The following is a 171,630-nucleotide window of genomic DNA, read 5'->3' as shown; positions in this document are numbered from 1 at the left end:
TCGCATTGAGCTGCTTGCCGCTCACCGCTTCGGTGCTACTGGTGCTGAGCGTTGCGTCAGCCACGCCCGTCAGCTTGCGACTGGCATTGGACTTGTTGCGCACGTCCAGCACCGTACCCGTGTTTTCACCACCCAGGCGTACGTTGCCCGTGGCCGATACCTGGCTGACCAACCCACCGAGCACCTCCACTTTGCCCAGCGCATTATCGGCGGTCGTCCTGGCAGCGTTGGCCGTCGTCTGCGCGCTGGTGGCCGTGGTGCGAACCGACGCCACTTCCACGTTCGTCGCATTGAGCTGCTTGCCGCTCACCGCTTCGGTGCTACTGGTGCTGAGCGTTGCGTCAGCCACGCCCGTCAGCTTGCGACTGGCATTGGACTTGTTGCGCACGTCCAGCACCGTACCCGTGTTTTCGCTACCCAGGCGCACGTTGCCTGTGGCCGATACCTGGCTGACCAACCCACCGAGCACCTCCACTTTGCCCAGCGCATTATCGGCGGTCGTCCTGGCAGCGTTGGCCGTCGTCTGCGCGCTGGTGGCCGTGGTGCGAACCGAAGCTACTTCCACATTCGTCGCGTTGAGCTGCTTGCCGCTCACCGCCTCGGTGCTGCTGGTGCTGAGCGTTGCATCAGCCACGCCCGTCAGCTTGCGGCTGGCATTTGACTTGTTACGCACGTCCAGCACCGTACCGGTGTTTTCGCCACCCAGGCGTATGTTGCCCGTGGCCGATACCTGGCTGACCAATCCACTGAGCACATTCGCTTTGCCCAGCGCATTATCGGCGGTCGTCTTGGCAGCGTTGGCCGTCGTCTGCGCGCTGGTGGCAGTGGTGCGCACCGACGCCACTTCCACGTTGGTCGCGTTGAGCTGTTTGCCGGTCACCGCCTCCGTGCTGCTGGTGTTAAGCGCACCATCGGCCACGTTGACGATCTTTCGCTTGACCGCAGTGCTGCCCACCGAGACCTGGTTCGCCGCCGTGCTCTGGGAGCCACTGCCCAGCGCCACGCTGCCGGTGTGCGCAGCAACCGCACGGTCGCCCAGCGCCACGGCGCTTCCTGCACTCGCCTTTGCCAGATTGCCCAAGGCTACCGCGTAAGTGCCCGAAGCCGATGCTTCACGGCCTACCGCAGTCGCCTGGCCTGCGGTGGCGCTGGCGTTGTGGCCCACCGCAGTAGAGTGAATGGAGGCTGCGTTGGCATCATTGCCCAACGCCACCGCACGGTCGCCAATGGCGCTAGCACGCAAGCCAGCAGCCAGAGCACCGTTACCACTGCGGCTGCGCGCGCCGATGGCGATCGAACCACCTGCAGTGCTCTTGTCGCCATTGACGTCTACGCCAGCCCGTGCGTCAGCGCCCAATGCGACGCTGTTGGCGTTGTAGGCCTTCGCACTGGATCCTACTGCCGTGCTGGCGGTTGCTCCGCTTCCCTCTGCGGCAGCTGATTGGCCAATGGCAACGGCCGCAGCGTTGAGTCTCGCAGTGGCGGCCTCAATCTGTTGGTTGGTGGCAAAGAGCTGCTGACCGGTTACCGCATCGGTGCTGGATGTACTCAGGGTACCGTTACGGATGCCGTTGAGGTAACGGACCGCACCGCTGCGGTTCTTGAAGTTCACCGCTGAGCCCGTGTTCTCCTTGCCAACACGCAACTCGCTTGCCGCCGAAGTCTGCGTGACCATGTTGCCGACCGCGTCGATGCGCATGTTGGTCGCGTACAACTGTTTCCCCGTGACCGCATCGGTGCTTGCGCTCGTCAGTCGAGCGTCGGCGACGTTGACGATGCGACGTCTGTTACCGGAACTTCCGACAGAAACCGAGTTGGACTCGGTCGCTTCGGCGTTGACTCCGATCGCCACGGATCCCACAGCCGTCGCCTTTGCGGCGTGCCCCAGCGCGACACCGTTGTAGTCCGCTTTTGCGTTGCCACCCAGCGCGACCGCACCGGTATAGCCAGCCGACCCCGCAGAGGCGTTGCCACCAATGGCGATGCGTGAGCTGCCGGCTGCGGAGGCCACGGTATCTGCGCCGCTGCCGATTGCAATGGAATTCAACGAGGAAGCTTTGGCGTCATGCCCGAGCGCGACAGCACCGATGCCTTGTGCGTTGGCGAAAGTGCCAAGGGCCACCGAATAGCCCCCAGTATCGGCAGCCGCGCTGTAGCCCACCGCTACGCTATGCGTGCCTCGGGCTTCCGCGCTCTTGCCAACCGCCACGCTGTTGGCCCCGGCAGCTTCAGCTGCGTTGCCCACAGCCACGGTGTTCTGACCAAGAGCCTGGGTCCGGATGCCGACCGCCAGGGACTCAGTGCCGCTTGCGCGGGCCTCAGGCCCGACCGCCATGCTCTCGGCACCCGACGTGACGTTCCAGTCGGCGGCGGTGGTGTAGGCCACGACATCGCGCCGGAGCACGCGAAGTGCCTTCGTGTCGATTGCATTGCTTGCAGCATCGGCAAAAATCGAGTGAAGCGCATGAGGTGAATGGTCGTGCCACCAGACAGTGTCTTGTTCCGTGTGATCCTGCGCGGAAGCCACCAAAGGCATGAGCAAGGCAAAGGCGTAATGCCTATTCACGCGGCGCGCGCCGGCGCTCCCAGCGCAACCATGCGCCAGCTCGCTAACAACCACCCAACGCTGCCGAGTTCGATTCCATAAACGTCTATAGATGCGGTTCATGTGTATTCCTTTAGTTGATGAAGTGGAACAGCGCTTTCCCACCCGGGGAATGGATCAGATTTCGGACGGGGTAATGGTCTGCATGTGTTCGCGGTATCCATCCCGGGTCAGGCGATAGCGCAGCTGCACGGTGTTTCCCGGCGTGACGGTGAAGGGCAACGCGAGCGAGCTGCCCGGATACAGGCTGCGTGACAGGTCGTGAGCGGTGCAGCGGCTGCCCTCACAATCAGCGATGCTGGTGATGCCCAGGCGCAGAGTGCCGTCGTTGTACAGCGCACCGCCCTGCACCCGCGGCTGCACGGTACCTTGGGCCGGCAGCACATTGACCAGCGCGCCCCAGACCAGGTTTACACCGATGCTGGCCTGCGCACCGTCACCGCCCTCGATGCTGGTTTCCTCAGGCCCACGCACGCCCTCGAAATAGAGGCGGTAGGCTGTCTCGGCTTCCACGGGCTGTAGCGGAATCAACCGGATCAACCGGTTGCCGCCACCAGCCAGGGCAAATTTTCCGGGTGTGACGGCGATGGCCGCCTCACCCGGCTCGACCTCCACCTCGTGCTCTTGGTCGCTGGCCGGATCTACGATGCGCCGCAACGAGGCTTGGATGTACTGCGGTTGGGTGGACTGTGAATAGATGCGCATCTGGGTGCTGCGCTTGCCATCCACCGAGGCGCGCATCGGGTGCACGGTGAGATTGGCCTGGGCTGGCAACGCCAGCAGCAGCGTCAACGGGATGAGGCAGGCGGCGAGTCGTTTCATGCGGCTTCCTGGTGGGATCAGGGGGTGGTGGTGGGCACGCGCAGCTCCACCAGCAGCTCGCCGAAGTAGGTGCCGGCCTGCTGGGTGGAAATGGGGACGCGGGGAATATCGAAGGTGATCGGCGTGGGCACGCAGAACACCGGCTGGTTCATGCCCGGCAGCATCACCAGGCGCAACTGGGCACTGTCGATGCCATGCAGCTGCTGCTCCACGCCATTGGGCATTCGCACCGTCGCGCCGCTATGGGCGAGGCTGACGGTGTAGTCCAGGCGCCGCGTGTCGTCTGTGCCACCGTTGGTGTGCCAGAGCGAGTAGCCGCTGGGACCGGGGGGATGTCCGCCACGATCGCGGACCGTCACGCCGAGATACTGCGCCTGCGAACCGAGACCGTCGTACAGGCACATCTCCAGCACCGTGCGTCCACCCACGGTCTGCCCGATGGGGTCGTAGGCAGCGTTGAGCTGTACCAGCGGAGTAACGTTGTGAAATGCGGGGAAGTAGATCGAGACGGCGTTTCGATCCGTGATCGTAAGGTCGAACGTGAAGGTGAGCGTGGCCAGATCATGGAATCGCGGCGTCCGCACCTGTAGCTCCAACGTGGCAGACCAGACACCTGCGACCAACTTGCTGAGTTCTCTCTGGCTCAGGCTCAGTCGCCCACCCGTACCCACTGGCCAGTCGAATGCGCAATTTGCGCTGTAATGCGACCAAGGGGCGAAGATTCCGTCCTGCCAGAAGTCGCCAAGGCAGGACCGTCCAGAAAGCGCTCTCTGTACGCCACCTTGAACGGAAAGTTCGGTTCGCATTCCCGAACGACGCTCAGTGAACGTCAGTCTGATGTCTCGGAGCCCGAGCGATTGTTCAGCTGTGCCCTGCGTGGGACATGCCCCGCGGTCGCTATCAGACTGTGATCGACAGACCATGTGCAACTCACCGTACTCAAGTGCGCGATCAGTTTGGTGGTAGCCCAGCACGGTGCGCGGCGGCATAAGCTCCACATCAACAGGTACGGCCGAGCGATCCCACATCATCACGATGTTCTGCGTGGCACTCACCGGGTGGGTTTCCGGCGGCCGCTGCCCCCACGCCTTCGGCGTCACCAGCAGCGACGCCATCACCAGCATCACCGTCCACACACCACGCCGGTTCATGGCGTACCTCCGGCGGCGGCGGACTGCGGCACGGCGGCGATCAGCGCCTGCTCCTGCAACAGACGGGTGACCCTTGCCTGCTGGCGGATATCGGCGGGCAGCTGGGCCACGTTCAACGGCGCGCACTCCACCTGGCCCACCAGCATCACGACATTGCGGCGCTCGCGAACCTGCAGCGGGCACTGCAGCAGGCGGTCATCCTGCAGCAGGTACAGGGTACGTTCGCGGCGCGGGAAATCGGCGACGAAGCCGCCGTTGGCGCCGGTACCGGGCACCGGCGCATTGAGGATGCGGGCGCCGCGCAGTGGCGCGCCGGCGATGTCGCGGGCGCTGCCGATGAAGGTGTAGGTCACCTCGATCGGTACCGGCATCTGCACCAGCCGGCCGGGAGAGAGGAACAACGGCCGTGCGCCGCCCACCCCGGTCACGCGGATGGCGGCATCGCTGGTCAGCGCGCTGGCATCCTGCACTTCGGCACGGTGGGTCTGGTAGGCCGGCAGCGGCAGCAGGCGGCGCTCGCCCAGCGCCAGGCGCTGCCGGCGCAATCCGCCCACCTGCAGCTCGGCGGCCACGCCGGTCAGTTCCAGGTCGTCGGTGTCATCCACCTGTACGGCCAGGCCGGCCTCGGCGCCCAGGCCGCCGCCCCAGTAGAAGCCACGGCGGCCCAGCGCCAGCCCGGAGCTGTGCGTGGCGCTGTAGGCCATCTCGTTGCCGCCGCGCTGCTGGTAGTGCGCCAGGGTGGCGCCGGTGTGGCCGATGCTGTTCTGCAGCTGGGCACTGAGCGCTGCGCTGTAGCGGTCGTTGTTGTTGCCGCGCACATCCAGCGAGGCCTCACGGTATTGCGTATCCACTTCCTGGCGCACGGTCTGGCCGGCGCTGTAGTTGATGTCCGGCCGCAGGTGCTGCGGCTGCCGGTAGTCGATGCCATAGCGGCGTTGCGAACTACCCCGGTTGCCGCGTTGCAGCCGGGTCAGGCTGACGTTGAGGTAGATGCCGCGGTCGCGACCGACACGCAGGCTGCTGCGCGTATCCTGCTGCCACAGGCCGAGCCGGGTGGACACGCTGAACTCCTGCCAGCGCTGCACGCGGCTGTAGCTGGCCTGCCAGGTGCGGCTGAGCTGCGGCTCGCGCGTGTAGCGCTGCTGCCACGGGGGCAGCAGCGGGTCGAGCCCGGCCATCGGATCGTCGATGTCGCCCGGCAGCAGCGAGCCACGGCTCCAGGTCTGGCGGCGGGTATAGGCCATGTAGGCGCTGCCACCGGCAACCGGCAGCGCAACCGATGCGCTCAGCGAATCGGCGCAGCCCAGGCGGTCGCGCGCATCATCCTCGAACACACAGGCCTTGCCGCGTACCCGCTGCTGATAGAGATTCCACGAGGCGTGGCGGCGATAGGACACCTGATGCTGCTGGCCGGTGCTGCCATCACTGCCCTGCAGGCCGCTGAAGGTGGCACGGATGTCCTGAGTGTCGAAGGCATGGCGCAGGTCCACACGCAGTTCGCCATAGCTGAAGCCGCCGAGGTCGGCGACGCCCGCGGTGACCGCCGTGGCGCGGCCCAGTGGCACGCGCAGGCCGGCCATGGCGGCCATCTCGCCGTCGAAGCGGTCGCTGCGGCGCTCGTTGCGGCGGCCGCCCTGCAGGAACCACTGCACGCTGCTGTCGGTCCAGTCGCCGCCCTTATCGAACGGCGCGTCCTCGCTGCGCACCAGCTGGCCATCTTCGTAGACGCGCAGGGTGACGGTGTAGTTGCCGAACGGGAACCGGCGGGTGTCGAGCTGGTTGATGCCGGCCGGCAGGTAAAAGGTCTGCAGCAGGCGCTCGCCATCGAAGGCGTCCACCCGTGCATCGCGCGCCAGCAGCACGGTCAGTGGCAGCGCCTGCACGGCGGCATCGGCATCCACGTAGGCCTGGGTGGTACCCACGCGCAGGCCGGCGAAGCGATCCATCGGCAGCATGCTGAAACTGAAAGTGCCGCCCTGCGGGCTGGACAGGTTCCGGCGGTCCATGCGCCCGGCCTGCAGATAATGCTGCTGGCCCAGGTCATAGCGGTAATAGGCGTTGTCGAACTGGAAATCATCGTGGCGGCGGCCACCGCGGTACTGCTGGCTGTTGAAGTTCCAGTCCACGGCAATGTGGCCACGCTGCAGCACGCCCAGCGCACCCGCGCCTTGGGCGGTCAGTGCCTGGTAGCCGCGGCCGCCACTGAAATTGAGGGTCTGCTGGTGCAGGAACGCGTTCTCGGCGTTGCTGCTGACCTGATGGAAGCGCTCGGCGGCCGGCTCGGCCGCGATCCACTGGCGGGCGACGAACAGGCGCACGGCGCCCTCGCCTTCGTCATACAGGGCACGCACGGTGTTGGAGTCCTCGGGGGGATCGAGATAGCCACAGCCCGCACTGCCCCCGCCATAGCGGCAGGCGAGATGGCTGTTGCGCGGCAACGGCTGCGACAGCGCGGGCAGCAACGCCGCCTGCGCCTCGGGGGAAAGCTCCAGCGCCTGCAGCACCTGTGCCGGATCCTCCAGCTGCACGTGCTCCAGGGTCACGCGCACGGGCGACAGTCCGGCTGAAAGGCCGAACAGACGTACGTCGAGTTGTTCGATCTGGCCTTCGGCCAGTTCCTCGAAACCGACTGGAACGCCACGTGCCGTGGCCAGCGGGGTGGCCAATGACAAGGCAAGCGCGATCGCCAGCCGGGTGATGGCGGGTGCGTGAGCTTTCATGGGGGTTACTACCTGAAGCGGCCGGCCCGGGTGCCGGGCCGGCGCAGGGTGTTACGGGGTGCCGGTCTTCTGCACCATGGCGATGCTGACAATGCCCTCGTACTCGCCTGCCACGGTGATCGGCGCACGGGTGGCCTGGCCGATCTGCAGATCCATCACCACCGAGGCCCCCGGCAGCGCGCCGTCGTAGATATCCGAGGCGAGGAAGTCCTGTGCGGCAACCGTCAGGCGCTTCTTGTTGAGGCTGACCGCCAGCGGGATGGGCGTGCCGCCGCCGCTCCGCAGCACCAGCGACGGATCCGCGGTCAGGCGGACTGCGATGTCCTTGTCTTCATCGTTGGTGTAAATACGCACACGTTCGGTGTGGGCGTTCAAGCCCTGCCCCGGAATATGGGCAAGGGTGATCAGGTCCGGCAAGGCGCTGCCGTCGGCCTTCATCAGCGCCAGCGTGGTGTCCACATTGGTGTAGACCTTGATGTGGGATTCGGCGGCGTTGGCCGACAGCGAGACGGTGGCCAGCGCTGCAGCGAGCGCGGCCTTCTTGAGGATTGCGTGCATGGGTGTCTCTCTCGGACAGGGGGAATATGTAGAGCTCCCCTCCCAAGGAGTAAGGGAGGAAAGCGCCGCCCGTGAAGGTGGTCACGGGCGACGAGAGAATGGTAGGTAGGCCTACCGCATGTTGACCATTCAAGGATTCCTAAATAACTGAACGTTAAGAAGAATCCTTGAAGTCACTCAATGTTTAGGGGTTATGCAATCTTCCTCATGCCGCGTTTGCAACAACCCTCATTGCGGACATGCACTTTGCAGAGTCGAGCCATGCTCGACGTACGCCTGTACTACCGCCGCCTCAACGCGTGCTGACGATCCGCACATGATCCACGTCGATGTCGGTGGGCTTGAAGCGGTGCGTATCCACCTCGCCGTGCAGCTCCACCACGGTGGTCGCGCTGACGGCCTGGTGGCTGGGCAGATCCTTGTCGTCGATTTCCACACCGATCTCGCCAGTTGCGTCCTTGAAGCGGTAGCGCTCGTGGCCGATCTTGGCCACCAGCGTGCCCTGCAGCACCACAGGCTGGTCGTCACGCTGGTCGCGCGCCTCGGCAACCGTGGTGACTGCACTGGTGGCGCCCGGACCGGTGTACTGGGCGAAAGCCCCAGCGCTGAACAGGCTCAAGGAGGTGGCGATGAGCGCAAGGGTGAGTCGTCGGTTCATGGTGTTCTCCATACAGGGATAAGTGCCTTCAGGTTCTATCGCCTCGAATGTGATGCCCATGCAATAAATCCGAAAAGATCTGAAAACGACATCCCGTGGCAGAAACCATTCATCCCGGACCCGACGCCTCTTTCAGGAACGATTCCATGGCCGCCACCAGGGCCAGCGGCGTCTCGTTCATCGGGTAATGCCCGGCATCGGCCAGGACCTCCATCGTGGCCTGCCGGTAACGGCGCAGATAGGTGCGCTCCATCAATGCACGGTTGAAGGTGGGATCGTGGCCACCCACCAGCACCTTCAACCGATGATTGCCGACGATCTCATTGCTGAAATCGGTATCCGCCCAGGCTTGAAGATAGGCAGCAAATGCTGCAGGTGAAGCATGTGCCGCCGAGTACGCGGCCTTCCAGTCGAGCCATTGCGCAGGCAGCCGTCCGCCGGTACTGCGATCAATGATGGTCCGACGGATGCCGACGTCCCCGGCTGCCGCTTCAAGCAGGCTTCGCGTCGTGACATCGTAGGCAATGCCACCACAGGGCACCGGCGCGATGGCCACCATGCCGCGCACCCGTTCCGGCGCAAGTACCGCCATACGCTCAATGGCCATGCCACCCATCGAATGTCCTGCCACGCTGAAGCGCTCGTGGCCCAGGGCGGTCATCAGATCCAATGCATCGGCTGCAATTTCTCCGATGGTGCAGGCCCCCCGTGCATCACGCATGCCGCCGTAGCCCCGGCAGTCCATGAAGATGTAGCTGAAGTCGTTGCGCGACAGCCATGGCTCGATGGGCTCGAACGCGTGCGCGTCGCCGAACCAGCCATGCAGGACCAGGACAGGGTGCGATCCGTGCCCCACGCGATGAAAAGTATTGGCCATAGGGTTCCAGTGCAGTTGGGGGAATCCCCGATGCTAGGCAGCGCGCCTCAGTGGCGCCGTCGATGACGGGTCAATCGCTATAGAATCCGGGCCATGCGCAATTCGCTGCTTGATCCCTACGAAGACCTGCCACGCGATGTCGTGGTCACCTCGAACGACTACGCAGCGGAATCGACCTTTCCCCGCCATGCCCACCGGCGCGGACAGTTCGCGTTCGCTGCGCGCGGCACCATCAGTGTCGCCACGCCGCAGGGGCGCTGGCTGGTGCCTCCGCAGCGCGCCTGCTGGGTGCCTGCCGGCCTGGCGCATGAGATGACCATGCGGGGGCCGGTGACGATGCTCAACGCCTTCCTGTCTGCCGGGACGGCGACGGCGGTGGCGTTGCCAATGCAGTGCCGCGTGTATGCGGTATCGCCGTTGTTGCGGCAGTTGCTGGAGGCCGCAGTGGATCTGCCTGCGCTGTACGACGAGAACGGGCGTGAGGGCAAGCTGATGCAGTTGCTGGCTGCGGAAATCGCATCGATGCCGATGCTTTCCCTGCATGCACCGCTGCCTGTCGATGCGCGCCTTGCACGTGTCTGCCGTGCCCTGTTCGACACTCCCTCGCTGGCAGCGCGCCTCGATGACGTTGCCGCCGACGCAGGCATGAGCCGGCGCACGTTCACGCGCATGTTCCGCGCAGATACCGGGGTGGGTTTTGCCGAGTGGCGGCAGCAGGTGTGCCTGCTGGCGGCCATCGAGCGTTTGGCACAGGGACAGGCCGTGACCCGTATCGCCATGGACCTGGGGTATGCCAGCCCGAGTGCGTTTTCTGCGGCCTTCCGGCGTGTACTAGGGTGTTCGCCGAGCCGGTACGCGGAGGCGTAGTACCGGGCCCGCGTCTGGCTGCCGTGCGTGCTGTGCACGTGAGTCAAGCGTGGCTCGACGCTACAGATGCTCATGCGCACCTGGATGACATCAGGCCGCCTTGCGGCGGCCTGATGGGTCTCACTCAACAACACGTTCTCAGAAGAAGATCGCGTACAGGATCAGCAGCGGAATCGGTACGCCCAAGAACCAGAGCAGAAGCGTCTTCATGGCAGGTCTCCTTGCATCAGATGCGGGTTACAGGTCGCGGCGACGGCCGCCCCAGGTGGCGCTGAGGCTGGCGAAGAACGCGCCGATCAGCAGAGTGATGAACAGCCACAGCGCGGCATAGGCCGTTGCCTTGCGGGCATCGTCGGCAGCCTGCTTGGCGGTGGTCTTGGCCTTTTCCAGCGCAGCACGCATGCGGGTCTGCACGTCGGTCACGCGGGCCTGCGCTTCGGCGGGACTCATGCCCGTCTCGCGCGCGATCAACTGGGACAGGTACTGGGTATCGGCCGGGTCCAGGCCATCTCCCTGCAGACTGTTGATGATGATGCGGTTCACTTCGGCACGCACTTCGCGACGGTCACCCATCGGGCCATTGCCCGGCATCGGACGCGGCGGCGGCGGGGCCGTGCGCGCGTCACGTGGGCCAACGCTGGCGGCGACCGGGGGCGGCGGCGGTGCGGCAGGGTCCATCGGACCGCTGCCCGGCGCTGCGCCCGGTGCCGGCGGCACTGGAGATGCACCGGCGGCGTCCGGGCCCGGAGTGGTGGCATTACGGAACAGCGAATCCACCCAGTAGTTGAGGTCGCCTTCCTGACCGCCGGCAGCCGCGGTGCCGACACCGGCAGCAGCCACACCTGCGGTAGACACGGCGGCGCCTGCGGTGGCACCAGCCACCTTTGCGCCGGCGCCCAGCACGCCACCGATGGCCGAGGTCAGCAGGCCAGCAGTGAGCAGCGTGGCCACGGCCCACGACACAAAGCCGTGCGCGGTATCGCGGAAGTAGGTTTCATCGCCGTGGATCTGCGTCCACTTGGTGCGCAGGCGGCCTGCCAGATAGCCGCCCAGACCGGAGGCGGCCAGCGCGGTGAAGGTGAGCCACGCGACGCTGGTCCAGCCGAAGGTTTCCTTGGAGACGCCTTCGAACGACCACGGCGAGACCGAGGAGAGACCCAGGCCGACCCCCAGGATGAGCAGGATGAGGGAGAGTGCAGCGGCGGCAACGGCGCCGGCCAGGATCGCGCCCCAGGAGACGGCGCTTTCGCTGGTGGGTGGCACGATGGGAGTGGTGACGACAGTGGCGACGTCGTGACCAAGCGGGCCGCGCTCGGGCGGGTCGAATCGGGTACTCATGGGGTCGAACGCTCCATATCAGGTGCTGCGGGTGCAGCTGGCGTCCTGAGGCTGCGCGAGCGCTTGTGAAGCTGGTGAGACCCTTGAATCACGCGGTCTTGGCGCGGCGAACAGCGTGCCAACCAAAACAGAGGGCCGCAGTAGATCCACGCCATGCGTGAATGTTTTTTTGGCGGATGCCGAAGCATGCCAACCAAGGTTGGCATCTACCAAAAGCGAAGCAAAAAAACGCCCCGCGGATGCGGGGCGTCTTCAGCACAAACTATGCGGGGCGATCAGCCCTGGTAGTCGCGCACGTCGTGACCGGTGTAGACCTGGCGCGGACGGCCGATCTTCATTTCCGGGTCGACCTGCTGTTCCAGCCAATGCGAGACCCAGCCGGAAGTACGGCCCAGGGCGAACATGACGGTGAACATCTCGGTCGGGATCTGCAGCGCCTTGTAGATGATGCCGCTGTAGAAATCGACGTTCGGGTACAGCTTGCGGGCGACGAAGTACTCGTCCTGCAGCGCGGCCTGTTCCAGCTTCACGGCCACGTCCAGCAGCGGGTCCTGCACGCCCAGCTGCTTGAGCACCTTGCCGGTCATCTCACCGATGACCTTCGCGCGCGGGTCGAAGTTCTTGTACACGCGGTGGCCGAAGCCCATCAGGCGGAAGCCGGAGGTCTTGTCCTTGGCCTTGAGCACGGCCGATTCGACGTTGTCGGCCGAACCGATTTCTTCCAGCATCTTCAGCACGGCTTCGTTGGCACCGCCGTGAGCCGGACCCCACAGCGCGGTGACGCCAGCGGCGACCGACGCGTACGGGTTGGCACCGGTCGAACCGACCAGACGCACGGTCGAGGTCGAGGCGTTCTGCTCGTGGTCGGCGTGCAGGATGAACAGCAGGTCCAGTGCCTTGACCACATCCGGGTTCAGATCGTACTGGCCGTCAGCCGACTCGAAAGTCTGCTTCAGGAAGCGGCTGACGTAGTCCAGCGAGGTGTCCGGCTTGTTGGCCGGCAAGCCCTTGCCGTGGCGGTAGATCAGCGCCGACAGGGTCGGCACCTTGGCGATCAGGCGCACAGCAGCTTGGCGGCGCTGTTCGGCGTCGGACAGGTCCAGCGAGGCGTGGTAGATGCCCGACAGCTGCGCGATGGCGGCGGTCAGGATGGCCATCGGATGAGCATCCTTGGCGAAGCTGCCGATCAGGGTGTTGATCGACGCATCGACGTTGGCTTCGGCCGCCAGCTCGTCGGTGAAGGCCTTCAGCTGCTCGGCGCTCGGGCGCTCGCCGTTGATCAGCAGGTAGGCCACTTCGACGTAGCTCGACTTCTCCGACAGCTGCTCGATCGGGTAGCCGCGATACAGCAGCACGCCCTTGTCGCCGTCGATGTAGGTGATGGCGGACTTGCAGCTGGCCGTCGCGGTGAAACCGGAATCGTAGGTGAAATACCCCGTTTCCTTGGTCAGCTTCGCGATGTCGACGCAGTCGTTGCCGAGGGTGGGTTTGATGACGGGCAGAACGACCGACTTATCGCCGGCGTTGAGCGTGACCTGATCAAGATCGGACACTGTGTGCGCTCCTTCATGGGAAGGCGCCTGCCCAAGCGCATTGGTCAGGCACGTGAATGACGTCCTCGGCCTGTGCCGGGGATCAGGTCATTATCGCACAGCAGCATTTGCCGGGCGCTAGACAGAAGTCGTAGACGACAGGCAGCCGGCACCCTGCCAGCGAGCGGCCGGGATCGGCAAACGCGTTGTCACAAGGACGCAGTGTTCCGTCCATCCAAACGCCCGTTGGGTAGGCGCTGGACAAAAACAAACGGCCGCGCAGAGCGCGGCCGTCGGTTCGAACCGGGTACGACGTATCAGCGCGCGTAGCGCTTCTGGAACTTGTCGATACGACCCGAGGTGTCGATGACCTTGTGCTTGCCCGTGTAGAACGGATGCGAAGCCGAGGAAATTTCAACCTTCACCAGCGGGTAGTCGTTGCCGTCTTCCCACTTGATGGTTTCCTTCGTGCTCATGGTCGAGCGGGTCAGGATCTTGAAATCGGAGGTGACGTCATGGAAGACGACGTCGCGGTAGTTCGGATGGATATCGGCCTTCATGGGCTCACACCGTAAATGGGCTGGTGGTCAAGAGCGGCATTATAAGCACTGGTTGCCGCCCGGGGCAACCAGTGCGGGGGTCGAACTTCAGTCCGCGCCCAGGGCCTGTCTTACCAGGGCCTCGAAACGCCCCTGGTCGTAGGCCATCAGCAGATCACAGTTGTCCGGCTGGCCGGTCTGCCGGTTCCAGTCGACAATGGTCGCGCCGCGGCTGAACGTGCCGTTCAGCTCTACATTCAGCGGTCGCGACTCGACCTGCAGCTGCCCTTCCGGGTTCAGCGCCCAGGCCATGGCCAGCGCATCGGCGGTGTACCAGCGGCCGCCCTTGCTGTCTTCGGACAGGCCCCGGGTCTTGCGCGAAATCAGCTCATAGAAGCGTGCGCGATCGGAATCGGCGCGCAGCCACTGCTCTGCGTCGGCCAACGGCAGGCCATGGGCAACGGTAGCTTCCCAATCCGACACCAGCAGGTGGGGGAACGAGGTGAACACAACGTGCGCCGCTTCCGGATCGAAGGCGATGTTGAATTCTGCGGCCGGGGTGATATTGCCGTGGCAGGTGACTGCACCGCCCATCACCACGATGCGCTTGATGCGCTGGGGCAGCGTCGGGTCGAGCTTCAGGGCCAGCGCCAGGTTGGTCAGCGGGCCGAGCATCACCAGCATCAGTTCGCCGGCATGTTCGTGCGACAAACGCAGGATCGCCAATGCGGCATGTTCGGCGTCGGCCTGGCGGCTGGGCGGCGGCAGATCGACGTCGCCGTAGCCGTCGCGGCCATGCACGTGGGCGGCGTCAACGGACGGATGCAGCAGCGGATCGGGGCTGCCGGCGAACACCGGCACGTCGGCGCGGCCGACGATGTCGCAGAGCTTGAGGGCGTTGCGGACGGTGTACTGCAGGCCTACGTTGCCGGCGGCGATGGTCAGGGCGACCACGTCATGCCGTTCATCGGCGAAGGCCATCAGCAGGGCCAGTGCGTCGTCGACACCGGGGTCGGTATCGATCAACAGCGGGATCTTCTTGGTCATCGTTGCCGTCTTCAGATCGGCAACGAAGTGTGGACCGGGAAGATGACCGTTGCAAGTATCGGCCGGGCTGCGCCCGGCACCCGCAGAATCAACGTCAACGTCAACGTCAAAAGCTCGGTTCCGGGGAATGGCGGGGTGGGTCCGGTGGCGGGGGACGCCGTGAATCCATCCATGGAGGCTTGGCCGCGGCATCCATGCCGCGGACACCCCCGCCACCGGACCCACCCCGCCTTCGACAGATTTCTGCGATCTGCCGGAACGGCGTCCTGCTCTGGTAGGTGTCGACCTTGGTCGACACGGTAGATCCACGCCATGCGTGGATGAGGGTCGCGGATGCGGGGTCAGAGCACTTTGCGCGGCAAAGGGATCCGACCCCAACCGATCAGGCCGAGGCGTACCGCACGGCGGTGCCGATCCAGCGCTGCACCACGCGATCTGCCAGCGCCGGTTGCTGCGCCAGCAACCGTTCGGCTAGTTCATGCACACCTGGCAGCAGGCCCGCATCGCGCGCAAGATCGGCGATGCGGAAACCGGCCAGGCCGGTCTGGCGGGTGCCCAGCAGTTCGCCGGGACCGCGCAGTTCCAGATCCTTCTCGGCGATGACGAAACCGTCGTTGGTTTCGCGCATGGTCTGCAGGCGCTCGCGCGCCATCTGCGAAAGCGGTGCCTGGTACAGCAGCACGCAACGCGACACCGCCGAACCACGGCCTACACGGCCACGCAGCTGATGCAGCTGGGCCAGGCCCAGGCGCTCGGCATTCTCGATCACCATCAGCGAGGCATTGGGCACGTCCACGCCGACTTCGATCACAGTGGTCGCTACCAGCAGATCGATGTCACCGGCCTTGAACGCGACCATCGTCGCCAGCTTCTCGGCCGCTTTCAGCCGGCCATGCACCAGCCCCACGCGCACGCCGGGCAGCAGCGCCTGCAGCGATTCGTAGGTGGCCTGCGCGGGCGTGGCATCCAGTTCTTCACTTTCTTCGATGAGCGTGCATACCCAATAGACCTGCCGCCCTTCCTGGCAGGCCAGGGCGATGCGCTCGATCAGCTCGGGGCGACGATCATTGTTGAGTGCAACGGTCTGCACCGGCGTGCGGCCCGGCGGCAGTTCGTCGATGGCCGATACATCCAGGTCGGCATACTCGGACATCGCCAGCGTGCGCGGAATCGGCGTGGCGGTCATCACCAGCTGGTGCGGCACGTTGTTGCCGCCCTTGCCCTTGTCGCGCAGCGCAAGCCGCTGATGCACGCCGAAGCGGTGCTGCTCATCGACGATGGCCAAGGCCAGATCCTGGAACACCACGGCCTCCTGCATCAGCGCGTGGGTACCGACCACCACCTGTGCCTCGCCATTGGCGACCTGTTCCATGACCTTCGCGCGCGCCTTGCCGGTGACCTTGCCGGCCAGCCAGGCAATGCGTACGCCCAGCGGCTCCAGCCAGCCGCGCAGGTTGTTGAGATGCTGTTCGGCCAGCAGTTCAGTGGGTGCAGCCAATGCCACCTGCTTGCCCTGCTCCACCGCCAGCATCGCCGCCAACGCGGCCACTACTGTCTTGCCCGAGCCGACGTCGCCCTGCACCAGCCGCAGCATCGGGCTGGGGCGCGCGAGGTCTTCGCGGATCTGCTTGAAGACGCGTGCCTGCGCGCCGGTCAACGCGAATGGCAGCTGCTTCAGCAGCGCCTTGGCCAGCTTGCCGGGGCCGGCCAGCGGCGGCGCGTGATGCGCCTGCAGCGCGATGCGCTGACGACGCAGGCTGAGGTGGTGGGCAAGCAGTTCTTCCATCGCCAGCCGCCGCTGCGCAGGATGGGTGCCAGCCGCGAGTGCAGCCAGATCGGCATCCGGCGGCGGCTGATGAACGGTCAGCAGCGCACTGCGCAGTGATGGCAGGCCGAGGCCATCGAGCCAGCCTGTCGGCAGCAGTTCCAGCGTGCTTTCTTCGGGCAGGCGATCAAGCGCCTGGCCGATCAGCTTGCGCATGGTCATCGGGCCGACGCCTTCGACGGTGGGATACACCGGGTCGAGGCGATCGCCGAGTTCGGGATCGTCATTGCGCCCCAGCACCTGGTAACTGGGATGGACGATTTCCAACCCCAGGTGCCCCGGCTTGGGCGTGCCGAAGCAGCGCAGGCGATTGCCGACCGCGAACTGGCCGACCTGCTGCTGGCGGAAATGGAAGAAGCGCAGCACCAGGGTGCCCTGCCCTTCGTCCTCCACCGCTACCTTCAACATCGGCCGGTAGCGCATGCCGCGCTCGACGGCGATCACCCGCACTTCCACCTGCGCCGGAATGCCGTTGCGCAGTTCTTCGATGCGGGTCAGCCGGGTGCGGTCTTCATAGCGCAGCGGCAGGTGCAGCCAGAGATCCTGCAGGGTGGCCAGGCCACGCGCCTGCAGCTTGGCGGCCACGGCCGGACCGACGCCGGCGAGCATCGCAAGCGATGCTTCACCGGACGGTGCCAGTGCCGGGGTGACCGCCGCCTTGCGTGCCACGTGGGGTCAGTCGATGACCATCACTGCGTCGACCTCGAAGTTGGCGCCCTTCGGCAGGCCGGAGACTTCGATGGTGGAACGGGCCGGGAACGGGGCCTGGAAGTAGTCCTGCATGACAGCGTTGACCTTGGCGAATTCAGCCAGGTCGGTCAGGTACAGGCCGAGGCGCACGACCTTGTCCAGCGAACCGCCCGCGGCTTCGGCCACGGCCTTGAGGTTGTCGAAGGCGCGACGGGCCTGTGCTTCGACGTCACCCACGCCGACGATGTCGCCGGTGGCCGGGTCGAGCGGAATCTGGCCGGAGAAATACACGGTGTTGCCGGCGCGCACGGCCTGCGAGTACGGGCCGATGGCGGCCGGGGCCTTTTCGGTGTTGATGATCTGGCGGGACATGGGTCGCTCCGGTGCGTTGGGGGAAAACAGAGCGGTGATTGTACCGGGTGGGGGCAATGTAGGCGGGGTCGGATCCGTTTCCCATCAGGAAACGGCTCTGACCCCGTGCATGTAATCGGATCACGCGATGGGGTCAGAGCCCTCTCCGTTGGAGAGGGATCCGACCCCGGATTCGAAGCAGGGTTACTGGCGGCGAACGGCCTGCACGACCGACAGGCGGCGCAGGCGACGCATCACTTCGGCCAGGTGGTTGCGGTCGCGTACCTGGATGTTGAACGCCAGCACCGCGGCATTGAAATCGCGGTCCAGGTAATCCACGCGCTCGATGTTGGAATGGCTCTGCGCGATTGCCGCAGCCAGCTGTGCGAGCACGCCGGTACCGTTCTCCACTTCCACCACCAGCGAGGTGTCGTAGTCGCCGGATACGGTGGTGTCCCAACCGATCAGCACCCAGCGCTCGGGCGACTTGCGCAGTTCGGCCAGGTTCGGGCAATCCATGCGGTGCACCACGATGCCCTTGCCGGCGGTGTGGTAACCCATGATGTCGTCGCCCGGAATCGGCTGGCAGCAGCCGGCGAATGTGACCACGCCACGCTCGCTGCCGTTGATCAGGATTTTTTCCTGCGAGCTGTGGCGCGAATGTGGCCCGCCGCGCAGTTCAGCGTACGCCATCAGCGCCTGTGCGGCCTGGGTCGGCATCCAGTTGCCCAGCGCGACTTCAGCCAGCAGGGCCTCCAGGCGCGGGAACCGATGTTCGGCAAGGAAGGCATCCAGACGGCCCTTCGGCAGGCGCTCCAGCGAGCTGTCCATCGCCTCCAGCGCGCGATCTAGCATGCGGTGGCCCAGCTGCACGGCATCTTCGTGCTCCAGCTGCTTGAGCTGGTGGCGGATGGCGGTGCGTGCCTTGCTGGTGACCACGAACTCCAGCCACTGCGGCTTGGGCGTGGCCGAGCGCGCGGTGATGATCTCCACCGACTGGCCCGACACCAGCTTGGTACGCAGCGGCACCAGTTTCTTGTCCACGCGCGAGGCCACGGCCATGTTGCCGACATCGGTATGCACGGCATAGGCGAAGTCGAGCGCGGTGGAATTGCGCGGCAGCGCCAGGATCTTGCCCTTCGGCGTAAACAGATAGACCTCGTCCGGGAACAGGTCGACCTTGACGTTGTCGAGGAATTCCAGCGAGGAACCGGCGGCACGCTGCGAATCGATCAGTTCGACGATCCAGGCATGCGCACGGCTCTGCGCGCTGTTGGGCGAGTCACCGCCGAACTTGTAGGTCCAGTGCGCAGCCACGCCGCGCTCGGCGATCAGGTCCATCTCTTCGGTACGGATCTGCACTTCGATCGGCGAGCCGTACGGGCCGAACAGCACGGTATGCAGCGACTGGTAACCGTTGGCCTTGGGGATCGCGATGAAATCGCGGAAGCGCCCATCCAGCGGTTTGAAGGCCGCATGCACCGCACCCAGCGAGTGGTAGCACTGTGGCACACCGCGCACGACCAGGCGGAAGCCGAACACGTCCATCACCTGGTCGAAGGATTTGTTCTCGTCGCGCATCTTGTTGTAGATGCTCCACGGGGTCTTGATGCGGCTGACCAGACGGTGTTCGATGCCCTCCTTGGCCAGGCGCTGCGACAGCTGCACTTCCACCTGCGCCAGCGCCTCGCGGCGCACCACCGGCTGACTGCGGATGTGCTTTTCCAGGATCGCATGGCGCCAGGGATACAGCGCCTTGAACCCCAGGTTCTGCAGTTCGCTCTTGACCAGGCTCATGCCAAGTCGCTGCGCGATCGGGGCGTAGATCTCCAGCGTCTCGCGGGCGATGCGGCCGCGCGCTTCGCGGCTCTGCGCGCCCAGCGTGCGCATGTTGTGCAGGCGGTCAGCCAGCTTGATCATGATCACGCGCAGGTCGCGCGACATCGCCAGCAGCATCTTGCGGAAGCTTTCAGCAGCCGCTTCCTGGCGGTCGCGGAACTTCAGCTTGTCCAGCTTGGTGACGCCGTCCACCAGTTCGGCCACGGCTTCACCGAACTCGGCCGACAGGGCCTCGCGGGTCAGCGGGGTGTCTTCGATGGTGTCGTGCAGGATCGCGGCGATCAGCGCTTCCACGTCCAGACCGAGCTCGGCCAGCACCTGGGCCACGGCCACCGGATGGGTGATATAGGGCTCGCCCGACTTGCGCGTCTGCCCAGCGTGCGCGGAGGCACCGACTTCCCACGCACGGCGCAGCAGCGGCAGCTGCTCGGGCGGCAGGTAGTGGGCGGCGCGTTCGAGCTGGAGGACGTAATCGGGTACGGCGGCAGCGGGGACTGCGGCGACCTTGGCAGTGGGGCCTGGGTTCATGGCCAAAGCCTATGCCAGCGCGACGTTTACGGCAAACCCTGAATGCGAAACAGCCCGCACGGGGCGGGCTGTTCGGCGTATCCAGCGATGACGTTGATCGATGCGATCAATCGTCGTTCTTGGACATGTCTTCGTCGGCGACCACTTCAGCGGCGGCCCACTCCAGCGCTTCACGCTCGGCGCGCTCGCGCTCGGACTTCTCGACTTCGTCGATCAGCGCGTTGTCGATCCTGCGGGCGGCGATCTCGCGCAGCGCCAGCACGGTCGGCTTGTCCTCGGTCTCGCTGTTGTCCAGCGTGGCCTGCACGCCATTGGCGAGCTGACGGGCGCGCTTGGAGGCCATCATCACCAGCTCGAAACGGTTGTTAACGACTTCCAGGCAATCTTCTACGGTAATGCGGGCCATACGGGCTCCCGGCGACCGGTCGGCCGCTCAGTCGAATGAGGGAAAGGGGACGGAGTGTACTGGCAGGGGCTGGACAAAATCAAGCCAACCCCCACCGGACCCTTTATGAATCAATCAGTTGAACTCGCATCCGGGGTCAACAGGGCCTGGATCAGGCCGGCATGGCGGACCTTCTGGGCCTCCCGGCGCAGGCGGCTGGCGGTGAAGATCGCGCACAGCTCATCCACGGCGGTGTCGAACACTTCATTGACGATGACGTAGTCGAACTCATTGAAGTGCAGCATTTCATCGCGGGCGGCACCCAGACGCTGGGCGATGACCGCCTCGCTGTCCTGGCCGCGCTTGCGCATGCGGTCCTGCAGGGCCTGCTTGGACGGCGGCAGGATGAACACCGTCACCGTGCCCGGCACCAGCTGGCGCACCTGCTGCGCGCCCTGCCAATCGATTTCCAGCAGCACGTCCTGGCCGGCGTTCAGCTGCGGCTCCACCGACTGGCGGGCGGTGCCCTTCCAGTCGCCATGCACCCAGGCATGTTCGAAGAAGTCGCCGGCAGCGATCATCTCCTCGAACTTTTCCGCGCTGACGAAGTGGTAGTGCTGGCCGTTGATTTCACCCGGGCGCATGGCCCGCGAGGTGAACGAGATCGACAGGGCGATCTGCGGGTCGCGCGCCAGGGTGGCGTTGACGATGCTGCTCTTGCCGGCGCCGGAGGGCGCGGCAACGATGTACAGCGTGCCGCGTGCGATCGCGGCCGGGGGCGTGGAAATGCTCATTCGATGTTCTGCACCTGCTCGCGGATCTGGTCGATCAGCACCTTCAGTTCGACCGCGGCATTGGACGTGCGGCTGTCCACCGACTTCGAGCCCAGCGTGTTGGCCTCACGGTTGAACTCCTGCAGCAGGAAGTCCAGGCGGCGGCCAACCGGTTCACGCTGCTTGAGCACGCGGCGGATCTCGACGATGTGGCTGGACAGGCGATCCAGCTCCTCGTCCACGTCCAGCTTCTGCAGCCACATCACCAGTTCCTGCTCGGCGCGGCCCGGATCGACCGGATGCGGCAGGTCGGCCAGGCGGGCGGCGAGCTTGGCGCGCTGACCGTCGCGAATGGCTGGAATCAGCGTACGGACCTCGCCGGCGATGCGCTCGATGGCATCCACGCGCTCGGCGATGGCGGTGGCCAGCGTATTGCCTTCACGCTCGCGGGCGGCGATGAAGCCATCCAGTACCTGGTCCAGCAGCGCCAGTGCTTCGACCTGCAGGGCCGCGGCATCGGTGGCCTCGCCCTGGGTGACGCCCGGCAGCTGCAGCAGATCAGTGAAGCTGACCTGCAGGTTGGGGAAATCGGAGGTCAGGCGGTGCGCCAGCTGGCCCAGTTGGCCCAGCAGCACCTCGTTGATCTGCAGGCTGGCAGCCGATTCCGGCGCGCGCAGGCGCATCACCAGATCCAGCTTGCCACGGCTCAGGCGCGCGGAAATGCGCTCGCGCAGCTGCGGTTCCAATGCGCGCAGTTCCTCGGGCAGGCGGGTGCCCACTTCCAGGAACCGGTGGTTGACCGAGCGCAGCTCGCAGCCCAGCGTTCCCCACGTGGTGGAACGCTCGCCGCCGGCATAGGCCGTCATGCTTCGAATCATGGATGTATCCGGTGCTTGCAAAGGGGGAATGGTACCCTAGCGGTCTCTTTTGAGCCCCTTTCCCCGCCCCGTGAAGGCCGCGGGGATGGTGGCGTACTCCCTTTCCCTACGGAACCTGCCCCATGTCCGATTTCCGCCCCAGTGGCCGTCAGCCCGATCAGCTGCGCCCGGTCGTCATCCAGCGCGGTTTCACCCGCCACGCCGAAGGTTCGGTGCTGGTCTGCTTCGGTGAAACCCGCGTGCTGTGCACGGCCAGCATCGAGAACCGGGTGCCGGGCTTCCTGCGTGGCAAGGGCGAAGGCTGGGTGACCGCCGAGTACGGCATGCTGCCGCGCGCTACCCACACCCGCAGCGACCGCGAAGCCGCACGCGGCAAGCAGGGCGGCCGCACGCTGGAGATCCAGCGCCTGATCGGCCGCAGCCTGCGCGCCTGCGTGGACCGCAACGCACTGGGCGAACGCACCATCACCCTGGACTGTGACGTGCTGCAGGCCGACGGTGGCACCCGTACTGCGGCCATCACAGGCGCCTATGTGGCCCTGGTCGATGCAGTGAACGTGCTGATGAAGCGCGGTGACATCAAGCGCAACCCGATCCTCGGCGCGGTGGCGGCGGTGTCGGTCGGTGTCTACCGCGGCACCCCGGTGCTGGACCTGGACTATCCCGAAGACAGCGACTGCGACACCGACATGAACGTGGTGATGAACGACGGCGGCGGTTTCATCGAACTGCAGGGCACCGCCGAAGGCCATGCCTTCCGTCGTGACGAACTGGATGCGCTGCTGGGCCTGGCCGAAAAGGGCGTGACCGAGCTGCTGGCCGCGCAGCAGGCAGCGCTGTCGGCATGAACCGGCGCATTGCCCTGACCACCCTGGTGGTGGCCGACTACGACGAGGCCATTGCCTGGTACACCGGCAAGCTCGGCTTCCAGTTGCTGGAAGACATCGACCAGGGCAACAAGCGCTGGGTGGTGGTCGGCCCGACCAATGGCAGCGCTGCCGCCTTGCTGCTGGCCCGCGCCAGCAACGACGAACAGCGCAGCCGTATCGGCAACCAGACCGGCGGCCGCGTCGGCTTCTTCCTCAACACCGACGACTTCCGCCGCGACCACGTGGCGATGCTGGCCGCCGGTGTCGAATTCCTGGAAGAACCACGCGAAGAACCCTACGCCACGGTCGCGGTATTCCGCGACCTGTACGGCAACACCTGGGACCTGTTGGAGCCCCGCTGATGAAGAAGCTTGTCCTGGCCAGCCACAACGCTGGCAAGCTGGTGGAAATGCAGGAAATCCTCGCCGACCTGCCGCTGCAGATCACTTCGGCCGCCGAACTGGGCCTGGGCGATGTGGAAGAGACTGGCCTGACCTTCGTCGAGAACGCGCTGCTGAAGGCGCGCGCCGCCTGCGAAGCGACCGGCCTGCCTGCGCTGGCCGATGATTCGGGGTTGATCGTCGACGCTCTCGGCGGTGCACCGGGACTGTACAGCGCGCGCTATGCGGGCCATCCGACCAATGCGGCGGCCAACAATGCCAAGCTGCTGGACGCGATGGCCGACATCGCCGATGGCCAGCGCAGCGCCCGCTTCTATGCGGTGATCGTGCTGCTGCGCCATGCCACCGACCCGCAGCCGCTGATCTGCGAAGGCCGCTGGGAAGGACAGATCATCCGCGAACTGCGCGGCAGCAACGGCTTCGGCTACAACCCGGTGTTCCTGGATACCACCCACGGCCTGACCGCTGCGGAAATGGAGCCGGCGTTGAAGAATGCCATCAGCCATCGCGCCATCGCCCTGCAGCAGCTCAAGCAGCAGCTCGCGGCCTGGCTCTGATACATCACCTGATCAACACAGGGAAGCCGGCCAGCGGCCGGCACTACCGATGACTGCCATGCCGCACGCCCACGCCCACGACCACGACCACGACCACTGCAATCACCAGCCCGGTGAGTCCTGCGACCACGACACCCCGCCACGTCTGGTGCCACCGCCGCTGGCGCTGTACGTGCATCTGCCGTGGTGCGTGCGCAAGTGCCCGTACTGCGATTTCAACTCGCACCAGGCCAAGGGCGAACTGCCCTTCGACGCCTACATCGATGCACTGGTGCGCGACCTCGACCAGGACCTGCCGCTGGTCTGGGGCCGGGTGGTCAGCAGCGTGTTCTTCGGCGGCGGCACGCCCAGTCTGTTCCCGCCCGAAGCGATCGACCGCTTCCTGCAGCAGGCCAGCGCGCGTCTGCGCTTCGCGCCCAATGCCGAGATCACTCTGGAAACCAACCCGGGCACCGCCGAACACGGTCGCTTCGACCGCTACCGCACAGCCGGGGTAAACCGCCTCAGCTTCGGCATCCAGAGTTTCGATGATGCGATGCTCAAGCGCCTGGGCCGCATCCACGACAGTGGCGAGGCCGAGCGCGCAGTGAAGATGGCGCAGGACGCGGGCTACGACAACTTCAATATCGACCTGATGTACGCCCTGCCGGAACAGACCCTGGCCGGTGCCGAGGCCGACCTGGAACGCGCGTTCGCGTTGCAGCCGACCCACATTTCGCACTACCAGCTGACCCTGGAACCGAACACCGTGTTCTTCGCACGGCCGCCGCAGGGCATCCCCGATGAAGACAATGCCTGGGACATGCAGGAACACTGCCAGGCGCTGCTGGCGCAGGCCGGTTTCGGCCAGTACGAGGTGAGTGCCTACGCCCGCCCCGGCCGGCAGAGCGCGCACAACCTGAATTACTGGCGTTTCGGTGACTACCTCGGTATCGGCGCTGGCGCACACGGCAAGATCAGTTCCGGCGCCGAGGAGCATGTGCTGCGACGCTGGAAGCACAAGCACCCGCAGACGTTCATGGACACCGCAGGCACGGCCGCATCGTTCGGTGGCGACGAGGTGATCGCCGCCGATCGCCTGCCGTTCGAGTACATGCTCAACCTGCTGCGCCTGCACGAAGGTTTCAGCCTGCGCGATTTCGAATCGCGGACCGGCCTGGCCCGCAGCGTTCTGGACGTACCACTGGGCGAAGCGGTGCAGCGCGGCTGGCTGGTGGTGACGGACGGGCACGTGCAACCGACCGAGCTCGGCCGGCGCTTCACCAACGATGTGGTCAGCCTGTTCCTGGAAGAATGATCCGCCTGCGGCGCAGCCAAGGAAGGCCGCGCTGAATGAATCCATCGCTAAAGTAGCGCCTTCACCGGCCGACACGGTAGATTCCAAGATCGATCCGCGGGAATCCGGACCCCCTCGCCGATGTCAGCTGTCTTCTCTCTTTCCAGTGCCGACACTGCCCGCTTGGCCGCGGTCGACCTGCCGCCGCGTGTGCGCGAGTTGCTGGGCGCGTTGATCGGCCTGTGCCACCAGGCCCTGACGGCACCGTTGATCCTGACCGTGGAAGCGCTGGAGCAGACCCTGCTGCATGACGCCGACCATGCCCGCAACCCGCAACAGCAGGCTGACCTGCTGGGCCAGCGCGGGCAGCTGCATGCGTTCGCCGGTCACTTCAGCGACCGTATGCTCGATGCGCTGGCCGATGCGCTTGCGCGGCTGCGTGAACCGATCACCCCGGTCGTGGCCGCCGTTGCCCCACCGCCGTTGCCCGGCATGCTGGGGTTGACCCTGGTCGCCGAGCATGAGGTCGACCGCGACCTGCTGCTGACCGAAATGGTGCGCCGGGAAACGCTCCGTTCGGCCAACGCCTTGAACCTGCTCGGCCAGCGCCTGGGGGTTGTCGCCGGCGCACCGGCCTTTGAAGCCGATACCCTGCCATTGGCACCGCAGGCCCTGTGCACCATGGTGCGCAAGCTGGCCGAACAGGATGCCCTCAGCGCCGACGTGCAGATGGCGCTGTACCGCAGCTTCGAGCGGCAGGTGCTGGAGCGGCTGGGCGATGTGCTCGACCGTGCCAATGCGCTGCTGGCGCAGCACGGCATCCTGCCCGGCCTGGTCTACACCCCGTACCTGGCCCGTTCTTCGAGCACCCGCCGGATCATCACCCAGTCGGTCGGCAGCGGCCGCAGTGGACGCCCATCACCGCGCGTGCCCACGCCGATGACCGGCTGGGGTGGCTCGGCACCGGCCGGCTCGTGGTCGACGTTGATGCAGGACGCCTTCGCCGATGCGGCTGCGCCGGGCGCGTCGGCTGGGCTGACGGTACCGGCCAGCAACGTGCTGCATGAAATGCTGCAACGGGCGCGACACGCCCCGCAGCCAGCGGCGGACCCGCCAGCCCTGCCCAGTGCGGCGGTTGATGCCGTGCTGGCGCGTCTGCAGGGCCAAGCCAGTGCCGCCAGCGCCATGACTGATCTGCAGGCCGCGGTGGTCGCCCAGCTGCGCAGCGAACATGGCGCGCAGGCCAGCCTAGGCAGTCACGACCGCGACAACCTCGATCTGCTGCGCCTGCTGCTGCAGCAGGTCCAGCAGCAGCAACGGCCGGACCCGGTGCCGGCCGCCCTGCTCGCGCGCCTGCAGGTACCACTGGCACGCGCAGCGATGGCTGACCCGGGGTTCTTCGTGCGCGACGAACACCCGGCACGCGAACTGCTCAACCATGTCGCTGAAGCCGGCGCCAGCTGGCTCGGCGATGACGATGTCGACCCGCAGCTGCTGCAACGGCTGGCGCAGAGCGTGCAGGGCCTGCTGGGCCAGGATGCGCGCACGCCCGAGGCCTTTGCCGCCGCCAACGAAGAGATACAGCAGCACCAGCGTGCCGCCGCGCACCGTGCCGAACTGGCAGAGCGCCGTCACGTGGAAGCGGCACGCGGCAAGGAACGTCTGGAACTTGCGCGCCGCCAGGCCAATGCGCAGATCGACCAGTGCTGCGACACGCAGGAACCGCCACGCTTCGTGCAGACACTGCTGCGCCAGGCTTGGGCGGACGCATTGACCCTGACCCGCCTGCGCCACGGTGATGATTCGCCGCAATGGCAGGAGCGCCTGCAGCAGACCGAACGCATCGCGGCGATCACTGCCGAGGCCGCCAGCGAAAGCAGCGAGACCGACGCTCCGCTGGCCGCCGAAGTTGAATCGGCCCTGCTGCAGGTCGGCTACCACGCAGAGGAAGCCGCAGCCGTCGCGCGCCGGCTGTCCACTCCGGGTGGCGAAGACGAAAGCACCTCACGCACCGAGCTCAGCGCGCGCCTGAAGGCCCATGCGCGCCTGGGCGAACACGCAGGCGCGCAGGCCCTGGCAAGTGACGCCGCGCCGCGCAGCGAGGCCGAGGAGGCCAGCTATCAGCAACTGTGCACGCTCCCCTTCGGCAGCTGGTTCGATATCAGTGATGGCGAAGGCACCCTGCGCCGCCAGCGCTTGTCCTGGTACAGCCTGCTGACCGGCCATGTGCTGTTCGTCAACGCGCGTGGGCAGAAGATTGGCGAGACCACCCTGGATACGCTGGCCCGGCAGATGAGCGCCGGACACGCGCAACTGGTGACCGAAGACAAAGGCCGGCTGGTCGACCGCGCCTGGCAGGCAAGCCTGAGCGCACTGCGCGCGCTGGCCGGACGTCGACCGCAGGAGCCCAACGCATGAGTACGCAACCGCCTGTTGATACCCGCCGCGCGCCGCGCCGGCAGGTCTCCGACCTGGTACCGGTAACCGACCAGATGCGCGACAGCGTGGTCGGCCGTCTTGGCAACGTGTCCGAGACCGGCATGCTGATGCTGGCCAGTGCGGCGCTGCGCGACGATGCGCTGTATCAGCTGCGCTTCCCGCTGCCCTCGGCCGATGGCCGCAGCGAGCTGATCGACGTCGGCGTACACCTGCTGTGGAGCGAACCGGCACATGCACCCGGCCAGAGCTGGGCAGGCTTCCGCTTTCTGACCCTGTCACGCGAGCATCGGCAGCAACTACGCCGGTGGATCGGCGAAGACAGCGACGAGGCACCGGTTTCGACGGGCTGAGTGCCGGTTCCGGCACAGCGGATTGCGTCGGTATCCGGCAGAATCTAAGGCCGTTTTCCGTGTCGAGCCACCGCAATGATCCAGCAAGACCCCGGCGCCCTGTATCCCGACCACCTGGCCGTGCTGTGCCGACGCGCCGAGCAGGCGCTGGCACGCGGCGGCTTCGACCACCTGGTGGTGCCCAGCGGCACCCTGCACTACCAGGTCTTCGACGACCGTGACTACCCGTACGCGGTCAACCCGCAGTTCAAGGCCTGGCTGCCGCTGACCCGGGTGCCCAACAGCTGGATCGTGTTCACCCCGGGCAAACGTCCGGCGGTGATCTTCCACCAGCCGTTCGATTACTGGCACGTGGTGCCGGATGCACCGAGCGGCTGGTGGGTCGAGCACTTCGACATCCACATCATCCGCACGCCCGAAGAGGCGCTGGCACTGCTGCCGTCCGACCCCGCGCGCTGCGCGATCCTCGGCGAGCCGCAGAGTGCGCTGGGCGCCTATGTGCCAAACAATCCCGCGCCGGTGGTGAACTACCTGGAATGGCACCGCGGCAGCAAGACGCCGTATGAAATCGCACTGATGCGCCAGGCGCAGGTGCTGGGCGTGCGCGGCCATCGCGCGGCCGAAGCGGCGTTCCGCAACGGCGCCGACGAGTTCAGCATCCACATGGCGTACTGCCAGGCAGTGGGCCAGGACACCACTGAACTGCCGTACGGCAACATCGTGGCCCTGAATGAACATGCGGCGGTGCTGCACTACACCGAACTGGGCCGCAAGGCCCCGCAGCCGCTGCGCAGCTTCCTGATCGACGCCGGCGCCAGCGCGTATGGTTATGCCAGCGACATCACCCGCACCTACGCCGCCGCCGGCCATGATGAGTTCGCGGCGATGATCGAAGCCGTTGATGCCGCCCAGCAGCAGATGTGCGCAGCGGTGCGTCCGGGCTTTGACTACAAGCAGCTGCATGTTGACGCGCATCTGTCGCTGATGGGCGTGCTGAAGGACTTCGGCGTAATCAAGGTGTCGCCGCAGACCGCGCTGGAAACCGGCGTCAGCGCCGCGTTCTTCCCGCACGGCATCGGTCACCTGATCGGCCTGCAGGTGCATGACGTGGCTGGCTTCGCCGCCAGCGACGAAGGCGGCCGCATCGAGCGCCCGGCGGGTCATCCGTACCTGCGCCTGACCCGCGTACTGGAACCGGGCATGGTGGTGACGATCGAGCCGGGCCTGTACTTCATCGACATGCTGTTGAACGAAGTGAAGGCTGCCGGCCATGGCGATGCGATCAACTGGGACCGTGTGGATTTCTTCCGCCCGTATGGCGGCATCCGCATCGAAGACGAAGTGCTGTGCACTGATGGCGAGGCGGACAATCTGACGCGGCCGGTGTTTGCGGCGGCGAACGGCTGAGCCCCTCGTGGTTGGTCGCGAAATGCATCCAGACTACTGAGGCTAGGCCGGGCGGGTGAGCTGCGCAGGGGACGCCGTAAATACGTCCCTGTAGGCTCGGGCGCGCCATCCATGGCGCTTACGCCCCTGCGCAGCCCACCCGCCCGGCCACGGACAGTTTCCTGCGCGCGGCCAGCCACGGAAGAAAGAAAGAAAAGCAAAAGCGGGTCGCTTGCTACGCTCGCTCTGTGTCGACCAAGGTCGACACCTACCAACAGCCGCGCGCCCCAACAACCGCAGGAAACTGTCGAAGGCGGGGTACTGTGGGTTTGCGGGGTGTGAGCCGCATGGATGCGGCGACCAAGCCTACAAGGACGTACTTGCGGCGGCCCCGCAAACCCACAGTACCCCGCCATCCCGCAGGAAGCCCGCTTCGGCTGTTGCAGTGGCTTTTGCCTCTGCAGGTGCAGGGCTGCAAGCCCTGCAGAAGAACCCCTTACCCCGCCATCAGCGCTTCGATCTCGTCGGCGCTGCGCGCCAGGCCTTCGGTCAACACCCGATGCCCGTCGTCGGTGATCAGCACGTCATCTTCGGTACGGATGCCGATGCCGCGCCAGCGCGGTTCCACCGTCGTGTCGTCCACGCCGATGTACAGCCCCGGCTCGATGGTGAAGGCCATGCCCGGCTCCAGCAGGCGTGAATCGCCGGCCAGGCGGTAATCGCCTACGTCGTGCACATCCAGCCCGATCCAGTGCCCGGTCTTGTGCCGGTAGAAACGCTGGTACAACCCTTCGGCAAGATTCCTTTCCAGCGTGCCCTTCAACAGGCCCAGCTGCAGCAACCCCTCGGTGAGGGTCTGCACCGCCGCCAGATGGCCCATTTCGTAGGCGACGCCCGGTTTGGCCTGGGCGAGCGCCGCCGCCTGCGCCGCGCCCACCAGATCATGCAGCGCGCGCTGCTCGGCGCTGAAACGACCGTTGACCGGGAACGTGCGGGTGATGTCACTGGCATAGCCACGGAACTCGGCACCGGCATCGATCAACACCAGTTCGCCGTCGCGCGAACGTGCGTTGTTGTCGCGGTAATGCAGGATGCAGGCGTTGCGGCCGGCACCGACGATGCTGCAGTACGCAGGCACCGCGTCGTTGGCGCGGAACACCCGCTCCAGCTCGGCCTGCAGCTCGTACTCGTGGATGCCCGCCTTCGCGGCCTGCATGGCGGCACGATGCGCCAGCACGCTGATGTCGGCCGCGCGCTGCATCAACGCCACCTCGGCACCGGACTTGAACAACCGCTGCTCGTGCAACAGATGGCCCAGTTCCAGGAACTCATGCGGTGGCTGTGCTCCATGGCGCACCTGCGAACGTACGCGGTTCACCCAACCGATCAGCTTCAGGTCGAAGTCTGCATCGCGGCCGAAGTGGTAGTACACCCGCGAACGCCCTTCCAGCAGGCCCGGCAGGATGTCGTCCAGATCGGTGATCGGGTACGCATCGTCCATCGCGAACTGCGCGACGGCACCGTCCTGGCCGGCGCGACCGCCATCCCAGGATTCGCGCTCGGGATCGCGCTCGCGGCAGAACAGGATGGCTTCGCCGTGGCGACGACCGGGAATCAACACCAGCACCGCTTCCGGCTCCGGGAAGCCGCTCAGGTACTGGAAATCCGAATCCTGCCGGTACGGATAATGGGTATCGAGGCTGCGCACCTTCTCCGATGCCGCCGGCAGCACCAGGATCGCGTCTTCGCCCGCCATGTCCATCAGCTGCCGGCGGCGACGCTTGTACTCGCCGGCAGCGATGCCGGTGCGCTGCTTGATATCCATCAGTTCAGGCGCTGCCGATGGCGCGCGGCCAGCACCACGTCACCGTGCAGCAACAGCACCGCCACCCGGATGAACTCTTCGATTTCCGACAGGGCTTCGTCGTCATCATCACCGCCGGCTTCGAAGTCCTCGCTGGAGGCGCGGGCCAGGCTGGCCAGGTCGTTCAGTGCCTCCTCGCCCTCTTCGGACAAGGTCGGTCGGTGGCCGCCACTGCCCAGGCCGAAGCCGCCCAGGAAGGAACGGGTCCAGCTGAACATGGCATCTGCCTGTGCGGCCACGTCGCTGCTGTCGGTCAACAGCAGCTCGAAGGCGAAGTCACGGTCTTCCAGCTGCTTGATGGTGGCTTCCAGCAACTGCGCCAGCGCACTGTCGGCAGCCACCTGCGGCAGATTGTCGTCGGCCAGCACGCGCGCCGGCCAGTCATTGCCGGGGGCACCGCCAGCGGCCAGCCAGCCGCACAGCCCGCCATGCAGTTCGGCAGCAGTGGCGCCCAGGCCCAGTTCCTGGCTGGCGCGGGTAACGTCGTCGACGGAGGGAAGTTCGGTCATCGTGCGGCTCGTTCGGAAGGGAAACTGCGGAGCGCGCACGCGCGCGCCCGTGAGCCGGGTAGTGTAGCAATGTGTCCGCCTGCGCTTCGTGGCCGCCGGGGCCTGCTGCGACAGTGCTTGACCGCCCTGACCCGGCTTGCCTATCGTGCGGGCATGGAACCCGCCGATCCCCTTGCCCAGCTGCAAGCCTTCGCCGCCCGTGTGGAGGCGTTGCTGGACCGCAACCAGCGGCTGGCCGAGGAGAACCGCAGCCTGCGCCACCAGCAGGAACAGCTTGTGGCCGAGCGCTCGACGCTGCTGGCCAAGAACGAGCAGGCGCGTTCGCGGGTGGAAGCGATGATCACCCGGCTCAAATCCCTGGAGCAGCACACATGAGTGCCGAACCGGTCAGCGTCCGTATCCTTGATCGTGAATACACGGTCGGCGTCGGTGGCGATGAACGCGACAGCCTGATGGCGGCCGCCCGCCTGCTGGATGCGCGCATGCGCGAGATCCGTGGCAGCAACCGGATGGCCGCCGTCGACCGCATCGCGGTGCTGGCGGCACTCAATCTGGCGCACGAGCTGCAGCTGCTGCGCGACGAGAACGCCCGCCAGGCGGTGGCCCTGCAACAGACCCTGGCCGACCTGAATCGGCGTCTGGACCGGGCAATCGACAGCAGCACGTGAGAAAGGCGCGGAATGCGCCTTCTCTTTTCTGAATTGGCACGCACTGTTGCCGACGAACGGCCTATCCAGATCCTGCGTGCTGGCTATAATGGCCACGCGTTCTCTGCGGTACTCGACGGCATGTGCAAACATTCGCCTTGTCCCTTAAGAACGACACCGGGAGCGCGACAGCGCCGGGAGTGCAGGTCCGCCTTGCAGCGGGAAGCCCGATGGTTCTCCAGCGTTCCCACTTGAGCCCGCGGGTTCAAGGTCGTTTCGCATGCATCGACATTGCGGAGAATGCAATATTCCAGCAAGGGCGGCGTCTTCGGGCGTCGCCTTTGTTCTTTCCGGCACAATGACGGCTGATCCTTGCCGCATGCTGCCATGACCGACCCGCGACAGGCCCTGCGCCACGACCTGCGGCAACGCCGCCGCGACCTTTCCGCTCCCGTCCGCATTGCTGCTGCCGATTCCCTGGCCGATGCACTGCTCGCACTGCCGTTCGCCCCACGCGAAGGGGCCGTAGCCGGCTACTGGGCGCTGGATGGCGAGATTGCCCTGCACCGCTGGCAGTTGCAGTTGCCCGACACGCTGCGCTACTGCCTGCCGGTACTGCACGGCGACGTGCTGCGCTTCGCGCCCTGGCGCCCCGGCCAACCGCTGACCAGCAACCGTTACGGCATCCCCGAACCGGATATCGCCCTCGAAGACACTTTGGAACCGGCGCAGATGGCCCTGGTGGTGACACCGCTGGTGGGCTTCGACGCACAGTGCCGGCGGCTGGGAATGGGGGGCGGCTGGTATGATCGCAGCTTCGCCTTCCGCCATGATCGGCCGGCGCCACCCTGGCTGGTCGGCGCGGCATTCTCGGTGCAGCAGGTCGAGTCCTTGCCGGTAGCGTCCTGGGACGTGCCGGTGGATGCGATCTGCACTGAAGCCGGCACCCTGCTCCCTTCCGCTGCCCCCGTGAACGCATGACCGCCCGCAAGCGCTACTGGCTGATGAAGTCCGAACCGGACGCCTTTTCCATCGACGACCTGGCCAAGGTCAAGGTTGAACCCTGGAATGGCGTGCGCAACTACCAGGCGCGCAATTTCATGCGCGATGGCATGCAGGTCGGCGACGGCATCCTGTTCTACCACTCCAATACCAAGGTGCCGGGCATCGTCGGCCTGGCCACGGTGGCCAGCGCGGCCTACCCGGATGACACCCAGTTCGACCCGAAATCCGACTACCACGACCCCAAGAGCACGCGCGAGAACCCGCGCTGGATGCTGGTGGACGTCGCCTTCGACCGCAAGCTGAAGCAGGTGATCGCGCTGGACGAGATCAAGCTGCACGCCGAGGAACTCGGCGAAGGCTTCCCGCTGGTTGCCAAGGGCAACCGCCTGTCGGTGTTCCCGGTGACCGCCGCGCAGTGGAAGCTGCTGCTGTCGCTGGAAAAGAAATCCTGATTCCCTGCCTGAGAGCTCCCTGCAATGTCTGAAGCCAAGCGCCTGGCCGCCGAGAAGGCCATCGAGTACGTCGAAGACGGCATGATCGTCGGTGTCGGTACCGGCTCCACTGTCGCCTATTTCATTGATGCGCTGGCCCGCATCCAGCATCGCATCAAGGGTGCGGTGTCCAGTTCCGAGCAGAGCACCGCGCGCCTGAAGCAGCACGGCATCGAGGTGATCGAACTGAACCACACCGGCACGCTGTCGCTGTACGTGGATGGCGCCGACGAGTGTGATGGCAACAAGTGCCTGATCAAGGGCGGCGGCGCTGCACTGACCCGCGAGAAAATCATCGCCGAGGCCAGCGAGCGCTTCGTGTGCATCGTCGACCCGAGCAAGCAGGTGCCGGTGCTGGGCAGGTTCCCGCTGCCGGTGGAAGTGATCCCGATGGCACGCAGCCTGGTCGCCCGGCAGATCCGCGACATGACCGGTGGCCAGCCGACCTGGCGCGAAGGCGTGGTGACCGACAACGGCAACCAGATCCTGGACATCCACAACCTGCAGATCACCGATCCGGAAAAGCTGGAGCGCGAGCTCAACCAGCTGCCGGGCGTGGTCTGCGTCGGCCTGTTCGCACGTCGCCGTGCCGATGTGGTGATCGTCGGCGGCGAACCGCCGATCGTGCTCTGACCCTTTCGAAGGACCCTGACGATGTCGTTGCTGCGCTCACTGCTGATGCTCCCGCTGCTGGCCCTGACCGGCTGCGCCACCGATGCCGCCCGCCACTGGGTGGAACTTGACGGTGCGCGCTATGACGTTGAACTGGCCACCAACGATGAAACCCGTGCGCGCGGGTTGATGTTCCGCGATCAGATGGCCGAGGACCACGGCATGCTGTTCGTGCATGACCGCGAGGAAATGCAGGCGTACTGGATGAAGAACACCAAGATCGCACTGGACATCCTGTACTTCGACAGCGAGCGCAGGCTGGTGAGCCAGCAGCGCGACGTGCCGCCGTGCTCGGCCGGCGACATGTGCCCGCCCTACCCCAGCGGCGGTCCGGCGCGCTTCGTGCTGGAGCTCAATGCCGGCCAGGCGGAGAAGCTCAAGCTGAAGGATGGTACCGAGCTGACCTTCGGCCCGGGCATCGAGAAATAAAGGTTCGGCCGGGCTGCGCCCGGCACCCGCGGTAGTGCCGGCCGCTGGCCGGCAACCCTGCAGGGGGTCGGATCCCTTTCGCACGCGAAAGGGCTCTGACCCCTGAATTTTTCACGCCGCACTGCTTGAAACCGCTCACGATTGCCGCCAGTCTGTGGACATGCAGGACCGGATCACACTCCCCGACTGGGATGCACTGGCCGCCTTCGACGACGAGGCGCTGCCGCTGCTGCCGACCGCGCTGCTGATCGCGCGCGATGAATATCCCGATCTGCAGCCGTCGACCTACGATGCGCTGGTGCAGAGCCACGTCGAGCACCTGCGCGCCGAGGTGGACAGCATCGAGCACAGCCCGCTGAAGATGGCGGCAATCAACCGGCATCTGTTCGATGAGCTGGGCTACAGCGGCGACCATCAGGAGTACTACGACCCGCGCAACAGCTACCTCAACCAGGTCTTCGAGCGCCGCCTGGGCAATCCGATCTCGCTGGCGCTGGTGCAGATGGAGGTGGCGCGACGACTGGGCATTCCGTTGGACGGCGTGTCATTTCCCGGTCATTTCCTGGTGCGCCTGCCGGTCGACGATGGCGTGCTGGTGATGGACCCGTTCAATGGTGGCCGCCCGCTGGACGTTGACGAACTGCGCGAACGCGCCAAGTCGCACCTGGGCGGACAGATGCCCGACGACCAGGTGTTGGCGCAGATCCTCGACCCTGCACCGAGCCGCGCGATCCTGATCCGCATGCTGCGCAACCTGCATGGGGTCTATGCCGAGGCCAGCGAGTGGGATCGTGCCGCGCGCAGTGCCGACCGCCTGCTCAAGCTCGCCCCCGAACAGGACGATGCCCTGCGTGATCGCGGCCTGGCCTATCTGCAGCTGGACTACCTGGCCGGCGCCCGCAACGACCTGGGCCTGTATCTGAAGCGCAACCCCGAGGCCAGCGACGCGCAATGGCTGCGCGAGAAGCTGATCGACCTCGGCGGGCCGGCACCGCGGCTGCATTGAGGTCGTCCGGTGTGCGGACCAACGGTCCGCACCCACGGGAAGGTCCGCACCTACAGACAGGTCCGATCAGTCGATCTCGACCATCTCGAAATCGTCCTTGGTCACGCCGCAATCCGGGCATGTCCAGGTCTCGGGAATGTCTTCCCAGCGCGTGCCCGGGGCGATGCCCTCTTCCGGCAGCCCGTCCGCTTCGCGGTACAGGAATCCGCAGACCACGCACATCCAGGTACGCAGGGTGGTGGGGGTGGCTTCGCTCATCGGATAATCAGGGCTGGATTCACGGGCCGCCATTGTCCCATCGCGGTCCACTCACCGGTAGCCATCGATGACTTCTGCTTCCCCGACGCCCCGCGGCGTCTACCTGATCACCCCGGATGAACCCGATACCGCCCTCCTGCTGGCGCGCACCGCGCCGCTGCTGGCCGCCGGTGCCACCTGGCTGCAGTACCGCAACAAGACCGCCAGCGATGCCCTGCGGCGGGAACAGGCCACGGCCCTGCAGGCCCTGTGCGCCGCCCATGGCGTGCCGCTGATCGTCAACGACGACCCGATGCTTGCCCAGGCCATCGGCGCGGCCGGCGTGCACCTGGGCGGCACCGACGGCGACATCTCCGCCGCCCGCAGCCTGCTCGGCCCCGACGCCATCATCGGCGCCTCCTGCTACGACCAGCTGGCCAACGCCGAGCGCGCCGTGGCTGCCGGCGCCAGCTACGTGGCCTTCGGCGCGTTCTTCCCCACCACCACCAAGGTCACCAGCAGCCGCGCGCACACCGACCTGCTGCGGCAAAGCGCCGCACTGGGCGTGCCCCGGGTGGCGATTGGCGGCCTGAGCCCGGACAATGTCGGTCCCATCATCGACGCCGGCGCCGATCTGCTGGCCGTGGTCAGCGGCATCTACGCCGCGCAGGACCCGGTCGCGACCCAGCGCGCCTACCTCGCCCGTTTCGATACGCCGCAGTAATACCCAGGAAACCCCATGAACCACGACCAGTCCCACACCCTGTTCTCCCGCGCCCAGGAATTGCTGCCTGGCGGCGTCAATTCGCCGGTGCGCGCGTTCAAGTCGGTTGGCGGCGAACCGTTCTTCGTCGAGCGCGCCGACGGCGCCTACCTGTACGACGTCGACGGCAACCGCTACATCGACTACGTGGGTTCGTGGGGCCCGATGATCGTCGGCCACAACCACACCGCCGTACGCCAGGCGGTGAAGAAGGCGATCGACAACGGCCTGTCGTTCGGTGCGCCGTGCGCAGCGGAAGTGACCATGGCCGAGACCATCACCCGCCTGGTGCCATCGTGCGAAATGGTGCGCATGGTCAACTCAGGTACCGAGGCCACCCTGTCGGCGATCCGCCTGGCGCGCGGGGCCACCGGCCGCAGCTGCATCGTCAAGTTCGAAGGGTGCTACCACGGCCACGGCGACTCGTTCCTGGTCAAGGCCGGCAGCGGCATGCTGACCCTGGGCGTGCCGACCTCGCCCGGCGTGCCGGCCGGCCTGAGCGAACTGACCCTGACCCTGCCCTACAACGACTTCGAAGCGGCCACCGCTCTGTTCGAGGCACGCGGCAGCGAGATCGCCGGCCTCATCATCGAACCGGTCGTCGGCAACGCCAACTGCATTCCGCCGCGCGAAGGCTATCTGCAGCACCTGCGTGCGCTGTGCACCCAGCACGGCACCCTGCTGATCTTCGACGAAGTGATGACCGGTTTCCGCGTTGCCCTGGGTGGTGCGCAGGCGCACTACGGCATCACTCCGGACCTGACCACCTTCGGCAAGATCATCGGTGGCGGCATGCCGGTGGGCGCCTACGGTGGTCGTCGCGAACTTATGCAGCAGATTGCCCCGGCCGGCCCGATCTACCAGGCCGGTACGCTCAGCGGCAATCCAGTAGCGATGGCCGCCGGCCTGGCCATGCTGGAGCTGATCCAGCAGCCGGGCTTCCACGACGATCTGAGCGCGCGCGCCGCACGCCTGTGCGCAGGCCTGGAAGCTGCCGCCGCCGATGCCGGCGTAGCGGTGACCACCACCCAGGTGGGCGCGATGTTCGGGCTGTTCTTCACCAGCGAAAAGGTGGAGACCTATGCCCAGGCCACGGCCTGCGACATCCCGGCATTCAACCGCTTCTTCCACGCGATGCTGGATCAGGGCGTGTTCCTGGCACCGTCGGCGTACGAGGCCGGCTTCCTGTCCAGCGCACACGATGATGCTGTGATCGAGGCGACGCTGGCAGCGGCGCGCGTGGCGTTCAAGGCGGCCAAGGGCTGAGATCGGGCCTGGTAGGTGCCGACCTTGGTCGGCACGGCCTGTCGCCATCCACGCATGGCGTGGATCTACTGGGCACTGTGCTTCATCCACGCGTGGCGTGGATCTATTGAGCTGCGTCCCTGGAGTAGAGCCACGCCATGCGTGACTGCTGCGCACTCAACCGAAGACGAACTTGCCCTTCATCATCGCGAAGTGGCCGGGGAACGAGCAGAAGAAGGTGTAATCGCCGCCCTTCTGCATGCCCTTCGTGGAAAAACGCACGCGGGTGGTCTCGCCACCACCGATCACCTTGGTGTGGGCCAGAACACGCTTGTCGGCCTTCGGCAGGTAACTGTCGGCCAGGGTCATGCGCATGCCCGCCATCGCCACCGGCTGGTAGTCGGCGCTGCGGGTCAGCACCCAGTTGTGGCCCATCGCGGTGGCGGCCAGCTTGCCGGTGTGGCGCAGGGTCAGGTCAACTTCGCTGCAATCGGCGGCCACCTTGATCTCGCGGCTGCTGAAACTCATCTGGTCGGTGCTGTCGATGCTCACCGCACATACGCGCGCCATCGCCGACGGCGCCAGCATCAACGCGCCCAGTCCCACCGCTACCATCCAAGCCTTCATCATCGCGTCTCCTGCAGGTTCAATGGCCATTCTAGGCAGCGGCCTGCCGGCCCGACTGCGACCGTGTGTCGCAGTCATGGTCCGGGGTTTGCGCGGGGATACGGCAATGGCATGCTCGACCGATGCGGATCGACCTTCTCCTGCTCGATGTTGACGGCGTGCTGGTGCACTACCAGCGCGCACAGCGCGTGCTGCATCTGGCGCAGGCGCTGGACGTGCCGACCGCGCACGTGCAGGCCGCGCTGTACGACAGCGGACTCGAAGCGGCACACGACAGCGGTGCACTGGATGCCGCGCGCTATCTGTCCCGGCTTGGCGAACTGCTCGGCACAACGGTAACGCTGCCAACCTGGATCGCCGCACGCCACGCGGCCAGCCACCCGCAACTGCCGGTATTGCAACGGCTGCAGGCACTGCAGGTGCCAATGGCGGTGCTGACCAACAACGGTGCCTTGATGACGCAGGCACTGCCGACGCTGCTGCCGCAACTGTTTCCTGCATTGCAGGGACGCGTGTTCTGCAGCGCGGACTTCGGCCTGCGCAAACCCGTGCCGGAGGTATTCCTGCGCACGCTCGCAGTCCTCGGCGTGGCACCGGGGCACACGCTGTTCGTCGATGACCTGTTCGCCAACGTGCGCGGTGCGCGCGCGGCGGGCCTGCACGCGGAAACCGTGCAGGACGGACGCGGACTGGGCAAGGTACTGAAGCGCTACGGGGTGCGGTAGCGCCGGGCATGCCCGGCGAGCGCAGCGGCAGCAACGGGGTCAGAGCCCTCTCCGCAGGAGAGGGGTCCGACCCCGGCGTCGGGAATTCAGCGCGCTGCGACGAACGCAGCAATCGCCGCGCGCAGGCGCTTGAGGCCTTCAGCCACTTCCTCGTCGGTGATGTTCAGCGACGGCACGAAGCGCAGCACGTCCGGGCCGGCCTGCAGGGTCAACAGGCCCTGTTCGGCGGCGTGGTCGAGGATCGCCCCGGCCTGGCCAGCGAAGTCCTTGCTCAGCACGGCGCCCAGCATCAGGCCGCGACCGCGCACCTCGCTGAACACCTTGAACTCGTCGTTGATGCGGGCGAAGCCATCGCGCAGCGCCTTCGACTGGCGGCTGACATTGGCCGCGATCTCGGCCGAAGCGAGCTTGCGCAGCGCCACGCGGGCAACCGCCGCGGCCAGCGGATTGCCGCCGAAGGTGGTGCCGTGGGCACCGAACTGCATGGTCTCGGCCACCTTCGGGCCGGCCAGCATCGCGCCGATCGGGAAACCACCACCCAGCGCCTTGGCCAAGGTGACCATGTCCGGCACCACGTCATCCTGCCAGTGCGCGAACAAGGTACCGGTGCGGCCCATGCCGGCCTGGATCTCGTCCAGCACCAGCAGTGCGTTGTGCTGGTCGCACAGTTCGCGCACGCGCTTGAGGAAACCGGACTTGGCCGGCATCACGCCGCCCTCGCCCTGGATCGGCTCCAGCATCACCGCCGCCACGTCGCCGGCGGCCATCGCCGTTTCCAGCTGCACCTCATCGTTGAAATCGATGTAGCGGAAGCCACCGGGCAGCGGCTCATAGCCTTCCTGGTACTTCGGCTGCGCGGTGGCGGTCACCGCACCCATGGTGCGGCCATGGAAGCTGCCGCGGAAGGTGATGATCACCCGCTTGTCGGCCGGACGGCCCTGGCTGGAGGCCCACTTGCGGACCATCTTGATCGCCACTTCGTTGGCTTCGGCGCCGGAGTTGCACAGGAACACCCGCTCGGCGAAGCGGCTGGCCTTCACCAGTTCCTCGGCCAGGTGCAGCGGCGGCGCGCTGTAGAACACGTTGCTGGTGTGCCACAGCTTGCCGGCCTGTTCGACCAGTGCGGCAACCAGATCGGGATCGTTGTGGCCCAGGCCGCACACGGCGATGCCCGCGGCCAGGTCGATGAACTCACGGCCCTGGCTGTCCCACACGCGGGCGCCCTGGCCTCGCTCCAGCACCACCTGGCGGGGCTTGTACACCGGCAGGTAGTAGTGCGACAGGGAGATCAGCGGATCGGTAGCGGCGGTCATGGCAGTCGGCAGGGTTCAGGAATGCCCATTCTCGCGCCGGAACCCGTGCGGCACAATGCACGCATGCGACCGTTTTCCGCCCCTCAGCTGAACCCCGCCACCGAGACCGGCTGGCGCCGCCAGTGGTTCGACATCATCTACCGCCACGACAGCCGGCCCTCGCGCAATTTCGACCTGATCCTGGTGGTGGCCATCATCGCCAGCGTCATCGTGGTGATGATCGACAGCGTGCAGCACCTGCATGCGCGCTGGTCGACCGGCCTGTACATCCTGGAATGGACCTTCACCGTCCTTTTCACCGCCGAGTACCTGCTGCGGCTGGCGGTGGTGCGGCGGCCGCTGCGCTACGCGCTGAGCATCTGGGGCATCATCGATGTGCTGGCGATCCTGCCCACCTACCTGTCGCTGTTCATTCCCGGCGCGCAGAGTCTGCTGGTGGTGCGTGCGCTGCGCATCCTGCGCGTGTTCCGCATCCTCAAGCTGACCCGCTACGTCGAAGAAAGCGGTGTGCTGATGGAGTCGTTGTGGCGCAGCCGGCGCAAGGTGCTGGTGTTCCTGTTCACGGTCATCACCATCACCATCATCGCCGGCGCGCTGATGTACCTGATCGAAGGCCCCAACCATGGCTTCACCAGCATCCCCAGCAGCATGTACTGGGCGGTGGTGACAATGGCCACGGTCGGCTTCGGCGACATCGTGCCGCAGACCGTGCTCGGCCGCTTCGTCACCTCGGTGCTGATCCTGATCGGTTACAGCATCATCGCCGTGCCCACCGGCATCTACACCGCCGAGCTGGCCAGCACCATGCGCGAAGCCGAACTGGCCGCGCGCCGCGATGCACGTGGCTGTCCGCACTGCGGGCTGGAAGGCCACGAGCCGGATGCGCGGCACTGCCGCAAATGTGGCGGACCGCTGCCGGATACGTTCAGCCACTGACATGATGCCGGCCAGCGGCCGGCAGTACCGAAGCCTGCGACAGTAGATCCACACCATGCGTGGATGAAGCCCGACCGGAGCCACCGCGGTGCGGACCAAGGTCCGCACCCACCGAACGGCAGTAGACCGAACGGCACTAGATCCACGCCATGCGTGGATGCTCCTGGCTCAATCCAGGAACAGATCCGGCAGCAACGGACGCGACGCATCCACCGCATATCCGGAAAGATCGGTCACGCCGGCCTCGGCCAGCACTTCATCATCGATCAGGAACCGGCCGTGGAAGCCCGCCGCCTCGCGCACCAGTACTGCGTGTGCAGCATCGGCCATGATCTGCGGCGTACGGCAGCCGCCGACGTCCACGCCGGGAATCATGTTGATCGCATCGGTAGCAATGACCGTGCGCGGCCACAACGCATTGACCGCCACGCCCTGCGGGCCGAACTCGGCAGCCAGGCCGAGGGTGACAAAGCTCATGCCCATCTTCGCCAGCGTGTAGCCGGTGTGCGCGCCCCACCACTTGGGATCGAGGCTCGGCGGCGGCGCGAGGGTCAGGATGTGCGGGTTCGGCGCCTGCAGCAGGTACGGCAGGCAGGCCTGCGCGCACAGGAAGCTGCCGCGCGAATTGACCTGCTGCATCAGGTCGAAGCGCTTCATCGGCGTGTCCAGGGTGCCGCGCAACCAGATGGCGCTGGCGTTGTTGACCAGGATGTCGATGCCACCGAACGTGTCCACGGCGGCAGCAACGGCTGCCTGCACCTGGTCTTCTTCACGGATGTCGCACTTCAGCGCCAAGCCCTGGCCACCCGCTGCGGTCACCGCCTCGGCGGCACTGTGGATGGTGCCTGGCAGCTTCGGATTGGGCACCGACGACTTGGCGGCAATGGCGACGTTGGCGCCATCGCGCGCGGCGCGCAATGCGATCGCCAGGCCGATGCCACGCGAGGCACCGGTGATGAAAAGGGTTTTGCCCTGCAGACTGCCCACGTTCCACACTCCAGCGTATGCAATGAGCCGCTAGTATGCCGCGCCGACGCGGAGTTCACCGCACGTTGACGATACTGACGCCCCGGTCACTGCACGAGGTCCATGCCATGCGCTGTTCCCGCCTGTTGTTGCCTGCCCTGGGCTTGGCCCTGCTTACTGCCTGCCAGGGCCGCTCGCCTGAACCCGGCAGCGCGCCGGCCAAGGATGACGCCGCCAGCGTCGACAAGGCGGCCGGTGATGGCAAGCTGCGCTGGAGCGAGGCCGTTGTCTGGGATGGTGACCTCAACGCCTGCCGCCAGGGCGACAGCGCGGCCACCCGCGACTGCCTGCGCGATGCGATGCGTGCCGGTGGCGCCAGTGCCGATGCGGTCACCGCCGCCGAACAGTTGTCCACTGGTGGCGAACTGGCCTACGTAACCGCCTGGCATGAACATGACGGCCTGGGCGTGGCCACCGTCGAATACCCGTTCCGCGCCAACACCAATGAAGGCACGCGCCTGGTCGATGCTGGAGGCAAGCGCATCGACGTGGATGCGGTGCAGCTGGACGACACGCTGCGCGCCGATCCCGGCGTGCAGGAGGTGCTGAAGGCGAACCCGCAGGCCACCCCGTTCGCGCCGGCGCAGGCCGCGGGTACCGCAGCGCTGGACGGGGGTGGCATCCGCCTGCTGTATCGCACGCCGCTGCGTGACTGCCATGCGTGCCCCGATGTCGGCCAGCTGCAGATCGGCTATGACTTCGACGGCAAGCGCAACTTCATCGGCCAGCAGGTGGTGCCGGTGACGCCGTAGCAGTTCACCGCGCCATGCTGCGAAGTGCATCCACGCATGGCGTGGCTCTACTGATACCCGCGCACCTGCTTGCTCAGCAGGTGCGGCGCGATCCATCGATGCACCGGCGCGACCGGCAGCATGTACAGGCGGCCGAAGACGTTGTGGGTGTGCACGATGGTCGCCACTTCCAACGCGTCGCCGTGCCACTGCAGCGCCAGCTGCACGCGCAGGTGGCGGTCATTGTCTTCCAGCACGATGGCATCTTCGCTCAGCGCCTGCAGGGTGAAGATGCCGAGACGTTGCCCGGGCCGTGGATCGACTGTCTGCTGCACCGCGCGCAGCGAGCCTAGATCCTTCATGCGCAGCAGCCGCATGCCATGGTTGCGCAGGCCCATCAGCCCGTCGAACCAGCCCGGCACCGCTGCTGCCATATCCCGATAGGTCTGCAGCGCCGAACGGCCGTTGCGCGGCGCAGCCATCTGGCAAGCATGGACGAAATCGGCACCCGGCAGTTGCGAACGCAGCACGCTGCTTTCGCTCAGCAGCGCACTCATGGCTTGGGGCCCTGCCCTTCGTTGTCTTCCCAATGCAGGATGCGGCGGGTAACGAAGCGGTAGACCGGCTTGCCGGTGGCGAACCAGAGATCGCGCACCCACGACGTGCGCTTGAGCACGCGCTTCTCCACCGGCGTAAGCGACTCCCGGCAGTACATGCGTTTGTGTTTGAGCAGGTGGCGCAGGTCTTCGCGCGCCAGCAAGCGCATCCAGCGCGAGCGCGGGTCGCCGATCACCGCCAGCTGGAAGTCGATCAGCGCCGGGCGACCGTCCTCGGTCACCAGCCAGTTGGCTTCCTTGGCCAGGTCGTTGTGGGACACACCGCGCCGATGCAGCTGTTGCAGCAGGCGACGCGCGGCGCGGAACCAGGCCACGTCGCCGCGCGGCGGGCGCTGGTACATCGCATCGCCGGCCATGAAGCTGCGGTCGAGGTGACGGCCATTCCAGTCCAGCAGTTGCGGCACGTCGGCCATGCCGTGGATGTGCTTCAGCGCGCGCGCTTCGCGCCGCGCCAACCACCACGCTGGCAACCGCAGCCACAGCGGCGTGGCCCCCAGATCACGGCGCACGAAGGGGCCTTCCGGGCCCTGCACGAGGAGGATCCGGCCAAAGCTGTCGGCCTTCAGTGCATGCGTTGGCGCGTCGTTGGATACAGGCATGGCGACATTCTAGGCGATGGCGATGGTTGCAAACGGTCACCAAGCGGCTGGGAACCAGTCACCTTCACGCCCCTATAATCGGGAAATGGACTCTTCATGGATCGACGCCACCCTCGCGTGGATTGCCGCTCATCCCGTGTTGGCGGGTGCGGTCATCTTTCTGATCGCCTTCTGCGATGCGGTCATCATTCTTGGCGCCATCGTGCCGGCGCTGCCGTTGCTGTTCGCCGTCGGCGTGTTCATCGGCCTGGGCCAGATCTCCGGGCCGTATGCGGTTGCGGCCGCAGCGCTGGGTGCGTTCGCCGGTGATGGCATCAGCTACTGGATAGGCCGGCGCTGGGGCGACCGCCTGCGTGGCGTCTGGCCGTTCAGCCGCTACCCGCAGCTGCTCGACCGGGGCGAGAACCTGTTCCGCCGCAATGCGTTCAAGAGCATCCTGATCGCCCGCTACGTCGGTGCCATCCGGCCATTCGTGCCCGCCATTGCCGGCATGATGAAGATGCCCGCCAGCCGTTATGTGCAGGCCAGCGGCATCGCCAGTATTTCCTGGGCTGTGCTGTTCCTGGCCCCGGGCTGGATCCTTGGCGAAGCCTATGACACCGTCGCCGCAGTTGCCGGCCGGCTAGTTGTGGTGGCGGGCCTGCTGGCGGTGATCCTCAGCCTGGTCTGGGCCATCGTGCTGTACGGCTATCGCTGGTCGGCCGCGCGCATGGACAACTGGCTGGCCCGCCTGCTCGACTGGTCCAACCGGCACCCGACGCTCGGTCGCTACACTGTCGGCGTGCTCGACCCGAAGCGCCGCGAGTCGGTACCGCTGGCGATGCTGGCGCTGATGCTGCTGCTGTTGGGCTGGGGCTGGTTCGCCCTGTTGACCGTGGTGGTCGCCCATGGCGAACCCCTGGCGGTGGATCTGCTGGTGCACCAGGCAATGCTGGCTCTGCGCAATCCGCTGGCCGACTACCCGATGGCCGCGTTGGCGTCGTTGGGCGCATGGCAGGTGCTGCTGCCGGCAACCGCTGCAGCGATGGGCTACCTGGTCTGGCGCCGGCGCTGGATGGCGGCTGCACATTGGCTGGCCGCATTGGCCTTCGGCCTGGCCCTGACCAAACTGCTCGGCGCCACCGTCGATGTGGTGCGCCCGATCGATGCCAGCAGCGGCTTCGGCTTCCCGTCGGTGTCGGTGACCATGGCCACCATCACCTTCGGCTTCTTCGCAGTGCTGATCGCCCGCGAAATGCCCGGTCGCACCCGCGTCTGGCCGTACCTGGTGTCGGGCATCGTGGTCAGCCTGATCGGTTTCTCGCGCTTGTATCTGGGCGCGCACTGGCTGAGCGACGTCATCGGCGGCATGTTGTTCGGCACCTTCTGGCTGCTGGTGCTGGGCATCGCCTACCGCCGCCGCTTCAACCGCTCGTTCTGGGTCAAACCGGTGGCATGGCTGTTCTACGGCGTCTTCGCGGTGGCGGCGATGTGGTACGCACCGCGCAACATCGCCATCAAGCTGGAGCGCTTCGAGCCGACCCTGCCGGCGCCGCTGGCAATGGGCGCGCAGGCCTGGTGGCAACAGGACTGGGCGAAGCTGCCGGCACGCCGCAACGAATTCGACGATGACCAGCGCTGGCCGCTGGATGTGCAGGTGGCTGGCCCGTTGGCGCCGCTGCAGGCGCAGCTGGAAGCGCGCGGCTGGCAGGTGCAGGCGCAGGCCGGCTGGCAGGAAGCGCTGCTGATGCTGGACAAGAACACCGGCGCCGATGAACTGCCGGTGCTGCCGGCGACGCTGGATACACGCGTGGAAGCGCTGCTGATGGTGCGCCAGGGCGCGCAGGCCGATGAGCGCTACGTGCTGCGCCTGTGGCAGGCACCAGCGCAGCTGCAGCCGGGCGACACGCCGTTGTGGCTGGGCAGCGCACAGACCCTGCGCTACGAGCGTCACTTCCAGTGGATCGGCATGTGGCACCCGGTGCGTGGGATCGATCCGGCGTTGAACGCCGTGAAGGAAGCGGTGCAGGCGCTGCCTCAGCAGGAAGCGGTGCACCCGGAGACCGGCCTGCCAGTGCTGCGCTTGAAGACCACCGCGCCCTGATGGATCCGCCGGGCATGGCCCGGCGCTACCGCCCCGCTCTAGTAGTCGCCAACCTTGGTTGGCGCTTCGGGCAAAGGCTGTCAACCAAGGTTGGCATCTACCGGTTCTGCCTTGCCATGCCCTGCGAGCGCTGCGGCCGCTTTTTTATGGCATCCAACCCAACAGCTGCTGCAAGCGCTGGTGCGGATCGTCCAGCTGCAGCAGCTGCAGGCGCTGCTGTTCGCTCAGCGGCAGCAGCTCGGCCAGCCGCCAGCTGACCCAGCTGGCCTGATCCATCAATGCCGGCGTGGCCGGTGCGAACGCCGTGCCCGCCTGCTCGATGATGTGGTCCAGTACCGTCGCCAGCAGCGCATGCTGCGGACGCAGTTCGTCATCGGGATCCTCATCGCACCAACGCACATCGGCAACCACCAGCCCGTTGTCGCGCACGCGCGTGCGCTCGACATGGAAACGGCGGGTACCGCGCAGTCGCAGCTGCAGCACGCCATCGGCACCGACATCAAAATCCTCGATCTTCACCTGCACGCCGAAGGCGGCCGGCGTTGCCGGTGCCCCCACTTCGTTCCCTTCCAGGATCAGGCAGACGCCGAAACCTTCGCCGCTGCGGCCGGTTTCGCGGACCAGATCCAGGTAGCGTGGCTCGAACACGCGCAGGCCGATGGCCGCGCCCGGAAGCAGCGTCGTATGAAGCGGGAACAGCGGCAGCGAACCCTCGCCGCTCATCGTGCCTGCAGTCCTGCAAGGAAGCGACGCGGTGCGCCGTCGAAGCCACCGTTGGACATGAACACCACATGGTCGCCACTGCGCACGTCGGACTGCAGCTGCGCCAACAACGCATCGGTATCGGCCACCGCATGTGCCTGCCCGCTCACCGCCGCGATCACCGACGCCGCATCCCAGGCCAGCTCCGGGCGGTGCAGGAACACCACCTCATCGGCCAGCGCCAATGACGGCGCCAGCGCCTGGGCGTGGGCGCCCAGCCGCATCGAATTGCTGCGCGGTTCCATCGCCACCACGATGCGCGCATCACCGACCCTGGCACGCAGGCCTTCGAGGGTGGTCGCAATCGCGGTCGGGTGATGGGCGAAATCGTCGTAGACGGTGATGCCATCGTGGTTGCCGATCACTTCCATGCGGCGCTTGACGCTGCGGAAGCGCGCCAGCGCCGGGATCACCTCGGCCGGCGCGACGCCCACGGCGTGCGCTGCGGCCAGTGCAGCCAGGCCATTGAGCACGTTGTGCCGGCCCAGCAGCGACCAGTGCACATCGCCCAGCGCCTGCCCGCGATGATGGATGCGGAACGAGCTGCCATCGGCGGCCAGCAGCTCGGCATGCCATTCCAGCGCGGGGTCGAAGCCGAAGCGTTCGACCGGGGTCCAGCAGCCCATCGCCAGCACTTCGGCCAGGTGCGCGTCTTCGCCGTTGACGATCAGGCGGCCGCGCGCCGGCACGGTACGCACCAGGTGGTGGAACTGGCGCTGGATCGCCGCCACGTCGGGAAAGATGTCGGCGTGGTCGTATTCGAGGTTGTTGAGGATCGCCACCAGCGGCCGGTAGTGCACGAACTTGCTGCGCTTGTCGAAGAACGCGGTGTCGTACTCGTCGGCTTCGACGACGAACTCGCGGCCCTGGCCCAAGCGGGCGGACACGCCGAAGTCCTCGGCCACGCCGCCGATCAGGAAGCCCGGAGAGCGGCCGGCATTCTCCAGCAGCCAGGTCAGGATGGTGGTGGTGGTGGTCTTGCCATGGGTGCCGGCCACGGCCAGGGTGTCGCGGCCCGGCAGGACCTGTTCGGACAGCCACTGGGCGCCGGAAATGTAGCGCTGGCCGGCATCGAGGACGGCTTCCACCGCCGGGTTGCCGCGCGACAGCGCGTTGCCGATCACCACCTGCCCGGTGCCCTCCGGCACGCTGTCGGCGCGGTAGCCCTGGTCCAGGGTGATGCCCAGCTGCTCGAGCTGGGTCGACATCGGTGGATAGATGGCCTGGTCGCTGCCGCTGACCGTATGGCCCAGTTCCCGCGCCAGGGCGGCCACGCCACCCATGAAGGTGCCGGCGATTGCAAGGATATGTACGCTGCTCATGACCGTGGATTGTGACCGATCACGGCTGTATAGGGCCATTGCCGGCAACAGGGTAAGAGAACCCCTACAGCCACTGTGAGAAAACTCCAACCGCATGTCAGGGAATTCCCGATAGCGATGTTCTGTGAACCCGGACACAATTCAGGATGCCAGCCGCAGTACCCGAACCGGTCCTACTCCCCAAGAGGCCATCCCCAAGGGAGCTCATGCTGTGGGGGCCCTGAGCAAGCCCTTTGCTGGCACCTATGAAACAAAACAGGCCTGATCCTCGCGGATCAGGCCTGTTTTTTTACGCCTGCCGTGGCTGGTATCGACCAGCCAAGCGGGTCAGCGCTTGATCGCCGCCAGGATGCGGGCTTCGATCTCGTCAAGTTCGCCGACGCCATCGACGCGGGCCAGAGTGCCCCGACCGGCGTAGAAGTCGACGACCGGAGCGGTCTGCTCGGTGTAGACCTGCAGGCGCTTGCGCACCGATTCCGGATTGTCGTCGGCGCGGCCCTGCTCCTGCGCACGGCCCGCGATACGCTCGACCAGCAGTTCGGTGGCCACGTCCAGCTGCACCACGGCGTCCAGCGGCTGGCCGATCTCGGCCAGCATGCCGTCCAGCGCGTTGGCCTGGGCCACATTGCGCGGATAGCCGTCAAGGATGAAGCCCTTGGCGACATCGGCCTGGGCAAGGCGCGACTTCAGCATGCCCAGCAGGATCTCATCGGACACCAGGTTGCCGGCATCCATCACCGACTTGGCCTGCTTGCCCAGCTCGGAGCCGGCGGCGATTTCCGCGCGCAGCATGTCGCCAGTGGAAATGTGGGCGATCTCGAGCTTTTCCTTCAGGCGCGTCGCCTGTGTCCCCTTGCCCGAACCGGGCGGTCCCAACAGAACCAATCGCATTGACCTGACTCCAACGTGTTGAAAATAAAGAAGGTTCGCGTCCCGGACGGTCCGGTATCGCTGCACCGCAATAGCGCCACTTTAGCGCATACGGGTAATGTCCCTGCAATGTCCCCTCCCCCGAACAGGTAAAAGCATGCGCAATGGCACCCTCCTTTACGCCCAGTCCGGCGGCGTCACCGCCGTCATCAACGCCACTGCCGCGGCGGTGATCGAACAGGCCCGCGCCAAGGGAATCAAGGTCCTGGCCGCGCGCAACGGCATCCTCGGCGCCCTGCGCGAGGAGTTGATCGACACCAGCAAGGAGAGTGCTGCGGCCATCCGCGCCCTGGCCCACACCCCCGGCGGCGCGTTCGGCTCGTGCCGGGTCAAGCTGAAATCACTGGAGGCAGACCGTGCCCGTTACGACCGCCTGCTGGACGTCCTGCGCGCCCACGACGTGCGCTGGTTCCTCTACAACGGCGGCAACGACTCCGCAGATACCGCCCTGAAGGTGTCGCAGCTGGCAAAAAGCTCCGGCTACGACCTGACCTGCATCGGCGTGCCCAAGACCATCGACAACGACCTGGCGGTGACCGACACCTGCCCCGGCTTCGGCTCGGCCGCCAAGTACACGGCCGTGTCCGTGCGCGAAGCGGCGTTGGACGTGGCCGCGATGGCCGAGACCTCCACCCGCGTCTTCATCTATGAAGCGATGGGCCGCCACGCCGGCTGGCTGGCCGCGGCCGCCGGCCTGGCCGGCACCGGCGAGGACGACGCTCCGCACATCATCCTGCTGCCCGAGCGCGCCTATGACGAGGCCGCGTTCCTGGCCAAGGTCAAGGCCGTGGTCGCTCGCGTGGGCTACTGCGTGGTGGTGGCGTCGGAAGGCATCGCCACCGCCGATGGCCGCTTCGTCGCCGACGCTGGCGGCGGCAAGGACTCCTTCGGCCACTCGCAGCTGGGTGGCGTGGCCGCGCATCTGGCCGGGCGGGTCAAGGACCAGCTGGGGCTGAAGGTGCACTGGGCCCTGCCCGACTATCTGCAGCGATCGGCGCGCCACCTGGCCAGCAAGACCGACTGGGAACAGGCCCAGGCCGTGGGCAAGGCCGCCGTGCAGCTGGCGCTGAAGGGCCAGAACGGGGTGATGCCGGTGATCGTGCGCAGCAGTGATGCGCCCTATCGTTGGAAGATCGAGGCAGCGCCGCTGTCGAAGATCGCCAACCATGAAAAGAAGATGCCGGCCAGCTTCATCCGTCGCGATGGATTCGGCATCACTGCCAAGGCGCGCGCCTACCTGCAGCCGTTGATCAAGGGTGAAGCACCGTTGCCCTACGGTAGCGATGGCCTGCCGAAGTACGTGACGCTGAAGAACGTAGCGGTGAAGCAGAAGCTGCCGGCATTCGAAGGCTGAAGTCCTCCTGCGCCCTGTGCGGAGCGCAGGGCGCATTGCGGCGACCGCCGAAGCGCTCCACAATCGGGCTCCGGCCCGGGGCAAAGGGGCCGTCGCAAACCAGATTCGACGCTGCCCGGCCGCACGGCCCGGGCCCGTGCTGCCATTTCACAAGGACTGTAACCAATGAAGCACCCGATCCTGATCGCTGCCCTGCTGTGCGGCGCTGCTGCGCCGGCCTTCGCTGCGACCTGCGAAAGCAACTTCCAGAAGAAGGGCAATCCCTTCGTCGGCACCACCTTCACCTCGTCGGTCACCCACCCGGACCTGACCGTGGCCAGCGCCATCGGCCAGATGCGGGTGATCGCCAAGAACGCCAACATGGATGTCCTCAGCGAGGATGCGGAAGGCGGCTCCATGCTGATCGAAGAGCCGGAAACCATGGCCCACAAGCCGATTCCGATGATCATCAGCGCCACCTCCGAAGGTGGCCAGGGCACCGTCGGCATGGTGGTGAAGGTCAACAAGGGTGCCATTGCTTCGGCCGACGGCGTGCGCGATGAAATGTGCAAGCTGCTCAACCAGATCAAGCCGGGCAAGGCCGGCGAACAGGCAGCCAGGACCGCCCCGCAGGCGTCGGTGGTGACCGTCGCGGCTGAGCGCTTCGGCTTCCAGCTGCGCAACCAGAACAAGGACAACCCGGCTGCGGTCGAGCCGCGCTACAAGGGCAAGACCTACGCCATCACCGGCCGCATCACTACCGTGCTGCGCAGCGGGGGGACCTACAACACCAGCTTCGACCTGCCCAGCGATGGCAGCATCGACTTTGAGCGCGTGGCCATTTCCTGTTCGTTCGCCGCCAACCAGGCTGCGTATGCGCTGGCCCTGCGCCCGCGCGAGAAGGTGACCTTGACCGGCGTGGTCGACAGCTATGACCAGATCGGCCGTGTGCTGTGGCTGAAGGACTGCCGCGGCAACTGACCGCTGCCTGCATGAGCAAAGGCCCGGGTGCACAAGCGCCCGGGCCTTTTCATTTCCACGCGGGTTCACGTCTGTAGCACGCGCATCGCAGGATGCTGGATGGCACCGCCTGGAGATCATCATGGCCCTGCATGTGGTTCGTCTCGGCAGTCCGCGCCCGCCCGGCGAGGGACTGCGCATCGGCACCGTGCGCCGTCCGCCGCGTGGTGTGCCGCGCAGCGAGTTCGCGGCTCAGGACTGGTACGACGTGTGGTTCCCGACACTGTCACCCAGCGCCGAGCTGGTGAAGCAGGCGCATGAGGCGAAGACCGCTGCCGATTGGAATGCGTTCTTCCGCCACTACAAGGCCGAGATGAAGGCGCCTGATGCGGCGCATGCGCTGGATCTGCTGGCCGCACTATCGCAGCATAGCGACATCACGGTGGGCTGCTATTGCGAGGACGAGGCGCGCTGCCACCGGTCGGCACTGCGCGAACTGCTGGTGACGCGTGGAGCGAAATTGGCGGCGTGATCAATCGGTTGCCGGCCAGCGGCCGGCACCACCCGGGTCTCCGTTCCAGTAGATGCTCGGCCTCAGTTGCAGGCCTTGCCTTCCATCTGCAGCTGCGCGGCGAACATCGTCACCTGCGGGATCTTGCCGGCGGCGGCCTGCTTCTTGGCTTCTTCCAGATAGATGCGCGACTGCCCCTGCCCATCCAGCGCCTGCGCGTTGTTCACCGGCAGACGCCACACGCGCACCACCGCCTGTTGCGCCGGGCAGGCCGCATTCGGAACACGGATCACATCATTGAGTTTCCAGCCCTTGTCGGCGCTCGGTTGTGCCTTGGCGTAGTCGACAAAGCGGGCGCGCGGCTGGCACTGCTCGCTGGTGCGCACCGCCGAGAAACGATAGGGCTCGGCGGCCTGACCGGTGAACGCGCCTTCCAGGCGGGCACAGGCCTCGGGAATCTGCCGCAGCGTATGCACCGCGCCAACCGCCTGCGGTGCACCAACAGCGCGCTGCAGTTCGGGTGCTTCCGCCGCGAAGGCAGGCAGGGCCGGGGCCAGGACGGCAAGCATCAACAGGGACAGGCGCATGGGAATTCTCCGACAGGACTGCGCGCAGGCTTGCAGAGGTTGGCTTAACGGGGTGCAAAGGCGCATCCATCGAGCAGCCGCTGCGCTCGCCGGACGCGGCCCGGCGCTACCATCCGGGCGCGGGTGCACGCATACTGCGGACACCAGGGAATGCTGAACACCGCCATACGTCGGACGACCACCAAGGTCGGTACGGGTTGGTTCCAGGCTGCAGCCCGTCGTCCCCCTCGTGGTGCAGTTCATCGCCACTGGATGCTTGTCCATCCATTTTGCGGAGGGGTCTAATGCTGGAACGTCATGGGCTGTCATTGGCGCTGGGCTGCGCCATTCTCGCGATCCTGTACGGAATCGTCTCGGCGCGCTGGATCCTGCGCCAACCCACCGGCAATGAACGCATGGTCGCCATCGCCACGGCCATCCAGGAAGGCGCGCGCGCCTACCTCAACCGCCAGTACCTGACCATCGGCATCGCCGGCGTGGTGCTGTTCGTGCTGGTCGGCATCTTCCTGAGCTGGTACACCGCGATCGGCTTCGCGGTCGGTGCGGTGCTGTCCGGCGCAGCGGGCTACATCGGCATGAACGTGTCGGTGCGCGCCAACGTACGCACCGCAGAGGCAGCGCGCCATGGCATCAGTGCGGCGATGGATGTGGCGTTCCGCGGCGGCGCGATCACCGGCATGCTGGTGGTCGGTCTGGGCCTGCTCGGCGTGGCCGGCTACTACGCATTGCTGCTGCGGCTTGGCCTGCCGATGGAGCAGGCACTGCATGCACTGGTCGGCCTGGCCTTCGGTTCATCGCTGATCTCGATCTTCGCGCGTCTGGGCGGCGGCATCTTCACCAAGGGTGCCGATGTCGGCGCCGATCTGGTCGGCAAGGTCGAAGCGGGCATTCCCGAGGACGACCCGCGCAACCCGGCGGTGATCGCCGACAACGTCGGTGACAACGTCGGCGACTGTGCCGGCATGGCTGCCGATCTGTTTGAAACCTATGCGGTCACCGTCATCGCCACCATGCTGCTGGGCAGCCTGATGCTGGCCGAGGCCGGTGCCAATGCGGTGCTGTATCCGCTGGTGCTGGGCGGTGTGTCGATCATCGCTTCGATCATCGGCGCGCTGTTCGTGAAGGTGAAGCCGGGCGGCTCGATCATGGGCGCGCTGTACAAGGGCGTGATCGTCTCCGGCGTGCTGGCCGCGATCGCGTTCTACCCGATCACCACCGGGCTGATGGCCGACAACGTGCATGGTCCCATCGCGCTGTACGGCTGCGCGCTGATCGGACTGGTCCTGACCGGCCTGATCGTGTGGATCACCGAGTACTACACCGGCACCCAGTACAAGCCGGTGCAGCATGTGGCGCAGGCCTCGACCACCGGCCACGGCACCAACATCATTGCCGGCCTCGGCATTTCGATGAAGTCCACCGCGCTGCCGGTGATCGCAGTGTGCGTAGCGATCTGGGGCGCACACGCGCTGGCCGGGTTGTATGGCATCGCCATCGCCGCCACCGCAATGTTGTCGATGGCGGGCATGATCGTCGCACTCGATGCCTACGGGCCGATCACCGACAACGCCGGCGGCATCGCCGAGATGGCCGAACTGCCCTCGGAGATCCGCGACATCACCGATCCGCTCGATGCGGTGGGCAACACCACCAAGGCGGTCACCAAGGGCTATGCCATCGGCTCGGCAGCATTGGCCGCGCTGGTGTTGTTCGCCGACTACACGCACAACCTGCAGGCGGCCAATCCCGGCCAGGAGTTCCGTTTCGACCTCAGCGACCATACGGTGATCATCGGCCTGCTGATTGGCGGCCTGATTCCCTACCTGTTCGGCGCGATGGCGATGGAAGCGGTTGGTCGTGCGGCCGGCGCGGTGGTGGAGGAAGTGCGGCGGCAGTTCCGCGAGATCCCCGGCATCATGCAGGGCACCGCCAAGCCGCAGTACGACAAGGCGGTGGACATGCTGACCCGTTCGGCGATCCGCGAAATGATCGTACCGTCGCTGCTGCCGGTGGCCGTGCCGGTGGTGGTCGGCCTGCTGCTGGGGCCACGCGCGCTTGGCGGGCTGCTGATCGGCACGATCGTCACCGGGCTGTTCGTTGCCATTTCGATGACCACCGGTGGTGGTGCCTGGGACAACGCCAAGAAGTACATCGAGGATGGTCACTTCGGCGGCAAGGGCAGCGAAGCGCACAAGGCAGCGATAACCGGCGACACCGTGGGTGATCCGTACAAGGACACCGCCGGCCCGGCGATCAATCCGCTGATCAAGATCATCAACATCGTGGCGTTGTTGCTGGTGCCGCTGTTGTAGATTGCGCGCCCCGCCCGGGGCGATGGTTCCCGGTAGATCCACGCCATGCGTGGATGAGCAGAAGCCGTAGAGTCGAGCAGACCCGACTCTACGGCCGCGCCCACCGCAACCGGTGGACCGCAAGCAACACCGCTGCGATCACCCAGCAGGCGTAGATCGGTCGGTTCCAGCCGTCGAAGGTGCTGAGCGGACTGCCAATGAAGGCAAGCGAGGCCAGCCATGCACAGACCACGCCAGGCAAGCGCACACCTCGCCAGATGCAGAATGCAGCGAACACCAGCAAGGGCCAGGCAAGAATGACGGCCGGGGTGAACGGTGCCAGTGAAAGGAGCGCCACGAATGCAGCAAGGACCACGCTGCACCAGGCCAGTACCCGCAACGTCCGTATCGCCATTCCAGCCTCCCCTCTTCCAATGTGGGTCGTGCACCAGCATAAGGTCTGGGGGCAGCCGTGAATTCCCGATTGCGTCCAGAGTCCTTTCCTGCCGAAAGGGACCCGGCGCCACCGCCGATCACCGCCCGCGCAGGAAGAACGCCACCGGTACCATCACTTCCACCGGGTCGCCGGCCACATCGGCCGGCGGCACCGGCACCGGGCTGGCGCGCTGCACGGTGTCCAGTGTCTCCTGGTCCAGCAGTGCGAAGCCGCTGCTGCGGTCGATGCGCGGTGCCGACACACGGCCGTCGCGGGCAACCGCAAAGCGCACATAAGCTACGCCCTGCTGGCGCAACCGTTCGGACTGGCGTGGATAGCGCCGATGCTGTTGCAGGTGTCCCAGCAGCAGCCCTTGCCAGGTGGCGCTGGCACTGCTGCGTTCGCCGGCCGTGGTACGCGGTGCAGCGTAACGTGCTGCTGCCTGCGCAGGAACGTCCGGTGGCGCCAGCGTGCGATCAACGTTGGCGTCCGCGGCTTCCTCTGTCGGTTTCGCAGGTGGCTCGAGCGGGGCCGCAAGTTCCCCTTGTGGCAGCGCCGGCACTTTGATCTGTTCGTGCTGCTTCGGCACGATCACGCGCCGCTGCTGCTCCTGCTGCAATGGTCCGGCGGGCAGCGCGCGCGACGGTACCGGCGGCGCCTGCGCGGCGGGAGCCAACTCCAGCATCAAGGCGGCAGGAGGTGCCACTGCTACGACCGGCGGCGTACGCGACGCCCACCACCACAGCGTACCGATCAGCACCGCATGTGCCAGCAGCACGATCGCCAGGCTGGTCGCCCAGCGCTGCAGCCCGCTCATCGAGCGTCCTGCTCCAACCCGACCAGGGCGACCTTCAGGTAACCGGCACTGCGCAGAGCATCCAACGTCGCCATCAGGTCTCCATAGGAGACGCGCTGATCGGCACGCAGATAGAGACGCTGCGACGTATCGCCATGCGTTGCCGAGCGCACCGCAGTGGCGAGGTCATCGCGCACCACCGGCGCCTCGCCCACCCGCAGCGACAGGTCGGCCTGCACGGTCACATACACCGGCGCATTTTCTGCCGGCGTCGCTTGCGCACTGCTGGAGGGGAGCTGCACGGGCACCGACACCGTAGCCAACGGCGCGGCCACCATGAAGATGATCAACAGCACCAGCATCACGTCGATGAAGGGCGTGACATTGATCTCGTGAGCTTCTTCCGGGGTGTCATCGCGTCCGGATGCGGTCCTGATCGCCATGGTGCGCCTCAGTTCACTGCACGCAGCGTGCCTGCCGGCGCACGGTGTGCAGCCCGATCCAGATCACGCGACACCAGCTGCTGCACAGCTGCGGACAGATCGCCCAGCAGCCCGCGCAGGCCCGCCAGTACGCGGCTGAAGTGGTTGTAGACCAGCACTGCGGGAATCGCCGCGACCAGGCCGAGCGCGGTCGCCAGCAGGGCCTCCGCGATACCCGGCGCAACCACCGCCAGATTGGTGGTGTTGCTGTGGGCGATGCCGATGAAGCTGTTCATGATGCCCCACACCGTGCCGAACAGGCCCACGAACGGCGCCACCGCGCCGATGCTGGCGAGCACGCCGATGCCGCGCCGCTGCATGCGCGCGGTTTCCAGTTCGATGCGGTCCAGGCGTGAGGCAACGCGTTCCTTGATGCCATCGCCGCTGTCCAGATCCTGCGACAGGCGCAGTTCGCTCCGCACGGCATCCAGCATCACCCTCGCAATACCCTGCTGCACGCAGGCATCTGCGTGTTCGTTGGGCAGGCTCGCCGCCTGCAGCAACAGCGTGCGCGCCGCTCGCAGCTGCCGCGCCTGCCGGGCCAGCTCCCAGCCTTTGGCCAACAGCACGGTCCAGGTGGCCAGCGACGCGAACGCGAGCGCGATCATCACCGCCTTCACCACTACGTCGGCGGCCAGATACATGCCCCACGGGGTCAGTGCGGGGGCGGCCAAAGGGGCCAGGTCAGCAGGCAGCATCGTCTCGGGTTCCATCAGAATCAGGGGACGCGGTACGGCGGCGAGCCGTGCGCGGATCATGGGCGTCGTCCACTTCCACCAGCGGCGCGGGCTCCATGCGTGGTGCTGGTCGACTGAGCACATAGCCGGCGCTGACCGCGAAGAACAGACCCACGCCCAGCAGCAGACGCCAGGACGGATGTGCGCCCCAGCAGAACATCGCGAATCCCAGCGCCATGCCGGCGCTGGCGAACGCCTTGCCCTTGCGCGACACTGCGCCCTGCTCGCGCCACAACCGCAACGACGGGCCGTAGCGCGGATGTGCCAGCAGGCGCTGCTCGAACTTCGGCGAGCTGCGGGCGAAGCAGCCCACCGCCAGGATCAGGAAAATGGTCGTCGGCATCACCGGCAGCAACGCACCGATCACCCCGAGGCCGACCATCGCCCAGCCCAGCGCGAACCAGAGCCAGCGCATCAGCCCTGCGCCTGCGCGCGGTAGGCGTTCATCAGGCGAATTCCACTTCAACGTGGCCGTGCACGCTGCGGAACGCGGCATCGGCCGCATCGATCACCTGCTGCTCCTGCTCGGCACTCAGCGGCACCGCGTCCAGCGCAGCAGTGAACTCGCGCCAGTGGCGCGCGGCGCCATCGGGATGCGCCGCCAGGTGACGGGCGCCGAAGTCGCGGTCCAGGCCGAGCTTGGCCGCCATTTTGTACAGCACGGTGCCGCCCAGGTTGGAGCCTTCGGCCACGTACAGCCAGCCCAGCGCTGCGGGCAGCGCCAGGTGCAACGGCAGGGCTGGGATGTCGGCGTCCGGCAGCGTCTGTTCCAGGTCCTGCAGGTCACGCGCGACCTGTGTCAGCCGGCGGCGTTCACCGAGATCAGGCAGCAGTGCGTCCAGCGCGGGGTTGCCATACAGCGCATCGATGCTGCGGTGAAAGCGGTACTGCACGCGCAGGAAGCGGGCGAAGTTGCTGCGGTCGGCGAAGATGTCGCCGGCCATGATGCGCTTGTCCAGCGCGCCGTGGCTGTCGCGGGTGGCGGCCTTCAGCCGCAGGCTGCGGCTGTCTTCGGGAGCGATGTATGCGTTCATGGGGGAATGCCGAAAGGTTCGTCCTGCTGTAGACGTCTGCTGCGGGGCTTTCCCCAAGCCCGTGTGCGCCGATAATGGGCCATCCCCTTCTTCCACCCGGAGCCGACGATGATCACCACCGAACCGCGCATGACCAACCTGTTCCTGCAGCTGGGCCTGGACGCCAGCGCCGAGGGCATCGCCCGCTTCATCCGCGAGCACCAGTTGGCCACCGATGTGGAAGTGGCCGAGGCACCCTACTGGAGCGATGCCCAGCGCCAGTTCCTGAGCGAATCGCTGCAGGCCGATGCGGCGTGGACCACCGTGGTCGACGAACTGAACGAAGCGCTGCACGAAGAGGCGGTGAAGGCGGCGACCGGGTTGTAAGCGTTCGCCGGGCACGGCCCGGCGCCACCGGTTGTTCGGTAGATCCACGCCATGCGTGGATGGCCGGACCCGATGGGGTCAGAGCCCTTTCCGAAGGAAAGGGATCCGACCCCGCCCATCAATACTTCCAGGTCACTGCCAGCCGCGCAGTGCGGCCCGGTGCCGGCATCACGCCCAGGGCAAGCGGGTCCAGGTAGTAGCGGTCGGTCAGGTTGTCCACGCCCGCTTCCACCGACAGCTGGTCGTTGAAGCTCCAGCTGGCGAACAGGTCGACCAGGGTGGTCGGCCGGTACAACTGCTGGATCGCCGACAGGCCCACGTTCCAGTCCTTATCCAGTTTGCTGATCGGACCCGCGTTGTGGACCACGCGGGTGCCGAAGGTCAGGCGCTCGTCGAACAGGCGCGAGCCCAGGGTCAGGTTGACCATGTAGCGCGGTGGGTTCTGCGTGTTGGTGTACGAACCCTCGAAGCCACCGTCCACGCAGTCGGGCGTGTTGACCAGCTCGTCATTCTTCCGCTGTGCGCCGTAGGCACGACGCTCTGCGGCGATGTCCGGCGCGCAGGTCTTGGCCTTGAAGTAGTAGTGCGCCGACAGGTCGGCAAACACCTTGCCGCTGTCATAGCTGGACTGGAACTCCATGCCCGAAACCTTGAACTGGTCGACGTTGCGGATCAGGCCGGCCGACAGCGTGCGGTAGTCACGGGTGATCAGGTCATCGATGCGGGTATCGAAGTACGCCAGCTTCAGCGCCAGGCGGTCACCGTTGGTGAACAGGTCATAGCGGATGGTGCTGGCACCGATCTCCCAGCTGCGCGCACGTTCCGGCTTCAGTTCGCCCACCGGCTTGGCGGCGGTGAACAGGCCCAGCGTCGTCTCGAACAGGCTCGGCAGCTTGGTGCCTTCGGCGTACTTCACGTAGACCATGGTGTCTTCGCTGAAGCGATAGGCCACGCTGGCGGTCGGCGAGAACGCGGTGTCGCGGCGGCGGATCGGCTGCGACCAGGTCCAGCTGACCGGCACTTCCAGATCCTGCGCCTTGCCAGCGTCGTAGAAGTTCCAACCACCGATGTCGCCGACCGTGCCCTTCTTGTACGGAGAGGCCAGCAGCGATTCATGGGTGAATTTTCCGCTCGCATCCGGATACCAGTTCAGCAGCGCGATGCGCTTTGCACGCCACGACGGCAGCTTGGGGTTGCCGTTGAGCAGCTCGGTGTAGCGATACTGGCCCTGCACCTCATAGGCGTCAGGCGTGGCCAGGCGGTTGCGGTCATGCACATCCACCCGGTTCCAGCGACCACCGGCCAACAGCTCCCAGTGTTCGTCGGGCTGCCACTTCAACGACGCCACAGCACTGTATTCCTTGCGCTCGGCATTGCGCAGGAAGCGGTTGTTGACCAGGTCGTCATGCATGACCGGGCCCGAGCTGCCCGGCGCAATGTCTTCGTCGCTGTAGGACAGGCCGTAGTCGAGCGTGAACGCGCCGGCGCGGGTGTCGAACGTCGAGGTATTGCTGGCATCCAGACCGAAGCGCTTCTGTCGCAGCGGATTGCGGTAGGCATCCTTGTAGCCGGGGTCGCCGCTGAAGCTGGGGGCGTCGTACCACTCGGTGCGGCGATCGAAGTACCACGGGGTGATGCCGGTCAGGCTGTTGTACATCACGCTGTCAGTGTCGGTGTACGAAGCGTTGACGCGCAGGTCGACCAGGTCGCTGTCCGGGTTGAAGCGGTAGCGCAGGCTGTAGCTGTCCATGTCGACGTGGCCTGGATCCCATTGCGGGATGCGGTCACGTTCGACGCGGATGATCTGCGAGGCCATGATCTCGCCGGCGGTGCCTTCGTAGCGGCGATAGCCGGCTTCCAGCGTCTGCGCGTCATCAATGCGCCAGGTGCCCTTGAGCAGCGCCGACTTCGAGCGCGCAGACGTATTGAACACCTCGGTACGCGGCGGATTCAGTGGCGCCAGCGTGCGCCGGGTCTGCGGAAAGTCGTCGTAGCCATGCTTGCCGGAGAAGTAATTGCCGTTGTCGCGGTACGCGTAGGCGGCGACCAGATCGAAGCGGTCCCAGTGACCTGCCGCAGCCACGTTGAAGAACTGGCTGCCGGTGGCGCTACGATCCGTGCGCGGTGCCGCACTGTAAGCCGGCAGGTTGTTGGCACTGGCATTGGCCAGACCACCACGCACACGTACGCCGAAGTCGCGACCCTCGCGCAGCACGTCGCCGATCTTCAGCGTCTCCATTTCGACCACGCCGCCGATACCACCGGAGGCGTTGGCCTGCAGGCTCGGGCCCTTGGTGATGGTCAGGCTGGAGATCAGGTCCGGGTCGAGATAGGTGCGCTGTGACTGGCCGGCATAGCCCCGGTAGGTGTCCATGCTGGACTGGCCACCGTCGATGATCACCGGTACGCGGCCCTGGCCCTGGATGCCGCGGATGTTGACGTCGAAACCGTTGCCCACGCGCGGGTCTCCCGCAGTGACGCCGGCCACCCCTTTGACGATGTCGCCGTTGGAGGTGCCGCGGAAGCGCTCCAGGTGCGTGCGGTTGAGCGTGGTGGTGGAACCGACACTGCGATAGCTGTCGAGCAGGCGCGCTTCGTCGCTGGAGGCGCCACTGTCAACACGGTCGCCAGCCACGCTCAGCGTGTCGGTGACGATCACACCGCTGCCAGCCTGCACTGGCGTTGCCGCTTCCAGGGTGACGGCATCGGTGCTGACCCTGCGCATTGCCAGGCCCGTGCCCTGCAACAGGTGCTGCAGCGCCTCGCTGGCCGATAGGCTGCCACTGACCGCGCGCGAGGTTACGCCCTGCGCCAGCGATGCGGGATACACCACCTGCACGCCGGACTGGCGCATGTAGCTGCGCAACGCTTCGTCCAGGGGCTGCGCCGGAATGTCGAAGCGCTGAACGGCAGCGTGGTCGCCGCTGGCGCTCTGCGCCAGTACGGAGGGTGCGGCACTGGCAAGACCGGCAGCCAGCAATGCGATGCACAGGCGGGACGGGCGCAGCATCCGGCGCGCGCGGTGGGAGTCGAACATGGGGGAACCTGTCAGGTAATCGGTGCCGCGAACGCGGCGTCATCCGCAACGCAGGCGGACACGGCGACGTACGTGGCGGCGGCGGGTACGTTCGCGGGGTAAGACGGATGGGCGCGCGACAACCCCAAGAGGGATTTGCGGTCGCGGTGGCTGCCGACCGTTGGTCGGCTGGTTGCAGCGGTGGGTGCCGACCGTTGGTCGGCACACTGGGATGATTCGCGCTGATCATCCACGCATGGCGTGGATCTACTGCACGATGGCGACGCCGAACGGAAGGTGGGTGACCTGCAACCCTGCGGTTGCCGCCAGCGCGTCCAGCGCCTGCTCCGGGCGATCGATGCGCAGCGCCGCGCTCACCGCCGGCAGCCGCGACAGATCGCCACGCACGAAGGTGGGGCCGGCGCGATAGCGCCCCACCCATCGCACGGCATCGGCGACGCTGGCCTGGTCCAGCAGCAGTTCGCCCTGCCGCCATGCGCCCACGCTGTCGGCCGGCACATCCTGCAGACGCATCACCCCGCTGTGCTCGCCATAGGCCGCACGCTGGCCCACCTGCAGGTATGTCCAGCCGCCGTCGGCCGGGCTGGCCACGCGCACCCTGCCCTGCCCGACCTGGATTTCCACCCGCTCATCGCCACGCGCGACGGTGAACGCCGTCGAGATGTCCTCGACCACGCCATTGCCCGCACGCACGCTGAAGCGTCGCTGCGCATCCGGACTGACCTCGAACCAGGCACGCCCGCGCAGCAGCTCGATCTGGCGTGCGTCCGCATCGAAGCGCACGGCGATTGCACTGTCCGCATCCAACACCGCACGGCTGCCATCAGGCAGCTGCACGCTCTGCACGACATGCGTGCTGCGGTGATCGGCCTGCAGGCGCAACCATGCTTCCGGCCATGCCACCAGCATCACCAGCGCGGCCGTGGCCGCCATTGCCCAGCGCAGGCGATGCGGCCTGCGCCGCTCGACGGGCGCAGCCTGCGGGCGTGGGCCCACACTGCGCCACAGCGTGCGCTCGTGCTCAAAGGCCCGACGATGTCCCGGCTGTTGCAGCCAGCGCTCGAACTCGTGCATGCGCGCATCGCAGATATCACCGGATGCCAGCCACGCGATCCAGCCCTGGGCCTGTTCGGCCAGGGCATCGTCATTGGCGGCGGGCAGCATGTTCGGCGGGCTCATCGGCTGGCAGACAGGCGCATTCAAGCGCGGGCGGGGAAACTAGACCGCATCCACGGTCCAGTAATCAAGACGTTTCAGCGAAGCGCATCCCCAAGTCCGGGCGATCATCGACCGCTGCGCGCCCAGGCCAGGCGTTGCAGCGCGGTACGCACATGGTTCTCGACCGTGGTCACTGATACGCCGAGACGCCTGGAGATGTCGGCCTGGGTCAGGCCCTGCAGGCGATTGAGCCGGAAGATGGTGCGGGTCGGCTCCGGCAGGTGCCCCGCCGCGTCGAGCACGCGCTGCAGCTCGTCCTGTGCCATCGCCTGTTCCTCGGTCGAAATCACCTCGTCCGGCCCCCACAGGTAGTGATCGGCCAGCAGGCGGTTGCGCCGGGTCGATTCGCGGCCGTGGTCCGTAGCCAGATTGGTCGCCAGCCGAAACAGGTAGGCACGCGGGTTGTCGATGGCCTGGCTGTCGTCGACCCTGCGGGCCTTGAACCACACCGCCTGGATCACATCCTCGGCGCCGTTGTCGCCGCCGAGGATGCGTTGCACCCGGCGCAGCAGCGCAGGCCGCTCGCGGATCAGCAGTTCGGTGAGGGAAGCGGCATTGGAGGACATGCGCGGAACCGGGACGACAGACGGAAGGCGCCGCGGATGCTACTCCGTTAATGCGAATCAGTCACGTTCTCATCAATGGATGCAATCGGTCAGGCCGTCATAGATGCTCTGCGAGGTACCGGGCAGCGGGTCATGCAGCGGGTTGCGGGCGGCGAGTGCGGTGTGGAAGGCCTCCACCGGAGTACCCGGCATCAGCGGCAGGCGGCACAACCAGGTCGGCTGCCGGGCCACCACCGTGCCGTCGTTGCGGGAGACGTCCAGATCGCTGGCGGCAAACGCCCACAGGCATTCGTGGACAGTGCCGCGTACCGCATCCACCGAACAGCGCAGACGCAGGGCATGGATATCGCTGTACTCGCCTTCGCAGAAGGTGTCGCCGCAGATCGCGTCGAAGCCATGCTGCAGGCGGCCCTCAAGGGCAAAGAAGCGGTCCCAGTTGGCTTCCTGGTGCGGGTAGTCGATCAGATCGACGTAGGGGGAGGCCTGGGCCGATGGCGCGGCCAGCAACGCACAGAACAGGCCAAATGGCAGGGCGAACACGTTCATGCGGCAACTCCTCGGGAAGGTGCGTCCAGCCTGCCGGCCTGGCCACGCCGCCCCCATCGGTGAACCCCGGCCGACGGCGTGGGCCCCCGCCGCGCCGTGCCGTCAGCCCCCCACCCTGCACAGCGACCGGCAAAGGCATAAAATGGAGAGCTATCCGTCTACACCCCCACCTGGAGCACACCATGGGTCTGGAACTCGTCTCGCCCGGCAAGAACCCGCCGGAAGAAATCAACGTCATCATCGAGATCCCGAAGGATTCCGAGCCGGTGAAGTACGAAGTGGACAAGGAAACCGGTGCGATCTTCGTCGACCGCATCCTGTCGACCCCGATGCGCTACCCCTGCAACTACGGCTACGTGCCGAGCACCCTGTGCGGCGACGGCGATCCGGCCGACGTGCTGGTGGTGCTGCCGCTGCCGCTGGTCCCGGGTTCGGTGGTGCGTTGCCGTCCGGTCGGCGTGCTGAAGATGAGCGATGAGGCAGGCAGCGACGAGAAGATCCTGGCCGTGCCGGTCACCAAGGTGTTCGGCGGCTACGCCCACGTGGAAGACATCGAACAGGTGTCCAGCCACTGGCTGGAGCGCATCGGTCACTTCTTCGAGCACTACAAGGATCTGGAGAAGGGCAAGTGGGTCAAGCTGGACGGTTGGGGCGGCGCGGCTGAGGCCAAGCAGATCCTGATCGAGGCGCACCAGCGTCACCTCGACAGCAAGGCCTGAGACTGAACAGCATTGCTCCGGCGCACGGCGTCGGAGCGATGCGGGTCACGTTTCATGACGGCGGCACATCACCTTTGCCGCCGTATTAGGTAAATTGCGTCACTTCACACGTCTTCGACATCGACCGTCGAGACAGCCAGGGGAATGTGTCGTGCGTATTCTGCTTGTTGGGGATACAGCCAGCCTGCCGGCTGAGCTGACCGAATTCATTGCCGATCTTGGGGAAGACTGGCAGCCGCTGACCGCCACCGATGGCCATACCGCGATGACTGCGGTCGCCACCCAGGGCGTGGACGCGGTGATCGTCTGCCCGCAGTTGCCCGATCTCAACGCAACCACGTTGCTGGGACAGATCCGCACCTTGCGCCCGGAGACGATCCGCATCGCACTGGTCGATGCACAGCATGGCAACCGGCCGCCGCCGGCACGCCTGATCGGTGTCGCCCATCGCTTCCTGCCGCTGCCGTTGGCACCGGAAGTGCTGCTGGAAGCACTGACCAGCCTGGAAGAGCTGCGCGAAGTGCTGGACAGTCCACGCCTGCGCGATGCCATCGGCCGCATCGAGAAGCTGCCCTCGCCGCCGCATCTGTACCTGAGCCTGACCCAGGCACTGGAGCATGACGACGACGCCGACAGCGCCGATGTTGCCAAGCTGGTCGCCGCCGACCCGGCGATCGCGGCCAAAGTGCTGCAGCTTTCCAATTCGGCGTTCTTCAGCCAGGGCCGCACCATCGCCGACCTGCGCACGGCCGTGACCCGGCTGGGCCTGGCGACGCTGCGCGACCTGGTGCTGGCCAGTGAAGTGTTCTCCGCGCCGACCTTGTCCGGCGCCGAACGCAACTCGCTGCAGCAGCGTGCCTTGATGGCCTCGCGATTGGCGGCACGCCTGCTGCCCGACTCCAGCGCCGAACTCGGTGCCACCGCCGCACTGCTGGCCGACATCGGCCTGCTGCTGCCGGGCGTGCGCAACGAACGCAGCGAAGCCGAGCTGGCGGGCGACGATCGCCCCGGCCATGCCGAAGCGGGTGCCTACCTGCTGGGCCTGTGGGGTCTGCCGATGCCGATCATCGAGGCAGTGGCGTTCCATCTGCAGCCGCAGCGCGCCAACACCCGCAGCTTCTGGGTGACCGGTGCGGTGCACGTGGCACTGGCGCTGGTCAACGGCGATCCGGTGGATGAGGATTATCTGCAGCGCGCGGGTGTGCTGAACAAGCTGCCGCAGTGGCGCGAGCACGCCAACAGCCTGATGGGGCTGGTGCCGAGCGACGCCTGAGGCGTAGCGGCAGGCGAGTAGGAATGGGACGAAAGGCAGGCCAGGGGCCTGCCTTTTTTAGTTGTGCCGGAAGTTCTTCCACGCACGGCGTGGATCTACTGGAAGTATCCGGAGGTTCGTCCGCGTGGTGTGGATCAGCCGTTGGTGAGCGGAGGTTCGTCCGCGCGCGGTGTGGATACCCGTGTTGCCTGATCGCGCAAACAAGAAGGGCGGACCTTGCGGCCCGCCCTCCTTTTTCTGCTGTCACGCTTCGATGGATCAGAAGCGCTGGGTGTACTTCATGTAGTAGTAACGACCGATGTCGAAGCCACCGTAGTACGAGAAGCTCGAGTTCGGCTGGCTGTACATGACCGGGCCTTCGTGGTTGAACACGTTGTTGGCACCGACCGAGACCGTGGCCTGCCACGGCAGGGTGTAACGCACCTGCACATCGTGGAAGGTGTTCGAACCGACCTTGCGGGTCGGCTGACCCAGGGTGTAGGCCGAGTTGAAGTCAGGCAGGTTGCACTCGGTGTCGTAGGAGCACGGCTCCTTCATGCTCGAGTAGTAACGCACCGCCCAGTTGACGCCCAGGTTGCCCAGGCTCCAATCGACATTCAGGTTCGAACGGACGCGGAAGTTCGCACCCCAGTCGCCGGTTGCCCAGCTGGTGTGCTGCTCGACCGGCGTCTCGGCTTCGTTGTCGCGCTTGTACTCGAGGTAATCGACGTAGGTGGTCTTCCAGTCAACCACGATCTTGCCGAAGGAGAACTCCGGCAGGCGGTACTTGATGCCAAGGTCGTAACCTGCGGTTTCCTGGTAACCACCGTTGATCAGGGTACGGGTAACGTCGACCACCTGGTTGACGGTGCGGCCTTCGGTACCGCGGCTGAAGCGGTCACACGCCGACGCCACGCCCAGCACGTAGCACTGGTTGAGGATCGAGGTCACCGACTCGGCGGCGATCACGTTGTTGATGCGGATCTTCCACCAGTCCAGGCTGACGTCCAGGCCCTGCACGAAGTTCGGGCTGTAGACCAGGCCAGCCGTCCAGGTCTTGGAGGTTTCCGGCTGCAGTTCCGGGTTGGAACCCGACTCGAAGGCGCTGTAGGACTGGGTGCCCGGGCCGGTCGACTGTGCGCCACCGGAGGTGATCTGGCGGAAGTTCGCCGGAACGCCACGTGCGCCGCAGGCCGCGGCAACCGACGGGTTGCGCGAAGCCGAACCGAAGCTGCTGTCGCACGGATCGGTGTAGGCGTCGAAGGTCTGCGAGGTGCCGCCGTACATGTTGGCGATGTTCGGCGCGCGGAAGCCCGTCGAATAGGTCGCACGCACCAGCAGGTCGTCGATCGGCTTCCACTTCAGGCCGAACTTGCTGTTGATGGTGTCGCCGAAGGTGTTGTAGTCCGAATAGCGACCGGCCATGTCGAGCGACAGTTCCTTGGCGAACGGCATGTCGGCCAGCACCGGCACGTTCAGTTCGACGTAGAACTCGTCGAGCTTGTAGCTGCCCTTGGTCGGCGCGCCGGCCAGGTCGGTGCTCAGGCCCGACTGCAGCAGTGCATCCGGGTTGTACTCACCACTTTCCTGACGGTGCTCGTAACCAGCGGCGATGGCCAGGTCACCGGCCGGCAGCGTGAACAGCGAACCGGAGATGTTGGCGCTGTAAGCCTTGGTGGTGTTGGTGTAGGTGTCGTGGCTCGGCAGGAACAGGTAGGCCTGCAGTGCCGGGTCAGCCAGCGAACCATTGCCGGTGGAGCCGTACGGTGCGAGCGGGTTCCACGGCGTGCAACCGGCGATCACCTTGCCCGGGGTACCGCAACGGGCAACGTTGCCGTCCATGAAGGACGGGCCGACGGCATTCTGCACGTTCGGGATGAACAGGTTGCCGGTGCCGGTTTTGACGCCCTTGTTCTGGTTGTAGACGTAACCCACGTCCCAATCCCAGAACTTGTCAGCGAACTCGAACGAACCTTCCAGGCCGGCCGAGAAGCGGAAGGTTTCCTGCTCGGATTCGGTCTGGCGCGGGAACTCGGAGGTACGGCGGATGAATTCCGCGTCCTTGCCCAGCGGGTTGTAGATGCTGTCGGCCGACAGCGGGGTGCCGTAGACCTCGGACTGGTACGGGTAGCCGGCGATCTGCGACGTCGCGGTGCGCTTGGTGTACAGCACGTTCGCGGTGGCGCGGATGTTGTCGGTCAGGTCGTAGTTGCCGTTGGCGAACACCGAGCGACGGGTCAGCTTGTTCTGCAGCCACATTTCACGGCTGGCATTGGTGTAATCACCGGTGCCGAACTCGCGGAAGTCGCCGATGCCGTTGCCGGCACCGGTATTGGCGCGGGTGTACCAGATGTCATCGTCGGCATCCTTCGGGGTGCCCATGTCATCGATCAGCACGCCCTGGTTGGACGCCGGCGACCAGCCATTGGCATCGTCCGCGGTCGGGTTCGGATGGAAGCGACCGTTCGGGTAGCGGCTGAAGGAGCGATCCTTGGCCTGGACCTCGTCTTCCTTGCTGTACTCGGCGCCGAAGGTAATCGAACCGCGCTCACCGGTCTGGCCGTAGACGAAGTTGTAGACCTGCTTCTGGCCGTCGCCCTGGCCGTACTGGCCACCGTAGACGCTGGCTTCCAGACCGTCGAAGTTCTTGCGGGTGATGATGTTGACCACGCCGGCGATGGCGTCGGAACCATAGATGGCCGAGGCGCCATCGGTCAGCACTTCGATGCGTTCGACGACCGAGGTCGGGATCGAAGCCAGGTCGGTGTAGCCGCCGGTGCTGGTGCCCATGCGCTTGCCGTCCAGCAGCACCAGGGTGCGCTCCGGGCCGAGGTTGCGCAGGTCGACGTACTGGCCGCCGACTTCTTCGCCGGAGGTCAGGGCATCGGCGCGGCTGATCGCCGGCGAACCGGTTGCCGACAGGTTCTGCACGATGTCGGCAACGCTGGTGAAGCCCTGCTTTTCAATGTCGGCGCGCTGCAGCGCGATCACCGGCTGTGCGGTTTCCATGCTTGCCTGACGGATGCGCGAACCGGTGACCGAAATGCGGTCCAGGTCGGTCGTGCCGCCGGCAGCTGCGTCCTGCGCCGAAGCGAAGGACGGTGCCAAGGCAAGCGCAATGCCGGCCGGCAGCAAGCCGAGCCGCACTGCGGGAATACGAACGTTCATCAATCTCTCCAAGGTACGTGTTAGTAGCGTGTTAAAACGCCGTAGCACGTTACGATTGCGTTGCAGCGCTGTATTTGCGCGACACAACCGGAGACTTTGCGGAGTGTGGCGGAAGCTGTCCGTCGTTCTCGCGGAAGCGCGAAGCAGACTGACCATAGCGGGCGCGGAAGGCGCGTGCGAAGCTGCAGCAGTTGTCGAAACCACTGGCGGCAGCGACCTCACCGACCATCATGTCGGTGTCGCGCAGCAGATCGGCCGCGCGCTCAAGGCGCAACCGTGCCGAAAGCGACTGCGGGCTTTCCTCGTACAGGCTCTGGAAGGTCTTGGAGAGATACCAGCTGGAGAAGTTGGTCAGCTCGGCCAGTTCGCCGATGCGCACCACACGGTGGCTGTTGCCTTCCAGATACAGGCGCGCACGCTGCATGCGACCAAATACCTGGCGCTTGCGGCTGCGCGAGCGGCCGGGGCAACGCTGTACGTTGTCGGCCAAGCTGCGCTGCAGACCGGCCAGATGCAGCAGCAAGGGACGCAGCGCCTGCGCCGGCTGCCCGCTGGCGAGCGCGTCACGCCACAAGCGCAGTGCCACGCGTGCATCGGCACGGTTCATCAGGCCGCGACCGGCGTACAGGCCGCAGTCGGCCATCTCGGTCAGCACGCGCAGCGCTTCGACGTTCAGGTTCATACCCACGCACAAGCCATTCCGCCCGGCCTGGACCAGCGGCCTGGATTCCTTCTCGAACGCGATCCACTCGCCCTGGCGAAGGCGGAACCGCCCTTCCTTGGCTTCCACCCACGAGGTACCGCGCACCTGCATCCAGACGCTGAAGCTGGTGCCGGCGGTCTGCAGGCTGCCGAGGCGGGCAACGCCCATGCAGGTCGGCGCGACATCGTCGATCGCCTTGTCCAGGGAGAGGGTTTGGCCACGATCGGCCAGCGAAAGTTGACGCATGGGGCACCACGGATTTGCCAAGTACAGGTATCCGTTTTGCCAAATCGGGCGGCAGCGCGTCAGGAAAGACTGCCGAGATCGCCACGAATTCGCGGCGAGATCGTCACGAAGAAGTTACGAAGGCCCTTTCTCGTTCAATATCAGCAGCTTGGAGAATGCGGGGAACAGCGCGGGCGGTTGTTCGGGGAGTCGCATCACGCCAATGTCGGCGCCATCGCTGATGGCCAGTGCCAGGTACAGGCTGTTTCCGTCGGCGCTGGCGCTCAGTCCATTGCCTGCGCTCAGGCGCTGGGCGTCCAGGCAGCGCTCCGCTTCTTCACGTCCGGACTGAATACGGACCAGGGTCGTGCCGCAGCTGGCACTGCTGCCGAGGTAGTCGATGCTGCCGTTGCCGGCCACGGTCCAGGTCCGGTAGCGCCAACGGCTCGGCCGGTCCTCGCTGATCTGCTGCACGCTGGCAGGGGTCAACGCCGCGTCCACCGACCACAGCCCACCGGCTGCCAACCGGGTGAACAGCACCCGCCCGGTACTGCGGTCGAAACGCGCCTGCGACACACCCTCCAGGCTGGCAAGGCGCCGCCACGGCTGCGTGCTGCGATCGAACAGGCTCAACCGGGTGTGCTGGTCGGCGTCGCGCTCAACCACCAGCAGCTGCTCCGCGTGTGCGCCGTACAAGGCCTGCAATGGCTGTTCAGCGGGAACCGGGAGGCGATGCAGCTGCTCATCGCGCGGGGCGGTCTCGTAGACAACGGCTTCGCCATGCTCATCGCGACCCACCACCAGCAGATGCCGGCTGTCAGCCGACCAGTCCGGTGCCTGCCGTGCTTCCGGCTTCAGCCCTTCGATGGGCCGCAACGACTCCGGCCGTTGCATGTCGGCCCACCACAGCGCAAAGCTGCCGGAACGATCGGAACTGAACACCAGTTGCCGTCCATCCGGCGCCACCATCGGTTGCCCATCGCGGCCACTGGAGGCGAACAGTCGCTCGCCTGCACCGCCCTGCGCGGGCATCCTGAACACGCCGAACTGCGCGCGCCGATGCACGAATGCCAGCATGTCGCCGCGACGGGAGACGGCTGGCCACTGCGCATCGTCGAGCCCGGCGTCGCGCAGCGTGCGGCGCTCGACATCGAGGTAGTACAGGCGCGCTTCGCTGTCCACGCGGCGACCAAACACGATATGTCGACCGTCGCCCAGCCATGCCCAACCGCGCAGCTCGGCCGATTCGGTCGTCAACTGCTCGGGCGTGCCACCGCTGGCAGGCATCCGCCACAGGTCGCCCAACTGAGGGTTGCGGACAAACACCAGCCATTTGCCATCCGGCGAATAGCGCGGGGCGTAGTCGAAATCATCTTCGTCGACCGCGTAGTCCAGCGCCCGCCATTGGCCGGTGGCCAGATCGAGCACACGGATGCCGCGATGGGCGTAGCGACCGACCATGCTGCCGAAGACCAGGCCACGGCCATCGGGCGTCCAGTCGAAACTGAGCAGCTCGGTGCCGTCGCAGCGCGTGGCCTGGCGCACGGCGCCGCCGGTGGCACTGGCGATCAGCACCTGGCAGCTGTCATCGGCACCAAAGCGGGCGAAGGCAATCTCGCGGCCATCAGGCGACCAGTTCGGGAAGCGGTCGCTGGCACCTGCTGGCGGCGAAAGCAGCTGGCGTGCGGGTGCATTGCCAGAGGTCTGCACCTTGATTGCGTTGCCACCCTTGCCATCATCGTTGGCGCCTTCATAGGCGACCTGCGATCCGTCAGGCGAAAGTGTGGGATAGGTCTCAAAACCGGCCGTGGCGGTAATCAGTCGATACGGTCGCTCAGGGCTTCCGATCACCCGCGTGCCGTTCTCCACGGCCGCATCCACCGGAGAATTCACCGGTGCCGGGCGGCGCAGCAGCAGTACGCTCAGCACCACCAGCGCAAGCAGCATCACCACGCCCAGCGCCAGCAGCAGGCGACGGCGGAGACGGCGCCAGCGGCGGCTGCCGCGTTCAACCACGGGCGCGCCGACAGCGGCCACGGCGTTCGGTGCAGGCGACTGCGGTGCGGACGACTCTTCTGCAACAGCAATCGCATCGGACTCGTGGTCCGGCAACGGCTGCACCGACACCAGCAGGCGGTAGCCGGTCTTGGCAATGGTCTCGATGTACGCCTGGCCATTGTCGTCGTCGACGCTGAACGCCTTGCGCAGCTGGGTAACCGCCTGGGTCAGCACATCGTTGGTCGGCAGCGTGTCCGGCCACACTTCGGCGAACAGCTCGTCACGGGTCACCACCCGCCCCGGCTGCCGCATCAACATGCGCAGCACGCCCAGCGACTTGGGCGTCAAACGGCGTGTACGGCGGGCACCGGCAACTTCGACCTCTCGCGAGGACAACGTAACGATGCACTCGCCGACGCGGACGCGGTCGGATTCAGGCGACTGGATTTCGCTGTTGATCATTCGTTGCTATGGGGTTGAAACAGGCCGCGAACACTGTTCACCATCGATCTCTTCCCATCCTTGGCACAGCAAGAAGCCAGATTCCGCACAAAGCATCGGCGCATACCGCAAAAAAAACGAAGCCTCCGGATATTAGCCTATGCAAGTTACCTCGCCTATCGCGTGGTCGACATCAGGCTCTCTCTCGCCGACGCATTCACATAATAAGCATCATCATTCGCGCCCTTTTGGGCGCGATATTTTTATCTGGCGTTCATTTTCAGAAGCGTTTCAGCATGGTCAGGCCGACCAGCCGCGAAACCACCAGCGCGACATACATGACGCCGGAAAACTGCTCCAGCATGACCAGCGCGCGGGCCTGCGGATGCAGTGGTACGACATCACTCAGCCCGACTCCGGACAATAAGCTGAAGCTCAGATAAAGCAGCTCCATCCACGTGCGCTGCGAGCCTCCAGTGGCGCCCTGGAAACTGCCCGGATACCACTGCTGACATACGGCAAAGGTAAAAGCGAAAGCCCATGCCAACAACGTGAACGTGGCACCGGCGGCAAACAGTTCGTCGCGGGTCACCTTGTGGTCCTGCAGCATGTAGGCGATCAGCGCACCAGCGGTATAGAAATACAGCAGGCTTTCCAGCAGTTGTGCGGTGATGCCCAGTGCCGGCCGGTCGAGCAGGGCCGCAGAAAGCGAAAACACCACCGCCGGGATGGCCAGCACCAACGCCAGCCAGGTCCCCAGCGGGCTGCGCTGCACCACCCACAGGGCCAGGCCGAGCACGGCCATGCCGAACACGCCGACTGCCGCGCGCCCGGCAGCGGTTTCGTCCAACGCCGGGTACAGCAGTACCGACAACAGCTGAGCCCCGAGCAGCCAGGCAGAGGGGTGACGGCGGGCGATGGCCAGCCAGCGGGTGGTTACGGCAATGGGCATGGTTCCTTATCCCCAGGGAACGATGGGGCGAGGATAACGGCATGGCTGTGAGATGGGGGACTGGACGGTGCCGGGCATGACCCGGCACTGCCCCGCTGCGATCAGCCCTGCTGGTACACCTCGGCCCCGGCTGCACGGAACTGCTCGGACTTCTCCTGCATGCCCTTCTCGGCGTACTCGCGCACGTCCTGGGTGATCTTCATGGAGCAGAAGTGCGGGCCGCACATCGAACAGAAATGGGCCAGCTTGTGCGCGTCCTTGGGCAGCGTCTCGTCGTGGAATTCCTTGGCCTTCTCCGGGTCCAGGCCGAGGTGGAACTGGTCTTCCCAGCGGAACTCGAAGCGTGCCTTGCTCAGCGCGTTGTCGCGCACCTGCGCACCCGGATGCCCCTTGGCCAGGTCAGCAGCATGGGCGGCGATGCGATAGGCCATGATGCCGTCGCGCACGTCCTGGCGGTTGGGCAGGCCCAGATGCTCCTTCGGTGTGACGTAGCAGAGCATGGCAGTACCGAACCAGCCGATCATCGCCGCGCCGATCGCACTGGTGATGTGGTCGTAGCCCGGCGCGATGTCGGTGGTCAGCGGGCCAAGCGTGTAGAACGGTGCCTCGCCGCATTCGCGCAGCTGCTTGTCCATGTTCTCCTTGATCAGCTGCATCGGCACATGGCCGGGGCCTTCGATCATGGTCTGCACGTCGTGCTTCCAGGCAATCTTCGTCAACTCACCCAGCGTTTCCAGCTCGCCGAACTGCGCCGCATCGTTGGCATCGGCGATGCAGCCCGGACGCAGGCCATCACCCAGCGAGAAGGTCACGTCGTAGGCCTTCATGATTTCGCAGATGTCTTCGAAATGCGTGTAGAGGAAGTTTTCCTTGTGGTGGGCCAAGCACCACTTGGCCATGATCGAGCCGCCGCGACTGACGATCCCGGTAACCCGCTTGGCGGTGAGTGGCACGTAGCGCAGCAGCACACCGGCATGGATGGTGAAGTAGTCCACGCCCTGCTCTGCCTGTTCGATCAGGGTGTCGCGGAAGATCTCCCAGGTCAGCGCTTCGGCGCGGCCGTCGACCTTCTCCAGCGCCTGGTAGATCGGCACCGTACCGATCGCCACCGGCGAGTTGCGGATGATCCACTCGCGCGTCTCGTGGATGTGCTTGCCGGTGGACAGGTCCATTACCGTGTCACCGCCCCAGCGGATCGCCCACACCAGCTTTTCCACTTCCTCGGCAATACCCGAGGACACCGCGCTGTTGCCTATGTTGGCATTGATCTTGGTGAGGAAGTTGCGGCCGATGATCATCGGCTCGCTTTCCGGGTGATTGATGTTGTTGGGCAGCACCGCACGGCCGCGGGCGATTTCCTCGCGCACGAATTCCGGGGTGATGATGTGCTGGATCGATGCGCCGAAGGATTCACCGGGATGCTGCTGCAGCAGTGCGGCATCACGGATCGCCTCCAGCCGCTGGTTCTCGCGGATGGCGACGAATTCCATTTCCGGGGTGATGATGCCGCGGCGCGCGTAGTGCATCTGGGTGACGTTGGCGCCGGCCTGCGCGCGACGCGGCAGGCTGCGCGCGGGGAAACGCACCGGGTCCAGCTTGGGATCGTGCTCGCGAGCGCGGCCGAACGAGGAGCTGAGGCCATCAAGCTGTTCGGTGTCGTTGCGCTCCTCCACCCAGCTGCGACGCAGTGCCGGCAGGCCGACAGACAGGTCGATGCGCACGTCCGGATCGGTGTACGGGCCGGAGGTGTCGTAGACGGTGACCGGTGCGTTCTCTTCGCCACCGAACACGGTGGGCGTGCGGGTCAGCGCGATCTCGCGCATCGGCACCTGCAGGTCCGGGCGCGAGCCGGCCACGTGGATCTTGCGCGAGCCGGGAATGGGCCGGGTCACGGATTCGGAGAGTTGCTGGGCCTGTTGCTGCAGGGCGGAAGGCTGTGCGTTCATCGGGCATCGTCCAGGAAGGTCAGGGACGAAGCGGCGGCGCACTGCGCCCGCGCACGGAGCGCACCAAGGCGCTGCTTGGGCGGGTTCCGGGCACGGCTGCATTGCAAAGCTTCCCTACGCCGGTATGAGCCGGATCAGGTTCCAAGGGACTATCTCAACCGTGGCCACAAGGCCCCGGTACCCCCGCTTCTTGGTGCGCATTAGAGCATAGAAACCACTCGCTCCCCCCGCCATTCATCCACGCATGGCGTGGATCTACTGCACCCGCGTTAACAGAACCGTGACGTCGCATTCAGTAACGTGCACGCGCACCGCACCGTTGCAAGCGGTGCTTTCCCTGCCGCCATCGCGGCTCCTGTCCGGTGTGCGCACGCTGTCGCCGGCCCACTCCCCGCAAGCTTTTGCTCGCTCCCCTCAATCCCTTGATCGGAGAAGCTCCTTCATGGTGTTTCGCATTTCCATCGCACTGGTGCTTGCCCTGGTGCTGCTGGCCGGCCTCGCGCCCGGCCCCTTCAATACCGTCGTGCAGGCGGCGCTGGGCGATGTCATCCGCAGCGTCGGCTGGCTGTACCTGCTGGTCGTGTTCCTTGCGCTGGTATTCCTGATGTACCTCGCATTTGGCCGCTTCGGCAACCTGCGCATCGGTGGCGAAGACGCCGAGCCCGAGTTCTCGCGCGCCAGCTGGATGTCGATGCTGTTCGCTGCCGGCATGGGCATCGGTCTGGTGTTCTGGGGAGCTGCCGAGCCGATCTCACACTTCACCAAGCCACCGGAAGGCATTGAACCGCAGAGCATGGACGCCGCGCGTGCATCGATGCGCTATGCGTTCTTCCACTGGGGACTGCATCCGTGGGCGATCTACGCGCTGATCGGCCTGGCGATGGCCTGGTTCCAGTTCAACCGCAATGGACGCGGATTGGTCAGCGATATGCTGCAGCCGATCATCGGCCGCCACCACCGCGGTTGGATCGGCCGCGTCGTCAACATCGCGGCGGTGGTGGCCACGGCGATCGGCGTGGCCACCACCCTCGGCTTCGGCACCATCCAGATCGCTGCGGGCGTGGAGCGCGTGTTCGGCCTGGAGGCTACGGTGCCGGTGCAGATGACCATCATCGCCATTGCCTTCGTGCTGTACATGGCCTCCACCGCGAGCGGCGTGGAGCGCGGCGTGAAGTGGCTGTCCAACTTCAACCTGGCGCTGGCCGCACTGCTGGCCGCGACGGTACTGGTGCTGGGGCCGACCGGATTCATCTTCGATACCTTCACCACCACGCTGGGCTCCTACCTCAACCAGCTGGTGACCATGAGCCTGCGCATGTCGCCGTTCTCCGGCAGCACATGGGTGGCCGACTGGACGATTTTCTACTGGGCCTGGTGGATTTCGTGGGCACCGTTCGTGGGCTCGTTCATCGCGCGCATCTCGCGGGGCCGCAGCGTGCGCGAGTTCGTGATCGGCGTGGTGCTGGCACCGACGCTGCTGGGCTTCTTCTGGTTCGCCGTTTTCGGTGGAACAGCATTGTGGGCGCAGATCTTCGGCCACGCCGACCTGGTACAGGCACTGGGCAATGGCTATGAGACGGTGCTGTTTACCCTGTTCGACAGCCTGCCTGCGTCGCTGATGCTGTCGGCGGTAGCGTTGGTGCTGCTGATGATCTTCTTCGTGACCTCCGCCGATTCAGCGGTGCTGGTGCTGGCCAGCATGTCCACCGACGAAGCCGGCGATCCGCCGCTGAAGCGCAAGTTGGCGTGGGGGATCGCGGTAGCGTTGATTGCGGCGGCATTGCTGCTGGCCGGTGGTCTGGATGCGTTGCAGGGAATGATCACGATCGCCGCGTTGCCGTTCGCGCTGCTGATGGTGCTGGTGATGGTGTCGCTGTACCGGGTGCTGGACCAGGAGTACACGCGGGAGCGCCGGCAGACACAGCGCCAGCGACGCATGATCGATGCGTGGATCGCGCGTGAGATGGCGGCGCAGGAAGAGACCCAGGCGGAGGCAGCACGCGCGCAGGATTCGGATTGAGGGTGTTTTGCAGCCTGCGGCTGCAGCGCTTTTTTCAAGCAAGAGCTAAGTTCAAATTCAAAAGCGGCTCTGGGTTTCTGCTGGTTGGGCGGGGCGGTATGGGTGGGCAGGACACGCCGTAAACCCATCCCTGGGGGCTCGATGGCGCCATCCATGGCGCCAACGGTCCTGCCCACCCACACCGCCCCACCCCCGACAGATTTCCGGTGACGGTTGGTTCTCCACGCCATGCGTGGATGAAGGTGTATCGGAAAACAAGAAGGGGTCGGATCCGTTTTCCGATGGAAAACGGATCCGACCCCAACCCTCAGCACTCGGCTGTTGCCTTTGCTCTTGCTCTTCTTCTTTTTATTACTGCGGTGGCGGCCGCAGGGAACTGTCAGGGGCCGGGCGGGTGGGCTGGACGGGGGTGTCAGCCGCATGGATGCGGCTGCCAAGCCTCCAGGGACGGATTCACGGCGTCCCCCGACCAGCCCACCCGCCCGGCCCAATTACATGATCCCGCTTCTACGAACCCCCACCGCAGAGGGGGCTCAGCCCGGTGGCCGGGAAACTCAATACCCCGCCGCCTGCCCATCCTTGCGACTCTCCGACGCGCCGTAATACACGCCGGTCTCCGGATCACGCAGGATCGCCTGGTAGCCGCCATACGGACCATCGGCAAACACCACGCGATGTCCCTTGCGCATCAGCGCACGCACCGTCTCGTACGGGAACCCGGTTTCCAGATTGACCTCGCCACCATCGGTCATCGCCGTCGCCTGCCCGGTCGGTTCGGTCGAACCCTCGTGCTGGATGCGCGGCGCGTCGCCGGCTTCCTGCAGGTTCATGCCGAAATCCACCAGGTTCATCACGATCTGCGCGTGCCCCTGTGGCTGCATCGCGCCGCCCATCACGCCAAAGCTGGCATACGGCTTGCCGCCCTTGGTGATGAAGGCCGGAATGATGGTCTGGAACGGACGCTTGCCCGGTGCGTAGCCATTGGGATGATTCTTCTGCAGCACGAACATCTCGCCGCGATCCTGCAGGATGAAGCCCAGTCCCGGCGGTGCCATGCCGCTGCCCATGCCGCGGTAGTTGGACTGGATCAGCGACACCATAATGCCGTCGGCGTCGGCCACGGTCATGTAGATCGTGTCGCCCTCTTCCAGCTGCTTCGGTGTACCCGGCTGCACTTCCTTCAGCGCCTTGTCCATCGAGATCAGCGCGCGACGCTGCTCGGCGTACTCCTTGGAAATCAACTTCTGCACCGGTGCCGGCTGGAACGCCATGTCGGCGTAGAAACGCGCGCGGTCGGCGAAAGCGAGCTTCTTTGCTTCCACGAACAGGTGCACGTGTTCGGGCGAGCCGAACGGAATCTTCGAGAAGTCGTAGCCTTCCAACACGTTGAGGATCTGCAGGGCGGCGATGCCCTGGCTGTTCGGCGGAAGCTCCCACACGTCATAGCCGCGGTAGTTGCTGCTGACCGGTTCAACCCATTCGCCATGGTGGTCGGCCATGTCCTGGTAGCTCAGGTAGCCGCCATTCTTCTTGAAGTAGTCGCCGATGGTCTGGGCAATGTCGCCCTTGTAGAAGGCATCGCGACCGCCATCGGCGATCTTCTGCAGGGTGTCGGCCAGATTCGGGTTCTTCCACATCTCACCCTTGCGCGGGGCGTGGCCATTGATCGTGAACTGCTCGCTGAAGCCGGGGTACTTGGACAGCTTCGCTACCGAGCGATCCCAGTAATAGGCGATCACTTCGGCCACCGGATGCCCTTCGCGTGCATAGCGGATGGCGGGGGCCAGGTTGTCGGCCATCGGCTTGCGGCCGAACCGGTCGTGCAAAGCGAACCAGCCATCCACCGCGCCCGGAACGGATACCGGCAGCGGGCCGGTGGCCGGGATCTCCTTCAGGCCCCGGCGCTGGAACTCGGCAAGGGTGAGCGACTTCGGCGAGCGGCCGGAGCCGTTGTAGCCGTAGAGCTTCTGCGTCTTCGGGTCCCACACGATGGCGAACAGGTCGCCGCCGACGCCGTTGCCGGTGGGTTCCATCAGGCCCAGCGCTGCGTTGGCCGCGATGGCGGCGTCGACGGCCGAGCCACCGCGCTTCATCACATCCAGCGCGATCTGGGTGGCCAGCGGCTGCGAGGTGGCGGCCATCGCATGCGGGGCGATCACCTCCGAACGGGTGGCGAAGGTGTGGCCGGTGATGCGATCGGCCGCCAGGGACAGCATGGGCACGGCAGCCAGCACGGCAGCCGCCAGCAGGGAACGGGCAAGACGTCGGGACACGGTCGGGTTCCGATGAAAGGGTAGTGACCCGATCTTCGCTGCTACGGCGATCAGCGGCCATGGACATAGGTCATGGGGCGCCTTGTGGAGCCACGGGCGCCATTGCCACGAACGCATCGCAATGCGCGCGGAACCTCCCGCGGCACACGGGGCGCTGCACGACCCGGCGAGCGCAGCTGGTATCACCCGGATTCCGCGCAAAAAACCCGTTGAAAAGAGTGAATTCGAGTTCACCGAAACACTTTCAGCGGCAACCATCCTTACGCCACAGGCGATTGCACTGCATGCAGCAGAAACTGACGGGAATATCGCTGCGAGGGTTGACAGCGCGGAAACGGCTGTGGTTTTCTCGATCACATGTTGCATCACAACACGCCACCGCGAACCCACACCGAAGCCGCCGATACCGGCGCCGCCTCGCTGCGTTCGATTCTTGTGCTCGTACTTATTACCCAACCAACAGGTGCGGGACGAGCCAGCGTGTAAGCAACAAACACACCGGAACTCATCAAAAACCCGCACCCGCCCAGGTGCGGGTTTTTTCATTTCAGGACCTGGTTTCAGACGCAACCACCATGACCAACGCCCATCGCACAACCCGGACCCGCTGCACCACGAACCCTCGTGGTGGCAGTACCTGTGCGACGCGCGGCGCTGCCCTCCCCGCTTTTCCCTGACCGGCCGGTACGTCGATTCGACTGCCGGCCGTCTTTTTTCTTCCCACCCGCAAGGAACCTCCCCCATGAGCACCAACGAACTGCCCCAGACCAAGATCGCCGTCATCGGCTACGGCAGCCAGGGCCGCGCCCACGCGCTGAACCTGCGTGAATCCGGCTTCGATGTGGTGGTAGGCCTGCGCCCGGGCGGCCCCACCGAGGTCAAGGCGCAGGCCGACGGCTTCACCGTGAAGGCACCGGCCGAGGCGGTGAAGGATGCCGATCTGGTCGCAGTACTGACCCCGGACATGGTGCAGAAGAAGCTGTACGAGGACGTGCTGGCGCCGAACATGAAGCAGGGTGCGGTGCTGCTGTTCGCGCATGGCTTGAACGTGCACTTCGACATGATCAAGCCGCGCGACGACCTGGACGTGGTGCTGGTCGCGCCGAAGGGCCCGGGTGCGCTGGTCCGTCGCGAATATGAAATCGGCCGCGGTGTGCCGTGCATCTGGGCGGTCTACCAGGACAAGAGCGGCAAGGCCGCTGAGTACGCGCTTGCCTATGCAGCCGGCCTGGGTGGCGCGCGCGCCAACCTGATCCAGACCACCTTCAAGGAAGAAACCGAAACCGATCTGTTCGGTGAGCAGGCGGTGCTGTGCGGCGGTGCTTCGGCACTGGTGCAGGCTGGCTTCGAGACGCTGGTGGAAGCCGGTTACCAGCCGGAAATCGCCTACTACGAAGTGCTGCACGAACTGAAGCTGATCGTCGACCTGTTCTACGAAGGCGGCATCTCGCGCATGTTGGAGTTCATCTCCGAAACCGCGCAGTACGGCGACTACGTCAGCGGCCCGCGGGTGATCGACGCCGGCACCAAGGAGCGCATGAAAGAAGTCCTGAAGGACATCCAGGACGGCACCTTCACCAAGAACTGGGTGGCCGAGTACGAAGCGGGCCTGCCGAACTACAACAAGTTCAAGCAGGCCGACCTGGAGCATCCGATCGAGAAGGTAGGCAAGGAACTGCGCGCCAAGATGGTCTGGTTGCAAGGTCAAGCCGCGTAACAACGCGGCACCCCCACCCGCTCTGCAAGGTTCCCCCATGAACTCTCCCACACACCGCAGCGCGCCGCCCAACGGCGCGCGCTGGCTGACCCAGGCGCTGGAGGCCGAGGGTGTCCGTACGCTGTTCGGCTACCCGGGCGGCACCATCATGCCGTTCTACGACGCGCTGGTGGATTCGTCGCTGAAGCACATCCTGGTGCGCCATGAGCAGGGCGCGGCACTGGCCGCCAACGGCTTTGCGCGTGCCAGTGGCCAGGTTGGCGTCTGCGTGGCGACGTCCGGGCCGGGCGCGTCGAACCTGGTTACCGGCATCGCCGATGCGATGCTCGATTCGGTGCCGATGGTCTGCATCACCGGCCAGGTGGCCACGCCACTGCTGGGCACCGATGCGTTCCAGGAACTGGATGTGTTCGGTTTGACGATGCCGATCGTCAAGCACAGCTGGCTGGTGCGCAGCGTCGATGATCTGCCGCGCGTGGTGGCCGATGCCTTCCGCATCGCCCGCGAGGGCCGTCCCGGCCCGGTGCTGATCGACCTGCCCAAGGATGTGCAGCTGGCCGATGCCAGCCACCTGCCGGCGCATGTGCCGGCCAACGTGGAGCCGCCGCCGGCCGCTGCCGACGCCGCCATCGCCGAGGCCATCGCCGCATTGGCCGCTGCCGAAAAGCCGGTGGTCTATGCCGGTGGTGGCATTGCCCTGGGCGATGCCGTGCAGGACCTGCGCGCGTTCGTCGAAGCCAGCGCCATTCCCACCGTGATGACCCTGCGTGGGCTGGGCGCGCTGCCTCCCCAGCACCCGCAGTCGCTGGGCATGCTGGGCATGCATGGCACCCGTGCGGCGAACATGGCCGTGCAGGAGAGCGACCTGCTGCTGGTGCTGGGTGCCCGGTTCGATGATCGGGCGACCGGCAAGCTGGCCGAGTTCGCGCCGTTCGCCCGCGTGGTGCACATCGATGCCGATGCGTACGAGATCTCCAAGCTGCGCAGCGCCGATGTCGCCGTGCCCGGCAACGTCGGCCACGCCATCCGCGCCCTGCGTGCGGCCTTCCCCTCCCCCAAGGCCCACCAGGACGCATGGCGCAAGCGCTGCGCACAGCATCGCGATCGCTTCGCCGCCCGGTACGACGCACCGGGCCAGCACATCTACGCCCCGGCGCTGCTGAAGCGCCTGAGCGAACTGGCGCCGGCCGATGCAGTGGTCGCCTGCGACGTCGGCCAGCACCAGATGTGGGTGGCGCAGCACTGCCGCTTCAATCATCCGCGCAACCACCTGACCAGCGGTGCGCTGGGCACGATGGGCTTTGGCCTGCCGGCGGCGATGGGCGCGCAGTTCGCCTGCCCGGAGCGCACGGTGGTGCTGGTGTCCGGCGATGGCAGCTTCATGATGAACGTGCAGGAGCTGGCGACCATTGCCCGCTGCCGCTTGCCGGTGAAGATCATCCTGTTGGACAACAGTTCGCTGGGCATGGTGCGGCAGTGGCAGGAGCTGTTCTTTGCCGAGCGTTACAGCGAGATCGACCTGTCCGACAACCCGGACTTCGTGGCCCTGGCCAAGGTGTTCGGTATCGCGGCCACGCGCATCGATGCGCGTGATGACGTTGAAGGTGGCCTGGCCGCATTGCTGGCCGAGCCCGGCCCGGCCCTGCTGCACGTGGCCATCGATGCACGCGCGAACGTGTGGCCGCTGGTGCCGCCCAATACCGCCAACAGCACCATGCTGGAAAGCAACCCCGCACATGCACGCCAGGAGATCCCCAATGCAATACCGGCTTGACCTGGTGCTGCAACCGGCCGAGGGCGCGCTGCTGCGCGTGATCGGCATGGCCGAACGCCGCGGTTTCGCACCGCGCGCGATCACCGGTGCGCCGGTGGCCGCCGACGATGGCCGTTGGCACCTGCAACTGGTGGTGGACAGCCAGCGCCCGCCGGAAACACTGTGCCGGCAGATGGAAAAGATCTACGACTGCGTTTCAGTGCAGATGACCGCACTGGAAGGAGTATCCGCATGAACGCCCGTACCGTATTCACCACGGTGCCGGTACGGAGGCGTCTTCTTCGCCGCCCGTGCCCGTATGCGCTGGTCAGCAACACGCTGCTGGTGGCCCATGCCGGCCGCTGATGGCAGCAAGGAAAGCGATGTCGGCGACGTAACCGTTGCCGACGTACTGGCTGCGCAGGCCCGCCTGCGCCGCTTCCTGCCGCCCACTCCGCTGCACCATGCCGAGCGCTTCGGCACCTGGCTGAAGCTGGAGAACCTGCAGCGTACCGGTTCGTACAAGGTACGCGGCGCGCTGAACGCCCTGCTGGCCGCCCGCGAACGTGGCGATACCCGGCCGGTGATCTGCGCCTCGGCCGGCAATCACGCGCAGGGCGTGGCCTGGGCCGCCTATCGCCTGGATGTGCCGGCCATCGCCGTGATGCCGCATGGTGCACCGGCCACCAAGATCGCTGGCGTCGCCCATTGGGGCGCGACGGTGCGCCAGCATGGCAACAGTTATGACGAGGCCTATGCGTTCGCCGTCGAACTGGCGCAGCGCCATGGCTACCGCTTCCTCTCTGCCTTCGACGATGCCGATGTCATCGCCGGCCAGGGCACCGTCGGCATCGAGCTGGCCGCACATGCGCCGGACGTGGTGATCGTACCGATCGGCGGCGGCGGCCTGGCCTCCGGTGTCGCCCTGGCGCTGAAGTCGCAGGGCGTGCGCATCGTCGGTGCGCAGGTCGAGGGCGTTGATTCGATGGCCCGCGCGATCCGCGGCGACGTGCGCGAGATCGCCCCGGTGCCGTCGCTGGCCGATGGCGTGCGGGTGAAGATCCCCGGTTTCCTGACCCGCCGCCTGTGTACCTCGCTGCTGGACGATGTGGTGATCGTGCGCGAAGCCGAACTGCGCGAGACCCTGGTACGGCTGGCACTGGAAGAACACATCATCGCCGAAGGCGCAGGCGCACTGGCCCTGGCCGCCGGCCGTCGCGTTGCCGGCCGCCGCAAGTGCGCGGTCGTCTCCGGCGGCAACATCGATGCGGGCGTGCTAGCCGGCCTGCTCACCGATATCCGTCCGCGTCCGCCACGCAAACCGCGCCGACGCCGGGCAGAAACTCCGCGCTCGCCCAGCAAGGCGACCGCCACCGCTTTCCCCACGCCTTCCCCTTCCCCCCTGCAAGCCGTCGCACCCGCTGTCGAGGAGATTTCCCTGTGACCACCATCGAACGAATTACCACCCCGCGCATCCGCATCTTCGATACCACCCTGCGTGACGGCGAGCAGTCCCCCGGCTGCAGCATGAGCCCGCCGCAGAAGCTGGTGATGGCGCGTGCGCTGGACGAACTGGGCGTGGACATCATCGAGACCGGCTTCCCGGCCAGCTCGCAGTCCGACCGCGAGGCGATGGCCCTGATCGGCCGCGAACTGCGCCGCCCGAGCCTGAGCCTGGCGGTGCTGTCGCGCTGCCTGCAGGCAGACATCGAGACCTCGGCGCGCGCACTGGAAGCGGCGGTCAACCCGCGCCTGCATGTGTTCCTGTCGACCAGCCCGCTGCACCGTGAGCACAAGCTGCGGATGACGCGCGAGCAGGTACTGGAATCGGTACGCAGGCATGTATCGCTGGCCCGCTCCTACATCGATGATGTGGAGTTCTCGGCCGAGGATGCCACCCGTACCGAGCTGGATTACCTGATTGAAGTCTCGCGCGTGGCGATCGCTGCCGGCGCCACCACCATCAACCTGCCCGACACGGTCGGCTTTACCACGCCGGAAGAGATCCGCACGATGTTCCAGCAGGTCATCGCGGGCGTCGCCGATGTGCCGAACGCAGGCAACGTGATCTTCAGCGCACACTGCCACAACGACCTGGGCCTGGCCGTGGCCAACTCGCTGGCCGCCATCGAAGGCGGCGCGCGCCAGGTCGAATGCACCATCAACGGCATTGGTGAACGCGCCGGAAACTGCTCGCTGGAAGAGATCGCGATGGTGCTGAAGGTGCGCCAGGCGTTCTACGAGCAGGACACCGCCATCGACACCCCGCGCATCGTCGGCACCTCGCAGCTGCTGCAGCGCTTGGTCGGCATGCCGGTACAGCGCAACAAGGCCATCGTGGGTGCCAACGCCTTCGCCCATGAATCGGGCATCCACCAGCACGGCATGCTGCGCCACCGCGGCACCTACGAAATCATGCGTCCGGAAGACGTCGGCTGGGAAGACTCGCAGATGGTGCTGGGCCGCCACAGTGGCCGTGCTGCTGTCGAAGCGCGCCTGCGCGCCTTGGGCTTCTGGCTGGAGGAAGACGAGCTGAAGCTGGTGTTCGAGCAGTTCAAGGGCCTGTGCGAGCAGCAGCGCGTGGTCACCGATGCCGACCTGCAGACGCTGATGCAGGGCGGCTCCAACGCACAGGGCTACCGCCTGGCCTCGATGACCATCAGCGATGTCGGCAGCCGTGCCAATGCGCTGGTCGAACTGTCCGACCCGGACGGCAACCGCGTGGCCGAGACCGCGCAGGGTGATGGCCCGGTCGACGCACTGTTCGGCGCCCTGTCGGCCGCCACCGGCGTGCAGCTGATGCTGGACAGCTACCACGTGCACAGCGTCGGCATCGGTGCCGATGCGCGTGGCGAAGCCAACCTGAGCGTCCGCCACGAAGGCGTCGAGTACGACGGCACCGGTACCAGCAAGGACATCATCGAAGCATCCGCACTGGCCTGGCTGGACGTCGCCAACCGCCTGCTGCGCCAGCGCCAGGCCAACGCTGGCGTCAGCGCTGAAGCACCTGCCACTGCCACCGCCTGAGGAACCCAAGATGAGCGCCTTCGACACCGCAACCGCCACCAGCAACGCTGGTCAGCAGTGGAATGCCCAGGACTATGCGATCGATGCCGGCTTCGTGCCGACCCTAGGTGGTGCGGTAGCGCGTCTGCTCGACGCGCGCGCTGGCGAGCGCATCCTCGACCTGGGCTGTGGCGATGGCGTGCTCACCACCGAATTGGCCCTCAGCGGCGCGCACATGCAGGGCGTCGATGCTTCGCCGGAAATGGTGATCGCCGCCCGTGCACGGGGTGTCGATGCGCAGGTGATGGACGGCCACGCACTGACCTTCGATGGCGCGTTCGATGCAGTGTTCAGCAACGCGGCGCTGCATTGGATGCCCAACCCGGACCGCGTGCTGGAAGGCGTGCGCCACGCCCTGCGCCCCGGCGGCCGCTTCGTCGCCGAATTCGGCGGTCATGGCAACGTGGCCACGATCATTGCCGCCGTGCAGGCCGCACGCGTCGCCCATGGGCATGGCGTCAGTGCACTCCAGTGGTACTTCCCTACCGCCGATGGCTACGCCGAACGCCTGCGCCAGCATGGCTTCCAGGTGCAGCTGATCGAATGCCTGCCGCGCCCGACCGCGCTGCCGACCGGCGTTGCCGGCTGGCTGCGGGTGTTCGCCGCACCGCTGCTGGACGACCTGCCGGCCGTGGCGCGCGCCACGGTGCGCGATGCCGCCACCGCCCTGCTGGCCGATCTGCCGCGCAACGCCGCCGGCCAGCCGCTGGCCGACTACGTGCGCCTGCGCGTGCTCGCGCGTCGGCGCTGACCTGCCCCTGTTACTTTCTCTTCGATGTCCGCTACTTCGTACTCCTGCCAGGCAAACGCATGACTTCCGCACCCCGCACCCTGTACGACAAACTGTGGGACGCCCACGTGGTGGTTCCAGAAACCGACAGCGCGCCCGCCGTGCTGTATATCGACCTGCACCTGATCCATGAAGTGACCTCGCCGCAGGCCTTCACCGAACTGCGCGAGCGCGGCCTGAAGCCGCGCCGTCCGGATCGGACCAAGGCGACGATGGACCATTCCACGCCGACCCTGCCGGCCGCCGCCGATGGCACCCTGCCCTACGCCAGCGCCGCTTCGGAGGCGCAGGTCGCGATGCTGGCGCGCAACTGTGCCGAGTACGGCATCGAGCTGTTCGACATGGCCTCGGACAACCGTGGCATCGTCCACGTGATCGCACCGGAGCAGGGCTTCACCCAGCCCGGCATGACCATCGTCTGCGGCGACAGCCACACCTCCACCCACGGCGCGTTCGGGTCGCTGGCCTTCGGCATCGGCACCAGCGAAGTCGGCCACGTGCTGGCCACGCAATGCCTGCTGCAGCGCAAAGCCAAGACCCTGGCGATCACCGTCGACGGCACAGTCGCGCCGGGTATCGGCGCCAAGGACGTGGTCCTGCACATCATTGGCGTGATCGGCGTCAACGGTGGCACCGGCCACGTGATCGAGTTCCGTGGCAGCACCATCGAAGCGATGGACATGGAACAGCGCATGACCCTGTGCAACATGTCGATCGAAGCCGGTGCACGCGCCGGCATGGTCGCTCCCGATCAGGTGACGTTCGACTTCGTCGCCAATACGCCACGTGGCCCCAAGGGCGCCGACTTCGCCGCCGCCGTGGCCCGCTGGACGCAACTGCGCAGCGATGAAGGCGCACGCTTCGACAGTGAGGTGCACATCGATGCTGCCGACATCCGCCCGACCCTGACCTGGGGCACCCATCCCGGCACCGCCATCGCGGTGGACGCGCCGATCCCGGCGGCCAACGATGCCGCCGCGCAGAAGGGTCTGGATTACATGCATTTCCAGGCAGGACAGACGCTGGCCGGCACGCCGGTGGACGTGGTCTTCGTCGGCTCCTGCACCAACGGCCGCCTGAGCGACATGCGCGAAGTGGCGCAGGTGCTGCGCGGTCGTCACGTTGCCGAGCGCGTGCGCATGCTGGTGGTGCCCGGCTCTGAGATCGTCAAGCGCCAGGCCGAGGCCGAGGGCATCCACGAGATCGTGCGCGCGGCGGGTGCCGAATGGCGTGAACCGGGGTGTTCGATGTGCATCGCCATGAATGGCGATCTGGTCGCTCCCGGCCAACTGGCGGTCAGCACCAGCAACCGCAATTTCGAAGGCCGTCAGGGCCCCGGTTCGCGCACCCTGCTGGCCTCGCCGATGAGTGCAGCCTGGGCCGCGGTGCAGGGCCATGTGGCCGATGCCCGTGAACTGTTTGCACAGGAGGTGGCCTGATGAGCGGCTTCCGCACCCTGAGTTCGGCCAGCGTGGTGCTGCGCCAGACCAATATCGATACCGACCAGATCATTCCGGCGCGGTTCCTGTCCACCACCGAACGCGCCGGCCTGGGTCGCAATGCATTCAACGACTGGCGCTGGCAGGCCGATGGCTCCCCCGTGGCCGATTTCGCCTTCAACCAGCCGCACAACGCCGGCCGCAGCATCCTGCTGGCCGGGCGCAACTTCGGCTGCGGCTCCTCGCGCGAGCATGCACCATGGGCGCTGACCGACCTGGGCCTGCGCGCCATCGTCAGCAGCGAGATCGCCGACATCTTTCGGGGCAACTCGCTGAAGAACGGCCTGCTGCCGATCGTGCTGGACGAAGCTGACGTGCAGGTGCTGATGCAGCGCCCGGACGACGAGCTGACCATCGACGTGGCCGCGCGCGAGCTGCGCACGCCCGATGGCCGCGTCTACTCCTTCCCGTTGGACGGCTTCTCGCAGACCTGTCTGCTGGAAGGCGTCGATCAACTGGGTTATCTGTTGGGCCGTGTCCCTGAAATCGAACGTTACGAGAGTGAGCATGCACGCTGAGATTGTTGTACTGCCGGGTGATGGCATCGGCCCGGAAGTGGCCGCCGCTGCGGTCGCCGTCCTGAACGCCGTGGCCGAACGCTTCAACCACACCTTCACCTTCAGCGAGCACGACATCGGTGGCATCGCCATCGACCGTCACGGCGAACCGCTGCCAGCTTCGACCCTGGCCGCCTGCCAGGCCGCCAACGCGGTGCTGCTCGGCGCAGTGGGCGGCCCGAAGTGGTCCGACCCGAATGCCAAGGTGCGTCCGGAACAGGGCCTGCTGGCGATCCGCAAGGCGCTGGGCCTGTATGCCAACCTGCGTCCGGTGCGCACCCACGAAGCCGCACTGCACGCCTCGCCGATCAAGGCCGAGCTGCTGCAGGGCGTGGACTTCGTGGTGGTGCGCGAACTGACCGGTGGCATCTACTTCGGCGACAAGACCCGCGATGCCGACAGCGCCAGCGACTTGTGCCGCTACACCGTGGCCGAGATCGAGCGCGTGCTGCGCAGTGCCTTCCGGCTGGCCCAGCAGCGGCGCGGCAAGGTCACCTCGGTGGACAAGGCCAACGTGCTGGAAACTTCACGCCTGTGGCGTGACGTAGCCGCGCGCATCGGCCGCGAGGAGTTCCCGGATGTCGCGCTGGAACATCAGCTGGTCGATTCCATGGCGATGCACCTGCTGGCCAAGCCGCGCGAGTACGACGTGATCGTGACCGAGAACATGTTCGGCGACATCCTCACCGATGAAGCCTCGATGCTGGCCGGTTCGCTTGGCCTGCTGCCATCGGCATCGCTGGGCGAGCCGGGAGCGGTCGGCATCTACGAACCGATCCACGGTTCGGCCCCGGACATCGCCGGCAAGGGCATCGCCAACCCGTACGCGACGATCTTCAGTGCAGCGATGCTGCTGCGCCATTCGCTGGGGTTGGAAGACGAAGCCGCGGCGGTGGAGGCGGCGGTGCACGCGGTGCTGGACGATGGCGTGTTCACTGCGGATCTGGCGGCGAAGGGGCACGCAGTGAGCACGGCGGCGGCCACCGACGCGGTGCTGGCCAAGCTGGGATGAAGCACGCAGGTGCCGGGACATGCCCGGCACCCTTTGCATGCCCATCGCTGGCGCCGAACCCTAACCCACCTGCTGACGGTGGCCCTGCATGAGATCAGCTCAGCGCGAAGTGCTGCGCGCGTAGTCGCTGGCGCAACCGGCAACAACGCGGCCTTCGCCGGTGCGCATCACGATGTGCTGCGGGATCCAACTGCCACCGCTGAAAGCAACCGGCGGCAACAGGCGCTGCCAAGCGTCCTTGCCGATCGCGTGCGAGGTGTCCATGCCCGCCTGGGCAAGCACTGGCGCCACTGCAACGCCACCGAGATCCGCGCCGAAGAAGCCACCGAACGCCAGCGCAATCGTGTGCGTGGAAACGCCGTACGCCTGGATGGGCGCCTGCAGCCCGATCAGCAGCAGGTGCAGATCATCATCACCAACGGTGTAGTTCACCTCGTTGACCGAACGGACATCCTGCGGCCATTCGAACTGCGGCTGTTCGGAAAGCCGCTGCCAGAACGCCTGCAGCCGGCGCATGCTGCCTTCGTCGGCGCGGCAGTGGATCGCATCCTGCAGGTCCTGGACGTCAACAGCCGGCACCTGATGTGCGCCTATCTTGTTGTCTTTCGTGGAAGGCGCGCAGCCCAGTCGATAACCGTCGCCCGCACTGCGCACGATGATCGACGTGGTGGGCTTCGACCACAATTCGAACGGCTCCCGCAGCGTACTCGACTACAGCCGCAAGCCTTGCGCAGCGACGATACGATCGCGCTGTGCCGGGTCGAGCGCAACAGAAAACCCGAACGCATCAGCAAACAGCCGCGGCACTTCGACACCGTGGACCGTCATCGACTGTGGCGGAGTGATGACGGTCACCCGGTGATCGTCATCCTCACCCTCCTGCTCGAATCGCCAGTCGCGCAGGTACGGCGGTCGTTCCGCAGCGTCGGCATAGCGTGCCGCACGCAGTCGGCTGACGACGGCCTGCTGGACGTCCGCACTCGCGCCGCACTCAAGTACGTCCCGCAGGCCGTGCTGGAACAGCAGAGCATCGGCGTCAGCCGGCTGCGCAATGGCAGAGCCGCTGCAGGCGATCAGCAGCAGCGCCGAGGCGCAGGTCGTGCGGAAGAACATGGCAGGCGCTCCGGCCCTGGAACTGGCCGCTATTGTGCCCGTGAACGCCCTGAAGCTGTCCACTTGGGGATCAACAGTAGATCCACGCCATGCGTGGATGAAGCCAGGAGCATCCACGCATGGCGTGGATCTACGGCACGAACTCAAGCCTCGCGTGTCTCTACTTTGTGGTGTAACCACCGTTTACGAGGATGGTCTGCCCGGTCATCCACCAGCCGTCGGTCACCAGGAAGCGGATCCACGGCACGATGTCGGCGATGTCGGTCAGGCCGGTACGGGTGAATGCCGACAGCGCCGCGGCGGTCTTGTGATACGCCTGCGCATCGGCACTCTCGGCCGGATAGAAGAACGGCGTATCCATGGGCCCGGGACCGATCGCAGTCACCGAAATCCCACGCTCGCCAAATTCCTTCGATGCTGCGCGGGTGAAGTGTTCCACTGGCGCCTTGGTGCCGGCGTAGCTGGAATAGAACGGCGTGAACGCGCCCAGCAGCGAAGTGACCAGCGTGCAGACGCGGCCGCCGTCGTTGACATGGCGTCCGGCTTCCTTGAGGAAGAAGAACGCCGTCTTCGCGTTGACCGCGCTCATCTGGTCGTACTCCGCTTCGCTGATCTCCAGCATCGGTTTCTTCAGCACTTTGCCGACGGTGTTGATGGCGATGTCAGGGCGACCGACGGCGGCAACCGCGTCGGCGAACAGCCGCTCCATCGCCGCGGCCGAGGTCAGATCGGCCTGCAACGCCACGGCCTTGGCACCTGCGGCCTGCACGGCTGCAACGGTCGCCTCGGCATCGTCCTGTGTAGCGGCGCTGTTGTAGTGGATGACGATGGCCTTGGCGCCCTGTTCGGCGAAGTCGCGGGCGATCAGCCCGCCGAGATTCTTGGCGCCACCGGCGATCAGCACGGTCTTGCCCTGGATACGGTGGTCGGTCATGGCATCGGTCTCGGGGAGGGGCTGCCGGGCTGGCATCCCTGTGCAGACGACGATATCGTGCAGAAATCGCGGATAAAGCCCGCAACATTGACTTAACTTTCCAGAGTGGGCGAACAATGGACCGGATCGAGCGTTTCCGCATCTTCGCGCGGGTGGTGGAGTGCACCAGCTTCACCCGCGCCGCCGACCAGCTCGGCCTGCCCCGCTCCACCGTCTCGGCGGCCGTGGCAGAACTGGAACAGCGCCTGGGTACGCGCCTGCTGCAGCGCTCCACCCGCAGGGTCTCCACCACCCACGATGGCGACACGTTCTACGCGCGCTGCCTGCGCCTGATTGCCGAAATGGAAGATGCCGAGTCGCTGTTCCGCACGGACGACGCGCAGCCGAGGGGCTTGTTGAAGATCGATGTGCCCAGCCGCATCGGCCGCCGCATCATCGCCCCATCCCTGCCCGACTTCTTCGCACGGCACCCACAGATCGAGCTGGATCTGGGCATGACCGACCGCGCGGTGAACCTGATCGAAGACGGCTGCGATGCGGTACTGAGGGTGGGCCAACTGGGGGACTCCAGCCTGGTGGCCCGCACGCTGGGCCAGCTGGATTTCGTCAACGTTGCGGCGCCGGCATACCTGCACGAGCACGGCGTGCCGCAGCAGCCTGCCGACCTGCAGCAGCATCGTGCGGTGAACTACGCCTCGCCGACCACGGCGCGGGTGGAACCATGGGAATGGCAGGACGGCACACAGCTGCGCACGCTGCCGATGTCCGGCTGGGTGCGGGTGAACAACGCCGAGGCATCGATTGCCTGCTGTGTCGCGGGGCTGGGACTGCTGCAGATTCCGCGCTACGACGTGCAGGCCGAACTGCACTCTGGTGCGCTGGTGGAAGTGATGCCGCAGTACGTTGCGCAGCCGTTGCCGGTGACCCTGTTGCTGCCGCATCGGCAGCATCGCGCGCAACGTGTGCAGGTGTTCCTGGATTGGCTGGAGCCGCTGCTGCGTGAGCGACTGCAGTTGCAGGGGTGATCGGCCGGACGGCTGCCCGGCACCCGCAGAGGCGACTGCAACTGCAACAGCCAGAGCGGCTCTGGGTTGTTGCTTGGTTGGCGGGGAGGAGGCAGATGGCGGGACACGCCGCAAGTACCTCCCTGTAGGCTCGGCCACGGCATCCATGCCGTGGACGGTCCCGCCATCTGCCCCCTCCCCGCCTCCGAGCATTTCCCGATGACGGTCGGTGGATCCACACCATGCGTGGATGAGGTGTATCGGAAAACACGAAGGGGTCGGATCCGTTTTCCAATGGAAAACGGATCTGACCCCAACCATCAGCACGCGGCTATTGCTGTTGCTTTTCGCTCTTCTTTTTTCTCTTCCTGCGGTGGAGGCCGCAGGAAACCGTCAGGGGCCGGGTGGGTGGGCTGGGCGGGGGTGTCAGCCGCATGGATGCGGCTGCCAAGCCTACAAGGACGTACTTGCGGCGTCCCCCGAACAGCCCACCCACCCGGCCCAGACAAGCGATCCCGCTTCTGAACCCCAACCGCAGAGGGGGCTCAGCCCGTTGGCCGGGAAACCCGGGGCATTACGCCCCGGATTCGTCCGGCTTGACCCGGAACCACGCCGCGTACAACGCCGGCAGGAACACCAGCGTCAGCACCGTGCCCACGATCAACCCACCCATGATCGAAATCGCCATCGAGCCGTAGAACGCACTGCGCGACAGCGGAATCATCGCCAGCACCGCCGCCAGCGCGGTCAGCACGATCGGGCGGAAACGCCGCACTGTCGCATCGATGATCGAATGCCAGCGGTCATGCCCGGCATCGATGTCCTGCTGGATCTGGTCGATCAGGATCACCGAATTGCGCATGATCATGCCCGCCAGCGCGATGGTGCCCAGCAGTGCCACGAAGCCGAACGGTGCGCGGAACAGCAGCAGGAACAACGTCGCACCGATGATGCCCAGCGGCGCGGTCACCAGCACCATCGCCGCACGCGAGAAGCTGCGCAGCTGCAGCATCAGCAACGTGGCCACCACGATCAGGAACAGCGGCATGCCGGCCTTGATCGAGTTCTGGCCGCGTGCCGAATCCTCCACCGAGCCGCCGGTTTCCAGCAGGTAGCCGCTGGGCAGCTCGCCGCGGATGCCATCCAGCGTCGGCACGATCTGCTGCACCACGTCCAGCGGCTGCATGCCATCGCTGATGTCGGCACGCACGGTCACCGTCGGCAGGCGGTTGCGGTGCCAGATGATGCCGTCCTCGAAGGCGTATTCCAGCCGCGCGACCTGCGACAGCGTCACCGCGGTACCACTGCTGGTCGGGATCGCCAGGCTGCCGAGCAGATCCAGCTGCGCGCGCTCGTTGTCCGGGCCACGCAGCAGCATCTCGATCTGGCGATTGCCCTCGCGATAGGTGCTCACGCTCATGCCCGACAACGAACTGCTGAGGAACTGGCTGACCTGGGCACTGCTGACACCCAGTGCGCGTGCACGGTCCTGGTCGATCACCAGCCGCACCACCTTGCTCGGCTCGCTCCAGTCCAGGTTCACGTTCATCACGTGCGGATTCTCGCGCACCTTGGCCTCGACCTGGCGTGCAATTGCCTGCACCTGTGCGATGTGTTCGCCGGACACGCGCATCTGCACCGGATAGCCGACCGGCGGCCCATTCTCCAGGCGCGTCACGCGCATCTGCACATCGGGGAACTGCTTTATCACTTCCTTCAGCATCCAGTCGCGGGTCGATTCGCGGGCCTTGGCGTCTTCGGTGAGCACCACGAACTGGGCGAAGTTGGTCGCCGGCAGCTGCTGGTCCAGCGGCAGGTAGAAGCGCGGCGAACCGGTACCGACGTAGGCCACGTAGTTACTGATGCCTTCGCGGCCCTTCAGCAGCTTCTCCAGTTTGTCGGCCTGTGCCTGGGTCGCGGCCAGCGATGCACCTTCGGCCAGCTCGATGTCCACCATCAGTTCCGGGCGGGTCGAATCGGGGAAGAACTGCTGCGGCACGAAGCGGAACAGCATCAGCGAGCCGATGAACAGGGCGATGGTCGCACCGATCACCCACCAGCGATGGCGCAGGCAGGTATCCAGGAACGACCGGAAGCGGGTGTAGAACGGCCGCTGGTACGGATCGTGGTCGTGTGCATGTTCCTTCGGTGCGATCCAGCGCGCCAAGGCCGGATGCCGGTCGGCCCACTGCAGGCGCTTGGCGCGCCAGCGGCCGGCCAGACTGTCCGGCTTGGGCAGCTGCGGATTGAACAGGTCCGGCAGCATCTTGTCGCCCAGGTACGGGATGAACAGCACTGCGGCAATCCACGACACCACCAGCGCGATGGTCACCACCTGGAACAGCGAGCGGGTGTATTCACCGGTGCTCGATGCAGCAGTAGCGATGGGCAGGAAGCCAGCAGCGGTGATCAGGGTGCCGGTCAGCATCGGGAAGGCCGTGGACTCCCAGGCGAAACTGGCCGCGCGCAGGCGGTCGTAGCCCTGCTCCATCTTGGTGGCCATCATCTCCACCGCGATGATCGCATCGTCCACCAGCAGGCCCAGTGCCAGCACCAGCGCACCCAGCGAAATCTTGTGCAGGCCGATGTCGAAGTAGTGCATGACGAAGAAGGTCATCGCCAGCACCAGCGGAATGGTCACGCCCACCACCAGGCCGGTGCGCAGGCCCAGCGAGAAGAAGCTGACCAGCAGCACGATCACCACTGCTTCGGTCAGCACCTGCACGAACTCGCCCACCGACTCTTCCACAGCATGCGGCTGGTCGGACACCTTGCGCAGCTGCATGCCGGCCGGCAGGGTCTTCTGCAGGCGTTCGAACTCGGCATCCAGGGTGGCACCGAGCTTGAGGATGTCACCGCCGTCCTTCATCGCCACCGCCAGGCCGATTGCATCCTGGCCCATGAAGCGCATCTTCGGCGAAGAGGGATCGGCAAAACCGCGCTTGACCTCGGCGATGTCGCCCAGGTGCAGCGTGCGTTCGCCGGCCTGGATCGGGAATCTGCGGATGTCCTCGATCGAATCGAACTGGCCGGTCACGCGCAGCTGCACGCGGTCGGTCGGGGTTTCAAAGAAACTGGTGGCGCTGATCGCGTTCTGGTCAGCCAACGCCTGCTGCACCTGCTGCAGCGATACGCCCAGCGTGGCCAGCTTGGTGTTGGACAGCTCGATCCACACCTTCTCGTCCTGCAGGCCGACCAGGTCGATCTTGCCGACGTCGGGCACGCGCTGCAGCTCCAGCTGGATGCGGTCGGCATAGTCGCGCATCACTGCGTAGTCGAAGCCTTCGCCGGTGAGTGCGTAGATGTTGCCGAAGGTATCGCCGAACTCATCGTTGTAGAACGGCCCGACAATCTCGCGAGGCAGCGTCGCCTTGATATCGCCCACGCGCTTGCGCACCTGGTACCACAGGTCGGGGATCTGCTTGGAGCGCAGGCTGTCGCGCGCCATGAAGATCACCTGCGATTCGCCCGGCCGCGAGTACGAACGGATGAATTCGTACTCGCCGGTGTTCATCAGCGCTTTTTCGATCGGCTCGGTCACCTGCCGCGAGACCTGCTCGGCGGTGGCGCCCGGCCACATCGTGCGCACTACCATCGCCTTGAAGGTGAAGGGGGGATCTTCAGACTGGCCCAGGTGTTTGTACGACCAGGCACCGATGACGGCGAACGCCAGCATCGCGAACAACACCAGCGCACGGTTGCCCAGCGCCCATTCGGAGAGATTGAAGCGGCGCACGGGTCAGTGCCCCTTGCCTGCGGCCGGCGCCGGTTTGGCAGCCGACGGCGCCAACACCGGGCGGTTCTGACGGTCGACCGGCGTCACCACCTGGCCTTCGCGCAGCAGATGGCCGCCGGCAGCGACCACCCAGTCCGACGCGCCCACACCGGACACGACCGGCACGGCCTGCGCGCCATACGCACCGACCTGCACCGCGGTTGCCTTCAACGCACCACTGGACGGATTGACCACCCACACGCTGGCCTTGCCATCACTGCCGCGCAGCACGGCCGCCAGCGGCAGCTGCAACGCGCCGCTGCGCCCGGCGGTGGCGAACACCCGCGCACTCTGGCCCAGTTCCACTTCACTCAGCGCTTCCGGTGCCAGACTGACCCGCGTGGCATAGGTGCGGGCCTGTGCATCGGCGGCCGGCGCGATCTCGCGCAGGGTGCCGGGCAGCAGCTGGCCCGGGCGGTTCCACAGTTCCACCTGTACCGACTGGCCGACCTTGTAGTCGCGGATGTTGCTTTCCGGCAGCGCGATCAGCACCTCACGGCCACCATCGGCGGCCAGGGTGAACACCGTCTGCCCAGCGCTCACGACCTGCCCGGCTTCGGCCTGGCGGCTGGCGATCACGCCATCGGCGGGCGCGCGCAGCTGCGCGTACTCGGCCTGGTTGCGGGCCACGGCAAGATTGGCCCGGGCGGCATTGGCCTGGCCCTGCGCGGCCTTGAACGCTGCCGTCTGCTGGTCCAGTGCCGAGCGGCTCACCAGCTGGTCTTCGGCCAGCTTGGCGTAGCGCTTCTGGTCATCGCGGGCGCGTACCAGGTCTGCTTCCGCGGCCGCCAGCTGCGCCTGCGACGCCGCCGCCTGCGAGGCGTAGTCGGCCGCATCCAGCTCAGCCAGCAGCTGGCCCTTCTTCACCCGCTCGCCTGCGTCGACGTGACGCTTGACCAGGTTGCCGCCAACCCGGAACGACAGTGGGCTTTCCTGGCGGGCACGCACCTCGCCGGGGTAGGCGGCCGCGGCTTGTCCATCCTGCGTGGTGGGATGCACCACCAGCACCGGGATGGCCGCCACCGGCTCGGCGGCCTGCTTGCCGCACGCTGCCAACACCACGACCAGTACGCCTACGCCCAACCAACGCATGTTTTTCATGAGGTACAGGACCTGAAAGGAAATCCGGGGGGAACGCGCCGGCAACATACTGTTGCAACGCGGACATTAGTGAACCAGCCGGTATAGTATAAATATCGAACCGCTTGGTCTAGTATTAGCGGGATGAGTTCTCCCACTTCCCGAAAGCCGTCGGCCAAGCCTGCTGCCAAGGCTGCCGGTCCCGGGCGCCCCAAGGATCTGGGCAAGCGCGCGGCGATACTCGAGGCAGCAAAGACACTGTTCATCGAACAGGGCTACAGCGGCGTGAGCATGGACAGCATCGCGGCCCAGGCCGGTGTCTCGAAGCTGACCGTATACAGCCATTTCGGTGACAAAGAGACCCTGTTCTCCGAAGCTGTGCAGTCCAAGTGCATCGAGATGCTGCCCGACGCGCTGTTCGTGGCCGACGTGGAAGGCCCCCTGCGCGACCAGTTGCTGGGCATCGGCATGGCGTTCTTCGAGATGATCACCTCCGACGCGGCCCTGTCGATCCAACGGGTGATGATGGCCCCGGAGACCGACGAACGCCTGCGCGAACTGTTCTGGCAGGCCGGCCCGCAACGCACCTGCGAGGCGCTGGCCGACTTCATGCGCTTGCGTGCCGAGCGTGGCGAACTGGACATCCCCGACTGCTACATCGCCGGTCAGCAGTTCCTGACCCTGGTGAAGGGCGAAGTGCACATGCATATGATGTGCGGCATGCCACTGTCACCCGTCGAGACCGATGCTGCGATCCACGTGGCCGCCAGTGTGGATTTCTTCCTGCGCGCCTACGCCCCGCGAGAGGCCGGAAACGCTGGATAACCAAAACTGAACGAACCGGAGGTCGCGATGACTTCCGGCACTGCGACCCCGGCCACCCCGCAGCTGATGCTCTGGGCGCGCCGCCGGCCTCCGGCACCGGTAAAATGGCCGGCCCACTGCGCTGGATTTGAACCTCATGACGATTGATTACGCCCACGCCCGCGAACTGATGGTGGAACAGCAGATCCGTCCCTGGGACGTGCTGGACATCAAGGTGCTCGACGTCCTGGCCCGCCTGCCGCGCGAGGCCTTCGTCGCCGACGCGCACCGGGCGCTGGCCTATGCCGATGTCGAACTGCCGATCGGCAACGGCCAGAAGATGATGAAGCCGGTCATCGAGGGTCGTACCCTGCAGGCACTGGATCTGCAGCCGGGTGACGAAGTGCTGGAAATCGGCACCGGCAGCGGCTTCCTGTCGGCCTGCATCGGCGCGCTCGCGCGCGACGTGCTGAGCCTGGAAATCGATCCGGAACTGGCCGCCGCCGCGCGCGCCCGCCTGGATGCCACCGGCCTGGGCACCAACGTGCGCGTGGAAGTGGCCGATGGCCTGGCCTGGCAGACCGAACGCCGCTTCGACGTGATCTGTGTCACTGGCGCCGTTGACGTGGTGCCGTCACAGTTCGCTTCGTGGTTGCGTCCGGGTGGTCGTCTGTATGTCATCCAGGGCCGTTCGCCGGCCATGGAAGCGCTGTTGGTGAAGGCCGATGGCAGCACCGAGTCGCTGTTCGAGACCGATATCGATTACCTGCGTGGTGCCGCCCCGGCCCCCCAGTTCCACCTCTGAGTCCAAGGAAGCCGCAATGATCCGCCGATCCCTCGCTGTTGCGCTGGCCACTGCCCTGCTGCCGTTGTCCGCCCATGCCGCCGACCTGCTGCAGGTCTATGAAATGGCGCGCAATGGCGACCCGCAGCTGTCCGCCGCCGAATCCACCCGGTTGTACGACAAGGAAGGCGCCGTGCAGGCGCGTGCTGCCCTGCTGCCGCAGATCAATGGCCAGGCCACGCTGAACCGCGCGCGTAGCGAGGCCAATGCCGATGCCAACTCCGGTTCGGTCACCAGCAAGCGCCGCAACTACACGGTCGATGGCACCCAGACGCTGTTCAACTGGACGCAGATCAACAACCTGCGTTCGCAGCGCGAGCTGAGCAAGGCGGCTGATTTCACCCTCGACTCGGCCAACGACAACCTGATCGTGCGCACCTCGGCGGCCTACTTCAACGTGCTGGTGGCGATCGAATCGCTGAATGCCGCACAGACCAACGAAGCGGCCGCGAAGAAGCAGTTCGACTTCGCCGACAAGCGCCTGGAAGTGGGCCTGGCGCCGATCACCGACGTGCACGAAGCACGCGCCCAGTACGACCAGGCGCGCGCCAACGCGATCGTTGCGCAGAACACGCTGGCCGACAACTACCAGGCCCTGACCGAACTGACCGGCCAGCCGGTGATGAACCTGAAGGGCCTGCCGGCCGATTTCCGTCCGGAAGTGCCGGCCAACCGCGGCAACCTGGACCAGCTGGTGCAGCAGGCGACCACGCAGAACCCGGCGCTGAAGGCGCAGGAACTGAAGGTCGGTGCCGCCGAAGCCGGCGTGCAGGCGGCCCGTGGTGGCCACTACCCGACCCTGTCGCTGGGCGGCAGCTGGGGCAAGACCGCGACCTGGGGCGACAGCACCGGCGCCGGTTCGCTCTCGCCCGATGCACGCACCAACAGCATCGGCCTGACCCTGAGCGTGCCGATCTTCTCTGGCGGCGCCACCCAGTCCGGCGTGCGCCAGGCCTTGGCCCAGCGTGACATCGCCCAGGATGGTTTCGAGCAGCAGAAGCGCGCGCTGGACCGCAATACCCGCAATGCCTACCAGACCCTGGTACAGGGCATCAGCGAAGTGGAAGCCCGCCGCCTGGCCGTGGTTTCCGCACAGAGCGCCTACGATGCCTCGCAGGTCGGCCTGGAAGTGGGTACCCGCACGGTGCTGGACGTGATCCAGAATCAGCGCATCCTGTTCTCCGCCCAGCTGGATTACGCACAGGCCCGTTACAACTTCCTGCAGAACCGCCTGCTGCTGAGCCAGGCCGTGGGTGGCCTGGATGTCGCCGAACTGCAGGACCTCAACCGCCTGCTGACCCAGGACGCGGGCAACCCGTCCACGACCACGAACTGAGTCGGCGTCACCGGTCTGATCAGAAAGCCACCCGCGAGGGTGGCTTTTTTTATTGGTCGCAGATGACTGGCAGCGCGTGGCGCTAGCGCGAGCGCCCCGCGTGCCGACGTGTCAGGACGCCTGCCGAAACGATCACCAGCACCACCAGCAGCGGCAGGAACAGCCGGGACGTAACAGCCGGCAACAGGCACAGGGCAGTCGCCACAGATGCGAGCAACATCGGGATGAGCCGCCATTCGTTGGTCGCCGCGCGCGCCCGCCACTGGCTGCGGGCAACGCCCAGGCACACGGCGGCAAGGACCAGCAGGCCCGCAGGCCCCGGCAACTGCGGAAGCCAACCGTCCGGCAGCGACAGCGCCAGGGCAGCCGCCAGCACGGTCAGCGCAAGCGTCACCAGCAAACGCGCATGGGGGCCCGCATCACCCGGAGCGGGCCGCCACACCTCCAGCCCCAACCGCGCGGCCAACAGCAGCGACACCACCTGCAGAGCCGCCAGCCCCGCGCTGCCAGCCAACGGCAACAGCGGAAGAAACCATTGCAGCTGCGGTACGCCCTGCAAGGCCACCGACAGCGGCCGCGTGCTGGCCAGCGCCGCAAACTCGACCAGGCCCGATTGCAGCGCAGCCACTACCATCAGCCACAACATCGCCAGCAGCACCGCCGCGCTGGCGGCTTTGGAAACCTGCGGACGAGGGCGCGGCAGCCTTCCGGCAAACCCTGCCAGCAGACCTGCACCGAGCAGGACACCGAGCAATGCCACGCCAGCAGCAAACACGCCGCCCAGCCCGAAGCGGTAGGGCGCGGTCGCTGAAGGCAGCCAGGGAATCCAGTATGCGTAGTGCACGTGGCGTGCCGCCAACAACAACAGCAGCAGGCCCACGCCCAGCTTCACCGTCAGCAGTGCACTGGCCAACAGCAACGCGCACGGCGTCCGCAGCACCGCAGTGGCAACCCCCAGCAGCAACAACAGGATCGACGCCGCCAGCGGCAGTGGCATCCACTGCGCGGGAGCGACATCGACGGCCCCAGCGGCTGCGTACAGATGGTTCGCCATCGATTGCGCCAGGCCTGCGGTGGTCGCCGTCAGTTCCAGCAGCAGGGCGATCACCAGTACATCCGCAAGCGGCTTGCCCCAGGCGGCACGGAGCAGACCGTGCAGACCCGAAGGATTCGGCACGTGCCGCATCGCCATACGCAGGCAATACAACATCGGCAGCGTGCCCAACGCCGCCAGCAACAGGCTGAGGACAATGGCAGGCCCGGCCTGCGCCGCCGTGTGCTGGCCGACCAGGGCGACAACGCTGCCGCCCATCAGCAGGGTCAGCGCCACCACCAGCAGGTGGTCGGTACCCAGCCCTCCGGTCTTCGCACTGCCCTGCAGCGCGCCTCCGTTGTCGCCGATCATTCAAAGCTCCCTTGATGTCGTCCAAGCGTGGTCGACAGCAGGCTGGCAGCCTGATGGGGAGAAGCGGAATCGGAATCGGCACCGTAGGCACCATGATGTGACAGCCTGCACACAGCGGACGGCGGGAGTGGTCCGGCTACGACAGATTCAACGCCATCAAGCAGACTTGATGCAGGCGATCACGACAAAGCCACCTGAAAGGACGCCTGGCGGCAACACGCGGGGGCTCAGGCCAGCGGTGGCGGCAAATGCGGAGCCACCAGCTGCAGGGTCCGCTGCAGCGCGCCGCGACCATTGCTGACCAGCGTGCAACCGGCGCGGGCCATGTCCTCACGCGCCTGCGCGTCGTCGAGCAGGTGCAGCAGCAGATCACCCACCGCCTGCACGTCCTCACCGATCAGCAGTGCGCCGGCCTCACGCATGCGCCGCGAGATCTCGGCGAAGTTGTGCAGGTGCGGGCCGGTCACCGCTGCGGTGCCCATGGCCGCAGGCTCCAGCAGATTGTGGCCACCAATGGCCTGCAGGCTGCCCCCGACGAAAGCGACCTGGGCGCAGCCGTAGAACGGCATCAGTTCGCCCAGCGTGTCGATGACGAAGACGTCGCTACCTGCCGCCGGCCACTGCTGCGCGCGCCGCGTCGCCACGCTCCAACCCTGTTCGCGGGCCAGCGCCTCCACCTTGGGGAAGCGCTCGGGATGCCGCGGCGCCCACAGCAGCAGCAGATCCGGATGCTGCTGGCGCAGACGGCGGTGCAGGTCGATCACCGCCTGCTCTTCGCCGTCATGTGTACTGGCCGCGATCCACACCGGACGCGTGGCCGGTACGTGGGCATGGAACTGTTCGATGAAGGGCTGCACGTCCGGCGTGGCGATGTCGAATTTCAGGTTGCCCAGCGCCTGCACCTGTTCCGGCGCCGCGCCCAGCTGCACGAAGCGCGCGGCGTCATCCTGCGATTGTGCGGCCACGCAGGTGACCGTGCGCAGCGCACGCCGGATCAACGCCGCCAGCACCCGGTAGCCGCGCAGCGATCGGGCCGACAGGCGCGCATTGAGGATGTAGACCGGAATACGGCGGTCGCGGCAGCCGAACAGCATGTTCGGCCACAGCTCGGTTTCCAGGATCAACGCCAGGCTGGGCTGGAAGTGGCCGAGGAAGCGGTTGACGCTGCCCGGCACGTCGTAAGGCAGGTACACGTGGTCGAGCGCATCGCCCCACAGCGCGCGCACCCGTTCCGAACCGGTCGGGGTGATGGTGGTGATGACCCAGCGGATGTCCGGCCGCTGCGCGCGCAGCGCATTGACCAGCGGCGCAGCGGCGTTGACCTCGCCCACCGAGACCGCATGCAGCCAGACCCGCGGCTGGCCGCTCGGCTGCGGATAGGACGCATACCGTTCATCCCAGCGCCGGAAGTATTCACGGACCCGGAAGCCGCGCCAGACCAGGTGGTACACGGTGATCGGCAGCAGGAGGTACAGCACGGCCGAGTACAGGCCACGCAGGATCCATTCGACAGGGTCTTTACGCATGCGGCAAGGATACGGGAGCCCCCCGGGAAAGACACGCGGCCGGCTTGGTAGAATGGCGGCATGTCCGATGCCACCACCGCCGTCCGTCCGTCGCTGCGTGATCCACGCAACTGGCCGATGTTTGCCGCCATGTTCACTGCCTTCGGGATCGCCCGGCTGCCGTGGATGCTGCAGCGCGCGCTCGGCCGCGGGGTCGGCTCGATCGCCTGGCGCCTGGCCGGCAGCCGCCGCCATGCCGCCGAGGTCAACCTCAAGCTGTGCTTCCCCGAGAAGGACGAGGCCTGGCGCAAGCGCCTGGTCCGCGACAGCTTCGATGCACTGGGCGTGGGCATCTTCGAATGCGCGCGCTCCTGGTGGGGCAGCATCGACAGCATCCGCCCGCAGGTGCACATCGAAGGGCTGGAACACCTCAAGCAGATGCAGGCCGAGGGCCGCGGTGTGCTGCTGGTTTCGGGTCACTTCATGACCCTGGAGATGTGCGGCCGCCTGCTGTGCGACCACGTAGACCTGTCCGGCATGTACCGCAAGCACAAGAACCCGGTGTACGAGTGGGCGGTGAAGTTCGGTCGCCTGCGCTATGCCAAGGCGATGTACGCCAACGAGGATATCCGCGCGACGGTGCGCCATCTGAAGAAGGGCGGCTTCCTCTGGTACGCGCCCGACCAGGACATGCGTGGCAAGGACACGGTGTTCGTGCCGTTCTTCGGCCACACCGCATCCACCATCACCGCGACCCACCAGCTGGCGCGGATGACCGGTTGTGCGGTCATCCCCTACTTCCATCGCCGCGAAGGCGGGAAGTACTTCCTGAAGATCGGCGCGCCGCTGGAGAATTTCCCCAGCGAAGATGTCGAGGCCGATACCGCGCGGGTCAACCAGGCCATCGAAGAGATGGTGCGCGAGGCACCAGACCAGTACCTGTGGATCCACCGCCGCTTCAAGCGCCAGCCCGGCGGGCGGAGCGATTTCTACAAGTGATGTGACGGGCGGTCGGGAACCCCCCATCCACGCATGGCGTGGATCTACTGATCGGCGGCTGGCTTCATCCACGCATGGCGTGGATCTACTGATCGGTGACTGGCTTCATCCACGCATGGCGTCGGGCTGCTGATCGGCATTGCCAGTAGATCCACGCCATGCGTGGATGCTCTCCGTTCCGATGCCGGAATCTACAACGGCCAACGACACCACGCATGCGGGTAGTCCCCCAACTCGCCGGCCAGTCCGGCCCGCACCGGGTTGGCCAGGATGTACATCGCCTTCTCATGAAGGGATTCATCGGTGCGCACCGCATGATCGTGGTAGCCGTGCTGCCAGAGCGGCCCTTTCCGTCCCAGTTGCCGGTTCAGCAGCCGACTGCTGCGTGATTTGAGCACGGCCATGCACTGGGCCAGCGTTCCCTTCTGCAGTTCCATCAGCCAGTGCAGGTGGTCGGGCATCACCACCCAGGCGAGGCTGTGGCTGATGCCGCTGCGTTCGACGAAGCGCAGCGCGTCCACCAGCACAGCGACATTGCCTGCGTCGGAGAAGAATGGCTCCCGGCCACGCGTTGTCGTGGTCAGGGAATAGACATTTCCCGTGCGGGAGTAACGACCGTAGCGGAGTCTGGGGCTTGCCATGGGGACAGACTGCGGTTTGCCCGGTCATCCTTGCATTGGCGGACCACCCTGCGGCCAGTCGGGAAAAGCCGCGACACCGGCCAGTGTTCATAGGAAAGCCCATCCACGCATGGCGTGGATCTACTGCTCCCCCGCCAGACACGTCCCCGGAGATCCACGCCATGCGTGGATACGACCAGCCACCCCGCACAATCCAGTAGATCCACGCCATGCGTGGATAGGCCCCGTCCCGCACACGCAAGTAGATCCACGCCATGCGTGGATAGGGCCGCGCCCCGCACACGCCAGCAGATCCACGCCATGCGTGGATGGGACGTTCCCCAACCCCGCACAATCCAGTAGATCCACGCCATGCGTGGATGCGGAGATTACCCGGCGCCCGGCTGATCGTCCGGTTCGCGCGCCAGCAACGTGCCGACGAACAGCGCGGCGAGCAGGACGGTCAAGCCGCCCCAGAACGCGGAATAGAACGCCAGGTGCGTATTGAGCGGGAACACGGTGACCGCCAGTGCCAGCATTGCCGGGCGTGCACGTTCGCGCGCCGGGGCCGGGGCGAAACGCCATGCCCGCCATGCCTGTGCCACCGCCGCCAGCCACAGCAGCAGCCCCAGCACACCTGTCTCGGCCAGGATCTCCAGCACGATCTGATGGGCGTGCAGCGCGGGCATCGTGCCCCACACCGCCGGCCCTTCATCCGCAACGCAGTGGGGATAGGCATCGCGGAAGCCACGAGCGCCGACACCATTGATCGGATGCGCTTCGATCATGCAGGCCGCTGCGCTCCAGATGCGAGTACGACCGGACAGTGCCTGCTCGACCCCGTCATCGCCACCGTCCCAGGCCATTGCCGTGCGCGCCACACGTTCCCGCAGCTGCGGCACGCTGACGGTCAGTACCCCCGCCGAGAGAACACCCACCAGCGCGAGCAGGCCCAGCTGCTTCCATCCCAGTTGGCGCACGCCGCTGTAGACAACCACCAGGCCGAACGTAATCCATGACGCTCGCGAGCCGGCCAGTAGCAGCACCACACCCACCGCAGCAGCGGCCAGCAACCAACCCGCATTGCCGAAACGGCGCGCCACCGGCAACATCAGGAACGGCGAAAGACTGGCCAGCACCTGGCCGAATTTCAGGTTGCACGGCCCAAGCGCCCCGCTGAGACGATCAGCCAGCGCGGCTTCTTCAGCCGGGCACAATGCATGGCCGCTGATGGCCAGCTTGATCTGCTGCAGCGACCAGAACCAGGGGCTGGTACCTGCCAGTGCCTGCACCAGCGCGTCGAGCGTCCACAGGCCGGTGATCACCGCCAACCCACCCAGCGTCAGGCGCCGCCGCTGCGGGGTGGCCACGGCGATCGCCACCAGCCACATGAAGGGCAGATAGCGCAGCCCGGCCGCCGCCTTGGTCCACGATGCCGACGGGTCGACGGCATCGAAGGCCGAGAACGCCTGGGGCAACCAGTAGCCAAGGAAAAGAATCGAGGTCAGCGCCCACGCTGCCGGGCTCAGCAGATGCGGTCGATGCTGCACCCGGCGGATGACCATGCGTGCCGCGGCGTACAACGCTCCCAGGCCCAGCACCGTTTCGGCGATGCCTGGCAGCGGCCACAGCGCAACGTAGGCCAGCACCCACCAGGGCGCCCAGCGTCCGGCGCGCTCATCGCGCAGGTTCGGCGCGGCGTCAGCCAGCGAGGTCGGCATAAAGGCGGAGGGTATCGCGCTGCATGGCCTGCAGGGTAAACGGGATACGGCCCGGCAGCGATGGCGGCTGTGCCAGCAAGGCCAGCGCACGTTCACCCAACAGCTGCGCATTGCCCAGCGGCACTGCGCCACTGGGCTGCAGCTGCTGCAGCAGTTCGCCGACGCCGCCGTGGTCCCAGCCCAGCACGGGTCTGCCGACCGACAACGCTTCGACCACGGTGCGACCAAAGGCTTCCGGCTTGTCCGACAGCTGCAGCACCAGATCGCTGGCGGCGTACGCCTGGGCGATGCGCGCGGTCGGCGTGCTGATGTGCACGGCGCCGGTCACGCCAAGCACGTCTGCCTGCTTGCGCAGCTCTGCCACATAGGCTTCGCGGCCAGGCTCGTCGGTGCCCAGCATCCACAGCTGTGCCGGCACCCCCGCTTTGCGGACATCGGCCAACAAACGCAGTGCGTGGACGTGGCCTTTCAGCCGGGTGCCGCGACCGGGCAGCAGCAACAGCGGTCCATCCACCTGGGCCAGCCAGGGGTAGTCCGCCGCCAGCGCCAGCCGAGGCCGCCGATCGGCGCGTGCCACACGAGGGAACTGGCTGACATCCACCCCGCGCGGGATCACCTGCAGCCTGTCGCGGGCCACCGTCGGGTAATGCGTATGTACGTAGTCGCGCACGCTGTTGGATACACAGATCACGCGTTCGCCGCTGGTCATCACCGCGCTGTAGCGACCGGGCGAATTCAGCCCATGCACGGTAGTGACCCAATGCGGGCGCTGCGTTGGCTGCATCGCACGGATCGCATACAGCCCCAGCCACGCCGGCAGGCGCGAACGGGCATGGACGATGTCGGCGCCCACTTCGGTGAACAGGTGACGCAGGGTCGGCAGATGGCGCAGCGTCAGCAACGACTTGCGGCCGATATCCAGAGTCAGGTGCTCGGCACCACTGTCGAGCAGCGGTTGCACCAGGCGACCACCGGCCGACACCACCAGCGCGCGATGGCCGGCAGCGACCAGGGCCGCCGCGATTTCAAGGGTCGAGCGCTCGACACCGCCGGAGTGCAGCGCCGGCAGCAACTGCACCACGGTCAATCGGCGCATCGAGGGGGCGGCCGCTTAGTCGGCCAGCACGAACACGGCACCGCAGTAAGCACACTGCGCTTGCCCATTGGGTTCGTCTTCGATCGGCAGGTACACCCGCGGATGCGAGTTCCACAGCGCCATTTCCGGAGTCGGGCAGCTCAGCGGCAGATCGCTGCGGTGCACGGTGTAGCGCTTTTCGGCGTTGGCGGGCGCGGTGGCGGTATGGCTCATGGCGGATGTCGATGAACGGATTGCGAGGCCTGCGATTCTAGCATCTGGGCCCGGCAAACACCGTGCGCTGCGTGGCCGCTGCGCGCGGCGGCCAGCTTCACCCCTACGCCCTGGCCCCGCCATGCAACCGCCCTGCCCACTCCCCGGCGGCGGCGCCGAGCCACGGTGGCAGGAAATTCCCCATGCGCACCAGACAATTTCGTGCAGAACCGGTCTTCGTTCGAATTCCCCGCATTTGGATCGAACTAAATGGCACTTGTCAGGGCGCTGCCAGCTGTTGCAGCATCGGGTCCGATCCATTCCTGACCCGATCGCATGGCCCGCCCCCCACCGGACCTGCATCGTCTCCCGACTGCCATGCGGCAGGCGGGGCGATGCTGTCCGTGGTGTTCGCCGATGCGGGTTCTGCCTGCCGCCTGCCCTACCGGGAGACCCTGCATGACCCTGTCCGATCCGCGCCGCGCCCTGCTTCCGCTCGCCCTGGCCCTGGCCTGTGCGACCACTGCGACACCGGTGCTGGCGCAAGGGTTGCAGACCTCCTTCGAGCCGGGCGAGCCGGCACCGGCCCGGTCCAATGGTGCGCTGTCCGTTGAGGTCGGCACTGGTCCTGGCGCGCCGTACGCGGCCAAGCGCAACGTCGGCTACAGCGGCCTGCATGCGTTGCACTACAGCGCCAATGGCGGCCAGGCGCGCCGCGAACTGTTCAAGACCGATCTGCCCATCGACACCGACACCACGCTGTCCTGGCTGGTACTGCCGGAGATCGTTGGCAAGGACACCGTGGCCTCCACCCATGTTTCGCTGGACCTGCTGCTGGACGATGGCAGCCGCGTATCCGCCAGCGGCGCGCGCGACCAGCACGGCGTGGCGCTGGGCGCACAGGCACAGGGCGACTCGAAGACGCTGTATCCGCAGCAGTGGGCGCGCAAGGCGGTACGCCTGGGCGATGTGCCCGCCTTGAAGGGCCGCCGCGTGATCGCCATCGAGCTCGAGGTGGCCAGCGCCGATGGCGCACCCGTATCGGGCTGGATCGACGACGTGCGTCTGGACGTGCAGTCACGGCAGGCACCGCAGCGTGTCTCCGACTGGGTGCTGACCACCCGCGGAACCCAGGCCAACGGCACCTTCTCGCGCGGCAACAACTTCCCGGCCACCGCTGTACCGCACGGCTTCAACTTCTGGACGCCGGTGACCGATGCCGGCGCACTGAACTGGCTGTACCGCTGGAACGAGCAGAACGATGCCAGGAACCGGCCGCAGCTGCAGGCGCTCGCCCTGAGCCACCAGCCCAGCCCGTGGATGGGCGACCGCCAGACCTTCCAGGTGATGCCCTCCGCCACGCGCGGTGTGCCTGAAGCTGATCGCAGCAAGCGTGCACTGCCCTTCGACCGCGCACAGGAAAGCGCGCGCCCGTATCGCTACGACGTGCGCTTCGACAACGGCATCGCCGCATCCATCGCCCCCACCGACCATGCCGCACTGTTCCGCTTCGATTTCCCCGCAGGCGGCGACGCCAACCTGCTGTTCGACAACGTCGATGCGCGCGGCGGGCTCACCCTCGATGCCGCCACGCAGACGTTGTCCGGCTACACCGATACCCGTAGCGGCCTGTCCAACGGCGCCACCCGCATGTATGTGGTGGCCAGCTTCGACAAGCCGTGGCGCAGCAGCGGCCAGATCGGTACCGGCCGCCCGACGGGCTACATCAAGTTCGACGCAGGCAGCGAGCAACGGGTGACGATGCGCATCGCCACCTCGCTGATCTCCGTCGAGCAGGCGCGCCACAACCTGGCGCTGGAGATCGCCGCAGCCGATACGCTGGAAAGCGTGGCCGGGCGTGCACAGGACGCGTGGGATGCGCGCTTGGCCCGATTCGACATCGGCAACGCCAGCGACGACCAGAAGACCACGCTGTACTCCAGCCTGTACCGGCTGTACCTGTACCCCAATTCCGGCCACGAGAATGCGGGCACTGCGGCCGCTCCCGACTGGCGCTATGCCAGCCAGGCCAGCGCCGCCGATGACAACACCGACGGCAGCGCGACGCGCAGCTTCGCGCCCGTGCGCGACGGCAAGGTCTTCGTCAACAACGGCTTCTGGGACACGTTCCGCACCACCTGGCCGGCGTATGCGTTGTTCACCCCGGATGATGCCGGTGAGCTGGTACAGGGTTTCATCGAGCAGTACCGCGCCGGTGGCTGGATCGCGCGCTGGTCCTCGCCCGGCTACGCGGACCTGATGGTCGGCACCAGCTCGGACGTGGCCTTCGCCGATGCGTGGCTGAAGGGTATCGGCGGCTTCGATCCGGAAGAGGCCTACGCGGCCGCGTTGAAGAACGCCACCGTGGTGCCGCCGGACCGCCATGTCGGCCGTAAGGGCATGGATCGCTCAACATTCCGCGGCTATGCCAGCGCCGACGTGCATGAAGGCATGTCGTGGACGATGGAAGGTGCGCTCAATGATTTCGGCATCGCCAACATGGCCGATGCACTGGCCAAGCGCGCGACGAAACCGTCCGTGCGCGAACGCTACTCGACCGAAGCCGACTACTTCCGCTACCGCGCCGCCAGCTACGCGACGATGTTCGATCCGGCCGCCGGCTTCTTCCAGGGCCGCAAGCCCGATGGCAGCTGGCGTCTGGATGCCAAGGATTACGACCCGCGCGTGTGGGGCCACGACTACACAGAATCCAATGGCTGGACGTTCGCCTTCACCGCCGCGCACGACGGCGAAGGCCTGGCCGCGCTGTACGGTGGCCGCGACAAGCTGGCCGCCAAGCTCGACACCTTCTTCGCCACGCCGGAAACCGCCGACGCCGCGTTCGCCGGCTCCTACGGCGGCACCATCCACGAGATGACCGAAGCGCGCGATGTGCGCATGGGCATGTACGCGCACAGCAACCAGCCGGCACACCACATCCCGTGGATGTACCTGTATGCCGGACAGCCGTGGAAGACCCAGCAGCATGTGCGCGAGATCCTGTCACGGCTGTACGTCGGCAGCGAAATCGGCCAGGGCTATCCGGGCGACGAGGACAACGGCGAGACCTCAGCGTGGTACGTGCTGGCCTCGCTGGGCCTGTATCCGCTGCGGATGGGCGCGCCGGAATACGCGATTGGTTCGCCGGCGTTCCAGCATGCGCGCGTCGAGCTGCAGGGGGGCGCGGTGTTGACCGTCAATGCAGCGCAGAATTCGCGAGAGAACGTGTACGTGCAGTCACTGAAGATCAACGGCAAACCGTGGACGAAGACCTGGGTGCCGCACGAGGTGATCGCCAAGGGCGCGACCCTGGACTTCGTCATGGGCCCGCAGCCGTCGCGCTGGGGCAGCGGCGTGGATGATGTGCCGCGCTCGCTGACCGCGCGTGGCCAGCGACCGCAGCTGCTGCACGACCTTCTGGTCAGCGGCGCGCAGGCAACGCTGGCCGACGGCCGCGCTCTGCCCGCACTGGTGGACGACGATGCCACGACGGCAGTGCCGTTGGGCGGTGGCGCGACCATCGCGCTGAGCCACGTGGGCGATGGCGCACCGACGATGTACACGCTGACCAGCGGTGATGGCGCTATCCGTGGCGGCGAGTGGACGCTGGAAGCACGTACCGGCACCGGGCGCTGGGTAACGCTGGACCAGCGCCGCGGAGAAGACTTCACCTCGGCCCGGCAGACCCGTCCATTCCGTATCGCTTCGCCCTCACGCTACGCCGAGTACCGTCTGCGCCTGGCTGCGCCGGGGCGCCTGCAGCTGGCCGAGATCGAACTGTTGGCGCCCTCCCACCTACAATGACGTCCATGCGCCTACGTTTCCTCCCCCTCGCTCTTGCCGCTCTTGTATTCCCAAGCCTCAGCCAAGCACAGCCGCAGACCCAGGCCTTCGATGGCCAGGTCAGCCGTGACGGGGTAACGCTGTACTACCAGGATGCTGCCGGTGCGCTGGCCGCGCCGGTGCGCAAGCGCATCATCGATACGTTCTACTTCGCCTACCTGCGCGAGCGTGCGGACTTCCGCCCGGCCGCGCCGAGCGAAGTGCGCATCGTGATCGATCCGGCGTACAACGGCGTCGCCTTCGTCGGCGACAAGGACAAGGCCAGCACCATCACCATCAATCCGGGCTGGCTGGCCCAGCACCCGGATGACATTGATCTGGTGACCCACGAAGCGATGCACATCGTGCAGGGCTACCCCAGCTATGGCGACAAGCGCGTGCCGGGCTGGCTGGTGGAGGGCATCGCCGACTACGCGCGCGACCGCTACGGCATGAACAACACCGCTGCTGGCTGGGCGTTGCCGGACAAGCTGAGCCAGGGCCAGACGGTTGAAAGTGGCTACCGGGTGACCGGTGCTTTCCTGAAGTGGGCCGAAGCGGCGCACCCGGGACTGGTGCAGGCACTGGACAAGGATCTGCGCGACGGGCGCTATGCACCCGCGCTGTGGCAGAAGCACACCGGCAAGCCCCTGCCGGCGCTGTGGACGGAGTACGCCAAGCCGCGCTCCCCGGCCCCTGCGCCGCCGCCCGCACGACGCGCGAAGCGGCGGTAAGTTCGACGTTGCCGGGGCAATGCCCCGGCCTTCAACGCAACTGCACGAAGCCAGCGTACAGCGCGAACAACTGCTGGAAATACCGCTTGGTCACTCGACTGCGCATGACACTGCTCCGCCCATGGAAAGTTGGTCGGGCCCAGGGTGGGAAGGCCGGTCCGGACCCTTCCCACGGCCAGGCCGCGTGGGCGTATTGGGCCGCAGCGAGGTTGCAGGGGGATTACCGGGCGGCGTAGCGGGTGTGGCAGGCGCCTGCAGGTAGAGCCGGCCGCTGGCCGGCTGTCGCGGTGTACCTGGGCATGATTGCGGTTGCCGGCCAGCGGCCGGCACTACCGTTTCCGCGGGGCGGAAACGAAACGCGCCCCGAAGGGCGCGTTTCTGCAGATCGCGGCGGAACGAAGGCTTACACCTTCTTTTCCGCCTCGATCTGCTTACGGATCTGCGCATCGACCGCGGCAATCGCGGTCATGTTCAGGATCCGGCGCGAGGTCGCGCTGGTGGTCAGGATGTGCACCGGCTTGTTGACGCCCATCAGGATCGGGCCGATCGCCACGCCATCGGTGAACACGCGCACCAGGTTGTAGGCGATGTTGGCCGCTTCCAGGTTCGGCAGCACGAACAGGTTGGCACGGCCCTGCAGGGTCGAGCCCGGCAGCAGCTTCTGGCGCAGGGCTTCATCCCATGCGGTGTCGCCCTGCATTTCGCCGTCCACGTTCAGACGCGGGTTGCGCTTGAGCAGCAGCTCGCGCACCTGGCGCATCTTCAGCGCATCCTTCGAATCGTGGCTGCCGAAGTTGGAGTGCGACAGCAGGGCCACCTTCGGCTCGACACCGAACAGCTTCATGCGGTACGCCGCCTGCAGGGTCGCTTCGCACAGCTGCTCTGCGGTCGGGTCTTCCTGCACGTGGGTGTCGACGAAGAAGAACACGCCCTGCTGGTTGATCACGCCGGTCATGGCCGAGGTCGAGGTGACCTTCGATTCCAGCGGCAGCACGCTGCGCACGTAACCCAGCTTCTTGTGGAAGCGGCCGACGATGCCGGTCAGCATCGCATCGGCTTCGCCACGGGCCACCATCACGGCGGCGATCAGGGTCGGGCGCGAACGCATCAGGTTCTTGGCAGCGGCCACGGTGACGCCACGGCGGCCAGTCAGGCCGTGGTAGTACTGCCAGTATTCGTTGAAGCGCGGGTCGTCATTGATGTTGGTGACTTCAATGTTCTCGCCGATCTTCAGGCGCAGGCCGAGGCGTTCGATGCGCGATTCGATCACTTCCGGGCGGCCGATCAGGATCGGATGCGCCAGGCCGTCATCGACCACGTTCTGCACCGCCTGCAGCACCACTTCCTCTTCGCCTTCGGCATACACCACGCGCTGCTTGTCGCTGCGCGCGCGGTCGTAGACCGGCTTCATCATCAGGCTGGTGCGGTAGACGAACTGCGACAGCTTCTGCCGGTAGGCTTCCATGTCGGCGATCGGACGGGCGGCCACGCCCGAATCCATCGCGGCCTGGGCCACGGCGGCCGACAGCTCCACCAGCAGGCGGCGGTCAAACGGACGCGGGATCAGGTACTCGCGGCCGAAGCTCGGGGTTTCGCCGCCATAGGCCGAGCCCATGTCGGTGGCGGCACGGCGGGCCAGCGCGGCGATCGCGCGCACGCAGGCGATCTTCATTTCCTCGTTGATCGCGGTCGCGCCGACGTCCAGCGCACCGCGGAACAGGTACGGGAAGCACAGCACGTTGTTGACCTGGTTCGGGTAGTCCGAACGGCCGGTACCGATGATCGCGTCCGGACGCGCAGCGCGCACCAGTTCCGGCATGATTTCCGGGGTCGGGTTGGCCAGAGCGAAGATCACCGGATCCGGCGCCATCGTCGTGACCATCTCGGCAGTCAGGATGCCCGGTGCCGACAGGCCCAGGAAGATGTCCGCGCCGTCAACGATCTCGGCCAGGGTGCGCTTGTCGGTGTCGCGCGCATAGCGCTGCTTTTCCGGGTCCAGGTCGGTACGGCCGGTATGGATCACACCCTCGCGGTCGAAGGCCAGGATGTTCTCCGGCTTCAGGCCCAGCTGCACCAGCATGTTCACGCAGGAAATGCCGGCCGCGCCCATGCCCGTGGTCGCCAGCTTCACTTCTTCGATCTTCTTGCCCGTGATCGCCATGGCGTTCAGCACCGCGGCACCGACGATGATCGCCGTGCCGTGCTGGTCGTCATGGAACACCGGAATCTTCATGCGCTCGCGCAGCTTGCGCTCGACGATGAAGCACTCCGGTGCCTTGATGTCTTCCAGGTTGATGCCGCCGAAGGTCGGCTCCAGCGAGGCGATGATGTCGACCAGCTTGTCCGGGTCGTTCTCGTCCACTTCGATGTCGAACACATCGATGCCGGCGAACTTCTGGAACAGCACGCCCTTGCCTTCCATCACCGGCTTGCCGGCCAGTGCGCCGATGTTGCCCAGGCCCAGCACCGCGGTGCCGTTGGAGATCACCGCCACCAGGTTGCCGCGGGCAGTCAGCTCGCTGGCCTGCTGCGGATCGGCCTTGATCGCTTCACAGGCGTACGCCACGCCCGGCGAATACGCCAGCGACAGGTCGCGCTGGGTCAGCATGGGCTTGGTAGCGGAAACCTTGATCTTGCCGGGCGGAGACATCCGGTGGTAATCGAGGGCGGCCTGTTTGAAATCTTCGTTGGACATCGATGTGGGTTACATGAATGGGCAGAAGGGACAGGGGATCATACCCCCGTTGGAGCGGTCGGACCTGTCGCTATGCTGTCGCAGTGATGCTGCGACCGCACAATTCCGTGGCGTATGCGACGTTATCAGAGCACAGCTTCAGCGCTGGCGATGACAGCCGTGGGACGCCTTGAAACGCTGCGGGGCCGTGCCACTGTCGTGACCGGCCCCGCAGTACCACACACCCGGGTCAGCCCTTGGCGGGCAGCGCCTCGGCCATTGCCAGCGGCACGGCATCGACCGGCGGCGGCAGCTCGCTTTCACGACCATCCAGCGCCAGCTTCAGCCGGTCGCGGTCCAGCGCACCTTCCCAGCGCGACACCACCACCGTGGCCACCGCATTGCCGATGAAGTTGGTCAGCGAGCGGCACTCGCTCATGAAGCGGTCCACGCCCAGGATCAGCGCCATGCCGGCCACCGGCACTTCCGGCACCACGGCCAGGGTGGCGGCCAGGGTGATGAAGCCGGCCCCGGTGACGCCGGCCGCGCCCTTGGAGCTGAGCATCGCCACCAGCAGCAGGGCGATCTGGTGGCCCAGGGTCAGCTCGGTATTGGTCGCCTGGGCGATGAACAGCGCCGCAAGGGTCATGTAGATGTTGGTGCCGTCCAGGTTGAACGAGTAGCCAGTGGGGACCACCAGGCCGACCACCGACTTGCTGCAGCCGGCCCGTTCCATCTTTTCCATCAGCGACGGCAGCGCCGACTCCGACGACGAGGTGCCCAGCACCAGCAGCAGCTCGGCCTTCAGGTAACGGGCCAGCTTGAATACCGAGAAGCCACACAGGCGGCAGACCACGCCCAGGATCACCGCAACGAACAGGAAGGCGGTGAGGTAGAACGAGCCGACCAGCCAGGCCAGGTTGACCAGCGAGCCAACGCCGTACTTGCCGATGGTGAAGGCAATGGCGCCGAAGGCACCGATCGGCGCGGCCTTCATCAGGATGTGCACCAGCTTGAACACCGGGGCGACCAGCGCTTCCAGGAAGTTCTGGATCGGCTTGCCCTTCTCGCCCACCGAAGCCAGCGCGATACCGAACAGCACTGCCACGAACAGCACCTGCAGGATGTTGCCGTCAACGAAGGCACTCAGCAGCGTCTTCGGGATGATGTCCATCAGGAAGCCGACCAGGGTCAGGTCGTGCGACTTCTCGACGTAGCTGTGCACCGCGGTCTGGTCCAGCTCGGCCGGGTTGATGTTCATGCCGGCGCCGGGCTGCACGACGTGCGCCACGATCATGCCGACGATCAGCGCCAGCGTGGAGAAGAACAGGAAGTACGCCATCGCCTTGGCGAACACCCGGCCCACCGTGCGCAGATGGGTCATGCCGGCGATGCCGGTGACGATGGTCAGGAAGATCACCGGCGCGATGATCATCTTCACCAGGTTGATGAAGGCATCGCCGAGCGGCTTCATCTTCTCGCCGATCAGCGGCTCGTAGTGGCCGAGAACAGCGCCCAGGACGATCGCCACGATCACCTGGAAGTACAGCTGGCGGTAGAGCGGCAACGGCTTGCTGGGCACCGGCGCAGCGGTCGGGATGTGCATGGCGGACTCCGGAAGGGGCGTTTTCAGGCACGTACGGCCCCGGAAATGCACGGGAACCGTTACCGTGGAAACTGATCGCATGCCCCTCGATTGCAGGCACAGGGGTGCGACCAATGGACGCCTTTGTACGCGCCACGCACCGCCACGCAGATAACCTATTGGTACTAGCCCCCCGGTTCAGGTGGCTGCGCTGCCTACACTGGCGCCGCACCGCTGATCGCGGGGATGCCGGTGGCCCGACCTGAACGGCCGGGCGCGTCATTGCGAAAGTTCCGGCCATTGCGGCCGTTGTTGTCCTGTCCACACGCATCTGAGAGAGCCGCACCATCATGCGCCCGATTCCCACCTTGCTCGCCCTTTCCCTGGCGGCGCTTCCCGCCTTCGCTTCGGCTGCCGATTTCGACAACTGGCCGACCAAGTACACCTTCGGCGACGGCACTGAACTGGCCGCCACCGCCAACATCGCCTACGACTACAACGACTTCTCGTCCGCCAGCGGCATCGACGATGACGACGCGGTGCGCCGCAAGGAATTCGGCGCGACCCTGAAAAAGAAGGGCGTGTACGACGCGATGGTCTACTACGACTTCCAGGCCGATACCTGGCTGGACGTGTTCGTGCGCTTCGAGAGCAAGGCGTTCTTCGGCCGCGATGTCGGCCGCTTCCGCTTCGGCTACATGAAGACCCCGGTCGGCCTGGATGCGAATACCTCCTCGCGCGCCGGCAGCTTCCTGGAAACCGCGCTGCCCGTGCAGGCGTTCTACGCAGGCCGCCGCACCGGTGTGGAATGGGTGCTGGAGCGTCCGCAGTACCTGCTGCAGGCCGGCGCCTATGGCGGCAAAGACCTGCAGGGCGACAACCCCGGCACTACCCAGGCGGTGCGGGCAGTGTGGACGCCGGTGAAGGCACCGGGTGACGTAATCCACCTGGGCTTGGCCTATTCGCAGGAAAATCCGCGCGGTTACCACGATGGCCGCGACGTGCATCATGAAGCCAGCGCCCGCCTGCGGGCCCGCCCGGAAGCCGGCCTGACCGACATCCGCCTGGTCGACTCGGGCGCACTGGTCACTGCCGACCAGATCCGCCGCACCGGCCTGGAAGGCATCTGGATCCGCGGTCCGTTCTCTCTGCAGGCCGAAGCGCTGCAGGCCACCGTCACCCGCAATGATGGCAAGCCCGACTACACCGGCCACGGCCAGTACGCGACGGCAAGCTGGGTGCTGACCGGCGAATCGCGCCCGTACAACGCCGGCGCCGTTGCCAACATCAAGCCGGCGCACGACTACGGTGCGGTGGAACTGGTGGCCCGCTACAGCCGCCTGGACCTGGACGACGGCAGCATCCTCGGCGGCCGCCAGCACGACCTGACCCTGGGCGCGAACTGGTACCTGACCAGCCACTTCAAGTTCCAGGCCAACTACGTGAAGGTCGACGCCAGCCGTCGCGGTGTGCACAGCACCCCGGAGATCTTCGAACTTCGCGCGCAGATGCACTTCTGATCCCTTCCACGTGTCAGATCCCGGCGGGCGTGTACACCACGCCCGCCGGCCCTGCGTAGACTGCCGCCATGTATTGGCTCAGCCGCCACCGCCTGCAGTTGCTGACCGTTCTGGTAATGGTGGCCGGCACCGTGTTGTGCGCGGTCGCCGCAGGCCACTACGCCTGGCGTCGCGCGCTGGGCACGGAAAGCGCGCAGGTGCAGCGCCAGCTGCAGCTGTACGGCCAGGGGCTGCAACAGCGCATCGACCGGTTCGGCACCCTGCCGCAGGTGATGGCGCTGGATCCGGACCTGCAGCACGCACTGCGGGAACCGCCCTCGCCCGCCGAGCGGCAACGCCTGAACCTGAAACTGCAGCGCGCCAACCAGGTTACCCGTACCTCGACGCTGACCTTGGTCGGCCGCGATGGCGTGGCCGTCGCCGCCAGCAACTGGGATCAGAAGACCAGCAACGTCGGCGAGGATTACAGCTACCGCCCCTACTACCAGCAAGCACTGGCCCATGGCCGTGGTCGTTTCTACGGCATCGGCATGACCACCGGCGTGCCCGGCTACTTCATGTCCGAGGCCATCCTGGATGCCGACAGCCAGCGCATCGGCGTGATCGTGATCAAGATCGAGCTGTCCGCGCTTGAACAGGAATGGTTGAACAGCCCGGACGTGGTGCTGACCAGCGACAACCACGACGTGGTGTTCCTGGCCAACCGCGATGCCTGGCGCTACCGCCTGCTGCGCCCGCTCGGCACGGAGGAACGCAACGAGATGCGCGCGGCGCGGCAGTATGCCGATCGCTCGCTGCAACCGCTGCGCGTGCGCACCGAAGATGTACTGGCTGATGGTGGCCGCATGGTCCGCCTGCTCGACCCGCCACTGCCGCAGGCGATGCTGTGGCAGACCCTGGCGCTGCCCGACGAAGACTGGAGCCTGCATCTGCTGCATGACGCAGGCGCGGCCACCAGCGCGGGCCGCGGCGCGGCAGTGGCCGGCGCCGCCGCATGGCTGGCGCTGGGATTCCTGGTGTTGTTCGTGCAGCAGCGACGTCGCCTGTCCAAGCATCGCCAGCGCAGCCGCCGCGAACTGGAAACCCTGCTCAAGCAGCACGCCCAGGAGCTGCGCACCGCCCAGGATGGCCTGCTGGAAGCCGCCACCGACGCCGACGTGGGCTTGAGCCGCAGCCTTGAACATCTGCCACAGGGCGTGGTGGTGATCGACAAGGAACAGCGTCTGGTGGCGTGGAATTCGCGCTATCTGGAGCTGTTCCGCTTCCCGGCGGGGCTGGTGCGGGTCGGCCGTCCGATCGAAGAACTGTTCCGCTTCAACGCACGTCGTGGCCTGCTGGGCCCCGGCCCGATCGACGAGGCCATCGAACGCCGCCTGACCCATCTGCGCAGCGGTCGCCCGCACATGCGCGAGAGCGAGAAGGACGACGGCACGGTGCTGGAAATCCGCGGCAACCCGCTGCCCGATGGTGGCTTCGTCACCAGCTACGCCGACATCACCAGCTACAAGAACGCTGCACGCGAACTGCGCTCGCTGGCCGACGCGCTGGAACACCGCGTGGCCGAACGCACGCAGGATCTGGACGAAGCCCGCCGCGAAGCCGAACAGGCCAACCGCTACAAGACTCGCTTCGTGGCGTCGGCGGTGCACGACCTGCTGCAGCCGCTGAATGCCGCGCGCATGTTCGTGTCGGTGCTGCGCGGCAAGCTTAGCGATCCCGCTCAGCAGCAGACCAGCGACCACATCGACGCCGCCTTGGCTGCACAGGACGCGATCCTCAACAGCCTGCTGGACATCGCCCGGCTGGAGTCAGGCAGCCTGCCCACGCGCGTGCAGGCCTTCCGCCTGGGGCCATTGCTGCAGGCGCTGGCACGCGAATCCGGCATTGGCGCGCAGGCGCGCGGTCTGCGCGTGGACTGGGTGGATACCGATGCGGTAGTGGTCAGCGATGAAGCACTTCTGCGCCGCATCCTGCAGAATTTCCTGTCCAATGCCGTGCGCTACAGCGAACGCGGCCGCGTGCTGCTCGGCTGCCGGCGCCGCGATGGCCTGCTGTGGATCGAAGTACACGACCAGGGTCCGGGCATTCCCGATGCCCTGCAGGGCGAGATATTCGAGGAGTTCCGGCGCCTGCACGATGGCCAGCAGCGTGGCGCTGGACTGGGCCTGGCAATCGTGGATCGCATCGGTCGCCTGCTCGGTCATCCCATCGCGCTGCGCTCGCAGCTTGGCCAGGGCAGCGTGTTCGCGGTGGGTGTTCCGTTTGGCGAGGCCAGCGCCATTCCGGCCACTGCACCCGCGCCCGTCGTTGTGCAGGAGCCGGCTGCAGACAATCCGCTGCGTGGGCGTCGGGTGTGGGTGATCGACGACGATCCGCACGTGTGTGCGGCCAGCCGCGCGCTGCTGGAACGATGGGGCTGCGAGGTGGTGCTGGCCGATGGCCCACAGGCGGCGCTGCAGTTGGCCAGTGCGGGCGCGGTTCCGGAACTTGTGCTGCTGGATGTACGCATGGGCGATCACCACGGCCCAGTGTTGTACGAGACGCTGGCGGAGCTTTGGCAGGCGCGGCCGCCGGTGGTGCTGGTCACCGCCGAGCGCGATGCCGGGCTGCGCGAGATGGCCGCTGAGCGCGGCTGGGGGATGATGGCCAAGCCGGTGAAGCCGCCGGCGCTGCGGGCGTTGATGAGTCAGTTGTTGATCCGCCATCGCGGGTGATTTCCAGCCAACGGCGCAGCCCCTCGTGGGTGTTGATTGATCGCGGAAAGCCGGGTTACTGAGGGCTGGCCGGGTGGGTGGGTACTGCGGGGACGCCGTGAACCCGTCCATGGGGGCTTGGCCGCGGCATCCATGCCGCGGACACCCCGCACTACCCACCCACCCGGCCGCTGACAGGTTCCGGGTGTTCCCCACCCACGGAGAAGAAAAAGAGGATCAAAAGCGGGTCGCAGCGCTGCGCTTGCTCACAAGCCGAGCGTGGCTCGGCTCTACAGGAGGCAATGCGGCCGACCAAGCCGCTTTTGCTTTTGATCTTCTTTTTCTCCGTGGGTGGCAGACCACCGGAATCTGTCAGAGGTCGGTCGGGTTGGGTTCGCGGGGGTGTCCGCCGCATGGATGCGGCGGCCAAGCCTCCAGGGACGGATTCACGGCGTCCCCCGCGAACCCAACCCGACCGGCCCACTCGCAGCTTTTGCTTTCAACGACCCACCCAATCCTCCACCCACGAGGGGCTACGCCGTTGGCTGGAACTACAACCCGATGCCTGCGTCGCCTTCCGGCTCCAGCGCCTTCACCAGCACTGCGGCCTGCGTGCGGCTGTGGCATTCGAGCTTCTTCAGGATCGCGGTGACATGCACCTTCACCGTGTTCTCGGCCAAGCCCAGCGTGTAGGCGATCTGCTTGTTGAGCAGGCCGTCGGCCAGGCACAGCAGCACCCTGAACTGCTGCGGCGTCAGCTGCGCCAGCCGGCTGGCCAGCAGCGCGTCGGCTTCGGAACGCTCGGCCGCCATCGCCGGGAACCACAGGCCACCATCGAGTACCGCCGCCACGGCTTCACCGATGGTCTCGGCAGGTGCGGACTTGGGAATGAAACCGGCCGCGCCGAACTGCTGCGCGCGGCGGATCACCCGCGGATGATCGTTGGAAGACAGGATCACCACCGGAATGTCCGGGTGCGAACCGCGCACGTGCAGCAACGCGGAAAACCCGTGCGCACCTGGCATGGTCAGGTCCAGCAGCACCAGATCCACATCGGGCTGTGCGTCCAGCGCCGCGGCCAGTGCTTCAGCGCTGGCCACCTCGCGCACCTGCGCCAGCGGCAGGCTCTGCCGCAATGACTGCACCACCGCCGAACGCAGCAGCGGATGGTCGTCGGCGATCAGGATGGTGTATTCGCTCATGCAGCCATTGTACGGGCAGCAAACCGCATGCGACGGGCAAGGCCCCGCGCTACCAGGGCATCAGCGCCCTGCCGGCTCCACGCTGCTGCGCCAGGCATCCAGGAACTGGCGGCGCTTGAGCGCATCCAGGTAGACCAGCAGGCCGGGGCCGAGCTGGATCGGACGGCGGCTGCGGCCGGGCGCATCGTCGCCGCGTGCATCGCCGCGCACGATCGGCATCAGCCGTGCCTCGCGCGCGAGCACCTGCTGGCCGCGTGGCGACAGCAGGTAGTCGAGGAAGCGCCGCGCTTCCTGCGGGTGCGCTCCGGTGCGCGGAATCACCGCAGTACGCAGTACCACCAGCGTGTAGTCCTCCGGCTCGACGATGGCCAGCGGTGCGCCCGCATCGATACGGGCCTGCGCATACGAGCCCAGCACGTTGTAGACCAGCGACAACTGGCCACTGGCCACCTGGTCCAGCAGCACGCCGGTACGTTCCTCGCGCACCACCGCGTTGTCCCCCAGCGCACCAAGCAGGGCCCCGGCGATGCTGCCGCGCTGGGCATCCTGGGTCGCCAACAGGTAACCCACGCTGCTGCGTTCGATATCGTAGGTACCGACCTTGCCGCGCAACGGCGCCCCTTCCGCACGCAGCAGGTCCAGCAGTTGTCGACGCGTGTGCGGCACTTTCGCGGCCGGCAGCCTGCGCGTGTTGTAGACCATCACCACCGGCTCGTAGCTGATGCCGAATGCCTCGCCACGCCACTGCGCCCACGCAGGCAGCGCCTGGGTCTGCACCGAGCGGTGCGGCAACGCATGACCGTCGTTGACCAGCTTGGTCTGCAGGTCCATGCCGCTGGAGATCAGCAGATCCGGCGATGCAGGTCCGGCGCGGTCATGCAGGTAACGCGCGTACAGGTCCTGGGTGATGATGTCTTCGTACACCACCTCGCTGCCCGGATGCAGTCGCTGGTAATCAGCGATGACCTCGGCGAAGACCTCGATATCTGTAGTGCCATGGATGCGCAGCTGCGCGGTGGCGGTGCCCTGTGCGGGAAAGCGGCGTACGTCGCCCGGTGCAGCGAGAGCCGGCACGGCCAGCAGCAGGGCAACAGTGGCGGCGAACAGGCGGATCATGTGCTGCTCCGGGGCAGGCGGATGGTGGCGACCAGGCCACCCTGCGGTCGGTTGCTGAGATCGATCTGGCCACCATGGCTGTCGACCACCCGCTTGACGATGGCCAGGCCGAGGCCTGCTCCGCCAGAGGGTGCGCCCTCGCCCCGTGCGAAACGCTCGAACACGCGTTCGGCATCCGCCGCGGCAATGCCCGTGCCGTGGTCGGCGATGGTCAGCACGGCCTGTCCGCCTTCAGCGGTCAGCGCGATCTGCAAGGGACCCTCGCCGCCGTACTTCAGCGCGTTGTCGACCAGGTTCTTGATGGCCTCACGCAGCAACAGCGCGTCACCGTGCACCTGCACCGGCTCGGCCGTCATCGCCAGTTGTACGCGCGGGGCGGGCCCGGCCTGCGGCAGCGCTTCGTGCAGCGCCTGGTGCACGGTCTCGGCCAGGTCCACGGTGGCGAAGCGCTGCAGATGTGATCGATGGATCACGCTAGCATCGCTGAGCAGCTGGTTGAGCAGGCGGCTCATGTGGGTGGCGTTGCGCTCGATCGCCAGCAGGCTGCGCCGCATGTCCTGCGGGTCGTCGTCATCCAGTGCCAGCTGCGCCTGCGCGCGCAGCGCTGCCAGCGGCGTGCGCATCTGGTGCGCGGCCTCGGCCATGAACGCACGCAGGGTTTCATTGCTGCTGGACAAGCGCTCCATGAAGCGGTTCAGCGCTGCCACCATCTGGTCCATCTCGCGTGGCACGCGCGCGTCCAGCGGTTTCAGGTCGGACGGCTCGCGGCGTGACAGTTCGCGCTCGACCCGCACCAGCGGCCGGAACGCGCGATGCACGCCGAAGGCCACCAGTGCCAGCAGCAACCCCGACAACACGCCGATCGCCAGCAGCGCGCGGTTCACCAGCTCCTGCGCCACCGCTTCGCGCGCACGCCGGGTCTGCCCCACCTGCACCTGCACCTCGCCCTGCGCGGAGGCAGCGGCAAAGCTGCGCCCGACCACCACGAAGCGCACGGTCTCGCCACTGTAGGCAGCATCGAACAGCTGCGGTTGCGTGCCCGGCCGACGCGGCGACGCTGGCAGGTCGCCGTAGCCGGTGATCAGGTTGCCGCGACTGTCGGCGACCCGGTAGAACACGCGGTCTTCCGGCGCCATCGCCAGCAGGTCCAGCGCGGCATAGGGCAGGTCCACCTGCCACTGGCCGTCCACCAAGGCCACCGAATCGGCGATCGACAGGGCCGAGGACACCAGCAGATGGTCGTAGGAGCGGTTGGCCGCGCGCTGGCCGTAGTCGCGTGCAGCGAACAGCAGCGCCACCGCGAACACCGCCAGCAGCGCGCCCAGATACAGCAGCAGGGTGCGCCGCAGCGACCCGGGGGCAGTGCTTGCGCTGCGCGCGTCAGCCATCGGCGTCGGCTTGGCTGTCGCTGGCTTCAAGCAGATAGCCGACGCCGCGTACCGTGGTGATGCGCAGCGGCGCGCCTGCCAGCTTCCTGCGCAGACGACCGATATACAGCTCGATGGCGTTCGGCCCCGCTTCGTCATCGAAGCCGAACAGGCCATTGCCGATTTCATCCTTGCCCACGACCTGGCCCATGCGGCCCACCAGGATCTCAAGCAAACGATATTCGCGGTTGGGCAGCTCGATCGGCTCGCCATCCAGGGTCACCCTGTGCGCAGCGTTGTCGAACTGGAAGCCGCCGATCTGCACCACTTCGCTGGCCTGCCCGCGTGCACGTCGCAGCAGCACGCGGCAGCGCGCTTCGAACTCGCGGAAGTCGAATGGCTTGCCCAGATAGTCGTCAGCACCGACATCGAGTGCCTGCACGCGATCTTCGATGCCATCGCGCGCGGTCAGCATCAGCACCGGCGTGCTGTCGCCGCGCTCACGCATGCCGGCCAGCACGCGCAGCCCATCCAGCTTGGGCAGGCCGATATCCAGCACCACCAGATCGAAACTCTGGTAACGCAGCACGCTGGCGGCGGCCAGGCCGTCGGCCTGCCAGTCCACCGCGTGACCACTGCGGCGCATGCGACGGATGATCGCATCGGCCAGGTCCGGGTTGTCTTCGACCAGCAGCAGGCGCATGGGTGGGGGCGTGAGGGGGGAAACGAATGCTACCGCGTGGGGATGCATGACGTCCGCCGCCCTGCTCCGGCGGCCTCCGCCACCCGCCATTTCGCTGCACTGCACAAACCGCTGACAGGACGATGACAGCTTGCGCGACACAGACTGCGGCCGCGCACCGTCCGGTGCCCACGATTGCCGCGCGCCTGGCGTGCACCTGGGAGGGTTTGTGGAATTGAGCATTGCCTGGCGGCGTCCTGCCGCCATGATGGCCCTGGCTGCGCTGGCCGCGCCGGCCTTCGCCGAAGACGAGCGTCCGGTGACCGCCACGGTCGGCGGCCGCCTGCACCTGGACTTCGCCACCTTCGACAACGACAACCGGGGCACGCCGAACAAGGACGACACCGAAATCCGTCGCGCCTGGGTTGACGTTTCCGGCAAGTTCTTCGTGGTCGACTACAAGCTGGAAGCCGATTTCTCCGGCGACCGCGTCGAGGCCAAAGACGTCTACCTGAGCCGCAGCTTCGGCGATGCCGGCCGGCTCACCGTGGGCCAGTTCAAGCAGTATTTCTCGCTGGACGACCGCACCGGTTCCAACTACGGCAGCTTCCTGGAGCGCGGCAACGCCGGCACCACGCTGGCGCCGCTGTATCGGCTGGGCGCGTCCTGGCAGGCCAATCCGGGCGATTTCACCTGGGCAGCCAGCGTGTACAGCCTGGAAAGCATCGATGCCTGGCAGGTCAAGGGCCGCGCCGCCGGTGGCCGCGTCACCTGGGCACCGGCCCCCAGCGAGGGCGACGTGTTGCACCTGGGCCTGTCGCTGGCCCGGGAGGCCTACGACAACCCGGGTGGCAACGGCACCCCGGGCCTGAAGATCCGCCCGCGTCCGGCCGGGCATCTGTCCGACGAAAGCCGCCTGACCCTGGTCGATTTCTCCGCTGGCCGCGATACCGACGTCAACAAGTGGTCGCTGGAATATGCGCAGGTGCGCGGCCCGCTGTCATGGCAGGGCGAATTCAGCGGCGCAACCTTCGATGATGGTGCCCAGCGCGGTGATGTGATGGCCGCCTACGGCATGCTCAGCTGGTTCGTCACCGGCGAGAGCCGTGCCTACGACCGCAAGACCGGCCGCTTCGCCCGGGTCAAGAACATCCGCCACAAGGCCGGTGCCTTCGAAGTGGCCCTGCGCTACGACCAGATGTGGGGCGCACAGCACCTCGATGGCCAACCCGACCTGCGCCGAGGCAGCACCGAAGGCTGGACGCTGGGCGGCAACTGGTACCTGCGTGACAACCTGCGCTTCATGCTCAACGTGATCGAAAGCCGCAACCGCGACCGCTTGGCTGGCACCACGGTGGACCGCACGCGCGCGGTCACCGGACGCCTGCAGTTCGACTTCTAAACGCGTTCTTCCCGGGCGCGCACGCTCCCGGCCCCCTTCCACGTCCCACGTCCTGTTTCCTCTAGGAGTCCGCAGATGATGCTGAGCATCCTCGGCTTTGGCATGGTCATTACGTTCATGTACTTGATCATGAGCAAACGACTGTCGCCACTCGTTGCCCTGATCACCATTCCCATCATCTTCGCCCTGATCGGTGGCTTCGCTGCCGGCATCGACGAAATGATGCTGGAAGGCATCAAGAAGATCGCGCCGACCGGCGTGATGCTGATGTTCGCCATCCTCTACTTCGGCGTGATGATCGATGCGGGCCTGTTCGATCCGCTGGTGCGGATCATCCTGCGCTTCGTCAAGGGTGACCCGATGAAGATCGTGTTCGGTACCGCCGTGCTGGCGATGCTGATCTCGCTCGACGGCGATGGCTCGACCACCTACATGATCACCGTGTCGGCGATGCTGCCGCTGTACCAGCGACTCGGCATGAACGCGCTGAACATGACCTGCGTGACCATCCTCGCCGGTGGTGTAATGAACCTGACGCCGTGGGGCGGCCCGACCGCACGCGCGGCCACCGCACTGCACGTGGACCCGGCCGATGTGTTCGTGCCGCTGATTCCGTCGATGGTGATCGCCTGCGCTGGCGTGCTGCTGCTGGCCTGGTACCTGGGCCTGAAGGAGCGCCGTCGCCTCGGCGTGGTGACCCTGCCCAAGGGTGGCAGCTGGATGGACAACAGCGTGTCCGACGACGGCAACACGCTGCCGACCGTGGAAGATGCCGAAGACACCAAGCGCCCCAGGCTGCTGTGGGTCAACCTGGCACTGACCGTGGCCCTGATGAGCGCACTCATCATCGGGGTGCTGCCGATGCCGGTGCTGTTCATGATCGGCTTCGCCATCGCGCTGGTGATCAACTACCCGAACCTGGCCGAGCAGCGCCGCCGCGTGGTCAGCCATGCCGGCAGCGTGCTGTCGGTGGTGGCGCTGATCTTCGCTGCGGGCATCTTCACCGGCATCCTCAACAACACCGGCATGGTCGAAGCGATGTCGCACAGCTTCCTGGCCATCATCCCCGATAGCTGGGGCCCGTACCTGGCGGTGATCACCGCGGTAGCGTCGATGCCGTTCACCTTCTTCATGTCCAACGACGCGTTCTACTTCGGCGTGCTGCCGATCCTGTCCGAGGCCGCTGGCAACTACGGCATCACGCCGGTGGAAATGGCGCGCGCGTCCCTGGCCGGGCAACCGGTGCACCTGCTCAGCCCGCTGGTGCCCTCCACCTATCTGCTGGTGGGGCTGGCCAAGGTCGAATTCGCCGACCACCAGAAGTTCACCCTGAAGTGGGCGATCGCCATTTCGCTGCTGCTGATGATCGGCGGCCTGCTGTTCGGCCTGTACCCCTTCGCTGCCTGATCCCTTACCAAGGAGTCTTCTGCAATGACGCTTCGAATTGCTTACGTCACCAGCGGGATGGGCAGTGTCGGCACTGCCATCTGCCAGAGCCTGGCCCGTTCCGGCCATACCGTGGTCGCCGGCTGCGCACCCAACTCGCCGCGCAAGGCCAACTGGCTGCGCGAGCAGCACGAACAGGGCTTTGATTTCATCGCCTCCGAAGGCAACGCGACCGATTGGGCGTCGACTACGGCGGCCTTTGGCAAGGTTCGTGCCGAGGTCGGCGAAGTCGACGTGCTGGTCAACAATTCCGGCGGCAGCCGCGACCTGCTGTTCCGGCAGATGACGGTGGAGGACTGGAATGCGGTGATCGCCTCCAACCTCAACTCGCTGTTCAACCTGACCAAGCAGGTGGTCGATGGCATGGCCACGCGTGGCTGGGGCCGCATCATCAACATCGGTTCGGTCAGCGCCCACAAGGGCCAGATCGGCCAGGTGAACTACGCGACGGCCAAGGCGGCGATGCACGGTTTCAGCCGCGCGTTGGCGGCTGAAGTCGCCTCGCGCGGGGTCACCGTGAATACCTTGTCGCCCGGTTACATCGCCAGCCAGGCGATCAGCAGCTTCCCGCCGGACGTGCTGGACCGGCTGGCCGCGTCGGTGCCGGTGCGGCGCCTGGGTCGCCCCGAAGAAGTGGCCGGCCTGTGTGCCTGGCTGGCCTCTGATGAAGCCTCCTACGTGACCGGTGCGGACTATCCGGTCAACGGCGGCCTGTACATGGGGTAGCCCTTCTCCACGCATGGCGTGGATCTACTCCCCTCCCCCGGTAGATTCACGCCCTGCGCGGATTCCCCCGCAATGCCGTTCGTTGGTTTTTCGTAAACAAGGTTTCATGTTCCCTTCGCATAGTGGCCATGCACCGCGCCCCGGGCCGGTGATCACCCCCCATGCAATGGACCATCATGCAGACCCGATATCTGACGATCGCCGTGGCGATCGCGCTTTCCGCCGCCAGCGTCCACGCCGCTGAAGCCACCGACGCCACCGCCGATACCGCGCTGAGCGCGCAGACGCTGGATACCGTCTCGGTCATCGGCCAGGGCGAGACCCGCCAGGTGCAGCGCATCACCACTGTCGACAAGCAGGTGCTGCCGCCGGGTACCAGCGGCCAGAAGATCCTCGACCGCCTGCCCGGCGTGTCGGTGCAGTCCAACGATGCATTCGGTGCGAATGAAGAATCGCAGACCATCAGCCTGCGCGGCTTCGACAAGAGCCGCCTGGGCTACACGCTGGACGGTATTCCGCTGGGCGACAACAGCTACGGCAACTACAACGGCCTGAGCATCGCCCGTGCACTGATCGCCGAGAACCTGGCCGGCGCAGAGCTGTCACAGGGCATCGGCTCGCTGGGCGTGGCCTCGACCAGCAACCTTGGCGGCACCATCCAGTACTTCTCGATGGATCCGTCCACCGAATTCGGTGGACGCGCCAGCATCACCGCGGGTGATGACAACCAGCGCCGCGGCTACCTGCGCGTGGACACCGGCGACATCAACGGCTTCTCGGCGTATGTCTCCGGTGTGCACCAGGACCAGGACATGTGGGCCGCGCCGTACCAGAACCAGACCACCCGCCAGTTCAACGCCAAGGCGGTGTGGAACGTGGGCGACAACCGCTTCGGTGCCTTCGTCGCCACCTCGCGCGCCAGCCAGGCCAACTATGCCTACCTGTCCAAGGACATGCTGGCGCGCGGCCTGGGTTATGACTGGAACATCTATGCACCGGACTGGGACCGCGCCGTTGCCGCCGCCTACTGCGCGCCGGGCACGCTGAACCGCAGCAAATGCCAGTTCAGCGGCGGCGTCAACAGCATCGACGATGCGTACTACCAGAGCCGTGCGCTGCGCGACGACAACCTGTACTCGATCGACGCCGACATCCGCCTGGGTGAGCAGGGTCGCCTGAAGCTGCTGGGCTACCACCATGAGAACCGTGGCCAGGGCCACTGGTGGGCGCCGGGTCAGCCGTCCTACCCCGGCACCGACAAGATGCTGCCGATCTCGATCCGCAGCACCAACTACACCATCAACCGCGACGGCGTGACCGCCGCGCTGTCGTGGACGGTGGGCATCCATGAGCTGGAAGCCGGTGTGTGGTACGAGCAGAACGACCATAACGTCTCGCGCAACTTCTACTACATCAGCGGCCCGTTCCTGGACGACCTGTACCTGCAGAACCCCGACCGCCGCCTGTTCAACCAGGACTTCGACATCCGTACCCGCCAGCTCTATGTGCAGGACCGCATGCGCTTCCTCGACCAGCGCCTGACCGTGGACGTGGGCATCAAGAGCCCCAACACGCGCATGACTGCCAAGGCCCAGCCGGGCGTGGAAACCAGCATCGCCTCGGGCACGCTGACCGCCAAGGAATCGGTGCTGCCGCAGCTGGGCGTGGGCTTCAAGCTCAACGCCAACAACGAAGTATTCGCCTCGTATGCCGAGAACATTGCCGCCTTCGTCGGCGGTGGCAGCGGCGGCCCGCTGCAGGTGTCGCCGGAATCGTTCGCGGCCAGCGCCGGCCTGGAGCCGGAGAAGTCCAAGAGCCTGGAAGCGGGTTTCCGTACCTTCGGCGAGAAATACCAAGCCTCGATCGCGGCTTACAACGTGAAGTTCGACAACCGCCTGCTGTCGCTGAACCCGTGCTCGAGCATCGAAGTTGGTACGCGTCCGGAGTGCGTGACGCGCTTCATCAACGTGGGTTCGGTGAAGAGCCACGGTGCCGAGCTGACCTTCATCCTCAAGCCGGTCGATGGCCTGCAGTGGTACAACGCGTTGTCCTGGAACAAGACCACCTACGAGGATGACTACACCTCGGGCGGTGCGATCGTGCCGGTGGCCGGCAAGATCACCGTGGATACGCCGCAGCGCATGGCGTCCAGCGAGATCAGCTGGAACCGCGATGGCTTCTTCGCCAGCCTGCGCGCCAAGTACACCGGCAAGCGCTACTACACGTACACCAACGACCAGTCGGTGCCGGGCGTGACCACCTTCGATGCGGGCGCCGGTTATGACTTCGGCCCGGGCATGGGCCTGCGCAACGTGCGGGTGTCGTTGAATGCGACCAACCTGACCAACAAGCGCTATGCGGGTCAGCTGAGCTCGTTCGCACCGACCGATCCGAAGGGCACGCGGTATGCGATCCATGCGAGTGCGCCGCGGCAGGTGTTCATGACGGTGGCAGCGGAGTTCTAAGTCGAAAGCGGGCGCTGCGGCGCGTTGATTGTTCCTGCATGGCGTGGGTAGGCAGGCCCATGCAGGACACGCCGTAAACCCGTCCCTGGGGGCTCGATGGCGCCATCCATGGCGCCAACGGTCCTGCATGGGCCTGCCTACCCGCGCTGGACAGTTCCCCGCGCCGGCGCGGAGGCAATGGAAAGCAAGAGCAGAAGCAAAGAGCCGGGCAGTGCCCGGCTCTTTGCTTTTAAAGCTCTTCAAGCGCAATCCCTCTGGTGGATTGCTGGCCGTCTCGCAGGAAATTGTCTGGAGCGGGGGGCTTGCGCTGGCCAGGACCGTCCACGGCATGGATGCCGTGGCCGAGCCTACAGGGACGTACTTGCGGCGTGTCCTGGCCAGCGTAAGCCCCCCGCTCTCCCCAATATCAATCAAGACGCCACAAGCCGCCAACGCATTTCATTCCGGCGCCAGCTGGTCCATCCGGATGCGGTTGGCAAACAGCGAGAACGCCAGCATGCCGGCCAGGCCGTTCGCCCGGCTCATCCAATGCGGCAGCCAACGCGGTGGCTTCAGCACGCCTGATTCGAACAGCGGCGCGAACGTGATCGCATCGGTCAGGCTCATCTTGCCGGCAAACAACCAACGGCAGACCTGCAGGCGATCCTCGGCCAGCATGTGGCGGAAAAAGGTATGCACCGACACCAGCCCGCGCAGGTACACCGTGTCCTTGGTGAAGGCCAGGCCCCCACTCGGTGGCACACCACGGAAGACCCGCTGCGCCGAGGCGAAGCTCTCTTCCGGGTTCTGCCCGGCATCGCAGAAGTAGCGGAACACCTCGATGAAGTCCGCACCTTCGCGCGCCATCGCGATCGCTTCGGTACGCAGGCTGATGCGCTTCAGACGCTCGATGTCGATGCTGCCGGTGATCTGCTCGGCGAATGTCGCCAGCCCTTCCTGGGTGGCCGTCACCCGTGGCGAGGACAGCGCCAGGCTTGGCAGCACCGGCTGCGCGCGACCGTTCAACGCTGTCAACGAGTGCACCAGCGCTTCGTGGTGAAACAGCTGCGCGCGGTCGTAGGCGCTGAAACGCGCGCTGGTCCGCAGGCGGATGCGGGTCGCTCCGGCCGCCGCCTTGGAGACCAGCTCCGGGTCCAGTTGCACCTGGATGATGCGTGATTCAAAGAATGCATCGAGGTCATTCTGCAGCTGCAACTGCAGGGCGATCGCCGAGATCGGCACCTGTTCTTCCGGTGCCAGCAGTTCGTGATCCAGTTCGGCAGCAATCTGGATGAAGTGGCGTGCTGCATCGCGCGTGCTCGGTCCGTTGCCCGGCAATGGTTGCTCGGGTGAACCGAACAACTGCACCGAACAGGCATCCACGGCCGCGGTACCGAGGCCTTCCAGCAGCTGCGCGGCCAGATCCCAACTCTGCGCGGACTGCCGCACGTAATGGCCCAGCGGATGGCTTTCATCACACTCGGCAGCAAGCGCCGCCAGCGCGCGACGCTCGTCGCTGAAGTCCAGCTTCGGGTAGTCGATCACCGGCAGCTTCGGCTGGCCGCGTGCCACGCTGTCCAGGAAGGGTGCTTGCAGGGTTGCCGGCCAACTGGTCAGGCCCAGCAGGCGGATGCCTCCTACGGCCTCGACCAGGCGCGCATCGAGCGCTGCATGGTGGGCCACGTCACGGTCAAGCGTCGCGGTCGGTTCCATGGGCGGACTATAGCGCCGTGCCCTTGCTTTGGTAGAGGCCAACCTTGGTTGGCATCCGCCGACGGCGGGCTTCGGACGCGTTCGTGCCAACCAAGGTTGGCACCTACCAGAAGCGGGCTTCCGTCATCGCGGGTCAGCGCCGACGCGGTTTGCCCGCCGGACGGAACTGCTGGCCCTTGCCCTTCCTGCCGCCACGTTCCTGCGCGGTCTCGGCCTGGCGCACGGCCAACTTCGCGGCAGCGGCGGCCACTTCTTCCTTCAACTTGAAGTAGTTCTGCAGCCGGCTCTCTTCAATCTCGCCGGCATCGATCGCCGCGCGTACCGCACAGCCCGGTTCCTGCTGATGCATGCAGTCGTTGAAGCGACATTGTGCGGCGAGCGCTTCGATATCGGCGAAACCGCCCTCGGCCAACGTCTCTTCGCCGGTCGGCTTCAGTTCGCGCATGCCGGGAGTGTCGATGAGGCACGCGCCCATCGGCAGCGGCATCAGCGCGCGGTGGGTGGTGGTATGGCGGCCGCGCGAATCGTTGGCGCGCACCGAGTTGGTTTTCATCCGCTGCTCTCCCAGCAGCGTGTTGGTCAACGTCGACTTGCCCGCACCGGAAGAACCCACCAGCACCACCGTGCGGCCGGGGCCCAGCCACGGCTCCAGCACTGCAACACTGTCCGCATCCAGGCCGTTGATGGCGTGCAGGGCGATGCCCTGCAGTTCCAGTTCCTCCAGCACCGCCAACGCATCTTCGCTGTATTCGGTCTGGTCGGCCTTGGTCAGCACCACCACCGGTTCGGCACCACCACCGCCCACCAGCAGCAGGTAGCGTTCAATACGGCGCGGATTGAAGTCCGCATCCAGCCCACAGACGATGAAGACGGTATCGATGTTGGCCGCGATCACCTGCTGGTGGTAGTGCTCACCGGCGGCGCCGCGCTTGATGGCGGTACGTCGCGGCAACAGAGCGACGATGCGGATGCCGTCCAGCAGCACCCAGTCGCCAACCGCCGGCCGTTCGTGGCTGGGGAAGCGTGGGCGCTGCCACTCCGGCAAGGATTCGGCCTTGATCGACGCGTCCGGGCCATCGGCCACCACATAGTGGGTGCGGTGCTGTTCGATCACCCGCGCCGGTCGGGCCTGCGGGTGTGCGGCCATCGCGGCCTGCCAGTCGGCATGCTCCGGCGGGCCCGGCCAGGGCCAGCCGATGGTCTGCAGGGCGGTGAAATCGGGGGTCTGGGTCATCGCCGCCATTCTACCTGTGCGATGCCGCCCAGCCCAATGTTGGCGGGCCCTGCAGCCCTTGCCATGCGCTGCAGCAATTCCGCTACCATGGAACCCCCATGCCTTTTGCGGCCCACCGCCCATGTCCACTCCCTCGCCCAAACCCCTGGTCATCCGCGAGCGCCTTTCCGAAGTGCGCTACGAAATCCGCGGAGAACTGGCGCGGCGAGCCCGGGAGCTGGAGGCGCAGGGCCACAAGCTGATCAAGCTCAACATCGGCAATCCCGGCGCTTTCGGCTTCCGTGCACCGGAACACCTGCAGCGCGCCATCGCCGATGACATGGGCCGCACCGATCCCTACACCCATCAGCAGGGCCTGCCGGTCGCCCGCGAGGCCATCGCCGCCGCCTACGCCCGCCGTGGCGCACCGGATGCCCACCCGGACCGCGTGTTCGTCGGCAACGGGGTCAGCGAGCTGATCGACCTGTCGCTGCGGGCGCTGCTCAACCCGGGTGACGAAGTGCTGGTGCCCTCGCCGGACTACCCGCTGTGGTCTGCTTCGACCATCCTCAATGATGGCCGCCCGGTGTATTACCGCTGCGCCGCCGAGAACGGCTTCCAGCCGGACCCGAGCGAGATCGAGACGCTGGTGTCCTCGCGCACCCGCGCCATCGTGCTGATCAATCCGAACAATCCCAGCGGCGCCAGCTACCCGCGCGAGCTGCTGGAACGCGTGGTGGAGATCGCGCGACGCCACAACCTGCTGCTGCTGGTCGATGAGATCTACGACCAGATCCTGTACGACGACGCGGTGTTCCAGCCGGTCGCGCCGCTGGCCGGCGACCATCCCTGCCTGACCTTCAGCGGCCTGAGCAAGGTGCACCGCGCCTGCGGCTGGCGCGTGGGCTGGGCACACCTCAGTGGCGACGACGCACGCTTGGGCGACTTCCGCGCAGCGCTGGACCTGCTGGGCGCACTGCGTCTGTGCGCCAACGTTCCGGGCCAGTACGCCATCGACGCTGCGGTGAACGGCCCGGACACCATTTCCGAGCTGTGCGCACCGGGCGGCCGTCTGTATGAAACCCGCCGTGCGGTGATCGAAGCCTGCGAGGCCAGCGAGCACCTGTCGCTGGTCGCTCCCGCCGGTGCGCTGTACGCGTTCCCGGCCGTGGTCGGCGCCGCCGCCAAGGGCTTCGACGACCACAATTTCGCGCTGGACCTGATGAACAACGACGGCGTGCTGGTGGTGCCGGGCTCGAGCTTCAACGTGCCTTACCGCCACCACTTCCGCGTGACCCTGCTGCCGGAGGCGTCGGTGATGCGCGACGTGTTCGCCCGTATCGACCGCGCCCTCGCCCGCCGGGCTGAAGACGCCACCAAGGTGGTGCCGCTGAAGCCCCGCCGGTCGGTGGCTTGAGCGATGGGCTTGTCGTATCTGGCCCTGGGCGATTCGTACACCATCGGTGAAGCGGTCGCGGTCGACGGCCGCTGGCCGCATCAGCTCGCCGCCGCCCTGCGCGCGCAGGGCATCGATCTGGCCGACCCGCAGACGATCGCCACCACGGGTTGGACCACCGACGAGCTCGATGCCGGCATCGACCATGAGGCGCCGCAAGGGCCGTTCGACTTCGTCAGCCTTCTGATCGGCGTCAACAACCAGTACCGCGAGCGCCCGCTGGACGAGTACCAGGTGCAGTTCCAGGCCCTGCTGCAGCGCGCGATCGGTTTTGCCGGTGGCCGCGCCGACCACGTGCTGGTGCTGTCCTTCCCGGACTGGGGCACCACGCCGTACGGTGCAGGCAGCGGCCGTGACCTGGCCCGCGTCGAACTGGAGACCGACGAGTTCAACGCGGCCGCCGAGGTGATCAGCACCCAGCAGGGCGTGGCCTTCGTCGATATCACCAATATCAGCCGCGACAACGGCGCTGACCCGGCGATGATCGCCGAGGATGGCCTGCACCCGTCCGCACGGATGTATGCACTGTGGAGCGCGCGTGCGCTGCCGGTTGCAGCGCACCTGCTGGGCAGGACGGACTGACACGATGCACGGCACGCCACGGAACGGCACGCCCCTGCCCTGTTCGCCGCTTGATGCCGCACAGGCACGTCTGATCGCCGAGTCCTTCCGGCCGATACAGGCCTGGGGCAGCCGCCGCGATTACTACTACACCCGCGGCAAGCTGGGCAGCGACCCGCTGTATGACGGCGTACTGCAGCACCTGCCGGACGACGGCAAGCCGGTGCTCGACCTCGGCTGCGGGCTGGGCCTGTTCGCGCACGTGCTGCGTCAGCGTGGTCGCCAGCAGGCGTACCTCGGGATTGACGTGGACGACGACAAGATCGCGCGTGCGCAGCGCGCCGGCACCGGCCTGGCCGATGCACGTTTCGACTGTCTGGATGTGCAGGCGCCCTTGCCGACGCATAGCGGGCATGTGCTGCTGCTGGATGTGCTGCAGTACCTGGATGAGGCGCCACAACTGGAACTGCTGCGTGCGGTGAGCGCGCTGGTCGCGCCCGGTGGCCGCCTGCTGCTGCGCACGCCGCTGGCGACCGGCGACCGCCGCGACCGAACCACTCGAGTGGCTGATCGCCTGGCGTGGCTGGTCGGCTGGATGGGCACGCGACCGCGCCATTACCCGGATCCGCAGCGGCTGCAGGCCACGCTGGCCGAGGCTGGGCTGCAGGTGGCTCCGTTGCGTCCCCTGCATGGGCGCACGCCGTTCAACAGCTGGCTGCTGGTTGCCGAGCGTCCGGGAACTGCGGCCAACGGCTGAGCCCCTCGTGGTGGGCGGCCAGGGTGATCGTGAGATGGCCGGGTGGGTGGACTGCACAGGGGGCGCTGCAAGTACGTCCATGTAAGCTCGGTCGCCGCATCCATGCGGCTCACGCCCCTGTGCAGCCCACCCGCCCGGCCACGGACGGTTTACGGGTGCGTCCACCACGGAAGACAAGAAAAAAGCGAAGAGCAAACGCGGGTCGCTTCGCTCTTGCTGCGTCTGGCGCTCGCCGGGTGTGGCCCGGCGCTACCGGTCAGCCGGCCGGCAGTTCGGCCTTCAGGCCGCGCTCGTCCAGCGACTGCAGCACGCGTTCGATGATGGCCAGGTTGTGGCCGTGGGCGGCACCTTCATGCAACAGCACGATCGCGCCCGGGCGCAGGTCCGGCAGCAGACGCGCCAGCACCCCTTCCGGTGTGCAGCCGACGCCGTCGTAGCCGCGGGCGCTCCAGCCCACGCGCACCAGGCCCAGCTTGCGCAGCACCGGTGCCACGAACGGGTTGGTCATGCCCACCACCGAGCGGTACCAGCGCACCGGTCGCCCGCTGACCGTCTGCAGCGCTTGCTGGCAACCCTCGATCTCCGCCGCCATCGTGCCCGGCCCCAGCCGCCAGAAGCGCGCCTGCGGATGGCTGTGGCTGTGGTTGCCGAGGTCGTGTCCGCGACGCAGGATCTCCTCCACCAGGGCCGGATGCGCCAATGCGCGCTCGCCGACCAGGAAAAAGGTCGCCCTCGCCTGGTGTCGGTCCAGCAGATCCAGCACCGAGGGGGTCTGTTCACTGGGGCCGTCGTCGATGGTCAGCCAGACGCTGTTGCCGGTCTCGGGCAACCGGCTCAGCACGGGCGCGTAGAAGCGGCTGTTGGGCAGGAACACCGGCACCATGAACAACGCGTGGCTTGCCACCATCAGCGCCAGGCCCCACTGCCAGCCCGCCAGTACCCATATCAGGATCACAGCCAGCTGCGACAGCACCAGCCAGGGTACCCAGCGCCAGGGCCGGGTCGGGATGCGATGCAATGTTCCTGCGCTGGTCATTCCCCATGATGCCATGGGGGGTAGAATTGATGATTCGAATTTTTCGGACCCATGACTGCCATGTCCCTCGATCCCGCCCTGCGTTCGCGCATCGAAACCATCCTCAACGACGACCGCGTTGTGCTGTTCATGAAGGGCCAGCCCTCGATGCCGCAGTGCGGTTTCTCGGCCAAGGCCGTGGGTGCCCTGCAGGACCTGGGCGTGGAGTTCGCCCACGTCAACGTGCTGGCCGACGCGGAGATCCGCGAAGGCATCAAGGCCTATGGCGACTGGCCGACCATCCCGCAGCTGTACATCGACGGCGAACTGGTCGGCGGCAGCGACATCGTGCTGCAGATGGCCGCCAGCGGTGAGCTGAGCAGCGTGCTGGGCCTGGCCGCACCGGACCGCACCCCGCCGCGCATCACCGTCACCCCGGCCGCAGTGGAAATGCTGAAGGGTGCGCTGGCCGATTCGCCGGGTGCGTCGCTGCAGCTGGGCATCGATGCCCGCTTCCAGCCGAACTTCCAGCTGGCCCCGTACGACGAAGGCGCGATTGCCGCAGAGTCCAACGGCCTGCGCGTGCAGTTCGACCTGGCCAGCGCCCGCCGCGCCGACGGCATCACCATCGACTGGGTCGACGACATCCGTGGCAAGGGCCTGGCGATCGACAACCCGAACGCGCCCAAGCCGGTGCAGGAAATCAGCGTGCGCGATGCCGACGACCTGGTGCGTGCCGGCAACGTGATGCTGGTGGACGTGCGCCCGGCCGAAGAACGTGCCATCGCCGCTGTCGGCGTGCCGTTCAAGAGCTTCGATGGCAACGGCCGCGCCGAGCTGGAAGCCCTGCCGAAGGACACCGCCCTGGCCTTCCTGTGCCACCACGGTGGCCGTAGCGCGCAGGCAGCGGAGCAGTTCCGTGCGCTGGGCTTCAGCAAGGTGTTCAACGTCACCGGCGGCATCGACGCCTGGTCGGACGAAGTGGACAACGGCGTGCCGAAGTACTGATCGGCTGCAGTTGAAACCCACAAAAACGCCGGCGCAAGCCGGCGTTTTCCGTTGAATCCATCCACGCATGGCGTGGATCTACTCCTTCCGGGTTATCCGGCGAACCCGCCTTCGGCCAGGTAGTCCAGTTCTTCCGGCGAAGGCATGCGGCCAAGCACCGCATTGCGATGCGGGAACCGGCCGAAGCGGCGGATGATGTCGCGGTGCAGTTCGGCGTACTGCAGGTATTCCTTGTCACCCAGCACGTCGAACATCGCCACCGAGCGGTCCTGGTCCAGCGGATCTTCGGAGTGCTCGAACGGCAGGTAGATGAAGGCGCGCAGCTTGGGTACCAGCTGCAGGTCCAGCCCTTCTTCGATCGCGCGCATGGCGTAGTGCCGGGCCAGACCATCGGTGGCATAGGAATGGGCCGTGCCGCGGAAGCAGTTGCGTGGGAACTGGTCCAGCAGCAGCATCAGCGCCAGCGCGCCCTCGGCGCTGCTCAGCCAGTGCTCGCGCGCGCGCGATGCGGCGGCATGGTGTTCGTCCGCGAACAGCGTACGGAACCGTGCGTCGAACGCATCATCGCGGGCGAACCACTTTTCAGGGCCCGCGTCTTTCCAGAATTCCACCACTTGCGCGGCAACGTCCATCACCTACTCCCCAAGGCCGGCGCACCGCGCCAGGCCATCATCATCATTCGTCGAAGCGCAGGTGGCGGACCGACTTGCCGTTGCGCCGGATAAGCTTAAGCGCCTCGATGCCGATCTGGATATGGTTTTCCACGAACTGCGAGCTGACCTTGGCGTCCGACGCCTCGGTCTTCACCCCGTCCGGGATCATCGGCTGGTCTGAAACCAGCAGCAGGGCGCCACTGGGGATGTGGTTGGCGAAGCCGGCAGCGAAGATCGTAGCGGTTTCCATGTCGATGGCCATGCAGCGCATCGCCCGCAGCCGCTCCTTGAAGGCCTCGTCGTGCTCCCAGACCCGGCGGTTGGTGGTGTAGACGGTGCCGGTCCAGTAGTCGTGGCCAAGGTCGCGGATCATGGTCGAGACCGCACGCTGCAGGGCGAAAGCCGGCAATGCCGGCACTTCCGGCGGCAGGTAGTCGCCCGAGGTGCCCTCGCCGCGGATGGCCGCGATCGGCAGCACCAGGTCGCCCAGCTCGTTCTTGCGCTTCAGCCCGCCGCACTTGCCCAGGAACAGCACCGCCTTGGGCATCACCGCCGACAGCAGATCCATGATGATCGCGGCATTGGGGCTGCCCATGCCGAAGTTGATCATGGTGATGCCGTCGATGGTGGCACTGGCCATGGGCCGGTCCAGGCCGATCACCGGCGCACCGGTCAGCGCGGAGAACGTATGCAGGTAGCCCCCGAAGTTGGTCAGCAGGATGTGCTGGCCGAACTGGTCCAGGGGCACGCCGGTATAGCGCGGCAGCCAGTTGTCGACGATGTCCTGCTTGCTCTTCATGGGCGGTCCGGTGCGGCGTGGGGAGCACCATTTTCCGGGAGGCGGACGTTGCCGTCGAGATGGCAGATGACGCCCCGTGAAAAAGGACACTTGGCAAGCAGGCCAGTCCCCGGCTAGCGTCGGTGGGTTGAACACGCTGCCAAGGGGATCTGCATGACATCGACGTTGTTGCGCGCCGGGTTGGGTCTGGCGCTGGTATCGCTGAGCACGGCGCCGGCCGTGGGCGCTTCGCGCTTCGTGGCCGATCCCTACCCAAGCACCTACCGGGCGCATCCCGATGCGCCGCTGCTGATCCAGAACGCCACCGTGCTGACCGGCACCGGCCAGCGCCTGGACAACGCCGATGTGTTGCTGCGCGATGGCCGCATCGTCGCCGTCGGCGATGCGCTGCAGGTCGATGCCAGCGTCACCCGCATCAACGCGGACGGCAAATGGGTGACCCCGGGCCTGATCGACGTGCACTCGCACCTGGGCGTCTATCCCAGCCCCGGCGTAGGCGCGCACAGCGACGGCAACGAGATGACCGCGCCGGTCACTGCCAACGTCTGGGCCGAGCATTCGGTATGGCCGCAGGACCCCGGTTTCCAGGCGGCACTGGCCGGCGGGGTGACCAGCATGCAGGTGCTGCCCGGCTCGGCCAACCTGGTCGGTGGCCGCGGCGTAACGTTGAAGAACGTGCCTGCCACCACCTACCAGGCGATGAAGTTCCCCGGCGCGCCGTGGGGCCTGAAGATGGCCTGCGGCGAGAACCCCAAGCGCGTCTACGGTGGCGGCAAGGGCGTGGCACCTGCCACCCGGATGGGCAACGTGGCCGGTTACCGCGCAGCCTTCATCGACGCGGCCGACTACATCGCCAAGAACAAGCCAAAGCCGGCCAAGCGCAAGGGCTGGTTCGGCAGCGACAAGGGCGACAGCGCCGGTGACGCCGGCGGCAAGCGCGACCTCAAGCTGGACACCCTTGCCGGTGCGATCCAGGGCGATATCCGCGTGCACATCCACTGCTACCGCGCCGATGAAATGGCCACCATGCTCGACCTGTCCAAGGAATTCGGCTTCAAGGTGGCCGCCTTCCACCATGGCGTGGAGGCCTACAAACTGGCCGACCGGCTGGCTGCCGAAGGCGTGTGCGGCGCACTGTGGGCCGACTGGTGGGGCTTCAAGATGGAGGCCTTCGACGGTATCGCCGAGAACATCGCGCTGGTCGACCGGCCGAAAAACAGCTGCGCCATCGTCCACTCCGACTCGCCCGAAGGCATCCAACGCCTGAACCAGGAAGCAGCCAAGGTGATGGCCGCCGCGCGCCGCGCGCACATGCCGGAGATCGCACCGGAACGCGCGATCACCTGGATGACCGCCAACGCCGCCAAGGCGCTGGGAATCGAAGCGCAGACCGGCACGCTGGAGGCCGGAAAGATGGCCGACGTGGTGATCTGGAACGGCAACCCCTTCAGCTCGTATGCACTGGCCGAACAGGTGTTCGTCGATGGCCGCCGTGTGTACGACCGCAGCACGCCACCGGCGACGCCGCGGTCTGATTTCCAACTTGGGCAGGAGCTGCGCTGATGGGCATGTTCAAGGCAATGGCGAAATCTGCCGCAACGCTCGGCGCTGCCGTCATGGCGCTGGCCTGCATCGCGCCGCCTGCACAGGCGCAGGACCTGCTGGTGCGCGGTGCGACCGTCGCTACCGCCAGCGCACGCGGCAACGTGGAAGACGCCGACGTGCTGGTGCAGGGCGGCATCATCCGCGCGGTGGGTCGCGGCCTGTCCGCACCGGCCGGCGTGCCGGTGGTCGAGGCCAAGGGCCGCACGCTGACCCCTGCCCTGTTCGGCGGCATCACCGAGATCGGCATCGAGGAAGTGTCCGGCGAATCGAGCACGGTCGACAGCGCGCTGAAGATCGGTGAGCAGCCGCTGCGTCCGGAATTCGACGTGACCCTGGCCTACAACCCCGCGTCGGTGCTGATTCCGGTAGCACGCCTGGACGGTATCGGCTTCACGGCGCTGGGCGCGGCCACCGGCGGTGGCTTCGTTGCTGGCCAGGGCGGCGTGGTGCGTTTCGATGGCAGTGCCGACCCGATCGGCCCGCGCGCCTTGTTCCTGCGCCTGGGTGCTGCGGCGTCTGAACTGACCGGGCAATCGCGCGCGGCGCAATGGATGCTGCTGCAGCAGATGGTCGATGAAGCACGTGGCCAGGTCGCCGCCGACTCGCCGCATGCGCTGCTGACCCCGGCCGGTCGCCGTACGCTGGCCCGCTATCTGTCCGGGCAAGGCCGCGTCGTGGTGGAAGTGGACCGCGCGGCCGACATCCGCCAGCTGCTGCGCTGGGCGGCCCGCGAAAAAGTGAAGATCGCCATCGCCGGCGGTGCCGAGGCCTGGCAGCTGGCACCGGAACTGGCGGCGGCCAAGGTGCCGGTGTTCGTCGACGCGCTGGGCAACCTGCCGGCCACCTTCGACCAGATCGGCGCCACCCTGGAAAACGCCGCGCGGTTGCAGCGCGCCGGCGTACCGGTGGCTTTTGCCCAGCGCGACGACGCCTCGCACAATGCGCGAAAGATGCGCCAGCTGGCGGGCAACGCGGTGGCCAACGGCCTGCCCTGGGCCGACGGCCTGGCCGGGCTGACCCGGGTACCGGCCGAGGTGCTGGGCGTGGCCGACCAGATCGGCAGCATCGAGCCGGGCAAGCGTGCCGACCTGGTGCTGTGGGAGGGTGATCCGCTGGATGTGGCGCACTATGCCGAACAGGTCTGGCTGGGCGGTCGTGCGATGCCGATGCGCTCGCGCCAGACCGAACTGCGCGACCGCTACCTGCAGCGCAACGCACAGCCCTGACCGTTACGAGGAACCATCGATGCCCACCCTGCGCTGGTATTTCGACTTCGTCTCGCCCTACTCCTACCTGCACTGGCAGAAGGTCAAGCGGCTGCCGCAGTTCGAGCACATCCAACCGGTACCGATCGCCTTCGGTGCGGTCCTGCACAATCTGGGCAACCTGGGCCCGGCGGAGATCCCGGCCAAGCGCCGTTTCATGTACCGCCAGCTGTTGTGGACCGCGCAGGCCGAGGGCACGCCACTGCGCTTTCCGCCCGGACATCCGTTCAACCCGCTGGCCGCCCTGCGCCTGTGCCTGGCCGCAGGCGTCAGCACCGAAGCGGTGGATGTGCTGTTTGACTGGATCTGGCGCGATGGCCACGCGGCCGACAGCGCCCCGGCCCTGCGCGAACCCGCTGCCCGGCTGGGTATCAGCGATGTGGAGGCGGCCATCGGTGAGCCGGCAATCAAGGAACAGCTGCGGCGCAACACCGATGCGGCGATCGAGGCTGGCGTATTCGGCGTGCCGACCTTGTCCATCGACGGCGAACTGTTCTGGGGCAACGATACCCACCCGCTGATGGCGGCGGTACTGGACGACCCGGGCCTGCTGGATCGGCCGGACTGGCAGCACGCCGTGGCCCTGCCGATGGCGGTGCAGCGCAGTCGCTGAACAGGCAGTGGCGCATTTCCCTCGCGCGCCCGATCCGGTTTTGAGATAGTTTTCACATTTCCGAACCTACAACCGCCCTGGAGGGGGAGCCGCGGATGCGCATCGGAATCGTCGTCGACTCGGCCTGCGACCTGCCGCAGGACTTCATTGCCGAGCACAACATCGTGCTGTTGCCGATCACCGTGCGGATCGGCGAAGCCGTGCTCGCCGACCACCGCGACGAGCAGGCCACGCTGAGTTTTCTGCACGCGCACGTAGCCGAACACGGCGCCGAAGCGGAGACCATCCCCTTCAGCGTCAACCAGATCCGCGACCTGTTCCTGCAGCGGCTGGTGATCGACTACGACCACGTGTTCTGCATGACCATCACCAAGACCCGCAGCCCGATCCACGACAACGCGCTGCAGGCCAGCTTCGCCATCCTCAACGATTACAAACCGGTGCGGCAGGCGGCAGGCTACAACTCGCCGTTCGCGCTGCGCGTGCTGGACACCCAGAACCTGTTCGCCGCACAGGCTGTGACGGCGGTGGAAGCGGTGCGCCTGCGTGCCAGCGACGCCAGCGTGCAGCAGATCCGCGAGCGCTTGGAAGAACTGGCGGGCAACGTGCACGGCTACATGGTCACCCGCGACCTGTACTACATGCGCGCACGCGCGCGGCACAAGGGCGACCGCAGCGTCGGCCTGCTCAGCGCGGCGCTGGGCAGTGCGCTGGACATCAAGCCGGTGCTGCATGGCTATCGCGGCGAGACCGGGCCGGTGGCGAAGATCAAGGGTTTCGACAATGCCGTGCTGAAGCTGTTCGGCGTGGTCGGCCAGCGCGTACGCGCCGGACTGATGACGCCCACCGTGTGCGTCAGCTACGGCGGCGAACTGGACGAACTGCGCGCCCTGCCCGGCTACGCGCAGATGAAGGAGGTCTGCGCCGGCCATGGCGTGACCGTGTACGAATCGGTGATGAGCCTGACCGGCATGGTCAACGTCGGCAAGGGCGCGGTCACCGTGGGCTTCGCCGATGGGCCGCATCGGTTTGAATGAAGGCCAACCACGCAGTGGAATCTGCACATCGATTCCACCGCGCTTATGCCAGCCTAGCTGCACCTCAAGGAGATCAACATGCCTGCGCAGTACCACATCAGCCTGCCCGAACCGTCCAAAGCCCGCGGCAACGACCCCGACCTGGCTTTCCATTCACAGGGTGCCGCTGGCTTCGCCGAAGAACTGCAGAATGCGCTGCGCAATGGCAGCCTGTTCGAGCGTTGGCGCGACAAGCAACCGGACCCGGATGCGGTGGAACCGCAGTGGGGCGTGACCGATCCGGAGGCCACCGTGACCGGTGAGCAGAAGGATCTGCGCATCAACCTGGTGGCCACCACCCGCATCGACAGTGACGTGTTCAAGCAGCGCCTGCGCCTGCTGGCCGGGCACCATTGGGAACTGCGCGACGTGCGTTGAGGTGCCCGCCGGGCATGGCCCGGCGCTACCTGCCCCGCTCAACTACCTGCCCCGCTCTGGTAGGTGCCAACCTTGGTTGGCATCTACCAGTTCCTCGTGGCTGGCACTACCGAGCACCCGGATCTGCTGCTATCGTGCCGCCGCCAACGGCGACTGCACGGACTGCACATGGACCCCAAGCTGAAAGCCCTCATCGAGCAGACCAACCTGTCGGACCTGCTGCCGTCGGCGCCCGAGGAAATGGATCTGCAGCAGCCGGTAGCGCCGCCGGAACCCGCAAAACCGCAACCCGCCCGTTCCACCAACGATGCACTGCAGGTGCATTTCGGTGGCACCGACATGGTCGGCAAGCTCGCCAATGCGCCCACCAGTGGACGGATAAAGACCTTCGCGATGATCCTGCTGGGCGGGCCGACCATCGTGCTCGGCCTGCTTCTGCTGGGCATGGTCTGGACCGAGCCTGGCAAGTCGGTGTTCGCGCTGGTCTACGGCACGGTCATCGCAGCGGTGTTGATCGGCATCTGGCCTTATCTGCTGTTCCGCAAGCGCGAGAAACCGTCGAACTGACGACCAGGGTAGTGCCGGCCGCTGGCCGGCAACCCATGCATCCTGCAGCTGCCGGCCAGCGGCCGGCACTACCCCATCCCGCGTGCTACCAACCACCGCCCAGCGCGCGATACAGTTCCACGCGTGTAATCGCGGCCGTCGCCTGGCTGTTGGCCAGCGCGGCCTGGTTGTCCAGCGCGATGCGCTGCGTGCTCAACACATCCAGCATGTCGACCACGCCGGCCTGGTACTGCCGGCGCGCTGCGCCCAGCGCCGTCTCGCTCTCATCTACCGCCACATGCAGCTGAGCTGTACGTTGCTGCTCGGCGGCATAGCCGTCGATGGCGTCGTCCACTTCATGCCAGGCCTGCAGCACGGTACGGCGGAACTGCAGCGCCGACTGTTGCTGCTGCAGCCTGCTCAACGCCAGGTTGGCCTTCAGGCGTCCGCCCTGGAAGATCGGCAAGCTGATCGACGGGCCGATACTGAAGCGATGCGCGTTCCAGCCATCCAGGTCATCCAGCTGCTTGGCCTGGAAACCGGCATCGCCATTCAAGGTGATGCGCGGCAGGAAGCTGGCCTTGGCCACGCCGATACCAGCCGTGGCTGCATGCAACGCAGCCTCGGCACGGCGGACATCGGGGCGACGCTCGGCCAGCTCACTGGGCACGCCCACGGCGACGGTCGGCAACGCGGGCCAGTCGCGGCGCGCGCTCGGCAACTGCGCGTCCAACGTCAGCGGTGGCTGCGCCAGCAGGAACGCCAGCGCATTGCGCAATTGTGATTCGCGATGCCGCAACGGTGAGATGCGCGCCTGCAACGATGCCACCTGTGCCGCCGCACTGGACACCTGCAACGTGCTGGCCACGCCTTGGCGTTGGCGCGCTTCGGTCAACCGCTTGATGTCGCGGGCGATGCTGAGGTTGTCCTCGGTGATCGCCAGCAGCTGGCGCGTTGCGCGCAACTGCAGGTAATCGCGCGCGGTCTCCGCCAGCAGCGCAATGCGTACCGCGTGTGCATCTTCCTCGGCCATCTGCACGCGTGCGTCGGCGGCTTCCACCTGACGGCGTACGCGGCCCCACAGATCCAGTTCCCAGCTCAGACCGATGCCTGCCTGCAACACACCATAGTCATCACGACCGCCATTACCGGACGGATCGTTCAGGCCTACCTCGCTGTTGCGTGCGCGTACGCCAGTGGCAGTGGCACTGACGCTGGGCAGGCGGTCGGCAGCGGTGACGCCACGCGCGGCGCGGCTCTGCTGCACGCGGTTGGCAGCCAGCTGCAGGTCGAGATTGGCCTGCAGCACCTGCGTCGCCAATTGCCCCAGCAGGGGGTCGTCGAAACCGGACCACCAGCGGGCATCGTCATCCAGCGCAGCTGACGCCACCGCTTCGCCCTGCCACTGCGTGGGCAATTCGGCCTGCGGGCGCACGAAGTCCGGGCCCAGTGTGCAGGCGCCCAGCGCCGTGCACAGTGCCGCTGCAGCCAGTACACGTGGGAATACGCGGATCATGCGCCCTCCCCGCCCTTGCGGTGCTGCTCGCGCTGGGCACTCTGCACCCGCTGCGGACTCTGCAGATCCACGCTCGCTTCAACCGACATGCCGGCACGCAGCTGGCCCAGCAATGCCTGCTCCGGCTCCAGCACGATCTTCACCGGAATGCGTTGCACCACCTTGGTGAAGTTGCCGGTCGCGTTTTCCGGTGCAATCGCGGCGAACGTCACGCCCGTGGCCGGGGCGATGCTGTCGATATGGCCACGCAGCGGCGTGCCGGGGAACACGTCCACCGTCAGTTCAACCTGCTGCCCCGGCTGCATGCGGGTCATCTGCGTTTCCTGGAAGTTGGCGACCACGAAGGCGCGCTGCAGCGGCACCACCGCGGCCACCGGCGTGCCCGGGGTCAGGTAGGCACCGACGCGCACTGCGCGGCGCCCGACCAGGCCGTCGATGGGTGCGCGCAGCTCGGTGTGCGACAGATCCAGTTCGGCGCGTGCCTGCGCGGCTTCGGCACGCTGCACGGCCGCCTGCGCCGCCTGCACCCCGGCAGTGAGGATGTCGGTGCGCTGGCGTGCGGTCGACAATGCGGCCTGCCCCTGTTGCAGGTGCGCACTGGCCACGGCCTGCTTCGACTGCGCCTGCTGTGCGTTCTGCACGGTACCGGCGCCGTCGCGCGCCAGCTCGCGGTATCGCTGCTGGTCGGCGCTGGCCAGGGTCAGTTCGGAGCGACTGACATCCACACTCGCCCTGGCCTGTTCGATCAGCGAGCCCTGCTGTGCCAGCGCCGCCTGTGCGTTGGCCAGCTGTGCACGCGCATTGGCCAGGTCGGCGCGGGCGGCCAGCAACGCGACCTGGTAGTCACGGTCATCGATGCGGGCCAGCACGTCACCGGCCTTCACCGCTTGGTTGTCTTCCACCTCCACCGCGCTGACGAAGCCGGCGATCTTGGGCGCGACCACTGTGTAGTCGGCGACCACATAGGCGTTGTTGGTGGTCTGGTGGCGGCCATCGCGCAGCAGCAACCAGGCAGCACCGGCCAGGACCAGCACGCCCAGGCTGAGACCGGCGTTGAGATACGTTCGATTGATTGTCATGAGGGGGTTCCTGCGAAGGGGATCAAGCCACGGCACGTGGCGGATGGATGCGGGTGGGCATCCAGGCAATGAGGGGAATGAAGGCCAGCGCGACCAACGCGACCAGCAGGTAGAGATCGGCCGAGGTCAATGCCTGCACCTGCGCATGCAGGCGCGCGCCCAGTTGCGGCCCGTCGGTCAGCCACGGCTGTTCGCCGAGGCGGTCGACCAGCACGGTGGAATGGAAATGTCGGCGTCCCTGCGCGACCGCTTCAAGCACGCCGCTGGCCAGTACCGCGGCAAAGCCCTTGACCGTGTTGAACCACGCCGAGGCGAAGGGGCCGTCCTGTGGCGCAAGGCCACCGGTGGCCAGCATCAGCAGCGGCAGCACCGCCATCGGCTGGGCAAACACCTGCAGCAACTGCACCCACAGGAAGTTGTCGCGGATCCAGCTCACGTCCAGATGTGCGCCCAGCCAGCACGCCAGCGCCAGCAGCGCCAGACCGGTGGCCTGCACCCAGCGGCAATCGATCGCGCGGATGTTCAGCAGGGCGGCTACCAACGGCAGCGCGATTACCTGCGGAACCGCCACCCACAGCAGCATCGGCGCGGTCTGTTGCGGCCGATAGCCCTGCACGCTGGCGAGGAAGCCGGAGGGAATGGAGATCACGGCCAGCAGCACGAACAGCACGCCACCCAGAGTGATCAGCGAATAGCTGAGGTTGCGGTTGGCCAGCAGCTGCAGCTTGAAGAACGGCAACGGATGGAACCACTCGTTGACCATGAAAAGCACCAGCAGACCCGCACCGCCACCCAGCATCAGCGTGATCAACGACGAGTCGAACCAGTTCAAACGCGGGCCCTGCACCAGGCCCAGTACCAGCAGCACCAGCGCCGGCAGGCCGAGCATCAGGCCGATCCCATCGAACTGTGCGAAGCGTTCCAGCCGCAGGGGATCCTGTGGCAGGCCCCAGCCGACCATCGCCATCGCCGCCAGGCAGTACGGCACGATCTGCCAGAACGCCCAGTGCCAGCCCACCTGTTCCACCCAGAACGCGGCCAGCGGGGTGCCCATGCTCGGCCCGAAGGTGGCGGTCAGTGCGTAGGCGGCCAGGCCGTACAGCTTGATGCCCGGCGGCAGGAAGCGCAGCGCCACGCTCATCAGCAGCGGCGGCAACGCGCCACCGCACAGGCCCTGCAACGCGCGCAGCACCAGAAAGGTCTGCAGGTTGGGTGCCAGCGGGCACAGCACGCCCAGCGCCATGAACCCGCCGATCATCGCCATCGCGAAGCGGCGCAGCGAGAAGGTGGCGGCGCACCACGGTGCGAATGCCATCGCGCTGACCGACATCGCGCTGTACAGCGCCACGATCCAGCTGCCGTCATCGACGCTGAAACCCATCGCACCGCGGATGTCGGCCAGTGCGACCTTGGTGACGTTCTCGTTGAAGCCCGACACCAGCACCGCCAGCAGCACACCGCACAGCCCTACCAGGATGCGCCGGTCGAGCCCGGGTGCAGCGACGGGACGGGACGCTGCCGGCGCCGGCAGTACGGCGGCAGGCGTGCTCACTGCCTGCCGCCGATCCGTGCAGTGCACGGCATATGTGGAGTCATTGGATTGCGCTCAGTGAAACTATCGGGAGCGCAGTCTAGAAAGGCCGTTGCCTGTGAAAAATGGCGTGCCCGGCATCGCAGGCGTGCGTCCGACGCACGCCTGCAGGCGATCAGTGGCGGGACGCCTCGACCGAGTCGCACATCACCTTGATCGCCCGCCGCAGCCACTGGTGCGCCGGGTCGTTGTCCATGCGCGGGTGCCAGGCCTGCACCAGTGCCACGGTACGTACCGGCACCGGCAGCGGGAACATGCGCAGCGGCAGGCCCATGTGGGTGATGCGGTCGAGCATCACGCTCGGCATCTGCGGCAGTACCAGGTCTGAATCAGCAGCAGCGAAGATCGCACCGTGGAAGGTGGGGATGACTACCGCTACCCGTCGCTGCAGGCCGAGCACGGCCAGTTCCTCGTCGATCGGGCCGTGCGCCAGCCCGCGGCGGGACACGGCGATGTGGTCGCAGGCCGCGAAGCGCTCGGCACTGATGTCACCGTCGAACAGCGGATGATCCTCGCGTGCGGCGCCCAGCAGCGAGGTGGTGAACAGGTGCTGCACCTTGGTTTCCGGGCTGTGCTTGCCCGCCGTGCTGATGTACAGGTCGATCCGCCCCTGCACCATCGCATCGTCATCGGTATCGCCTTCGGGCACGAAGCGCAGCATGCAACGCGGCGCCTGCTGGCGGAATACCTCACGCAGGCGGCCGCCATAGCTGCCGATGAACACATCGTTGGCGCGCACGCTGAACGTGCGCTCCAGGGTAGCCATGTCGACCTCGCGGCCGGCATTGAACACGCGGTGTGCCTGCTCGATCACATCGCGCACCTGCTCACGCAGTTCCAGCGCGCGGGGTGTGGGGGCAAGGCCACGGCCGGCGCGCACCAGCACCGGATCACCCAGGGCCACGCGCACCCGGCCGAGGGTACGGCTCATCGCCGGCGCACTGAGGTTCATCCGCCGCGCGGCGGCGGCCACGCTGCATTCGTCGATCAGCACATCCAGTGCCAGCAACAGGTTGAGGTCAGGCAGGGGCATGGCAGTCTCCCGTAAATGCGATGACTCTACTGCAATCCAAACCGACCAGAGTTGCGTCCTGCGCACGCATTGACTGCGGCGCACGGCATGGGTGCGCGCGACGACATGAGCGACCATCACCGCCCTGCAAAGGAGCTTTTCATGTTCAACACCCTGCTGGTCGCGCTTGATGGCGGCCCCCAGCACGACCGCGTGCTGGACCTCGCCGCCGCCATGGCCGGCCCCCGCAGCCGCCTGCACCTGCTCTGCGTGCTCGACCCCGAATTCGCACTGGCAGCGGATGCCACCGATGCCGACCGCCGCGAATATCCGGCCGCCGCCAAGCAGCAGGCGCATGCCGAAGCCGTGCTGGCCGATGCCCTGGCCGAGCTGCGCGAGCGCGGCGTGGATGCCATCGCACAGCTGCCGTCCGGCGACCCGGGCGAAGTGATCAGCGCGCAGGCGCGTCGCCTGCAATGCGATCTGATCGTCATCGGCCATCGCCATCTGTCACGTCTGCAGCGTCTGTTCGAGCCCTCGGTCGGGCAATGGACCATCGACCATGCGCCGTGCCCGGTGCTGGTGGAAACGCGCGATCCGTAGGTACTCCCGGCATGGCCTCACGTTCCCCTGTATTTCCCACCCGCGTGAGTTATCGCGCCTTCGGCCGTCAGTTCAGTCGTAGCGAACAGGCCCTGCTGGCCGCGCTGCGGCAACTGGCCGACCCGGCCCTGCAGGCCGAGGGCCTGCTGCAATTGGCGGCCCTGGGCCTGAATGCTGAAGGGCGCGACGCCTTCGGTGAACTGCTGCCGCTGCTGGCCACGCCGCACGCACCGATCGAGCTGCTGCCGGCCGGGTCGCCCTTCATTTCCGCCAGCGAACTGGACCTGCTGGTCTGTCTGCTGCGCATCGCCCAATGGCGTCATGCACGCCCACGCGAAGACGATGTGCTGGCGCCGCTGCGTCGGCAACTGGCGTGTTGTGCGGCGGCGGTACAGGCCACGCCGTTGACGTTGCGGCAGCGGTCGCTGTCACCCGTTGGGCTGCGCCTGCTGGATCCGGCCGGGTGGCAGCGGCAGCGCTGATCGGCCGCGCGACGTCCTGTCGCGGCAGTGGCCCAGGCGTGCTCAACAGTCCAGCGTGCCGTGCGCGCCCCCGTCGTCGTCCAGCACGTGCGCATGCAATGTCACTTGGTTGCGGCCCGCACGCTTGGCCGCGTACAGGCCGGCATCGGCATCGGCCAGCAACTGTTCGGCGCTGGCCAGCGCCGGTGGGTGCAGGTAGCCCACCCCCACGCTGATGCTGACCGGACCCTCCGGCAGCGGCAGTGCTTCCACCGCCTCGCGCAGGCGCTCGGCCAGCGCCAGCACGCCCGACAGCGGGCTGCCGGGCACGATCACCGCGAACTCCTCACCGCCATAGCGCGCCACGCTGTCGGCCGCGCGCCCGGCAGTGGACTGCAGCACCGCAGCCACCGCCTGCAGGCAGCGGTCGCCAGCGGGATGACCGTGCTCGTCGTTGAATGCCTTGAAATGGTCGATGTCCACCAGCAACAGGCCCAGTTCGGTGCCGCTGCGGCGCGCGCGGTTCCATTCGGCCAGCAGCAGCGTATCGAACTCACGGCGATTGGCTACGCCGGTCAGGCCATCCTGCCGCGCCAGCTGATCAAGACCCGCCTGCCGTTCCAGCAGGTCGATCTGCAGCAGGGTGCTGCGCAGGCCGAAGCCCAGCGTCGCCACCACGAAGCCGGTCACCGCCAACGGCCGCGCGTGGTCGACCACCAGGGTGCCGACTACCAGCAGCAGCAAGGGCAGGATGATCGGGCCGCCCGCCTGCACCAATCGCAGCAGGCGCGGATGCAGCACGAAGCCCGGAGCAGGTGCCTGGCGCAGTGCCAGTACCGCCAGCAGCAGGAACGGCAGGTCGATCAACAGATCGTTGTAGGCGCCGAACGACTGTTCGGAGGTGTAGTGATTGATGTAGAACGCCAGCAGCAGATAGCTCAGTGCGTACAGCGCCAGCGCGCGGTAGAAGCTGCGCCGTTCTGGCGCATCGCCGGCGACCCAGCGCACCACCGCGAAGCCGGCGATGCACAGGTTCTGGATGTCGAACATGCGCTGCATGTGGGCCATCGCCTGGTCATCGATGTCGATGCGGTCGGCAAATGACTGGGTATGCACGAAGAACAGGACACCCAGCAGCGCAGCCATCACGCCGTCGATCAGGCTGATCATCCGGCGTTCGCGACGGGCGCGGGCCAGGATGAACACCAGCGGCACGCCGTACAGCACATACAACAGCAGGCTGGCGCGCGGGGTGATGTCGGACCGTCCGGCCCCCAGTGCGTCGGCCATGTTGAAGGCCATGCCACCGGCCCAGAGCAGCAGCGCCATTGCCGTGGCCCGCCAGCCCAGTGCAGCGCGGTCACGCTGGCCACGCCACAGGCAGGCCGCGGCGGCCAGCAGAGGCGCCGCGGTCAGGAACACGAACGATCCCCCACCCGCCGTACCCGGCCAGAACGCCACGACCACGCCATGGCAGATCACGAACATCAGCGCCAGCACAACCAGCATGCATCCCCCATGCGCAAGGCCGTATGGCGGCACGATAGCGCGCCGCCACGCCACAGCGGCGTGATCCGCGTTGGAAAAGACGGATACGCGACAGTGGCAGCCGTCTCGCGAAATGGTTGCCCGGCGACGCTCGCGGGCCAGCCGGGAAGCCGCCCGACAGCCGCGACCTGTAAAATGCGAAAATCCCTCCCCATCCTGGCGAGCGCCTCCGCGCCGGCCACCCCAGATATCCCGTGAAAACCCCCGAAGGACTGCGCGCGCTGATCGACGACGGCGTGATCGATGAAGTGCTACGCCCGCTCAAGAGCGGCAAGGAAGCGGCCGTGTACGTGGTACGCAGCGGCAACGAGGTGCGCTGCGCGAAGGTCTACAAGGACATGGCCCAGCGCAGCTTCCAGCAGCGCGTGCAGTACCAGGAAGGCCGCAAGGTGCGCGGCAGCCGTGAGGCGCGTGCGGTGGGCAAGGCCAGCAAGTACGGCCGCAAGCAGCAGGAAACGGCCTGGAAGAACACCGAGGTGGACTCGCTGTACCTGCTGCGTGATGCCGGCGTGCGCGTGCCCGAGCCATACGGCTACTTCCACGGTGTGCTGGTGATGGAGCTGGTCACCGATGCCGACGGTTTCTCCGCCGCCCGCCTGGGCGAAGTGGAACTGGAGCCCGAACAGGCCCGCCAGTTCCACCAGACCCTGGTCCGCCAGGTGGTGCGCATGCTGTGCTGCGGCCTGATCCATGGCGATCTCTCGCCGTACAACGTGCTGGTCGGTCCCGATGGCCCGGTGGTGATCGATTTCCCCCAGGTGGTCAGTGCAGGCGGCAACAACGCCGCGCGCAGCATGCTGCTGCGGGACGTCAACAACCTCACCGCCTACTTGGGCCGTTTCGCCCCTGAACTGCTGGACAGCTGGTATGGCGAGGAAATGTGGGCGCTGTTCGAGGCTGGCAGCCTGCTGCCGGACAGCGAGCTCACCGGCACCTTTGTGCACGATGAATCTACCGTCGACCTCGACAGCGTGCGCCACGCCATCAACGATGCGCGCGAAGAAGCCCTGATCCGCCAGCAGGGCCGTGAAGCGGCGGAAGAAGACGACGACGTATAAGCGCCACGCCATGCGTGGCGGCTCGACGCTACGGACAAGCCAGAGCAGCCGAGCGTGGGCTCGGCTACAGGGTCAGGCCTTCAGTGCGCGCGCGTGGTGGGCGATGTGCTCGCCGATGAAGCTGGCGATGAAGTAGTAGCTGTGGTCGTAGCCGGGCTGCAGGCGCAGGCTCAGCGGATGGCCGGCGGCCTCACAGGCCTGCTGCAGGCGCTGCGGCTGCAGCTGGATCTGCAGGAACTCATCCCCCTCGCCCTGGTCGACCAGCAGCGGCAAGCGCTCGCCGGAATTGGCCACAAGCGCGCAGGCATCCCACTGCGCCCAGTCGGCCGGGTTGTCACCGAGGTAGGCCGTGAACGCCTTCTGTCCCCACGGCACCTGGCTGGGCGCAACGATCGGCGAGAACGCTGACACGCTGCGGTAACGGCCCGGGTTGCGCAGCGCGATCACCAGTGCGCCGTGACCGCCCATCGAATGGCCGCTGATCGCGCGCGCATCGGTAGCCGGGAGGTTCGCTTCGACCAGTGCCGGCAGTTCCTGCGCGACGTAGTCGTGCATGCGGTAGTGCTTGGCCCACGGCTGCTGGGTGGCGTTGAGATAGAAGCCCGCGCCCTTGCCCAGGTCATAGCCCTCGGCATCGGCCACGTCATCGCCGCGCGGACTGGTATCCGGGGCGACGACGATCACGCCGTGCTCCGCCGCATAGCGCTGCGCACCGGCCTTGGTAATGAAATTCTGCTCGGTGCAGGTCAGTCCGCTCAGCCAATACAGTACCGGCAGCTTCTGGCTGGCGGCCTGCGGCGGCAGGTACACGGCGAACTGCATGTCGCAGCCCAGCGTGGTGGAGTGATGGCGATAGACGTCCTGCCAGCCACCGAAACAGGCGCGGTGTTCGATGCGTTCCATGATGTTCTCCTGCGCGGTGCGTCAGCGCACGCGTGCTTCTGGTAGATGCCGACCTTGGTCGGCTTATCCACGCACGGCGTGGATGCCTTTGTTTATCAGTTCATCCAGCTGCGCCAGCAGGCGCAGCAACGGTTCGACGCCAGGCTGGCCATCAAGATTGCGATACGCCGCCGCTGCCACGTTGCTGCGCGGCGGCCACTGGCCATCAGCGCGGGCCTCATGCAGACGCGGCAGGAATACCAGCCCCAGCCACTGCTCGAATGGCATGCCATCGTCGCTGCCGAAGGCCGAGGTCACCGCACGCGGTGGCCCCACTTCGCCCACTACCCAGCCCAGCGCACGCAGCGCCTGCTCGATCGGGGCCACCAGGGCCGCACGCGGGTCTTCCGCACGCGGCCGGCGCAGGGCTTCCAGCCAGCCCATGACGCGCCTCAGAAATGGACCACCGAACGGATCGACTTGCCTTCGTGCATCAGGTCGAAGGCGTCGTTGATCTTGTCCAGGTCCATGGTGTGGGTGACGAACGGGGCCAGCTCGATATCGCCCTTCATGGCATCTTCAACCATGCCCGGCAGCTGGCTGCGGCCCTTCACGCCGCCGAAGGCGGTGCCCATCCACTTGCGGCCGGTGACCAGCTGGAACGGACGGGTGGAGATCTCCTGGCCCGAACCGGCCACGCCGATCACCACACTCTGGCCCCAGCCACGGTGCGCGCATTCCAGCGCCGCACGCATCACGTTGACGTTGCCGATGCACTCGAAGCTGTGGTCCACGCCCCAGGTGGTCATTTCAACAATGACCTGCTGGATCGGCTTGTCATGATCCTTCGGGTTGATGCAGTCGGTGGCACCGAATTCGCGGGCCAGATCGAACTTGGACGGGTTGGTATCCACTGCGATGATGCGCCCGGCCTTGGCCTGGCGCGCGCCCTGGATCACCGCCAGGCCGATGCCGCCCAGCCCGAACACCGCCACGCTGTCGCCTTCCTGCACCTTGGCGGTGTTGTGCACCGCGCCGATGCCGGTGGTGACGCCGCAACCGAGCAGGCAGACATGCTCCGGGTTCGCGTCCGGGTTGATCTTGGCCAGCGACACCTCGGCAACGACGGTGTATTCGCTGAAGGTCGAGCAGCCCATGTAGTGGTAGATCGGCTCGCCGTTGTAGCTGAAGCGGCTGGTGCCATCAGGCATCACGCCCTTGCCCTGGGTGGCACGCACGGACACGCACAGGTTGGTCTTGCCGCTCTTGCAGAACAGGCATTCGCCACACTCGGCGGTGTACAGCGGAATCACGTGGTCGCCCGGCTTCACGCTGGTCACGCCCTCCCCCACTTCCACCACGATGCCGGCGCCTTCATGGCCCAGCACCACCGGGAACAGACCTTCCGGATCATCGCCGGACAGGGTGAACGCATCGGTGTGGCAGACACCGGTGTGGGTGATCTTGACCAGCACTTCGCCCTGCTTCGGCGGGGCGACGTCGATCTCGACGATCTGCAGCGGCTGGCCGGGACCAAAGGCGACGGCGGCACGGGATTTCATGATGGCATTCTCCAAAAAGGCTTGCGGAAAACAGGATGCGCGGCGCTGTGTCGCGCCGTCGTTCATTTCAGGTACGAGCGGATCAACGCGCTCATGTCGCGCACACGTTCGGCGCGTTGTTCATCGGAGGCAGCGGGCTGGCCGAACTCCTCGCGCAGGTGCGCTTCCATCACTTCGGACATCAGGCCGTTGACCGCACCACGGATGGCGGCGATCTGCTGCAGCACCGGCCCGCAGTCGGCGCCGGCTTCCAGCGCGCGGTCCAGCGCATCGCACTGGCCGCGGATGCGGCGCACGCGGGCGAGAACCTTCTTTTTCTCTTCGGGGGAGTGCGGCATGGCAGGCCGGCCTCGGAACTATACTGGGGGATAGTATACAGAAGCCGATCCGGAGCTCAATCGAAGGCCCCGTCTGCGGCCAACCGGGTCAGCTCTTCCACCACATAGCGCACCTTCGGCCGCAGATGCCGGGTCTGCGGCCACAGCGCGTGGATGTCCACATGGTGTTGCGTGCAGTGGTCCATCACCGACTGCAACGCGCCGGATTCCAAGTGATGACGCACCAATGACATCGGCATCTGGCAGATCCCCAACCCGGCGATGGCGCCCTCGATCACGGCATCGCCATCGTTGAGCTGATGGGTGGCACTGGGAATGAAGCTGCCGTTGGTGCCCTCGCTGCCGATCCGCCACGCCACCGACTGGCCATGACGGAAGCCGACCACGCTGCGATGGGCGCGCAGTTCGTCCAGCGTCTGCGGCACACCAAAGGTCTGCAGGTAGGCCGGCGACGCGCAGGTCACCAGTCGCTGGCTGGCCAGCTTGCGTGCGACCAGGTGTTCGGCGTGGTGCAGGCCACCGAAACGGATCAGCAGGTCGATGCCTTCTTCCACCGGATCAACGAAGTGATCGGTGAAGGTCATCGTCAACTGCAGGTCTGGGTGTTCATTGCACATGCGCAGCAGCACCGGCAGCACCACCAGCCGCCCGAACGAGGACGGCATGTCGATGCGCAGGCGGCCGCTCGGCAGATGCGCAGCCGAGCCCAGGCAGGCTTCGGCTGCCGCGATTTCATCCAGCGCCGCCGCGCACGAGGCGTAGTAGGCCTCGCCATCGGTGGTCAGCGCGATGCGCCGGGTGGTGCGATGGAACAGGCGCACGCCCAGGCGCGCTTCCAGCCGGGCGATGGCCTTGCCGACCGCCGAGCGGGAGATGCCCAGCGCGTCGGCGGCCTCGGTGAAGGTCGCCGAGCGCGCCGTGGTGACGAAGGTCGCCAGGCCATTCAAGGATTCGACGGGAAGCATCGACAGACTCGCTTATTGGGGACAGATAGTCCCGCTTAACGGGAAATCTACCGCCTTTATGCGCCCGTATGTCAACCCCATCATGGTGATATCGCGCCGTCGGCGCCCTCCCCGTACCGAGATGACTGACATGACCGCCGCCCTGTTCCGCCCGTTCGACCTCGCAGGACTGCCCCTGCGCAACCGCATTGCCATGGCGCCGATGACCCGCGCCCGAAACCCGGGCGCCGTCGCCAATGCACTGACCGCGCAGTACTACCGGCAGCGCGCCAGCGCCGGCCTGATCATCAGCGAAGGCACGCCGGTGTCAGCGCAGGGCCAGGGCTATATCGACGTGCCCGGCATCTGGTCAGCTGAACAGGTCGCCGGCTGGAAGCTCGTCACCGACGCCGTACACGCTGCGCAGGGCGCGATCTTCGCCCAGCTGTGGCACGTCGGCCGCATGTCACACAGCTCGCTGCAGCCCGACGGCGGCCAGCCGGTGAGCGCCGGCACGCGGCCGGTGGCGAGCGATCCGAAGAACACCTCGTTCGTGTACCTGGACGACGGCAGCCGTGGCCATGCCGATCCGACGCCGCCGCGCGCACTGCGCACCGACGAAGTGCCGGGCATCGTCAGCGACTTCGTTCGCGGCGCGGAAAATGCCATCGCCGCCGGCTTCGATGGCATCGAACTGCATGCTGCCAACGGCTACCTGTTCGAGCAGTTCCTCAACCCGATCACCAATGATCGGCAGGATCTGTACGGCGGTTCACTGCGCAACCGCGCACGGCTGATCCTGGACACCGTGGATGCGATGGTTTCGCGCATCGGCGCGCATCGTGTCGGCGTGCGCCTGGCGCCGAACAGCCAGACCTTCGACATGCCGGCCTATGCCGAGAACGAAGCCAGCTATCTTTATCTGGCCGAAGAGCTTGGCAAGCGCGGGTTGGCGTATGTGCATCTGAACGACAACTACCTGCGCGGCGAGCCCGTCATCGGCGAGGCGTTCCTGAAGACCTTCAAGCAGAGCTACGGCGGCACCGTGATCCTCGCCGGTGGCCTCACCCGTGAGCGTGCTCTGCGCCTGGTCGAGGACGGCATCATCGACCTGGCCGCGTTTGGCCAGCCGTTCATCGCCAACCCGGATCTGGTCGAGCGTCTGCAGCGCGATGTGCCGCTGGCCGTGCCCGATCGCAGCACCTATTACGGCGGCGGCACCGAGGGCTACCTCGACTACCCGCTGGCACAGCCACGCGTGGATGCGGTGCACGCCGTGCCATCTTGAGCGTCATGGAGCCTTCTCCACCTTGGTCGCGTCCGAGTCGTGGGTCAGTACGCGGGTGGTGATCTCCCCCTTGGCTGAATCTCTGCGACTCAGTTCAAGCCGTCCCTGGTTGCCCTGCGCAACCAGGCTGGCAGCAAAGCTGCCTTCATTGGACAGCGTGGTGATCACGGCCGTGCCATCGGCCGCGACCCTCATACCCGCCCGGTCGCGCACTTTGTAACCCACGCCAACGGGCGCATCCAGCGCCATCACCGCGCTGCCATTGGCCATGGTGCCGATGCCACCGCGCTCATCGCCTTTCGCATCGTAGATCGTCATTCCCGTTGCGCGCGAGTTGCGCGCGACATCATCCACATCCTCGGCAATCTGCACGCGCGTGCGCCCTTCACTGTCGAGCACGGTCAGCTTGTAGGTACGGATCTCCGGCACCACGCCGGCATCGGGCGTGGCTACACTGGTCCCGACCAGAGCCAACGATGCGCCCAGTACGAACATCGAGACTGCCAGCAGATTCCTGCGCCGCAGCATGTGCTCCAGTCGTTCCAAGCGTACGGTCATATCCTGCTCATGCATGTTGCACTCCCTGGTTGGCTCTGTGATGGATCCGTCACCTGCTCTCGGCCTCCACGTGGATCACACGGTTGCTGGCTCCGCCTTCAGCAGACGCCACGCGGCTCAGCTCCAGCTGTCCTTCCGCCCCCTGCGCGACCAGCCTGGCAGCAAAGCCACCGGCGTTGGACAGGACACCGATGAACGCCGAGCCGTCCGCTCCCACCTTCATCCCGGCCCGATCCGACACGCGATAGCCAACGCCGCGCGGCGCATCGAGAGCAACCGTGGCGCTGCCATCGTCGGCAGTCACCATGCCTCCGCGTTCCTGTTCATTGCCATCGAAGATGATCAACCCCGCCACCCGCGCATTGCGCTTGATGTCCAGGTCCGGGGCGTCCTCACCGATCTCCACCCGCTTGCGGCCCTGGTGGTCAAGCACAATCAGGCGATGGGTGCGGATCTCCGCAGCAATGCCAGCCTCCGGCCGCGCAGAACCACGACCGGCCAGCACGATCGACATCATCAGCACGGGTGCTGCCACCAGCAGCCAGTGCCATCGGCCTGCCCGTTGCTCCAGCTTGCGTACTCGCGCTTCCACTTCCAAGTCCCGCATGGAATCCTCCCTTGCAACGAGGCCACCGGTCGGAACGACAAGGCACCCGGCCTGGAACTACAGTTCGATCCTAGACGTCACATTCGCGTCCAACAACATGACGAAAGTCCCCATGAACTCCGTCGCCACGTCCTTCATCGTCAACCTCGACGTCCCCGACATCACCACCGCCGAAGCCTTCTATACCCAGGCCTTCGGCCTGCACGCCGGCCGCCGCTTAGGCTCTGGTGCACTGGAACTGCTCGGCGGACCCACGCCGCTGTACCTGCTGCAGAACGACGCCGGCAGCGCAGCGACCGAAGACGGCGATGTGCGCGATTACGAGCGCCATTGGACGCCCGTGCATCTGGACTGGGTAGTCGCCGATATCGACGCTGCGCTTGCACGCGCGATCACGGCCGGCGCCACCGTGGAAAAGGCCGTGCGCGAACACCGCTGGGGAAGGATCGCCGTGCTGGCCGATCCCTTCGGCCATGGCTTCTGCCTGATCCAGTTCAGCGATGCAGGCTATGACGCCCTGCTGGAATGACGCGCCTGCTCACCAAGGCAGCGGTACCGCCTCGTCATTCGCGCGTTCGCCGTAATACAGCGACGGCAGCAGGCGCGACAGGAAGCTGAACTCGGTATAGCAGTGCTTGAGCAGGCCCAGGCCAATCGCATCGCTGGCTTCGCGCTGCGGATCTTTGCTGTCCAGGCCAAGCACGAAGCGGCTGCGCAGCACGCAACCGAACGGCGTGTCGCGTGTGACATGCAGCATCTGGCCGTCGCAGGGATCACCGTGTGCGTCCAGGCGAACGTGGTCACCAAAACCGATGCGCGCGGCAATCAACGCCGAGACATCGCCTGCATCCTGCGCCGCCTGCAGGCGCTCAGGCGTCAGCAACGTGCGCGGATCGTGGAACTTCAGGCGTGCCGCCACCGGCGGGATGTCGGCCAGCGACTCGACGGCATGGATGCTGGCCCCATGGTAGCTGCGACCACGCTGCCAGGCCGCGTCCCAGCCACGGTGCTCGACGTGGTCCAGCGGGTGCCACCACCGGATGTGCTGGGTCGTCTCGAAGAAGGTGAACCACCAGTCCAGCATGCGGCCCTTGCAGCCGTGCAGATCGGTGCGCACCGCTACCTGCAGTGTGCCGTCCGCGCGGCGCTGGATGCCGGTTTCCAGGTGCATCGGCGCTGGGTCGAGCAGGTCGTGGTGGTCCAGCCAGGCATGAGCGTTGGCAACGGTATCCATGGTGAATCCTTCGGGAGATGAGGACCGGACAATACGGAAACGATAATCGTTTCGCAATTATCAAAATGCGCTAGAATGTGCGCAATGACCGCTATTGCCCCACCCGATCCGATCGTTCCCCCCCGTCGCAGGGGCCGTCCTGCACGTCCAGAGGCCGACGTCCGCCATGCCGTGCTGCAGGCGACGCTGGATCTGCTGTTGGCGCAGGGCTATGAAGCGACCACCATCGAAGCCGTCGCTGCGCATGCTGGCGTGGCCAAAAAGACGGTGTACCGGCATGCCGGCAACCGTGATGAGCTGGTGGGCTTGGCGGTGCGCGAGTGGACCGATGGCTTCGCACCGCAGCTGCAGCGTGATGCCCGCCACGCCGAAGACGTGTTGCCACTGCTGCACGACATCCTGCAAGCGGTGTGCGCGCAGGCATTGTCTGCGCAGGCAGTGCGGGTGTTCCGGCTGTTGACCACCGACTTCCCGGGCAAGGACGCGCTGCTGCGGGCCTACCTCGACAACGGCATCGGTCGCGGCCGCGCACTGCTGGCCGATTGGCTGGCGCGGCAGCAGCAACGCGGCCTGCTGCGCGCCGGTGATCCAGAACGGATGGCGCGTCTGGTGCTGTCCATGGCCGTGGCCGAACCGCTGCGCGAACGCGCCATCGGTGTGGTTGCCGAAGACGCATCGGTGGATGCGCATCTGCGTGACTGCCTGCACCTGATGGAACCTATGCTGCAGGCTGCGTAGCAGGCGCAATCCACGCATGGCGTGGATCTACTGCCAGAAGGTGGGGGCCGACCGTTGGTCGGCACTCATCCATCGCGCCGCAGTAAGGACCCGGCAGTAGAGCCACGCCATGCGTGGCTTCGGATCCATGCCGTGCACTCGCGAAGCTCAATCCCGCACGTACGCCATTCTGCTGTCCATCCCTTCAAAGCCGATCAGTGGCCTCAGCAATTCCTGCACTTCCTCTTCGCTGATGCCACCGCCGGCAATGTCATCCACGCGCGCGAACAGCGTTTCCAGCGCAGCCGCCTGATCCCCACGCAACCAACCTCGATGGGTGGACAACCAGGCCTGCAGGTTGGCGCCAAGATCGCCTTCCGACAGCAGCGAATCGTCCTCCTCCAGTTCAACCACCGCTTCGGCCATCTTGCGGAACAGGAAATCCTGGAAGTTCGCCGCCACCAGATCGGCGCGATCATCGTCGTGCCAGACCAGCAGGACCGGCGGCTCGGCGAAGCCTGGTGCGTTGGTCCAGAAGCAATAGTTGTCGCCGGCGCCGGTGCGTGCGAACGGCAGCAGCTTCAGGTCTTCACGCAACGGGTTGTAGTGATCTTCGGCGGTCAGGTCTTCCCAGGCCGCGCGCAGCTCACTGGCTTCGATCGGTTCGTACTCGTTCGCGTACAGCAGGACCGGCGGCTGTGCTTGCACCTGTGGGAACACATCACGGTGCCAGTGCGGCCCCTGTTCGCCCCAGCTGAAGTGATTCCCTGAGACAAGCAGGTGGAACAACGGCGGGAAGGCTTGGCTGGACGCCTGTTCGAGATCGGCGAGCGTGCTCATGGACGGCCTTGTTGGATGAGGGCGGTTACCTTAGCGCGTGCCGGCCTCATCCACGCATGGCGTGGATCTACTATGTGCAACGGCATCCACGCATGGCGTGGATCTACTGTGCGACGGCATCCACGCATGGCGTGGATAAAAATGGGCATATGGCGATGGTCAGTAGATCCACGCCATGCGTGGATGCGATCCATCACCATTCATTCGCGCAACATATCCACAAACGCACGCAACGCGCCGGGCATCTGCCGCTGCTTCGGGTAGTACAACGCAAACCCGGCAAACGGTTCGCTCCAGTCTTCCAGTACCGCCACGAGTCGCCCATCGTCCAGGTACGGGCGCGCGGTGTCTTCCAGCACATAGGCCAGGCCGATGCCATCGAGCACCGCGCCAACGACGGTACCCTGCTCGCCCAGGGTCAACCGGCCCGGCACGTCGATTTCCAGCGCCTGTCCATCTCGCTCGAACTGCCACTTGTATAGATGCCCACTGGCGAAGCGGAAGCGCACGCACTCATGTGCGGCCAGGTCGCGCGGATGCTGCGGTGCTGGCCGGCGCCGCAGGTACTCGGGCGAACCGACGATCAGCCCGCGCAGCGGCGGCCCCATGGGCACCGCCACCATGTCCTCGGGCACGAACTCGTGCAGGCGAACGCCGGCGTCGTAACCCTCGGCAACGATGTCGACCAGGCCATCGTTCTCGGTCAGCTCCACCCGTACATCCGGATGCGCGTGCAGGAAACGCGCCAGCCGCGGCCCCAACTGGGTTGCCACCGCTGCCCGCGTCGCATTGATCCGCAGCAGGCCTGCCGGAACGGCGCGGAAGTGGTTCATTTCCTCCAGCGCATCATGCACCTGGCCCAGCGCCGGCTGCAGGCGCTCCAGCAGCCGTTGTCCGGCCTCGGTCAGGGCCACGCTGCGGGTGGTCCGGTGGAACAGGCCTACCCCCAGCCGCTCCTCCAGCGCGCGGATCGCATAGCTCACCGCCGAGGTCGACAGCGCCAATTCGGCACCGGCGCGGCGGAAGCTGCGGTGGCGGGCGACCGCGGCGAAGGCGGCCAGGTGGGACAGGTTGTCAGTGGCCATGATTGTGCAGTCTGCCTTGATGAATCATGCCGATATATGCGCTTCTTACCTTGCGGTACGGGGCGTATTGTAAAACGCCTTTCGACAAACCCGCCAAGGATTCCCCATGTCCCTCGCCCGTGGTTACGCCGCCCATACCCATACCGACCCGCTGGTACCCTTCGAGTTCGAGCGCCGCGCGGTCGGCCCGAACGATGTACGCATCGAGATCCTGTACAGCGGCATCTGCCATTCCGACCTGCACCAGGCCCGCGACGACTGGGGTGGCTCGATCTACCCGATGGTGCCGGGCCACGAGATCATCGGCCGCGTTACCGAAGTCGGCAGCGAGGTCACCCGCTTCAAGGTCGGCGACCACGCCGGCGTCGGCTGCATGGTCGACTCCTGCCGCCACTGCGATGCCTGTGAACACGACCTGGAACAGTACTGCGCCGAAGGTGCGACCTGGACCTACAACGGCCGTGAACGCGCCGATGGTGCCCCGACCTACGGTGGCTATTCCGATCATGTGGTGGTCGAGCAGCGCTTCGTGGTCAAGGTCTCCGAAACGCTGGACCTGAAGGCCGCCGCGCCGCTGCTGTGCGCCGGCATCACCACCTGGTCGCCGCTGCGTCACTGGAAGGTCGGCCCGGGCCAGAAGGTCGGCGTGATCGGTCTGGGTGGCCTCGGCCACATGGGCGTGAAGTTCGCCAAGGCGCTCGGCGCGCACGTGGTGATGATCACCACCACCCCGGAAAAGGGCGCCGATGCCAAGCGCCTGGGCGCTGACGAAGTGCTGGTCTCGCGCGATGCCGAGCAGATGAAGGCGCATGCCGGCAGCTTCGACTTCCTGCTCAACACCATCCCGGTCGGCCATGACACCAACCCGTACATGGGCCTGCTCAAGCGTGAGGCGACCATGTGCCTGGTCGGCGTGCTGACCGAACTGGACCCGCCGCTGACCGGTGGCAGCGTGATCTTCGGTCGCAAGCACCTGACCGGCTCGGCGATCGGCGGCATGGCTGAAACCCAGGAAATGATGGACTTCTGTGCCGAGCACGGCATCGTCAGCGACGTCGAGATGATCGACATCAAGAACGTCAACGAAGCCTGGGAACGCATGGCCAAGAACGATGTGCGCTACCGCTTCGTGATCGACATGGCGACGATGAAGAACGCCGCCTGATCCAAGGCGGTTGTGGAAACGAAAAACCCCGGCAATGCCGGGGTTTTTCGTTTGGTAGTGCCGGCCGCTGGCGGGCTACCCCGTACATCTGCCGGCCAGCGGCCGGCACTACCGCAAGGCGGTCAGTACGCGAATTCGCGGAATACCGGATCCACATCGCCGTGCCAGCGGCCATGGAACAGCGCCAGCTTGCGCTCGGCCGGGGTCAGGCCGGACTCGACGATTTCCTGCAGCACGTCAAGGAACTTGCTCTCGTCCTGGCCATCGTCATTGCGCGCCGCACGGCGCTTCAGGCCTTCCACGGAAATCTTCACCGCTTCGCGCGCCAGGTCGCGCACGGTGCCATTGCGGAACGGCAGGTTCATCGCATGCTTGGGCACCCCATCACGCAGCGCATGGCGTTCAACGAGGCTGAAGTCGCGCACCAGATCCCACGCCGCATCCAGTGCGGTGTCGTCGTACAGCAGGCCCACCCAGAATGCCGGCAGCGCACACAGGCGGCTCCACGGGCCACCATCGGCACCGCGCATTTCCAGGTACTTCTTCAGCCGCACTTCCGGGAACGCGGTGGTGGTGTGGTCCGACCAGTCGCGCAGCGTCGGCAGCTGGCCCGGCAGCACCGGCAGCTTGCCCTGCATGAAGTCGCGGAAGTTCTGCCCGCTGGCGTCGTGGTAGATGCCATCGCGGTAGGAGAAATACATCGGCACGTCGAGCAGGTAGTCAACATAGCGCTCGTAACCGAAGCCGTCCTCGAACACGAAGTCGAGCATGCCGGTACGGTCGGCATCGGTGTCGGTCCAGATGTGCGAGCGGTAGCTGAGGTAGCCGTTCGGCTTGCCCTCAGTGAACGGCGAGTCGGCGAACAGGGCGGTGGCGATCGGCTGCAGCGCCAGCGACACGCGGAACTTCTTCACCATGTCCGCTTCGCTGGCGTAATCCAGGTTCACCTGCACGGTGCAGGTGCGGGTCATCATGTCCAGGCCCAGCGAACCGACCTTGGGCATGTACGAACGCATGATCTTGTAGCGGCCCTTGGGCATCCACGGCATTTCATCGCGCGTCCACTTCGGCTGGAAGCCCATGCCGAGGAAGCCCAGCTGCAGCTCGCCGGCCACCTGCGCCACTTCATTGAGGTGGGTGCCGGTTTCCACGCAGGTCTGGTGGATGGTTTCCAGCGCCGCACCGGACAGCTCCAGCTGGCCCGCGGGCTCCAGCGTCACCGAGGCGCCATCACGCAGCAGGGCGATGGTGTTGCCGCTTTCCTGCACCGGCGTCCAGCCGAAACGGACCAGGCCGTTGAGCAGTGCCTCGATGCCGCGCTCGCCATCGAAGGTCGGCGGACGCAGGTCATCCAGGCGGAACCCGAACTTCTCGTGCTCGGTACCGATGCGCCACTGCGAACGGGGCTTCTCGCCCGAGGCGATCTCCGCCACCAGCTGCGAACGGTCGGTAATGGGCGTATCGGCGACGTGGCTGGGGCTCGACAAGGGGGTGGCTCGCTGGACGGTGGCAGGGGATGTGGGGCTGGGAGCCTTGCATCGCAAGGGCGCACTATAGCGTGGCGGCTCGTTACGTCATGCGACGGTGACGGGTTTCAGCATCCTACCGACACCCTCTTGACCCTCGTACACTCAGGGCCATGAGCCGCCATTCACGACATCCTGAACTGCATCGCGCCGATCGCGTCGGCTGGCTGCGCGCCGCCGTGCTGGGCGCCAACGATGGCATCGTCTCGGTCGCCGGCCTGGTGGTCGGTGTGGCCGCCAGCGGCGCCTCGGCCAGCACGATCCTGGCCACCGGCGTGGCCGGCACCGTGGCCGGAGCGATGTCGATGGCCGCCGGCGAGTATGTGTCGGTGCAGACCCAGGCCGATACCGAGAATGCCGATCTGGCGATGGAGAAACGCGAGCTGCACGAAGACCCGCACAGCGAACTGGACGAGCTGACCGCGATCTACCGCCACCGCGGCCTGGAGCCGGCGCTGGCGCGCCAGGTCGCCGTGCAGCTGACCGAGCACGACGCACTGGGCGCCCACGCACGCGACGAACTGGGCATCACCGAAGAGCTGCGTGCACGGCCGCTGCAGGCCGCACTGGCCTCGGCAGGCGCCTTCACCTGCGGCGCTGCCCTGCCGGTGCTGACCGCACTGCTGGCACCGGTACAGAACGTCGCCACCGCCACCACGGTAAGCACGCTGGCCGGCCTGTGCCTGACCGGCGCGATGGCGGCACGCGCCGGTGGCGCGTCACCGACGCGCGGCGCCCTGCGCGTGATGTTCTGGGGTGCGCTGGCGATGGCCGCTGCAGCGGCGGTCGGCCGCCTGCTGGGCGCGCACGTCGTATGACCGGCATGCCCCCCACCGCCATGGCACTGCTGGCGGAGATGGCCAGCCTGGCCGGCTGCGAACGCGCTGAAGGCTACGCCTGCATCACCGCCCGCCGCGAGCATGGCGCCAGTTCGGTGGAGATACCGCAGCCGCAGTTCGCGATCCTGCTGGAAGGCCGCAAGCAGGTGCGTACCGCACACCAGTCGCTGACCTTCGTCCCGGGCGACATCCTGCTGATCACCCAGCGTTGCCGCATCGATGTGGTCAACACACCGGACCCGCAGACCGGCCGCTACCTCAGCGCGATCGTGCCGCTGTGCACGGAAGTGCTGGCGGCGGCGCGCACGCTATGGAGCGAAGCCTTGCCGACGGCCGGACCGGCGTTGGCACGGCAGGCGCTGAGCGATCACGCCACGGCGCTGCGCAGCTGGCGGCAGTCGTTGCAGGATGGCCGCTACAGCGAAGCACGGCTGGCGCTGGCCACGCTGGTGCTGGCGTGGTGCCGGCAGGGCCACGGCAATCTGCTGCTGCCGCACGCACCGACGCTGGGCGAACAGATCCGCGACCGCATCGCCGCCGAACCGGCACGCGACTGGCAGTCGCGCGATGTCGAGCAGCACTTTGCGTTGAGCGGTGCGACCCTGCGGCGGCGGTTGGCGGCCGAGGCCACCAGCCTGCGCCAGCTACTGACCGAAGCACGCCTGGCCCACGGCATGCAGCTGCTGTACACCACCGACCTTCCGTTGAAGACCGTGGCAGCGCGCGCGGGGTATCGTTCCGCAGCGAGCTTCAGCAAGCGCTTCGCCGAGCAGTACGGGCTCGCTCCCACAGATATTTGAGGGTTCTTCAGCAGGGCTGCGCCCTGCACCCGCAGAGGCTCTTCCAGCAACGGCAACAGCAAAGGCCAACGCTGCATTCCGTGGGATGGCGGGGCACTGTGGGTTTGCGGGGACGCCGTGAATCCGTCCATGGAGGCTTGGTCGCCGCATCCATGCGGCTCACACCCCGCAAACCCACAGTGCCCCGCCTTCGACAGTTTCCCGGTGGCCAGTAGATCCACGCCATGCGTGGATGATTTCCTCCCCGTCCATTCGATTCATTTCGATGATTCCGAATTGAATTCGAAGAGCATCCACGCATAGCGTGGATCTACGTGTCGACCAAGGTCGACACCCACCAAGAGCAGGTCATGCCATCCCAACAGATCGCGAAAATCTGTCGAAGGCGGGGTGGGTCCGGTTGCGGGGGTGTCCGCGGCAAGGATGCCGCGGCCAAGCCTACAGGGACGTATTCACGGCGTCCCCCGCAACCGGACCCACCCCGCCTCCCCACAGGAAGCCAGCTTCTGCTGTTGCTTCGGCCGTTGCTGTTGCTTCGGCCGTTGCCTCTGCGGGTGCAGGGCGCAGCCCTGCCGATAACCCCCTGAGCATTCCGCGCAGTGGTTTGAGCGCCGCACGCACGCGCAACGCGGCACGCTGTGCGCACCGGGCCTGCCCATCACTCATCGAGAAGAACCGCCATGACCCTGCGTCATCTGCCGCTGCGCGCCGCCCTGCTGCTGGCCTTGTCCTCCCTGCCGCTGGCCGCGCTGGCCGAGGCCACCTCGCCCGCTCCCACCCAACAGGTGCCGGGTGTGCAGCACCAGCGCATCGGTGCCCTGCAGGTCACCGCCCTGTTCGACGGCGTCGTCGCGCTCGGCCGGCAGGAAGTGGTCGATGTGCCGCCAACGCTGGTCAGCCGCCTGCTCGAAGGCCGTTACGTGCCCGAAGACAAGAAAGGCCTGCAGACCGCGATCAACGCCTTCCTGGTGCGCCAGGGCAAGCACCTGACCCTGGTCGACGCCGGCACCGCGCAGTGCTTCGGCCCCGGCCTGGGCCAGGTGCTGGGCAACCTGCGCGCGGCGGGCGTGGACCCGGCCGAGATCGA

General features: G+C 66.4%; 154 protein-coding genes, 1 other RNA gene and 1 riboswitch (1 of these 156 cut by a window edge). Of the genes, 72 read left to right on the top strand and 83 right to left on the bottom strand.

Annotation, left to right across the window (positions count from 1 at the left end):
* The 7 genes from ACQ5SA_RS19645 to ACQ5SA_RS19615 form a co-directional block, all read right to left on the bottom strand.
* The coding region (locus tag ACQ5SA_RS19645; protein ID WP_499315653.1) for an ESPR-type extended signal peptide-containing protein at positions 1 to 2,668 on the bottom strand (2,668 nt) is incomplete at its 3' end.
* 54 nt (positions 2,669 to 2,722) lie between these two features.
* Positions 2,723 to 3,427, bottom strand: coding sequence for a pilus assembly protein (locus ACQ5SA_RS19640; protein WP_353099067.1), 705 nt, complete (start codon positions 3,425 to 3,427; stop codon positions 2,723 to 2,725).
* Between the two features lie 17 nt (positions 3,428 to 3,444).
* Complete coding sequence (locus ACQ5SA_RS19635; protein ID WP_499315651.1) at positions 3,445 to 4,578, bottom strand: CblD like pilus biogenesis initiator family protein; 1,134 nt, start codon at positions 4,576 to 4,578, stop codon at positions 3,445 to 3,447.
* A complete protein-coding gene (locus tag ACQ5SA_RS19630) occupies positions 4,575 to 7,298 on the bottom strand; it encodes a TcfC E-set like domain-containing protein (protein WP_499315650.1) in 2,724 nt (907 codons plus the stop codon). The genes ACQ5SA_RS19635 and ACQ5SA_RS19630 overlap by 4 nt, the downstream gene beginning before the upstream one ends.
* A gap of 51 nt (positions 7,299 to 7,349) precedes the next feature.
* Positions 7,350 to 7,856: a CS1 type fimbrial major subunit gene (locus ACQ5SA_RS19625; RefSeq protein ID WP_499315649.1), complete on the bottom strand. Its 507-nt coding sequence runs from the start codon at positions 7,854 to 7,856 to the stop codon at positions 7,350 to 7,352.
* Between the two features lie 292 nt (positions 7,857 to 8,148).
* A complete protein-coding gene (locus tag ACQ5SA_RS19620) occupies positions 8,149 to 8,514 on the bottom strand; it encodes a NirD/YgiW/YdeI family stress tolerance protein (protein ID WP_499315647.1) in 366 nt (121 codons plus the stop codon).
* 109 nt (positions 8,515 to 8,623) lie between these two features.
* The gene (locus ACQ5SA_RS19615; RefSeq protein WP_499315646.1) at positions 8,624 to 9,391 is read right to left on the bottom strand and encodes an alpha/beta fold hydrolase; all 768 of its coding nucleotides are present in this window, start codon (positions 9,389 to 9,391) and stop codon (positions 8,624 to 8,626) included.
* 93 nt (positions 9,392 to 9,484) lie between these two features.
* On the opposite strand from ACQ5SA_RS19615, the gene ACQ5SA_RS19610 reads away from it, so the two are divergent.
* Positions 9,485 to 10,258, top strand: coding sequence for an AraC family transcriptional regulator (locus ACQ5SA_RS19610; RefSeq protein WP_230113011.1), 774 nt, complete (start codon positions 9,485 to 9,487; stop codon positions 10,256 to 10,258).
* A 237-nt stretch (positions 10,259 to 10,495) separates the two neighbouring features.
* On the opposite strand, the gene ACQ5SA_RS19605 is transcribed toward ACQ5SA_RS19610, so the two are convergent.
* The 10 genes from ACQ5SA_RS19605 to ACQ5SA_RS19560 all read right to left on the bottom strand — a co-directional run bounded on the left by ACQ5SA_RS19605 (position 10,496) and on the right by ACQ5SA_RS19560 (position 21,983).
* Complete coding sequence (locus ACQ5SA_RS19605; protein WP_499315644.1) at positions 10,496 to 11,596, bottom strand: hypothetical protein; 1,101 nt, start codon at positions 11,594 to 11,596, stop codon at positions 10,496 to 10,498.
* 275 nt (positions 11,597 to 11,871) lie between these two features.
* Positions 11,872 to 13,149 carry a citrate synthase gene (locus tag ACQ5SA_RS19600; RefSeq protein WP_447945510.1) on the bottom strand — a complete coding sequence of 426 codons (1,278 nt, stop codon included), beginning with the start codon at positions 13,147 to 13,149 and terminating at the stop codon, positions 11,872 to 11,874.
* Between the two features lie 296 nt (positions 13,150 to 13,445).
* Positions 13,446 to 13,688: a type B 50S ribosomal protein L31 gene (locus ACQ5SA_RS19595; RefSeq protein WP_006389217.1), complete on the bottom strand. Its 243-nt coding sequence runs from the start codon at positions 13,686 to 13,688 to the stop codon at positions 13,446 to 13,448.
* An 87-nt stretch (positions 13,689 to 13,775) separates the two neighbouring features.
* The gene (locus tag ACQ5SA_RS19590) at positions 13,776 to 14,714 is read right to left on the bottom strand and encodes a nucleoside hydrolase (protein WP_499315642.1); all 939 of its coding nucleotides are present in this window, start codon (positions 14,712 to 14,714) and stop codon (positions 13,776 to 13,778) included.
* A 382-nt stretch (positions 14,715 to 15,096) separates the two neighbouring features.
* Positions 15,097 to 17,208 (bottom strand): ATP-dependent DNA helicase RecG, encoded by a 2,112-nt coding sequence (gene recG / locus ACQ5SA_RS19585; protein ID WP_499315641.1) that lies wholly within the window; start codon positions 17,206 to 17,208, stop codon positions 15,097 to 15,099.
* A 6-nt stretch (positions 17,209 to 17,214) separates the two neighbouring features.
* Positions 17,215 to 17,601, bottom strand: coding sequence for a RidA family protein (locus ACQ5SA_RS19580; RefSeq protein ID WP_025874214.1), 387 nt, complete (start codon positions 17,599 to 17,601; stop codon positions 17,215 to 17,217).
* 183 nt (positions 17,602 to 17,784) lie between these two features.
* The gene (locus ACQ5SA_RS19575) at positions 17,785 to 19,947 is read right to left on the bottom strand and encodes a RelA/SpoT family protein (protein WP_165377991.1); all 2,163 of its coding nucleotides are present in this window, start codon (positions 19,945 to 19,947) and stop codon (positions 17,785 to 17,787) included.
* Between the two features lie 106 nt (positions 19,948 to 20,053).
* Positions 20,054 to 20,353: a DNA-directed RNA polymerase subunit omega gene (gene rpoZ, locus ACQ5SA_RS19570; protein ID WP_230113270.1), complete on the bottom strand. Its 300-nt coding sequence runs from the start codon at positions 20,351 to 20,353 to the stop codon at positions 20,054 to 20,056.
* Positions 20,354 to 20,463: 110 nt separating this feature from the next.
* The gene (gene gmk, locus ACQ5SA_RS19565; RefSeq protein ID WP_346586363.1) at positions 20,464 to 21,126 is read right to left on the bottom strand and encodes a guanylate kinase; all 663 of its coding nucleotides are present in this window, start codon (positions 21,124 to 21,126) and stop codon (positions 20,464 to 20,466) included.
* On the bottom strand, positions 21,123 to 21,983 hold the full coding sequence (locus ACQ5SA_RS19560) for a YicC/YloC family endoribonuclease (RefSeq protein ID WP_499315639.1): 861 nt from the start codon (positions 21,981 to 21,983) through the stop codon (positions 21,123 to 21,125). The genes gmk and ACQ5SA_RS19560 overlap by 4 nt, the downstream gene beginning before the upstream one ends.
* Positions 21,984 to 22,105: 122 nt before the next feature.
* Here ACQ5SA_RS19560 and rph point away from each other — a divergent pair, with 122 nt between their 5' ends.
* The 7 genes from rph (at position 22,106) to pepQ (ending at position 29,282) form a co-directional block, all read left to right on the top strand.
* On the top strand, positions 22,106 to 22,831 hold the full coding sequence (gene rph, locus ACQ5SA_RS19555) for a ribonuclease PH (RefSeq protein ID WP_353099080.1): 726 nt from the start codon (positions 22,106 to 22,108) through the stop codon (positions 22,829 to 22,831).
* Positions 22,828 to 23,214 (top strand): VOC family protein, encoded by a 387-nt coding sequence (locus ACQ5SA_RS19550; protein WP_353099081.1) that lies wholly within the window; start codon positions 22,828 to 22,830, stop codon positions 23,212 to 23,214. The genes rph and ACQ5SA_RS19550 overlap by 4 nt, the downstream gene beginning before the upstream one ends.
* Positions 23,214 to 23,810 (top strand): RdgB/HAM1 family non-canonical purine NTP pyrophosphatase, encoded by a 597-nt coding sequence (rdgB, locus tag ACQ5SA_RS19545; RefSeq protein WP_499315637.1) that lies wholly within the window; start codon positions 23,214 to 23,216, stop codon positions 23,808 to 23,810. The genes ACQ5SA_RS19550 and rdgB overlap by 1 nt, the downstream gene beginning before the upstream one ends.
* Positions 23,811 to 23,868: 58 nt before the next feature.
* Positions 23,869 to 25,107, top strand: a complete 1,239-nt coding sequence (hemW, locus tag ACQ5SA_RS19540) for a radical SAM family heme chaperone HemW (protein WP_499315635.1) — start codon at positions 23,869 to 23,871, stop codon at positions 25,105 to 25,107.
* 120 nt (positions 25,108 to 25,227) lie between these two features.
* A complete protein-coding gene (locus ACQ5SA_RS19535) occupies positions 25,228 to 27,504 on the top strand; it encodes a DUF1631 family protein (RefSeq protein ID WP_499315633.1) in 2,277 nt (758 codons plus the stop codon).
* The gene (locus tag ACQ5SA_RS19530; protein ID WP_499315632.1) at positions 27,501 to 27,875 is read left to right on the top strand and encodes a PilZ domain-containing protein; all 375 of its coding nucleotides are present in this window, start codon (positions 27,501 to 27,503) and stop codon (positions 27,873 to 27,875) included. Before ACQ5SA_RS19535 ends, ACQ5SA_RS19530 begins: the two co-directional genes overlap by 4 nt.
* 75 nt (positions 27,876 to 27,950) lie before the next feature.
* Positions 27,951 to 29,282, top strand: coding sequence for a Xaa-Pro dipeptidase (pepQ, locus tag ACQ5SA_RS19525; protein WP_499315631.1), 1,332 nt, complete (start codon positions 27,951 to 27,953; stop codon positions 29,280 to 29,282).
* Between the two features lie 475 nt (positions 29,283 to 29,757).
* Here the strand turns inward: pepQ and ACQ5SA_RS19520 are convergent, their stop codons facing one another.
* A complete protein-coding gene (locus ACQ5SA_RS19520; protein ID WP_499315657.1) occupies positions 29,758 to 31,080 on the bottom strand; it encodes an aminopeptidase P N-terminal domain-containing protein in 1,323 nt (440 codons plus the stop codon).
* A 5-nt stretch (positions 31,081 to 31,085) separates the two neighbouring features.
* Positions 31,086 to 31,634 carry a YecA/YgfB family protein gene (locus ACQ5SA_RS19515; protein WP_089236676.1) on the bottom strand — a complete coding sequence of 183 codons (549 nt, stop codon included), beginning with the start codon at positions 31,632 to 31,634 and terminating at the stop codon, positions 31,086 to 31,088.
* 153 nt (positions 31,635 to 31,787) lie between these two features.
* On the opposite strand from ACQ5SA_RS19515, the gene ACQ5SA_RS19510 reads away from it, so the two are divergent.
* The 8 genes from ACQ5SA_RS19510 (at position 31,788) to ACQ5SA_RS19475 (ending at position 35,884) form a co-directional block, all read left to right on the top strand.
* Positions 31,788 to 32,009, top strand: a complete 222-nt coding sequence (locus ACQ5SA_RS19510; RefSeq protein ID WP_025874200.1) for a TIGR02449 family protein — start codon at positions 31,788 to 31,790, stop codon at positions 32,007 to 32,009.
* Complete coding sequence (locus ACQ5SA_RS19505; protein WP_025874199.1) at positions 32,006 to 32,302, top strand: cell division protein ZapA; 297 nt, start codon at positions 32,006 to 32,008, stop codon at positions 32,300 to 32,302. The genes ACQ5SA_RS19510 and ACQ5SA_RS19505 overlap by 4 nt, the downstream gene beginning before the upstream one ends.
* 97 nt (positions 32,303 to 32,399) lie before the next feature.
* Positions 32,400 to 32,585, top strand: a non-coding RNA gene (gene ssrS / locus ACQ5SA_RS19500) — 6S RNA.
* An 83-nt stretch (positions 32,586 to 32,668) separates the two neighbouring features.
* Positions 32,669 to 33,262: a 5-formyltetrahydrofolate cyclo-ligase gene (locus ACQ5SA_RS19495; protein ID WP_353099342.1), complete on the top strand. Its 594-nt coding sequence runs from the start codon at positions 32,669 to 32,671 to the stop codon at positions 33,260 to 33,262.
* Entirely contained in the window at positions 33,259 to 33,738 is a 480-nt protein-coding gene (locus ACQ5SA_RS19490; protein WP_025874197.1) for an EVE domain-containing protein, read from the top strand. Before ACQ5SA_RS19495 ends, ACQ5SA_RS19490 begins: the two co-directional genes overlap by 4 nt.
* Positions 33,739 to 33,762: 24 nt before the next feature.
* The gene (rpiA, locus tag ACQ5SA_RS19485; protein WP_089236679.1) at positions 33,763 to 34,410 is read left to right on the top strand and encodes a ribose-5-phosphate isomerase RpiA; all 648 of its coding nucleotides are present in this window, start codon (positions 33,763 to 33,765) and stop codon (positions 34,408 to 34,410) included.
* A 21-nt stretch (positions 34,411 to 34,431) separates the two neighbouring features.
* Complete coding sequence (locus ACQ5SA_RS19480; protein WP_363731815.1) at positions 34,432 to 34,878, top strand: DUF192 domain-containing protein; 447 nt, start codon at positions 34,432 to 34,434, stop codon at positions 34,876 to 34,878.
* A gap of 160 nt (positions 34,879 to 35,038) precedes the next feature.
* Positions 35,039 to 35,884: a SirB1 family protein gene (locus tag ACQ5SA_RS19475; protein WP_230112411.1), complete on the top strand. Its 846-nt coding sequence runs from the start codon at positions 35,039 to 35,041 to the stop codon at positions 35,882 to 35,884.
* A 66-nt stretch (positions 35,885 to 35,950) separates the two neighbouring features.
* Here ACQ5SA_RS19475 and ACQ5SA_RS19470 read toward each other — a convergent pair whose 3' ends face one another.
* On the bottom strand, positions 35,951 to 36,175 hold the full coding sequence (locus tag ACQ5SA_RS19470; protein WP_025874193.1) for a rubredoxin: 225 nt from the start codon (positions 36,173 to 36,175) through the stop codon (positions 35,951 to 35,953).
* Positions 36,176 to 36,209: 34 nt separating this feature from the next.
* Here ACQ5SA_RS19470 and thiE point away from each other — a divergent pair, with 34 nt between their 5' ends.
* Positions 36,210 to 36,845 (top strand): thiamine phosphate synthase, encoded by a 636-nt coding sequence (gene thiE / locus ACQ5SA_RS19465; RefSeq protein ID WP_499315629.1) that lies wholly within the window; start codon positions 36,210 to 36,212, stop codon positions 36,843 to 36,845.
* A gap of 15 nt (positions 36,846 to 36,860) precedes the next feature.
* On the top strand, positions 36,861 to 38,150 hold the full coding sequence (gene hemL, locus ACQ5SA_RS19460) for a glutamate-1-semialdehyde 2,1-aminomutase (protein ID WP_499315627.1): 1,290 nt from the start codon (positions 36,861 to 36,863) through the stop codon (positions 38,148 to 38,150).
* A gap of 156 nt (positions 38,151 to 38,306) precedes the next feature.
* Here hemL and azu read toward each other — a convergent pair whose 3' ends face one another.
* Positions 38,307 to 38,756, bottom strand: coding sequence for an azurin (gene azu / locus ACQ5SA_RS19455; RefSeq protein WP_499315626.1), 450 nt, complete (start codon positions 38,754 to 38,756; stop codon positions 38,307 to 38,309).
* Positions 38,757 to 38,878: 122 nt separating this feature from the next.
* Here azu and ACQ5SA_RS19450 point away from each other — a divergent pair, with 122 nt between their 5' ends.
* Positions 38,879 to 39,481 carry an HAD-IA family hydrolase gene (locus ACQ5SA_RS19450; protein ID WP_499315624.1) on the top strand — a complete coding sequence of 201 codons (603 nt, stop codon included), beginning with the start codon at positions 38,879 to 38,881 and terminating at the stop codon, positions 39,479 to 39,481.
* Positions 39,482 to 39,567: 86 nt separating this feature from the next.
* Here ACQ5SA_RS19450 and ACQ5SA_RS19445 read toward each other — a convergent pair whose 3' ends face one another.
* Positions 39,568 to 40,794 carry an acetylornithine transaminase gene (locus tag ACQ5SA_RS19445; protein ID WP_089236686.1) on the bottom strand — a complete coding sequence of 409 codons (1,227 nt, stop codon included), beginning with the start codon at positions 40,792 to 40,794 and terminating at the stop codon, positions 39,568 to 39,570.
* Positions 40,795 to 40,857: 63 nt separating this feature from the next.
* On the opposite strand from ACQ5SA_RS19445, the gene ACQ5SA_RS19440 reads away from it, so the two are divergent.
* A complete protein-coding gene (locus ACQ5SA_RS19440) occupies positions 40,858 to 41,730 on the top strand; it encodes an ion transporter (RefSeq protein WP_100554199.1) in 873 nt (290 codons plus the stop codon).
* 168 nt (positions 41,731 to 41,898) lie between these two features.
* Here the strand turns inward: ACQ5SA_RS19440 and ACQ5SA_RS19435 are convergent, their stop codons facing one another.
* Entirely contained in the window at positions 41,899 to 42,717 is an 819-nt protein-coding gene (locus ACQ5SA_RS19435; RefSeq protein WP_165378006.1) for an SDR family oxidoreductase, read from the bottom strand.
* Between the two features lie 107 nt (positions 42,718 to 42,824).
* Between ACQ5SA_RS19435 and ACQ5SA_RS19430 the strand changes: the two genes are divergently transcribed.
* Positions 42,825 to 43,508, top strand: a complete 684-nt coding sequence (locus ACQ5SA_RS19430; protein WP_100553468.1) for a hypothetical protein — start codon at positions 42,825 to 42,827, stop codon at positions 43,506 to 43,508.
* Between the two features lie 47 nt (positions 43,509 to 43,555).
* On the opposite strand, the gene ACQ5SA_RS19425 is transcribed toward ACQ5SA_RS19430, so the two are convergent.
* Together ACQ5SA_RS19425 and ACQ5SA_RS19420 are read right to left on the bottom strand one after the other, a co-directional pair.
* Positions 43,556 to 44,044, bottom strand: coding sequence for a DUF2867 domain-containing protein (locus ACQ5SA_RS19425; RefSeq protein WP_499315622.1), 489 nt, complete (start codon positions 44,042 to 44,044; stop codon positions 43,556 to 43,558).
* Entirely contained in the window at positions 44,041 to 44,703 is a 663-nt protein-coding gene (locus tag ACQ5SA_RS19420) for a serine/threonine-protein kinase (RefSeq protein ID WP_353099333.1), read from the bottom strand. The genes ACQ5SA_RS19425 and ACQ5SA_RS19420 overlap by 4 nt, the downstream gene beginning before the upstream one ends.
* 85 nt (positions 44,704 to 44,788) lie before the next feature.
* Here ACQ5SA_RS19420 and ACQ5SA_RS19415 point away from each other — a divergent pair, with 85 nt between their 5' ends.
* Positions 44,789 to 46,786 (top strand): bifunctional DedA family/phosphatase PAP2 family protein, encoded by a 1,998-nt coding sequence (locus ACQ5SA_RS19415; protein WP_499315621.1) that lies wholly within the window; start codon positions 44,789 to 44,791, stop codon positions 46,784 to 46,786.
* 144 nt (positions 46,787 to 46,930) lie between these two features.
* Here ACQ5SA_RS19415 and ACQ5SA_RS19410 read toward each other — a convergent pair whose 3' ends face one another.
* The 3 genes from ACQ5SA_RS19410 to ACQ5SA_RS19400 all read right to left on the bottom strand — a co-directional run bounded on the left by ACQ5SA_RS19410 (position 46,931) and on the right by ACQ5SA_RS19400 (position 49,761).
* Complete coding sequence (locus ACQ5SA_RS19410) at positions 46,931 to 47,509, bottom strand: LON peptidase substrate-binding domain-containing protein (protein WP_363731793.1); 579 nt, start codon at positions 47,507 to 47,509, stop codon at positions 46,931 to 46,933.
* A complete protein-coding gene (gene mpl / locus ACQ5SA_RS19405) occupies positions 47,506 to 48,870 on the bottom strand; it encodes a UDP-N-acetylmuramate:L-alanyl-gamma-D-glutamyl-meso-diaminopimelate ligase (RefSeq protein ID WP_499315620.1) in 1,365 nt (454 codons plus the stop codon). Before mpl ends, ACQ5SA_RS19410 begins: the two co-directional genes overlap by 4 nt.
* 327 nt (positions 48,871 to 49,197) lie before the next feature.
* Positions 49,198 to 49,761, bottom strand: a complete 564-nt coding sequence (locus ACQ5SA_RS19400) for an adenylate kinase (RefSeq protein ID WP_025874177.1) — start codon at positions 49,759 to 49,761, stop codon at positions 49,198 to 49,200.
* 136 nt (positions 49,762 to 49,897) lie between these two features.
* Between ACQ5SA_RS19400 and ACQ5SA_RS19395 the strand changes: the two genes are divergently transcribed.
* The 3 genes from ACQ5SA_RS19395 (at position 49,898) to ACQ5SA_RS19385 (ending at position 52,625) form a co-directional block, all read left to right on the top strand.
* Complete coding sequence (locus ACQ5SA_RS19395) at positions 49,898 to 51,154, top strand: 6-phosphofructokinase (RefSeq protein ID WP_499315619.1); 1,257 nt, start codon at positions 49,898 to 49,900, stop codon at positions 51,152 to 51,154.
* Positions 51,155 to 51,319: 165 nt separating this feature from the next.
* Positions 51,320 to 52,114 carry a hypothetical protein gene (locus ACQ5SA_RS19390; protein ID WP_230112397.1) on the top strand — a complete coding sequence of 265 codons (795 nt, stop codon included), beginning with the start codon at positions 51,320 to 51,322 and terminating at the stop codon, positions 52,112 to 52,114.
* Positions 52,115 to 52,235: 121 nt separating this feature from the next.
* Positions 52,236 to 52,625 carry a DUF488 domain-containing protein gene (locus tag ACQ5SA_RS19385; protein WP_499315617.1) on the top strand — a complete coding sequence of 130 codons (390 nt, stop codon included), beginning with the start codon at positions 52,236 to 52,238 and terminating at the stop codon, positions 52,623 to 52,625.
* Between the two features lie 62 nt (positions 52,626 to 52,687).
* Here the strand turns inward: ACQ5SA_RS19385 and ACQ5SA_RS19380 are convergent, their stop codons facing one another.
* Complete coding sequence (locus ACQ5SA_RS19380; protein ID WP_099821616.1) at positions 52,688 to 53,191, bottom strand: hypothetical protein; 504 nt, start codon at positions 53,189 to 53,191, stop codon at positions 52,688 to 52,690.
* A gap of 284 nt (positions 53,192 to 53,475) precedes the next feature.
* On the opposite strand from ACQ5SA_RS19380, the gene ACQ5SA_RS19375 reads away from it, so the two are divergent.
* The gene (locus ACQ5SA_RS19375) at positions 53,476 to 55,503 is read left to right on the top strand and encodes a sodium-translocating pyrophosphatase (RefSeq protein WP_230112395.1); all 2,028 of its coding nucleotides are present in this window, start codon (positions 53,476 to 53,478) and stop codon (positions 55,501 to 55,503) included.
* Between the two features lie 88 nt (positions 55,504 to 55,591).
* Here ACQ5SA_RS19375 and ACQ5SA_RS19370 read toward each other — a convergent pair whose 3' ends face one another.
* From ACQ5SA_RS19370 to ACQ5SA_RS19345, 6 genes are all read right to left on the bottom strand, one after another.
* Positions 55,592 to 55,897: a hypothetical protein gene (locus ACQ5SA_RS19370; protein WP_499315615.1), complete on the bottom strand. Its 306-nt coding sequence runs from the start codon at positions 55,895 to 55,897 to the stop codon at positions 55,592 to 55,594.
* Positions 55,898 to 56,015: 118 nt separating this feature from the next.
* On the bottom strand, positions 56,016 to 56,735 hold the full coding sequence (locus ACQ5SA_RS19365; protein ID WP_499315614.1) for an energy transducer TonB: 720 nt from the start codon (positions 56,733 to 56,735) through the stop codon (positions 56,016 to 56,018).
* On the bottom strand, positions 56,732 to 57,157 hold the full coding sequence (gene exbD, locus ACQ5SA_RS19360; RefSeq protein ID WP_353099325.1) for a TonB system transport protein ExbD: 426 nt from the start codon (positions 57,155 to 57,157) through the stop codon (positions 56,732 to 56,734). Before exbD ends, ACQ5SA_RS19365 begins: the two co-directional genes overlap by 4 nt.
* A gap of 8 nt (positions 57,158 to 57,165) precedes the next feature.
* Positions 57,166 to 57,894, bottom strand: a complete 729-nt coding sequence (gene exbB / locus ACQ5SA_RS19355) for a tonB-system energizer ExbB (RefSeq protein WP_499315613.1) — start codon at positions 57,892 to 57,894, stop codon at positions 57,166 to 57,168.
* Positions 57,881 to 58,348: a YbaN family protein gene (locus ACQ5SA_RS19350; protein ID WP_230112390.1), complete on the bottom strand. Its 468-nt coding sequence runs from the start codon at positions 58,346 to 58,348 to the stop codon at positions 57,881 to 57,883. The genes exbB and ACQ5SA_RS19350 overlap by 14 nt, the downstream gene beginning before the upstream one ends.
* A 31-nt stretch (positions 58,349 to 58,379) precedes the next feature.
* Positions 58,380 to 58,967 (bottom strand): biliverdin-producing heme oxygenase, encoded by a 588-nt coding sequence (locus tag ACQ5SA_RS19345; protein WP_230112389.1) that lies wholly within the window; start codon positions 58,965 to 58,967, stop codon positions 58,380 to 58,382.
* Between the two features lie 108 nt (positions 58,968 to 59,075).
* On the opposite strand from ACQ5SA_RS19345, the gene ACQ5SA_RS19340 reads away from it, so the two are divergent.
* Positions 59,076 to 59,333 (top strand): DUF2789 domain-containing protein, encoded by a 258-nt coding sequence (locus ACQ5SA_RS19340; protein ID WP_499315612.1) that lies wholly within the window; start codon positions 59,076 to 59,078, stop codon positions 59,331 to 59,333.
* Positions 59,334 to 59,451: 118 nt separating this feature from the next.
* Here ACQ5SA_RS19340 and ACQ5SA_RS19335 read toward each other — a convergent pair whose 3' ends face one another.
* The 4 genes from ACQ5SA_RS19335 to ACQ5SA_RS19320 all read right to left on the bottom strand — a co-directional run bounded on the left by ACQ5SA_RS19335 (position 59,452) and on the right by ACQ5SA_RS19320 (position 64,700).
* Positions 59,452 to 62,370, bottom strand: coding sequence for a TonB-dependent receptor (locus tag ACQ5SA_RS19335; RefSeq protein WP_499315611.1), 2,919 nt, complete (start codon positions 62,368 to 62,370; stop codon positions 59,452 to 59,454).
* A 246-nt stretch (positions 62,371 to 62,616) separates the two neighbouring features.
* Positions 62,617 to 63,549: a FecR family protein gene (locus tag ACQ5SA_RS19330; protein ID WP_353102018.1), complete on the bottom strand. Its 933-nt coding sequence runs from the start codon at positions 63,547 to 63,549 to the stop codon at positions 62,617 to 62,619.
* A 104-nt stretch (positions 63,550 to 63,653) separates the two neighbouring features.
* The gene (locus ACQ5SA_RS19325) at positions 63,654 to 64,154 is read right to left on the bottom strand and encodes an RNA polymerase sigma factor (protein ID WP_353102017.1); all 501 of its coding nucleotides are present in this window, start codon (positions 64,152 to 64,154) and stop codon (positions 63,654 to 63,656) included.
* A gap of 72 nt (positions 64,155 to 64,226) precedes the next feature.
* On the bottom strand, positions 64,227 to 64,700 hold the full coding sequence (locus ACQ5SA_RS19320) for a hypothetical protein (protein WP_353102015.1): 474 nt from the start codon (positions 64,698 to 64,700) through the stop codon (positions 64,227 to 64,229).
* Between the two features lie 182 nt (positions 64,701 to 64,882).
* Between ACQ5SA_RS19320 and ppa the strand changes: the two genes are divergently transcribed.
* Complete coding sequence (gene ppa, locus ACQ5SA_RS19315; RefSeq protein WP_025874161.1) at positions 64,883 to 65,419, top strand: inorganic diphosphatase; 537 nt, start codon at positions 64,883 to 64,885, stop codon at positions 65,417 to 65,419.
* Positions 65,420 to 65,570: 151 nt separating this feature from the next.
* Positions 65,571 to 66,692, top strand: coding sequence for an HDOD domain-containing protein (locus ACQ5SA_RS19310; protein WP_499315609.1), 1,122 nt, complete (start codon positions 65,571 to 65,573; stop codon positions 66,690 to 66,692).
* A 258-nt stretch (positions 66,693 to 66,950) separates the two neighbouring features.
* Here ACQ5SA_RS19310 and ACQ5SA_RS19305 read toward each other — a convergent pair whose 3' ends face one another.
* From ACQ5SA_RS19305 to thiC, 5 genes are all read right to left on the bottom strand, one after another.
* Entirely contained in the window at positions 66,951 to 69,839 is a 2,889-nt protein-coding gene (locus ACQ5SA_RS19305) for a TonB-dependent receptor (protein ID WP_499315607.1), read from the bottom strand.
* Positions 69,840 to 69,888: 49 nt separating this feature from the next.
* The gene (locus tag ACQ5SA_RS19300) at positions 69,889 to 70,788 is read right to left on the bottom strand and encodes a helix-turn-helix transcriptional regulator (RefSeq protein WP_230112382.1); all 900 of its coding nucleotides are present in this window, start codon (positions 70,786 to 70,788) and stop codon (positions 69,889 to 69,891) included.
* Positions 70,789 to 70,902: 114 nt separating this feature from the next.
* Positions 70,903 to 73,227 carry a winged helix-turn-helix domain-containing protein gene (locus tag ACQ5SA_RS19295; RefSeq protein WP_499315606.1) on the bottom strand — a complete coding sequence of 775 codons (2,325 nt, stop codon included), beginning with the start codon at positions 73,225 to 73,227 and terminating at the stop codon, positions 70,903 to 70,905.
* A gap of 259 nt (positions 73,228 to 73,486) precedes the next feature.
* A complete protein-coding gene (locus ACQ5SA_RS19290; RefSeq protein WP_353101356.1) occupies positions 73,487 to 74,158 on the bottom strand; it encodes an ion channel in 672 nt (223 codons plus the stop codon).
* 101 nt (positions 74,159 to 74,259) lie between these two features.
* The gene (thiC, locus tag ACQ5SA_RS19285; RefSeq protein WP_230112380.1) at positions 74,260 to 76,104 is read right to left on the bottom strand and encodes a phosphomethylpyrimidine synthase ThiC; all 1,845 of its coding nucleotides are present in this window, start codon (positions 76,102 to 76,104) and stop codon (positions 74,260 to 74,262) included.
* Positions 76,105 to 76,197: 93 nt separating this feature from the next.
* Positions 76,198 to 76,299, bottom strand: a riboswitch (TPP riboswitch).
* Positions 76,300 to 76,546: 247 nt separating this feature from the next.
* Between thiC and ACQ5SA_RS19280 the strand changes: the two genes are divergently transcribed.
* Positions 76,547 to 78,124, top strand: coding sequence for a BCCT family transporter (locus ACQ5SA_RS19280; RefSeq protein WP_089236724.1), 1,578 nt, complete (start codon positions 76,547 to 76,549; stop codon positions 78,122 to 78,124).
* 554 nt (positions 78,125 to 78,678) lie between these two features.
* Here ACQ5SA_RS19280 and ggt read toward each other — a convergent pair.
* The gene (ggt, locus tag ACQ5SA_RS19275) at positions 78,679 to 80,340 is read right to left on the bottom strand and encodes a gamma-glutamyltransferase (RefSeq protein WP_499315655.1); all 1,662 of its coding nucleotides are present in this window, start codon (positions 80,338 to 80,340) and stop codon (positions 78,679 to 78,681) included.
* Between the two features lie 799 nt (positions 80,341 to 81,139).
* On the opposite strand from ggt, the gene ilvC reads away from it, so the two are divergent.
* The 9 genes from ilvC to leuB all read left to right on the top strand — a co-directional run bounded on the left by ilvC (position 81,140) and on the right by leuB (position 90,791).
* Complete coding sequence (gene ilvC, locus ACQ5SA_RS19270; protein WP_499315604.1) at positions 81,140 to 82,114, top strand: ketol-acid reductoisomerase; 975 nt, start codon at positions 81,140 to 81,142, stop codon at positions 82,112 to 82,114.
* 37 nt (positions 82,115 to 82,151) lie between these two features.
* The gene (gene ilvG, locus ACQ5SA_RS19265) at positions 82,152 to 83,888 is read left to right on the top strand and encodes an acetolactate synthase 2 catalytic subunit (protein WP_353101944.1); all 1,737 of its coding nucleotides are present in this window, start codon (positions 82,152 to 82,154) and stop codon (positions 83,886 to 83,888) included.
* A complete protein-coding gene (locus ACQ5SA_RS19260) occupies positions 83,872 to 84,123 on the top strand; it encodes an ACT domain-containing protein (RefSeq protein WP_089236730.1) in 252 nt (83 codons plus the stop codon). The genes ilvG and ACQ5SA_RS19260 overlap by 17 nt, the downstream gene beginning before the upstream one ends.
* 96 nt (positions 84,124 to 84,219) lie before the next feature.
* Positions 84,220 to 85,311 (top strand): threonine dehydratase, encoded by a 1,092-nt coding sequence (locus ACQ5SA_RS19255; RefSeq protein WP_312111306.1) that lies wholly within the window; start codon positions 84,220 to 84,222, stop codon positions 85,309 to 85,311.
* Positions 85,308 to 86,894, top strand: coding sequence for a 2-isopropylmalate synthase (locus ACQ5SA_RS19250; RefSeq protein ID WP_312111308.1), 1,587 nt, complete (start codon positions 85,308 to 85,310; stop codon positions 86,892 to 86,894). The genes ACQ5SA_RS19255 and ACQ5SA_RS19250 overlap by 4 nt, the downstream gene beginning before the upstream one ends.
* 10 nt (positions 86,895 to 86,904) lie before the next feature.
* Positions 86,905 to 87,684 carry a class I SAM-dependent methyltransferase gene (locus tag ACQ5SA_RS19245; RefSeq protein WP_499315603.1) on the top strand — a complete coding sequence of 260 codons (780 nt, stop codon included), beginning with the start codon at positions 86,905 to 86,907 and terminating at the stop codon, positions 87,682 to 87,684.
* Between the two features lie 59 nt (positions 87,685 to 87,743).
* Positions 87,744 to 89,162 (top strand): 3-isopropylmalate dehydratase large subunit, encoded by a 1,419-nt coding sequence (gene leuC, locus ACQ5SA_RS19240; RefSeq protein WP_499315601.1) that lies wholly within the window; start codon positions 87,744 to 87,746, stop codon positions 89,160 to 89,162.
* Complete coding sequence (gene leuD, locus ACQ5SA_RS19235) at positions 89,162 to 89,740, top strand: 3-isopropylmalate dehydratase small subunit (protein ID WP_363731741.1); 579 nt, start codon at positions 89,162 to 89,164, stop codon at positions 89,738 to 89,740. The genes leuC and leuD overlap by 1 nt, the downstream gene beginning before the upstream one ends.
* Positions 89,730 to 90,791, top strand: coding sequence for a 3-isopropylmalate dehydrogenase (gene leuB / locus ACQ5SA_RS19230; RefSeq protein ID WP_499315600.1), 1,062 nt, complete (start codon positions 89,730 to 89,732; stop codon positions 90,789 to 90,791). Before leuD ends, leuB begins: the two co-directional genes overlap by 11 nt.
* Before the next feature lie 99 nt (positions 90,792 to 90,890).
* On the opposite strand, the gene ACQ5SA_RS19225 is transcribed toward leuB, so the two are convergent.
* The 3 genes from ACQ5SA_RS19225 to ACQ5SA_RS19215 form a co-directional block, all read right to left on the bottom strand.
* On the bottom strand, positions 90,891 to 91,475 hold the full coding sequence (locus ACQ5SA_RS19225) for a hypothetical protein (RefSeq protein ID WP_499315599.1): 585 nt from the start codon (positions 91,473 to 91,475) through the stop codon (positions 90,891 to 90,893).
* 27 nt (positions 91,476 to 91,502) lie between these two features.
* Positions 91,503 to 91,904: a hypothetical protein gene (locus ACQ5SA_RS19220; RefSeq protein WP_499315598.1), complete on the bottom strand. Its 402-nt coding sequence runs from the start codon at positions 91,902 to 91,904 to the stop codon at positions 91,503 to 91,505.
* 160 nt (positions 91,905 to 92,064) lie between these two features.
* Entirely contained in the window at positions 92,065 to 92,838 is a 774-nt protein-coding gene (locus ACQ5SA_RS19215; protein ID WP_499315596.1) for an SDR family oxidoreductase, read from the bottom strand.
* 116 nt (positions 92,839 to 92,954) lie between these two features.
* Here ACQ5SA_RS19215 and ACQ5SA_RS19210 point away from each other — a divergent pair, with 116 nt between their 5' ends.
* The gene (locus ACQ5SA_RS19210) at positions 92,955 to 93,863 is read left to right on the top strand and encodes a LysR family transcriptional regulator (protein ID WP_499315595.1); all 909 of its coding nucleotides are present in this window, start codon (positions 92,955 to 92,957) and stop codon (positions 93,861 to 93,863) included.
* Positions 93,864 to 94,416: 553 nt separating this feature from the next.
* On the opposite strand, the gene ACQ5SA_RS19205 is transcribed toward ACQ5SA_RS19210, so the two are convergent.
* The gene (locus ACQ5SA_RS19205; protein ID WP_499315593.1) at positions 94,417 to 97,578 is read right to left on the bottom strand and encodes an efflux RND transporter permease subunit; all 3,162 of its coding nucleotides are present in this window, start codon (positions 97,576 to 97,578) and stop codon (positions 94,417 to 94,419) included.
* A gap of 3 nt (positions 97,579 to 97,581) precedes the next feature.
* Complete coding sequence (locus ACQ5SA_RS19200; RefSeq protein WP_394198661.1) at positions 97,582 to 98,718, bottom strand: efflux RND transporter periplasmic adaptor subunit; 1,137 nt, start codon at positions 98,716 to 98,718, stop codon at positions 97,582 to 97,584.
* A 123-nt stretch (positions 98,719 to 98,841) separates the two neighbouring features.
* On the opposite strand from ACQ5SA_RS19200, the gene ACQ5SA_RS19195 reads away from it, so the two are divergent.
* From ACQ5SA_RS19195 to ACQ5SA_RS19185, 3 genes are all read left to right on the top strand, one after another.
* Positions 98,842 to 99,522, top strand: coding sequence for a TetR/AcrR family transcriptional regulator (locus tag ACQ5SA_RS19195; RefSeq protein ID WP_230112985.1), 681 nt, complete (start codon positions 98,842 to 98,844; stop codon positions 99,520 to 99,522).
* 136 nt (positions 99,523 to 99,658) lie between these two features.
* On the top strand, positions 99,659 to 100,306 hold the full coding sequence (locus tag ACQ5SA_RS19190; RefSeq protein WP_032975442.1) for a protein-L-isoaspartate O-methyltransferase family protein: 648 nt from the start codon (positions 99,659 to 99,661) through the stop codon (positions 100,304 to 100,306).
* Between the two features lie 16 nt (positions 100,307 to 100,322).
* Positions 100,323 to 101,681, top strand: a complete 1,359-nt coding sequence (locus tag ACQ5SA_RS19185) for a TolC family outer membrane protein (protein ID WP_108266207.1) — start codon at positions 100,323 to 100,325, stop codon at positions 101,679 to 101,681.
* A gap of 82 nt (positions 101,682 to 101,763) precedes the next feature.
* Here ACQ5SA_RS19185 and ACQ5SA_RS19180 read toward each other — a convergent pair whose 3' ends face one another.
* Positions 101,764 to 103,086, bottom strand: a complete 1,323-nt coding sequence (locus tag ACQ5SA_RS19180) for an amino acid transporter (RefSeq protein WP_499315592.1) — start codon at positions 103,084 to 103,086, stop codon at positions 101,764 to 101,766.
* Positions 103,087 to 103,313: 227 nt separating this feature from the next.
* Entirely contained in the window at positions 103,314 to 104,612 is a 1,299-nt protein-coding gene (gene waaA / locus ACQ5SA_RS19175) for a lipid IV(A) 3-deoxy-D-manno-octulosonic acid transferase (protein ID WP_499315590.1), read from the bottom strand.
* A gap of 60 nt (positions 104,613 to 104,672) precedes the next feature.
* Between waaA and ACQ5SA_RS19170 the strand changes: the two genes are divergently transcribed.
* Positions 104,673 to 105,590: an LpxL/LpxP family Kdo(2)-lipid IV(A) lauroyl/palmitoleoyl acyltransferase gene (locus tag ACQ5SA_RS19170; RefSeq protein ID WP_499315589.1), complete on the top strand. Its 918-nt coding sequence runs from the start codon at positions 104,673 to 104,675 to the stop codon at positions 105,588 to 105,590.
* A gap of 191 nt (positions 105,591 to 105,781) precedes the next feature.
* Here ACQ5SA_RS19170 and ACQ5SA_RS19165 read toward each other — a convergent pair whose 3' ends face one another.
* From ACQ5SA_RS19165 to ACQ5SA_RS19150, 4 genes are all read right to left on the bottom strand, one after another.
* On the bottom strand, positions 105,782 to 106,231 hold the full coding sequence (locus ACQ5SA_RS19165) for an REP-associated tyrosine transposase (RefSeq protein WP_499315588.1): 450 nt from the start codon (positions 106,229 to 106,231) through the stop codon (positions 105,782 to 105,784).
* 368 nt (positions 106,232 to 106,599) lie between these two features.
* Positions 106,600 to 107,931: an O-antigen ligase family protein gene (locus ACQ5SA_RS19160; RefSeq protein WP_499315587.1), complete on the bottom strand. Its 1,332-nt coding sequence runs from the start codon at positions 107,929 to 107,931 to the stop codon at positions 106,600 to 106,602.
* A complete protein-coding gene (locus ACQ5SA_RS19155) occupies positions 107,912 to 109,027 on the bottom strand; it encodes a glycosyltransferase (RefSeq protein WP_499315586.1) in 1,116 nt (371 codons plus the stop codon). Before ACQ5SA_RS19155 ends, ACQ5SA_RS19160 begins: the two co-directional genes overlap by 20 nt.
* 15 nt (positions 109,028 to 109,042) lie before the next feature.
* Complete coding sequence (locus ACQ5SA_RS19150) at positions 109,043 to 109,240, bottom strand: zinc-finger domain-containing protein (RefSeq protein WP_025874129.1); 198 nt, start codon at positions 109,238 to 109,240, stop codon at positions 109,043 to 109,045.
* Between the two features lie 438 nt (positions 109,241 to 109,678).
* Here ACQ5SA_RS19150 and ACQ5SA_RS19145 point away from each other — a divergent pair, with 438 nt between their 5' ends.
* Together ACQ5SA_RS19145 and ACQ5SA_RS19140 are read left to right on the top strand one after the other, a co-directional pair.
* The gene (locus ACQ5SA_RS19145) at positions 109,679 to 113,023 is read left to right on the top strand and encodes a GH92 family glycosyl hydrolase (RefSeq protein WP_499315584.1); all 3,345 of its coding nucleotides are present in this window, start codon (positions 109,679 to 109,681) and stop codon (positions 113,021 to 113,023) included.
* Entirely contained in the window at positions 113,020 to 113,775 is a 756-nt protein-coding gene (locus tag ACQ5SA_RS19140) for a basic secretory protein-like protein (RefSeq protein ID WP_499315583.1), read from the top strand. The genes ACQ5SA_RS19145 and ACQ5SA_RS19140 overlap by 4 nt, the downstream gene beginning before the upstream one ends.
* Positions 113,776 to 114,178: 403 nt before the next feature.
* Here ACQ5SA_RS19140 and ACQ5SA_RS19135 read toward each other — a convergent pair whose 3' ends face one another.
* Together ACQ5SA_RS19135 and ACQ5SA_RS19130 are read right to left on the bottom strand one after the other, a co-directional pair.
* Complete coding sequence (locus ACQ5SA_RS19135) at positions 114,179 to 116,470, bottom strand: NADP-dependent malic enzyme (RefSeq protein ID WP_230112995.1); 2,292 nt, start codon at positions 116,468 to 116,470, stop codon at positions 114,179 to 114,181.
* 229 nt (positions 116,471 to 116,699) lie between these two features.
* Positions 116,700 to 118,055: a dicarboxylate/amino acid:cation symporter gene (locus ACQ5SA_RS19130; RefSeq protein ID WP_089236772.1), complete on the bottom strand. Its 1,356-nt coding sequence runs from the start codon at positions 118,053 to 118,055 to the stop codon at positions 116,700 to 116,702.
* A gap of 329 nt (positions 118,056 to 118,384) precedes the next feature.
* Between ACQ5SA_RS19130 and ACQ5SA_RS19125 the strand changes: the two genes are divergently transcribed.
* Positions 118,385 to 119,554 (top strand): OprO/OprP family phosphate-selective porin, encoded by a 1,170-nt coding sequence (locus tag ACQ5SA_RS19125; RefSeq protein WP_230112996.1) that lies wholly within the window; start codon positions 118,385 to 118,387, stop codon positions 119,552 to 119,554.
* Between the two features lie 68 nt (positions 119,555 to 119,622).
* Entirely contained in the window at positions 119,623 to 122,268 is a 2,646-nt protein-coding gene (locus ACQ5SA_RS19120; protein ID WP_499315581.1) for a hybrid sensor histidine kinase/response regulator, read from the top strand.
* Positions 122,269 to 122,798: 530 nt separating this feature from the next.
* Here ACQ5SA_RS19120 and ACQ5SA_RS19115 read toward each other — a convergent pair.
* The 4 genes from ACQ5SA_RS19115 to ACQ5SA_RS19100 are packed head-to-tail and all read right to left on the bottom strand — an operon-like array spanning position 122,799 to position 126,635.
* On the bottom strand, positions 122,799 to 123,449 hold the full coding sequence (locus ACQ5SA_RS19115; RefSeq protein ID WP_230113285.1) for a response regulator: 651 nt from the start codon (positions 123,447 to 123,449) through the stop codon (positions 122,799 to 122,801).
* A 60-nt stretch (positions 123,450 to 123,509) separates the two neighbouring features.
* The gene (locus tag ACQ5SA_RS19110; protein WP_499315580.1) at positions 123,510 to 124,565 is read right to left on the bottom strand and encodes an ABC transporter substrate-binding protein; all 1,056 of its coding nucleotides are present in this window, start codon (positions 124,563 to 124,565) and stop codon (positions 123,510 to 123,512) included.
* On the bottom strand, positions 124,562 to 125,953 hold the full coding sequence (locus tag ACQ5SA_RS19105) for a sensor histidine kinase N-terminal domain-containing protein (protein WP_499315579.1): 1,392 nt from the start codon (positions 125,951 to 125,953) through the stop codon (positions 124,562 to 124,564). The genes ACQ5SA_RS19110 and ACQ5SA_RS19105 overlap by 4 nt, the downstream gene beginning before the upstream one ends.
* Positions 125,946 to 126,635, bottom strand: coding sequence for a response regulator (locus tag ACQ5SA_RS19100; protein WP_499315577.1), 690 nt, complete (start codon positions 126,633 to 126,635; stop codon positions 125,946 to 125,948). Before ACQ5SA_RS19100 ends, ACQ5SA_RS19105 begins: the two co-directional genes overlap by 8 nt.
* 244 nt (positions 126,636 to 126,879) lie before the next feature.
* Here ACQ5SA_RS19100 and ACQ5SA_RS19095 point away from each other — a divergent pair, with 244 nt between their 5' ends.
* The 4 genes from ACQ5SA_RS19095 to ACQ5SA_RS19080 all read left to right on the top strand — a co-directional run bounded on the left by ACQ5SA_RS19095 (position 126,880) and on the right by ACQ5SA_RS19080 (position 132,653).
* Entirely contained in the window at positions 126,880 to 128,016 is a 1,137-nt protein-coding gene (locus tag ACQ5SA_RS19095; protein WP_236510231.1) for an OprO/OprP family phosphate-selective porin, read from the top strand.
* A gap of 78 nt (positions 128,017 to 128,094) precedes the next feature.
* Positions 128,095 to 129,423, top strand: coding sequence for a CitMHS family transporter (locus tag ACQ5SA_RS19090; protein WP_100462759.1), 1,329 nt, complete (start codon positions 128,095 to 128,097; stop codon positions 129,421 to 129,423).
* 24 nt (positions 129,424 to 129,447) lie between these two features.
* Positions 129,448 to 130,188, top strand: a complete 741-nt coding sequence (gene phbB / locus ACQ5SA_RS19085) for an acetoacetyl-CoA reductase (protein ID WP_499315576.1) — start codon at positions 129,448 to 129,450, stop codon at positions 130,186 to 130,188.
* 176 nt (positions 130,189 to 130,364) lie between these two features.
* Positions 130,365 to 132,653 (top strand): TonB-dependent receptor, encoded by a 2,289-nt coding sequence (locus tag ACQ5SA_RS19080; protein WP_499315575.1) that lies wholly within the window; start codon positions 130,365 to 130,367, stop codon positions 132,651 to 132,653.
* Between the two features lie 438 nt (positions 132,654 to 133,091).
* Here the strand turns inward: ACQ5SA_RS19080 and ACQ5SA_RS19075 are convergent, their stop codons facing one another.
* Positions 133,092 to 134,345, bottom strand: a complete 1,254-nt coding sequence (locus ACQ5SA_RS19075; protein WP_499315573.1) for a flavohemoglobin expression-modulating QEGLA motif protein — start codon at positions 134,343 to 134,345, stop codon at positions 133,092 to 133,094.
* Positions 134,346 to 134,478: 133 nt separating this feature from the next.
* Positions 134,479 to 135,588, bottom strand: coding sequence for a ribosome small subunit-dependent GTPase A (gene rsgA / locus ACQ5SA_RS19070; RefSeq protein ID WP_108265479.1), 1,110 nt, complete (start codon positions 135,586 to 135,588; stop codon positions 134,479 to 134,481).
* Positions 135,589 to 135,700: 112 nt separating this feature from the next.
* Here rsgA and ACQ5SA_RS19065 point away from each other — a divergent pair, with 112 nt between their 5' ends.
* Genes ACQ5SA_RS19065 through ACQ5SA_RS19055 form a run of 3 tightly spaced genes read left to right on the top strand, consistent with a single transcriptional unit; the run spans position 135,701 to position 138,332 of the window.
* Positions 135,701 to 136,975 carry a pyridoxal phosphate-dependent aminotransferase gene (locus tag ACQ5SA_RS19065; protein WP_100553518.1) on the top strand — a complete coding sequence of 425 codons (1,275 nt, stop codon included), beginning with the start codon at positions 135,701 to 135,703 and terminating at the stop codon, positions 136,973 to 136,975.
* Positions 136,976 to 136,978: 3 nt separating this feature from the next.
* Positions 136,979 to 137,596 (top strand): SGNH/GDSL hydrolase family protein, encoded by a 618-nt coding sequence (locus ACQ5SA_RS19060; protein WP_353099165.1) that lies wholly within the window; start codon positions 136,979 to 136,981, stop codon positions 137,594 to 137,596.
* A gap of 4 nt (positions 137,597 to 137,600) precedes the next feature.
* The gene (locus ACQ5SA_RS19055; RefSeq protein ID WP_353099166.1) at positions 137,601 to 138,332 is read left to right on the top strand and encodes a class I SAM-dependent methyltransferase; all 732 of its coding nucleotides are present in this window, start codon (positions 137,601 to 137,603) and stop codon (positions 138,330 to 138,332) included.
* A gap of 256 nt (positions 138,333 to 138,588) precedes the next feature.
* Here the strand turns inward: ACQ5SA_RS19055 and ACQ5SA_RS19050 are convergent, their stop codons facing one another.
* A complete protein-coding gene (locus ACQ5SA_RS19050) occupies positions 138,589 to 139,368 on the bottom strand; it encodes a polysaccharide deacetylase family protein (protein WP_499315571.1) in 780 nt (259 codons plus the stop codon).
* A 60-nt stretch (positions 139,369 to 139,428) separates the two neighbouring features.
* Between ACQ5SA_RS19050 and grxD the strand changes: the two genes are divergently transcribed.
* Complete coding sequence (grxD, locus tag ACQ5SA_RS19045; RefSeq protein WP_089238100.1) at positions 139,429 to 140,355, top strand: Grx4 family monothiol glutaredoxin; 927 nt, start codon at positions 139,429 to 139,431, stop codon at positions 140,353 to 140,355.
* A 92-nt stretch (positions 140,356 to 140,447) separates the two neighbouring features.
* Here grxD and ACQ5SA_RS19040 read toward each other — a convergent pair whose 3' ends face one another.
* Together ACQ5SA_RS19040 and ACQ5SA_RS19035 are read right to left on the bottom strand one after the other, a co-directional pair.
* Entirely contained in the window at positions 140,448 to 140,987 is a 540-nt protein-coding gene (locus ACQ5SA_RS19040) for a DUF924 family protein (protein ID WP_099820979.1), read from the bottom strand.
* A gap of 43 nt (positions 140,988 to 141,030) precedes the next feature.
* Complete coding sequence (locus tag ACQ5SA_RS19035; protein WP_025874105.1) at positions 141,031 to 141,807, bottom strand: AMP nucleosidase; 777 nt, start codon at positions 141,805 to 141,807, stop codon at positions 141,031 to 141,033.
* A gap of 153 nt (positions 141,808 to 141,960) precedes the next feature.
* On the opposite strand from ACQ5SA_RS19035, the gene ACQ5SA_RS19030 reads away from it, so the two are divergent.
* From ACQ5SA_RS19030 to ACQ5SA_RS19005, 6 genes are all read left to right on the top strand, one after another.
* Complete coding sequence (locus ACQ5SA_RS19030; protein WP_499315570.1) at positions 141,961 to 143,370, top strand: amidohydrolase; 1,410 nt, start codon at positions 141,961 to 141,963, stop codon at positions 143,368 to 143,370.
* Positions 143,371 to 143,387: 17 nt separating this feature from the next.
* Positions 143,388 to 144,638: an amidohydrolase family protein gene (locus tag ACQ5SA_RS19025; RefSeq protein WP_499315654.1), complete on the top strand. Its 1,251-nt coding sequence runs from the start codon at positions 143,388 to 143,390 to the stop codon at positions 144,636 to 144,638.
* Between the two features lie 19 nt (positions 144,639 to 144,657).
* Positions 144,658 to 145,290, top strand: a complete 633-nt coding sequence (locus ACQ5SA_RS19020) for a 2-hydroxychromene-2-carboxylate isomerase (RefSeq protein WP_499315568.1) — start codon at positions 144,658 to 144,660, stop codon at positions 145,288 to 145,290.
* A 95-nt stretch (positions 145,291 to 145,385) separates the two neighbouring features.
* Positions 145,386 to 146,327: a DegV family protein gene (locus ACQ5SA_RS19015; RefSeq protein ID WP_049464775.1), complete on the top strand. Its 942-nt coding sequence runs from the start codon at positions 145,386 to 145,388 to the stop codon at positions 146,325 to 146,327.
* A 78-nt stretch (positions 146,328 to 146,405) separates the two neighbouring features.
* Positions 146,406 to 146,744, top strand: a complete 339-nt coding sequence (locus tag ACQ5SA_RS19010) for a hypothetical protein (RefSeq protein ID WP_230112688.1) — start codon at positions 146,406 to 146,408, stop codon at positions 146,742 to 146,744.
* A 168-nt stretch (positions 146,745 to 146,912) separates the two neighbouring features.
* Positions 146,913 to 147,311, top strand: a complete 399-nt coding sequence (locus tag ACQ5SA_RS19005; RefSeq protein WP_230112687.1) for a hypothetical protein — start codon at positions 146,913 to 146,915, stop codon at positions 147,309 to 147,311.
* Positions 147,312 to 147,396: 85 nt separating this feature from the next.
* On the opposite strand, the gene ACQ5SA_RS19000 is transcribed toward ACQ5SA_RS19005, so the two are convergent.
* From ACQ5SA_RS19000 to ACQ5SA_RS18985, 4 genes are all read right to left on the bottom strand, one after another.
* Positions 147,397 to 148,806 carry an efflux transporter outer membrane subunit gene (locus tag ACQ5SA_RS19000; protein WP_499315566.1) on the bottom strand — a complete coding sequence of 470 codons (1,410 nt, stop codon included), beginning with the start codon at positions 148,804 to 148,806 and terminating at the stop codon, positions 147,397 to 147,399.
* Complete coding sequence (locus tag ACQ5SA_RS18995; RefSeq protein ID WP_499315564.1) at positions 148,803 to 149,885, bottom strand: HlyD family secretion protein; 1,083 nt, start codon at positions 149,883 to 149,885, stop codon at positions 148,803 to 148,805. Before ACQ5SA_RS18995 ends, ACQ5SA_RS19000 begins: the two co-directional genes overlap by 4 nt.
* A gap of 22 nt (positions 149,886 to 149,907) precedes the next feature.
* Positions 149,908 to 151,437 (bottom strand): MFS transporter, encoded by a 1,530-nt coding sequence (locus tag ACQ5SA_RS18990; protein WP_499315563.1) that lies wholly within the window; start codon positions 151,435 to 151,437, stop codon positions 149,908 to 149,910.
* A 154-nt stretch (positions 151,438 to 151,591) separates the two neighbouring features.
* A complete protein-coding gene (locus tag ACQ5SA_RS18985; protein WP_230112683.1) occupies positions 151,592 to 152,509 on the bottom strand; it encodes a LysR family transcriptional regulator in 918 nt (305 codons plus the stop codon).
* Between the two features lie 141 nt (positions 152,510 to 152,650).
* Here ACQ5SA_RS18985 and ACQ5SA_RS18980 point away from each other — a divergent pair, with 141 nt between their 5' ends.
* Together ACQ5SA_RS18980 and ACQ5SA_RS18975 are read left to right on the top strand one after the other, a co-directional pair.
* Entirely contained in the window at positions 152,651 to 153,091 is a 441-nt protein-coding gene (locus tag ACQ5SA_RS18980; protein WP_499315562.1) for a universal stress protein, read from the top strand.
* An 11-nt stretch (positions 153,092 to 153,102) separates the two neighbouring features.
* The gene (locus ACQ5SA_RS18975) at positions 153,103 to 153,573 is read left to right on the top strand and encodes a hypothetical protein (RefSeq protein ID WP_499315561.1); all 471 of its coding nucleotides are present in this window, start codon (positions 153,103 to 153,105) and stop codon (positions 153,571 to 153,573) included.
* 42 nt (positions 153,574 to 153,615) lie between these two features.
* Here ACQ5SA_RS18975 and ACQ5SA_RS18970 read toward each other — a convergent pair whose 3' ends face one another.
* Positions 153,616 to 155,061, bottom strand: a complete 1,446-nt coding sequence (locus ACQ5SA_RS18970) for a GGDEF domain-containing protein (RefSeq protein WP_499315560.1) — start codon at positions 155,059 to 155,061, stop codon at positions 153,616 to 153,618.
* 233 nt (positions 155,062 to 155,294) lie between these two features.
* Here ACQ5SA_RS18970 and ACQ5SA_RS18965 point away from each other — a divergent pair, with 233 nt between their 5' ends.
* Positions 155,295 to 156,158, top strand: a complete 864-nt coding sequence (locus tag ACQ5SA_RS18965; RefSeq protein ID WP_099820969.1) for a PA4780 family RIO1-like protein kinase — start codon at positions 155,295 to 155,297, stop codon at positions 156,156 to 156,158.
* Between the two features lie 72 nt (positions 156,159 to 156,230).
* On the opposite strand, the gene fghA is transcribed toward ACQ5SA_RS18965, so the two are convergent.
* The 5 genes from fghA to ACQ5SA_RS18940 form a co-directional block, all read right to left on the bottom strand.
* Entirely contained in the window at positions 156,231 to 157,061 is an 831-nt protein-coding gene (fghA, locus tag ACQ5SA_RS18960) for an S-formylglutathione hydrolase (RefSeq protein ID WP_499315559.1), read from the bottom strand.
* 63 nt (positions 157,062 to 157,124) lie between these two features.
* Positions 157,125 to 157,484: a YqcC family protein gene (locus ACQ5SA_RS18955; RefSeq protein WP_499315557.1), complete on the bottom strand. Its 360-nt coding sequence runs from the start codon at positions 157,482 to 157,484 to the stop codon at positions 157,125 to 157,127.
* 8 nt (positions 157,485 to 157,492) lie between these two features.
* On the bottom strand, positions 157,493 to 158,602 hold the full coding sequence (locus tag ACQ5SA_RS18950; RefSeq protein WP_499315555.1) for an S-(hydroxymethyl)glutathione dehydrogenase/class III alcohol dehydrogenase: 1,110 nt from the start codon (positions 158,600 to 158,602) through the stop codon (positions 157,493 to 157,495).
* Positions 158,603 to 158,664: 62 nt separating this feature from the next.
* Positions 158,665 to 158,940 carry a formaldehyde-responsive transcriptional repressor FrmR gene (gene frmR, locus ACQ5SA_RS18945; RefSeq protein WP_005411009.1) on the bottom strand — a complete coding sequence of 92 codons (276 nt, stop codon included), beginning with the start codon at positions 158,938 to 158,940 and terminating at the stop codon, positions 158,665 to 158,667.
* Between the two features lie 56 nt (positions 158,941 to 158,996).
* Positions 158,997 to 159,905: a LysR family transcriptional regulator gene (locus tag ACQ5SA_RS18940; protein WP_499315553.1), complete on the bottom strand. Its 909-nt coding sequence runs from the start codon at positions 159,903 to 159,905 to the stop codon at positions 158,997 to 158,999.
* A gap of 130 nt (positions 159,906 to 160,035) precedes the next feature.
* Between ACQ5SA_RS18940 and ACQ5SA_RS18935 the strand changes: the two genes are divergently transcribed.
* Positions 160,036 to 161,172 (top strand): alkene reductase, encoded by a 1,137-nt coding sequence (locus ACQ5SA_RS18935; protein ID WP_499315552.1) that lies wholly within the window; start codon positions 160,036 to 160,038, stop codon positions 161,170 to 161,172.
* 3 nt (positions 161,173 to 161,175) lie between these two features.
* On the opposite strand, the gene ACQ5SA_RS18930 is transcribed toward ACQ5SA_RS18935, so the two are convergent.
* Together ACQ5SA_RS18930 and ACQ5SA_RS18925 are read right to left on the bottom strand one after the other, a co-directional pair.
* Complete coding sequence (locus ACQ5SA_RS18930) at positions 161,176 to 161,730, bottom strand: hypothetical protein (RefSeq protein WP_499315550.1); 555 nt, start codon at positions 161,728 to 161,730, stop codon at positions 161,176 to 161,178.
* A 49-nt stretch (positions 161,731 to 161,779) separates the two neighbouring features.
* Positions 161,780 to 162,337: a hypothetical protein gene (locus ACQ5SA_RS18925; RefSeq protein ID WP_353099186.1), complete on the bottom strand. Its 558-nt coding sequence runs from the start codon at positions 162,335 to 162,337 to the stop codon at positions 161,780 to 161,782.
* Positions 162,338 to 162,449: 112 nt separating this feature from the next.
* Between ACQ5SA_RS18925 and ACQ5SA_RS18920 the strand changes: the two genes are divergently transcribed.
* A complete protein-coding gene (locus ACQ5SA_RS18920; protein WP_353099187.1) occupies positions 162,450 to 162,866 on the top strand; it encodes a VOC family protein in 417 nt (138 codons plus the stop codon).
* A gap of 9 nt (positions 162,867 to 162,875) precedes the next feature.
* On the opposite strand, the gene ACQ5SA_RS18915 is transcribed toward ACQ5SA_RS18920, so the two are convergent.
* The gene (locus ACQ5SA_RS18915; protein WP_353099188.1) at positions 162,876 to 163,571 is read right to left on the bottom strand and encodes a DAPG hydrolase family protein; all 696 of its coding nucleotides are present in this window, start codon (positions 163,569 to 163,571) and stop codon (positions 162,876 to 162,878) included.
* A gap of 75 nt (positions 163,572 to 163,646) precedes the next feature.
* Between ACQ5SA_RS18915 and ACQ5SA_RS18910 the strand changes: the two genes are divergently transcribed.
* On the top strand, positions 163,647 to 164,309 hold the full coding sequence (locus ACQ5SA_RS18910) for a TetR/AcrR family transcriptional regulator (RefSeq protein ID WP_434557009.1): 663 nt from the start codon (positions 163,647 to 163,649) through the stop codon (positions 164,307 to 164,309).
* Between the two features lie 147 nt (positions 164,310 to 164,456).
* Here ACQ5SA_RS18910 and ACQ5SA_RS18905 read toward each other — a convergent pair whose 3' ends face one another.
* The gene (locus tag ACQ5SA_RS18905; RefSeq protein ID WP_353099190.1) at positions 164,457 to 165,128 is read right to left on the bottom strand and encodes an SMI1/KNR4 family protein; all 672 of its coding nucleotides are present in this window, start codon (positions 165,126 to 165,128) and stop codon (positions 164,457 to 164,459) included.
* Between the two features lie 200 nt (positions 165,129 to 165,328).
* Positions 165,329 to 166,213 carry a LysR family transcriptional regulator gene (locus ACQ5SA_RS18900; RefSeq protein ID WP_353099191.1) on the bottom strand — a complete coding sequence of 295 codons (885 nt, stop codon included), beginning with the start codon at positions 166,211 to 166,213 and terminating at the stop codon, positions 165,329 to 165,331.
* Positions 166,214 to 166,319: 106 nt separating this feature from the next.
* Here ACQ5SA_RS18900 and ACQ5SA_RS18895 point away from each other — a divergent pair, with 106 nt between their 5' ends.
* A complete protein-coding gene (locus tag ACQ5SA_RS18895) occupies positions 166,320 to 167,378 on the top strand; it encodes an NAD(P)-dependent alcohol dehydrogenase (protein WP_499315548.1) in 1,059 nt (352 codons plus the stop codon).
* A gap of 122 nt (positions 167,379 to 167,500) precedes the next feature.
* Here ACQ5SA_RS18895 and ACQ5SA_RS18890 read toward each other — a convergent pair whose 3' ends face one another.
* Entirely contained in the window at positions 167,501 to 168,865 is a 1,365-nt protein-coding gene (locus ACQ5SA_RS18890; protein WP_499315547.1) for a glutamate--cysteine ligase, read from the bottom strand.
* A 152-nt stretch (positions 168,866 to 169,017) separates the two neighbouring features.
* Here ACQ5SA_RS18890 and ACQ5SA_RS18885 point away from each other — a divergent pair, with 152 nt between their 5' ends.
* The 3 genes from ACQ5SA_RS18885 to ACQ5SA_RS18875 all read left to right on the top strand — a co-directional run.
* The gene (locus tag ACQ5SA_RS18885; protein WP_363731640.1) at positions 169,018 to 169,722 is read left to right on the top strand and encodes a VIT1/CCC1 transporter family protein; all 705 of its coding nucleotides are present in this window, start codon (positions 169,018 to 169,020) and stop codon (positions 169,720 to 169,722) included.
* A complete protein-coding gene (locus ACQ5SA_RS18880; protein WP_499315545.1) occupies positions 169,719 to 170,543 on the top strand; it encodes a helix-turn-helix transcriptional regulator in 825 nt (274 codons plus the stop codon). Before ACQ5SA_RS18885 ends, ACQ5SA_RS18880 begins: the two co-directional genes overlap by 4 nt.
* 680 nt (positions 170,544 to 171,223) lie before the next feature.
* Positions 171,224 to 171,630, top strand: the 5' portion of a protein-coding gene (locus ACQ5SA_RS18875) for an MBL fold metallo-hydrolase (protein ID WP_499315544.1). It continues 574 nt past the right edge of the window; the window shows 407 of its 981 coding nt (coding positions 1-407); its start codon is at positions 171,224 to 171,226; its stop codon lies off the right edge, out of view.

It is taken from the genome of Stenotrophomonas indicatrix, assembly GCF_050573115.1.
GTDB lineage: Bacteria > Pseudomonadota > Gammaproteobacteria > Xanthomonadales > Xanthomonadaceae > Stenotrophomonas > Stenotrophomonas lactitubi_A.
This window is presented reverse-complemented; position numbering and strand designations above follow the sequence as displayed.

Bases quoted from the DNA above. Each gene is read 5' to 3' on its own strand.
- ACQ5SA_RS19640 (WP_353099067.1), bottom strand. From the start codon at position 3,427: ATGAAACGACTCGCCGCCTGCCTCATCCCGTTGACGCTGCTGCTGGCG.
- ACQ5SA_RS19635 (WP_499315651.1), bottom strand. From the start codon at position 4,578: ATGAACCGGCGTGGTGTGTGGACGGTGATGCTGGTGATGGCGTCGCTG.
- ACQ5SA_RS19630 (WP_499315650.1), bottom strand. From the start codon at position 7,298: ATGAAAGCTCACGCACCCGCCATCACCCGGCTGGCGATCGCGCTTGCC.
- ACQ5SA_RS19625 (WP_499315649.1), bottom strand. From the start codon at position 7,856: ATGCACGCAATCCTCAAGAAGGCCGCGCTCGCTGCAGCGCTGGCCACC.
- ACQ5SA_RS19620 (WP_499315647.1), bottom strand. From the start codon at position 8,514: ATGAACCGACGACTCACCCTTGCGCTCATCGCCACCTCCTTGAGCCTG.
- ACQ5SA_RS19615 (WP_499315646.1), bottom strand. From the start codon at position 9,391: ATGGCCAATACTTTTCATCGCGTGGGGCACGGATCGCACCCTGTCCTG.
- ACQ5SA_RS19610 (WP_230113011.1), top strand. From the start codon at position 9,485: ATGCGCAATTCGCTGCTTGATCCCTACGAAGACCTGCCACGCGATGTC.
- ACQ5SA_RS19605 (WP_499315644.1), bottom strand. From the start codon at position 11,596: ATGAGTACCCGATTCGACCCGCCCGAGCGCGGCCCGCTTGGTCACGAC.
- ACQ5SA_RS19595 (WP_006389217.1), bottom strand. From the start codon at position 13,688: ATGAAGGCCGATATCCATCCGAACTACCGCGACGTCGTCTTCCATGAC.
- ACQ5SA_RS19590 (WP_499315642.1), bottom strand. From the start codon at position 14,714: ATGACCAAGAAGATCCCGCTGTTGATCGATACCGACCCCGGTGTCGAC.
- ACQ5SA_RS19580 (WP_025874214.1), bottom strand. From the start codon at position 17,601: ATGTCCCGCCAGATCATCAACACCGAAAAGGCCCCGGCCGCCATCGGC.
- ACQ5SA_RS19575 (WP_165377991.1), bottom strand. From the start codon at position 19,947: ATGAACCCAGGCCCCACTGCCAAGGTCGCCGCAGTCCCCGCTGCCGCC.
- rpoZ (WP_230113270.1), bottom strand. From the start codon at position 20,353: ATGGCCCGCATTACCGTAGAAGATTGCCTGGAAGTCGTTAACAACCGT.
- gmk (WP_346586363.1), bottom strand. From the start codon at position 21,126: ATGAGCATTTCCACGCCCCCGGCCGCGATCGCACGCGGCACGCTGTAC.
- ACQ5SA_RS19560 (WP_499315639.1), bottom strand. From the start codon at position 21,983: ATGATTCGAAGCATGACGGCCTATGCCGGCGGCGAGCGTTCCACCACG.
- rph (WP_353099080.1), top strand. From the start codon at position 22,106: ATGTCCGATTTCCGCCCCAGTGGCCGTCAGCCCGATCAGCTGCGCCCG.
- ACQ5SA_RS19550 (WP_353099081.1), top strand. From the start codon at position 22,828: ATGAACCGGCGCATTGCCCTGACCACCCTGGTGGTGGCCGACTACGAC.
- rdgB (WP_499315637.1), top strand. From the start codon at position 23,214: ATGAAGAAGCTTGTCCTGGCCAGCCACAACGCTGGCAAGCTGGTGGAA.
- hemW (WP_499315635.1), top strand. From the start codon at position 23,869: ATGCCGCACGCCCACGCCCACGACCACGACCACGACCACTGCAATCAC.
- ACQ5SA_RS19535 (WP_499315633.1), top strand. From the start codon at position 25,228: ATGTCAGCTGTCTTCTCTCTTTCCAGTGCCGACACTGCCCGCTTGGCC.
- ACQ5SA_RS19530 (WP_499315632.1), top strand. From the start codon at position 27,501: ATGAGTACGCAACCGCCTGTTGATACCCGCCGCGCGCCGCGCCGGCAG.
- pepQ (WP_499315631.1), top strand. From the start codon at position 27,951: ATGATCCAGCAAGACCCCGGCGCCCTGTATCCCGACCACCTGGCCGTG.
- ACQ5SA_RS19515 (WP_089236676.1), bottom strand. From the start codon at position 31,634: ATGACCGAACTTCCCTCCGTCGACGACGTTACCCGCGCCAGCCAGGAA.
- ACQ5SA_RS19510 (WP_025874200.1), top strand. From the start codon at position 31,788: ATGGAACCCGCCGATCCCCTTGCCCAGCTGCAAGCCTTCGCCGCCCGT.
- ACQ5SA_RS19505 (WP_025874199.1), top strand. From the start codon at position 32,006: ATGAGTGCCGAACCGGTCAGCGTCCGTATCCTTGATCGTGAATACACG.
- ACQ5SA_RS19495 (WP_353099342.1), top strand. From the start codon at position 32,669: ATGACCGACCCGCGACAGGCCCTGCGCCACGACCTGCGGCAACGCCGC.
- ACQ5SA_RS19490 (WP_025874197.1), top strand. From the start codon at position 33,259: ATGACCGCCCGCAAGCGCTACTGGCTGATGAAGTCCGAACCGGACGCC.
- rpiA (WP_089236679.1), top strand. From the start codon at position 33,763: ATGTCTGAAGCCAAGCGCCTGGCCGCCGAGAAGGCCATCGAGTACGTC.
- ACQ5SA_RS19480 (WP_363731815.1), top strand. From the start codon at position 34,432: ATGTCGTTGCTGCGCTCACTGCTGATGCTCCCGCTGCTGGCCCTGACC.
- ACQ5SA_RS19475 (WP_230112411.1), top strand. From the start codon at position 35,039: ATGCAGGACCGGATCACACTCCCCGACTGGGATGCACTGGCCGCCTTC.
- ACQ5SA_RS19470 (WP_025874193.1), bottom strand. From the start codon at position 36,175: ATGGCGGCCCGTGAATCCAGCCCTGATTATCCGATGAGCGAAGCCACC.
- thiE (WP_499315629.1), top strand. From the start codon at position 36,210: ATGACTTCTGCTTCCCCGACGCCCCGCGGCGTCTACCTGATCACCCCG.
- hemL (WP_499315627.1), top strand. From the start codon at position 36,861: ATGAACCACGACCAGTCCCACACCCTGTTCTCCCGCGCCCAGGAATTG.
- azu (WP_499315626.1), bottom strand. From the start codon at position 38,756: ATGAAGGCTTGGATGGTAGCGGTGGGACTGGGCGCGTTGATGCTGGCG.
- ACQ5SA_RS19450 (WP_499315624.1), top strand. From the start codon at position 38,879: ATGCGGATCGACCTTCTCCTGCTCGATGTTGACGGCGTGCTGGTGCAC.
- ACQ5SA_RS19445 (WP_089236686.1), bottom strand. From the start codon at position 40,794: ATGACCGCCGCTACCGATCCGCTGATCTCCCTGTCGCACTACTACCTG.
- ACQ5SA_RS19440 (WP_100554199.1), top strand. From the start codon at position 40,858: ATGCGACCGTTTTCCGCCCCTCAGCTGAACCCCGCCACCGAGACCGGC.
- ACQ5SA_RS19430 (WP_100553468.1), top strand. From the start codon at position 42,825: ATGCGCTGTTCCCGCCTGTTGTTGCCTGCCCTGGGCTTGGCCCTGCTT.
- ACQ5SA_RS19425 (WP_499315622.1), bottom strand. From the start codon at position 44,044: ATGAGTGCGCTGCTGAGCGAAAGCAGCGTGCTGCGTTCGCAACTGCCG.
- ACQ5SA_RS19420 (WP_353099333.1), bottom strand. From the start codon at position 44,703: ATGCCTGTATCCAACGACGCGCCAACGCATGCACTGAAGGCCGACAGC.
- ACQ5SA_RS19415 (WP_499315621.1), top strand. From the start codon at position 44,789: ATGGACTCTTCATGGATCGACGCCACCCTCGCGTGGATTGCCGCTCAT.
- ACQ5SA_RS19410 (WP_363731793.1), bottom strand. From the start codon at position 47,509: ATGAGCGGCGAGGGTTCGCTGCCGCTGTTCCCGCTTCATACGACGCTG.
- mpl (WP_499315620.1), bottom strand. From the start codon at position 48,870: ATGAGCAGCGTACATATCCTTGCAATCGCCGGCACCTTCATGGGTGGC.
- ACQ5SA_RS19400 (WP_025874177.1), bottom strand. From the start codon at position 49,761: ATGCGATTGGTTCTGTTGGGACCGCCCGGTTCGGGCAAGGGGACACAG.
- ACQ5SA_RS19395 (WP_499315619.1), top strand. From the start codon at position 49,898: ATGCGCAATGGCACCCTCCTTTACGCCCAGTCCGGCGGCGTCACCGCC.
- ACQ5SA_RS19390 (WP_230112397.1), top strand. From the start codon at position 51,320: ATGAAGCACCCGATCCTGATCGCTGCCCTGCTGTGCGGCGCTGCTGCG.
- ACQ5SA_RS19385 (WP_499315617.1), top strand. From the start codon at position 52,236: ATGGCCCTGCATGTGGTTCGTCTCGGCAGTCCGCGCCCGCCCGGCGAG.
- ACQ5SA_RS19380 (WP_099821616.1), bottom strand. From the start codon at position 53,191: ATGCGCCTGTCCCTGTTGATGCTTGCCGTCCTGGCCCCGGCCCTGCCT.
- ACQ5SA_RS19375 (WP_230112395.1), top strand. From the start codon at position 53,476: ATGCTGGAACGTCATGGGCTGTCATTGGCGCTGGGCTGCGCCATTCTC.
- ACQ5SA_RS19370 (WP_499315615.1), bottom strand. From the start codon at position 55,897: ATGGCGATACGGACGTTGCGGGTACTGGCCTGGTGCAGCGTGGTCCTT.
- ACQ5SA_RS19365 (WP_499315614.1), bottom strand. From the start codon at position 56,735: ATGAGCGGGCTGCAGCGCTGGGCGACCAGCCTGGCGATCGTGCTGCTG.
- exbD (WP_353099325.1), bottom strand. From the start codon at position 57,157: ATGGCGATCAGGACCGCATCCGGACGCGATGACACCCCGGAAGAAGCT.
- exbB (WP_499315613.1), bottom strand. From the start codon at position 57,894: ATGCTGCCTGCTGACCTGGCCCCTTTGGCCGCCCCCGCACTGACCCCG.
- ACQ5SA_RS19350 (WP_230112390.1), bottom strand. From the start codon at position 58,348: ATGCGCTGGCTCTGGTTCGCGCTGGGCTGGGCGATGGTCGGCCTCGGG.
- ACQ5SA_RS19345 (WP_230112389.1), bottom strand. From the start codon at position 58,967: ATGAACGCATACATCGCTCCCGAAGACAGCCGCAGCCTGCGGCTGAAG.
- ACQ5SA_RS19340 (WP_499315612.1), top strand. From the start codon at position 59,076: ATGATCACCACCGAACCGCGCATGACCAACCTGTTCCTGCAGCTGGGC.
- ACQ5SA_RS19335 (WP_499315611.1), bottom strand. From the start codon at position 62,370: ATGTTCGACTCCCACCGCGCGCGCCGGATGCTGCGCCCGTCCCGCCTG.
- ACQ5SA_RS19330 (WP_353102018.1), bottom strand. From the start codon at position 63,549: ATGAGCCCGCCGAACATGCTGCCCGCCGCCAATGACGATGCCCTGGCC.
- ACQ5SA_RS19325 (WP_353102017.1), bottom strand. From the start codon at position 64,154: ATGTCCTCCAATGCCGCTTCCCTCACCGAACTGCTGATCCGCGAGCGG.
- ACQ5SA_RS19320 (WP_353102015.1), bottom strand. From the start codon at position 64,700: ATGAACGTGTTCGCCCTGCCATTTGGCCTGTTCTGTGCGTTGCTGGCC.
- ppa (WP_025874161.1), top strand. From the start codon at position 64,883: ATGGGTCTGGAACTCGTCTCGCCCGGCAAGAACCCGCCGGAAGAAATC.
- ACQ5SA_RS19305 (WP_499315607.1), bottom strand. From the start codon at position 69,839: ATGAACGTTCGTATTCCCGCAGTGCGGCTCGGCTTGCTGCCGGCCGGC.
- ACQ5SA_RS19300 (WP_230112382.1), bottom strand. From the start codon at position 70,788: ATGCGTCAACTTTCGCTGGCCGATCGTGGCCAAACCCTCTCCCTGGAC.
- ACQ5SA_RS19295 (WP_499315606.1), bottom strand. From the start codon at position 73,227: ATGATCAACAGCGAAATCCAGTCGCCTGAATCCGACCGCGTCCGCGTC.
- ACQ5SA_RS19290 (WP_353101356.1), bottom strand. From the start codon at position 74,158: ATGCCCATTGCCGTAACCACCCGCTGGCTGGCCATCGCCCGCCGTCAC.
- thiC (WP_230112380.1), bottom strand. From the start codon at position 76,104: ATGAACGCACAGCCTTCCGCCCTGCAGCAACAGGCCCAGCAACTCTCC.
- ACQ5SA_RS19280 (WP_089236724.1), top strand. From the start codon at position 76,547: ATGGTGTTTCGCATTTCCATCGCACTGGTGCTTGCCCTGGTGCTGCTG.
- ggt (WP_499315655.1), bottom strand. From the start codon at position 80,340: ATGCTGTCCCTGGCGGCCGATCGCATCACCGGCCACACCTTCGCCACC.
- ilvC (WP_499315604.1), top strand. From the start codon at position 81,140: ATGAGCACCAACGAACTGCCCCAGACCAAGATCGCCGTCATCGGCTAC.
- ilvG (WP_353101944.1), top strand. From the start codon at position 82,152: ATGAACTCTCCCACACACCGCAGCGCGCCGCCCAACGGCGCGCGCTGG.
- ACQ5SA_RS19260 (WP_089236730.1), top strand. From the start codon at position 83,872: ATGCAATACCGGCTTGACCTGGTGCTGCAACCGGCCGAGGGCGCGCTG.
- ACQ5SA_RS19255 (WP_312111306.1), top strand. From the start codon at position 84,220: ATGCCGGCCGCTGATGGCAGCAAGGAAAGCGATGTCGGCGACGTAACC.
- ACQ5SA_RS19245 (WP_499315603.1), top strand. From the start codon at position 86,905: ATGAGCGCCTTCGACACCGCAACCGCCACCAGCAACGCTGGTCAGCAG.
- leuC (WP_499315601.1), top strand. From the start codon at position 87,744: ATGACTTCCGCACCCCGCACCCTGTACGACAAACTGTGGGACGCCCAC.
- leuD (WP_363731741.1), top strand. From the start codon at position 89,162: ATGAGCGGCTTCCGCACCCTGAGTTCGGCCAGCGTGGTGCTGCGCCAG.
- leuB (WP_499315600.1), top strand. From the start codon at position 89,730: ATGCACGCTGAGATTGTTGTACTGCCGGGTGATGGCATCGGCCCGGAA.
- ACQ5SA_RS19220 (WP_499315598.1), bottom strand. From the start codon at position 91,904: ATGTTCTTCCGCACGACCTGCGCCTCGGCGCTGCTGCTGATCGCCTGC.
- ACQ5SA_RS19215 (WP_499315596.1), bottom strand. From the start codon at position 92,838: ATGACCGACCACCGTATCCAGGGCAAGACCGTGCTGATCGCCGGTGGC.
- ACQ5SA_RS19210 (WP_499315595.1), top strand. From the start codon at position 92,955: ATGGACCGGATCGAGCGTTTCCGCATCTTCGCGCGGGTGGTGGAGTGC.
- ACQ5SA_RS19200 (WP_394198661.1), bottom strand. From the start codon at position 98,718: ATGAAAAACATGCGTTGGTTGGGCGTAGGCGTACTGGTCGTGGTGTTG.
- ACQ5SA_RS19195 (WP_230112985.1), top strand. From the start codon at position 98,842: ATGAGTTCTCCCACTTCCCGAAAGCCGTCGGCCAAGCCTGCTGCCAAG.
- ACQ5SA_RS19190 (WP_032975442.1), top strand. From the start codon at position 99,659: ATGACGATTGATTACGCCCACGCCCGCGAACTGATGGTGGAACAGCAG.
- ACQ5SA_RS19185 (WP_108266207.1), top strand. From the start codon at position 100,323: ATGATCCGCCGATCCCTCGCTGTTGCGCTGGCCACTGCCCTGCTGCCG.
- ACQ5SA_RS19180 (WP_499315592.1), bottom strand. From the start codon at position 103,086: ATGATCGGCGACAACGGAGGCGCGCTGCAGGGCAGTGCGAAGACCGGA.
- waaA (WP_499315590.1), bottom strand. From the start codon at position 104,612: ATGCGTAAAGACCCTGTCGAATGGATCCTGCGTGGCCTGTACTCGGCC.
- ACQ5SA_RS19170 (WP_499315589.1), top strand. From the start codon at position 104,673: ATGTCCGATGCCACCACCGCCGTCCGTCCGTCGCTGCGTGATCCACGC.
- ACQ5SA_RS19165 (WP_499315588.1), bottom strand. From the start codon at position 106,231: ATGGCAAGCCCCAGACTCCGCTACGGTCGTTACTCCCGCACGGGAAAT.
- ACQ5SA_RS19160 (WP_499315587.1), bottom strand. From the start codon at position 107,931: ATGCCGACCTCGCTGGCTGACGCCGCGCCGAACCTGCGCGATGAGCGC.
- ACQ5SA_RS19155 (WP_499315586.1), bottom strand. From the start codon at position 109,027: ATGCGCCGATTGACCGTGGTGCAGTTGCTGCCGGCGCTGCACTCCGGC.
- ACQ5SA_RS19150 (WP_025874129.1), bottom strand. From the start codon at position 109,240: ATGAGCCATACCGCCACCGCGCCCGCCAACGCCGAAAAGCGCTACACC.
- ACQ5SA_RS19145 (WP_499315584.1), top strand. From the start codon at position 109,679: ATGACCCTGTCCGATCCGCGCCGCGCCCTGCTTCCGCTCGCCCTGGCC.
- ACQ5SA_RS19140 (WP_499315583.1), top strand. From the start codon at position 113,020: ATGACGTCCATGCGCCTACGTTTCCTCCCCCTCGCTCTTGCCGCTCTT.
- ACQ5SA_RS19135 (WP_230112995.1), bottom strand. From the start codon at position 116,470: ATGTCCAACGAAGATTTCAAACAGGCCGCCCTCGATTACCACCGGATG.
- ACQ5SA_RS19130 (WP_089236772.1), bottom strand. From the start codon at position 118,055: ATGCACATCCCGACCGCTGCGCCGGTGCCCAGCAAGCCGTTGCCGCTC.
- ACQ5SA_RS19125 (WP_230112996.1), top strand. From the start codon at position 118,385: ATGCGCCCGATTCCCACCTTGCTCGCCCTTTCCCTGGCGGCGCTTCCC.
- ACQ5SA_RS19120 (WP_499315581.1), top strand. From the start codon at position 119,623: ATGTATTGGCTCAGCCGCCACCGCCTGCAGTTGCTGACCGTTCTGGTA.
- ACQ5SA_RS19115 (WP_230113285.1), bottom strand. From the start codon at position 123,449: ATGAGCGAATACACCATCCTGATCGCCGACGACCATCCGCTGCTGCGT.
- ACQ5SA_RS19110 (WP_499315580.1), bottom strand. From the start codon at position 124,565: ATGATCCGCCTGTTCGCCGCCACTGTTGCCCTGCTGCTGGCCGTGCCG.
- ACQ5SA_RS19105 (WP_499315579.1), bottom strand. From the start codon at position 125,953: ATGGCTGACGCGCGCAGCGCAAGCACTGCCCCCGGGTCGCTGCGGCGC.
- ACQ5SA_RS19100 (WP_499315577.1), bottom strand. From the start codon at position 126,635: ATGCGCCTGCTGCTGGTCGAAGACAACCCGGACCTGGCCGATGCGATC.
- ACQ5SA_RS19095 (WP_236510231.1), top strand. From the start codon at position 126,880: ATGATGGCCCTGGCTGCGCTGGCCGCGCCGGCCTTCGCCGAAGACGAG.
- ACQ5SA_RS19090 (WP_100462759.1), top strand. From the start codon at position 128,095: ATGCTGAGCATCCTCGGCTTTGGCATGGTCATTACGTTCATGTACTTG.
- phbB (WP_499315576.1), top strand. From the start codon at position 129,448: ATGACGCTTCGAATTGCTTACGTCACCAGCGGGATGGGCAGTGTCGGC.
- ACQ5SA_RS19080 (WP_499315575.1), top strand. From the start codon at position 130,365: ATGCAGACCCGATATCTGACGATCGCCGTGGCGATCGCGCTTTCCGCC.
- ACQ5SA_RS19075 (WP_499315573.1), bottom strand. From the start codon at position 134,345: ATGGAACCGACCGCGACGCTTGACCGTGACGTGGCCCACCATGCAGCG.
- rsgA (WP_108265479.1), bottom strand. From the start codon at position 135,588: ATGGCGGCGATGACCCAGACCCCCGATTTCACCGCCCTGCAGACCATC.
- ACQ5SA_RS19065 (WP_100553518.1), top strand. From the start codon at position 135,701: ATGTCCACTCCCTCGCCCAAACCCCTGGTCATCCGCGAGCGCCTTTCC.
- ACQ5SA_RS19060 (WP_353099165.1), top strand. From the start codon at position 136,979: ATGGGCTTGTCGTATCTGGCCCTGGGCGATTCGTACACCATCGGTGAA.
- ACQ5SA_RS19055 (WP_353099166.1), top strand. From the start codon at position 137,601: ATGCACGGCACGCCACGGAACGGCACGCCCCTGCCCTGTTCGCCGCTT.
- ACQ5SA_RS19050 (WP_499315571.1), bottom strand. From the start codon at position 139,368: ATGACCAGCGCAGGAACATTGCATCGCATCCCGACCCGGCCCTGGCGC.
- grxD (WP_089238100.1), top strand. From the start codon at position 139,429: ATGTCCCTCGATCCCGCCCTGCGTTCGCGCATCGAAACCATCCTCAAC.
- ACQ5SA_RS19040 (WP_099820979.1), bottom strand. From the start codon at position 140,987: ATGGACGTTGCCGCGCAAGTGGTGGAATTCTGGAAAGACGCGGGCCCT.
- ACQ5SA_RS19035 (WP_025874105.1), bottom strand. From the start codon at position 141,807: ATGAAGAGCAAGCAGGACATCGTCGACAACTGGCTGCCGCGCTATACC.
- ACQ5SA_RS19030 (WP_499315570.1), top strand. From the start codon at position 141,961: ATGACATCGACGTTGTTGCGCGCCGGGTTGGGTCTGGCGCTGGTATCG.
- ACQ5SA_RS19025 (WP_499315654.1), top strand. From the start codon at position 143,388: ATGGCGAAATCTGCCGCAACGCTCGGCGCTGCCGTCATGGCGCTGGCC.
- ACQ5SA_RS19020 (WP_499315568.1), top strand. From the start codon at position 144,658: ATGCCCACCCTGCGCTGGTATTTCGACTTCGTCTCGCCCTACTCCTAC.
- ACQ5SA_RS19015 (WP_049464775.1), top strand. From the start codon at position 145,386: ATGCGCATCGGAATCGTCGTCGACTCGGCCTGCGACCTGCCGCAGGAC.
- ACQ5SA_RS19010 (WP_230112688.1), top strand. From the start codon at position 146,406: ATGCCTGCGCAGTACCACATCAGCCTGCCCGAACCGTCCAAAGCCCGC.
- ACQ5SA_RS19005 (WP_230112687.1), top strand. From the start codon at position 146,913: ATGGACCCCAAGCTGAAAGCCCTCATCGAGCAGACCAACCTGTCGGAC.
- ACQ5SA_RS19000 (WP_499315566.1), bottom strand. From the start codon at position 148,806: ATGATCCGCGTATTCCCACGTGTACTGGCTGCAGCGGCACTGTGCACG.
- ACQ5SA_RS18995 (WP_499315564.1), bottom strand. From the start codon at position 149,885: ATGACAATCAATCGAACGTATCTCAACGCCGGTCTCAGCCTGGGCGTG.
- ACQ5SA_RS18985 (WP_230112683.1), bottom strand. From the start codon at position 152,509: ATGCCCCTGCCTGACCTCAACCTGTTGCTGGCACTGGATGTGCTGATC.
- ACQ5SA_RS18980 (WP_499315562.1), top strand. From the start codon at position 152,651: ATGTTCAACACCCTGCTGGTCGCGCTTGATGGCGGCCCCCAGCACGAC.
- ACQ5SA_RS18975 (WP_499315561.1), top strand. From the start codon at position 153,103: ATGGCCTCACGTTCCCCTGTATTTCCCACCCGCGTGAGTTATCGCGCC.
- ACQ5SA_RS18970 (WP_499315560.1), bottom strand. From the start codon at position 155,061: ATGCTGGTTGTGCTGGCGCTGATGTTCGTGATCTGCCATGGCGTGGTC.
- fghA (WP_499315559.1), bottom strand. From the start codon at position 157,061: ATGGAACGCATCGAACACCGCGCCTGTTTCGGTGGCTGGCAGGACGTC.
- ACQ5SA_RS18955 (WP_499315557.1), bottom strand. From the start codon at position 157,484: ATGGGCTGGCTGGAAGCCCTGCGCCGGCCGCGTGCGGAAGACCCGCGT.
- ACQ5SA_RS18950 (WP_499315555.1), bottom strand. From the start codon at position 158,602: ATGAAATCCCGTGCCGCCGTCGCCTTTGGTCCCGGCCAGCCGCTGCAG.
- frmR (WP_005411009.1), bottom strand. From the start codon at position 158,940: ATGCCGCACTCCCCCGAAGAGAAAAAGAAGGTTCTCGCCCGCGTGCGC.
- ACQ5SA_RS18940 (WP_499315553.1), bottom strand. From the start codon at position 159,905: ATGCTTCCCGTCGAATCCTTGAATGGCCTGGCGACCTTCGTCACCACG.
- ACQ5SA_RS18935 (WP_499315552.1), top strand. From the start codon at position 160,036: ATGACCGCCGCCCTGTTCCGCCCGTTCGACCTCGCAGGACTGCCCCTG.
- ACQ5SA_RS18930 (WP_499315550.1), bottom strand. From the start codon at position 161,730: ATGACCGTACGCTTGGAACGACTGGAGCACATGCTGCGGCGCAGGAAT.
- ACQ5SA_RS18925 (WP_353099186.1), bottom strand. From the start codon at position 162,337: ATGCGGGACTTGGAAGTGGAAGCGCGAGTACGCAAGCTGGAGCAACGG.
- ACQ5SA_RS18920 (WP_353099187.1), top strand. From the start codon at position 162,450: ATGAACTCCGTCGCCACGTCCTTCATCGTCAACCTCGACGTCCCCGAC.
- ACQ5SA_RS18915 (WP_353099188.1), bottom strand. From the start codon at position 163,571: ATGGATACCGTTGCCAACGCTCATGCCTGGCTGGACCACCACGACCTG.
- ACQ5SA_RS18910 (WP_434557009.1), top strand. From the start codon at position 163,647: ATGTGCGCAATGACCGCTATTGCCCCACCCGATCCGATCGTTCCCCCC.
- ACQ5SA_RS18905 (WP_353099190.1), bottom strand. From the start codon at position 165,128: ATGAGCACGCTCGCCGATCTCGAACAGGCGTCCAGCCAAGCCTTCCCG.
- ACQ5SA_RS18900 (WP_353099191.1), bottom strand. From the start codon at position 166,213: ATGGCCACTGACAACCTGTCCCACCTGGCCGCCTTCGCCGCGGTCGCC.
- ACQ5SA_RS18895 (WP_499315548.1), top strand. From the start codon at position 166,320: ATGTCCCTCGCCCGTGGTTACGCCGCCCATACCCATACCGACCCGCTG.
- ACQ5SA_RS18885 (WP_363731640.1), top strand. From the start codon at position 169,018: ATGAGCCGCCATTCACGACATCCTGAACTGCATCGCGCCGATCGCGTC.
- ACQ5SA_RS18880 (WP_499315545.1), top strand. From the start codon at position 169,719: ATGACCGGCATGCCCCCCACCGCCATGGCACTGCTGGCGGAGATGGCC.